Source organism: Eoetvoesiella caeni (genome assembly GCF_003315175.1).
GTDB classification, from domain to species: Bacteria; Pseudomonadota; Gammaproteobacteria; order Burkholderiales; family Burkholderiaceae_B; genus Eoetvoesia; species Eoetvoesia caeni.
Genome location: NZ_QNRQ01000001.1, coordinates 113,802 through 341,341, shown reverse-complemented (window position 1 = coordinate 341,341; position 227,540 = coordinate 113,802). Strand labels below are relative to the sequence as shown.

General features: G+C 59.4%; 205 protein-coding genes and 3 tRNA genes (2 of these 208 cut by a window edge). 126 read left to right on the top strand and 82 right to left on the bottom strand.

Features of this window, described 5'->3' with window-relative positions; translation table 11 throughout:
- A protein-coding gene (locus tag DFR37_RS01560; protein WP_113931487.1) for a YhdP family protein crosses the window boundary here: on the top strand, positions 1-3,531 show its 3' portion. Its footprint begins 264 nt before the window's first position; the window shows 3,531 of its 3,795 coding nt (coding positions 265-3,795); its start codon lies off the left edge, out of view; its stop codon occupies positions 3,529-3,531.
- 16 nt (positions 3,532-3,547) lie between these two features.
- Here DFR37_RS01560 and gdhA read toward each other — a convergent pair whose 3' ends face one another.
- The 3 genes from gdhA to trxA (DFR37_RS01545) form a co-directional block, all read right to left on the bottom strand.
- A complete protein-coding gene (gene gdhA, locus DFR37_RS01555; protein WP_113931486.1) occupies positions 3,548-4,888 on the bottom strand; it encodes an NADP-specific glutamate dehydrogenase in 1,341 nt (446 codons plus the stop codon).
- A 168-nt stretch (positions 4,889-5,056) separates the two neighbouring features.
- On the bottom strand, positions 5,057-6,313 hold the full coding sequence (rho, locus tag DFR37_RS01550; RefSeq protein ID WP_113931485.1) for a transcription termination factor Rho: 1,257 nt from the start codon (positions 6,311-6,313) through the stop codon (positions 5,057-5,059).
- 70 nt (positions 6,314-6,383) lie between these two features.
- Positions 6,384-6,710, bottom strand: coding sequence for a thioredoxin TrxA (trxA, locus tag DFR37_RS01545; protein ID WP_113931484.1), 327 nt, complete (start codon positions 6,708-6,710; stop codon positions 6,384-6,386).
- Positions 6,711-6,950: 240 nt separating this feature from the next.
- Here trxA (DFR37_RS01545) and DFR37_RS01540 point away from each other — a divergent pair, with 240 nt between their 5' ends.
- The 6 genes from DFR37_RS01540 to DFR37_RS01515 all read left to right on the top strand — a co-directional run bounded on the left by DFR37_RS01540 (position 6,951) and on the right by DFR37_RS01515 (position 16,247).
- A complete protein-coding gene (locus DFR37_RS01540) occupies positions 6,951-8,912 on the top strand; it encodes a DNA topoisomerase IV subunit B (RefSeq protein WP_113931483.1) in 1,962 nt (653 codons plus the stop codon).
- Between the two features lie 3 nt (positions 8,913-8,915).
- Positions 8,916-11,225, top strand: a complete 2,310-nt coding sequence (gene parC / locus DFR37_RS01535; protein WP_113931482.1) for a DNA topoisomerase IV subunit A — start codon at positions 8,916-8,918, stop codon at positions 11,223-11,225.
- A 53-nt stretch (positions 11,226-11,278) separates the two neighbouring features.
- Positions 11,279-12,316 (top strand): CDP-6-deoxy-delta-3,4-glucoseen reductase, encoded by a 1,038-nt coding sequence (locus DFR37_RS01530; RefSeq protein ID WP_113931481.1) that lies wholly within the window; start codon positions 11,279-11,281, stop codon positions 12,314-12,316.
- Positions 12,317-12,382: 66 nt separating this feature from the next.
- A complete protein-coding gene (locus DFR37_RS01525) occupies positions 12,383-13,636 on the top strand; it encodes a D-amino acid dehydrogenase (RefSeq protein WP_113931480.1) in 1,254 nt (417 codons plus the stop codon).
- A 9-nt stretch (positions 13,637-13,645) separates the two neighbouring features.
- The gene (locus DFR37_RS01520; RefSeq protein WP_113931479.1) at positions 13,646-14,986 is read left to right on the top strand and encodes an extracellular solute-binding protein; all 1,341 of its coding nucleotides are present in this window, start codon (positions 13,646-13,648) and stop codon (positions 14,984-14,986) included.
- Between the two features lie 277 nt (positions 14,987-15,263).
- Positions 15,264-16,247: a diaminopimelate dehydrogenase gene (locus DFR37_RS01515; protein WP_113931478.1), complete on the top strand. Its 984-nt coding sequence runs from the start codon at positions 15,264-15,266 to the stop codon at positions 16,245-16,247.
- A gap of 70 nt (positions 16,248-16,317) precedes the next feature.
- Here the strand turns inward: DFR37_RS01515 and pobA are convergent, their stop codons facing one another.
- Positions 16,318-17,499 (bottom strand): 4-hydroxybenzoate 3-monooxygenase, encoded by a 1,182-nt coding sequence (gene pobA / locus DFR37_RS01510; protein WP_113931477.1) that lies wholly within the window; start codon positions 17,497-17,499, stop codon positions 16,318-16,320.
- A 229-nt stretch (positions 17,500-17,728) separates the two neighbouring features.
- Here pobA and DFR37_RS01505 point away from each other — a divergent pair, with 229 nt between their 5' ends.
- On the top strand, positions 17,729-18,613 hold the full coding sequence (locus DFR37_RS01505) for a helix-turn-helix domain-containing protein (protein ID WP_170139800.1): 885 nt from the start codon (positions 17,729-17,731) through the stop codon (positions 18,611-18,613).
- An 84-nt stretch (positions 18,614-18,697) separates the two neighbouring features.
- Here DFR37_RS01505 and DFR37_RS01500 read toward each other — a convergent pair whose 3' ends face one another.
- The 4 genes from DFR37_RS01500 to DFR37_RS01485 form a co-directional block, all read right to left on the bottom strand.
- A complete protein-coding gene (locus DFR37_RS01500) occupies positions 18,698-19,654 on the bottom strand; it encodes a VOC family protein (RefSeq protein ID WP_113931475.1) in 957 nt (318 codons plus the stop codon).
- Between the two features lie 82 nt (positions 19,655-19,736).
- Positions 19,737-20,576: a fumarylacetoacetate hydrolase family protein gene (locus DFR37_RS01495; protein WP_113931474.1), complete on the bottom strand. Its 840-nt coding sequence runs from the start codon at positions 20,574-20,576 to the stop codon at positions 19,737-19,739.
- A 105-nt stretch (positions 20,577-20,681) separates the two neighbouring features.
- Positions 20,682-21,851 carry an ABC transporter substrate-binding protein gene (locus DFR37_RS01490; protein WP_113931473.1) on the bottom strand — a complete coding sequence of 390 codons (1,170 nt, stop codon included), beginning with the start codon at positions 21,849-21,851 and terminating at the stop codon, positions 20,682-20,684.
- A gap of 113 nt (positions 21,852-21,964) precedes the next feature.
- Complete coding sequence (locus tag DFR37_RS01485; RefSeq protein ID WP_113931472.1) at positions 21,965-23,611, bottom strand: FAD-dependent monooxygenase; 1,647 nt, start codon at positions 23,609-23,611, stop codon at positions 21,965-21,967.
- Between the two features lie 115 nt (positions 23,612-23,726).
- On the opposite strand from DFR37_RS01485, the gene DFR37_RS01480 reads away from it, so the two are divergent.
- Complete coding sequence (locus tag DFR37_RS01480) at positions 23,727-24,638, top strand: LysR family transcriptional regulator (RefSeq protein ID WP_113931853.1); 912 nt, start codon at positions 23,727-23,729, stop codon at positions 24,636-24,638.
- Positions 24,639-24,640: 2 nt separating this feature from the next.
- Here DFR37_RS01480 and DFR37_RS01475 read toward each other — a convergent pair whose 3' ends face one another.
- On the bottom strand, positions 24,641-25,306 hold the full coding sequence (locus tag DFR37_RS01475; RefSeq protein ID WP_113931471.1) for a 3-oxoacid CoA-transferase subunit B: 666 nt from the start codon (positions 25,304-25,306) through the stop codon (positions 24,641-24,643).
- Between the two features lie 11 nt (positions 25,307-25,317).
- Positions 25,318-26,016 (bottom strand): 3-oxoacid CoA-transferase subunit A, encoded by a 699-nt coding sequence (locus tag DFR37_RS01470; RefSeq protein ID WP_113931470.1) that lies wholly within the window; start codon positions 26,014-26,016, stop codon positions 25,318-25,320.
- A gap of 283 nt (positions 26,017-26,299) precedes the next feature.
- On the opposite strand from DFR37_RS01470, the gene DFR37_RS01465 reads away from it, so the two are divergent.
- Positions 26,300-27,145 (top strand): IclR family transcriptional regulator domain-containing protein, encoded by an 846-nt coding sequence (locus tag DFR37_RS01465; RefSeq protein ID WP_113931469.1) that lies wholly within the window; start codon positions 26,300-26,302, stop codon positions 27,143-27,145.
- Between the two features lie 208 nt (positions 27,146-27,353).
- Here DFR37_RS01465 and pcaG read toward each other — a convergent pair whose 3' ends face one another.
- Together pcaG and pcaH are read right to left on the bottom strand one after the other, a co-directional pair.
- A complete protein-coding gene (gene pcaG, locus DFR37_RS01460) occupies positions 27,354-27,989 on the bottom strand; it encodes a protocatechuate 3,4-dioxygenase subunit alpha (protein WP_113931468.1) in 636 nt (211 codons plus the stop codon).
- Positions 27,989-28,732 carry a protocatechuate 3,4-dioxygenase subunit beta gene (gene pcaH, locus DFR37_RS01455; protein ID WP_113931467.1) on the bottom strand — a complete coding sequence of 248 codons (744 nt, stop codon included), beginning with the start codon at positions 28,730-28,732 and terminating at the stop codon, positions 27,989-27,991. The genes pcaG and pcaH overlap by 1 nt, the downstream gene beginning before the upstream one ends.
- Positions 28,733-28,930: 198 nt before the next feature.
- On the opposite strand from pcaH, the gene DFR37_RS01450 reads away from it, so the two are divergent.
- A complete protein-coding gene (locus DFR37_RS01450; protein ID WP_113931466.1) occupies positions 28,931-29,890 on the top strand; it encodes a LysR substrate-binding domain-containing protein in 960 nt (319 codons plus the stop codon).
- A gap of 328 nt (positions 29,891-30,218) precedes the next feature.
- A complete protein-coding gene (locus DFR37_RS01445) occupies positions 30,219-31,388 on the top strand; it encodes an ABC transporter substrate-binding protein (protein ID WP_113931465.1) in 1,170 nt (389 codons plus the stop codon).
- A gap of 172 nt (positions 31,389-31,560) precedes the next feature.
- Here the strand turns inward: DFR37_RS01445 and pcaCD are convergent, their stop codons facing one another.
- The 3 genes from pcaCD to DFR37_RS01430 all read right to left on the bottom strand — a co-directional run bounded on the left by pcaCD (position 31,561) and on the right by DFR37_RS01430 (position 36,116).
- Positions 31,561-32,829 carry a bifunctional 4-carboxymuconolactone decarboxylase/3-oxoadipate enol-lactonase PcaCD gene (pcaCD, locus tag DFR37_RS01440; RefSeq protein WP_113931464.1) on the bottom strand — a complete coding sequence of 423 codons (1,269 nt, stop codon included), beginning with the start codon at positions 32,827-32,829 and terminating at the stop codon, positions 31,561-31,563.
- A gap of 104 nt (positions 32,830-32,933) precedes the next feature.
- Positions 32,934-34,298 (bottom strand): 3-carboxy-cis,cis-muconate cycloisomerase, encoded by a 1,365-nt coding sequence (gene pcaB, locus DFR37_RS01435; protein WP_113931463.1) that lies wholly within the window; start codon positions 34,296-34,298, stop codon positions 32,934-32,936.
- 102 nt (positions 34,299-34,400) lie between these two features.
- Positions 34,401-36,116: a methyl-accepting chemotaxis protein gene (locus DFR37_RS01430; protein ID WP_113931462.1), complete on the bottom strand. Its 1,716-nt coding sequence runs from the start codon at positions 36,114-36,116 to the stop codon at positions 34,401-34,403.
- Between the two features lie 260 nt (positions 36,117-36,376).
- On the opposite strand from DFR37_RS01430, the gene DFR37_RS01425 reads away from it, so the two are divergent.
- Positions 36,377-36,453 (top strand) — tRNA-Met (locus tag DFR37_RS01425).
- Positions 36,454-36,505: 52 nt separating this feature from the next.
- On the opposite strand, the gene DFR37_RS01420 is transcribed toward DFR37_RS01425, so the two are convergent.
- Both DFR37_RS01420 and DFR37_RS01415 read right to left on the bottom strand, forming a co-directional pair.
- The gene (locus DFR37_RS01420; RefSeq protein ID WP_147251577.1) at positions 36,506-36,904 is read right to left on the bottom strand and encodes an SRPBCC family protein; all 399 of its coding nucleotides are present in this window, start codon (positions 36,902-36,904) and stop codon (positions 36,506-36,508) included.
- A 499-nt stretch (positions 36,905-37,403) separates the two neighbouring features.
- The gene (locus DFR37_RS01415; protein WP_113931460.1) at positions 37,404-39,125 is read right to left on the bottom strand and encodes an FMN-binding glutamate synthase family protein; all 1,722 of its coding nucleotides are present in this window, start codon (positions 39,123-39,125) and stop codon (positions 37,404-37,406) included.
- 167 nt (positions 39,126-39,292) lie between these two features.
- Here DFR37_RS01415 and DFR37_RS01410 point away from each other — a divergent pair, with 167 nt between their 5' ends.
- Positions 39,293-39,718 (top strand): GNAT family N-acetyltransferase, encoded by a 426-nt coding sequence (locus DFR37_RS01410; protein ID WP_113931459.1) that lies wholly within the window; start codon positions 39,293-39,295, stop codon positions 39,716-39,718.
- Between the two features lie 87 nt (positions 39,719-39,805).
- Here the strand turns inward: DFR37_RS01410 and DFR37_RS01405 are convergent.
- A tRNA-Leu gene (locus DFR37_RS01405) sits at positions 39,806-39,890 on the bottom strand.
- 279 nt (positions 39,891-40,169) lie between these two features.
- Between DFR37_RS01405 and rnr the strand changes: the two genes are divergently transcribed.
- The 6 genes from rnr (at position 40,170) to DFR37_RS01375 (ending at position 46,369) form a co-directional block, all read left to right on the top strand.
- Positions 40,170-42,572, top strand: a complete 2,403-nt coding sequence (rnr, locus tag DFR37_RS01400) for a ribonuclease R (RefSeq protein WP_379881323.1) — start codon at positions 40,170-40,172, stop codon at positions 42,570-42,572.
- A 173-nt stretch (positions 42,573-42,745) separates the two neighbouring features.
- Positions 42,746-43,495 (top strand): 23S rRNA (guanosine(2251)-2'-O)-methyltransferase RlmB, encoded by a 750-nt coding sequence (rlmB, locus tag DFR37_RS01395; protein ID WP_113931457.1) that lies wholly within the window; start codon positions 42,746-42,748, stop codon positions 43,493-43,495.
- Positions 43,496-43,606: 111 nt separating this feature from the next.
- Positions 43,607-44,854, top strand: a complete 1,248-nt coding sequence (locus DFR37_RS01390; protein WP_113931456.1) for a cystathionine gamma-synthase family protein — start codon at positions 43,607-43,609, stop codon at positions 44,852-44,854.
- A 6-nt stretch (positions 44,855-44,860) separates the two neighbouring features.
- Positions 44,861-45,541 carry a Fe2+-dependent dioxygenase gene (locus DFR37_RS01385; RefSeq protein WP_113931455.1) on the top strand — a complete coding sequence of 227 codons (681 nt, stop codon included), beginning with the start codon at positions 44,861-44,863 and terminating at the stop codon, positions 45,539-45,541.
- A gap of 286 nt (positions 45,542-45,827) precedes the next feature.
- Positions 45,828-46,100: an HU family DNA-binding protein gene (locus DFR37_RS01380; RefSeq protein ID WP_113931454.1), complete on the top strand. Its 273-nt coding sequence runs from the start codon at positions 45,828-45,830 to the stop codon at positions 46,098-46,100.
- A gap of 193 nt (positions 46,101-46,293) precedes the next feature.
- A tRNA-Val gene (locus DFR37_RS01375) sits at positions 46,294-46,369 on the top strand.
- A gap of 114 nt (positions 46,370-46,483) precedes the next feature.
- On the opposite strand, the gene DFR37_RS01370 is transcribed toward DFR37_RS01375, so the two are convergent.
- Both DFR37_RS01370 and DFR37_RS01365 read right to left on the bottom strand, forming a co-directional pair.
- Positions 46,484-47,623, bottom strand: coding sequence for an ABC transporter substrate-binding protein (locus DFR37_RS01370; protein WP_113931453.1), 1,140 nt, complete (start codon positions 47,621-47,623; stop codon positions 46,484-46,486).
- A gap of 106 nt (positions 47,624-47,729) precedes the next feature.
- On the bottom strand, positions 47,730-49,580 hold the full coding sequence (locus DFR37_RS01365; RefSeq protein ID WP_113931452.1) for a feruloyl-CoA synthase: 1,851 nt from the start codon (positions 49,578-49,580) through the stop codon (positions 47,730-47,732).
- Positions 49,581-49,821: 241 nt separating this feature from the next.
- Between DFR37_RS01365 and DFR37_RS01360 the strand changes: the two genes are divergently transcribed.
- A complete protein-coding gene (locus DFR37_RS01360) occupies positions 49,822-50,253 on the top strand; it encodes a MarR family winged helix-turn-helix transcriptional regulator (protein WP_242341679.1) in 432 nt (143 codons plus the stop codon).
- A gap of 5 nt (positions 50,254-50,258) precedes the next feature.
- On the opposite strand, the gene DFR37_RS01355 is transcribed toward DFR37_RS01360, so the two are convergent.
- On the bottom strand, positions 50,259-50,987 hold the full coding sequence (locus tag DFR37_RS01355; protein WP_113931451.1) for a tetratricopeptide repeat protein: 729 nt from the start codon (positions 50,985-50,987) through the stop codon (positions 50,259-50,261).
- Between the two features lie 109 nt (positions 50,988-51,096).
- Positions 51,097-53,289, bottom strand: coding sequence for a TonB-dependent receptor (locus DFR37_RS01350; protein WP_113931450.1), 2,193 nt, complete (start codon positions 53,287-53,289; stop codon positions 51,097-51,099).
- Between the two features lie 421 nt (positions 53,290-53,710).
- Between DFR37_RS01350 and DFR37_RS01345 the strand changes: the two genes are divergently transcribed.
- The 7 genes from DFR37_RS01345 to DFR37_RS01315 all read left to right on the top strand — a co-directional run bounded on the left by DFR37_RS01345 (position 53,711) and on the right by DFR37_RS01315 (position 60,850).
- A complete protein-coding gene (locus DFR37_RS01345; RefSeq protein ID WP_113931851.1) occupies positions 53,711-54,511 on the top strand; it encodes an energy transducer TonB in 801 nt (266 codons plus the stop codon).
- A gap of 8 nt (positions 54,512-54,519) precedes the next feature.
- Entirely contained in the window at positions 54,520-55,341 is an 822-nt protein-coding gene (locus tag DFR37_RS01340; protein WP_113931449.1) for a MotA/TolQ/ExbB proton channel family protein, read from the top strand.
- Positions 55,342-55,343: 2 nt separating this feature from the next.
- The gene (locus tag DFR37_RS01335) at positions 55,344-55,784 is read left to right on the top strand and encodes an ExbD/TolR family protein (protein ID WP_113931448.1); all 441 of its coding nucleotides are present in this window, start codon (positions 55,344-55,346) and stop codon (positions 55,782-55,784) included.
- Positions 55,785-55,963: 179 nt separating this feature from the next.
- Positions 55,964-56,638, top strand: a complete 675-nt coding sequence (locus tag DFR37_RS01330) for a response regulator transcription factor (RefSeq protein ID WP_113931447.1) — start codon at positions 55,964-55,966, stop codon at positions 56,636-56,638.
- A 105-nt stretch (positions 56,639-56,743) separates the two neighbouring features.
- Positions 56,744-57,823 (top strand): sensor histidine kinase, encoded by a 1,080-nt coding sequence (locus tag DFR37_RS01325; RefSeq protein ID WP_113931850.1) that lies wholly within the window; start codon positions 56,744-56,746, stop codon positions 57,821-57,823.
- Positions 57,824-57,833: 10 nt separating this feature from the next.
- Positions 57,834-59,726 carry a potassium transporter Kup gene (locus DFR37_RS01320; protein WP_113931446.1) on the top strand — a complete coding sequence of 631 codons (1,893 nt, stop codon included), beginning with the start codon at positions 57,834-57,836 and terminating at the stop codon, positions 59,724-59,726.
- Between the two features lie 29 nt (positions 59,727-59,755).
- Entirely contained in the window at positions 59,756-60,850 is a 1,095-nt protein-coding gene (locus tag DFR37_RS01315; protein ID WP_113931445.1) for a porin, read from the top strand.
- A gap of 69 nt (positions 60,851-60,919) precedes the next feature.
- On the opposite strand, the gene DFR37_RS01310 is transcribed toward DFR37_RS01315, so the two are convergent.
- The 13 genes from DFR37_RS01310 to DFR37_RS01250 form a co-directional block, all read right to left on the bottom strand.
- Entirely contained in the window at positions 60,920-61,432 is a 513-nt protein-coding gene (locus DFR37_RS01310) for a hypothetical protein (protein WP_113931444.1), read from the bottom strand.
- A 140-nt stretch (positions 61,433-61,572) separates the two neighbouring features.
- Positions 61,573-61,896, bottom strand: a complete 324-nt coding sequence (mnhG, locus tag DFR37_RS01305) for a monovalent cation/H(+) antiporter subunit G (protein WP_113931443.1) — start codon at positions 61,894-61,896, stop codon at positions 61,573-61,575.
- The gene (locus tag DFR37_RS01300) at positions 61,893-62,174 is read right to left on the bottom strand and encodes a K+/H+ antiporter subunit F (protein WP_113931442.1); all 282 of its coding nucleotides are present in this window, start codon (positions 62,172-62,174) and stop codon (positions 61,893-61,895) included. Before DFR37_RS01300 ends, mnhG begins: the two co-directional genes overlap by 4 nt.
- Positions 62,171-62,656 (bottom strand): Na+/H+ antiporter subunit E, encoded by a 486-nt coding sequence (locus DFR37_RS01295; RefSeq protein ID WP_113931441.1) that lies wholly within the window; start codon positions 62,654-62,656, stop codon positions 62,171-62,173. Before DFR37_RS01295 ends, DFR37_RS01300 begins: the two co-directional genes overlap by 4 nt.
- Positions 62,653-64,287 carry a monovalent cation/H+ antiporter subunit D gene (locus tag DFR37_RS01290; protein WP_113931440.1) on the bottom strand — a complete coding sequence of 545 codons (1,635 nt, stop codon included), beginning with the start codon at positions 64,285-64,287 and terminating at the stop codon, positions 62,653-62,655. The genes DFR37_RS01295 and DFR37_RS01290 overlap by 4 nt, the downstream gene beginning before the upstream one ends.
- Entirely contained in the window at positions 64,284-64,628 is a 345-nt protein-coding gene (locus tag DFR37_RS01285) for a Na+/H+ antiporter subunit C (RefSeq protein ID WP_113931439.1), read from the bottom strand. Before DFR37_RS01285 ends, DFR37_RS01290 begins: the two co-directional genes overlap by 4 nt.
- Positions 64,628-67,558, bottom strand: a complete 2,931-nt coding sequence (locus DFR37_RS01280) for a monovalent cation/H+ antiporter subunit A (protein WP_113931438.1) — start codon at positions 67,556-67,558, stop codon at positions 64,628-64,630. The genes DFR37_RS01285 and DFR37_RS01280 overlap by 1 nt, the downstream gene beginning before the upstream one ends.
- A 136-nt stretch (positions 67,559-67,694) precedes the next feature.
- Positions 67,695-68,078, bottom strand: a complete 384-nt coding sequence (locus DFR37_RS01275; protein ID WP_113931437.1) for a YbaN family protein — start codon at positions 68,076-68,078, stop codon at positions 67,695-67,697.
- A 29-nt stretch (positions 68,079-68,107) separates the two neighbouring features.
- On the bottom strand, positions 68,108-69,043 hold the full coding sequence (locus DFR37_RS01270) for a CysB family HTH-type transcriptional regulator (RefSeq protein WP_113931436.1): 936 nt from the start codon (positions 69,041-69,043) through the stop codon (positions 68,108-68,110).
- Positions 69,044-69,049: 6 nt separating this feature from the next.
- Complete coding sequence (locus DFR37_RS01265; protein ID WP_113931435.1) at positions 69,050-70,117, bottom strand: sulfate/molybdate ABC transporter ATP-binding protein; 1,068 nt, start codon at positions 70,115-70,117, stop codon at positions 69,050-69,052.
- Complete coding sequence (gene cysW / locus DFR37_RS01260; RefSeq protein WP_113931434.1) at positions 70,114-71,022, bottom strand: sulfate ABC transporter permease subunit CysW; 909 nt, start codon at positions 71,020-71,022, stop codon at positions 70,114-70,116. Before cysW ends, DFR37_RS01265 begins: the two co-directional genes overlap by 4 nt.
- 1 nt (position 71,023) lies before the next feature.
- Positions 71,024-71,887: a sulfate ABC transporter permease subunit CysT gene (gene cysT, locus DFR37_RS01255; protein ID WP_113931433.1), complete on the bottom strand. Its 864-nt coding sequence runs from the start codon at positions 71,885-71,887 to the stop codon at positions 71,024-71,026.
- Positions 71,888-72,154: 267 nt separating this feature from the next.
- The gene (locus DFR37_RS01250; protein WP_113931432.1) at positions 72,155-73,165 is read right to left on the bottom strand and encodes a sulfate ABC transporter substrate-binding protein; all 1,011 of its coding nucleotides are present in this window, start codon (positions 73,163-73,165) and stop codon (positions 72,155-72,157) included.
- Positions 73,166-73,358: 193 nt separating this feature from the next.
- Here DFR37_RS01250 and DFR37_RS01245 point away from each other — a divergent pair, with 193 nt between their 5' ends.
- The 5 genes from DFR37_RS01245 to DFR37_RS01225 all read left to right on the top strand — a co-directional run bounded on the left by DFR37_RS01245 (position 73,359) and on the right by DFR37_RS01225 (position 77,698).
- Positions 73,359-73,733 (top strand): DUF4870 family protein, encoded by a 375-nt coding sequence (locus tag DFR37_RS01245; RefSeq protein WP_113931431.1) that lies wholly within the window; start codon positions 73,359-73,361, stop codon positions 73,731-73,733.
- Positions 73,734-73,870: 137 nt separating this feature from the next.
- Positions 73,871-74,815, top strand: coding sequence for a sulfurtransferase (locus DFR37_RS01240; protein WP_113931430.1), 945 nt, complete (start codon positions 73,871-73,873; stop codon positions 74,813-74,815).
- Between the two features lie 13 nt (positions 74,816-74,828).
- Positions 74,829-75,917, top strand: a complete 1,089-nt coding sequence (locus DFR37_RS01235; RefSeq protein WP_113931429.1) for a YeeE/YedE thiosulfate transporter family protein — start codon at positions 74,829-74,831, stop codon at positions 75,915-75,917.
- A 359-nt stretch (positions 75,918-76,276) separates the two neighbouring features.
- Positions 76,277-77,347 carry a TackOD1 domain-containing metal-binding protein gene (locus tag DFR37_RS01230; RefSeq protein WP_170139799.1) on the top strand — a complete coding sequence of 357 codons (1,071 nt, stop codon included), beginning with the start codon at positions 76,277-76,279 and terminating at the stop codon, positions 77,345-77,347.
- Positions 77,348-77,359: 12 nt separating this feature from the next.
- The gene (locus DFR37_RS01225) at positions 77,360-77,698 is read left to right on the top strand and encodes a YnfA family protein (protein ID WP_113931427.1); all 339 of its coding nucleotides are present in this window, start codon (positions 77,360-77,362) and stop codon (positions 77,696-77,698) included.
- Here the strand turns inward: DFR37_RS01225 and DFR37_RS01220 are convergent, their stop codons facing one another.
- The 3 genes from DFR37_RS01220 to DFR37_RS01210 form a co-directional block, all read right to left on the bottom strand.
- The gene (locus DFR37_RS01220) at positions 77,699-79,351 is read right to left on the bottom strand and encodes a Na/Pi cotransporter family protein (protein WP_113931426.1); all 1,653 of its coding nucleotides are present in this window, start codon (positions 79,349-79,351) and stop codon (positions 77,699-77,701) included.
- Complete coding sequence (locus DFR37_RS01215) at positions 79,351-80,004, bottom strand: thiopurine S-methyltransferase (RefSeq protein ID WP_113931425.1); 654 nt, start codon at positions 80,002-80,004, stop codon at positions 79,351-79,353. The genes DFR37_RS01220 and DFR37_RS01215 overlap by 1 nt, the downstream gene beginning before the upstream one ends.
- Positions 80,005-80,205: 201 nt before the next feature.
- Positions 80,206-80,643 carry an RcnB family protein gene (locus DFR37_RS01210; RefSeq protein ID WP_113931424.1) on the bottom strand — a complete coding sequence of 146 codons (438 nt, stop codon included), beginning with the start codon at positions 80,641-80,643 and terminating at the stop codon, positions 80,206-80,208.
- A 289-nt stretch (positions 80,644-80,932) separates the two neighbouring features.
- Between DFR37_RS01210 and DFR37_RS01205 the strand changes: the two genes are divergently transcribed.
- A complete protein-coding gene (locus DFR37_RS01205; protein WP_113931423.1) occupies positions 80,933-81,136 on the top strand; it encodes a hypothetical protein in 204 nt (67 codons plus the stop codon).
- A 28-nt stretch (positions 81,137-81,164) separates the two neighbouring features.
- Here DFR37_RS01205 and DFR37_RS01200 read toward each other — a convergent pair whose 3' ends face one another.
- Entirely contained in the window at positions 81,165-82,457 is a 1,293-nt protein-coding gene (locus DFR37_RS01200; RefSeq protein ID WP_113931422.1) for an MFS transporter, read from the bottom strand.
- Positions 82,458-82,637: 180 nt separating this feature from the next.
- Here DFR37_RS01200 and DFR37_RS01195 point away from each other — a divergent pair, with 180 nt between their 5' ends.
- The 3 genes from DFR37_RS01195 to DFR37_RS01185 all read left to right on the top strand — a co-directional run bounded on the left by DFR37_RS01195 (position 82,638) and on the right by DFR37_RS01185 (position 84,347).
- Positions 82,638-83,021, top strand: a complete 384-nt coding sequence (locus DFR37_RS01195; protein WP_113931421.1) for a CidA/LrgA family protein — start codon at positions 82,638-82,640, stop codon at positions 83,019-83,021.
- Positions 83,018-83,752, top strand: coding sequence for an LrgB family protein (locus DFR37_RS01190; RefSeq protein ID WP_242341681.1), 735 nt, complete (start codon positions 83,018-83,020; stop codon positions 83,750-83,752). Before DFR37_RS01195 ends, DFR37_RS01190 begins: the two co-directional genes overlap by 4 nt.
- 112 nt (positions 83,753-83,864) lie before the next feature.
- Positions 83,865-84,347, top strand: coding sequence for a YajQ family cyclic di-GMP-binding protein (locus tag DFR37_RS01185; protein WP_113931419.1), 483 nt, complete (start codon positions 83,865-83,867; stop codon positions 84,345-84,347).
- A 4-nt stretch (positions 84,348-84,351) separates the two neighbouring features.
- Here the strand turns inward: DFR37_RS01185 and fusA are convergent, their stop codons facing one another.
- The 3 genes from fusA to DFR37_RS01170 all read right to left on the bottom strand — a co-directional run bounded on the left by fusA (position 84,352) and on the right by DFR37_RS01170 (position 88,227).
- A complete protein-coding gene (gene fusA, locus DFR37_RS01180) occupies positions 84,352-86,478 on the bottom strand; it encodes an elongation factor G (RefSeq protein ID WP_113931418.1) in 2,127 nt (708 codons plus the stop codon).
- 64 nt (positions 86,479-86,542) lie between these two features.
- On the bottom strand, positions 86,543-87,304 hold the full coding sequence (locus tag DFR37_RS01175) for an ABC transporter permease (RefSeq protein WP_113931417.1): 762 nt from the start codon (positions 87,302-87,304) through the stop codon (positions 86,543-86,545).
- Positions 87,301-88,227 carry an ABC transporter ATP-binding protein gene (locus DFR37_RS01170; RefSeq protein ID WP_113931416.1) on the bottom strand — a complete coding sequence of 309 codons (927 nt, stop codon included), beginning with the start codon at positions 88,225-88,227 and terminating at the stop codon, positions 87,301-87,303. Before DFR37_RS01170 ends, DFR37_RS01175 begins: the two co-directional genes overlap by 4 nt.
- An 84-nt stretch (positions 88,228-88,311) precedes the next feature.
- Here DFR37_RS01170 and DFR37_RS01165 point away from each other — a divergent pair, with 84 nt between their 5' ends.
- Positions 88,312-89,787: an NAD(P)H-hydrate dehydratase gene (locus DFR37_RS01165; RefSeq protein WP_113931415.1), complete on the top strand. Its 1,476-nt coding sequence runs from the start codon at positions 88,312-88,314 to the stop codon at positions 89,785-89,787.
- 93 nt (positions 89,788-89,880) lie between these two features.
- Here DFR37_RS01165 and DFR37_RS01160 read toward each other — a convergent pair whose 3' ends face one another.
- Complete coding sequence (locus tag DFR37_RS01160) at positions 89,881-90,717, bottom strand: universal stress protein (protein ID WP_113931414.1); 837 nt, start codon at positions 90,715-90,717, stop codon at positions 89,881-89,883.
- Between the two features lie 230 nt (positions 90,718-90,947).
- Here DFR37_RS01160 and DFR37_RS01155 point away from each other — a divergent pair, with 230 nt between their 5' ends.
- Positions 90,948-91,796 (top strand): HAD family hydrolase, encoded by an 849-nt coding sequence (locus DFR37_RS01155; protein ID WP_113931413.1) that lies wholly within the window; start codon positions 90,948-90,950, stop codon positions 91,794-91,796.
- Between the two features lie 103 nt (positions 91,797-91,899).
- Positions 91,900-92,373, top strand: coding sequence for a tRNA adenosine(34) deaminase TadA (tadA, locus tag DFR37_RS01150; RefSeq protein WP_113931849.1), 474 nt, complete (start codon positions 91,900-91,902; stop codon positions 92,371-92,373).
- Here tadA and DFR37_RS01145 read toward each other — a convergent pair.
- Entirely contained in the window at positions 92,327-93,622 is a 1,296-nt protein-coding gene (locus DFR37_RS01145) for an MFS transporter (protein WP_113931412.1), read from the bottom strand. The genes tadA and DFR37_RS01145 overlap by 47 nt on opposite strands.
- Positions 93,623-93,801: 179 nt before the next feature.
- Here DFR37_RS01145 and DFR37_RS01140 point away from each other — a divergent pair, with 179 nt between their 5' ends.
- The 3 genes from DFR37_RS01140 (at position 93,802) to DFR37_RS01130 (ending at position 97,166) form a co-directional block, all read left to right on the top strand.
- Positions 93,802-94,749, top strand: a complete 948-nt coding sequence (locus tag DFR37_RS01140; RefSeq protein ID WP_113931411.1) for an LD-carboxypeptidase — start codon at positions 93,802-93,804, stop codon at positions 94,747-94,749.
- 150 nt (positions 94,750-94,899) lie between these two features.
- A complete protein-coding gene (locus DFR37_RS01135) occupies positions 94,900-96,501 on the top strand; it encodes an ABC-F family ATPase (RefSeq protein ID WP_113931410.1) in 1,602 nt (533 codons plus the stop codon).
- 59 nt (positions 96,502-96,560) lie between these two features.
- On the top strand, positions 96,561-97,166 hold the full coding sequence (locus tag DFR37_RS01130; protein WP_113931409.1) for an IMPACT family protein: 606 nt from the start codon (positions 96,561-96,563) through the stop codon (positions 97,164-97,166).
- A gap of 79 nt (positions 97,167-97,245) precedes the next feature.
- Here the strand turns inward: DFR37_RS01130 and trxA (DFR37_RS01125) are convergent, their stop codons facing one another.
- Positions 97,246-97,629, bottom strand: coding sequence for a thioredoxin (gene trxA / locus DFR37_RS01125; protein WP_113931408.1), 384 nt, complete (start codon positions 97,627-97,629; stop codon positions 97,246-97,248).
- A gap of 193 nt (positions 97,630-97,822) precedes the next feature.
- Complete coding sequence (locus tag DFR37_RS01120) at positions 97,823-99,121, bottom strand: NCS2 family permease (protein ID WP_113931407.1); 1,299 nt, start codon at positions 99,119-99,121, stop codon at positions 97,823-97,825.
- 95 nt (positions 99,122-99,216) lie between these two features.
- On the opposite strand from DFR37_RS01120, the gene tsaD reads away from it, so the two are divergent.
- Positions 99,217-100,254, top strand: coding sequence for a tRNA (adenosine(37)-N6)-threonylcarbamoyltransferase complex transferase subunit TsaD (gene tsaD / locus DFR37_RS01115; protein WP_113931406.1), 1,038 nt, complete (start codon positions 99,217-99,219; stop codon positions 100,252-100,254).
- A gap of 103 nt (positions 100,255-100,357) precedes the next feature.
- On the opposite strand, the gene plsY is transcribed toward tsaD, so the two are convergent.
- A complete protein-coding gene (gene plsY / locus DFR37_RS01110; protein ID WP_113931405.1) occupies positions 100,358-101,011 on the bottom strand; it encodes a glycerol-3-phosphate 1-O-acyltransferase PlsY in 654 nt (217 codons plus the stop codon).
- A 108-nt stretch (positions 101,012-101,119) separates the two neighbouring features.
- On the opposite strand from plsY, the gene surE reads away from it, so the two are divergent.
- The 6 genes from surE to rlmD all read left to right on the top strand — a co-directional run bounded on the left by surE (position 101,120) and on the right by rlmD (position 106,636).
- Positions 101,120-101,863, top strand: a complete 744-nt coding sequence (gene surE, locus DFR37_RS01105; protein ID WP_113931404.1) for a 5'/3'-nucleotidase SurE — start codon at positions 101,120-101,122, stop codon at positions 101,861-101,863.
- Complete coding sequence (locus DFR37_RS01100) at positions 101,860-102,678, top strand: protein-L-isoaspartate(D-aspartate) O-methyltransferase (protein WP_113931403.1); 819 nt, start codon at positions 101,860-101,862, stop codon at positions 102,676-102,678. The genes surE and DFR37_RS01100 overlap by 4 nt, the downstream gene beginning before the upstream one ends.
- A 13-nt stretch (positions 102,679-102,691) precedes the next feature.
- The gene (locus DFR37_RS01095; protein ID WP_113931402.1) at positions 102,692-103,495 is read left to right on the top strand and encodes a peptidoglycan DD-metalloendopeptidase family protein; all 804 of its coding nucleotides are present in this window, start codon (positions 102,692-102,694) and stop codon (positions 103,493-103,495) included.
- Positions 103,492-104,271 (top strand): 3'-5' exonuclease, encoded by a 780-nt coding sequence (locus DFR37_RS01090; protein WP_113931401.1) that lies wholly within the window; start codon positions 103,492-103,494, stop codon positions 104,269-104,271. Before DFR37_RS01095 ends, DFR37_RS01090 begins: the two co-directional genes overlap by 4 nt.
- Before the next feature lie 115 nt (positions 104,272-104,386).
- Positions 104,387-105,043 (top strand): hypothetical protein, encoded by a 657-nt coding sequence (locus DFR37_RS01085; protein WP_113931400.1) that lies wholly within the window; start codon positions 104,387-104,389, stop codon positions 105,041-105,043.
- A 285-nt stretch (positions 105,044-105,328) separates the two neighbouring features.
- A complete protein-coding gene (rlmD, locus tag DFR37_RS01080) occupies positions 105,329-106,636 on the top strand; it encodes a 23S rRNA (uracil(1939)-C(5))-methyltransferase RlmD (RefSeq protein ID WP_113931848.1) in 1,308 nt (435 codons plus the stop codon).
- A 122-nt stretch (positions 106,637-106,758) separates the two neighbouring features.
- On the opposite strand, the gene DFR37_RS01075 is transcribed toward rlmD, so the two are convergent.
- The 5 genes from DFR37_RS01075 to DFR37_RS01055 all read right to left on the bottom strand — a co-directional run bounded on the left by DFR37_RS01075 (position 106,759) and on the right by DFR37_RS01055 (position 112,405).
- A complete protein-coding gene (locus DFR37_RS01075; RefSeq protein ID WP_113931399.1) occupies positions 106,759-107,919 on the bottom strand; it encodes an ABC transporter substrate-binding protein in 1,161 nt (386 codons plus the stop codon).
- Positions 107,920-107,957: 38 nt separating this feature from the next.
- Complete coding sequence (locus DFR37_RS01070) at positions 107,958-108,803, bottom strand: fumarylacetoacetate hydrolase family protein (protein WP_113931398.1); 846 nt, start codon at positions 108,801-108,803, stop codon at positions 107,958-107,960.
- A gap of 107 nt (positions 108,804-108,910) precedes the next feature.
- The gene (gene mhpA / locus DFR37_RS01065; RefSeq protein ID WP_113931397.1) at positions 108,911-110,434 is read right to left on the bottom strand and encodes a bifunctional 3-(3-hydroxy-phenyl)propionate/3-hydroxycinnamic acid hydroxylase MhpA; all 1,524 of its coding nucleotides are present in this window, start codon (positions 110,432-110,434) and stop codon (positions 108,911-108,913) included.
- Between the two features lie 113 nt (positions 110,435-110,547).
- Positions 110,548-111,852 (bottom strand): TRAP transporter large permease, encoded by a 1,305-nt coding sequence (locus DFR37_RS01060; RefSeq protein WP_113931396.1) that lies wholly within the window; start codon positions 111,850-111,852, stop codon positions 110,548-110,550.
- 67 nt (positions 111,853-111,919) lie between these two features.
- Complete coding sequence (locus DFR37_RS01055; RefSeq protein ID WP_170139798.1) at positions 111,920-112,405, bottom strand: TRAP transporter small permease; 486 nt, start codon at positions 112,403-112,405, stop codon at positions 111,920-111,922.
- 266 nt (positions 112,406-112,671) lie between these two features.
- Between DFR37_RS01055 and DFR37_RS01050 the strand changes: the two genes are divergently transcribed.
- Together DFR37_RS01050 and DFR37_RS01045 are read left to right on the top strand one after the other, a co-directional pair.
- Positions 112,672-113,574, top strand: coding sequence for a phytanoyl-CoA dioxygenase family protein (locus tag DFR37_RS01050; protein WP_113931394.1), 903 nt, complete (start codon positions 112,672-112,674; stop codon positions 113,572-113,574).
- Positions 113,575-113,679: 105 nt separating this feature from the next.
- Positions 113,680-114,729 carry a TRAP transporter substrate-binding protein gene (locus DFR37_RS01045; RefSeq protein WP_113931393.1) on the top strand — a complete coding sequence of 350 codons (1,050 nt, stop codon included), beginning with the start codon at positions 113,680-113,682 and terminating at the stop codon, positions 114,727-114,729.
- Positions 114,730-114,792: 63 nt separating this feature from the next.
- Here the strand turns inward: DFR37_RS01045 and argH are convergent, their stop codons facing one another.
- On the bottom strand, positions 114,793-116,211 hold the full coding sequence (gene argH, locus DFR37_RS01040) for an argininosuccinate lyase (RefSeq protein ID WP_113931392.1): 1,419 nt from the start codon (positions 116,209-116,211) through the stop codon (positions 114,793-114,795).
- A gap of 215 nt (positions 116,212-116,426) precedes the next feature.
- Here argH and DFR37_RS01035 point away from each other — a divergent pair, with 215 nt between their 5' ends.
- The 5 genes from DFR37_RS01035 (at position 116,427) to DFR37_RS01015 (ending at position 121,106) form a co-directional block, all read left to right on the top strand.
- Positions 116,427-117,704, top strand: a complete 1,278-nt coding sequence (locus tag DFR37_RS01035; RefSeq protein ID WP_379881309.1) for a mechanosensitive ion channel family protein — start codon at positions 116,427-116,429, stop codon at positions 117,702-117,704.
- Positions 117,705-117,742: 38 nt separating this feature from the next.
- On the top strand, positions 117,743-119,365 hold the full coding sequence (locus DFR37_RS01030; RefSeq protein ID WP_113931391.1) for an NAD+ synthase: 1,623 nt from the start codon (positions 117,743-117,745) through the stop codon (positions 119,363-119,365).
- A gap of 37 nt (positions 119,366-119,402) precedes the next feature.
- Complete coding sequence (locus DFR37_RS01025) at positions 119,403-119,741, top strand: P-II family nitrogen regulator (protein ID WP_113931390.1); 339 nt, start codon at positions 119,403-119,405, stop codon at positions 119,739-119,741.
- A 9-nt stretch (positions 119,742-119,750) separates the two neighbouring features.
- Positions 119,751-120,287 (top strand): YaeQ family protein, encoded by a 537-nt coding sequence (locus DFR37_RS01020; protein ID WP_113931389.1) that lies wholly within the window; start codon positions 119,751-119,753, stop codon positions 120,285-120,287.
- Positions 120,288-120,371: 84 nt separating this feature from the next.
- Positions 120,372-121,106, top strand: coding sequence for a pseudouridine synthase (locus DFR37_RS01015; RefSeq protein ID WP_113931388.1), 735 nt, complete (start codon positions 120,372-120,374; stop codon positions 121,104-121,106).
- 50 nt (positions 121,107-121,156) lie between these two features.
- Here DFR37_RS01015 and DFR37_RS01010 read toward each other — a convergent pair whose 3' ends face one another.
- A complete protein-coding gene (locus tag DFR37_RS01010) occupies positions 121,157-122,092 on the bottom strand; it encodes a 23S rRNA (adenine(2030)-N(6))-methyltransferase RlmJ (protein ID WP_113931387.1) in 936 nt (311 codons plus the stop codon).
- Positions 122,093-122,116: 24 nt separating this feature from the next.
- Positions 122,117-122,869 (bottom strand): glycerophosphodiester phosphodiesterase, encoded by a 753-nt coding sequence (gene ugpQ, locus DFR37_RS01005; protein WP_113931386.1) that lies wholly within the window; start codon positions 122,867-122,869, stop codon positions 122,117-122,119.
- Between the two features lie 144 nt (positions 122,870-123,013).
- Between ugpQ and DFR37_RS01000 the strand changes: the two genes are divergently transcribed.
- Complete coding sequence (locus DFR37_RS01000; protein ID WP_113931385.1) at positions 123,014-124,981, top strand: SurA N-terminal domain-containing protein; 1,968 nt, start codon at positions 123,014-123,016, stop codon at positions 124,979-124,981.
- An 88-nt stretch (positions 124,982-125,069) separates the two neighbouring features.
- Here the strand turns inward: DFR37_RS01000 and DFR37_RS00995 are convergent, their stop codons facing one another.
- Positions 125,070-125,723, bottom strand: coding sequence for an arylesterase (locus DFR37_RS00995; RefSeq protein ID WP_113931384.1), 654 nt, complete (start codon positions 125,721-125,723; stop codon positions 125,070-125,072).
- A 50-nt stretch (positions 125,724-125,773) separates the two neighbouring features.
- On the opposite strand from DFR37_RS00995, the gene DFR37_RS00990 reads away from it, so the two are divergent.
- Genes DFR37_RS00990 through DFR37_RS22935 form a run of 3 tightly spaced genes read left to right on the top strand, consistent with a single transcriptional unit; the run spans position 125,774 to position 128,208 of the window.
- Positions 125,774-126,460, top strand: coding sequence for an ABC transporter ATP-binding protein (locus DFR37_RS00990; protein WP_113931383.1), 687 nt, complete (start codon positions 125,774-125,776; stop codon positions 126,458-126,460).
- Positions 126,457-127,347: a DMT family transporter gene (locus tag DFR37_RS22940; protein ID WP_242341682.1), complete on the top strand. Its 891-nt coding sequence runs from the start codon at positions 126,457-126,459 to the stop codon at positions 127,345-127,347. The genes DFR37_RS00990 and DFR37_RS22940 overlap by 4 nt, the downstream gene beginning before the upstream one ends.
- Before the next feature lie 9 nt (positions 127,348-127,356).
- Positions 127,357-128,208, top strand: a complete 852-nt coding sequence (locus tag DFR37_RS22935; protein WP_170139797.1) for a peptidoglycan DD-metalloendopeptidase family protein — start codon at positions 127,357-127,359, stop codon at positions 128,206-128,208.
- 307 nt (positions 128,209-128,515) lie between these two features.
- Here DFR37_RS22935 and DFR37_RS00980 read toward each other — a convergent pair whose 3' ends face one another.
- The 6 genes from DFR37_RS00980 to DFR37_RS00955 form a co-directional block, all read right to left on the bottom strand.
- Entirely contained in the window at positions 128,516-130,786 is a 2,271-nt protein-coding gene (locus DFR37_RS00980; protein ID WP_113931382.1) for a RelA/SpoT family protein, read from the bottom strand.
- A gap of 15 nt (positions 130,787-130,801) precedes the next feature.
- Positions 130,802-131,005 carry a DNA-directed RNA polymerase subunit omega gene (gene rpoZ / locus DFR37_RS00975; protein ID WP_113931381.1) on the bottom strand — a complete coding sequence of 68 codons (204 nt, stop codon included), beginning with the start codon at positions 131,003-131,005 and terminating at the stop codon, positions 130,802-130,804.
- A gap of 35 nt (positions 131,006-131,040) precedes the next feature.
- Positions 131,041-131,649: a guanylate kinase gene (gene gmk, locus DFR37_RS00970; protein ID WP_211317193.1), complete on the bottom strand. Its 609-nt coding sequence runs from the start codon at positions 131,647-131,649 to the stop codon at positions 131,041-131,043.
- A 201-nt stretch (positions 131,650-131,850) separates the two neighbouring features.
- Positions 131,851-132,156 carry a hypothetical protein gene (locus tag DFR37_RS00965; protein ID WP_113931379.1) on the bottom strand — a complete coding sequence of 102 codons (306 nt, stop codon included), beginning with the start codon at positions 132,154-132,156 and terminating at the stop codon, positions 131,851-131,853.
- Positions 132,153-132,749: a class I SAM-dependent methyltransferase gene (locus DFR37_RS00960; RefSeq protein ID WP_113931378.1), complete on the bottom strand. Its 597-nt coding sequence runs from the start codon at positions 132,747-132,749 to the stop codon at positions 132,153-132,155. The genes DFR37_RS00965 and DFR37_RS00960 overlap by 4 nt, the downstream gene beginning before the upstream one ends.
- A gap of 229 nt (positions 132,750-132,978) precedes the next feature.
- Entirely contained in the window at positions 132,979-133,518 is a 540-nt protein-coding gene (locus DFR37_RS00955) for a flavin reductase family protein (RefSeq protein ID WP_113931377.1), read from the bottom strand.
- Between the two features lie 200 nt (positions 133,519-133,718).
- Between DFR37_RS00955 and xth the strand changes: the two genes are divergently transcribed.
- The 10 genes from xth (at position 133,719) to DFR37_RS00905 (ending at position 145,806) form a co-directional block, all read left to right on the top strand.
- On the top strand, positions 133,719-134,507 hold the full coding sequence (xth, locus tag DFR37_RS00950; protein ID WP_113931846.1) for an exodeoxyribonuclease III: 789 nt from the start codon (positions 133,719-133,721) through the stop codon (positions 134,505-134,507).
- Positions 134,504-135,268: a class I SAM-dependent methyltransferase gene (locus tag DFR37_RS00945; RefSeq protein WP_113931376.1), complete on the top strand. Its 765-nt coding sequence runs from the start codon at positions 134,504-134,506 to the stop codon at positions 135,266-135,268. Before xth ends, DFR37_RS00945 begins: the two co-directional genes overlap by 4 nt.
- Positions 135,269-135,342: 74 nt before the next feature.
- Complete coding sequence (locus DFR37_RS00940; protein ID WP_113931845.1) at positions 135,343-136,281, top strand: ABC transporter substrate-binding protein; 939 nt, start codon at positions 135,343-135,345, stop codon at positions 136,279-136,281.
- Positions 136,282-136,351: 70 nt separating this feature from the next.
- The gene (locus tag DFR37_RS00935) at positions 136,352-137,245 is read left to right on the top strand and encodes an ABC transporter permease (RefSeq protein ID WP_113931375.1); all 894 of its coding nucleotides are present in this window, start codon (positions 136,352-136,354) and stop codon (positions 137,243-137,245) included.
- Positions 137,245-138,039 carry an ABC transporter ATP-binding protein gene (locus tag DFR37_RS00930; protein WP_113931374.1) on the top strand — a complete coding sequence of 265 codons (795 nt, stop codon included), beginning with the start codon at positions 137,245-137,247 and terminating at the stop codon, positions 138,037-138,039. The genes DFR37_RS00935 and DFR37_RS00930 overlap by 1 nt, the downstream gene beginning before the upstream one ends.
- Before the next feature lie 248 nt (positions 138,040-138,287).
- On the top strand, positions 138,288-139,574 hold the full coding sequence (locus tag DFR37_RS00925) for an efflux RND transporter periplasmic adaptor subunit (RefSeq protein ID WP_113931373.1): 1,287 nt from the start codon (positions 138,288-138,290) through the stop codon (positions 139,572-139,574).
- 66 nt (positions 139,575-139,640) lie between these two features.
- Positions 139,641-142,853, top strand: a complete 3,213-nt coding sequence (locus tag DFR37_RS00920) for an efflux RND transporter permease subunit (RefSeq protein ID WP_113931372.1) — start codon at positions 139,641-139,643, stop codon at positions 142,851-142,853.
- A complete protein-coding gene (locus DFR37_RS00915) occupies positions 142,850-144,322 on the top strand; it encodes an efflux transporter outer membrane subunit (RefSeq protein WP_113931371.1) in 1,473 nt (490 codons plus the stop codon). Before DFR37_RS00920 ends, DFR37_RS00915 begins: the two co-directional genes overlap by 4 nt.
- 94 nt (positions 144,323-144,416) lie before the next feature.
- The gene (gene pdxJ, locus DFR37_RS00910) at positions 144,417-145,151 is read left to right on the top strand and encodes a pyridoxine 5'-phosphate synthase (protein WP_113931370.1); all 735 of its coding nucleotides are present in this window, start codon (positions 144,417-144,419) and stop codon (positions 145,149-145,151) included.
- A gap of 64 nt (positions 145,152-145,215) precedes the next feature.
- The gene (locus tag DFR37_RS00905; protein ID WP_113931369.1) at positions 145,216-145,806 is read left to right on the top strand and encodes a nitroreductase family protein; all 591 of its coding nucleotides are present in this window, start codon (positions 145,216-145,218) and stop codon (positions 145,804-145,806) included.
- Here DFR37_RS00905 and DFR37_RS00900 read toward each other — a convergent pair.
- From DFR37_RS00900 to DFR37_RS00880, 5 genes are read right to left on the bottom strand one after another with little or no spacing between them, the layout of a single operon-like run.
- On the bottom strand, positions 145,798-146,430 hold the full coding sequence (locus DFR37_RS00900; protein ID WP_113931368.1) for an SCO family protein: 633 nt from the start codon (positions 146,428-146,430) through the stop codon (positions 145,798-145,800). The two genes, DFR37_RS00905 and DFR37_RS00900, sit on opposite strands and share 9 nt — an antisense overlap.
- A gap of 11 nt (positions 146,431-146,441) precedes the next feature.
- The gene (locus DFR37_RS00895; RefSeq protein WP_113931367.1) at positions 146,442-148,520 is read right to left on the bottom strand and encodes a M3 family metallopeptidase; all 2,079 of its coding nucleotides are present in this window, start codon (positions 148,518-148,520) and stop codon (positions 146,442-146,444) included.
- A gap of 34 nt (positions 148,521-148,554) precedes the next feature.
- Positions 148,555-149,415 (bottom strand): bifunctional methylenetetrahydrofolate dehydrogenase/methenyltetrahydrofolate cyclohydrolase FolD, encoded by an 861-nt coding sequence (gene folD, locus DFR37_RS00890; protein ID WP_113931366.1) that lies wholly within the window; start codon positions 149,413-149,415, stop codon positions 148,555-148,557.
- Positions 149,412-150,038, bottom strand: a complete 627-nt coding sequence (locus DFR37_RS00885) for a response regulator transcription factor (protein WP_113931365.1) — start codon at positions 150,036-150,038, stop codon at positions 149,412-149,414. The genes folD and DFR37_RS00885 overlap by 4 nt, the downstream gene beginning before the upstream one ends.
- Positions 150,035-151,792: a PAS domain-containing sensor histidine kinase gene (locus tag DFR37_RS00880; RefSeq protein WP_113931364.1), complete on the bottom strand. Its 1,758-nt coding sequence runs from the start codon at positions 151,790-151,792 to the stop codon at positions 150,035-150,037. Before DFR37_RS00880 ends, DFR37_RS00885 begins: the two co-directional genes overlap by 4 nt.
- Positions 151,793-152,038: 246 nt before the next feature.
- On the opposite strand from DFR37_RS00880, the gene aceE reads away from it, so the two are divergent.
- The 15 genes from aceE to DFR37_RS00805 all read left to right on the top strand — a co-directional run bounded on the left by aceE (position 152,039) and on the right by DFR37_RS00805 (position 174,744).
- On the top strand, positions 152,039-154,759 hold the full coding sequence (aceE, locus tag DFR37_RS00875; protein ID WP_113931363.1) for a pyruvate dehydrogenase (acetyl-transferring), homodimeric type: 2,721 nt from the start codon (positions 152,039-152,041) through the stop codon (positions 154,757-154,759).
- Between the two features lie 15 nt (positions 154,760-154,774).
- Positions 154,775-156,490: a dihydrolipoyllysine-residue acetyltransferase gene (aceF, locus tag DFR37_RS00870; RefSeq protein ID WP_113931362.1), complete on the top strand. Its 1,716-nt coding sequence runs from the start codon at positions 154,775-154,777 to the stop codon at positions 156,488-156,490.
- Between the two features lie 9 nt (positions 156,491-156,499).
- The gene (lpdA, locus tag DFR37_RS00865; protein ID WP_113931361.1) at positions 156,500-158,287 is read left to right on the top strand and encodes a dihydrolipoyl dehydrogenase; all 1,788 of its coding nucleotides are present in this window, start codon (positions 156,500-156,502) and stop codon (positions 158,285-158,287) included.
- Between the two features lie 247 nt (positions 158,288-158,534).
- Positions 158,535-159,896 (top strand): bifunctional tetrahydrofolate synthase/dihydrofolate synthase, encoded by a 1,362-nt coding sequence (gene folC / locus DFR37_RS00860; protein ID WP_113931844.1) that lies wholly within the window; start codon positions 158,535-158,537, stop codon positions 159,894-159,896.
- Positions 159,897-159,949: 53 nt separating this feature from the next.
- On the top strand, positions 159,950-160,768 hold the full coding sequence (locus DFR37_RS00855) for an SPOR domain-containing protein (protein WP_113931360.1): 819 nt from the start codon (positions 159,950-159,952) through the stop codon (positions 160,766-160,768).
- Positions 160,765-161,253, top strand: a complete 489-nt coding sequence (locus DFR37_RS00850; protein WP_113931359.1) for a CvpA family protein — start codon at positions 160,765-160,767, stop codon at positions 161,251-161,253. The genes DFR37_RS00855 and DFR37_RS00850 overlap by 4 nt, the downstream gene beginning before the upstream one ends.
- A 21-nt stretch (positions 161,254-161,274) precedes the next feature.
- Positions 161,275-162,762 carry an amidophosphoribosyltransferase gene (purF, locus tag DFR37_RS00845; protein ID WP_113931358.1) on the top strand — a complete coding sequence of 496 codons (1,488 nt, stop codon included), beginning with the start codon at positions 161,275-161,277 and terminating at the stop codon, positions 162,760-162,762.
- A 455-nt stretch (positions 162,763-163,217) separates the two neighbouring features.
- Positions 163,218-164,348 carry an FAD-dependent monooxygenase gene (locus DFR37_RS00840; protein WP_113931357.1) on the top strand — a complete coding sequence of 377 codons (1,131 nt, stop codon included), beginning with the start codon at positions 163,218-163,220 and terminating at the stop codon, positions 164,346-164,348.
- 53 nt (positions 164,349-164,401) lie between these two features.
- On the top strand, positions 164,402-165,193 hold the full coding sequence (locus tag DFR37_RS00835; RefSeq protein WP_113931356.1) for an IclR family transcriptional regulator: 792 nt from the start codon (positions 164,402-164,404) through the stop codon (positions 165,191-165,193).
- Positions 165,194-165,438: 245 nt separating this feature from the next.
- A complete protein-coding gene (locus DFR37_RS00830; protein WP_113931355.1) occupies positions 165,439-167,277 on the top strand; it encodes a glycoside hydrolase family 15 protein in 1,839 nt (612 codons plus the stop codon).
- 13 nt (positions 167,278-167,290) lie between these two features.
- On the top strand, positions 167,291-169,087 hold the full coding sequence (locus DFR37_RS00825) for a thiamine pyrophosphate-requiring protein (protein ID WP_113931354.1): 1,797 nt from the start codon (positions 167,291-167,293) through the stop codon (positions 169,085-169,087).
- Between the two features lies 1 nt (position 169,088).
- On the top strand, positions 169,089-170,225 hold the full coding sequence (locus tag DFR37_RS00820; protein ID WP_113931353.1) for an enolase C-terminal domain-like protein: 1,137 nt from the start codon (positions 169,089-169,091) through the stop codon (positions 170,223-170,225).
- 15 nt (positions 170,226-170,240) lie between these two features.
- Positions 170,241-173,186 (top strand): FAD-binding and (Fe-S)-binding domain-containing protein, encoded by a 2,946-nt coding sequence (locus tag DFR37_RS00815; RefSeq protein WP_113931352.1) that lies wholly within the window; start codon positions 170,241-170,243, stop codon positions 173,184-173,186.
- Positions 173,187-173,201: 15 nt separating this feature from the next.
- Positions 173,202-174,305 carry an SDR family oxidoreductase gene (locus tag DFR37_RS00810; protein WP_346724791.1) on the top strand — a complete coding sequence of 368 codons (1,104 nt, stop codon included), beginning with the start codon at positions 173,202-173,204 and terminating at the stop codon, positions 174,303-174,305.
- Between the two features lie 64 nt (positions 174,306-174,369).
- Positions 174,370-174,744 carry a sensory rhodopsin transducer gene (locus DFR37_RS00805; RefSeq protein WP_211317192.1) on the top strand — a complete coding sequence of 125 codons (375 nt, stop codon included), beginning with the start codon at positions 174,370-174,372 and terminating at the stop codon, positions 174,742-174,744.
- Positions 174,745-174,788: 44 nt separating this feature from the next.
- Here DFR37_RS00805 and DFR37_RS00800 read toward each other — a convergent pair whose 3' ends face one another.
- From DFR37_RS00800 to DFR37_RS00790, 3 genes are all read right to left on the bottom strand, one after another.
- On the bottom strand, positions 174,789-175,586 hold the full coding sequence (locus DFR37_RS00800) for an IclR family transcriptional regulator (protein WP_113931350.1): 798 nt from the start codon (positions 175,584-175,586) through the stop codon (positions 174,789-174,791).
- A 230-nt stretch (positions 175,587-175,816) separates the two neighbouring features.
- Complete coding sequence (locus DFR37_RS00795; RefSeq protein WP_113931349.1) at positions 175,817-176,830, bottom strand: aromatic ring-hydroxylating oxygenase subunit alpha; 1,014 nt, start codon at positions 176,828-176,830, stop codon at positions 175,817-175,819.
- A gap of 21 nt (positions 176,831-176,851) precedes the next feature.
- On the bottom strand, positions 176,852-177,076 hold the full coding sequence (locus DFR37_RS00790) for a recombinase-like helix-turn-helix domain-containing protein (protein ID WP_113931348.1): 225 nt from the start codon (positions 177,074-177,076) through the stop codon (positions 176,852-176,854).
- A gap of 434 nt (positions 177,077-177,510) precedes the next feature.
- Here DFR37_RS00790 and DFR37_RS00785 point away from each other — a divergent pair, with 434 nt between their 5' ends.
- The 14 genes from DFR37_RS00785 to DFR37_RS00720 all read left to right on the top strand — a co-directional run bounded on the left by DFR37_RS00785 (position 177,511) and on the right by DFR37_RS00720 (position 189,861).
- Positions 177,511-178,299, top strand: coding sequence for an ABC transporter ATP-binding protein (locus tag DFR37_RS00785; protein WP_113931347.1), 789 nt, complete (start codon positions 177,511-177,513; stop codon positions 178,297-178,299).
- Positions 178,300-178,375: 76 nt separating this feature from the next.
- Positions 178,376-179,365, top strand: a complete 990-nt coding sequence (locus DFR37_RS00780) for an ABC transporter substrate-binding protein (RefSeq protein WP_113931346.1) — start codon at positions 178,376-178,378, stop codon at positions 179,363-179,365.
- Entirely contained in the window at positions 179,362-180,231 is an 870-nt protein-coding gene (locus DFR37_RS00775; RefSeq protein WP_113931345.1) for an ABC transporter permease, read from the top strand. Before DFR37_RS00780 ends, DFR37_RS00775 begins: the two co-directional genes overlap by 4 nt.
- Positions 180,232-180,248: 17 nt before the next feature.
- On the top strand, positions 180,249-181,028 hold the full coding sequence (locus tag DFR37_RS00770) for an SDR family oxidoreductase (RefSeq protein ID WP_113931344.1): 780 nt from the start codon (positions 180,249-180,251) through the stop codon (positions 181,026-181,028).
- An 18-nt stretch (positions 181,029-181,046) separates the two neighbouring features.
- Complete coding sequence (locus DFR37_RS00765; RefSeq protein ID WP_113931343.1) at positions 181,047-181,586, top strand: cupin domain-containing protein; 540 nt, start codon at positions 181,047-181,049, stop codon at positions 181,584-181,586.
- Positions 181,583-182,458, top strand: coding sequence for an alpha/beta fold hydrolase (locus DFR37_RS00760; protein ID WP_113931342.1), 876 nt, complete (start codon positions 181,583-181,585; stop codon positions 182,456-182,458). The genes DFR37_RS00765 and DFR37_RS00760 overlap by 4 nt, the downstream gene beginning before the upstream one ends.
- Before the next feature lie 4 nt (positions 182,459-182,462).
- Entirely contained in the window at positions 182,463-183,299 is an 837-nt protein-coding gene (locus DFR37_RS00755; RefSeq protein ID WP_113931341.1) for an IclR family transcriptional regulator, read from the top strand.
- On the top strand, positions 183,299-184,090 hold the full coding sequence (locus tag DFR37_RS00750) for an SDR family oxidoreductase (RefSeq protein ID WP_113931340.1): 792 nt from the start codon (positions 183,299-183,301) through the stop codon (positions 184,088-184,090). The genes DFR37_RS00755 and DFR37_RS00750 overlap by 1 nt, the downstream gene beginning before the upstream one ends.
- A complete protein-coding gene (locus DFR37_RS00745) occupies positions 184,083-185,768 on the top strand; it encodes a thiamine pyrophosphate-binding protein (RefSeq protein WP_113931339.1) in 1,686 nt (561 codons plus the stop codon). The genes DFR37_RS00750 and DFR37_RS00745 overlap by 8 nt, the downstream gene beginning before the upstream one ends.
- A gap of 10 nt (positions 185,769-185,778) precedes the next feature.
- Entirely contained in the window at positions 185,779-186,597 is an 819-nt protein-coding gene (locus DFR37_RS00740) for an aspartate dehydrogenase (RefSeq protein WP_113931338.1), read from the top strand.
- Positions 186,598-186,617: 20 nt separating this feature from the next.
- Positions 186,618-188,093, top strand: a complete 1,476-nt coding sequence (locus DFR37_RS00735; protein WP_113931337.1) for an aldehyde dehydrogenase — start codon at positions 186,618-186,620, stop codon at positions 188,091-188,093.
- Positions 188,094-188,103: 10 nt separating this feature from the next.
- On the top strand, positions 188,104-189,063 hold the full coding sequence (locus DFR37_RS00730; protein ID WP_113931336.1) for a VOC family protein: 960 nt from the start codon (positions 188,104-188,106) through the stop codon (positions 189,061-189,063).
- A gap of 208 nt (positions 189,064-189,271) precedes the next feature.
- Complete coding sequence (locus tag DFR37_RS00725) at positions 189,272-189,556, top strand: type II toxin -antitoxin system TacA 1-like antitoxin (RefSeq protein ID WP_113931335.1); 285 nt, start codon at positions 189,272-189,274, stop codon at positions 189,554-189,556.
- 2 nt (positions 189,557-189,558) lie between these two features.
- Positions 189,559-189,861, top strand: a complete 303-nt coding sequence (locus tag DFR37_RS00720; protein WP_113931334.1) for a type II toxin-antitoxin system RelE/ParE family toxin — start codon at positions 189,559-189,561, stop codon at positions 189,859-189,861.
- Between the two features lie 184 nt (positions 189,862-190,045).
- On the opposite strand, the gene DFR37_RS00715 is transcribed toward DFR37_RS00720, so the two are convergent.
- The 4 genes from DFR37_RS00715 to map all read right to left on the bottom strand — a co-directional run bounded on the left by DFR37_RS00715 (position 190,046) and on the right by map (position 195,805).
- On the bottom strand, positions 190,046-191,269 hold the full coding sequence (locus tag DFR37_RS00715; protein ID WP_113931333.1) for a porin: 1,224 nt from the start codon (positions 191,267-191,269) through the stop codon (positions 190,046-190,048).
- A gap of 572 nt (positions 191,270-191,841) precedes the next feature.
- Entirely contained in the window at positions 191,842-192,321 is a 480-nt protein-coding gene (locus DFR37_RS00710) for a disulfide bond formation protein B (protein WP_113931332.1), read from the bottom strand.
- 74 nt (positions 192,322-192,395) lie between these two features.
- A complete protein-coding gene (locus DFR37_RS00705) occupies positions 192,396-194,963 on the bottom strand; it encodes a [protein-PII] uridylyltransferase (protein ID WP_379881321.1) in 2,568 nt (855 codons plus the stop codon).
- A gap of 35 nt (positions 194,964-194,998) precedes the next feature.
- Positions 194,999-195,805, bottom strand: coding sequence for a type I methionyl aminopeptidase (gene map, locus DFR37_RS00700; RefSeq protein ID WP_113931330.1), 807 nt, complete (start codon positions 195,803-195,805; stop codon positions 194,999-195,001).
- 261 nt (positions 195,806-196,066) lie between these two features.
- Here map and rpsB point away from each other — a divergent pair, with 261 nt between their 5' ends.
- The 16 genes from rpsB to DFR37_RS00620 all read left to right on the top strand — a co-directional run bounded on the left by rpsB (position 196,067) and on the right by DFR37_RS00620 (position 211,639).
- Positions 196,067-196,819 (top strand): 30S ribosomal protein S2, encoded by a 753-nt coding sequence (rpsB, locus tag DFR37_RS00695; protein ID WP_113931329.1) that lies wholly within the window; start codon positions 196,067-196,069, stop codon positions 196,817-196,819.
- A 124-nt stretch (positions 196,820-196,943) separates the two neighbouring features.
- The gene (gene tsf, locus DFR37_RS00690; protein WP_113931328.1) at positions 196,944-197,822 is read left to right on the top strand and encodes a translation elongation factor Ts; all 879 of its coding nucleotides are present in this window, start codon (positions 196,944-196,946) and stop codon (positions 197,820-197,822) included.
- A 99-nt stretch (positions 197,823-197,921) separates the two neighbouring features.
- Positions 197,922-198,638, top strand: a complete 717-nt coding sequence (gene pyrH, locus DFR37_RS00685) for a UMP kinase (RefSeq protein WP_113931327.1) — start codon at positions 197,922-197,924, stop codon at positions 198,636-198,638.
- 13 nt (positions 198,639-198,651) lie between these two features.
- Positions 198,652-199,212, top strand: a complete 561-nt coding sequence (gene frr, locus DFR37_RS00680; RefSeq protein ID WP_113931326.1) for a ribosome recycling factor — start codon at positions 198,652-198,654, stop codon at positions 199,210-199,212.
- 33 nt (positions 199,213-199,245) lie between these two features.
- A complete protein-coding gene (uppS, locus tag DFR37_RS00675; RefSeq protein ID WP_180148025.1) occupies positions 199,246-200,004 on the top strand; it encodes a polyprenyl diphosphate synthase in 759 nt (252 codons plus the stop codon).
- A gap of 22 nt (positions 200,005-200,026) precedes the next feature.
- Positions 200,027-200,890 carry a phosphatidate cytidylyltransferase gene (locus tag DFR37_RS00670; RefSeq protein WP_113931324.1) on the top strand — a complete coding sequence of 288 codons (864 nt, stop codon included), beginning with the start codon at positions 200,027-200,029 and terminating at the stop codon, positions 200,888-200,890.
- On the top strand, positions 200,887-202,089 hold the full coding sequence (gene dxr / locus DFR37_RS00665; RefSeq protein ID WP_113931323.1) for a 1-deoxy-D-xylulose-5-phosphate reductoisomerase: 1,203 nt from the start codon (positions 200,887-200,889) through the stop codon (positions 202,087-202,089). The genes DFR37_RS00670 and dxr overlap by 4 nt, the downstream gene beginning before the upstream one ends.
- A 149-nt stretch (positions 202,090-202,238) precedes the next feature.
- Complete coding sequence (gene rseP / locus DFR37_RS00660; protein WP_113931322.1) at positions 202,239-203,570, top strand: RIP metalloprotease RseP; 1,332 nt, start codon at positions 202,239-202,241, stop codon at positions 203,568-203,570.
- A 54-nt stretch (positions 203,571-203,624) separates the two neighbouring features.
- Positions 203,625-205,958, top strand: a complete 2,334-nt coding sequence (gene bamA / locus DFR37_RS00655; RefSeq protein ID WP_113931321.1) for an outer membrane protein assembly factor BamA — start codon at positions 203,625-203,627, stop codon at positions 205,956-205,958.
- A gap of 63 nt (positions 205,959-206,021) precedes the next feature.
- Positions 206,022-206,579, top strand: coding sequence for an OmpH/Skp family outer membrane protein (locus DFR37_RS00650; protein WP_113931320.1), 558 nt, complete (start codon positions 206,022-206,024; stop codon positions 206,577-206,579).
- A 6-nt stretch (positions 206,580-206,585) separates the two neighbouring features.
- The gene (gene lpxD, locus DFR37_RS00645) at positions 206,586-207,761 is read left to right on the top strand and encodes a UDP-3-O-(3-hydroxymyristoyl)glucosamine N-acyltransferase (RefSeq protein ID WP_113931319.1); all 1,176 of its coding nucleotides are present in this window, start codon (positions 206,586-206,588) and stop codon (positions 207,759-207,761) included.
- Positions 207,762-207,803: 42 nt separating this feature from the next.
- A complete protein-coding gene (gene fabZ / locus DFR37_RS00640; protein ID WP_113931318.1) occupies positions 207,804-208,256 on the top strand; it encodes a 3-hydroxyacyl-ACP dehydratase FabZ in 453 nt (150 codons plus the stop codon).
- Complete coding sequence (lpxA, locus tag DFR37_RS00635) at positions 208,256-209,050, top strand: acyl-ACP--UDP-N-acetylglucosamine O-acyltransferase (RefSeq protein ID WP_113931317.1); 795 nt, start codon at positions 208,256-208,258, stop codon at positions 209,048-209,050. Before fabZ ends, lpxA begins: the two co-directional genes overlap by 1 nt.
- On the top strand, positions 209,047-210,231 hold the full coding sequence (lpxB, locus tag DFR37_RS00630; RefSeq protein ID WP_113931316.1) for a lipid-A-disaccharide synthase: 1,185 nt from the start codon (positions 209,047-209,049) through the stop codon (positions 210,229-210,231). Before lpxA ends, lpxB begins: the two co-directional genes overlap by 4 nt.
- Entirely contained in the window at positions 210,228-210,857 is a 630-nt protein-coding gene (gene rnhB / locus DFR37_RS00625) for a ribonuclease HII (RefSeq protein ID WP_113931315.1), read from the top strand. Before lpxB ends, rnhB begins: the two co-directional genes overlap by 4 nt.
- Before the next feature lie 14 nt (positions 210,858-210,871).
- Positions 210,872-211,639, top strand: coding sequence for a TrmH family RNA methyltransferase (locus DFR37_RS00620; RefSeq protein ID WP_113931314.1), 768 nt, complete (start codon positions 210,872-210,874; stop codon positions 211,637-211,639).
- On the opposite strand, the gene ppsR is transcribed toward DFR37_RS00620, so the two are convergent.
- Positions 211,636-212,469, bottom strand: a complete 834-nt coding sequence (ppsR, locus tag DFR37_RS00615; protein ID WP_113931313.1) for a posphoenolpyruvate synthetase regulatory kinase/phosphorylase PpsR — start codon at positions 212,467-212,469, stop codon at positions 211,636-211,638. The two genes, DFR37_RS00620 and ppsR, sit on opposite strands and share 4 nt — an antisense overlap.
- Before the next feature lie 225 nt (positions 212,470-212,694).
- Here ppsR and ppsA point away from each other — a divergent pair, with 225 nt between their 5' ends.
- From ppsA to DFR37_RS23205, 3 genes are all read left to right on the top strand, one after another.
- A complete protein-coding gene (gene ppsA, locus DFR37_RS00610) occupies positions 212,695-215,064 on the top strand; it encodes a phosphoenolpyruvate synthase (RefSeq protein ID WP_113931312.1) in 2,370 nt (789 codons plus the stop codon).
- A gap of 323 nt (positions 215,065-215,387) precedes the next feature.
- Complete coding sequence (locus tag DFR37_RS00605; protein ID WP_113931311.1) at positions 215,388-216,692, top strand: NAD(P)/FAD-dependent oxidoreductase; 1,305 nt, start codon at positions 215,388-215,390, stop codon at positions 216,690-216,692.
- Positions 216,693-216,716: 24 nt separating this feature from the next.
- On the top strand, positions 216,717-217,475 hold the full coding sequence (locus tag DFR37_RS23205; RefSeq protein ID WP_242341683.1) for a methylated-DNA--[protein]-cysteine S-methyltransferase: 759 nt from the start codon (positions 216,717-216,719) through the stop codon (positions 217,473-217,475).
- A 93-nt stretch (positions 217,476-217,568) separates the two neighbouring features.
- On the opposite strand, the gene smpB is transcribed toward DFR37_RS23205, so the two are convergent.
- Positions 217,569-218,030, bottom strand: a complete 462-nt coding sequence (gene smpB, locus DFR37_RS00595) for an SsrA-binding protein SmpB (protein ID WP_113931310.1) — start codon at positions 218,028-218,030, stop codon at positions 217,569-217,571.
- A gap of 57 nt (positions 218,031-218,087) precedes the next feature.
- Here smpB and DFR37_RS00590 point away from each other — a divergent pair, with 57 nt between their 5' ends.
- From DFR37_RS00590 to DFR37_RS00580, 3 genes are all read left to right on the top strand, one after another.
- Positions 218,088-218,522, top strand: coding sequence for a type II toxin-antitoxin system RatA family toxin (locus tag DFR37_RS00590; RefSeq protein ID WP_113931309.1), 435 nt, complete (start codon positions 218,088-218,090; stop codon positions 218,520-218,522).
- Positions 218,512-218,913, top strand: a complete 402-nt coding sequence (locus DFR37_RS00585; protein WP_113931308.1) for an RnfH family protein — start codon at positions 218,512-218,514, stop codon at positions 218,911-218,913. The genes DFR37_RS00590 and DFR37_RS00585 overlap by 11 nt, the downstream gene beginning before the upstream one ends.
- Before the next feature lie 97 nt (positions 218,914-219,010).
- A complete protein-coding gene (locus DFR37_RS00580; RefSeq protein ID WP_113931307.1) occupies positions 219,011-220,168 on the top strand; it encodes an enoyl-CoA hydratase/isomerase family protein in 1,158 nt (385 codons plus the stop codon).
- Between the two features lie 84 nt (positions 220,169-220,252).
- On the opposite strand, the gene ygfZ is transcribed toward DFR37_RS00580, so the two are convergent.
- Positions 220,253-221,206 (bottom strand): CAF17-like 4Fe-4S cluster assembly/insertion protein YgfZ, encoded by a 954-nt coding sequence (ygfZ, locus tag DFR37_RS00575; RefSeq protein WP_113931306.1) that lies wholly within the window; start codon positions 221,204-221,206, stop codon positions 220,253-220,255.
- Between the two features lie 132 nt (positions 221,207-221,338).
- Between ygfZ and mltG the strand changes: the two genes are divergently transcribed.
- Positions 221,339-222,349: an endolytic transglycosylase MltG gene (mltG, locus tag DFR37_RS00570; RefSeq protein WP_113931305.1), complete on the top strand. Its 1,011-nt coding sequence runs from the start codon at positions 221,339-221,341 to the stop codon at positions 222,347-222,349.
- Positions 222,349-222,999, top strand: a complete 651-nt coding sequence (tmk, locus tag DFR37_RS00565) for a dTMP kinase (protein WP_113931304.1) — start codon at positions 222,349-222,351, stop codon at positions 222,997-222,999. Before mltG ends, tmk begins: the two co-directional genes overlap by 1 nt.
- A gap of 109 nt (positions 223,000-223,108) precedes the next feature.
- Here tmk and DFR37_RS22745 read toward each other — a convergent pair whose 3' ends face one another.
- From DFR37_RS22745 to DFR37_RS00545, 4 genes are all read right to left on the bottom strand, one after another.
- A complete protein-coding gene (locus DFR37_RS22745; protein ID WP_147251575.1) occupies positions 223,109-223,489 on the bottom strand; it encodes a hypothetical protein in 381 nt (126 codons plus the stop codon).
- Between the two features lie 83 nt (positions 223,490-223,572).
- A complete protein-coding gene (locus tag DFR37_RS00555) occupies positions 223,573-224,559 on the bottom strand; it encodes an SDR family oxidoreductase (RefSeq protein WP_113931302.1) in 987 nt (328 codons plus the stop codon).
- A gap of 19 nt (positions 224,560-224,578) precedes the next feature.
- A complete protein-coding gene (locus DFR37_RS00550; RefSeq protein ID WP_113931301.1) occupies positions 224,579-225,625 on the bottom strand; it encodes a DNA topoisomerase IB in 1,047 nt (348 codons plus the stop codon).
- Positions 225,622-225,822, bottom strand: coding sequence for a hypothetical protein (locus DFR37_RS00545; protein ID WP_113931300.1), 201 nt, complete (start codon positions 225,820-225,822; stop codon positions 225,622-225,624). Before DFR37_RS00545 ends, DFR37_RS00550 begins: the two co-directional genes overlap by 4 nt.
- 276 nt (positions 225,823-226,098) lie before the next feature.
- Between DFR37_RS00545 and DFR37_RS00540 the strand changes: the two genes are divergently transcribed.
- Positions 226,099-226,503 (top strand): PRC-barrel domain-containing protein, encoded by a 405-nt coding sequence (locus tag DFR37_RS00540; protein ID WP_113931299.1) that lies wholly within the window; start codon positions 226,099-226,101, stop codon positions 226,501-226,503.
- 36 nt (positions 226,504-226,539) lie between these two features.
- On the opposite strand, the gene DFR37_RS00535 is transcribed toward DFR37_RS00540, so the two are convergent.
- Positions 226,540-226,740, bottom strand: coding sequence for a heavy-metal-associated domain-containing protein (locus DFR37_RS00535; RefSeq protein WP_113931298.1), 201 nt, complete (start codon positions 226,738-226,740; stop codon positions 226,540-226,542).
- 132 nt (positions 226,741-226,872) lie between these two features.
- On the opposite strand from DFR37_RS00535, the gene DFR37_RS00530 reads away from it, so the two are divergent.
- A protein-coding gene (locus DFR37_RS00530; RefSeq protein WP_113931297.1) for a glycosyltransferase family 9 protein crosses the window boundary here: on the top strand, positions 226,873-227,540 show its 5' portion. 487 nt of this gene lie beyond the right edge of the window; only the first 668 of its 1,155 coding nucleotides appear in the window; it begins with the start codon at positions 226,873-226,875; its stop codon lies off the right edge, out of view.

The following is a 227,540-nucleotide window of genomic DNA, read 5'->3' as shown; positions in this document are numbered from 1 at the left end:
CACTTGCCGCAATTGAAGGCGGTTTTAAGCTGGCGCAGTATTTTTTCAAGGTCGGCCCAGTTCGCCAGCCTGGAAGCTCATGGGCTAAGCCTGAAAATTCGGCGCGACAACGAGCATAAGCTATGGGTAATGGGCCAGCCCTTCCAGTTGCAAGAGCTGTTGGGCGGCAATGATACAGGGCATGACGATGCGCTGTTGCGGTGGGCACTGAACCAGCGCCATGTTGCACTGACCGGCGCATCCGTCCAGTGGCTGGACGAGACGCGTGCCGCAGCGCCGCTGATTCTGAGCGATGTGGACTTTGTCTTCCAGGGGGCAACGAGCAGCCCTCGCGTCTTTTTGCGCGCCGTGCCGCCGCAGGGTTTGGGAACAGCCTTCGAATTGCGCGGGCAGCTTGACTTGGCGGACAGCGGCGCCCAGGTCCCTGTACTGGACGACTTGCGCGGCCGGCTTTACGTACATGTCGACGATATGGTCGCCAAGAGCTGGAGTCCCTGGGTGGATATTTCGCCGGGACTGAACTCCGGCAAGGTGTCGCTGCAGGGCTGGCTGGCATTCGAACAGGGACGGGCCGGGCGGGTGGTCGGCCAAGCCAGCGTGCGCGACGCGCATTGGGCCGTCGATGCAAATACTGTTGTTCAGGCCCGTGCGGCAAAGATATATGTAGCCGGCAAGGCGTCCGATTATGCCGGACTTTATGCGGCCGCGCGCGCTCAAGACGCGAATTCGCCTCCGGCTTCCGGGTCCTCGGCGCCGCCGCAAAATCCCGGGGCCGCAGCCGCTTCGGAGACTTCAGCATCGTCAGGCCCTTCACATTCCCGCAAAACGGATGCAGCTTCGGATATCGATGTGTCGGTGCAGGCGGAGGGGCTTGAAATACATGCCCGCGAACTGATTGCCTTGCCCGTCAAGTTCGATGGGATAGCGCTGCGGGCGGGTGTGGGCCTGCAGGAAGGTGGCGAAGCGCTGCGCGCGTCGATCAAGCAGGCGCATCTTGTCAGCCGCGATATGGATCTGCAACTGCAAGGCAGCTGGAGCCAGGGCGGATCGGGCGCGGCCGGATTGGCCGACATAAACGGTATGTTCAAACGGGCATCGCTTTCCGAGATCGACGAGCATCTGCCGAATACCGTCAATCTGGACGCACGCGAATGGCTGGCCAAGGGCCTGCTGGCCGGGCAGCTAGAAAATGCAACTGTAAAGATCAAAGGCGATCTCGAGGATTTCCCGTGGGGAGACGATACGTCCAAGGGCGACTTCCTGATCGCGGGCGATTATGTCGGCGGCATTATCGACTACTTGCCTGCCGAACACGGGAAGCAGGGCTGGCCCCGCTTGACCGACATGAACGGCAAAGTATCGCTGCATCGCGTCGATTTGCGAATTATGGCCGACCAGGCAAAGATGTGGCCGACGGACAGTGCGCCCATTTTGCTGCGCAATGTGGTCGCCAGGATACCGAATATTGAAGATGGGTCGGTGCTTGGCATCCAGGGTGAAACCCAGGCCGCGGCGCAAACGTACCTGGCCCTGGCCGAGCATTCGCCCTTGGGCGGATTGCTTGACGGCCAGTTGGCCGAAGCCAGTGCCCAGGGCAACTGGGAGGTTCCGCTGCAGTTGCGCATTCCTTTGCTCAATAGCGACGATACGACAGTCTCGGGCACGATCCGGTTCGACGGAAACTCCTTCCGGCTTATGCCGGAAATGCCGGCCTGGGAGAAAGTAAAAGGCGAGCTGCATTTTTCCGACACGGGCGTGAATGCCGAAAATTTGAACGCTGAACTCCTGGGCGGGGCCGTGGCCTTCAGCGGCGGTGTGGGCGGCGCGCGCAAGGGGCTGCAAATGCGCGGGCAGATTACCGCGCAGGCGCTTGCCGATTATGTGGGCCTTGCAGGAATGAAGCGCCTGAAAGGCCAGTTTCCCTATCAAATGCTGTGGCAACGCGCCAAATCCGGCGGATCGGTGTTTACGGTGGACAGTTCACTGAAAGGGTTGAACCTGGATTTGCCCCAGCCCTGGGGCAAAGCGGCAGACGAGGCTTTGCCTTTGCATGCGCGCTGGGCCAGAGCCGGTAAAAGCCGGGATATGGCGCTGGACATTGCTTTGGGGACCAAGGTCAAAGCTTCGATGCTGCATCGGGAAGGAAGCGCGAAAGGCTCGTATTTTTATGCCGGCAACCTGGCTGTAGGCCAGGAGACAAGCTTGCCGCCGGCGGGCATGACCGTCGACGTGCGCTTTCCCTTTACTGACCTGGACGCATGGGAAAGCCTGAGCGGCGAGTTTTCGCAGCCTTTGCCGGATTCCAGCGGCGCGCGCCGGCGCCCCTTGTTGCCTGATTTGCAGCAGTTGCGCGTGCAGTCCCGGCAATTGCATGTCAAGGGCTTGTCGTTGGACGAGGCAGTGCTTACTGTTACCCGGCCCCAGCCGGAACGCTGGCGCATGGACGTTGTGTCGGCGCAGACCAGCGGGACCGTGGCCTGGAACGAAGCCGTAGGTAAAAAACCGGGCACCGTGGAGGCCCATTTCGAACGCCTGGCGCTGGGTTCGGCCGACAAGGCGGTGGTCAATCCCGATGATAAGCCTCAGGCCGACCTGTCCGAAAACGCGCTGGACGACATACCGTCGGTGCAGTTGCAGGTCGACAAGCTGATTTTGTATGGCCATATGGCGGGCAGCCTTTCGGCGACGGGCGTCAATCAGGAAAGAGGCAAACTATGGCGGCTGGACAAATTCAGCCTGACGAGTCCGTCCGCCCAGCTCAGCGGGACCGGGCAGTGGCGTCTAAGCGGCGAGAACCGCGGGCTGACCCTGAAGGCCGATGCGAAGATAAGCAGCCTTGGACAGTATATGGACCAACTGGGCTTCAGCAATATAGTCCAGCAAGGCAAAGGCACGCTCAACGGAGAGTTCTTCTGGCGTCATATGCCCTGGAGATTCGATGTTGCCGACCTGAGCGGCAAAGTGGATGTCAAGATGGAGGCCGGGCGCTTCAAGTCCGTCAGTTCGCGCTCGGCGCGACTGCTTGAACTGCTGTCGCTGCAATCCATACAGCGGCTGGCCACGTTAAACATCAGTCCCGCCAGCCTGTTCAGAGAAGGCTTTCCGTTCGATCGCCTGTATGGCACTTTGCATATCGACCAAGGCATCATGGACTTCAACAATTACCATGTCGAAGGCCCGGCCGGAAATATCAGCATCGGCGGCGATGTGAACCTGGCCACTGAAAAATTGAATCTGCAGGCCATGGTGGTGCCGAACCTGGACATGAGCGGAGCGACGATTGCCGCCGGCATAGCGCTCAACCCGATTATCGGGGTTGGGGCGTTCTTGACCCAATGGCTGTTGCGCAATCCCTTGGCCCGGGCCATGTCGGTGCACTACCATGTGTCGGGCGACTGGGACGATCCCAAGCTGGATGAAGTGCCCGCGCCGAGCGGTGCACAGTCCGGGTCTTCAGGGCCAAAGAAAAAGGCCGGGCCCGATATGGCCCAGCCTTCATCCAAAGCGCCCGAAGTCCTGGCGGCGCCCTGAGTCGGGGGTCGTAGGTTTAATACACGCCCTGGGCCAGCATTGCGTCGGCCACTTTGACGAATCCGGCAATATTGGCGCCGTTCAAGTAATTGACTTCGTTGCCATGGGCGCCGTAGCGTACACAGTTTTCGTGGATGTCGCGCATGATGGCGTGCAAACGCGCATCGACTTCTTCGCGCGGCCAATTCAGGCGCAAGGCGTTCTGGCTCATTTCAAGGCCCGACACGGCAACGCCGCCCGCATTGCTGGCCTTGCCCGGCGCATACAGAACCTTGGCGCCGATGAAGGCGTCGACGGCGTCCAGGCTGGTGGGCATATTGGCGCCTTCGGCGACGCAGCGTACACCATTCTTGATAAGCATTTTTGCATCGTCCAGCTCCAGCTCGTTCTGGGTGGCGCAAGGCAGGGCGACGTCAACCGGCACATGCCATGGGCGCTTGCCGATCTCGTATGTCAGGTTGTGTTCTTTGGCGTAGGTTTCGATGCGGTCGCGGCGGTTGTTCTTGAGGTCGATAAGCGCTTCGAGCTTGGCGGGTGTAAAGCCGGCCATATCGACGACACAGCCGTGAGAGTCGGAGACCGTGACGACTTTGGCGCCCATCTGCATGCACTTTTCAATGGCGTATTGCGCGACGTTGCCCGAACCTGAAACCGAAACAGTCAGGCCGTCGAGAGACTGCTTGGCGTGCTGGAGCATTTCTTCGGCGAAGTAAACCGTGCCGTAGCCCGTGGCCTCGGGACGGATCAGGCTGCCGCCGAAAGTGATGCCTTTGCCGGTGAAGACGCTGGAGGCCGAGTTGGACAGTTTTTTCATCATGCCGGCCATGAAGCCGACTTCACGCGCGCCTACGCCGATATCGCCCGCCGGGACATCGGTGTCGGGGCCCAGGTGGCGGTACAGCTCGATCATGAGCGCCTGGCAGAAACGCATGACCTCGGCGTCAGACTTGCCCTTGGGATCGAAGTCCGAGCCGCCCTTGCCGCCGCCCATGGGCAGGGTGGTCAGTGCGTTCTTGAAGGTCTGTTCGAAGGCCAGGAACTTCAGGATGGACAGGTTGACCGAAGGGTGGAAACGCATGCCGCCCTTGAAGGGGCCGATGGCCGAATTATGCTGGATGCGGAACGCACGGTTGGTTTGCACCCGGCCGTTGTCGTCAACCCAAGAAACGCGGAACTGAATGGCGCGCTCGGGTTCGACCAGGCGGGACAGCAAGCCGTATTCGGCATAACGCGGGTTGTTTTCGATGAACGGCCACAAACAAGCCATTACTTCTTTGACTGCCTGCATGAATTCGGGTTGATTCGGATCGCGTGCGTGGACTTGGTCTAGAAATTGGTCGAGTGTGGGTAGTTTCATCAAAGGTACTCTGTAAGTGCTTGCCTGGATTAAGCCGTGTTGAACTTGGGCAGGCGAAATTAAAAGAATTGTTTACCGTATCAGGTTGTCCGGTGGGGGCTTATTTGAAATAGTAGGGCCATTGACAATTAAGCCTCTCGGGTGAGAGGCTTTAGTGCCATTGCTTGGCTATTTTTTCATCATATCGAAGAATTCGGCATTGGTCTTGGTTGCGCGAATCTTGTCGAGGATGAACTCCATCGCGGCAACGTCATCCATTTCGTGGATGAACTTGCGCAATACCCAGATCTTTTGCAGCAGTTCCGGCTTGATCAGGAGTTCTTCGCGGCGGGTGCCGGATTTATTCAGGTTGATGGACGGATAGACGCGTTTTTCGGCCAGGCGGCGTTCGAGGTGAACCTCGGAGTTGCCGGTGCCTTTGAACTCTTCGTAAATCACTTCGTCCATGCGGCTGCCGGTCTCGATCAGCGCTGTGCCGATTATGGTCAGCGAACCGCCTTCCTCGAGGTTGCGTGCGGCGCCGAAAAAGCGCTTGGGCCGCTGCAGGGCATTGGCGTCCACGCCGCCGGTAAGCACCTTGCCCGAGGCGGGCACTACGGTGTTGTAGGCGCGGGCCAGGCGGGTGATGGAGTCCAGCAGGATGACGACGTCTTTTTTAAGCTCGACCAGGCGCTTGGCCTTTTCGATGACCATTTCCGCAACCTGCACGTGGCGGGTGGCGGGCTCGTCGAACGTAGAGGCAACGACTTCGCCGCGCACCGTGCGCTGCATTTCGGTGACTTCTTCCGGGCGTTCGTCGACCAGCAGCACGATCATCGTGGCGTCAGGGTAGTTTGTGGTGATGGCATGGGCAATGTGCTGCATCATGACGGTTTTGCCCGACTTGGGGCTGGCCACGATAAGAGCGCGCTGGCCTTTGCCTATGGGCGCAAAGATATCCAGAATGCGTCCGGTGATGTTTTCTTCGCTTTTGATGTCGCGCTCAAGCGTCATGACCTCGTTGGGGTGCAATGGCGTCAGGTTCTCGAACATGATGCGATGCTTGATGGCCTCGGGCTGCATGCCGTTGACCTTGTCGACCTTGACCAGGGCGAAATAGCGCTCGCCGTCTTTGGGAACGCGTACTTCGCCTTCGATGGAGTCGCCCGTGTGCAGATTGAATCGGCGGATTTGCGAAGGCGATATATAGATATCGTCGGTGCTGGCCAGATACGAGGTATCGGGCGAGCGCAAGAAACCGAAGCCGTCAGGCAGGACCTCGAGTACGCCGTCGCCGAAAATCTGTTCGCCTTGCTTTGCACGGCGCTTCATGATGGCGAACATGATTTCCTGCTTGCGCAGACGACTGGCGTTGTCGATTTCCAGGCTGGTGGCCATTTCGAGCAACTGCGAAACGTGCAGCGCTTTTAGTTCGGTGAGATGCATGTGAGGAGAGAAGGGGGTATTTGCAAAAATGATGGCGGGCCCAAGACAGGCCCGCGCGCAAGGAATCGTTTTAGACGGATTCGTCGAGGAAGCTGGTGAGCTGGGATTTGGACAGGGCGCCTACTTTCGTGGCAGCGGCTTTGCCGTCTTTGAACAGCATTAGCGTTGGGATTCCGCGTACGCCGAACTTGGCGGCGGTGTCGGGATTTTCGTCGACGTTAAGCTTGGCTATGGTAACACGGCCCTGGTATTGCTTGGCGGCTTCGTCGAGCAGCGGCGCAATCATCTTGCAGGGACCGCACCAGGCCGCCCAGTAGTCCACCAGAACCGGACCGTCGGCTTGAAGCACGTCGGCTTCGAAAGAGGCGTCGCTCACGTTTTGGATTAATTCGCTCATGATTTGAATAATGTAGGTAGATAAATGCGTACAGGTTGACTATACGAAACGACGGTGCCGCAACACAATGTATTCTAGTAATTGGCGGCGTCGTTTTTGCCGATTTCCGATAAGCATACCATTGTCGGGGGCGTGTGTGCATTACCTGTTAATTCAGACCAACATTTTAGCCCATTCGGCACGCCGCCGCGCGACATCCGTAAAATAGAGTTTTCGATCCACGGAATTTTTGGGGTTAACTTGGCTACACCACGCTACGACGAAGCTTCAATCCGGGTGCTGAAAGGGCTGGAGCCCGTGCGCCAGCGGCCCGGCATGTATACCCGCACGGATAATCCTTTGCATATCATGCAAGAGGTCATCGACAATGCCGCCGACGAGGCCCTGGCGGGCTATGGGTCGCAGATCAGCGTCACCCTGCATGCAGACGGCAGCCTGTCGGTCGAGGACGATGGGCGGGGCATTCCGGTCGGGATGCATCCCGAAGAGAAGGCGCCGGTGGTCGAAATCGTTTATACCCGGCTGCATGCAGGCGGCAAGTTCGACAAGAAGGCCGGCGGGGCTTATGCGTTTTCCGGCGGCCTGCACGGGGTGGGCGTGTCGGTGACCAATGCCTTGTCCACGCGGCTGGAAGTTACAGTGTGGCGCGACGCCCAAGAGCATCAACTGGCGTTTGCCAATGGCGAAGTGCTTGAGCCCTTGCGCCAGACGGGTACGGCCGCGCGCAAGAAAACCGGCACCCGTGTGCGTGTCTGGCCCGACCCCAAGTATTTCGACAGCGCTGTGGTTCCGGTGGCCGACCTGGTGCATTCCTTGCGCAGCAAAGCTGTGCTTCTTAGCGGCATCAAGGTGTCGCTGACCGTCGAGAAAACCGGCGAAGTCCGCCAGTGGCAATACGCCGACGGCTTGCGCGGCTATCTTGACGAAGCATTGGGCGATGCGGAAAAAATCGTGCCGATGTTCGAAGGCAGGCAGTATGCCGGCGCCGACGACGAGTCGTTTTCCGAAGGCGAAGGAGCGCAGTGGGCCGTGGCCTGGACTGTGGACGGCAGCGTTGTGCGGGAATCCTATGTCAACCTTATTTCCACCACGGCCGGCGGCACGCACGAAGCGGGGCTGCGCGAAGGGCTGTTCAGCGCGGTCAAGTCGTTCGCCGAATTGCACGGCTTGATTCCCAAAGGCGTCAAACTGCTGCCCGACGATGTATTCGCCCGGGCCAGCTTTGTACTGTCGGCCAAAGTGCTCGATCCTCAATTTCAAGGCCAGATCAAAGAGCGTTTGAATAGCCGCGACGCGGTGCGCCTGGTCAGTGGCTACGTCAAGAATGCCTTGGACCTGACCTTGCATGCCAACGTCGACGCCGCTAAAAAGCTGGCCGAAAGCGCAATACGGCAAGCCCAGGCGCGGGCGCGATCGGCGCAGAAGGTCGAAAAGCGCAAGAGTTCCGGCGTGGCGGTGCTGCCCGGCAAGCTGACCGATTGCGAGTCCAGCGATGCAACGCGTACCGAGGTATTCCTGGTGGAGGGCGATTCGGCCGGAGGCTCGGCCAAGATGGGGCGCGACAAAGAGTTCCAGGCCGTCCTGCCGCTGCGCGGCAAAGTGCTCAACTCCTGGGAGGTCGAACGCGACCGCCTGTTCGCCAATAACGAGATCCACGATATTTCGGTTGCCATCGGCGTAGACCCGCACGAAAGCAATAGCGCGGTGGACTTGTCGGGATTGCGTTATAACCGCATCTGCATTCTGTCCGACGCCGATGTGGACGGATCGCACATTCAGGTGCTGCTGCTGACTTTGTTCTTCAAGCATTTCCCCAAGCTGATAGAAACCGGCCATGTTTATGTGGCGCGGCCGCCCTTGTTCCGGGTAGACGTGCCGGCGCTGGGCAAGCGGCCCGCGCGCAAAGTGTATTGCCTTGACCAGGGCGAACTGAATGCGGTGCAGGACAAGCTGCGCGCCGAAGGTGTGCGTGAAAGCTCATGGAGCATCAGCCGGTTCAAAGGCCTGGGGGAAATGAGCGCCGAGCAGCTATGGGACACCACCATGAACCCGGACACCCGCCGCTTGATGCCCGTGAGCTGCGGCGAGGCTGGGGTGGAAGCCACGGTGCGCATGTTCGATATGTTGATGGGCAAGGGCGAGTCGAGCCAGCGGCGTAGCTGGCTGGAAGAAAAAGGCAATCTGGCCGAAGTGGATATTTAAGGTATGGACACGACACAAGCAGGTTTATTCGACGGACCCGCCGACGACGAGGGCGATAGCCTGACGCTGGCCAATTACGCCGAGCAGGCGTACCTGGATTACGCGGTTTCGGTGGTGCGCGGGCGAGCCTTGCCCGACTTGGCGGACGGGCAAAAGCCGGTTCAGCGCCGCATTCTTTATGCCATGGACGCCATGGGGCTGGGGGCCAATGCCAAGCCGGTGAAGTCGGCGCGCGTGGTGGGCGATGTGCTGGGCAAGTACCACCCGCACGGCGACCAGGCCACTTATGGCGCCATGGTGCGCATGGCGCAGGACTTTTCATTGCGTTATCCCCTAGTCGACGGCCAGGGCAATTTCGGTTCGCGCGACGGCGACAACGCCGCGGCCATGCGTTACACCGAAGCGCGCCTGACTCCGTTTTCACGCGTTTTGCTGGACGAACTGGACGAAGGCACGGTCGACTTCATTCCCAATTACGACGGCAGCCAGAAAGAGCCCCAGTTGCTGCCGGCGCGCTTGCCGGTCATGCTGCTGAATGGCGCTTCCGGCATCGCCGTGGGGATGGCGACCGAAATTCCTTCGCACAATTTGCGTGAGATCGCCGCCGCTTGTGTGGCCTTGCTCAAGAATCCCAAGCTGGCTGATGAAGATCTGTTGGCCCTGGTGCCGGGGCCGGACTTTGCCGGAGGCGGACAGATCATCTCGTCATCGTCGGATATAGCCCATATCTACAATACCGGACGGGGCTCGATCAAGGCGCGGGCGCGCTGGCAATTCGAGGAAATGGCGCGTGGCCAATGGCAGTTGGTTGTGACCGAGCTGCCGCCAGGGGCGTCTTCCCAGACCATCCTGGAAGAAATCGAAGACCGCACCAACCCCAAGGTCAAGGCCGGAAAGAAAAGCCTCACCAACGAGCAGCAGCAAACCAAGGCCTTGATGCTGGGCTTGCTGGATGCGGTGCGCGACGAGTCGGGCAAGCAGGCTTCAGTGCGCCTGGTGTTCGAACCCAAGACCAGCCGCATCGACCGCGACGAGTTCGTCAATACATTGCTGGCCCAAACCAGCCTGGAAGGCGGCGTATCGGTCAACCTGGTGTGCATCGGCACGGACGGGCGGCCGGGGCAGCGTGCCTTGCGCCAAGTGCTGGTCGACTGGCTGGGCTACCGCACAATTACAGTTACCCGGCGTACCCAGTATCGCCTGGACAAGGTTACCGACCGCATCCATGTGCTCGAAGGGCGCATGGTGGTGTACCTGAATGTGGACGAGGTCATCCATACCATCCGCGAATCCGACGAGCCGCGTGCGGCCCTTATGCTGCGTTTCCAGCTGTCGGAGCGGCAGGCCGAGGACATTCTTGAAATGCGCTTGCGCCAGTTGGCGCGCCTGGAAGGCTTCAAGATCGAAAAGGAACTGAACGAGCAAAAGGACGAACAGGGCAAGCTGACAGAGCTGCTGGCCAATCCGTCGTCGCTTAAGCGCCTGATCATCAAAGAGATCGAGGCCGACGCCAAGCAGTATGGCGACGACAGGCGTACCCTGATCGAAACCGCGGAGCGTGCGGTGCTGGAAACACGGGTAGTGGACGAACCTGTAACCGTATTGGTTTCGCAGAAGGGCTGGCTGCGTTCACGCCAGGGGCATGGGCATGACGCAAGCCAGTTCGGCTTCAAGACCGGCGACGCTCTGTATGCCGCCATTGAATGCCGCAGCATCGACAACCTGGTGGCCTTGTCCAGTACCGGCCGGGTCTATACCGTGGCGGTATCCAGCCTGCCGTCCTCGCGCGGCGACGGCCAGCCCATTACGTCCATGGTCGACGTCGAACATGGCGCCCGTATTGTGCACATGATGGCCGGGGCGGAGTCGCAGCGCTATGTGCTGGGCACGCAGTCAGGTTATGGTTTCATGACCAGCCTCAAAGACCTGACGACGCGTCAACGGGCGGGCAAACAGTTCGTTACGCTGGAACCAGGCGATGTGTTGCTTCGGCCGCTGGCTTTGCATCCCGGACACACCTCTTTGGCGATGCTCAGCAAAAAGAACCGTTTCCTGGTGGTGGGCTTGACCGAGCTCAAGGCCTTGTCGGGCGGCGGGCGCGGAACCATACTTATGAAACTGGATGCTCCGGACGTGATCGCGCAGTGGGCCGCCTTCGGCCCGGAAGGCTTGACGGCCGTTGGCGTTTACCGCAACAAAGAAACCGAAATGCTCTTGAGCCCTACCGAGCTGGAGCCATACGCGGGCAAACGGGCAAGCAAAGGCAAGGTGCTTGCAATCAAGATAAAACAGCCTGTATTCAAGAGCACGTAATCAGCATGCAAGTTGCCGTGTCCGTTCATAAATCATTCAGACGAAATTAAGCCATGAGTTTCAAGATTACCGTTCAGTCCAGCCACCACGAGTTCACCGCCGCGCCCGGAGCGTCGGTGCTGGACGTCGCCATGGACGCGGGCATAGTACTGCCGTACAGTTGCCGCAACGGGGCATGTTCCACCTGCAAGGGCAAGGTCGTTTTGGGCAGCTACGAGGCCGGCCCCAATCCGGCGCAGATACTTTCGCCTGAAGAGCTGGCCGAGGGCTACACCCTGTTTTGCCAAGCCAAGCCCACTTCCGATCTGGTCATTGAGGCGCGCGAGGTGCGCATGGCCAGCGACATCCAGATACGCAAGATGCCGGCCCGGGTCATGGGTCTGGAAAAGCTGACCGACGATGTGACGGTCATTCGCTTGCAGATGCCGCCCGCCGAGCCATTTCGCTATTATGCCGGCCAGTATATCGAGTTCATCCTGAAGGACGGACGGCGCCGCAGCTACTCCATGGCCAATCCGCCGTCCGACAACAATCTGGTCGAGCTGCATGTACGGCATATGCCTGGCGGCGTCTTTACTGATCATGTCTTTGGCGCGGGTCCAACCCAGATGAAGTTGCGCGAAATCGTCCGTGTCGAAGGGCCGCTGGGGTCTTTTTTCCTGCGCGACGATAGCGACAAGCCGGTGGTTTTTCTGGCCAGCGGCACGGGATTCGCGCCCCTAAAGGCCATTATCGAGCGCATGATGGAACAGGGCGTTGCGCGCAAGGCGGTGTTGTATTGGGGCGGGCGTCGCCCCCGCGACCTGTACATGGACGAGACAGTAAAGGAATGGACCGCGCGCTGGCCCGCACTGTCGTATGTGCCGGTGGTTTCGGACGCCACGCCGCAAGACGGCTGGACGGGACGCACGGGGTTTGTGCATGCGGCCGTGCTGGAGGACTTCGCCGATCTTTCAGGACACCAGGTGTATGCTTGCGGCGCGCCCATCGTGGTGGAGAGCGCGCGCAAGGACTTCGTGCACCTGCGCGGGCTGCCCGAGGAAGAGTTTTTTGCCGACGCCTTTACCTCGGAAGCGGATGTGCAGCGGTAGGGGCCCGGGTAGCGGCTTCGATGCTCCGGCCCAGGCCGGAGTTGTTCACGTTTAAAGGTTGGAGTCATGAAAGTAGCGGTATTGGGTAGCGGTATTATCGGAACAGCCACCGCCTGGTGGCTTAGCCAGGCGGGACATGAGGTTGTGGTGATAGACCGGGAACCCGGGCCGGGGCAGGAAACCAGCCGCGCCAACGGCTGCCAGATATCGGTTTCCTACGCCGAGCCCTGGGCCAATCCGCAGGCTCCCTTGCGGCTGCTCAGGTGGTTGACGCAGAAGAACGCGCCGCTGTCCTTCAAGCCGCAGTTCGACTTGCGCCAGTGGGCCTGGGGCCTGGCATTTTTGCGCGAATGCCTGCCCGGCAGGCTGGCGCCCAATATCCGGGCCATGGTCGCCATGGCCGAATACAGTCTGGGTACCCTGAAATCCATGCGGGCCGAGTTGGGCATTGAATACAACCATCTCGAGCGCGGCATCCTGAACTTCTACCGCGACAATGAAGAGTTCGATGCTTCGCAGAAAGCAGCGGACGTCATGCGCGATTTCGGCGTCGACCGCCGTATTGTCGGACCCGACGAGATCGTGCAGATCGAGCCGGCGCTGGAACCTGTACGCGGCAGCATCGTGGGCGGCGACTATACCGCCGAGGACGAAAGCGGCGACATCTATCTATTTACTGTTGCCCTGGCCGAACGCGCGCGGCAGGCTGGCGTGCAGTTTCGCTATTCCACCCAGGTAAATCGCCTGGTCGCGGCAGGCGGACAGGTCCAAGAGGCGGAGGTAATCAATCCTGACGGTTTGTTCGATAGCGTTACCGCGGACGCTTACGTTGCGGCTTTGGGTTGCTGGACTCCGAATCTGGTGTCGCCCCTGGGCGTGCCGTGCCGCGTTTATCCGGCCAAGGGGTATTCCGCCACCTTCGACATCATCGACGAATCCAGCGCGCCGATGGTCAGCCTGACCGACAGTGCGCATAAAGTCGTTTACAGCCGCCTGGGGAACCAGTTGCGCATGGCCGGGGTGGCTGAATTGGGAGGGTATTCGCGTGCCTTGAATACAATACGTTGCGAAAATATGTCAGGTTTGGCGCGCGACTTGTTCCCAACAGCGCTTGATTTTGATAATGTTCAATATTGGTCGGGTTTGCGTCCGTCTACCCCGTCCAATGTGCCGTTGATCGGCCGTACTCGCGTCTCCAACCTTTATCTGAACACCGGCCATGGCACGTTGGGCTGGACTATGGGTGTAGGTTCCGGACGAGCACTGGCCGATATTATTTCGGGCAAAACGCCCGAGCCTGTTTTTCCTTTTCTAGGTTGACACCATCTTATGAAGATACATCGGCTTTTTAGCGCGCCCCAGACCTTGCGCGCGCTATCCTTGGCCAGCGCCGTCGCGTTCATGGGCTTTTCCAACGCCCAGGCGGCAACCGACATTCAGGTTTGGCATTCGCTTAACGACCACAATGCCGCCGTTTTCGAAAAACTGGTCAAGCAGTTCAATCGCGACCAGAAAGATGTAAGCGTATCGCTCAAGTCTTTCCAAAGCAACGATGCCATCGAACCGGCCCTGGCTGAAAGCGCAAAAAGCAAAAAAGCGCCCAATCTGGTTCAGCTCGACGACAACCGCAACCCGGACGCCATTGCAAAACGCAGTTATATTTTGCCGATGTACAGCCTGCTGGCAAAACATCCCATCAAGGACGCCAAATGGTTCGTGGCCGCCGACGCGGGGTTCATGCGCGACGCCAAAGGACGCTTGCTGGCGCTGCCCTACATGGTCAATGTGCCGGTCATGTTCTACAACATCAGTGCCTTCCAGAAGGCCGGTATCGTTCCCGCCGAACCGCAGCGTTCCTGGCCCGGCCTGCAAGACCAGTTGGTCAACCTGGCCAACAAGGCCACGCGCTATTGCCCCTTGGTTACCGACCAGCCGGTTTCCGTCAACCTGGAGAACCTTGCCGCCGTCAACAACCAGTTCTACGCCACCAACGAAAACGGTCGCAAAGTCCCCAAAGGCAAGGCAGCGGCCCAGCCGGCTTTCGATTTCGACGTCATGTATGTAAGGCATTTGTCCTTGATGATCAGTTGGGTGCGCACCGAGCTTATGCTCAAGCCCGACCAGGAAGACAAGGCGGTCAAGCGTTTTACCAATAACGAATGTTCGGTGCTGTTGTCCTCGTCCAGTAACTTGGGCGCTTTCCGCGACAAGAACACCCTGAAATTCGGCATTGCCGGGCTGCCGTACTACCCCGCCGTAACTTCCAAGCCGGGCAATCCCTTTGTGGACGGCTCGGGCTTGTGGGCGACGTCGGGCCATTCGGCCGAGCAGGACAAAGCTACGGCGCAGTTCCTGGCCTGGCTGGCGCAACCCAAGAATGCCGCTGCCTGGTATCAGGACACCGGCTACCTGCCCTTGACCGAGCAGGCGTTCGCCATGACCGACGCCAGCTATTACAAGAACCTGGGCGATTGGCGCAACTTGGTGGCCGTCTACGCCAAAGAACCGATCCTGACCGCGCGCGGCTTCAAGATAGAAAACTATCCCAAGATCCGCGCCATGTTCCGTCAAACGCTGAATAAAGCGCTTAACGGCCAGGAACCCGCTGCGCCCGCGCTCAGTACCGCTTCGGCCCAGGCAACGCGCATGATGCGCGAAGGATCCCGTTAAGCTGCTGCGATATCGCCTCAAACAGCTATGCCGGCCTCGAGCCGGCATTTTTTTGGCCGCGCGCCCGGAGTGGACGCTCCAGTCCGCCGCGGCGCGCTGGACTGCCGGCAAAAGCCGTATCAGTCGGGTATTGGGGGTTCGGGTATTGCGGTTTCGCGGCGTAGAATCCTGCGCAGGTTGATAATCCCGTAGCCTGGCTTGCTGCGGACAGTGCGGTTGGCGGTTTTCGCCTAAAATCGGCGTCTTGAAAATATAGTCTTGAGTAAGGGTTTGAAGCATGAGTGCAAAGATACGTATTGGCATTGTCGGTTACGGAAACCTGGGGCGGGGCGTCGAGGCGGCCATTGCCCAGAATCCGGATATGGACCTGGCGGCGGTATTTACGCGGCGCGGACCCGGGGCTTTGAAGCTGCAGAGCGCGGCGCCGGTTCACCATATTGACGATGTCGCCGGCTTCAAGGGCCGTATCGACGTCATGATTCTATGCGGTGGCTCGAAAAACGATTTACCCGAGCAGGGGCCGGCATTGGCGGCCTTGTTCAATACGGTCGACAGCTTCGACACCCATGCCAGGATTCCGGCTTATTTCGAAGCCGTGAACCAGTCCGCCGAGCCGGGCGGCAATACGGCGCTTATCTCCGTGGGCTGGGATCCGGGCCTGTTTTCACTGAACCGCCTGTTTGGCGAGGTCGTGCTGCCGCAGGGGGCTACTTATACCTTCTGGGGCAAGGGACTTAGCCAAGGGCATTCCGACGCGGTACGCCGGGTTCCCGGCGTGAAGGGCGCAGTACAGTACACCCTGCCGGTTCAGGCTGCGGTCGAGCGCGTGCGCAGCGGGTCGCTGCCGCAGTTGTCCACTCGCGAAAAGCACACACGCGACTGCTATGTGGTACTGGAGCAAGGTGCCGATGCGGCCCAGGTCGAACACGCCATCGTCACCATGCCGGACTATTTTGCCGACTACGATACGACGGTCAATTTCATAACCGAAGAAGAACTGGCGCGCGAGCACGCGGCCATGCCGCACGGCGGATTTGTCATCCGCAGCGGCACTACCGGCGGCGGCAATGATCAGGTCGTGGAGTACTCGCTTAAATTGGGCAGCAATCCCGAATTCACTTCCAGCGTGCTGGTGGCCTACGCCCGCGCGGCTTACCGTTTGAACCAGCTGGGGCAAACAGGCGCCAAGACAGTGTTCGACGTCCCCCCCGGCATGCTGTCGCCGAAGACCCCCGCGGCCCTGCGTAAAGAATTGCTGTAAGCAAAAAAAAACCTGGCTGCTCGGTGCGGCCAGGTTTTCATCATAGGCCGCGCTTGGCGGGCTAAGGTATTTACTCTATAGGCTCGTAGGGCAGTCCTACGTAGTTTTCGGCGATGTTGGTCAGGCCTGCTTCCGAATTTGTGTAGTAGTCAAGCTCGGCTAGCTGAATGCGCTGGCCGAAACCGTCGTCGGAGAACTTGTGCAGCATGGAAGTCATCCACCACGAGAAGCGCTCGGCTTTCCAAATGCGGCGCAGTGCGATTTCGGAATATTTATCCAGCAGGTCGGTGCGCTGTTCCTTGTATACCTTGATCAGGATGCGGGACAGGTAGTGCACGTCGCTGGCGGCCAGATTCAGGCCCTTGGCGCCGGTGGGCGGCACAATGTGCGCCGCATCGCCGACCAGGAACAGGTTGCCGTACTTCATGGGTTCGGTGACGAAGCTGCGCAGCGGCGCAATGCTTTTTTCGATGGAGGGGCCGGTAACCAGGCGTTCAGCCACATGTTCTGGCAAACGGGTTTTCAGTTCGTTCCAGAAGCGGTCGTCGGACCAGTCGTCCACTTTTTCGTCCAGGCCGACTTGCACGTAATAGCGGCTGAGCGTCAATGAACGCTGGCTGCACAGGGCGAAGCCGCGCTCGTGGTTGGTGTAGATCAGTTCATGGTCTACCGGAGGAGTGTGCGACAGGATGCCCAGCCACCCGAAGGGATATACGCGTTCGAAAGTCTTGATCTTGTCCTTGGGCGCGGACTGGCGCGAGACGCCGTGAAAGCCGTCGCAGCCGGCAATGTAGTCGCATTCGAGCTCAACGGTCTTGCCGTCTTTGACAAAGGTAACGCGCGGCTTGTCGGTGTAGAGGTCGTGCAATTGCACATCTTCGGCCTCGTAGATGCTGACTCCGCCTTCTTTGGTGCGTGCTTTCATCAGGTCTTCGGTAACTTCGGTCTGGCCGTACACCATGACGGTTTTGCCTTTGGCGTATTTTTTGAAGTCGATGCGCTTTTGTTGGCCATTGAAGGCGAACGAGACGCCTTCGTGCACGTGGCCTTCGCGATCCATGCGCTCGTTGGCCTTGGCTTCGCGCAGCAGGTCGACCATGCCTTGTTCAAGCACGCCTGCCCGGATGCGGGTCAAAACGTATTCAGGCGACTTGCGTTCTAGAATGACGGTGTCGATGCCCTGGTGATGTAAAAGCTGCCCCAGCAGCAGACCGGACGGGCCGGCACCGATAATGGCTACTTGTGTTTTCATTGAAAGCCTCCTGATATGACGTGTCTGTTGCCGTCGCGGGCAAATTGGTCTCGCATCCAGCATAATCGCGGTCAGCGTGAATAAGCATGACCTGCTTACCTCGATATAGTGCGTCTTATGGCGGGCTTTTGGAATGGACTAATAAGTATAATAATTGTACTTTTCGAATATATTGCGAAATCTTGCCGCCCTAGGCCGCCGAGACTTGCAACCAGGGGTAGGGATGGCCATGGCGACCAACGTTCCTGTTTATAAATTATATGGCGAGCACAAAGAGTGGCTGACGCCCGATATGGTGCATTGTGAGTCCATTGCAGACCGCAGCAAATTGCACGATTGGCAAATCAAGTTGCACCAGCACCACGGTTTGATCCAGCTTTTGTATTTGCGCGGCGGCAGTGCGCGGGTGGGCCTGGACGGCCAGTATTTCGACATGCTGCCGGGCCGGATCGTGGTTGTGCCGCAGATGTGCGTGCATGGTTTCAAGTTCGACCCGGATGCGGTCGGCCATGTGGTGACCCTGGCGCATCCATTGGTGAACAAGCTTACCCAGGATATCGGCGATACGCGCGTCGTTCCCAGCGTGGCGCGCATCTATGAAGTGGGCGAGGGCGACGATGGGGCGCGAATGACCATGGCATTTGCCTCGCTGGACGCCGAGTACCGCGGCGGCGGCATGCATCGCAACTCATTGATGGAAGCCATGCTGATTGCCATTTTCGTCTGGCTGAGCCGCCACGAACCCTATGCAAGCGGCGACGCCGCCATCGAGCAGGACAGGGGACGGCAGTACTTTCAGCATTTTTGCCAGCTGATCGAAGAAGATTACGCCCGGCAATATCCGGTCGAGCATTACGCACGCCGCGTGGGCATCACGCCGGCTTACCTTAACGTGCTGTGCCGCCAATATGTCGACCAATCGGCGCTGGAGCTTATTCACCAGCGCGTTGTGCTGGCCGCCAAACGTAACCTCGTCTATACGTCGATGACCATCAGTGTGGTGTCGTATACGCTGGGCTTTTCGGACCCCGCGTACTTTACGCGCTTTTTCAAGCGCGAAGTAGGGCTTTCGCCCAAGGAATTTCGCAGGCAGGCCGCAACCTTGCTGGAGTAGGGCGGTGGCCGTTCGCAATGGCGGCGAGAAACGGCCGCACAGCAATCGTGGCGGCCGGGTCCGCTGTTCCGGCGTTGGCGGCTTCTATTTGGCGGTTTCGAAGTTGGTAATGAAGTCTTCGGGCATGGTCGGACCCCATACGTAAAGCGAGTCCTCGGGGGGGTAGTTGTCTGAAGGCCAGTCCAGCGTGGGCGGGATGAAGTCGATGTCGAATGAATATTCGGCATAGCTGCCCCAGGGGTCGCGTATGTAGCGAAAGTAGTTCGATCCCAATACATGGCGCCCCAGCCCCCAGCCCTTGTCGTAGCCCGCCTGGCTCATCTGTTGCGAGCCCAGCCCCACGGCGTCGATCGACTCGACATCCCAACTGCTGTGATGCAGGCCGTAGCCGTCGGATTTGGCCAGCGCGATCAGGTGATGGTCGCTGCCGTGCGGCGTATGAATGAAGGAGATGATGTCTTCCGAGCGGTCGGACATCCGCAGGCCCAGGGCCTCGGTGTAGAACTTCTGGCCGGCCGGGACATCGGGTGAAAACAACAAGATATGCGATAAGTGGCGCGGCCGCACCTGGCGGATGTGGTTGCGCTGAGGCGCCCGCCCGTGGTCGCTGTCTTCAATGGGAAAGACCCTGCTGGACTTGGCGCTGGGCGAGCTTTTTTCGGCCACCACCAGTTGTTGCGGCAGGCCGTCCGGCCCCAGAAACCACACGCCGTTTTCGCCTTGAGCGTGTTCGGGCGGCGCGCAGGAAGGCACGCCCAACTTGGTGAAGTGTTCTTTGAAGGCCTGCAAGTCCTTGGCGTCGATGCCCCAGGATATCCACAGTACCCGCTTGCGCTCGCCGCTTTGCACGATGCGGCCCCAGCGGTGGGGATTGCCGTCGGTGTACAAGGCCAGCGCGGGGCCTTCGCGACGTACGTCCAGGCCGAAATTGCTGTAAAAATGCTCGGCTTCGTCCAGGCGCGGAACGCTGAAAACGAATTCATGCACGGAGTGAACCGCCAGTACGCCTTCGCGGCGTGCCAAACTAGGGTCGGTAAGCATGTTGTCTCTCCACAGTCTTGTATATCCATGCGGACGCGGTCCGGCCCCTTACTGTTGATTGCAAGGGGCCGGTCTGCGCCTGTTAGACGACTTTTTGGGTTTGGGTGCCGAGCTGGTCGATGCGCAAAGTGACGACATCGCCTTTCTTGAGGAACTGCTGGGGCTTCATTCCCAGGCCCACCCCCGCTGGGGTGCCGGTGATGACGACATCGCCCGGCAATAGCGTCATGAACTGGCTAAGGTAGGAAACAATAGTGGCTACCGGGAAGATCATGTCGGCGGTGTTGCTGTGCTGGCGCACTTCGCCGTTGACCTTGAGCTCCATTTCGAGCTTTTGCGGGTCGGTCAATTCGTCGGTGGTGACAAGCCAGGGGCCGATGGGGCCGAAGGTGTCGAAGCTTTTACCCTTGCTCCATTGGCCGTTGCGCTTGATCTGCCAGTCGCGCTCGGAGACATCGTTGGCCAGGCAATAGCCGGCGATATATTTTAGTGCGTCTTTTTCGCTGACCTTTTGCGCCTTGGTGCCAATGACGAAGCCAAGTTCGATTTCCCAGTCGGTGGCGGTCGAGTCGTCGGGCAGCAGGATGTCGTCGTTAGGGCCGCTAAGCGAAGTAAGGGCCTTGGAGAAAATGACCGGTTCTTTGGGAATGTCCAGGCCCGATTCGGCGGCGTGGGCGCGATAGTTCAGGCCGATAGCCATGAACTGGCGCGTGCCGGCCACGGGCACGCCCAGGCGCACGTTTTTGTCGACCAGCGGCAGCTTTTCCAGGTTGATGGCGGTCAGGGCCTGCAAGCGCTCGGGCGAGAGCCAGTCGGGGGTAAGGTCGCCAGGAATCAGAAGGGACAGGTCCCGGATATTGCCCTGCGCGTCAAGCGCGCCGACTTTTTCCGCGCCAGCGGCGCCGTAACGAAGTAATTTCACAATAGCTCCAGTTTGAGGGGTGACTAAAATATATATTATTAATGCAGATATATTATGCACGAAGCGAGGCCAAAATGGCCACGCAATATGATTCTTCCTCCAACTTTACTCTTTGATCGGGTTTTTGTAGTCTTTCAGCGAATCGTCGAACTCCACGTTTTGCAGCTTGCCGGCCACGCGCTCCACTTTGCGTATGTATATCGTCTGGTTGATGTCGCGGGTCTCGGGGTCTATTGTTATGGGGCCGCGCGCGCTGACGAATGACATGCCACGCACTGCGGACATGAATTTGGCGGCCGAGGCGTCGCCTTTGGTTTTTTCAAGCGCTGCGTTGATAAGATGCATGCCGTCGTAGCCCGCCACCGCCATGAAATTAGGGCGCTGATTGGGGTAGGCCTTGTAATAGGCCTGTGTAAAGGCCTTGTTCTCCGGGGAGTCGTGCGCTTCCGAGTACTGGTGGGCGGTGACGACGCCCAGCACGTGGTCGCCCATGGCGTCGATGCTGTCTTCGGCGGTCAAGTCGCCAGTGGCTATGACTTTGATCCCCGCCTTGCCCAGGTCGCGTTCATTGAAGCCCTTGAAAAAGGCAACCGGCTGCTCGCCCGTAGGCAAGAACAGGAATAGCGCATCGGGCTTGGCGTCTTTAATGCGTTGCAGGAAAGGGCCGAAGTCGGGGTTTTTCAGCGGAACGCGGACCGCGCCGGCAATCTGCCCGCCTGCCTCGGTAAAGCTTTGAGTGAAGTAACGTTCGGCATCGTGGCCGGGGCCGAAGTCGGCCACGACGGTGAAGACTTTTTTCAAGCCGTTTTTCACCGCCCATGGGCCCAGGGGCACGGTATATTGCGGCACCGCGGCCGAAGTGCGCACAATATACGGCGATTTACCGGGCAGGCTGGATGTACCCGCATTCATGACGATCATGGGTACCTTGCCTTCGGTCGCGACCGGAGCCACGGCCAGCGCGCCCGGAGTCATGGCAAAGCCTGCCAAAATATCCACTTTGTCACGCACGATCAATTCCTGGGCGGCGCGCCGGCTGACTTCCGGCGCGGCGCCGGTATCGTCCTTCAGGATGACTTGTACCTTGCGGCCGGCAAATGTGTCGCCGTGTTCTTGCAAATAAAGCTTTACGCCGTTTTCGATGTTTTGCCCGTAAGATGAAAATGGGCCCGACATGGGAAGCACGAGGCCGATGCGCAGCGGTTCGGCGGCCTGCGAGATCGAGGCGGCGGCCAGCCCCAGGCTTAATGCGGCAAGTGTGCGGGTTATATTCATAGTTGTCTCCTTCGTGGTGTATTGGTCGATACTTGAAAGGCCTGGCGGCTTGACAAGCCCGCCAAACAAGGTTGCCCGAGTCCCAGGGGGCTTCGGGCTGTTAAGTTGGGTCGTCAGGGCTGCGTGTGGCCCAGAGATTTCTTCAAGGCGTGCCCCAGTTCTTCGCCCAGCACGTTTCCGCGCCAGGCGATGTGTTGGTCTGGGCGTACGAGTACATAGTCCGCGGCGTAAAGATCCCGCGCCTCGTCCGATTCGACGGCGCGATCCACCAGATGGCCGTGGGCCTGCAAGCCGGCCAGTTCATGCGCGGGCCTTCGGGCGCCGGCGCCCAGGCGCAACAGGGTAAAGCCCTGGCCGAAGTGGTCGTAAAGAGAAGACCCGTCGTCCAGCCATACGTGCGGCGCCCGGTGGCCCGGTCGTCCAGAGGGCAAGTACAGGTTGGCGGTGTCGGGCGGCGGCGAACCCGCTTCGGTGCTGACCAGCGGTGAATCTTCGTAGCGCGTGCCCAACTGAACGCCCGGGATGACAAATTCTTTATGCGCATGGAAGTTTAAATGCGCGCCGACGGCTTGCCGCGCGGCCCGGCCCGCCGCGTCGTCGTTTTCCAGCGCGCCGGGCAGGCGCACATAGCCGATGCTGTCCGCAAATTGCCGCGCAAATTCCGTATTGCGCCCGGCCACCGGCTTGCGCTCGGCTTCATAGCTGTTTGCCAGTTCGCTATGCCCGTGGCCTTTGACCAGCGCCTCCAGTTTCCATGCCAGGTTGGCGGCGTCTTCAATGCCGGTGTTGTAGCCCATGCCGCCGGTGGGCGTGAATAGATGTGCGGAGTCGCCCGCAAGAAATACCCGGCCTTGCCGCATTTTTTCGGCGACCAGGGCAAAGCCCGCCGTCCAGCTTGTGTTGCTGATAAGGTCGAACGGTACGCTGACGCCGATGGCGTTGGCCAGATGGCGTTCGACGTCGTCGCTGCTGGGCTGTGCGCCTTCCCGCAACTGGATGTTGATGGTGTAGCGGCTGCGGCCGTCGACGGCAATAATGAGCGAGCGCTGCTGGTGATTCAGAGTCCAGTATTGCCAGGCGCGCTTGTCTTTCAGGATGGAATGCAGTTCGGGAGAGTCGAAGTACGCGGCCGCCATCCGTCCGCCCATGAACTCGCGTTTTTCGCCGGCCGTACCGGTATAGTGCAGGCCGAGCAGTCCGCGTACGGTGCTGCGTGGACCGTCGCAGCCTATCAAGTATTTGGCGCGGCACGAGCTTATGCGGCCATCTGCGTGCGCAATGGCGGCCGTGACCGATTCTTTGTCCTGTTCAAGCCCTTGTACGGCGGCGTTGTAGTGGACCTGGGCTGCGGGGTTGCGCTTGGCGGCCTTCAGCAATGCGGGTTCGATATAAAGCTGGGAGCAGCGGTGCGGCAGTTCGGGGGTGGGCCATAGAAATTCCATGTCCCTGACTTTGGCAGGGGCGTCGGCAGAACCCGGCTGGTGCAGGCGGGCCAACTCGTGCTGCGACAAGCGGGTGAAATAAGCGACATCGGTCGGATGGTCGCCCGGCAGTCCCAGGCTGCGGACTTCGGCGGAAATTCCCAAGCGCCGATAGTGCTCCATGGTGCGCGCGCTATTGGCGTTGGCGGCCGGGTGGCTGCTGGTGCCGGACTTATCGTCGAACAGCTGTACCGACAAACCGCGCATACCCAGTTCGGCGGCCAGAAACAGGCCTACCGGGCCGGCGCCGGCGATCAGAACATCGCAGTCGTATTGCATGCAGTCTCTCCTCAATTTGGTACTAGTGTGAGTGCGCGGACTGTATGTGTCTATATAATGGGCCTTATTGGAAATATTAATTCAATTCATAGTAACGGTTTTTATTTTTCATGCCATGGACTCGCACGATCTCAATTTCTTGTATTTGGTAGATGCGCTGTACCGCGAACGCAGTGTGTCGCGCGCGGCGGAAAGGCTTGATTTGACGCAGCCGGCGGTCAGTCACGGGTTGAACCGCCTGCGCACCAAGTTCGGGGATAGCTTGTTTGTCAGAACCGCGGCAGGCATGTCGCCCACGCCGCTGGGCGAGCGTATAGCCCTGGGCGCGCGCCGCGCGCTGGAACTGATCCAGACCGAGATTCTGGACGAGCCTCAGTTCGACCCCTTCCGGGCCAAACATACTTTTGTGGTGGGCATGACGGACATGGGCGGCACGGTCATCCTGCCGCGCGTCATACAGGCGCTTAGCGTGCAGGCCCCGCAGATGCGCATCGTGCCGGTTGCTTTGCGTCCGCACGAAGTGAACGAGACTATGCAAAACGGATCGGTGGACATGGCCTGGGGATTTTTCGGCCACCTTAGCGCGGCTTTGTACCAGCAGACCCTGTTTCGCCGGCCGCTGATCGGGATACGCCGCAAAGGCAGGAGCGGAGCCCGGCAGACACCCATGGACTTCGAGGCTTTTGTAAATACGCCCCACGTTTTTGCCACCGCTACGGCGGTAACCAACGAATTATTGATGCAGGAAGTGAAAAAGCGCGGCGCCGCCTTGCAGGTGGCCCTGGAATGCCCTTATATCCTGGCGGTGCCCGCCATTATTGCCAGTTCGGATTATCTGGCTACGGTGCCCGACCAATTGGCAAGCCTGTTCTTGCGCCTGGCCGATATCGAGACTTTCAGTTTGCCGCTGGTCATTCCCGATGTAATCGTCAAGCAGCATTGGCATGCCCGCAACAACGACGACGTGGCGCATCGCTGGATGCGTTCTTTCGTGGCCGACTGCTTTGTTGCGGGCGCGCCTTCCTAGGCTTAAGCGCGCGCGTCGATCAGTTCAACGGGGGTAAGCTTTTGCAGTTCGGCGAAGCTCAGGCCGTCGACCAGGTCGATGACTTTGGCGCCTTGCGGGGTAAGGTCTATGACGGCAACATCCGTATACAGGCGGCTGACGCAATTGATGCCGGTGATGGGGTAGGTGCAGGCCTGAACCAGTTTGGATTCGCCGGTTTTGGTCAGCAAGTCCATCATGACGTAGGTCTTCTTGGCGCCAAGCGCCAAGTCCATTGCGCCGCCCACGGCCGGGATGGCGTCGGGCGCGCCCGTGCTCCAGTTGGCCAGGTCGCCGGTTGCCGAAACCTGGAAGGCGCCCAGCACGCAGACGTCCAGATGTCCGCCGCGCATCATGGCGAAGCTGTCGGCGTGATGAAAAAAGCAGCCGCCCGGCAATAAAGTAACGGGTTGCTTGCCGGCATTGATGAGGTCGTAGTCTTCTTCGCCCTTGGCCGGAGCGGGGCCCATGCCGACGACGCCGTTTTCGCTGTGCAGGATGACTTCGCGGTCGCTGGGCAAATGGTTGGCTACCTTTGTGGGCAGGCCGATTCCCAGGTTCACGACGGCGCCGTCAGGGATGTCCTGGGCGACACGCGCGGCGATCTGGTCGCGCGTCCAGGCGGGGGTGGAGGTAATAGTTTCGCTCATTTGTGTCTTCCTTAGGCCGCTTTGAAGCCGGCGGGGCCGGTGGCCGTACGAGGTACTTGTACGATGTGCTTGACGAAAAGGCCGGGGGTCACGACGGTTTCAGGGTCGATGCTGCCCAGTTCGGCAATGGTGTGCACCGAGGCAATCGTGGCCTTGGCCGCCGTGGCCATGATGGGACCGAAGTTGCGGGCCGTCTTGCGGTAGGTAAGGTTGCCCCAGCGGTCGCCGACTTCGGCCTTGATCAAGGCGACGTCCGCAAAAATGGGATGCTCGAGCACGTACTGGCGGCCATTGATTTCACGCGTTTCTTTGCCCTTGGCCAGCTCGGTGCCGTAGCCCGTGGGCGTAAAGAATGCGCCGATGCCTGCCCCTGCCGCGCGGATGCGCTCGGCCAGGTTGCCTTGCGGCACCAGTTCAAGCTCGATCTTGCCTGCATGGTACAGCTCGTCGAAGACGTAAGAGTCCGCCTGGCGCGGGAACGAGCAGATGATCTTGCGCACGCGCCCGGTTTTCAGCAAGGCGGCCAGACCGATTTCGGCGTTGCCGGCATTGTTATTGACGATGACCAGGTCTTTGGCGCCTTGGGCGATAAGGCCGTCGATAAGCTCGGCCGGCTGGCCCGCGCCGCCGAAGCCGCCGATCATGACGGTGGAGCCATCGCGGATATCGGCCAGGGCCTGCTCGATAGAAGGAGAGATTTTGTTGATCATGTTTTCCGTACGAACAATTTATTGAAAATTCATCATTAAGTTCTTATAATGAATAACTATTCGCATATAGAACTTGTTCTGTCAAGCATAATGAACCGGGCCAGGATTGTCAATGCTTGGACCGGCCGTTGTGCGGGCAGGGCTGCCGGCTTAGGGGCGCTTCGACCGTTGTCGGCTGTTGTATTTAAATGCGACCGGCAGGGCGCCATGGCCGGCCATTCGAGGCATCGCTTCAGTATCTTCACAGCAAGGCCCATGCCGTCTCTTCACTGAAAATATAACTATGAAACGCACTCCTACATTAGCACAGGATGAACCGCCCGAGGCGGCCGAAATCATCGTTGCGGATTCTTCCGAATTCCCCAAACCAGGCGACAGCTTTGTGCGCTCGTTTGCGCGCGGCCTGGCCGTTTTGCGCAGCTTCGGTGCCGATGCCCAGGCGCAAACCTTGTCGGAAGTGGCCGAGCGGGCCGGATTGACCCGGGCCGGCGCGCGCCGCATTTTGCTGACCTTGTTGAGCCTGGGCTATGTGGTGGCGGAAGGGCGCTTGTTTCGCCTGACGCCCAAGGTCTTGGAACTGGGCTTTGCCTACTTGACTTCGCAGCCGGTCTGGACGCAAGCCCAGCCGGTCATGGAAACACTGGTCGAAGAACTGCGCCAGTCCAGCTCGGCCGCGGTGCTGGACGGCAATGAAATCGTCTACGTGCTGCGTATTCCGGCACACAAGATCATGTCGATCAATCTTGGGGTTGGCAGCAGGCTGCCGGCCGACAGCACTTCGATGGGGCGCGTGCTATTGGCCGGCCTGGCGCCGGAGCAGTTGCGCGAACGCATTGGCGGCATGAAGCTTGTAGCGCATACGCCCAATACCATCGTCGATCCCGAACAGTTGCTGGCCGCCATCGAGCAGGTGCGGATTCAGGGCTGGAGCCTGGTTCAAGAAGAGCTTGAGCCGGGCCTGGTTTCCATGGCGGCGCCGATATACGATCATGCGGGCCGGGTGGTGGCCGCCATCAATATCAGCGGCCATGTTAGAACCAGCAGCCCGGCGCACTTATTGCAGGTGTGCCTGCCCAAGCTGCTGGCCGCGGCGGCCAAGATAAACATGCTGATGGGCGCGCGCAAATAAGCAGATGCAGGCGAAGACGCGCAAGCAAGTGTTTTCAAAAAAAAGGCTTTCAAGCAGGCGCTTTTACGCTGATACTTTCGAACGGACGCCATCACGCAGATCCTTCCAAACGCTTGCCAATAAAAAGGCGGACTGGCTTATATAAAGAGCCAGTCCGCCTTTGCGTATCATGACGCGCCGGCCCGCGAGCCGGCACCAGTCTTGCAACTTAAACGTCGAAGAACACAGTTTCTTTGTCGCCTTGAAGATAGATGTCGAACGTGTAGACGACTTGACCGTCTTTTTCGCTGCGCTGGGCTACCAGCGTTTTACGGCGCTCGACCCATTCGATGCTGCTCATGTCGGGATCTTCGGCATTGGCTTTTTCCTCGTCGGAAAAATAAATGCGGGTGCTCAGGCCGATATTGATGCCGCGGGCCACAACCCAGACATTAATATGGGGCGCCATGGCCTTGCCGTTGCGGCCTGTCACCGAACCGGGCTTGATGGTTTCGAACGAGTACACGCCGCTGTCGAAGTCGGTGCAGGCCCGGCCCCAGCCGCGAAAGCTCTTGTCCAGGGGTTTGTCTTCTTGCTTGTCGGCAGGGTGGTTGTAGCGGCCGGCCGCGTTGGCCTGCCAGATTTCCAGCAGGACGTCCTTGATGATCGCGCCGCTGCCGTCGAACACACGGCCTTCAATGCGGATGCGCTCGCCCTTGGTTTCGGGGCTGGTCAGCACGTTGCCGAAGTTGTTCTCGAAAATATCGAAGCCCGCCTGCTTGGGAGCCAGGCCGATGTGGACGTATGGGCCTGCTGTTTGAGAAGCCGTTTCTTTCAGGTAAACCGGGGTACTGACGGGATTCATTATTTGGCTCCTTGAACATAGTTCTCAAACAAGGTTGCGCGGCTGCCGCGCACCACGATGTCGAAACGATAGGCCATGCTGTCCATCGCGGCAAAAGCATTGCGGTCCAACTGGGCGATGAGGCCGCGCACGGACTCTTCGTTGTTGATGGAACGGACAATGGGGCAGCCGGGGATGAGGGGGTCGCCCTCGAAGTACATTTGGGTGATCAGGCGCTGTGCGAAACCGGACGCCTGGATCGAGTAATGAATGTGCGCGGGGCGCCAGTCGTTGATATTGTTGCGCCAGGGGTAGGGGCCGGGCTTGACCGTGCGATAGAAGTAATAGCCGTTCTTGTCGGTCAGGACGCGTCCACAGCCGCCGAAGTTGGGGTCGATGGGCGCAACCATGTAGCGGTCGTTCTTGTGGCGATAGCGGCCGGCCGCGTTGGCTTGCCAGACTTCGACCAGAGCATTGGGCACCGGCTTGCCGTTTTCGTCCAGCACATAACCGTGCACCAGAATGCGCTCGCCTACTGGCATGCCTTCATGGGCGTAATTCAAAATAAGGTCATTATCCAGTGCGCCCAGCTCATCGGCGCTGAACTGAGGGCCGGTGATGTCGGACAAGCTGTTCGGCAGCGAGATCAGCGCCTTCTGGTGCGAACGCAGAACGCTGGTTTTATAACCTGGGGTGTAGGCCGCCGGATGAATGGTCCGGTCGCGCTGATAGAACTCGCCGAATTGTTCGGTGGGTGTAGTCATGGAATTCTCCTATGGATTCTGCCTGCGTCGTCCTGCGACTCAGTGCATGCATAGTAGAACCAAAGAATATTCATGTAAATTGAATTAATGATGGTTATTTGATAACCTGAGGTTATTCAATATAGACTTCTGCCGCCGGAATCCGTACGCTTTTTTCTCATTGCGCGGCGGCACCAGCCTGGCAGGCCATGGGAATTCATGCAAATAGACAACTTTGCCCATCGTATCCGCTTGCGGCATATCCAGTGTTTCGTGGCCGTGGCGCAAGAGCGTCACTTGGGCAAGGCGGCCGACAAGCTATTGCTGAGCCAGCCCGCGGTGTCCAAGACTTTGCTCGAGCTTGAGGAATTGGTGGGGGTGCGCCTGGTCGAGCGTGGCCGCTTTGGCGCGCGCCTGACTCGCGACGGCCATGCCTTTCTTACCCACGCGGTGTCGGTGCTGGATGCCCTGGAGGGCGCCAAGCGTTCAGTCGGCGTGGACAACACAGCACAGCACGAAGCCGTGCACGTGGGCGCCTTGCCCACGGTGGCGCCGGATTTATTGCCGCCCGCCCTGGCAAAGTTTCGATCCTTTAGTCCCGATGCCAAAGTGGATATCCAAGTGGCCGCCAACGCTCCGCTTCTGGACAAGCTGCAGGCGGGCGAAGTGGACTTTGCGCTGGGGCGGATGGCGGATCCGCAAATGATGGTGGGCGTTTCGTTCGAACTGCTTTATGTCGAGCCGCTGGTCGTCGCCGCGCGTTCGGGCCATCCGCTGTCGGCGCGCAACGGTGTTTCGTTGAATGAGCTTATCCAGTACCCCCTGATCGTTTCGACCCGGGGAACGGTTCCGCGCCACAACACCGAAAGCTATCTGCAATCGCGCGGCCTGAAGCTGCCGGCCAATTGCATTGAAACCCTGTCGGTGTCGATCGCCAGGCTGATCGCCATTCAGTCGGATGCCGTCTGGTTTACGCCGATGGGAGCGGTGCGGGAGGATCTGGATATGCAGTTGCTGCAGTTGTTGTCCGTACCGCTTGAGGGTACGGAAGAGCCGGTCGGGCTTTTGCATCGCGGCGATGCCAACCTGGGCCCCTCGGCCAGAAACCTGATGGACCTCCTGAGAGAAGCGGCGGCGCTGCGGCGTGCATCCGCCCAATCGTGGACATTGGCCAAGTAGTTGGCGGCACGGCTGCGGCATTGTCAGCCAGTTTTTGGGCGGCAGCCCAGCCTACGGGGAAATTCCCCATTGCCTGATATGGCGCATTGACAAACACTGACTCCCAACCTAAGCTTTATATTAAGTTCTTTACACGAATAAATGTTTTGTGTAAGAACATTTGGCTGTTAAGATGGCAAGAGCTGCAATAGAATATTTTAAGAGTTGTTTCTTCATTTTCCACAGTGCGCCCAAACTGGCGCACTGCCGGGAATCGTTTCATTAATGGGCGGGTAAGCCTGATAGCCCGGTTGTGGGCACAACCAGAAAGTACCAAGGAGAGATATTAATGCGTATCAATAAAACCCTGACGGCCGTCGCTTTGGCGTTGGGCGCAAGCACTTCCGCCTATGCGGCCGACGCTCTCAAAATCGGGATGGTGCTGCCTATGTCGGGTCCCTTCGCCGCTTACGGCGAGCAGATCCTCAACGGGGCCCGCCTGTACATTGCCGAACACGGCGACACCGTCGACGGCCGCAAAGTCGAACTCATCGTCAAGGACGATACCGGCGTCGCCCCTGAAGTCAGCAAGCGCGTGGCGCAAGAGCTTGTTGTCAAGGACAAGGTCAATATTCTGGCCGGCTTCGGCTTGACGCCGTCGGCGTTTGCGGTAGCGCCTTTGGCGACGCAGGCCAAGGTGCCCATGGTGGTCATGAACGCTGCAACCTCGTCGGTTACTGAAAAGTCGCCTTATATCGTGCGCACCTCCATGGCTCTGCCGCAGATCACCGCGCCAGTGGCCACCTGGGCACTTAAAAACGGCATCAAGAATGTATATACCGTGGTGGCCGACTACGGTCCGGGCCATGACGCCGAGAAGCAATTCGTCAAAACCTTCACCGAAGGCGGCGGGAAAATCGTGGGTGAAGTCCGCACCCCTGTAAAGAGCCCCGATTTTGCCCCGTTCCTGCAAAAAGTCAAAGATACCAAGCCTGACGCCGTTTTCCTGTTCGTGCCGGCTGGCGAGCAAGGCGTTGCCTTCCTGAAGGGCTATAAAGAGCGCGGCCTGGACAAGGACGGCATCAAGCTGATTTCCACGGGCGACCTTACCGATGAAGACGTGCTTGACGCCATGGGCGATGCCGCGCTCGGCGTGGTGACCTCGTTCCATTATTCCGAAAACCACAAGTCGGCGGTGAACAAGGCTTATACCGATGCCTATTACAAAGCCTATCCCAACAAGCGCCCCAATTTCATGTCGGTGGCGGGCTACGACGGCATGCATCTTATTTATGACGTCGTCAAGAAAAACGGCGGCGATTCGTCGGGCGAGAAATTCATTGCCACCGCCAAGGGCATGAGCTGGGAAAGCCCGCGCGGCCCCATCACTATCGACCCGCAAACCCGCGACATCAATCAAAACATCTACATTCGTAAAGTAGAGAAAGTCGGCGACAAGAACCAGAACGTAGAGTTCGATCACATTGCCGATTTCAAGGATCCCGGCAAACAGAAGTAATCGTGGCCGATTCCGATTTTTCAGCCTGGGCTCATGGCATTTGCCCGGCTGAAATTTTGGAAAGATCCATGTCCGGTCCATGTCCCGGCATCATCGGGCATGGCCCGATCCAAAATTAAAAAGCGCCGCCGTTCATGATTGAACGGCGGCGCTTTTTTTGCCGAAGGCTGTTTTACGCTTTCAGCGTATCCAGGAAATCCAGCACTGCATGCGCGAATGCTTTGGGCTGCTCGGCCACGGCAAGGTGCGACGCATCGTCCAGTACGACCAGCTGCGCACCCGGGATGTTTTCAACCATGGTTTGCGACATGGAGACGGGGGCGCCCTGGTCCAGCGCTCCGGCAATCACCAGCGTGGGCGTGGCGATCTTGGGCAGGCGCGCGGTGGTGTCGACTGTGCCGACGGCATTGCAGCAGCCGATGTAGCCTTCCTGGTCGGTCGAGGTCAGGCGGCGCCGGAATGCCGCGACGACGCCGGCCTTTTCGCTGCGGAACTGATCATGAAAATAGCGTTCCATGACCGCGTCGGCAATGACTTCGATGCCATTGGCGCGTACATTGCTTATGCGCTGCTGCCAGACTTCGCGCACGTTCTCGGGGTAGGCAGATGTGGAGTTGGCGATGATCAGGGCTTGAACCAGTTCAGGATTGCGAATGGCCAATTCCTGGCCGACCATTCCGCCCATCGACAAGCCCACCCACACCACAGGGCCGCAGTTCAGTTCGCGCACCAGCCTTGCTGCATCTTCAGCCAGCTCTTGCATGGTGTACAGCGTTGCCGGGGCGTCCGAGCTGCCATGGCCGCGATGATCGTAGCTGACTACGTCGCAGTCTTCGGCCAGCACATTGGCCAGCCAGTCCCACATGGTCAGGTCGCAGCCCAGCGCATGGCTGAGCACAACGGTTTTACGTGCGGCGCCGTTGCGGGCCCTGCGCAGGCTGTAGTGCAGGGCGGGCTTGCTGGTTGTGACCATGTCTTTGCCCAGGCCGCTATGGAAGGCGTCCAGGGGCGACATGGGCTCTAGGGTATAGCCGATTTGCGGACCAATTTCGCGCAGGATTTCCTGGGCATGGGTGAAGCCGGTATTGGCGGCGGGTACGCCGGCGTAGATGGCGGTCTGCATTAGGATTTCTTTCAGTTCGTCGGGCGTCAGGCGCGTCTCGGGGTCGCTGCCTATCAGCGCTGCGCGCACGTGCAGCTCGAACTCTTCCCAGCGGCCCAGCGCCATGGTGATGGCCAGCACCATGGCGCGGCGGGTTTTCTTGTCCAGGCCGGGCCGGCCCCAGATCTCGTTCCAGGCGAAACGCGTGATCATGTGCTGGAACTCGGCGTTGAAGTTGGTGGCGCGCGAGAGCGAGCGGTCCACCCAGGCATCGCCGAGAATTTCCCGGCGGTTCTTGAAACCGCGCTCAAGATCAAGGTCAGATGTATCGTAGCTCATGGTTGTCCTAGTCGAATGAAGGTAAAGAAGGCGTCGGCATGCGGCCTTGCGTGTTATATGCGGTACGCCCGGTGCCGTCTTGCCCGGATTCCGGGCGGTTTGGATTAAGCCAGGCTTGCCTGCAGGCTGGATAATTGGGCACCAGCCAAGTTGGCGGCGCACGCCGTGGCCACCACGGGATCGAACAGCGCTTCCAGCGTGGGCAGGTCGATTTTGCCCGACAAGCGGGCGTCGGTCTTGACGGCCGCCACGACAACGGCGCTTAGCTGCTGGCGGCTGGAAACGGCCTGGCTGGTCAGCTCTTCCATCAGGCGGTGCGCCTCGGGCCGGCCAATCACGCCAGCCAGATGAATGGAGGCCGCTTCGGCGAACACCAGCCCTTGCAGGGCTTCGATATTGACCAGCATGCGGGCGCTGTCGATTTGCAGTCCGTCCATCGCTTCGCGCAGTGCATGAAGCGCCCCATAGGCGCTTATAAAGAGCCCCGGCCATTCGGCCAGCTCGGCTTGCCAATTGCCCAAGCCGCGTTCATGTTCTTGCGGCATATTGGCCAGCAAAGCGGCCGCGCGCTGCGGCGTACGGCCGGCGGCGGCCAGCGCGATCATGCAGGAGACCGGATTGCGCTTGTGCGGCATGGCCGACGAGCCGCCGCGTCCTTGCCCGGAAGGCTCGGCCAGTTCGGCGATTTCGCCTTGGGCCATCAGGCTAAGGTCTTTGGCAATCTTGCCCAGGCTGCCGGCCAGAACGGCAACTTCAAGTCCAAGGCGCACCCACTCGTCGCGTTGCGTATGCCAGTTGGACTGGGGTTCGGCCAAGCCGAGTTCTGCGGCAACGCGCTTGACTACGGCGGGCCCTTTGTTGCCCATTACGGCCAGCGTGCCTACGGCGCCGCCCAGTTGCAGTTGCAACGCCCGGTGCGCCACGGTGCGCAACTGCGTGCGTGCACGGACGAGGGGCGCGGCCCAGCCGGTGAACTTGAAGCCCAGGCTGGTGACTTGCGCCGGCTGCATCAGTGTGCGGGCCAGTACCGGGGTATTCAGGTGTTGTCCGGCCAGATCCAGCAGGCGCCGGATGAGTCCGAGCAAAGTCGAATCGATCAGCTCCAATGCGCGGCGCGTCAGCAGCACGGCGGCGGTGTCGATGACATCCTGGCTGGTGCTGCCCCAATGCACGTGCGTGGCGGCGTCTTTGTCGGCCTGCGCGACGGCCTTGGTAAGTTCCTTGACCAAAGGAATGGCCATGCTGCCGGCGCGGCGGCTGGCCACTACGATGGCGGCAATGTCGTAGTTGCGCACATTGCAATGCGCGGAAATTTGGTCGGCGGCGGCCTGCGGAATAATGCCTTCGGCAGCCTGAGCCTGGGCCAGCGCTTGTTCGAACTGCAGCATCGCTTCGATGACCGCAGCATCGTCAAAGACGTCGATGATTTCCGTGGTGGTAAGAAAGCTGTCGAAAATTAAAACGCTCACTGATGCTCCGTATTGCTAGAACATGGCCGCATCGGCGGCCGACCCCGCATTGTAGCGGTTGCGCGTAATGGGCGCGAGGCCGGCGGCAGCAGTGGAAGGTCTCTAAGCCGACGCCAGGGCGGGTTTTGGAGAGGCCGGGCGTAGCGCGGGCGCGGCGGTTGAGGGCGCTGCTTGTTTGTTGGCGCCTGTGCTGCCAGCCCGCGACTGGGCGTGCAAAGAAGCGGGGCGGCCTTCTTTGCGCAGGCCGGTGTTCAGCACGCCGATGGCCTCGCCCAGGTCTTCGGCCTCGGCCGACAAGGTCCGCACGGTTTGGCCCAGCTCGTGCACCAGGTTGGAGTTTTGCTGCGTAACGCCGTCCATGTGGCCGATGGCCTGGTTGATCTGCAGCAAGCCGCTGGACTGTTCGGCCGAGGCCGTGGAAATTTCGGCCATGATGTCGGTGACTCTTTGCACCGAATCGACGATCTCTTGCATGGTTTGGCCGGCGCGCGAGGCCTGTTCCGAGCCGGTGGAAATCCGCGAGGTGGAGTCGTCGATCAGGGCCTTGACCTCTTTGGCGGCTTGCGAGCTTTTAAGCGCCAGGTTACGCACTTCGCTTGCCACCACGGCAAAGCTCTTGCCGGCTTCGCCGGCCCGGGCCGATTCCACCGCGGCGTTCAAGGCCAGGATATTGGTCTGGAAGGCGATGCCCTCGATCAAGGTGACGATGTCCGAAATTTTGCGCGAGCTGTTGCGTATGCCTTCCATGGTGGTAACGACTTCAGACACTACTTGGCCGCCGCGCTGCGCTATCTGCATGCTTTCGTCGGCCAGGCGGGCGGCGCTGTTGGCGTTGTCCGAGTTTTGCCTGACGGTGACGGTAATTTCTTCCATGGCGGCGGCTGTTTGCTGCAGCGAGGCGGCCTGGCTTTCGGTGCGGGCCGAAAGGTGGGTGTTGTTGGAATAAAGAACCTGGGCCGTATGGCCCGTGGCCGTGACGCCGGTCTGTACATCATTGCCGATGCTGATCAGGCTTTTACGCATGATATCGAGGTAGAAGTTCAGGTTGTTGACCTCGGCGCTTTTGCCTTCGGGGGGCTCTGCCGTGAGGTTGCCGGCGGCAATCTGGCGGGCCGTGCGCGCTGCTCCTTCCAGAGAATTGCTGATGCGCTCGGAGATGGCCCAGCCATAGCCCATGAATCCGGCGGTCAGCAAGCCCAACGCCGGCCATGCGGCCCACTTCCATTGGTCGGGCACGCCTCCGGCCGCGGCAAAATAGCCGGCGCCCGCAATCGCGGCGAGAGCCAGTGCCGCCATGCGAAACATGCTGGAGCGCAAGCTGTTTTGCAAGGGCAGGGCAACCAGGCCCGGCAGGCGGCGCCAGCCGCGCGGCACGCGCTGGCCGCCTTTGACGGTGTGGCCGCGATCCCGGCCTTCGTTCAAGTCGGCGTAAAACGCCTCGGCCGCCCGGATCTGTTCGTCGCTGGCCTGCACCCGCACGGACGCATAGCATGTGACTTCACCGTTTTCCCATACGGGGTAGGCGTTGGCCAATACCCAGTAGAACCCGCCATCCTTGCGCCGGTTCTTTACCACGCCAAGCCACGGTTTGTTGGCCTTCAGACATTCCCACAGATCGGCAAAGGCCGCCGGTGGCATGTCGGGGTGGCGGATGACGTTATGCGCTTTACCGATAAGTTCGTCGCGATGAAAGCCGCTGACCTCGATGAAGGCCGGGTTGGCATAAATAAGCCTACCTTTCATATCGGTTTTGGAGATCAGGTACTGGTCGCTGCGTACTTTGGTTTCGACGTTGGTGATAGGAAGGTTCTTGCGCATAAAAAGGTTTTCGGTCCTGTGAAGTGTCTCGGTAATCCCCGCCCAACAATCCGAAGGGCTAGCGGCGGTGGAGCAGCTTATTTTTCTGTGGCGATTCTAGGTGGTGTAGCTGCCACGCTGTTTGATTAAGATCATCCATGATCGCTTTACGGCTGCCGGCGGTGAATCTTTACCAATGGCGCGGCTTTATGTGCGGCGGCAACAAGTCATGCGTGGCACGTTGCAATAGCCAAAAAATTTATGTTATAGTTTCGTGCTTTGGCGCATTAGCTCAGCCGGTTAGAGCGACGGAATCATAATCCGCAGGTCCCCTGTTCGAATCAGGGATGCGCCACCAAGAATATCAAGGCCCTCAAGCGATTGAGGGCCTTTTTGTTGGTTCTTTGCCTTCACGGACGGTGCTTTGGAGCGCCTGCGCGCTGTTCACTGCTAGCCAGATTGAGTCCTATAACGTAAGGCTGCCTTGAGACATCATGGCAATTCAGTGCGCCGCTCAGGTTGGCGATGATGGTGTTCCAGGTCAAGGTTTTCAAGAACGGATGCCACTCGGTCGGGGCCATGAAGCGAAGCTTGTTGCCGACTCTCCAAACCGCTGCCGCCGGGGCGTCCAGGCCGGCTTTGAGCGCGGCTTTCTGTATGTTTGCCAGGGCCTCGCAACGCTGTGAAAGCGGCCTGTCTTCGAAGCTGCAATCAAGGGGTATGACTATGATTTGACGATCTCGTTGCTGGAAGATCGCTATTCTGGTTTTGTACATACAGCCTCCTTCGCCCAACAGCTTGAGCAGCATAGTTGAACCTGCCATTGCGCCTTTTCGCGCCCGACCATCTATTGAACCTGAGTTATGTGTCGTATATAGCGTTACACAGCCTTCTTGCGGAGTGAACTCCGTTTTTTTGGAGTGCCGTATATCGAGCGCCGTGAGCATTAATCGTGCCCGCTATTGCGCTGAAAGCCGTGCGGGGGAGCGTAACGAGATGAGCAACGCCGAAACCGCCGGGCCGTGCCGCTGCTGCGAACCCAACGGATGCCGTGGATTGTGTTTGGTCTTGGTGTGGTTTGCTGCGCTATTGATGTCGGGCAGGCGGGTGCCGGGGGTGCAGAAACGTGAAGGCCCCACCTTTTGGCGGGGCCTTACTGCCTGATGGCAGCGGACACCTACGATGACGTGGTGTGCGAGGACTGCCTCGAGGGCAGTCAGACTGCCGTGTGGCAGTGACTTAACGATAGATCGAACTACCGGATTTCGCAACCTGGGGTTACTACTAGTTTTTCGCCCCTTCCGGGCGCTATGGGTTTCCAGCAGCTGGCGCGTCCGCCTCGGCGAAGGCCTGGGTGGCGCCGCCTTGATTGTTGCCGTCGGGTACGGGCATGTGGCCATGGCCCGAGATGGCGGCGCTTAGGCTGTAAAGCGGGTCGAACGACTCTGCCTGGGCCATGGGCCAGCTGACCCTGAATATCGTCTGCCGGAAATTCCCTTCCAGCAGTTCGCCTTTTTTCATGTCGGGGAAGAGGGCGGAAAGAACGCGCACCTCGCTGCCTGAAATGCGGCGCGCGATATGGTGCGGGCGCAGGTCGCTGGGGTGTTTCAGGCCGGCCGCGGCCAGCAATTCGGCCAGCGCCTGCAGGGTGTTGTTATGAAAATTTTTCACCCGCACCGATTTGTCGCTTACGACCAGGGCGGCCTGGCGTTTAGGGTCCTGGGTGGTGACCCCGGTTGGGCACATGCCGGTATGGCAAACCTGCGCTTGTATGCAGCCCACCGCAAACATGAAGCCGCGTGCGGAGTTGCACCAGTCCGCGCCCAAAGCCATGATGCGCGCCATATCGAAGGCGCTGATTATCTTTCCCGATGCGCCCAGCTTGATCTGTTCGCGCAGGCCGATGCCGACCAGGGTGTTGTGTACCAGGCGCAAGCCTTCGCGCAAAGGCGTGCCCACGTGGTCGACGAACTCGATGGGGGCGGCGCCCGTCCCGCCTTCGGCGCCATCCACGACGATGAAGTCGGGCGTGATGCCTGTTTTCAGCATGGCTTTGGCGATTGCCATCCACTCCCAGGGGTGGCCGACGCACAGCTTGAAGCCGGTGGGTTTTCCGCCCGAAAGTTCGCGCAGGCGCGCAACGAACTGCATCAGCTCTATAGGCGTGCTGAACGCGCTGTGCGTAGAGGGGGAATCGCACTCCTGCCAGGCAGTAACGTCGCGGGCCAGAGCGATTTCGGGCGTTACCTTGGCGGCGGGAAGAATACCGCCGTGGCCCGGCTTTGCACCCTGCGACAGCTTGATTTCTATCATCTTGACGCTGTCGTGCCGGGCCCGACGCGCAAACACTTCGTCCGAGAAATTGCCGTCTTTATCGCGGCAGCCGAAGTAGCCTGAACCGATGTTCCAGATCAGGTCGCCCCCATGTTCCAGATGGTAGACGCTGATGCCGCCTTCGCCGGTGTCATGGGCGAATCCGCCCATGGCGGCGCCTTTGTTCAGTGCAAGCACGGCATTGGCGGAGAGGGCGCCGAAGCTCATGGCTGAAATATTGAGGGCTGAAAGCGAATAGGGCTGTGTACAGTCCGGTCCGCCCACGACGATGCGAAAGTCGCTGTTCTCCGGACGGGTGGGGTTCATGGAATGGTTGATCCATTCGTAGTCGTTGCCGTAGACGTCGCCCTGGGTGCCGAACGGACGTTTGTCGATGACGTGCTTGGCGCGTTGGTACACCAAAGAGCGGTTGACCCGGGAAAACGGCAGTTGCTGTGTATCGTCTTCAAAAAAATACTGACGGATCTCTGGGCGGATGAACTCGAAAAAATAGCGCAGATTGCCGATCACCGGATAGTTGCGCCGGATGGAATGCCGGGTCTGGCGCAGGTCGATGCAGCCCAGTATTGTCAGGCTTGCGCACAACAGCGCAAGAGGCAGCCACCATGCGCTGATGGCCGCCGCAAGGCCAAGAAAAAGTATTGTCCCGGCGATGACGGTATAGAAGGCGGTGTGGCGTGTAAGTATGCTGCTCATGGCGTTCCTTGTAGTGCTGATCTGTTGCTATATTAGTATTGGTTCTTGTTTTTAGCGTCATAGGCCGGTACTTCGGGCCAAGCGGGCCGTTATCGGCCTTTGCTGCATAGGCGGCCAGCAACGAAGCCCAGGCGCCCTTGTATGTCGATAGGCCAGAGTATAGGTATATGAAAAATTTTTCAGTGCGGTTGGGCGGTTGGGGTGATGTCGGCGTGCAGGCAGGCGCAATTCGTCTTGAAGTATTTGTGCGCGAGCAGAAGGTGCCGGTCCAGGAAGAGCTGGACGAGGAGGACGCGCATTCGGTACATGCCCTGGCTTGCGATGCGCGCGGAAATGCCATTGCCACCGGGCGTTTGCTGCGCGACGGGCATATTGGCCGCATGGCGGTGCTTGAGTCCTGGAGAGGGCGCGGCGTGGGCTCGGCCGTGCTGCTGGCATTGGTCAATGAGGCGCGCCGGCGCGGTCACGCCCAGGTCGAGCTGTCGGCGCAGTGCCACGCCTGCGATTTTTATGCCGCCCATGGGTTTGTTGCCGAAGGCGGCGTTTATCTGGACGCGGGAATAGAGCACCGCACAATGAAGCGGCCGCTGTAATGAAGGGAAGGGCGAAAAAAAACCCGCATTCGCGGGCCTTTTTGCTGGCTTAGAGACTGTATATGGTAGAAGTCTCTAAAAAATAAGTGGTGCCCAGAAGAGGACTCGAACCTCCACACCTTGCGGCACATGGACCTGAACCATGCGCGTCTACCAATTCCGCCATCTGGGCACGTACAAGTATGCTAACGTACTGAACGTCGCAACTGGTTAAAAACCTTTTTGAAGTGTTAAAGCTTTTTAATAATTAAGCTTTAAAATTCAGTTAAAGCACTTAGCCACCTGCGCTTTCAAGCACTGTTTTAAATATTAGCGTAATCTTGAAAGAAAAGAATTATACACTGTTTTTTTTACAAGGGAAGTATTCTTGATCAAAAGATCTAAAAACAACAACAACGAAGCCTCTGATAAGGGCTCTAAAGATAAAGGCTCCAAAGGTTCGTCGGCGGGGCTGCAAGCTAGCGCGCCGGCGCTGCCTCCGGATTTCGATCCGGCGGTACCCAGCCGCGAAGACATACTCGGGAAGCTGCGGTCTTCCGAAAAGCCCCTCAGCCCCGAGGCACTGGCCGAAGCATTGGGCGCGCAGCTACCGCTTTCAGTCGGCTTCGAACGGCGCATCGGCGCGATGGAGCGCGATGGGCAGGTAAGCCGCAACCCTCAAGGCCAGTTGGCTATCGTCAAAACCGACTTCATTGCCGGCCGCGTGCTTGGGCATCGCGACGGTTTCGGATTTTTATTGCGCGATGACGGCGGCCCCGACTTATTCTTGTCGCCGCGCGAGATGCTCAAGGTGCTGCATGGCGATCGGGTGCTGGTACGGCCCGACGGCGAATACCGCGGCAAGCCCGAAGCCACCATCGTCGAGGTGGTGGAGCGGCGCACCAATAAACTGGTCGGCCGTTTCTTGCGCGAGCATGGCGCCTTCATGGTGGCGCCCGAAGACCAGCGCATCAAGCACGACATCCTGATCCCGGCCAGCGACACGGGCGGGGCCGAACACGGCCAAGTCGTCTCCGTGGAAATCGTGCAGCAGCCGACACGGCATACACAGCCATTGGGCCGGGTTGTCGAAGTGCTGGGCGAAATCGACGACCCTGGCATGGAAATCGAAATCGCGGTACGCAAGTTCGATGTACCGCTGGATTTCTCTGATGCGGCATTGAAGCAGGCGGCGCAGATTCCGGCCACGGTCAAAGACGCCGAAATCAAAGGACGCATCGATTTGCGTGATCTGCCTTTTATCACCATCGACGGCGAAGACGCGCGCGACTTCGATGACGCGGTATTTTGCATGCCGGTCGAACTGGGTACGGAAAAGCGCAAGCGTTCGGGCTGGAGGCTTCTGGTTGCCATTGCCGATGTCAGCCATTATGTGCGGCCCGGCCAGGCGCTGGACGACGATGCGCTGGAACGCGGTACCAGCGTGTACTTTCCGCGCCGCGTGATCCCGATGCTGCCAGAGGCCTTGTCCAACGGCATTTGCTCGCTCAACCCCGACGTAGACCGGCTGGTGCTGGTATGCGATATGGTCATTCCCGATAGCGGCGCCAAAGCCGGTACGATAACCGCCTATCAATTCTACGAGGCAGTCATCCACTCGCAGGCGCGCACCACCTATACCGATGTATGGGCCGCGCTGCAGCAGCCCACGGGACCGGCTGCGAACGCCATGCAGCATGTATATCCTTATGTGCGCGACTTGTACGAACTGTTCCAATTATTGTCAGGCTCGCGCGTGAAGCGTGGGGCTATCGACTTCGATACGGTCGAGACCAAGATCATATGCAACCCCCTGGGGCGTATCGAAAAAATCATTCCCTACGAACGCAACGACGCCCACCGCCTGATCGAAGAATGCATGCTGGCCGCCAACACCTGCGCAGCCGATTACATGAAGCGCAACAAGCGCATTGGCTTGTATCGTATTCACGAAGGGCCCACTCCTGAAAAACTGAAGGCTTTGCGCGACTATCTGCGCAACCTCGGCTTGACCCTGGAAGGGGGCGACGAGCCAACCACGCTCGATTACGCGCGCCTGATCCAGGCATCCCGTTCGCGGCCCGACCACGAGGTATTGCAGACCATGTGCCTGCGGTCGATGCAGCAGGCCATGTACAGTCCGGAAGAATCCGGGCATTTCGGATTGGCCTACGAGCATTACGCCCACTTCACATCGCCTATCCGGCGCTATCCGGACTTGCTGACGCACCGGGTAATCAAGTCCATTATCAATGGCGAACGCTATGTGCCCGCCCTGGACGATGCCGCGGCCATGGCTGCCTTGCCGCGCGGCGAGCGCGAGCATGCCATCTGGGAGAAGCTCGGCTTGCTGCTGTCGGCTCGCGAGCGTCGCGCCGATGATGCATCGCGCGACGTCGAGGCCTGGCTTAAATGCTGGTTCGTAAAAGAACATGTGGGCGAAGTGTTCAGCGGACGGGTGACCGGGGTTGCCACCTTCGGCATATTCATTACGCTGGACACCTTGTTTGTGGAGGGCATGGTGCATGTCTCCGAGCTGGGTTCCGATTATTTCCAGTACAACGAGGCCATGCACGAATTGCGCGGGGAACGAACGGGCATCCGCTATCGCTTGACCGACGCGGTGCAGGTTCAGGTGGCCCGTGTCGATCTCGAGGCGCGGCGCATCGAGTTTCGCCTGGTCAAGGGAACAACGTTCAAGGAATTGAACAAGGCCTCCAAAGAGCCGTCTGCAGCTCCCAAGCGGATCAAGCGCGCCGCTTCGGCCAAGCCCGAGGCCCTTAAAGGCACGACCTCGCGCGAGCGCCGTGCCGCCGCCAAACGCAGCACCAGGCAGCCGCCGGCGGGCAAGCGCTCGACCCGCACGCGGCATTGAACCGCACGCAAGGCGGCGGGAGAAAGGCGCCAAAGCCCCCCGCCATCCGCCCGTTGGGCGGTTGAGGCGCCCCGGCTTTTGAGCGGTGTCTCGACGGAATGTCGAGCGCCGCCGGCGCGATCTGTGCGAAAATTGTTCCGGCGGCCACTTTCGGGCCGTTATTTAGGAAAAATATGTCGTCCCATCAGGTTTTGGCCGGTTTTCATGCCGTGACTGCGCGCTTGCGCCATGCGCCATCGTCGATCAAAGAGCTCTATGTCGAGGCGTCCCGCCGCGACAAACGCATGCAGTCGTTCATCGAGCAGGCGCAGGCCGCCAATATACGGATCCATCCTGTCGGCATCGAGAGGCTCGACGGCCTGTCGCGCGGCGTCAAGCATCAAGGCGTAGTGGCGCTGGCTGAAGAAAACAAATTGGCCATCGATGTCGACGAAGTGCTGGATTTGCTTGAGGACAGGGGACAAGCTCCTTTGCTGCTTATTCTGGACGGGGTTACCGATCCGCATAATCTTGGCGCTTGCCTGCGCACGGCAGACGCGGCCGGCGTGCATGCGGTCATCGCCCCGCGGGACCGGGCCGTGGGCTTGAACAGCACAGTGCAACGGGTTGCATGCGGCGCCGCCGAAACCGTCCCTTATATTATGGTCACCAATCTGGCACGCACCATGCGTCAACTGAAGGATCGCGATGTCTGGCTGGTGGGCACCGACGACCAGGCGCAGGGCACGATGTATTCGGTCGACGCCCGCCGTCCCATGGCATGGGTCATGGGCGCCGAAGGCGAGGGCATGCGGCGCCTTACCCGCGAAACCTGCGACGAGCTCGTCACAATACCGATGGCCGGCTCGGTCGAAAGCCTGAACGTCAGCGTGGCAAGCGCAGTTTGCCTCTACGAGTCGGTGCGCCAGCGCTCCAGCGGCTAAGCTTCCCGCATTGGCGCCGGCTGCTTGCGGCGAGGCCGCGTGCGAGCAGGTAGGCTGCGTGGCCCTGCCATACAGGCAGGCATTGTTTTATATCGTCTTCACTTCACTATCATGGCTAATAAAGATAATAGCGGTAATGGTTTTACGACCACCATTCTTCATTCCGACCGGCGCTCCAGTGTCGAGCACGGCGCCATCCACAAGCCCTTGCATCCCTCATCCGAATATGCGTTTTCCGATGCGCGCGAACTGGCGGCGGTGTTCCAGGGCAAGAAAGGATTTACGTATGCGCGCCAGGGTACGCCCACTACCGCAGCGCTGGAAGACAAGATCACGAAGATGGAGGGCGGAGCCGGCACGGTGACTTTCGCGACCGGCATGGCCGCCCTGACCGCTGTCTTTTTCACTTTGTTGCGCAAAGGCGACCACCTGATCACCAGCCAGTTTATTTTCGGCAATACCAATAGCCTGCTGACTACGCTGGCGGGGCTTGGCGTCGAAGTCACCTTGGTCGACGCCACCGATGGCGAAAACGTGAAGGCGGCATGGCGCCCCGAAACACGCATGGTGTTTGTCGAGACCATCGCCAATCCGGGTACGCAAATCGCCGACCTGCGGGCCATCGGCCAGTGGTGCAAGGAAAAGAATCTGGTCTACGTCGTGGACGGTACCTTGTCCACACCCTGGCTGTGCCGCGGCATTGACGTGCATGCCAGCCTGGTGGTGAACTCCCTGTCCAAGCACCTGGGCGGCCATGGGCATGCGCTGGGCGGCGCGGTCACCAGCACGGGCCTGTATGACTGGACCGGCTATGAGGCCATTGCCGAGCCTTATCGCAAGGGCTCGCCCTATGATTGGGGCCTGACCCACATCAAGAAAAAAGGCCTGCGCGATATGGGCGGGACGCTGTCGGCCGACTCGGCGCACCGTATTGCGGTCGGCTCCGAAACGCTGGCTTTGCGCCTGGCAAAAGAGTGTTCCAATGCCATGCGCCTGGCCCAGTACCTCGACGCCCACCCCAAAGTCGCCAAAGTGCATTATCCCGGCCTTGCCGGCCACCCCCAGCACAAGCTGGCCGACGAACTATTCCAGCATCGCTTTGGTGCGTTGCTTGGCGTCGAACTGGTCGATAACATCGATGTCTTCGAATTTTTGAATCGCTTGCGCGTGCTGATCCTGGCTACCCATCTTGGCGATACACGTACGCTGGTGCTGCCTGTCGCACACACGATCTATTACGAAATGGGTCCTGAACGCCGCGCGGTCATGGGCATTGCCGACAGCTTGCTGCGCGTATCCGTCGGTATAGAAGATATCGAAGACCTTATCGAGGATTTCCGGCAAGCCCTGGAAGGATAAAACAACATGCTGATCGAGATTCCGGAATTGTTTTCCACGGCTGAGGCTTCGGTCATACGAAAACAACTTGAGCAGGCCGACTGGATCGACGGCAAGGCAACCGCCGGTTATCAGTCGGGCAAAGTCAAAAGCAACCGGCAGCTGCCCGAAGACCATCCGCTGGGCCGCGAGCTGGGCCAGCGCATTATCGAACGCTTGACCACCAATAATGTGTTCATGTCGGCGGCGCTGCCGCAAAAAATATTCCCGCCGCTATTCAATTTGTATGCGGGCGGCGAATCTTTCGGCTATCACATCGATAATGCCATCCGTCCGGTAAAAGGTACGCAGGAAAGAGTGCGTACCGATCTGTCGATGACGGTGTTCTTTTCCGAGCCGGACTCCTACGAAGGCGGGGAACTGGTCATCGAAGATACGTTCGGCACCCGGGAAATCAAACTGGCGGCCGGCAGCGCGGTTCTTTATCCCGGCATCAGCCTGCACAAGGTCAACCCAGTTACCCAGGGTGCACGCATCAGTTCCTTCTTCTGGATCCAAAGCCTGGTGCGCGAGGACAGCGAGCGCGCTCTGCTGTTGCAACTGGATGTAGCCATACAGCGCCTCATGCATGACACGCCTGGCCATGCGGCCCTGGAAGAGCTCACGGGCATTTACCATAATCTGCTGCGTAAATGGGCTGATGTTTAGCCTGGGCATGGGCTGTGGCGTACCGTATTGGGCGCACAGAGTCCACAATGTTAAAAAAAGTCAGCAACCGTGCGGGTTTTGAGCGATATTTGCTTGACACGTGCGCGTTTCAAAGGCTTAATACGCGTTAGCTGGTTTGTTGCGCAAACTGTTGTCTGGCTTGCCTTCAACCCGTATTTGCTGCATCGATTTCGGGTAGTGAAAACAGCACATCTTGTGCTGAATTTTTTTGATTGGTCGTCGGGCAAAATTGCCCGGCCATAATAATTTTTAGGGGTAATCCTTAATGAACAAAACAGAGCTCATCGAACACATCTCCACTAAAGCCGACTTATCCAAGGCCGACGCCGGCCGCGCCCTCGAGGCCTTCATTGGTGCCGTCAAAACGACACTCAAGAAAAAGGGTTCGGTCACCCTGGTTGGATTCGGAACGTTCGCGGTTTCCGAACGCGCTGCCCGTACCGGCCGCAATCCCCGCACTGGCGAAGCCATCAAAATCAAGAAAGCCAAGGTGCCTAAGTTCCGTCCAGGCAAAGCACTGAAAGACGCTGTCAACTAATTGGCGCGTTCTGGTTTGCGCGGGCAATAATAGTCAGCTATAATTTGCCCCGTTTTGCAAGAAGTTAAGTGGCCCCGCAGTTCTAATGGAAGTTAAGGTAGTAGCAGTTAACGGCATGTGTCTGCTAGTAGTGCAACGGCAATACTAGAGTACCAGCAGGTTAACGGCAGCAGCTTGATTTGCGATGCACAAGGGGTGCTTAGCTCAGTTGGTAGAGCGGCGCCCTTACAAGGCGTAGGTCACAGGTTCGACCCCTGTAGCACCCACCAAAACTTCATGCACAAGTAAGAAGCACTTAGAGAGCAATCCCTAAGTGCTTTTTTGTTGCCTGAAGGTTGATGCCTGAAGGCGGTGCATCTGGTGATGCGCCGCCTTCAGTGCGCTTAGTCGGCGGCCGCGAAGGCGCCGTCCTTGATGGTAAGCATCATTTGGGCTTGCTTGTCGAAGCCGAAGTGGTCGTCCTTGGTGTAGGTGATGACGCCTTGGGTGATGGGAATGCTGCCGTGGGTTTCCAGCGCGTTTTTCAGAGCGGTGCGGAACTCTTGCGTGCCCGGCTTGCCGCTCTTGAGCGCTACGGGAACCACCTGGCTCAGGATCAGGTAGGCATCGTAGGCGTGTGCGGCGAACTGGTTGCGTGTGCCCGCGCCGTATTTTTTCTCGTAGGCGTTGACGAAATCGGTGGCAATCTTCTTGGAGGGATGGCTTGCCGGCAAACCTTCGGGCAGCACGGCCAGGCCCGAGACGACGAACGAGCCTTCGACGGCTTTGCCGCCCAGGCGGATCAAGTCGCGCGATGCAGCGCTGTGCGTCTGGTAGATCTTGCCCTTGAAGCCGCGTTCGACCACAGTGGTGTGGGGCATGGCGGAGCCGCTGCCCGACGCGACGATCAGGATGGCATCGGGTTTGCTGGCAATGGCTTTGAGGGCCTGCGCGGTGACGCTGGTGTCGGCGCGGGCGTAGCGTTCGACGTCGGTAATCTTGATGCCTTCCTTGTCGGCCAGCTTGGTCAGCTCTTTCAGCCAGCTCTCGCCGTAGGCGTCGCCGTAGCCGATGAAGGCGAAGGACTTCACCCCAATTTTTTTCATGTGGTCGATGACGCCGCCTGCCATGACGGCGGTCGATTGCGGCAGGCGGAATGTCCAGGTGCCTTTGCCTTCAGGGAACTCCGCAGGCGCGGCGGCCAGTTGCACGGTCTTGCCTTCGGCAGCGACTTCGCCCATGGCGATGGCCGGCGTGGTGGTGCTGGAACCAATGATGACGTCGACCTTGTCTTCGCTGATAAGGCGCTGTGCATTCTTCTGGGCCTTGGCCGGATCGCTGCCGTCGTCAAGCGTGATGAACTTGACCTTTTCGCCGGCGATATTATCGGGCCACAAGGCGAAGCCGCTGTTTACGGGGATGCCCAGTCCCGATGCTGGGCCGGTCAGCGAAAGGTCGACGCCGATGGTGATTTCGGCATTGGCCTGCGTAACGGCAAAGCCCAGTGCGGCGGCCAGCAGGCTGGCGTGGAATACTTTTTTCATTCTGAATCTCCTTTGTTGTGAACTACCTTGATGTGCTGCTTTTATACGGGTTAAGAGCCGGGTAAGCGGCTGGGTGCGGCGGGTCTGTGCCCGCTCGTTGAAGTGTTTACTTGGCGGTTGGCCGTATGATTGCTGCGTCGGTGCCGGTATACAGGGTTTCAACCATTGCACTGCGGTGCGTCAGTACGGCGCGCTGGTTTATGGAGCCTTTGTCGGTGATCTCGCCAAGGTCCAGCGACGGCGCTTTCGTCAGAATCATTGCGCGTGCAATGCGGGTTGCGCTGCCGGTGCCTTGGGCATAGAGCCGGTCGCTCATGGCCTGGAAAAATGCAACGACGGCCGGGGATGACAGAACCTCCCCGTCGGGGGCTGATGCGTCCAGCCCCGACAATCGGCGGCATAGAGCCACGTTGGGCACTATCAGCATGCCGACTTCGCGCCGGTTGTGGCCGGTAATGACTGCGTCCTGAAGGTAGGGCGCGCCTTCGCGCGCCGCGACGGCGCGCAGCGGCCCCACGCTGACCCAGGTCCCGGTGTCCAGCTTGAAATCCTCGGCCACGCGTCCGTCGAAGACAAATCCTTGATTGGGATCGTCGGAGTCCAGCCACTTGACGGCATCGCCCGAACTGAAGAAGCCTTCTTCATCGAAGGCCTGGGCGGTTTGCTCGGGAGCGCGCCAGTAGCCCGGCGTGACGTTGGGGCCACGATAGCGGATCTCGGTTTTGTCGCCGTTGGGTATGAGCTTCATTTCCATGCCGGGCAAGGGCACGCCGATCTGCCCAGCTTGCGCGCTTTCTTTCAGGACGAACATGGCGGAAGGGGAGGTTTCCGTCATGCCCAGGCCAGTCGTCATGACGATGCGCTCGCCGCAGGCTTTCTCGGCCGTGGCATGCAGCTTGTCCCAGACGGGCTGGGCAAGTGCGGCTCCGGAGTAGAACTGGATTTTAAGATTGCGATAGAAGCTGGCTAGCAGCGTGTCGTCGGTTTCGAGCGCATTGGCGATTTTTTCCCAGCCGATGGGGACATTGAAGTAAAGGGTAGGGGAGATCTCGCGCAGATTGCGCAAGGTCTCGGCAATGCCCTGGTCTGTCGGCTTGCCGTCGTCGATATAAATGGTGCCGCCATTGTTCAGTACGATGCCCAGGTTATGGTTGCCGCCGAAGGTGTGGTTCCAGGGCAGCCAGTCGACCAATATGGGGGGCTCTGTTTCAAGAAAAGGCCAGGCGTGGCCGATCATTTTGAGATTGCTGCACATCATGCGCTGCGTGTTGACGACGGCCTTGGGCAGCGAGGTCGAGCCCGACGTAAACAGGAACTTGACGATGGTATCCGGGCCGGTGGCCTGGTAGGCGGCATCGACGGCATCGGTAATGGGTGTGGCCAGCAGCGATTCGAATGTGGTGCAAGGGCGGCTGGCAGCCGCGCCATGGGTGCACAGGTACTCGACATCGTCCGGCACAGTGCTGGAAACGGCGGCTTCGTATTTGCCGGCGTCGGAAACGAACACCAGCCCTGGCGTCAAGACCTTAAGTACATGGCGCAGTTTGTCGTAGTCTTTGGACACCAGAGAATAAGCCGGCGAGATCGGCGCGTAGGGAATGCCGGCATACTGGCAGCCGAGCGACAGCAGGGCGTGTTCGATATCGTTTTCAGACAGTATAAGAACAGGGCGTTCGGCGGACAGGCCGCGGTTGATCAGGCCCTGACCGATATGGCGCGCGGCCTGCAGTGCCTGCGCGTAACTGATGCGGCGCCATTGACCGGACGCGTCGCGCTTGGCGATATAGCAGCGCTCGGGCGTGGTCTGTGCCCAGTGCGTCAGGCGGTCGGTCAGGCGGCGCGGATAATCGCCCAGCGGCATCGAGGTCTTTACGTAAACCACGCCATCGGCGCCAGGGTGGGTTTCTACCGGCAAGCTGCCTAATGCCACATGGCGGTAACGGTGATGTGAAGCCATTTTGTCTCTCTGTTTCTTGCCCGCAGGGGCGGTTGCAGCAGTTATTGTTTTTATTATGAATAGCGCGATGAAAGATTTTGCTTGCGCTGGCGCTGCCGTATTTTCGTTGCGGCGCCACGTAATTATTTTTTCATCGCAGAGTATCAGACTACCTGATATTGGGCTTATACTACACGCAGAAAAACAGACTTGCAAGAAGAATTCAAAACGCAGTAGTCACACATGGCTAAAGGAGCTACCAGTGGACAAACCTAGCGGCATTGCCTATTTGATCGGGCGGCTCGACCATATGCTTAATCGAAGAATCCGCGACAGCATTGCCCCCATGGGTATCACCGCAGCCCAGTACACGGCGCTGTCGGTCTTCCGCAAGCATGGGCAGTTGTCCAATGCGCAGTTGGCCGAACGCTCGATGGTGTCGCCGCAGTCGGCAAACGAGATGGTCAAAACCATGGAGCAGCGCGGCTGGATAGCGCGCCAGTCGCCGTCTACTCACGGCCGCATTATTCAAATTGGACTGACCGAGCAAGGCTTGGACTTGCTGAAGAAATGCGATGCGGCGGTGATAGAAGTCGAAGCGGCCATGCTGGCCGAAATCGACGAAGACCTGCAGGCGCCGTTGTATGCGCAGCTAAAAACGATGGTGCGCGGCTTGAGCGTGCTGACGCTATAGCGGCCCTAAGGCTTGTGGGCAAGCTCGCGCAGTCTGGCGTGAGGGGCGTTGGCCAGGAAATCCCGCAACTTCAACATGAACGCTGGGGTGGCAGTTTGGGGCACAAGCTTGAACCAGCCAATGGCCTCATCCAGATGGCCCCGCGCCGCCAATAGCCGGCCGTAATTGAACTGCCCGCGAAAATCCCCGCCTTCGGCGGCCAGGCGATAATAGTCAAATGCGGTTTGTTCGTTGGCTTCGGCCTCCCAGCCATCCTCATAAAAGCCACCCAGGATGTTCATGGACTTGGCGTGACCCTTTGCTGCGGCATTCTTGAACCATATGAATGCTTCCACGCGGTTGGCTTTCGTGCCGCGCCCCAAGGTCAGCGAGGTGCCATAGTTGTACATGCCCCATACCGAGCCGTTGGCCGCTGCGCGCCTGAACCAATATGTGGCGATGGTTGTGTCGGGTTCTACGCCCCAGCCGTTTTCATGACAGCGCCCGACCATATTCATGGCCATGGCATCAAGCTGGTCCGCGGCCTTCTTGAACCAGTCCAGGGCCGCGCCGGGATCGCGTTCGATTCCCCGGCCTTCAAGCAGCATATGGCCATAACGCAGTTGCGCATCGGCGATGCCGTGTTCGGCTGCCGTTGCCAGCCAACAGGCGGCGATTTCAGGAGGACCGCTGATAATGGCGGCAAATTCTTCCGGAGTCGCCGCGTTGAATTGTTCGACGCTTATTTTGTTCATAAAAAAACCAACGCTAAAGAAGCGGGCCGGCCGCCCTGGTGGACGACCGGCCCAATGTCTTTACAGGATTATGTCGGCGACTGTTTGATTTGTGCGGACATTTACTGTTTTAGTAAGACATATTGAGATTGAGAATGGCCGCGCGCCCCGGAGCAATGTTGGCATAGTGGCTTCCGTAGGCTTTGTCGTAATAGGTCTTGTTGAAGACATTCAGTACGTTAAGCTGTACGTTTAGGTTTTTGTTGAACTGATAGCCAGCCATGGCATCGAAGCGCCAGTACGATGGAATTTCCAGTTTGTTGGCGGGATCGCCGAACTGTTTGTCCACATAATAGGCACCGGCGCCAACGGTGAATTGCGGCAGGACTTTGTAGCTGGTCCATAGGCTGAAACTGTTTCTTGGCGTATTTGGGAACTGGTTGCCGTTGTTGGCATCGCCAGGGCCATTATCTTTAAGCTTGGCATTCAGGAAGGTATAGCCGCCGAAGATCTGCCATTTTGGCGTGATGGCGCCAGAGAAGCCCAACTCAAGGCCATCCACTTGCTTTTTGCCGGCCAGAGCGTAATCGCCGTTGGCCTGGATAATGCGGGCATTGGTCGTTTCCGTACGGAATACGGCGGCGGTAAGGCTCAAGCTCTTGTTAAGCACATCCCACTTCGTGCCGATTTCATAAGTGCGGTTTTTTTCGGGAGCTAATTGGTCCGCATTTCCGCCTCGGCCGCGCGAAGGGAGGGAACCGTCGCTGCCTTCGCCCGCTGACGCATTGAACGGCGTCGAGGAGGTGGCATAGGAAATATAGAAACTGCCATTGTCGGCGGGCTTATAGACCAGCCCCAACTGATAGTTGAACAGCGTATCGTCGCGGCTGAGATTGGTTGTACTGGACTTGGTCGAAGTAGAGTAGTTGTCTACGCGAACGCCCAAGCCGGCCTGCCATTGCTTGCTGAATTCGATGGTATCGAAGGCATAAACGGACTTGGTGGTGACTTTGCTGTCGGTGGGATTGCCTGCGCGGCCGCCGCTAAGCGTGTTGACCCACGGGTCATTGGGATTGGGGCTGTACAGGCTGGTGCACTGATAAGCGCTGGCCGCGCCTGTACCGGTGGGGCATTTCGTGTAGGGGCTGACAGCATTCGTGCGGTCGACCAGCAGTGAGTCTTTCGTGCCTTTCTCTTGCGAAAGCTCGATACCGACATTGAAACTGTGCTTGAGACTGCCGGTCGTAGTCTTGCCGACCAACTCCGTCTGGTTGGCCAGGCTGTTCACGTCGCTGATACGGGTATTTGCCCTGCGCCAGACCATGCCTTTCAGAACGTTGCCCTGGCTGTCGTCAGGCTGGGTCCAAACATATTTTTGGTCTGAATAGGTATAGCGCGTAGTGTTGCGCAAGGTCAGGTTATCGTTGAAATCGTGCTCGATCCCGACGGTAGCCATGTCGCTGGTGGTCTTGCGGTAGTCGCTGGACAGGCCGTAGAAGTTATTGCGGTCGACATCGGCCGGTCCGACAATGCCGGTACGCAAGTTGGTGGCGTAGGGAATCCCGCTATCGGGCAGGTCGTCCGTCTGCAAGTGGTAATAGCTTAAGGTAACGCGGGTGGGTGTGCCCAGGCCGAACGTGATGGTCGGCGCGACGCCCCAGCGCTTGTTGTTGACCATGTCCCGTCCGGCGACATCGGCGTCGTGGTACATGGCGTTAAGGCGGAATGCCGTGTTGTCGTTCAGTTTCCAGTTGCTGTCGATGGTGCCGCGGTAGTAGCTGTCGGTACCCAGGCCCAGGCTGGCATTGGTGAAGTCATAGGCTTTGGCGGTTTTGCTGATCAGGTTGATGCTGCCGCCTGCGCCGCCGCGCCCGCCGTAGGCGCCGTCGGAACCCTTGATGACTTCCACCTGTTCCAGGTTGAAGACTTCACGCGACGTGGCGCCGATATCGCGCATGCCGTCCACGTAGGTGCTGCTTTGGGCATCGTAGCCGCGGATGAAAGGGCGGTCGCCCAATGGGTTTCCGCCTTCGCCCGCGCCAAAAGTAATCCCCGGCGAGTTGCGCAGTACGTCGGTCAGGCTGGAGGCCGCCTGGTTTTGAATAATCTCTTGCGGAATGACTTGTACGGACTTGGCTGTGTCGAGCAGCGGCGCGGTGAATTTTTCCGAGGCGGACTGCTTGACGTCGTAGCTGTTCGGTGCCTGGCCTTGAACTTGCACGGGCGCCAGTTCAGAAACATTACCGGCGTTTTGCGCGGTGGCGGCGAATGGCGCCATGAATAATGCCGGAGTAGCAATGGCGCAAGCCAGGCTGCCGGCCATATTGCCGCGCAAGAATGACGTAGGCGAATTAGTAGGTACAGACACCGTTTTATACTCCCTTTTGTATTGCGAATCATTATCGTTTGAGATCGCTATTCTATTCTCATCATTTTTTTATGCAAATAGTTATTGCGCTGGATTACCAAAAAACAACATGGTCCTGGGCGTGGAAGAGAGCTTGCTGCGCTTTCCACATCCCTGCAGCCGCGCGGTTTGGCACAGCACACAGACGGTTCCGGTCCAACTCAAGATTATTGTATTGCGAATGGTTCGCATTTCTGATATTGTGCTTGTCTGTTGTCGTTTTTCCAGGCTTTCAAAGACTGTTTTGAGTGGTGCGCGGGTGGTATTCAGATGCGCCATCGTCCTTGGCTCAATGTTTTTGTTCAAGCTTTGTCACGGTTTTTTTGTCGTTGGATGCATGACGCGTTTTCTTTTTTCTCCTTCAAACCGCTCTACACAGATCAAGCTGGCTGCCGTGCTTTGTGTTGCCGGATTGCACGTGGCGGTCATTGCGGCAATTCTCGCCGCGCCGGTCAAACCGAATATTTCAATGCCCGAGTCGGTGGAAATTCAATTCGTGGAGATCGGTCCAGAGCTCGTCGATGCCGCGGTCAATCCAGAGCCAGCCCCGCAAGAGGCGCCTCCGGAACCCGAACCGGAACCGGAGCCGCCCAAGCCCGAGCCAATTATTGAGCCCGAGCCGGTGGTTCAGCCGCCTCCCGAACCTGAACCCGAACCGGTAGTAGAAAAGCCCGAACCCGACGCGATCACCCCAGAGCCGCCCAAGCCGAAACCCAAGCCTAAGCCGAAGCCCAAGCCCAAGCCTGTGGTCAAGGCGGCGCCCAAGCCGCCGCCCGAAACACCGGTCGCCGCACCCAGCGGGGCGGCCGCTGTGCAGGCCGCGCCCCAGGCTCCTGCCGCGCCGCGCGACCCTAATAAGCCGCGCTTGATCGGCCGTGTGGACTACCTGGGCCAACGTCCCATGCCGGAGTACCCGCGGGCGTCGCAACGCCGCGGCGAAACCGGCCGGGTCATGGTTCGCGTGCTGATTTCCCCGCAGGGGGCGGTCGCCAATGCCAGCGTGCGCTCTTCTTCAGGCTATGCCCGGCTGGACGAGTCGGCGCTTGCGGCGGCGCGTTCGGCAAGATTCAAGCCCTATACCGAAAACGGCATTGCTTATCCCGCATTGGCCGATATTCCATTTGATTTTGTTTTATAGGAACCAGCATGTTCGATTTCGTAAATAATCTGCTGCAAGTCGTGGCGCAAGTAGGGCAGGCGGCTTCCGAGGCCGCAGCGCCCGTGGCCATGACGCCGGACAGCGGCATGTTGCACTTCGTCGCGCAAAGCGACGTGGTCGGCAAGAGCCTGTTCGGCATCTTGATATTCATGTCGCTGATCACCTGGTATTTGATCTTTGTGAAGTCCTTCACCAATATGCGCACTCATCGGCATTCGCGCCGGTTTCTGCATGAGTTCTGGGCCGCCAGTTCGCTGGAGCAGGTCGAAAACGAAATCGCCACTCACGGCGCGACAGAACCCTTCGCCCACGTTACCAGCCATGCCATCCACGCCCGTAATCATCACGCGAAATACGGGGCGCTCAAGCTGGAAGAAAAAGGTTCGACCAGCGCCTTCGTTACACGCATGATCCGCAAAGTCATCGACGAGGAAACGGCCAAGCTGGAAAACGGCCTGACCGTACTGGCTTCCATCGGCTCGACAGCGCCGTTCATTGGGCTGTTCGGCACGGTGTGGGGGGTTTATCACGCTTTGGTCGGCATAGGCCTGTCGGACGGCGTGAACATCAATCGCATTGCCGGCCCTGTGGGCGAAGCGCTGATCATGACGGGACTTGGGCTGGCGGTTGCCATTCCCGCGGTGCTGGCCTATAACGCCTTTGTACGCGCCAACCGGGTCTATCTTGCCCAACTGGACGCCTTTGCCCACGATTTGTTTACGTTCTTGTCCACGGGCCAGCAGGTCATCGAGTCCCGAACCGGCGGCAATGTGCGCAACATGGCTGTCGCTGCATCTAAAAAGGACTGATCATGGCATTCGGAAGCTTCGACAGCAAGGTCGGAAACCACACCATGTCCGAGATCAACATGGTGCCCTTGATCGACGTCATGCTGGTGCTGTTGGTCATTTTCATTATTACCGCGCCTTTGCTCAGCCATTCCATCAAGATCAATGTGCCGCAGGCAAGTGCCGAGCCGGTCGAAACCAAGCCCCAGGTCATCGACTTGGCGGTCAATGACGCAGGGCAACTGTTCTGGAACGAGCAACCGGTGCTTATCGAGGACTTGAAGCCTCGCTTTGCGGCCGAAGCAGGCCTGGATCCGCAACCCGAATTGCGCATTCGCGCCGATCTTGGCACGCGCTATGAAATATTGGCGCAAGTCATGAGCAGCGCCAAGGCCGCGGGCATGAAGCGCTTGGGATTCATCACCCGTCCTGGCGAGCCCGGAGCGGAGCCGGCGGTCAAGTAGGCGTGTCGGTCGATGCGCGTCGGTGTGTGCAAGCTTTTGCGCAGTGCAGGCGGCTGGCTTGGCCACCAATGGTGGAATCAACGCCGTATTTTCTCAGCCCCTTGTCAGGTTTGTAACCGGGGCAGGTTTATATGGCGTTTTCGCATTGAAAAGCTGTCGCTTCGAGATAGAATCACGGCATGCGACTACTAGTTATAGAAGACGATGCTACTTTAGGCCATGCCCTCCAGGAATTTCTGGTCGGCCAGGGCTACGCCGTCGATTGGCTGCTGGACGGCGAACCCGTGCTTGGCGCCGTTACCGGGCAGGTCTACGATTTATTGCTGCTAGACCTTAATCTGCCGGGCATGAGCGGGCTTGACGTCTTGCGCCAATTGCGCGCTCAAGGCCAGCAAGTCCCCGTATTGATACTGACAGCGCGCGATGGCGTCGAGGACCGCGTGGCGGGCCTGGATGCGGGCGCCGACGACTACGTCACGAAACCGTTCGAACTGGCCGAGCTTGCCGCCCGAGTACGGGCGTTCGCGCGCCGCCGCGTCGGTCAGGTTCAGCCTCTGCTCGAGCTTGGGCCGCTGGTGTTCGACAGCGTAAGCCGCGAGGTCCGGGTCGGCGGCCAGCGTCTGGCGTTGTCCGTGCGCGAGCTGTCGGTGCTGGAAATGCTCATGAGCCGTGCCGGCCGGGTTGTTACCAAGCGCCAGATCGTCAATTCGCTTTCCGCCTGGGATGCCGATTTCAGCGAGAATGCCGTCGAGGTGTATGTCTATCGTTTGCGCAAACGCCTTGAAGGCACAGGCGCCGGTATCCAGACGGTGCGCGGTTTCGGATATCTGCTCGATGTCGACAGTGCCGCGTAGCGCTTCGGACGTTTGTCAGGGCTGTTGCGGCGTCCTCAGCCACTTCATCCACGGCTCATGATTCGCGATTCGGTGCCTGACGAGCGCGCCACGCTATCGCCGCACATGCGTCTGGCCGCCTTGCTGCAGCCGGGTTCGCTGGCCCGCCATCTTATTTTTCGCCTGTTGCCGCCGGTTCTCGTCCTCGTCGTCCTGGACTTGGCCGTGACCTGGATTGTCACCAGCCGCATCAATCTCTCGGTCTGGCTGCTGCGCGATATCTTCTGGGTGCTATTGCTGAGCCAGGTTTTCCTGGTCTTGCTGATTGCCGGCGTGCTGATCGCCGGGGTGCGCTCGGGGCTGAAGTCCATCAATAAACTATCGGATGAAATCAATCAGCGCTCCATCGACGACTTGCAGCCACTTGATGTTTCGGGGCTGACGACCGAGATCGCCCCGGTCGTGAACCGCATCAACGACCTGCTGCTGAGGCTGGATGATTCCATGCAGGCGCAAAAACGTTTCATCGGGCACGCGGCCCACCAGATCAGGACGCCATTGAGCGGGCTCAAGCTGGAGTCTGAGCTCATGCTGGCGGGCGACTTGCCCGACGATGTGCGCGAACGGGCCCAGCGCATCAAGTTCGTGACCGACCGCATGATACGCCTGGGCCAGCAGTTGCTGGTCCTGGCGCGGGCCGATTCGTCCATCCGGCCCCAGGACAGTTTCCAACGGCTGGATTTGGCGGAGTGGGCGCGCTTGAGCGCCTCGGAATGGATCCGGGCAACACGGGCCCAGGGGATAGATTTGCAGTTGTCGGCGCCCGAGGACCCTATCTGGGTGGACGCCGATCCGTTGCTGCTTGAAGAGATGCTGAGCAATCTTATCGATAATGCTTTACGTTATGGGGCGGGGGCACGCTACATTCTTATCCAGGTGGGCGCGACACCGCCCTCGCTGGCCGTGGAGGATGACGGAGTGGGCATCGATGCCGAGGACCGCGAAAGGGTATTCGAAGCCTTTTACCGCTCGCCTAGAGCCAGCGCCGGCGGATCGGGGCTGGGCCTGGCCATTGTCCGCGAGATTGCCAGGGCACATGGAGGATGGTGGAGCCTGGCCAGCCGCCCCGAGTTTCCGGGCACCCGTATCAGCATCGTTTTTCCCGGGCCGCGCAAGGGAACCAATTTGACGCGACATGAAGGATAGAGTCAGTACTATGAGCACAGAGCTAGAACACGCAAAATCCCGGGCGTCGCCGGGCGCGGCGATGCTTATCGGTGCATTGGGAGTCGTATACGGGGACATCGGCACCAGTCCTTTGTATACCCTGCGCGCGTCGCTCAGCGGCTTTGCAACATTGGGCGAACAGCACGTCATGGGCGTGTTGTCGCTGCTTTTCTGGATGTTGATGCTGGTCGTTTCATTGAAATATGTCACGCTGATCCTGCGCGCCGACAACCGCGGCGAAGGTGGGACCCTGGCTTTGATGGAATTGGCTGTACGCGGCATCCAGGGGCGCCGCCGCTGGTTTCTGGTGGTGCTGGGCCTTATCGGCGCAAGCCTGTTTTACGGCGACAGCATGATTACCCCTGCCATCTCGGTGCTGTCTGCCATTGAAGGCATAGGCATTGTGTCGCATACGCTGGACCCCTGGGTGGTGCCCGCGGCGCTGGCCATCATTGTTGGCCTGTTTGCCGTGCAGTCGCATGGCACGGGTGCCATGGGCAAGTTGTTCGGGCCCATCATGCTTGCGTGGTTTATTGTGATTGGAGTCTTGGGTGCTTGGCGCATTGTCCAGACACCGCAAATCCTTCGGGCGGTCAATCCAATGTGGGCGGTCGACTTTGTGGCACAAGGGCCCTGGACGGCTTTTTTGCTGCTTGGCGCGGTCGTGCTGGCGCTGACCGGCGCCGAAACGCTGTATGCGGACATGGGCCACTATGGCCGGCCCGCCATACGGCGAGCCTGGTACGGTTTGGTGCTGCCTGGCCTGGTGCTTTGCTACTTCGGACAAGGGGCCTTGCTGTTGGCCGACCCATCGGCAATTCGCAATCCCTTTTTCCTGCTCGCGCCGGAATGGATGCTGATACCCCTGGTCGGCCTGGCAACGATAGCCACCATCATTGCTTCGCAGGCGGTCATCTCGGGCGCCTTTTCGGTAACGCGCCAGGCGGTGCAATTGGGCCTATGGCCACGCATGGATATCACGCACACTTCGGCGCGTGAAGAGGGGCAAATCTATTTGCCGCGAGTCAATCAGTTGCTGTGCATAGCCGTACTTGTATTGGTGCTGGGATTCCAGTCTTCTGAAAACCTGGCGCACGCCTACGGCTTTGCCGTTACGGGCACCATGTTGATGACTTCCCTGTTGGCGTTTTCGGTTTTGCCGCGTCATTCCTCCGGCCTGCGCAAGATATTGTGGCTGGTTCTTATTAGTTTCTTTTTGGTTGTGGACGTGTTGCTTTTCTCGTCCAACACCTTGAAGATCATCGATGGTGGCTGGCTGCCTTTGGTGGTGGGGGCAAGCATCTTTACCTTGATGCTTACCTGGAAACAGGGCCGCGATAAAATGCACCAGACGTTGGCGGGCGACCACCAGCCCTTGAAGGATTTTATCGAGGCCATCGAGCAGTATCCGCCGGTTCGCGTGCCCGGCACGGCGGTGTTCATGAGCATGATTGTTGACACGGTGCCGCCGGCGTTGCTGCACAACCTCAAGCATAATAAAGTCCTGCACGAGCAGGTGCTGTTTCTTAACGTGCAAAGCGCCGACGTGCCTTATGTGGCGTTTCACGAACGCTACGAACTTGAACGAATGGGCCGCAGCGGCTGGCAAATCGTTGCCAAATGGGGGTTCAAGCAAGAACCCAATGTGCCCGACTTGCTCGAGCAATTGGCGCAGGACCATCCGGAGATCAATCTGGAGCCCATGCAGACATCGTATTTTTTGTCCAGACAAACGATTATTGTCGTGCGCAAACTATCGTTTCGCATGCGCTGGCGCCGCAGCCTTTTTGCGTTCATGGCGCGCAACGCCAGCCGCAGTACGCGTTTTTATAAGATACCGCCCAATCGAGTGGTTGAAATGGGCATGCAACTGGAACTTTAGTCCTCTGGTTTTTTTGCCGCGAGTCATTTATGAAGTGGTTGCCAGCGTTGATATTGGGTCTGTGTTTCTGCGGAGCACTTCGGGCGCAGGAAAACAGCCTTGTTTTGTATGGGACCGTTGATTCGGGCATTGCTTCGACCCGCTCATCGGAGCCAGGCGATGGCTCGCGCTCGAACGCTCAAATGCTGTCGGGCGGGCTTACCGATTCCCTGTTTGGCATTCGCGGCCAAGAGGCGCTGGGCGGCGGTTGGTCGGCATCATTCGAACTCGAATCTCAGTTCGGCAGCAATACAGGCATGCTTGAAGTTGGCTCCTCGTTATTCGACAGCTCGGCTTGGCTTGGCCTTGGCGGCAGCGATTTCGGCGAGCTCAGGCTGGGCCGCCAGCATACGGTAGCGCAACAGTTTGGCAGCCAGCTTCAAGTCGCTTCCTGGAAGGACATGGACATGGGCGCCATGTTCAAGGCATCCACCAATTACCAGGTGAATCAGGCGGTCAATTATTTGTCGCCGTCGTGGGCGGGTTTCAAGCTGGGCGCCGGTTATAGCTTCGATGTGCAAGGTTCAGGCGCGCGGCTGGACAAATCGCCCGCGCTAAGCCTGGCCCTGCAGTATCAGCAGGGTCCGTGGTTGGCGGTGGCAACCTGGGATAAAACCTATTTGAAGCAGTCGGTGTTGCCCGATACAGTGCACCCGGAGGCTTGGCAGCTGGGGTTAAGGTACGATGCCGGTTTTGCGGCGGTGTCCGTGGCATGGAGCCGCCAGCGCAATGGGTATGTAAGCCTGGAAGGTATAGACCCCGATGCGCCGAACCTGGGTTTGGGACTAGCCGGATTTCTTACGGGCGGGCATGTAGGCACCTATCTGCTGGGCCTTGCCGTGCCGGTAGGCCATGGAGAGCTGCAGTTGCAATGGTCCTTGGCCCAGCCTTCGTGGTCTTGGGAAAATGGCGAAAAAGCCCATTCGGCGCAATTGGCGACGCTGGGCTATGTGTATAACTTGTCGCCGCGCACGCGTCTTTATCCGATGGCAGGCGTAGCTGCGCGGTATTCCCTGGAGAGCTCGTTTGTCCAGGGCCAGGGTACGACCACAAGGTACATGGCCGGCGTCGCGCATAGCTTTTGACAGCCAAACGGGGGCGGTGCGTTGGCATGAACGCCGTATGCACCGCCGCTTGGCAAGCCGTATGGCTGTTTACTTCATGCTGCCGTTGGACATGGAACCATTCGGCATGGAGCTGTTCGGCATGGCGCCGGGAGCGGCCGGAGGCATAGACCCCGACATCGTGGCGTCGCCGGGAACTGTAATGGTGGTTTCACGCAAGACGCCGCCACCGCCGACACTGCCTTGCACTCGAGCATTTTGCGGATTGTTCATCAATGTCATGCAGTCCTGGCGCTGGCCCTCTGGCAGGCTCATGCAGCGACTGGTGGCGTCTTGCTTGTATCCGCTGGAGCTTTCAGCCGTAAGCTGGCCTCGTTCGGCGGCTTGAAGCGCTGCGCCGGCCTCGCGTTCGCAGGTGGCCCGGCTTTCGGTCGTGCTTTGGCCGGACTTGCACAAGGCCATGTCTTGTTGATATTGGGCGCGTGCACTGCTGTTGGCTTGGGCCGACCCGCCGGCGGCAAGTGCGGACGCGGAGGCCAGCCCCAGACATAGGGCGAATAGAACGGAAGTGGGGCGGGACAAAACCGATAATTGGCGATTCATGGTCGTCTCCTTAAAAGCGTGACAGTCAGGGACTGAGGGGAAAATCTGCTTTTAAGTATAAAAGAATCCGCCGACTGTCCGGTAACGAAATGTTGGCTACGGAACAACAGCCGGTCCGCGCCAGCGGACCCGGCTGTTGTTCAGTCGTCCCGGACCGGACGCCTGGCGTCCCGGCGCAGTCCTGCCTGCATCAGCAAGATAGCCGTCACCGGCGATACCAGCACCAGCAAAAAGGTGATCAGCAGTTGGTGGATGACCAGGCGGCCTTCAGTGGCCGATGAAACCAGGACCGAGGCCAGCAGCACAAAGGCCACGCCCAGGGTGTTGCCCAGCGTAGGGGCATGCATGCGCGGGTAGAAGCGCTTGAAGCGCAGCAGCCCGGCCGAGCCGAACAAGGTCAGCACGCCGCTAAGCACCAGCAGAATGGCTGCCGGGACGGACGCCCAAAGAGGAAGTTCTGTCATGGTTCGATGACCTCGCCTTTAAGCAGGAACTTGGCCATGGCGGCCGAGCTGACAAAGCCGAACAGGGCGATAAGCAGGGCAATGTCAAAATAAATATCGCTTTTGAATTGAATGCCCAGCCCCAGCAAGATGAGCAGACCGTTGATATACATGGTGTCCAGCGCCAGGACGCGGTCTTGGGGAGTGGGGCCAAGCAGCAGGCGCAGCGTGGCGCAGCCCAGCGCCAAGGCAAAGCAGCAAAGTGCGAACATGCCAGCCCAATACAGTATTGCCGTCATTCGAAAATCTCCTTTAAAGGCTGTTCGTAGCGTTGCTTGATCAGCGTGATCCAGTAGTTTTCGTCTTTAAGATCGAGTACATGCAACGTAAGGACGCTGCTGTTTTCGGAAAAGCCGGCCCAGACCGTGCCGGGCGTATAGGTAATGATGCAGGCCAGCGCCGCCAGGCCATGCGGATCGCTCATTTCTATGGGAATGCGGATGAATCCGGGTGTGTGCGACAAGGGTCCCAGCCAGATAAGGCGGGCGACCGCAACGTTTGACTTGGTGATGTCGACGGCGACATGAGTCAGCAGCCGGATCAGCGTCAAGCCGCGCTTGGGCGTCGAACGCAGCGGACGCAAGGCCATGGCGGCCCATGCCAGCAGCAGCGCCAGCACACTGCCCAGGATAATGTCGCCCACGGCCAGTGTTTCGTTGAGCAGCAGCCAGATTGCCAGCAGCAAAGCCGGCATCAGCAGCCAGTACAAAATGCGTTTCATGGCGCGCCTCCCGGCGCCAGCAGCCTTGCCGGCTGGGCGTGCAATACGGCGTCGATATAAGAGCGGGGATTGTCCAGCGCCAACGCCGTGTCGTTAAGGTAGGCCAGCACAGGGCCAGCCCATATGGCCAGGCCGACGCAGCACAGCACCAGGAATGCGACAGGCGCCGCTTCGACCACGCGCAGGCGCGGCGTGATGGAATCTTCCGCGCTCCAGAACAGGCGGATGCCCGCCCGGGACAGGGCTATCAGGCTGCCCAGGCTGGAGATCAGGACAGCGGCAACCAAAAGCCAGGCACCCACTGTAGGCCCATCGGTGGAAGCCTGCAAAGACGCCGACAAGAGCGAGAACTTGGCCACGAAACCGGACAAAGGCGGAAGCCCCGAAACCAGCAAGGCACAGGCAATGAAAGCCATACCCAGGAAAACCATGGCCGCGGGCAGGGCAACGCCGACGACGTCGTCGGAGCGGTCCGGGGATTCCGGGTCGTCCAGATCGAAGGCTTCCAGGCTGACGGCCAGCACATCGGCGCCGAAACTGCGCGTTCGTTCAACCATCTCGACCAGCAAGTAAAAGGCGCCCAGGGCCAAGACAGAGTTGATCAGGTAAAACAGCGCCGGCCCTGTAAGCGTTACGCCGGGCATGCCCAGCGCGGTAAGCAGTGTGCCCGACGAAGAAATGACGCAATAGCCGATCATGCGTTCGGTCTGCTGCGAGGCAAGCATGCCGATAGTGCCGAAAGCCAAAGTGGCCAGGCCTACCGGAAACATCCACTCGCCGCCGAATGCGGCGGGGGCGCCGGTGGGAAGCAGCAATGACCCCAGCCGCAGCAGCGCGTAGATGCCGACTTTGGTCATGATGGCGAAGATGGCGGCTACGGGAGCGCATGCGCTGCCATAGGCATTCGGCAGCCAGAAATTCAGCGGCCATGCGGCGGCCTTGATAAGAAAGGCGATGCCTAAGATGGCCGCGGCAGTTTCGAACAGCAGGCGGTCGGGCCCGGCCAGCTTGCCGGCCTGGACGGCAAGGTCTGCCATATTGAGTGTGCCCGTAACGCCGTAGATCAACGCCATAGCAATAAGCAGCAGGAACGAGGCAAACAGGTTGGTCGCAATATAGTGCAACCCGGCGGTGACCCGCGACTCGCCCGAGCCATGCAGCATCAAGCCATACGATGCGGCAAGCAGCACCTCGAAAAAGACGAACAGATTGAACAGATCGCCGGTAAGAAAGGCGCCGTTCAGCCCCATCAGCAAGAACTGGAACAGGGGGTGGAAATGTACGCCGGCCCGGTCCCACCGCGCCGTCGCATAGGTAAGCGTAGCCAGGCCCAGTATGGCATTCAGCGTCAGCATGATGGCGGAGAGCCTGTCCACCACCAATACGATACCGAAGGGAGCGGGCCAGTCGCCCAGCAGATAGACGGCGATATGGTTGATCCAGGACGAGGGCTGAAACCCCGACGCCATAAGCAGCAGCTCGATGGCTATGGCCAATTGCGCCAGCACCGAGACAAACGAGACAGCCAGGCGCGTGTAGCGGTAAGAGTCTTTCAGCAGCAACAGGCAGGCGCCTGTCAGCAGCGGCACCGCTATGGGCAGAACAGGCAAATGGGCCGGCCAATCGATCACAGGTCGGCCTCTCTTCCGTCGACATGGTCATTGCCGGCCAAGCCCCGGGAGGCAAGCAGTACCACCAGGAATAAAGCGGTAGTGGCAAAGCCGATGACGATGGCGGTCAGCACCAGAGCCTGGGGTACGGGGTCGGCGTACTGGCTCGGGTCGGTGCCCTTGAGTGTGCTGATAATGGGCGCGGCGCCCACGGTAAGGCGGCCCATGCCGAATATGAAAAGATTGACGGCGTAGGACAGCAGCGACAAGCCCATGATGACCTGGAAGGTTCGTGGGCGCAGGATAAGCCAGATGCCTGATCCGGCCAGTACGCCGATTGCGGTGGCCAGTATGATTTCCATTAGTTCACTCCTTCATGGACGGACATTCGCCCGTCGGGTGCGTGCGGCACGGCAATCTTGCGATGGAAGCGGCGGGACTGGTGCGCCAGCGCCACCAGCATCAGCACCGTTGCTCCGACCACCAGCATATAGACGCCGATATCGAACAGCAGCACGCTGGAAAGATGGATGTGCCCGACCACCGGCAAGGCTATGTCCAGCGCCTGTGCCGTAAGCAGGGGGCGCAAGCCCCACCAGGATGACACGGCGGCGCCGCCGGCAGCCAGCAGGCCCAGAGCTATCCAGTATTGCGGCCGCAGGGCTTGGCGGGATTCTACCCAGGTCACGCCGCCCACCATGTATTGCAGAATAATGGATGTGGCCATAATCAGGCCGCCGACAAAGCCGCCGCCCGGAGAGTTGTGCCCGCGCAATAGGAAGTACAGGGAGATGAGCGCGGCGATCGGCAAAAGAAGGCGTGCAAGCACAGCCGGTATCTTCATGTCGCCGCGCGGCACCAGGGCGTCGGGGTCGGCCTCGGGTATTGCGGTTGCGCTGGAGTTGGCCGCGCCTTGCTGCTGGCGCAAGGGGCCGTCGGTAATGGTTTCGGGAGGCGGACGAAAGCGTCGCAACAGGGCGTAAACCGTAAGCGCCACGATGCCCAGAACCGTGATTTCGCCCAGGGTGTCGAAGCCCCGGAAGTCGACCAGGATGACGTTGACGATATTGGTGCCGCCGCCTTCGGACAGGGCTTTGTCGACGAAGAACGCGGAAACGCCTTCGCGGGCCGGACGCGTCAGGACGGCATAAGCCAGCGCAGCCAGGCCGGCGCCGCCGGCTATGGCGACCACCAGGTCGCGTGTGCGCCGCGCCAGCCTTGAAGAACTCATGCCGCCATCGTCGCCTTCGATGCGCGGCGGCAGCCAGCGCAGGCCAAGTAAAATAAGAACGACGGTGACAACTTCGACGGTCAATTGGGTAAGGGCCAGGTCGGGCGCCGAAAACCAGGCAAACGTGATGGCGGTTGCCAGGCCCGCGCCGCCGGCCATGGCCAGCGAAGCGGGACGATGGTATTTGGCCTGGCTGGCCGCGCCAATCGCGCAGGCCCCGCCAGCCACCCACAGAATAAAGAAGAACAGATTGAATGGGGTGCCAAGGGTGGGTTTTATCCAGTTGCCGCCCAGCAAGGGCAGCGTTGCGACCGCCAGCGTGGCCAGCACCCCCAATAGCAGTTGGCGCTGCAGGCGCGCCGAATATGTTTTGTCCAGCAACCAGGCGGTCGTGGCATCGATATTTTCGAGCAAAGCCTCGAAGCTGCGGCGACCATCGAAGCGATACAACAGCGGCGTTCGGTCGGGATGGGCCCGGCGCCGCCAGAGCAGCAGGCTGTAGATGGCAACGCCGCCGAGCAGGGCGGCAAAGCTCATGAGCAGCGGCTTGTTGATGCCATGCCAGATGGCCAGGTCGTACTGCGGCATGTCGGCGCCGAGGATCGACAGCGTTGCGGCATGCAGAAAGGGGCCTAGAGTGTATTTTGGGAAGATGCCGACCAACAGACAGGTGAGCACCAGCAAGCCGCTTGGAACCAGCATCCAGAACGGAGGTTCATGCGGTGCACGCGGCAAATCGGACGGAGGCGGCCCGAAAAATACCTGGGATACGAAGCGCAGGGAATAGGCGACACTGAAGGCGCTGGCAATGACGGCCGCCAGCGGCAGGAAAACTTCCGTCAGGGTACTGCCGTTCAGGAATACAGTTTCGGCAAAGAACATTTCCTTGGACAGGAAGCCATTCAGCAGCGGGACGCCCGCCATCGAGGCCGCTGCCACCACCGCCAGCGTGCAGGTAATGGGCATGACCTTTGAAAGGCCCGACAAGCGTTGCATGTCGCGCGTGCCCGTCTCGTGGTCGACGATGCCCGCGGCCATGAATAGTGAAGCCTTGAACGTGGCATGGTTCATCATGTGGAAGACCGCGGCCACCAGCCCGAGAGTGCTGTTCAGGCCCAAGAGCAGGGCGATGAGGCCGAGATGGCTGATGGTGGAATAGGCCAGGACGCCTTTCATGTCGCGCTGGAAAATCGCCGCATAGGCGCCCAGCACCAATGAGCAAAGCCCGGCTCCGCCTATCATCCAGAACCATTGGTCGGTGCCCGCCAATACGGGCCAGAAGCGGGCTAGCAAAAATACACCGGCCTTGACCATCGTGGCCGAATGCAGGTAGGCGGATACCGGCGTAGGAGCTGCCATGGCATTGGGCAGCCAGAACTGGAATGGAAATTGCGCGCTTTTGCTTAATGCGCCTATAGCGATAAGGACGAGTACAGTTGTGTACCAAGGATGACTGCGCACCAGGTCGCCGGATGCCAGCACGGTATCGAGGTCGTAGCTGCCGACGATATGCCCCAGCATCAGCACGCCGGCCAGCAAGCAAAGCCCGCCGGCGCCGGTGACTGTAAACGCCATGCGGGCCCCGCGTCGTGCATCAAGGCGGTGGTACCAATAGGCGATCAGCATAAACGAAGACAAGCTGGTCAATTCCCAGAACACCACCAGTTGCAGCAAGTCGCCCGACAGCACGACGCCCAGCATCGCGCCCATGAACAGCAGGAAAAACGAAAAGAAGCGGCGCACCGGATCTTGCGGCGACAAATAATAGTGGGCGTACAGCACGACCAGCGCGCCCATAAGCGTTATAAGCAGGGTAAACAGCCAGGCATATCCGTCCAGACGCAGTACGAAGTTGATATCGAGGGCGGCCGGTATCCAGGACGCAACGACTTTAACGGTGCCGCCGTCGGCGACGGCCGGGTACTGGGCCATGGCGAGCAGCGCGGTAGCCAGTGCCACGCCGCCTGCCAGCCACGCCTGGACGTTGCGTTTGTTGGCGGGTATCAGCGCAGTGATCAGGCTGCCCGCGAAGGGCAAGGCGAGGATAAGGACAAGCGGCATCTAGACCTTGCTGGTGTATGGGATTCTGCTTGTAATGATACGATATTTTATTGGCGATTCTTGGGCCTGTTTGCAAAATAAGTGCTAGTTAGCAGGCGCTATCGGCATTTTGCGTTGCGATGCATGGGCGTTGCCATCATCTGTGCGGCAGTCGCTTGCTTGTTTTCAAGGTCTTGATGCGAAACAGGATATAGGCGCTTACGCCCAGTCCTGTCAGGGCCAGCAGGACCTTGACGGCAAGAACGGGGACGATATAAATGGAATACGACATCGAGGCCCATAGCAGGACCAGCGCAATCGCTTTGGTCGAGGGCGGGATGCCGGAGCGGTCTTCCATGGCCTTGATGTAGGGGCCGAGCAGGCGGTTATGGCTTAGCCAGCGATGCATGCGTTGCGACCCGCGCAGATAGCAGGCCGAGGCCAGCAACAAGAACGGGGTTGTCGGCAGCAGCGGCAGGAATATGCCGGCAATTGCCAATACCAGGGCGACGGTGCCCACGATATTGAAGAGTACTTTCATGGTGGGCGCAGGTAAGGCGGGTGCTCCAGTCAGCTTTTGCCCACATTATCGCTTAACGCCAGCCTGATGTCATCGCGCGACAGTTGCGGCGTCAATTGCTGGATGAAGTCGTACATATAAGACCGAAGATAAGCACCGCGGCGCACCGCAACGCGGGCTATGTTGGGCCTGAACAAGTGGGTGGCCGGGATAGCGTGCAGGCGATGGACATTGTTGTGCTCTATTGCCATGGACGCGATCAGCCCCACCCCCATGCCAAGCGAGACATATTGCTGGATAACGTCCGAGTCCATGGCGGTCAGCACGATGTCGGTGGCGACCCCCGCTTGCTGGAAGGCTTCGTCGATATGGCTGCGTCCGGTGAATCCAATGTCATACGTAATGATGGGATAGGCGGCAATATCGGCCAGGGCGACCGTGTCGCGCGCAAGCAAGGGATGCCCCTGCGGTACGACGACTACGTGGCTCCATTCATAGCTGCGCAAGGACACGAGCTCATTGAACTCGCTCAGGCCCTCTGTTGCTATGCCGATATCGGCCTTGCCGGAAATGACCCAATTTGCAATGTGTTCGGGCGAACTTTGCTGCAAGGCTATGCGTACATCGGGAAAGTTTTTTCGAAATGCCTGTACGGCGGCGGGCAGCGCGTATCGGGCCTGCGTGTGCGTGGTCGCTATCGCCAGCGTGCCCTGGGTCTCGCGGGCATAATCCCGTCCTGCCTGCTTCAGGTTTTCGGCCTCGAGCAGTATCCGTTCTATGATCGGAAGAATCTCCGTGCCCGGCTTGGTCAGGCCGGTCAGGCGCTTGCCGTTGCGCTCGAAGATGTCCACTTCAAGTTCCTCTTCCAGTTCGCGGATCTGCCGGCTGACCCCCGGCTGGGATGTGAACAGGGTGTTGGCTACTTCCGTAAGGTTGTAGCCGCGCCGGGCTGTTTCGCGTATTGATCGAAGCTGTTGAAAGTTCATGTGCCCTTAACCGACCTGTTCTACAAAAACATCCAGGCGCTTGGGGCTGACCAGCAGCCTGTCGCCTTCTGTGTAGGACTGTTGCGCGAACTGATCGCGGGAAATAACGGCTTCGATGAGTTCTTGATTGTCTTCGCGTACAAGTTCAAGCTGCGCCAGCGGGCCTATTGCGTGGGCGTGGCGCAGTTGCACTGCAATGCCTTCTGCGCCCGGCGCATAGCGTTGCACGTCCAGGTCGTGCGGACGCACATAGCCTACGCCCGCGGCGTCCTGAACCTTTGCGTGATCGGGTACGCGGAATGTGGCGGAACCCGCCTCCATGACGCCCTCGTGTATACGTCCGCGAAACAGATTGACGTTACCCAGAAAGCCGTACACGAATGGAGACGCAGGGCGATTGTAGACATCGGCCGGTGCGCCGATTTGTTCGACATTGCCTTTGTTCATGACGACGACCTGATCGGCCACCTCAAGCGCTTCTTCCTGGTCGTGGGTGACGAAAATGCTGGTGACGCTCAGTTCGTCATGCAGCCGCCGCAGCCAGCGGCGCAGTTCTTTGCGAACTTTTGCATCCAGGGCGCCGAACGGTTCATCCAGCAGCAGCACGCGCGGTTCGACCGCCAAGGCCCGGGCCAGCGCGATGCGTTGGCGCTGTCCGCCCGAGAGCGTGGAAGGGTATTGGTCTGCCAGCCAATCCAGCTGGACCAGGTTGAGCAGCTTGGTGACCTGTTCGCGAATGGCCTGCTCGGTAGGGCGGATATTGCGCGGCTTGACGCGCAAACCGAACGCAATGTTTTCGAACACAGTCATGTGCTTGAACAATACATAATGCTGGAACACGAATCCCACCTGGCGTTCTCGCACATGGCGTGCCGAAGCATCTTCGCCGTCAAGCAGCACCTGGCCGCTGCCGGCTTGTTCAAGGCCCGCGATAATGCGGAGCAAAGTGGTCTTGCCGCAGCCTGACGGGCCCAGCAGTGCTGTTAGCTCGCCATCTGGAAATTTCAGCGATATATTGTTAAGCGCGACGTAATCGCCGAAGCGCTTGTTGATGTTGCGGACTTCAATGCTCACGAAAGTGCTCCTGCGGAAATCGCGATGGCGTCTTTGCGGTGCAGACGCCATTCAATAAAGGACTTGATGGCCAGCGTGACAAGGGCCAGCAGGGCCAGCAGCGATGCGACAGCGAAGGCTGCGGAAAAGTTGTATTCGTTGTACAGAATCTCGACATGCAGCGGCATGGTATTGGTTTCGCCGCGGATATGTCCTGATACGACCGATACGGCGCCAAATTCGCCCATGGCGCGCGCATTGCAAAGAATGACCCCGTACAGCAGGCCCCACTTGATATTGGGCAGCGTGACCTTCCAGAAAGCCTGCCAGCCCGTGGCGCCAAGAACCAGCGCGGCTTCTTCCTCTTCGTTGCCCTGCGTTTGCATCAGCGGGATAAGTTCGCGGGCCACGAAGGGAAAAGTGACGAAGATGGTGGCAAGCACAATGCCCGGCACGGCGAACAGAATCTGGATGTCGTGATCCATGAGCCACTGGCCTATCCAGCCCTGGGCGCCGAAAATCAATACATAGATCAGGCCGGAAATAATGGGCGAGACGGAGAACGGCAGATCGATGAGGGTCAGCAAGATATTCTTGCCGCGAAACTCGAACTTGGCGATAGCCCACGCCGCAGCCACGCCAAAAACCAGATTGAGCGGCACGGCAATTCCGGCGGCAATCAACGTCAGCCTGATTGCCGACAAGGCATCGGGTTCGACGATTGCCGCAATGTAGGCATCCCATCCTTTGCGCAGTGCTTCCGTAAAGACGGCGACCAGCGGCATGAACAGAAACAGCGCCAGGAATGCGAACGCAGCGACGATCAGCAGCGTGCGCACCCATGAAGGTTCGGTGGTGGCCGATGGCGCCTGGGTTTGGGCGGCAAGCGGCAAAGGGATGGAGAGAGTGGCGGTGGCGCTTTGCATGTCAGGTCCGAAGCGGCTGGCCGCGGCGACGCGCCCAGGCCTGAAGTAAATTGATGGCAAGCAGAAGAATGAACGAGACTATCAGCATGACCATGGCGATGGCTGTCGCGCCGGCGTAGTCGTATTGTTCCAGCTTGGTGACGATGATCAGCGGCGTGATCTCCGAAACCATGGGCATATTGCCGGCAATGAAGATGACTGAACCGTATTCGCCGGCGGCGCGCGCAAAAGCCAGGGCGAATCCCGTAAGCAGGGCCGGCACCATTGTTGGAAAGATCACGCGGACAAAAGTCTGCAGACGTGTGGCGCCCAGGCTGGCCGAAGCTTCTTCGAATTCGCGTTCATAGTCTTCCAGCACGGGCTGCAGCGTGCGCACGACAAAAGGCAGGCCAATGAAGATCAAGGCGATGATTACTCCCAAGGGGGTGAAAGCCGCCTTGATCCCGACTTTCGCAAGAATGCTTCCGATCCAGCCGTTTGGCGCATACAGCGCCGTCAAGGCAATACCGGCCACGGCCGTGGGCAACGCGAAAGGCAGGTCGACAAGCGCATCTATCAGTTTTCTGCCTGGAAATTTATATCGCACCAGCACCCAGGCGACAATGCCGCCAAAGACTGTATTGATGGCGGCGGCAAGCAGCGAGCCGCCAAAGGTCAGGCGGTACGACGCCATGACGCGATCGGAGGTGACCGCGCTGATGAATTCGTCCCAGGTAAGCGTGAAGGTTTTCAAAAAGACGGCCGATAGCGGTATCAGCACGATCAGGCTCAGGTAAAGAATGGTGAAACCCAGGGTCAGGTTGAAACCCGGCATGACTCTGAACGGCTTGTTCCTGCCATCCAGCGGTAGTGCTGCAGCGTTCATATGCGGTCGGAGGTCAGAAGTTTATTTTCGACTAAGAGAGTAAGAATGGTTGCACTTCGCTGTTATAAATAGAACGATTTTTTTTGTATTTTCTTAGATGCATTAAGCATAATGCTGCGGGGCGCCATTGCCATGTGAACCCTCGTCATCAAGCTTCGGAGCGTTCTGCGACACGATGGTATTTCGGCCTTGCTGCCAGCCGGCAGCAAGCCGCCAAGCGGCCGCCCAAGAGAGCGAGGCCCTCATGGGCAGATCGATTGAAATAAGCTACTTCTTGCCCGGCTGATAGATCTGGTCGAAAATTCCGCCGTCGCCAAAGTGTTCTTTTTGCACTGTGCTCCAGCTGCCCGCCACATCTTCGATAGTGAACAACTTGATCTTCGGATATTGCGCAGCGTATTTTTGCGCCACTGTTTCCGAGCTTGGCCGGTAGTAGTGCTTCGCGGCAATCTCCTGGCCGACATCGCTGTACAAGTATTCCAGGTAGGCGGTAGCTACTTTGCGCGTACCGCGCTTGTCGACATTCTTGTCAACGACAGCAACGGGCGGTTCGGCCAGGATGCTTACTGACGGAGCGACGATCTCGACTTTATCGGGACCCAGTTCCTTGATGGCCAGCAGCGCTTCGTTTTCCCAGGCCAGCAGCACATCGCCGATGCCGCGCTCAACGAACGTCGTCGTCGATCCGCGGGCTCCGGAATCCAGAACGGGCACCTGCTTGAAGAGCTTGCCGACGAACTCCTTGGCCGTATCGACGTTGCCGCCGGGCTTTTTCAAGGCATAGCCCCAGGCGGCCAGATAGTTCCAGCGCGCACCGCCTGAAGTCTTGGGATTCGGGGTAATCACCTGGATGCCGGGCTTGATCAGGTCGTCCCAGTCCTTGATGCCTTTGGGGTTGCCTTTACGAACCAGGAAAACGATGGTCGATGTATAGGGCGAGCTGTTCAGCTTCAGCCGCTTCTGCCAGTCCTTGTCGATCAGCCCGCGACTGGCGATGGCGTCAATGTCGGAGGCAAGCGCCAGAGTCACGACATCCGCCGAAATTCCGTCAATGACAGTACGGGCTTGTTTGCCCGAGCCGCCATGCGATTGCTTGATAGTGACATCGTCACCGGTTTTGGCCTTCCATTCTTTGGCGAAGGCGTGGTTGAACTCCTGATAAAGTTCACGGGTCGGGTCGTATGAGACATTCAGAAGCGAAACCTCAGCCGCCTGCGCCAGCGGTGCGACGGCAACAGCCAGGACAAGGGCGGATCGTACGAGTTTTTTCAACAGCATCGTTATTACCTTTGGGACAGTTTCGAAGAATGTATTTCGGAGTTGACAGGTTATCGATTGCGAGATTGAAATAAAACGAATGATTTCGCGATTGCTTAGTTGGTCCGCGCATAAGCGCGGATATGCCGGATGCTTGTTGCTTGTCACGAAAACACGGCATAATTGCGCACATTTGCCATAACCAGGAGCACTGATGAACGACGAAATTATTACCACGGCGAGCCAGCCGGGTTCGAACCCTGACAACGAAAAGCTGAAATCGGCCAAGACAATCACCACCGTGGTCTATGCGCTTCAGGCCGTGGCTTTTTTGGTGGGGATTACAGCCCTGGTTGCCATCATCATCAATTACGTGAAGCGCGGCGACGTCCAGGGAACCTGGCTTGCTTCGCATTTCAAATGGCAGATCCGTACCTTCTGGTACAGCATGCTATGGGCGGTTATCGGCTTTGTGCTGTTGTTCGTGTTTATCGGCTACCTGGTCCTTATGGCCAATGTCGTTTGGGTTATCTACCGCATCGTCAAAGGCTGGCTGCGCTTGGTGGACAACAAACCTATGTACGTCTAAGTTCCGCTCTACAATAAAAATACCGGCCGCTAAGCCGGTATTTTTATATAAATAAATAATTAAGATGTATATCTATATGCCTTTGAAGTATGGGAAAATAAGCTCTTCATTGCGCTAATTTATTCAGGCCGTTCAAAATGAAATTCTTCGCCACCTTGGCCGCAACGGCGGCTATTGCCTTCAGCGCCGCGGCTGCAGCGGCCCCATTGCTTACGCCTGCCCAGCTCGATGCGCTTAAATCCGACTCCGCAGTACGGGTCGTCGACATTCGTCCTGTCGCCGAATACAGCGCCGGCCATATTGCCGGAGCCGTGTCCGCACCTTACGGGCAGTGGCGCGGGCCGGCCGACAATGCCGGCAAGGTTCCCGCGCTTGACAAGCTGACAGCCCTGGTACGCAGCTTGGGCCTGAATGAAGCCACGCACGCGGTGGTGGTTTCCTCGGGTGCCGATTCAACCGATTTTGGCGCGTCGGCGCGCGTTTACTGGACCCTCAAGTATCTGGGCTTGAACAATCTGTCGATACTCAATGGCGGCCTCAAGGCATGGACCGACGCCGGCCTGCCTCAAGACCAGGCGGCCACTCAAGTCGCGGCCAGCCAGTACACGCCGGTCTTGAACACGGCCATCATGGCCGACCAGGACCAGGTTCTGGCTCAGGTGGGCAATCCAAAGACTCAGCTCATCGATGCGCGTCCCGCTGCCTTTTTCAAGGGACAAACCAAGGTGCCAGCCGCCAAGACCGCCGGGACTATTCAAGGTGCCGTCAACCTGGAAAACAGCAAGTGGTTCAAGCCCGGCACCTCCATTTTCGTGTCGACCGACGAGGCACGTAAAATCGCCGCCAGCTCATTGCCCGAGACAGCCGATGAAACCATTTCATTCTGCAATACCGGGCACTGGGCGGCCACCGATTGGTTCGCGCTGTCCGAAGTCCTGGGTCAAAAGAACGTGAAGCTTTATCCCGCTTCAATCGTAGAATGGACGCAGTCGGCCAAAGCGCTTCCCATGGACAATGTTCCCGGGCGTGGCACGCAAATTCTGAACGACCTTAAAAACTTGGTCGGCAAGGTTACTTCCTGACTATTTCATAACTATGACTCGAATTCCTTTCGCGGCCGTAATGGCCGCCTTTTTTATAGGGCTGGCCTGGTTCGTTTCCACGCGCCAGGCTGTCTTGTTTTTGGTTGGCATCGGCATGGGCGGCGTGCTGGCCGGCGCCCGTTTCGGTTTCACCACGGGATGGCGGCGTTTGATCGAACAGCGCGATCCGCGCGGCGTGATGGCGCAGTTACTGTTGCTGGGTATCGCGGCGGCTGTATCCATGCCGTTGCTGGCCGCATTTCCCGGCGACCTCGGCGCGGCGCTGGGCCCTCCCAGCTTCAGCCTTCTGATAGGGGCTTTTGTTTTCGGTGCGGCCATGCAAATAGCCGACGGCTGCGGCTCCGGTACGCTCTATAAGGCAGGGCTGGGCATTCCGCTCAACATGGCGATATTGCCCATGTTCGCGCTGGGCAGCTTTATGGGCTCGGCACAGCTTGAGCAATGGCTAAGCCTGGGCGCCCTGAAGCCCGTGGGGCTGGTGACTCAATTTGGTCCCTGGGAAGCCTTGGGCCTGACATTGCTGGGCCTTGCCGCGTTAGGCTGGGCCGCTTTGCGCTGGTCGGGGAAATCGGCGCCCTGGTTCGACCGGCGCTTGTTCATCGGCGCTGTATTGCTTGCAGTCCTGGCGGTGCTCAATTTGCTTATTGCGGGCCAGCCGTGGGGTGTGGTGTATGGCTTTGGCTTATGGTTCGCCAAAATCGCAACAGCAACCGGCGTGTTCGACCCCGCGGCTAATCCCTTCTGGAGCCAGCCCGTCAATTTAACGACGCTGTCGCAGTCGGTTTTCATGGACGTGACCTCCATCACCAATATCGGCATTCTTGCGGGTGCGCTGTGGATTGCGGCCGGCAAGCGCACCGCGTCGGCGGTGCCCGCCTCATTGACGGCAAAGCAGTGGGCGGTGGGCATTGCCGCCGGATTTTTATTGGGCTATAGCTCGCGCCTGGCTTTCGGCTGCAATATCGGCGCCATGGTCAGCGGCATTTCTACCGGCAGCATACACGGCTGGATCTGGGTGCCCTTGGCATTTTGCGGCTCGCTGATAGGCGTGCGAGTACGCCGCCATTTCGGTTTCCACTAAAAGGCGCACGATGAAAAAATCATTCTTCATGCTGGTCTTTTGGGCGGCCCTGATTGCGTTCTTTGCATGGGATTGGGCGGCGTCCGCGCCTGTCAATCATAGACTGGAGCCGCCGCTGATCGCGGCCGGGTCGGGCCAGGCGCCCTCCGGGGGACATTGTGCTTCCACCTTCTGAGGCGGGGCGCAAGTAATTTGTTACGCCTGATACGCCTTGTTTCGTAATGGGGGTATACTTTTCCCCATGTTATGAAATTAAAGGTGTGCGTATCTGTGCTCCTCGTGTCGCAGTTATAGAGTTCGGTCCGCAATCTGCCTCGGATAAGTCAAGCGCCGACTCTTACGATTCGGTCGACGGCTTATTGGCGGCATCCGCGGTCTATGACGCTCTTGTTCTCGATCTGCCCGCCAGTCAGGCCGGGCAATCATTGCGTTTGCTGCGCGCCCATCCCGCCTATCGCTACACCTATATTTACTGTGCTCGGGATCAAGACGGCTGGTGCGATGCCTTGGGCGATGGCGCGCCGCCCAAGGACAGCCAGGCGCTGGCGTGTGCGGTGCAGGGATGGAAGGACCGTTACGCCACCTTAAGTCCCGAGAGCCTGGAAAACAGTTACGAAACACGTGTGCTGGCTTGGCTGTGGCTGGGCGGCGCGCGGCGGATACTCGCCCTGCAGGATGCCAGCAAGGCCGATTTCTACGCTTATCCTTTGCTTGATACGCTGGCCGAGGGCAAGACTTTCGACGCTCTTTCGACCCTGCAATTGTTGGGTCAGGGAGGCTGGCTTGGCCGCGCCGCTTTGGTGGACAGGGTGCGGTTTTGCGCGCGTTGCGGATCGCGGCGTCTTAGCCAAGTGCGCTGTCTTCAGTGCGATAGCAGGCACGAGCAGAACGAGTTGCGAGTGCAGGAAATCTACAGTTACCAATTGACGGAGGCTGGATATATGCGTTGTAGCCAAGGTTTGCATATGGAGCTTGCGTTCAGCGCGAATTTCGATGTTCAGGGGCTGATAGGCGAAGAAGCATTTCGCTATTCCCTGGATTGGCTGCTGGATATGCATCGGCGTTATGGGGAGCCCGTCTTTTCGCTAGTGGGCTTGCGGTTCGTCAATTTACAGCAGGTATTGGAGGCTTCGGGCGAGCAGCAGGGCCGTGTGCTCGTCGACTCCCTGATCGAGCGCCTGGTCGATATTATCCGCGAACCGGATCGATGCGCGCGCAGCGGCGAAGATATGTTGTGGCTATTGCTGCCCAACACCAACAAGCAAGGGCTGGCAAAAGTGGTCCAGCGTCTGGCAGGCTTGATGGATCCGTTCAAGGAATCCATGCCCGGGCTTGAGATGCGCCTGAAGGGCATAGCCGCTCCATTGGATTTGCGCATCGATGAAGACGCGGGCTTATTGATGACCCGTGTGGGCTCGGGGCTGCGATAATCGCATCCTATGATGCTTGTTTTTTTAAAGATCGCGGGTTTATTCGCTGCGACGGCGGTGGCCGAAATCGCCGGTTGTTATTTGCCGTGGCTGGTTCTTAAGCAGGGCAAGCCGGCGTGGCTGCTTATTCCCGCGGCCATATCGCTGGCTTTGTTTGCCTGGCTGTTGACCTTGCACCCCAATGCCGCGGGGCGCACCTACGCGGCTTACGGCGGCATGTATATCGCGGTAGCGCTGGTCTGGCTGCATTTTGTCGATGGGGTCCAGTTGACCCGCTGGGATGTGGCAGGCGCCTTTGTCGCCCTGCTTGGGATGGCAATCATTGCGCTGCAGCCCGCGTCCATGAGTTAATCAGTCTTGTTCGGGCTCGTCCGGCAAGTCGAAACCGCCATCCGCCTCTTTGTTGTTCAGCCGTTCGGACCATGCGCGTCCGGCCTTGAGGTAATGGCAGATGCGCGACACATGGCGGGCTGCCCTGTCCATCCAACGGAAGGCGTCCAGAATATGCAAGGCCTGGGAGGTATTGCCATCGGTGCCGGCATGCTTGAGGATTTCGCGGCGCACCTGGTGCGCCAGCTCGGTCAGCGCCTTGGCTTCTTGTTTGACCAGCTCCAGGCTTTTCGTACCGGGCAGGGCGGGGGGGCCGGCCGCGCCGCCCTCGGCCGCCACCAGCATGCTACGGCTGTGTTCAACGGCTTCGCGGTAGCGCGCATTTGCGAACTCGATAGGCGCATGCCTGAGCTCTCGCAGGCGGGCTGTCATGCGCAGCAGATGGTCGATGGCATGCAGCAAGGCGATTCTTTGTCCCGACAGAGGTTTGTCGTCGCTGGCTACTTGCGTACGCGTGACAAAATCGAAAGTCTGCTGCAAGGCCTCGTGCAGTTGCGGCAGTTCGTCTGGCTGAATCGGCATCGAAGGGCTGTCCAGAATACGGCTGTAGAGACTGAATAGCCGTAGCGCCATGTGTTCGAGTGCGCGTTGGGCAGCCTCGAGCGCGATGGCCGGAACCGAGAGCAGGCTATTGTCCAGGTGCCGGACCAGATTGTCGCTGCGTTCGGGCAAAAGACGCTCGACGACCTGGGCAAAGCGCGAAGTCTGGGGAAGAAAGACGGCTACGCCGAGCAAAATGAACAAAGTATGGAACGTCGTCAGGCTTAGCGGGCCGGCTGTTGTATTGAAGTAGCGGTCCAGAAACTCGATAACTGCCAGCAAGGCGGGCAGCAGCGCAATGGCGATCAGGCCGGCGACCAGGTTGAACAGAATATGGGCAAGCGCCGTGCGCTTGGCGGAGACGTTTGCTCCGATGGCGACGATGGCGCTGGTCAAGGTGGTACCGATGGCTGCGCCGACGACTACCGCGGCGGCCTGGTCGAAATTGATGGTGCCGGTATGAAGGGCGGTCAGCGTTGTGGCGATCGCCGCCGCCGACGATTGAAGCAGGGCCGTCATTGCCAGTCCTATCAGCATCACCGCAATATGCGCCCAGAAGCCGCCAACGGGCAATCGCGCCAGGTTGAACACGCCGGCCAGTCCGCGCATGCCGTCCTGAAGCATGTCCAGGCCCAAGAACAAAAGCCCGAAGCCGGCCAGCGCCAGACCGATTCCGGCCCAACGTCCGTGTGCCAATAGCTTGATCAAGGCGCCCAGTCCAATCAGCGGCAGGGTATAAAAGCCCAGCTTCACCTGCAAGCCCAGCCCCGCCACCAACCAGCCCGTTGCGGTACTGCCCAGGCTGGCGCCGATGACGACGCCAATAGCCTGCGAAAAAGTTATCAGGCCCGCACTGACGAAACCGATTAGCGTGACCGTAGTAGCGGTGGACGATTGCACCAGCGCGGTAATCAGCGCGCCGGAGGAGAACGCTTTGAATGGCGTGCCGGTAAAGCGGATCAGGCCTCGGCGCAGCGCGCCGCCGGCAAACGCCACCAGGCCGTCGGACAACAGCATCATGCCGACCAGAAACAGGCCTACGCCTCCCACAAACGGGAAGATGGTATCGAGCATCAGTTACCCAGGCTATATACCAACGTGTCCAGGCGGTCCAGGCCGCGTTGCTTGAAGTGCGGCTCCTTGCTTAGCGTTTCGATCCGGTCCAGCAGATGGGCCTTGGGCTGTCCCGAAAAGAGAGTTTGAACCTCGTCCGCGCCGACCGAGAACGGCGGTCCTTCCATTTGGTCTTGCGGATAGTCCAGGGTTATCAAAAGGCCGCGGCAAGGCGGCGGCAGGCGGGCGTAGACGTGCTCGACATACGCTGGGCGCATGGGTCGCGGCAGGGCAATCAGCGCGGCCCGGTCGTACACCCCGGCGCATTGCGCCATCGTTGCTTGGTCCAGTGCGAATATGTCGCCGCAGATTATTTCGATGTCGCCGGCGACATAATGTTCGCCCAATGCGGAAGCGTGCACTTTGGGTTGCAGGTGGTTCTCGGAAAAGAATTGCCGCACCGCCAGCGGCGAGAGCTCGACGCCAAGGACGCGATGGCCTTGGCCGGCAAGCCAAAGCATGTCCTTGGATTTGCCGCAAAGCGGCACCAGAACGAGATCGCCCGGCGCGACGGAAAGGCTGGGCCAATACCTGGGCAACAGGGGCGTCACCGAGTCTTGGTGAAACCCCGTGCGCCCTTCGCGCCAGCGCTCAAGCCAAAAATTGGCATCCATTGATCTATCCTCGAATACGTTGTCATTGACCGCGGGTCCAGGCGCAAGCCTGTCCTGCCTTGAGTTCCAGCGGGGATGCTTTTTCTGCAACTGAAGAGCCCCGGCCGCAAGGCACGGAGCTCTTCAGTATTGTAGGCATTTTCAAGAATGAGTTGCTACCGGGATGGCGCTTGCGCCGCCTTGAGTGCCGGGTGTAGCTGCTTATTGGCCGAGGATGATTTGGGCGATGATGCCGGTGGCAATTGCGGCCAATACGAAATCGCTGCCGGTCTGGACCCAGTAATAGCCTCTAGGCGGGGGGCTTAGACGGTGTCCACGCCAGTCCTGCACAATATAAGGCCCTGTGCGGTAGCGCGCCGGCAACCTGCCGCCTCGATAAAAATTACGCGCCGGCCCGGCTCCGTATCGCCGATAGTCGCCGGGATGGGCTCGATGCGACTGATTGCCGCGATTGCTATACGTCCGATAGCCGTGGTTGTCCTTGCGGCCGTTGTGAACGGACCGATCGCTGCGATCGACGTGCGATCTGTGCTGGCCGCGGCTGTTGTCGCGACCGTCGTGGCCTTTGGCCAAGGCTGCGCCGCTTGCGATTGTCAGGCAGATCGCCAACACGGCGGATCCGATCAGTTTCTTGTTCATGTATAAGCTCCTGCAAATGTCGCCGGCCTATAGTGGACTACTACGGCTTGGCCGGCTCATGGCGGTTCTTGAAACGCCATGGGTTGCCACGGACTTATTGAAGCATCGGAAATGCTTCAATCCGGTTGCAGTTTCGGTGCTTGGCGTTACAAGAGGTGTCGCGGCGGCATCTTGCGGGCGAACTTGGGCGCCCGGCAAGGGCGGATGGACCCACAATCTGGCTCGGACGGCATTTTTTGGCGGATAATGTCGTTTTTTCAATAATCATTTCGCGGATGGAGCGCCTATCATGGCAAAAAAGAAAAAGTCCGAGGTGGATCCAGACGAAGCGGCGCTTATCGAATGGTGCGTTGCCGTTGAAGAGCTCCTGGTGCAGGCGGGCGCCAGCCGGGACGAAGCGCAAGAGCATATCGAAGAGCAGGCCGAATGGTTTACCGATCTGTTCTATGAAGGCTTGACGCCGGAAGAGGCTGCCAAGGCCGCGCTTAACTAAGCGGCCGTGGCGGCCGCTTAATGCGGCATTATCTGTTTTTTTGCGGGTCGATGCGCGGCAGCCACTGCCAGAACACGGCCGCCGCCGCAAAGCCCATGCCGCCTATGACAGCCACGCCGGCGCCAAGCGTGGCAACGGCGGCCACCCCCGAAAGCAGCAGCGGTCCGCCGCAGGATCCCAGGTCGGCAATAAAGCGCCAGACCCCAAGGAATTGCGTTCTGCCCGCCGAAGGCGAGGCGTCGGCGCCGATGGTCATGATAAGGCCGGATCCTATACCGTTGCCCAGGCCAAGCAGCATGGTTACGGCAACGAACCAGCCCAGGCTGGAGGTCAGGGGCATAAGCACCAGCGACAAGCCCATGAGCAGCATGGACGGCACGGCGACCCAAAGCCGGCCATGCCGGTCCATGACATGGCCCGCGGGATAAAACAGCAGCATGTCGATGGCGCCCATGCAACCATAGACGATGGCGGTGGTGGCCGCATCCAGCCCGATCTGGCTGGCCCACAGCGGAATGACGATTTGCCGGCAGGCTCGCAACGCCGAAACCAGAAGACAGCCCGTCCCCAATGTAAGCAGGGGTGTGGAGTAAGTGCGGATGATATCGCCGATTTTGGGCGCGGCGGGACGGCCGTCGGTGCCGGCCGCCGATCTTGACCCGGCCTTTTGCGCAGTGGCGGCGACCGTATGGGCCGCGGGCTGCGTCGTGCTGCCCATGCCCTTGGCGTTTGCGCCGAAGGGTGCGCGGTGTTCCAGGTCGGGCAGGGCGCTGGAAAGCGCGCCGGCGGCGGCAATGGCAATAATGGCTGTCCAATAGGCGCCCGGCATACCCATGAACTGCATCAGGGCCGCCGCAATGAATGGGCCGATGAACAGGCCGATGCGCATGACGCCGCCCAGCGTAGAAAGCGCCCGGGCCCGCATCGCAATGGGCACGGCCTCGGTCAGATAGGTTTGCCGGGCCAGCATGAACACGGATTGCGACATGCCTATCATGAATACACCGGTGGCCAGCATCCAGATAGAGTGGGCATAGACGCACAGCAGCAGCGCAACGACGCTGAAGAGGGCTGCGCCTATCATCGAGCGGCGTTCGCCGTAGCGCGCGGTGATTATGGATGCCGGAATATTGCTGAGCAGGGAGCCGACGCCGATAAGCGCCAGGATGAGTCCCGACAGCGCAATGGACGCGCCAAGCCCTATGGCGCTAAGAGCAATGACAGGGAAAATGGCGCCTTCGCCGGCGCCGAACAGCAAGGACGGGCCAAACGCGGCCAGCGCGATTTTTTTGAGGCTGAACTCGGTATTGCTTGACGGCACGTCTTGCGATTCCAGGCGAAGGAAGAGGAAAGGGGCTTTGGACCGATAGGCGCCAGGCGCGGCAGTTCGATGCCTGGGGTTGAATGCAGTACGTATTTTGACATCTGCTCCGGTGCTTGTCGATTGCTCCGCTCAAGGCCGCGTGATAGTGTAATCGCTTCGAAGCATTTTATCGCTCCCATGCCAGTTCTTTTTGCCGTTACGACGTTGTTGTTCATGCAGTTTTTAGGCGAGGCCTTCGTGCGGCTTACCGGCCTGCCCGTGCCCGGAGCGCTGGTGGGCTTGCTGTTGCTGTTTGCGGTGCTTTGCCTGAACCGCGGGGCGCCCAAAAGCCTGCGCGACACCACCAGCCATATTCTTCAGCACCTTATGCTGCTGTTCATTCCCGTGGTGGCCGGCATCATGCTTCATTTCGAGCGCATTGCAAACGAATGGGTGCCGTTTCTGGCTGCCAGCCTTGGCGGCACGGTAATTACCATCCTGGTCACGGCCATTACGTTCCGATGGATGCTGCAGCGGGCCGAAGCCAGCAAGCCGCCCGAAGCCAAACGGAGCGCATCTTGATTCCCCGCTTGCTGGCCACTTGGGACGCGTTGTCGGCAACGCCCGTGCTGTGGCTGACCTTTACGCTGATGGCCTATATTGCTGCGTTGTGGCTGTATCGGCGCTGCGATAGCAATCCTTTGCTGCTGCCGGTACTGACTGCGGTCATCGTTGTGGTCGGCGCTTTGTTGTTGACCGGCACGCCTTATCCCGTCTACGAGCAAGGCACCGAACTGCTCATCTTTTTTATTGGGCCGGCCACGGTAGCATTGGCGGTTCCGCTATATGGCCAGTTGCCGCAGCTCAAGCGCATGTGGAAGCCTGTTTGCGTCGCGCTTTTGGCGGGCTCCGTGACGGCTATTGTTTCGTCGGTGGGAATAGCCTGGGTCCTGGGCGCAAGCCTGGAAACGATGCTGTCCCTGGCGCCCAAGTCGGCCACGACGCCCATAGCCATGGAAGTGACGCGCGTTGTCGGGGGCTTGCCCTCGTTTGCAACGGTGGCGGTCGCCATTACGGGGATATCGGGCGCCATCATGACGAGCTGGCTGCTTGCGCTGGTAGGCATCAAAGACCCGGTGGTCAAGGGATTTACCTTGGGGCTGACGGCGCATGCCATCGGCACAGCCAGGGCCTTTCAGTTCGGCGAGCGCGCCGGCGCATCGTCGGCCCTGGCCATGAGCCTGAACGGCATCCTCACGGCCATTCTGGTGCCGATTCTGCTGGCCATGGCCGGGCTTTTTCATTTTGGATGAAGGCCTGGCTTTTTTGCCTGCAAGGCGCCTGTCCGCGCGCTGATCGGTTCGGTGATTGGTTGTACACTCGGTGCTTTGCAGGTTTTGTCAGTGTGTTAATAAGGATGCAGCCATGCCGTCGTTTGATGTGGTTTCCGAAGTCGATAAACACGAGTTGACCAATGCGGTCGATCAGGCCAATCGCGAATTGGTCACGCGCTTCGATTTCAAAGGCTCGAATGCGAAGTTCGAGCTCGAGGGTTTTGTGGTCACACAAGTGGCCACGAGCGCTTTTCAGTTAAAGCAGATGCTGGATATTCTGCGTGGCCGCTTGTCGGCGCGCGGCATCGACGTGCGCTGCCTGGACGTGGCCGAGCCCAACGAAAACCTGGGCGGTGCGCGCCAGAAGATAACCATCAAGCAAGGCATTGAACAGGCGGTCTCCAAGAAGCTCATTGCCGCCTTGAAAGAAGCCAAGCTCAAGGTCGAATCGCAGATTACGGGCGAAAAACTGCGCGTCAGCGGCAAGAAACGCGACGATTTGCAGGCCGCCATGGCGCTTTTGCGCAAGACCGAAGTCGAATTGCCCCTGCAGTTCAACAATTTTCGCGATTAAGCCTTCAGCTTGAAGAGCCCCGGCCTGTCGGGTTATGCGCTTGCACGACGGCCCGGGTGACGGTTTCCGAGGCCTGGGCGTATTGCTTGAACTCCATTGTGTAGGTGGCGCGGCCCTGCGTCAGCGAGCGCAAGGTCGTAGAGTAGCCGAACATTTCAACCAGCGGGACTTCCGCGCGCAGGGCTTTTCCTATGCCGCCCGGCAGGTCTTCCATGCCCTGGATGGCGCCGCGCCGCGCCGACAGGTCGCCCAGCACGTCGCCCATTTTTTCTTCAGGGGTTTCCACTTCGACCGCCATGATGGGTTCGAGCAAGACAGGCGCGGCCAGCCGGCAGCCGTCTTTGAACGCGATGGCCGCAGCCATCCGGTATGCGTGTTCGCTGGAGTCGACATCGTGCGACGAACCGAAGATCAGGGTGACCTTGACATCGATGATGGGATAACCGGCCAGCACGCCGCTGTTCAGGCTTTCTATAACGCCCTTTTCCACAGCGGGAATGAACTCTCGCGGGATGACCCCGCCCTTTATTGCGTCGACAAACTCGAAGCCCTTGCCGGCGGGCTGCGGCTCTATTTTTAGAACGACGTGGCCATATTGGCCGTGCCCGCCGGTTTGCTTGATGAATTTGCCTTCGGACGATTCGCAGACCTTGCGCAGTGTTTCGCGAAAAGCCACCTGGGGCTTGCCGACGGAGGCGTCGACGCCGAACTCGCGCCGCATGCGTTCGACCAGAACCTCCAGGTGCAATTCGCCCATGCCGGAAATAATGGTCTGGCCGGAGTCGGGATCGCTGTTGACGCGGAATGAAGGGTCCTCCTGGGCCAGCCGTTGCAGCGCCACGCCCATCTTTTCCTGGTCCGCCTTGGTTTTGGGTTCGACCGCCTGCGAGATGACAGGCTCGGGAAACACCATGCGTTCCAGGGTAATTGGATGGTCGATATCGGACAGGGTGTCGCCCGTTGTGACTTCTTTCAGGCCGACCGCCGACGCAATGTCGCCGGCATGCACTTCGTCGAGCTCGAGGCGGTGGTTGGCATGCATTTGCAACAGCCGGCCGATGCGCTCTTTTTTGCCTTTGGTGGAGTTAAACACCGTATGTCCCGACGTCATGATGCCGGAGTACACCCGGAAGAAGGTCAGATGGCCGACAAAAGGGTCGGTCATGATTTTGAACGCCAGCGCGCTGAAATGCTCGTCGTCGGCGGCGCGCCGGCTTGCAGGCTGTTCGCGCCCGTCGACGCCGGTAACGGGCGGGATATCGGCCGGGGACGGCAAGTAGTCGATGACGGCATCAAGCAGCGCCTGTACGCCACGATTCTTGAAAGCGCTGCCGCACAGCGCCGGAACGATTTCGCCTTTGATGGTGCGTTCGCGCAAACCGGCCTTGACCTGGTTCTCGTCCAGCTGGCCGCCCTCTAGATACACTGCAAGCAGTTCGTCGTTGGCCTGGGCGGCCTCTTCAAGCATGCGGGCGCGCCAGGACTGTGCGTCTTGCAGCAGGGCGGGCGGGATGTCGATGTATTCGAAATGCACGCCCTGGCTGGCGTCGTCCCACATGATGGCCTTCATTTTTACCAGGTCGATGACGCCGTGGAAGGTGTCTTCGGTGCCGACGGGCAGTTGCACCGGCACGGGGACGCCTTTGAGGCGCTCACGTATTTGCTGGACGACGCGCAGGAAGTCGGCACCCACGCGATCCATTTTATTGACGAAGGCCAGGCGTGGAACCCCGTATTTATTGGCCTGGCGCCATACGGTTTCGGATTGCGGCTGAACACCGCCCACCGAGTCGTACACCATGCAGGCGCCGTCGAGCACGCGCATGGAGCGTTCGACCTCGATGGTGAAGTCGACGTGGCCCGGAGTGTCGATGATATTGATGCGGTGTTCGGGATAATTGCCGGCCATGCCTTTCCAGAAGCACGTAGTGGCGGCCGAGGTAATCGTGATGCCGCGCTCTTGCTCCTGGTCCATCCAGTCCATCGTGGCCATGCCTTCGTGGACTTCGCCCAGCTTGTGGTTGACGCCCGAATAGAAAAGAATGCGTTCGGTGGTGGTGGTTTTGCCAGCGTCGATATGGGCGCTGATGCCGATATTTCGATAGCGTTCGATGGGTGTTTTGCGCGCCACGGTCGATTCTCCGCAACATGAGGGTTGTCAGGCCCCCAGTCTACACCCGCAGCGGCGCAAGCGATTACGGCTTTAGGCGGTAGCCGGTTCTGAACATCCACAAGACGATGATCAGACATGCCACTAGAAAGGCCAGCGTCATGACCAGGCTGACGACAACGCTGACGTCGGCAATGCTGTAGAAACTCCAGCGAAAGCCGCTGATCAGGTAAACAACCGGGTTCAGCAACGTGACCTTTTGCCAGAATGCGGGCAGCATGTCTATGGAATAGAAGCTGCCGCCCAGGAAGGTAAGCGGCGTGACGATAAGCAAAGGCACCAATTGCAGCTTTTCGAAGCCATCGGCCCAGATGCCGATAATGAAACCGAACAAGCTGAACGTGACGCAGGTCAGTACCAGGAACAGCAGCATCCACAATGGATGGTCGATGCGCAGCGGCACAAAGAACGTGGCTGTGGCCATGATGATTACGCCAAGGATCAGCGACTTGGTGGCAGCGGCGCCGACATAGCTGACGAGGATTTCAAGATGCGAGACCGGCGCGGAGAGTACTTCGTAGATGGTTCCGGAAAAGCGCGGAAAATAAATGCCGAACGAAGCATTGGAGATGCTGTGGGTCAGCAGCGAAAGCATGACCAGGCCGGGCACGATGAAGGCGCCGTAGCTGATGCCGCCGACCTCGTTGATGCGATGGCCGATGGCCGCACCGAAAACTACAAAATACAAGGAAGTGGAAATGACCGGGGCTATCAGGCTTTGCGCTATGGTGCGCCAGGCCCGCGCCATTTCGAACAGATAGATGGCCCGTATGGCGTGCAGATTCATCGTGTCTCCCGGACCAGGGTTACGAAAATATCTTCCAGCGAGCTTTGCCTGGTCCGCAGGTCGCGAAAGCGGATACCGGCATTGTGCAGATCGGCAAGCATGGCGGTGATGTCGGTTTGGTTGTGCTGGGTGTCGTAGGTGTAGGTAAGCTCTTTGGCATCGTCCGACAGCATCAAGCCGTAGCCGTTCAGTTGCGCCGGGACGTCCCGCAAGGGTTGGTGCAATTGCAATATGAGCTGCTTTTTTCCGAGCTTGCGCATGAGCTCTTTTTTTTCTTCGACTAGAATAATGCGGCCCTGGCTGATGACGCCGATGCGATCGGCCATTTCTTCGGCTTCTTCGATGTAGTGCGTGGTAAGAATTACCGTAACGCCGTTGGCGCGCAAAGAGCGCACCAGTTCCCACATGTCTTTGCGCAGCTCCACGTCTACACCGGCGGTAGGTTCATCGAGGAACAGGATTTGCGGTTCGTGCGACAGGGCTTTGGCGATGAGGACGCGGCGCTTCATGCCGCCCGACAGAGTTATCAGCTTGTTGTCTTTTTTGCTCCAGAGCGACAGAGCCTTGAGCGTTTTTTCGATATAGGCCGGGTCGGCACGTTTGCCGAACAGGCCGCGGCTGAAGCTGACCGTATCCCAGACGGTTTCGAAGGCGTCGGTGGTAAGCTCTTGCGGCACCAGCCCAATGCGGGCGCGAGCCTGGCGGTATTGGGTGACGATGTTGTATCCGTCGGCAACAATGGTGCCGCCGGATGCATTGACCAGGCCGCAGATTATGCTTATGAGAGTGGTCTTGCCCGCGCCGTTGGGGCCTAGAAGGGCAAAGATCTCGCCGCGCCGGATGTCCAGGCTGACGTCTTTGAGCGCCTCGAAGCCCGAGGCATAAATCTTGGATAGGTTTGATACGGATATTACAGATTGCATGAAAAGCGCTCTTTAATCATAAGTCTGATTCCAAGTGTGCGGCTATGATCGAATATACGCAGTTTACTAAATGGCAAGGCATGTATGGCAATAGACGAGTATGCGCTGCTGACTCCCGCTGAAATGGCGCAGGCCGATAGCGCGGCCGTTGCCCATGGCGTCGAGGGCTTGGCGCTGATGGAAGCGGCGGGCCTGGCGGTAGCGCGGGCGGTGCAGGAACGCTGGTCGCCGCGCCCCCTTACCGTGCTGTGCGGGCCGGGCAATAACGGCGGCGACGGTTTCGTCGCCGCCCGTCACTTGGCTTCCTGGGGCTGGCCGGTCACGCTGGGCTTATTGGGCACCAAAGAATCGCTGTCGGGCGACGCAGCCCATCATGCCTCCTTATGGACGGGCGCTATCCACCCCATGTCCACAGGCTTGCTCGACGGCGCGCAGCTGGTCGTCGACGCGCTTTTCGGCGCGGGGTTGTCCCGCGCGCTAAGAGGGGCGGCCAGGGACGTCGTGCAGGCGTTGTCCCGTGCGCAAATACCAGTATGCGCCGTTGACGTGCCCAGCGGCATGGACGGCGCCACCGGACAAGTCCTGGGTGTGGCCGCGCAAGCGGCATTGACAGTCACTTTTTTTCGTCGCAAGCCGGGGCATGTTTTGCTGCCGGGCCGCTGCTTGTGCGGCGACGTAGTGGTGGCCGATATCGGTATTCCCGACACCGTGCTGACGCAGGTTGCGTCAACGACATACGCCAACTCGCCTGGCTTGTGGCTGGCCGATTATCCCTGGCCGCGCCAGGACGGGCATAAATACAATCGCGGGCATGTGCTGGTGGTGGGCGGTGAAATCCTGACCGGTGCCGCACGCCTGTCGGCTCTGTCGGCCGCCCGCGTTGGAGCGGGTCTGGTAACAGTGGCCGCACCCGAACCGGCCTGGGCGGTATACGCAAGTGCGCTGACCAGCGTCATGGTGCAGCCGCTGGACGATGCCGGCGGCTTGCCCTATTTGTTGGCTGATGAGCGGCGCAACGTGATTGTCGTCGGGCCGGGTGCGGGCGTGTCCGAAGCTACCCGCCAGCACGTGTTGGCGGGGTTGAAAACCGGACGCGGCGTGGTGTTGGACGCCGACGCCATCACCTCTTTCCATTCGGCCCCGCAACAGCTGTTCAACGCCATCGCAGGTCCCTGCGTACTGACGCCGCATGAAGGCGAATTTACGCGCATCTTCGATTTTTCGGGCAGCAAGCTGGAGCGAGCCCGCGCCGCCGCCGCGCAAAGCGGTGCAGTCGTAGTCTTGAAAGGCGCGGATACCGTTGTGGCATCCCCCGACGGTTGTGCCGTCGTGAATGAGAATGCACCGCCCGACCTGGCAACGGGCGGCACAGGCGATGTGCTGACCGGCTTGATTGCGGGCTTGATGGCCCAAGGCCTGGATCCATTCCAGGCCGCCGCCGCCGGAGTCTGGCTGCAAGGCCAGGCCGCACAGTGCTTCGGGCCGGGGTTGATTGCCGAGGATCTGCCTAACATCCTGCCCGAGGTATTGCGGCAGTTGAAGCAATGGCCCATGCGCTGAGTCCATAGCACTGGCCTGCTGCCGTGTCCGGACTGTGATGGAATTTCTCAATCGGCCTGCCGTACCAAGGTGGCAGGCCGATGCAGCCCGTGCCTAGTGGGAAAAGAGAATAGGCACGGTCATGGATTGCAGCAAGGTTTTGGACGTGCCGCCCAATATCCATTCGCGCACCCGGCTGCGGTTGTAGGCGCCCATGACTATCATGTCGCAGCCATGATCGGTGGCCGAATTGAGTATGGTGTTGCCGATACCATGGCTCAGACTTTCTTTTTTCACGACCTGGGGTGTCGGGTAACCTTTGGCGGCGCAGTAGGCATCCAGATCTTTGGGTGTGATGTCCTGGGCGTTCAGTTGGTCGAGGTTCTCATCGACTTTCAAAACAGTAAGATGACTGGCTTTTTGCAGTATTGGGGCCGCATCGGCCAATGCGCGCGCAGCGCGTCGGCCATTATCCCAACAAAACAGAACACGGCGGCCGATTGGGTTGAGGTGGCCGATATAGGGAATCATAAGCACGGGGCGGCCTGCCGAAATAATGACCGATTCGGCCAAGGTGGGGCGGACGCCGGGCGAAGGGTTGGCGCTGTCGGCTTGGCTCATGACGAGAATATCGCAATAGCGGGCATGGAGTGCCAGCACTTCTTCGGTGGGGCCTTGAGGCGCGCGATAGCTGGCCTTGACGCCGGCATTGGCTGCCGTCTTGAGGAAGTTGTCGCGGATCTCAGTCATTTCGTTACTTACGTAGCTGCGCATAAGGTCGGCTACTTGAGTGGGTACTACCGTTTCGTCGCGCAGATACTGGCTAGGCACGGGGGAGGAATAAATGCCTACAAGCTCCGCCTGGTGTTCTGCGGCAAGCTGGACGGTAAGATCCAGGCGCAGTTGGTGGGAGCGGTCTTTCGTTAGATCGAGTGCTATGCGGCCAAACATGTATTCCTCCTGTGAGGGTATGGGGTGTACGGCTTCGTGTCTATAGCGGTAATTCGCTACTTTGATTCTATGAGTGGGTTGGGCCCGCGCAGTTGATTTAACGCAAACTTGTATGAATGAGCGGACCCGGTCCGCGTGGCTTGCAGTTGGGATCGTGCTGCAGCAGGCGTTACACTCGAGGCTTGTTTGACGCCCAGGCCGCGGCGCTGCGGCTTTATTCCAGGAAGAACATGTCCGACGTCATTGCCCTGATTTTCGATTTCGACGATACGCTGGCCCCCGACAGTACTAGCGGGTTTTTGTCCGATATAGGCGTCGATGCCGGGCATTTCTGGTCGCAAGAGGTAGGGCCTTTGCTGTCCCACGAAGACTGGGATCCCGTGCCGGCATACCTGTATCAAATGATAGAGCTTTCGCGTTCGGGCCAGAATGGCCTCATCACGCAAGAGCGGCTGGCCGATTGGGGCCGGCGCCTGCCGCTGCATGACGGCGTGCGGACTTTATTCAGCCGGCTGCGGGCTCAGGTCAAGGCGCAACACCCCCAGGTGCAGATCGAGTTCTATCTTATTTCCAGCGGTATAGGCGATGTCGTGCGCAATACCCCCATTGCACACGAATTTACCGATATCTGGGCATCCGAGTTCATATACGGCAGTGACGGCGGTATCCATTTCCCGCGCCGCATCGTCAGCTTTACCGACAAAACCCGTTATCTATTCCATATCCAGAAGGGCATAGTGGGGCAGGCCTCGCGCAACAAGCCATTCGAGGTCAATAAGAAAGTCGACCAGGACAAGCTGCGGGTTCCATTCCAGCAAATGATTTTTGTCGGCGACGGCTATACCGATATTCCGTGCTTCTCATTAATACGCAAGTCGGGGGGCGTGGCGTTCGGGGTATGGGATCCTCGCCATAAAGACAAGCGCAGCCGCGCCTGGGGATTCATTCAGGAAGGAAGGGTCTCCAATCTGAACCAGGCCCGTTACGACGAGAATGCCGAACTATATCAGTGGCTGGAAGAAGCAGTCGAAAGCCTGGCGGGCCGCATTTCGCTCAATGCGCGCATATACGGGGGCTGATATGGCGGCGGGAATGCCAGAGGATATGCCCGCGGACCCAAACGCTTCCGGCTGCCTGGGTCCAGGTGCCGGCGGGGCGTTCAATGATGCCGATATCGCCGCCATGCGCCTGGCTCTAGCGCTTGCCGGCAAAGCTCAGGCCGCGGGCGAGGTTCCTGTGGGCGCAGTCTTGCTCGATGAAAGCGGGCAGGTCATAGGCGAAGGTTTCAATTGCACCATCGGCAGCCACGATCCCACGGCCCATGCCGAAATCGTAGCTTTGCGCGAGGCCGCCGAAGCGGCGCGCAATTACCGCCTGCCGGGCGCCAGCCTGTATGTGACGCTGGAGCCTTGCGCCATGTGCATGGGGGCGATGATGCACGCGCGCCTGAAACGGGTGGTGTATGGCGCGCACGACCCCAAGACGGGCGCCTGCGGCAGTGTGCTCAGCCTGCACGCCAGCAAGCTGAATCACCAGACGGATGTGGCAGGCGGACTGCTGCAGGAAGAATGCGGCGAGCATTTGCGCGCTTTTTTTCGCGCCCGCAGGCTCAGCGCGAAGCGCGCGAAGGCGCAACCCGGCGAACCGTCAGAATGATCAGTGCTGCAGCCAGGCACGCGGCTCCTGCGGCGTATAGCGCCGGAGTATAGGTAAGCAGCATGGTTCGGGTCAGTCCGGCGCCATAGGCGGCCGTGGCGGCGCCCAGTTGATGCGCCGCGAATATCCAGCCGAACAGCATGCCCACTTGCTCTTTGCCGAAGGCTGCGGTTGCCAGCTTGACGGTAGGCGGTACGGTGGCAATCCAGTCCAGCCCATAGAACATGGCGAAGAACGTAAGCCCGTAAAAGGTGAATTCGGAGTGGGGCAGCCAGAACAAGGACAAGCCGCGCAATCCGTAATACCAGAACAACAGCTTGCGATTGTCGTAGCGGTCCGAGAGCCAGCCCGACAAAATGGTACCGAAAAAATCGAAGGCGCCCATCATGGCCAGAACCGAGGCGGCCGGCACGGCCGACATGCCGAAGTCGCCGCACAAAGAAATGAAGTGCGTCTGGATAAGCCCGTTGGTGCTCAAGCCGCAAATAAAGAACGTGCCGGCCAAAACCCAGAATGTACGGTTGCCGCGCACGGCCAACAGCGCTTTGAAGGGATCGGCCAGCGAAAGATGGACGGCCTTGGGCGGAGCGGCCGGGGCGCGGCCGCTTGCGGCTGGCGCGGCGCCATAGGGCGCCTGGCCGATGTCTTCGGGATAATTGCGGATGAAGCAGAAGGCCAGCACCGCGACTAAAAGCGTCAAGGCGAAAATGGGCAGGATAGAAGAGCGCCAGCCGTGGTTTTCGACCAGCCATGCCGCAAACGGCAGGAAGGCCAATTGGCCGGTGGCGATGCTGGCGGTAAGCGCGCCGATGACGACGCCCCGGTGGGCTTCGAACCAGCGGTTGGTGATAATGGTGCCCAGCACCAGGGCCGTCATGCCGCTGGCAAAGCCAAGAACTATGCCCCATAGCGCCACCAAGTGCCAGAACTGCGTCATCTCTACGGCCAGGATCAGGCCGATGGCCAGCAAGGTCAGGGCGGTGCTCATTACGGCGCGCAAGCCGTAGCGGCTGATGAAGACGGCGGCAAAAGGCCCCAGCAGGCCGTAAAGGATGAAACGCAGCGCAAGGGCCGACGATATCTGCTCGGTGCTCCAGCCGTATTCGGCGCTTAGCGGGGTAAGCAATACCCCCGGCAGGCCCAGTGCGGCCGACGATGTCAGCATGGTCAGGAAAGTAATGGCCGCGACTACCCAGGCAAAGTGGATATTGCGCCGGGCGAGCCAGGTGGAAAGAGCTTGGGCAAACATAAGCTTTTATGAAGAGGAGGCGGCGTCAACTATACTTATGCCTGCCTGAAAGAGCCAGTTTTTTCGCTGTTCGATATGCATTGCCGTTACTTGCGGCTTAAAAGAGACGTATTCGTTCCGTTACGCTGAGCTCTGGCCGGTTTGTTTTCCTCAGGCACTTCCTTTTATACAGGCGCACCATGACGCATGCGAAAGAACATCAAGATCACGACCACTCCCATCATTCCCGCCAGCCGGCTCCCAAAGGCATTTACCTGATTTCGCCGTCGGGTGCTGTGGCGGAACCCGCCCGGGTCGAACTGGCGTGCAAGCGACTGGGCGAACTGGGCTTCAAGACCGCGGTCGACCGCGCAGCCCTGGCGGTGCATGAACGCTTTGCCGGTACGGACAAGCAGCGTTTGGCCGGCATTGCGCGAGCGCTCAAGCAAAAACACCCTATTGTGATGGCAACGCGCGGCGGCTACGGCTTGAGCCGATTGCTGCCTTTTATCGACTGGCAGGCCGTGGCCGACAGCGGCAAGATCTTTATCGGCCAAAGCGACTTCACGGTATTCAATCTGGCGCTTTTGGCGAAAACCGGTGCTTCCAGCTACGCGGGACCCACGGCTGTCTTCGACTTCGGCGCCAAGAAAATGGATGATCTGACAGCTGCGCTGTTCACCGAAAGCATGCGCGGCGAACTGGAAATCCTCAGTTTCGAGTCGCCCGATTCCGACCCGGTGGATGCGCGCGGGGTCTTGTGGGGCGGCAACTTGGCCATGGTGGCCTCTTTGGTAGGTACGCCTTATTTGCCCAAGATCAAGGGCGGCATACTGTTCCTGGAAGACATCAGCGAACATCCGTTCCGGATCGAGCGCATGTTGACGCAGCTATGGCATGCCGGCGTGCTGGCTCGCCAAAAAGCCATTGTCCTGGGCCGTTTTACGGATTACCGCTTGGCCGCGCACGACAACGGCTTCGATATGCCGTCGGTGCTGCGATGGCTGCGCGAAACCGTGAAAGTGCCGGTAGTCACCGGCCTGCCTTACGGCCATGTAAAGATCAAGGCAACGTTGCCGATAGGCAAAAAGGTTGGTGTGGCCACGGAAGACGGTATGGCGCATTTGGTGCTTGAAGAGCACTTTTAAGCGCCGTGGGCACTTCATCGTCTTGCGGTTCGCGGCCATTCGGGGGCGGCGAACCGCATTTTGCATGCCCGCAACCGAAAGGCTTCTTAAGTCAAAACTTGTTAAACTAGCAGGTTGTCCAGACCATTTTTTTGAATCGATAGAATTTAAGTGATATCCACAGCAAACCTCACCATCCAGTTCGGCCCCAAGCCTTTATTTGAGAACGTCAGCGTCAAGTTCGGCGGGGGCAATCGTTACGGGCTTATCGGCGCCAACGGTTCCGGTAAATCCACTTTCATGAAGATTATCGGGGGCGACCTGGAGTCTTCGGGTGGCAATGTGTCGCTGGACCCAGGCGTGCGCCTGGGAAAGCTGCGCCAGGATCAGTTTGCCTACGAAGATCTCCGTGTGCTGGACGTTGTGTTGATGGGCCACGAGGAAATGTGGCAGGTCGTCTCCGAGCGGGACGCCATTTATGCCAATCCGGATGCAACTGAAGAAGATTATATGCATGCGGCCAACCTCGAGGCCAAGTACGCCGAGTACGACGGCTATACGGCCGAATCGCGGGCGGGCGAACTCTTGCTTGGCCTGGAGATTCCCGTCGAGCAGCATAATCTGCCCATGCGCGAAATCGCGCCGGGCTGGAAGCTGCGCGTGTTGCTGGCGCAGGCTTTGTTCTCCAACCCCGACGTGCTGTTGCTCGACGAGCCGACCAATAACCTGGACATCAACACCATACGCTGGCTGGAAGATGTGCTGAACAGCTACCAGAGCACCATGGTTATCATCAGCCACGACCGGCACTTCCTGAACCAGGTATGCACTCACATGGCCGACCTGGATTATCGCGAGTTGCGTGTCTATCCGGGCAACTACGATGACTACATGATGGCGTCGACCCAGGCCCGCGAACGGGTTTCGGCGGTCAATGCCAAGGCTAAGGAACGTGTTGCCGAGCTGCAGGATTTCGTACGCCGCTTCGCTGCGAATAAGTCCAAGTCGCGCCAGGCTACATCGCGCCTGAAGCAAATCGACCGCATTAAATCCGAAACCGTCGAGGTCAAGCCTTCGTCGCGCCAGAATCCTTATATCCGCTTCGAGCAGAACAAGGTCATGCACCGCCTGGCCGTCACTGTCGAGTCCCTGACCAAGGCTTTCGACCACCCCGTCATCGGGCGCTTTTCGGCCATGGTCGAAGCGGGTGAAAAAATCGCCATCATCGGCGCCAACGGGGTGGGTAAAACCACCTTGCTACGCCTTTTGGCGGGCGACCTGGCACCGGATTCGGGCAGCGTCAAGTGGTCTGAAAACGCCGATATCGGCTATATGGCCCAGGACGTTTCCGAGCAGTTCCAATCCGACGATAACCTGTTCGACTGGCTTAGCCGCTACCGCCAGCCCGGCGACGATGACCAGACCATGCGTTCCGTCATGGGCCGCCTGCTGTTCTCGGCCGACGATATCGTCAAGGCGGTCAAGGTGCTTTCCGGGGGCGAAAAAAACCGCATGAGTTTCGGCCGGCTGATGCTGGGCCGCCATAACGTCATGCTGCTGGACGAGCCGACCAACCACCTGGACATGGAATCGATCGAGTCCCTGCAGTACGCTTTGGAAAAATACGAAGGCACGCTGGTCTTCGTGTCGCACGACCGTGAATTCGTTTCGGGGCTGGCCACGCGCGTAATCGAGATCCTGCCTAGCGGCGAGCTGATCGATTACAGGGGCGGCTACGACGACTACCTGGCCTCGCGCGGCATCGAGGCTTAATTCCGGCCGGCTTTGGGGATACGGCGGGGGTTGCGAAGAGTATTCAATGGAGTTGGCCTGTGGCCCAATATACGCTGACGGAATTGGCTACCTACCAGGAAGATGTCCGTAAAAGCCGGTTTGCGGCGCTGGCATCAAAAGCGGACAATCCCGACGAAGCCCTGCGGTTTTTTGCCGAACACAGCGTGCCGACGGCCACGCATAATTGCTGGGCCTACCGCATCGGCAACGAATATCGTTTCAATGACGATGGCGAGCCTGGCGGCACCGCGGGCCGGCCTATCCTGCAAGCAATCGAAGGCCAGCAATGCGACCGCGTAGCGGTATTGGTAGGGCGCTGGTTCGGTGGAATCAAACTGGGTCCCGGCGGACTGATACGCGCGTATGGCGGCGTTGCGGCGCAATGCCTGCGGCTGGGCAGCCGCATCGAGTTGGTCGATGAAGAGCAGCTCTTGCTGCAGTGCACTTTTGCCGATATGGCGCTGGTGCAATCCAGGCTGGGAACTTTTGGGGCGCGTATCCAGGCCGAAGAATTCGATGCCGCTGGTGTTCGCTGGCAAGTCGGTGTGCCGCGACAATTGGCCGACGCGCTTGTCGCGGCATTTACCGATCTAACCAGGGGTCAAGGCCGATATCGGCGCGAAGCCGATGAGCAGGGACACTAGCGGCATGGCCCTGCCCCATTCGCAAGGGCCGGCGATCGACATCGCACCGCATTTACCAAGGTAAGGCCTGCTGCGACTGTTATTGCGGCTTGTCGCCGGCTTTGGCCTGTTCTTCGGCGATTTCGGCGTGCACTTGCGCCATGTCTATGTCCTTGACTTGGGTGATCAGTTCGCCCAATTGGGGGGCCGACAAGGCGCCTGCCTGGTTGAACAGCAAAACTTGTTCGCGAAACACCATCAAGGTAGGGATCGAACGGATGCCCAGGCCGCCGGCCAGCTCTTCCTCTTCTTCGGTGTTGACCTTGCCGAAGACGATGTCGGAATTTTGCTTGGCAGCCGCCTCGAACACCGGGGCAAAGTTGCGGCAAGGACCACACCAAGGAGCCCAGAAGTCCACGATCAGGGTCTTGCCCTCTTTGATGGCTTCCTGGAAGGTGTCTTTGTTCAGGTCTATTGTGGTCATAAAATCATCCAGAAAAAAGCGGCCTGCAAGAGCCGCTTTGGGTAAGCTGCTATGCGCAGCTTCTAGTTTACAGTTTTCCTTACCGCTGTTTTGATTCTACTTGTATGTAAAGTGTGCGCTTTGCCGGCTTTGCGTGGCTTACCCAAGTAATGCCACGCTTTGCCCTGGCGTTGAAGCCTTAGCAGCAGGCGGATCAGTCGGGAAAGAAACCGTACTTGATGACGAACAGTATGGCGACGATCAGCGTAGCGGGGTGGATGTCGCGGAATTTGCCCGTGGCAGCCTTGAGGATGACGTAGCTGATGAAGCCGAAAGCCAGGCCATTGGCGATCGAATAGGTGAATGGCATGATCATGGCGGCCAGGGCGGCGGGCGCGGCTTCGGTTACGTCGCTCCAGTCGATTTCGGTGATCTCGCGCAGCATCAGGCCGGCTACATACAGCAGGGCGGGAGCGGTGGCGTAGCCCGGAACGGTTTTAGCCAAAGGCGAGAAGAACAAGGCCAGCAGGAACAGAATGGCGATGACCAGCGCGGTCAGGCCCGTGCGTCCGCCCGCTTGCACTCCCGAGGCGCTTTCGATATAGGCGGTAGTGCTGCTGGTGCCCAGGAACGAACCGGCCACGATGGCGGTGCTGTCGGAAAACAGGGCGCGGCCCAGACGGTTCGGCTTGCCTTCAGGGATAAGGCCGGCCCGCTTGGCAACCCCGATCATGGTGCCGGTGGCGTCGAAAACCTCGACCAGCACGAGCACCAGAATGACGTGGATGAAGCCGGTGTGCAGCGCACCCATGATGTCAAGCTGGAAGAAGGTGGGTGCCAGGCTTGGCGGAGCGGAAAATACACCCTGGAATTCATTGTGCCCAGTGACCATCGACAGGGCAGTAATAATGATGATGCCCAGCAGGATGGCGCCGCGCACTTTCATGGCGTCCAGCGCCGCAATGATGAAGAAACCCAGGATGGCGAACAGCGTTGGTGTGGAGCTTAGGTCGCCCAGGCCCACGATGGTGGCTTTATTGGGGACCACGATGCCGGCGCCGTTGGGCCCCAGGGCAATAATGGCCAGGAACAGGCCGATACCGGCCGCAATGGCCGAGCGCAGCGATTTAGGGATGCCGTCGATCAGCCATGAGCGGATGCCCGTGACTGTAAGAATGACGAACACGACGCCGGAGATGAAGACCGCGCCCAAAGCTTGCTGCCATGAATAGCCCATGGCACCCACGACGGTAAAGGCGAAGAAGGCGTTAAGGCCCATGCCGGGCGCCATGCCGATCGGCCAGTTGGCCACGAAAGCCATGATGAGCGTGCCGAGCGCCGCGGCCAGGCAGGTTGCCACGAACACTGCGTTATGATCCATGCCGGTCGTCGATAAAATGGCCGGGTTGACGAAGATGATATACGCCATGGTCAGGAACGTTGTGATCCCCGCCAGTATTTCCGTTCTGGCTGTGGTGCCATGCTCGCGCAGCTTGAAAAGTTTCTCCAGCATCTAGTGCCTCCAAGATTAATTTAGTTATTTCAATCTATTGTTTAACCGAGTGCCATTCTAAGACGGTTTTGTGTCCAGTTGTACACTTATGCATCATGATTATTATCGGTTTTGAAAGTTCTTGCGACGAAACAGGGGTCGCCGTGGCCTGTACCGAGCGGGGGCTGCTTGCCCACGCCTTGCACAGCCAGATCGCAATGCACCGCGAGTACGGCGGCGTCGTGCCGGAGCTGGCTTCGCGCGACCATATTCAGCGCATTCTTCCGCTAACCGCAGAAGTCCTGCAAAAAGCGGGCTTGGCCATGGGCGATATTGACGCCGTGGCATATACCGCCGGTCCTGGCTTGGCGGGGGCCTTGCTTGTAGGGGCCAGCGTCGCGCAGTCCTTTGCCTGGGCGCGCGGCCTACCCGCCATACCCATCCATCACCTGGAGGGGCATTTGCTTTCGCCCCTATTGGCGCAGCCGCGTCCCGAGTTTCCTTTCGTGGCCTTGCTGGTATCGGGCGGGCATACCCAATTGATGCGGGTCGACGGCGTAGGGCACTACGAACTGCTGGGTGAAACCCTGGACGACGCGGCCGGCGAGGCGTTCGATAAAACGGCCAAGCTGATGGGGTTGGGCTATCCGGGCGGCCCTGCTTTGTCGTTGCTGGCGGAAAAGGGCGATGCCGCGCGCTACGATTTGCCGCGTCCGCTGTTGCACAGCCGCGATCTGGACTTCAGCTTCAGCGGCCTTAAGACCGCGGTGCTGACGCGCTTGAAAAGCATTGAAAAAGAAAGTGGACCGCTGGATTCCACACAGCAAGCCGATCTGGCCGCCTCGACCGAAGCCGCCATTGTCGATGTGCTGGCGGCCAAGGCGATCAAGGCGATGAAGCAAACCGGCCTGAAGAGCCTGGTCGTAGCCGGCGGAGTCGGCGCGAATCGCCATTTGCGCGCGAAGTTGCAGGCGGCAATGAAAGGGTTGGGCGGTGAAGCTTTTTTTCCGCCGCTGGAATTTTGTACCGACAATGGCGCCATGATTGCTTTTGCGGCAGCCGAGCGCGTAAAGGCGGGACTGGCGGACTTGTCCGGCGACAGCCATGCTTTTACGGTGCATCCACGCTGGGATTTGCAGGACGTGTGCGTCTAGCGGCGCACGCCCCAGCCAGGCGGGGCAAGGTTGCCGCGCTTGAAAAACCTTGGCATTCGGGGCCGCGGCCAAAAAGGCAGTGCCCGGCGCGGCCCGAGCGGCATTAGTGGGCGTTGCGGTGGGGGCCTGCGGCTTTTTTCCCGCCGATGCGGCTTTCTTTGCCTACCAGAAGCCGCGCGATATTGGCTTTGTGGCGAAAACACACAATAACGCAGATCACCACGATCGCGGCGCAGATCAGCGGGCTGAACGGCCAGGCGACGTTGCCGCCGAACAAATAATAAAGCGGAGTAAAGATGGCTGCGGCTATCGCGGCCAGCGACGAATAGCGGCTGGCGTAAGCTACTATCAGCCAGGTGGCGACGGTGGCAAGGGCCAGCCAGGGCTGCAGCGCCAGCAGGACGCCCAGCGCGGTGGCAACGCCTTTGCCGCCTTTGAATCCGAGGAATACCGGGTACAGGTGGCCCAGAAATACGGCAATGGCGCACAGGGCCACGATAAAATCGGGCAAACCTACGCTTTCGGCCAGCCACACGGCAAACCATCCTTTGGCCGCGTCGCCGCACAAGGTCAGGATGGCGGCCGATTTGTTGCCGCTGCGCAGCACATTGGTGGCGCCCGGGTTTTTCGAGCCGAATGTCCGGGGGTCCTGCAAGCCCATGCCGCGGCTGACCAGCACGGCAAACGGAATGGATCCGATCAAATAGGCGCATAAAATGGCGACTATTCCAGATAAGGACAGGGCTATCGATGACATGTAAGCGAACTCCGCAATAATTCAGTGTGATTCTACCGTGAGCGGCGGCCAAATCGCTAAAACGAGCAGGTACAATTGGCTACGTTCAGTTGAAATTATGGAAGGGCAATGCGCATACTGGTGGCCAACGACGATGGTTATAACGCTTCGGGCATCGAGGCGCTGGTCGGAGCATTGAAAGGCCTGGGCGAACTGACCATAGTCGCACCCGAAACCAATTGCAGCGGCGCCTCCAATTCGCTGACCCTCAATCGCCCGCTGTCCGTCAGGCAGGCGCCCAACGGCTATTATTTCGTCAATGGCACGCCGTCCGACTGCGTGCACATTGCCTTGACCGGCCTGCTGGACTTCCGCCCGGACCTGGTGGTTTCCGGCATCAACAACGGCGCCAACATGGGCGACGATACCTTGTATTCCGGCACGGTCGCCGCGGCCACCGAAGGCTTTCTGTTCGGTATTCCTTCTATCGCGTTTTCGTTGGTAAAAAAGGGCTGGGAACACCTGGATGCGGCAGCGCGCATCGCGCGCCAGATCGTCGAGCGCCAACTGGAACAGCCGCTGCAGTCGGTTCTGCTCAATGTCAATATTCCGGCCGTGCCCTTCGAAGCAATGCAAGGCATGGCCGTTACCCGGCTGGGCAAGCGCCATCCTTCCGAACCGGTGGTCAAAAGCAGTACACCGTATGGCGATCCAGTGTATTGGATAGGCCCGGTCGGCATGGTGTCCGATTCGGCGGCCGATACCGATTTTGGCGCGATCGCGCAAAATCTTGTGTCGGTGACGCCGCTGCGGCTCGATCTCACTCACTACGAACAGCTTCAAAATGTAAAAGTCTGGATGGGTTCGCTATGAGCAAACCTGTCAATCGCTACCCATTTTCTTCGGGCACGCCCAACCGTTTCGGACGCTCGGGCGTAGGCCAGGGGTTTTCCGCGGCCAACAGCAATACCCGCATCAGTCTGGGCGGCCTGGCCAGGCCGGCCCCCGTGCCGACCGCTTCGACCCCCGCAAACTCAAGCAATCTGGGCCTGAACTCCGATCGCTTGCGGGCTCAAATGATTCAACGCTTGCGCGCCCAGGGCATTCAGGACGAACGCGTGCTGGCCGCCATGATGTCGGTGCCGCGCCATTTGTTCGTGGACGAAGGCCTGGCAAGCCGTGCCTACGAAGACGCCGCGTTGCCCATAGGCCATGGCCAGACGATTTCCCAACCATGGGTAGTTGCACGTATGATTTCAGCGGTGTGCGAAAATCGCGTACCTGTTAAAGTTTTGGAGGTCGGGGCCGGCTGCGGCTATCAAGCCGCCGTACTGGCCCAGTTTGTCAAAGAGGTGCATGCCATTGAACGCATACGCGGTCTCTACGAGCTGGCTCGCAACCATTTGCGAGCCTTGAAGCTGGTTAGCCGCGTTCGCATCTCGTTTGGCGATGGAATGTTGGGTTTGCCGGGCGTCGCGCCTTTCGATGCGATAGTCGTGGCGGCGGCAGGCATTAAAATTCCCCAGACGCTGCTGGAGCAGCTTGCGGTTGGGGGTCGGTTAATTGCGCCGGAAGGGGGCGCAGCGCAACGTCTGATTCTTATCGAGCGGACGGGGCCTGCAGCATGGCATCGCGAAGAGCTTGAATCCGTTCGCTTCGTCCCTTTACGAGCCGGTACACAGCTATAGTTAGGAGAATCATATGCAGGTAGGGACGTTCCGGTCCAGCGTTACACAAGCGGCTTATCGCCCCGGGCTTAAGTCGGCAAGGCGGGTAGGGTTCGCGGTTTCCGCCGTTGCGCTGGCCGTGCTGGCCGGTTGCGCTTCGCGCCAGACCCAGGCGCCGGTTACCGATATGTCGGGCGGCGGTGCAACCAGCAGCGTACCTGCGACAGGCACTTATATCGTCAAGCCGGGCGATACGCTGTACAAGATAGCCCAGGCCCACAATATCGAGGTCGGAACCCTGGTTCGCCTCAATAATATTACCGATCCGGGACAATTGCGCGTGGGCCAGTCGCTGCGCCTGTCGGGTGCGGCAGGGCCGGTAAGCGCACCGGTAACCACGGCGCCGGTTGCGCCGGTGCCGGCTACAGAACCTGCGGCCGAGCCCACCACGGCTGCGCGCGCCAAAGATGCCAGCATCATTTCCTGGGGCTGGCCGGCCACGGGCAAGATAATCCAAAGCTTCAATGCCAATACCAAGGGCATAGACATTGCCGGTTCGGTCGGCGATCCGGTCGTGGCCGCCGCCTCGGGCAAGGTCATGTATGCGGGCAATGGGGTGCGGGGTCTGGGCAATCTTATTTTGCTTGGCCACGACAGCGGTTTTATTACCGCGTATGCGCATAACCAGAAACTGCTGGTCAAGACGGGGCAATCGGTGCAAAAAGGCGCCAAGATTGCCGCCATAGGGCAAACGGACACCACCTCGCCGCGCTTGCACTTCGAGATCCGGCGCAGCGGTACTCCGGTCAATCCCCTGTCGTATTTGCCGGCACGATGATTCCCACGCTGGTCTTCGACCTTGAAACCATTCCCGATGCCGCGGGCTTGCGCCGATTGGGAGACTACGACCCGGGCATGAGCGATGTCCAGGTCATCGAGGCGGCGCTGGAAGCGCGACGCGAGTCGCATGGTTCCGATTTCCTGCCTTTGCATCTGCATAAAATCGCCGTCGTCGGCTGCGTGTTTCGCGACGACAGCGGCTTCAGGGTCAAGACCCTGGGCCAGGCCGAAGATCCCGAGGCCAGCCTCATTGCGGGGTTTTTCAAGACTATCGAACGCTATACCCCCCGGCTGGTCAGCTGGAACGGTTCAGGCTTCGATTTGCCGGTTTTGCACTACCGCAGCCTTATCCACGGCGTTCAGGCGCCGCGTTATTGGGATACGGGCGAGGATGATCGCGACTTCAAGTACAACAATTACATCAGCCGCTACCACAACCGCCATATTGACCTTATGGATCTACTGGCCAAGTACAACGGCCGGGCCAATGCGCCGCTTGACGATCTGGCCAAGCTTTGCGGTTTCCCGGGCAAACTGGGCATGGATGGCGGCCAGGTCTGGAAGGCCTGGTCCGAAGGCAAGGCCGACGAAGTGCGCGCGTATTGCGAAACCGACGTCGTCAACACCTGGCTGGTCTATTGCCGTTTCCGTTTGCTAAAGGGCGAACTGGACCAGGCCGGCTACGACGCCGAGGTACAACTGGTGCGGGATACGCTGCAGGCCAGCGACGCGACCCACTGGAAGGAATACATGGCTGCCTGGGACGCAACGTAGCGTTTTTATCCCGTTGGCAGCTCTGTAATCGACTGAAAACAAATTACCATGGCTGAAACAGATCCGAAACCACTAGAGGACGACAATGAGTTTCCTCTTTTTAAAGGACTGAATCATGACCAATACCGCAAAATCCCCATTGCTGCTTAAAGTTGCCGCTCTAGCCGCGGCGTTTTCGCTGCAAGGCGCAGCCATGGCTGCGGCAGTCAACGAACCCAGCCCCTTGCTGATCGCGGCGGCCGAGCAGACTGCAACGACGCAGTCTTCGGATCAGGCCGCGGCTCCTCGCGCCGACAAGTCCATGCGCGGCCATCATCGCCATCAACATCAGAAGGCTGCCATGATGATACCGGGCTACGGGGGCTTGAGCGAGGCGGCTGTACAGACGCTGGGTCTCAACGACGCTCAATCCAAGCTATTGGCCGACGCCCAGTCCGCACAGAAAGAAGCGCGCAAAAGCCGTTACGAGTCCATGAAGGCCGAACACCAGGCCCGGGCCGAGCAACTGAAGGCGGGCAAGATCGATCCGCATGCGGCCGTGAAGCAAGCCGATGAAGCCCGTGGCAAAGCGCTTGAGGCCCGCAACCAGATTGCCGCCAAATGGTTTGCGGTATGGGATTCGCTGGATACCGCCCAGCAGCAGAAGGTCGCCACCTTGCTTGGCGAACGCGCAGCGCAGCGCGGCGAACGCATGAAAGAAATGAAGCGCATGCACAAAGGTTCTCATCACTCCGAGCAAACCCAGTCCGATAACAAGACATCGGCTTCCTGATTATTGGCCGACGGCTAGGCCTCGCTCTTCGGCGCGAGGTCTAGTTAGCAACGTCTCGGCATCCCGGTGCCTGGGCCAGCCGTTTCATTTAACGCCCCGCTGTATGAAGCGCACCCCATGAAGTTGGACACCCATCCAACCTTTTGGGGGCAGTTCAGTAGCGGGGCGTTTGTTTTGGCCCTTGGGGGCACCAAGCCGCGCAGTGGTATTTCCCCTTCAAAATACTCGACTTGCGCCATTAGCATAAAATTCGTGCCTGATCTGTTTTTGAAAGCATGGATTTTTATGTCGGAAGTATTCAATATCGAGTCCCTCGACCTGGAAGCGCGCGGCGTGGCGCACAGAGACGGGAAAGTCGTATTCATCGAAGGCGCTTTGCCGGGCGAGCAAGTGTTGGCCAACGTCGTACGCCGCAAGTCTTCGTATGATACGGCCAGGACCGAAAAAATCCTTTCCGCGTCGTCGCAGCGCGTCAATCCGCCTTGTCCTAATTTCGGGGTGTGCGGTGGCTGCGCCATGCAGCACCTGGATTCCGCCGCCCAAGTGGCCATCAAGCAGCGTGTGCTGGAAGATGCCCTGGGGCATGTCGGCAAAGTGCAGCCAGCACGTATTTTGCCGCCTTTGCATGGGCCGGCGTGGGGCTATCGCCATCGCGCCCGCCTGTCGGTGCGCTTTGTCAATAAAAAGGGCGGGGCGCTGGTGGGCTTTCGCGAGAAACGCGGCAGCTATGTGGCCGACATGACCGAATGCCTGGTCCTGCCTGCGCATGTTTCGGCCATGCTCGTGCCCTTGCGCAAGCTGGTGGACGGCCTGGCCAAGCCGCACAGCATTCCCCAGATAGAGGTCGCGGTGGGCGACGCGACGACGGCCTTGCTGCTGCGCCACCTCGATCCTTTGGCGACGACCGACATTGAAGCTTTGCGCGCCTTCGGCCAATTGCACAATGTGTCGTGGTGGCTGCAGTCCAAGGGTCCCGACACCGTGCACCCGCTGGACGCAGGCGATGCTGAAAAGCTGGCTTATCTTCTACCTGAATACGGCTTGCGCATGCCTTATCGGCCTACCGACTTTACGCAGGTGAACCAGGACATCAACCGCACACTTATTTCAAGGGCCCTATCTTTGCTGGAGGCCGAGCCCGAAGACCGTGTTGCCGATCTGTTTTGCGGCCTGGGCAACTTTACGCTGCCCCTGGCCACGCGTGCCCGCGCTGTGGTCGGCATTGAAGGCAGCAAGGCGCTGGTCGACCGTGCTTATGAGGCAGCCACCCAGAACGGCCTGGGCGAGCGCACCAGTTTCGCGGTGCTGAACCTGTTTGAAGTCGACGTTCAATGGCTGCGCGACCTGGGACGGTTCGAACGAGTTCTTATCGATCCTCCGCGCGAAGGGGCGGAAGCCGTGGCGCGCGCTTTGGCGGCCCTGGCTGTGGACGAACGGCCCAAACGCATTGTGTATGTTTCCTGCAGCCCCGCCACGCTGGCGCGCGATGCGGGCATCCTGGTGCACGAAGGCGGCTACCGCATGATGTCGGCCGGCGTCATCAATATGTTCCCGCATACCGGCCACGTGGAGTCGATAGCAGTATTCGAATAGGCTTTCGAAGCCGGTTCTCATTGATGTGCATCATGGCCGGCCCGGACGTGCCGGGTCGGTCAGATGCTGTTGGCGCGCCGTAGTGTTGCGCCGGTAAAGCCGGTGCTGCGGAGGTGTCCGGATTATGGTTTGACCAGCATCCAACGGCCTTCCCGGAATTGTCCCAGCATCAGCGCATTGGTATCGAGCCCAGCATGATCCGTCGTGGTCATGTTGTACCGGCCCCGTGCGCCGTCCAGATTGTGGGTGTTTTCGATGGCGTCGCGTAGCGCAGCCCTGAATTCGGGCGTGCCGGGCTTGGCCTTTTTTAGTGCGACGGGAGCGGCGGCTTCGATCAACTTGGTCGCGTCCCAGCCTCCTGCGGCAAAAATATTGGACGCGCCCTTGCCGTATTTCGCGTCATACATCGAGACGAATTGTTCTGCGCTTTTCTTGGCTTCGTACGAGTCGGGAATTTGATCTACGCCCATTACTGCCGCGAACGGTGCATAAATGCCTTCAGCTGCAGAGCCCGAAAGTTTGAGGAATTCGCCGAATGTGGCGCCCAGGGTCACGTAAATATCCTTTGTGTAGCCGCGTTTGCGCAATTCCAGAAGCGGCGTCGACGCGCCGGCGCCCGATCCGGCGATCAGAATTGCATCGGGATTCTTCGACAGCATTTTTATGACCTGGGCGGTCACTGAGGTGTCTTGCCGGGCGTAGCGCTCTTTGGCGACGACATTTATGGCGGGAGCTCCGTCCTGGGCCGGCGTATAACGCTGAACCAGCTTGTCCCATTGATCGCCATAGCCGTCGGAGAATCCAATGTAGGCCAGGTTCTGGATACCCTTTTTGCGCATGTCCTTGAACAGGGGTGCTGCTTCGTGCTCGTCGTTGGTCGTGGTCTTAAATACCCATCGGCGTTGGGCATCCATAGGCTGAACTAGCGAATTGGTTGGACCCTGGCTGATATTCGGCGTGCTTCCTTCGGCGACGACCGGGATGATTGCTATCGCGGCCGGGGTAATGGTTGGACCGATAATAACGTCGACCTTGTCCTCGGACATCAGCTTTCTGACACTCTTCACGGCGACGGTGGCGTCCGATGTATCGTCCAGAAAAATATAATTTACCTTTTGTCCGGCGATGGTTTTTGCGCCCAACTGAACGCCGTTCCTTTCGTATATGCCCAGCGATGTGGCGGGTCCGGTAGTGGACAGTACAACCCCCACATTAATGTCCGCATGGGCTGATGCCGCACCCAAAAGCAGTGCGAGGACGGCTGCATACTTTAGCTTGATCATTGTTGTGTCTCCTTTGTTTTAAGAATTGCTTTGTAAGATTATTCTGCCCGGATCGGATTTTTCAGTATCCCGACTTTGCTGACTTCGATCTCGACGATGTCGCCGTCTTTCATGAAGACGGGCGGCTGGCGCTTGACCCCTACACCGCCTGGTGTGCCGGTGACGATAACATCGCCGGGCAGCAGCGTAATGAAAGTGGATACATAGCTGACCAACTCGGGAATCGAGAAAATAAGCAGGTCGGTAGTCGTGTGCTGCATGACTTGGCCATTCAGGCGCGTTTCAAGCGTAAGGACTTCGTTTTCGCCGATTTCATCGGTCGTGACCAGGCTGGGCCCGAACCCGCCTGTGCCTTCAAAATTCTTGCCCGGCGTCCATTGCGATGTATGCATTTGCCAGTCGCGGATGCTGCCGTCGTTGTAGCAGGAGAAGCCCGCAATATGGCTGAAGGCTTTGTTCTCCGAAATACGCCGGCCTTCTTTCCCGATAACGACGGCAATCTCGCCTTCGTAGTCGAACTTATCGGATTCAGGCGGCAGAATCATGGGTTGCATGTGGCCTACCTGGGCGCTGGCAAAGCGCGTGAACATGGTGGGCTGCTTGGTGCGTTCTTTGTTGGTTTCTTTGACGTGAGCATCGTAGTTCAGGCCCGCGCAGAAAATCTTGTCCGGGTCGGCCACGACAGGGCGGTAGCTGCTGATGTCTTCAATGGAAAAGTCGGCCGAATTTTTGTCCGCTTCGTTTTTGAGTTTATCCAATCTGTGCCGGCGTAGGGCCCGACCAAGGTCGGCGATGCCCAGCCGTCCGCCCAGGTCGATGACTTGGCCGTCGCGCAGGGCGCCGAAACTATGGGCGGCGCCTTTGGTAAAACTGATGAATTTCATTGTGACTCCGTTGTTGTTTGCCGCCATTTGGCGGCGCGTTGGTGTTCAGGAATGACTCGGCAATGAAGGCGGCACAAGTGTGCGCAAGCATTGTTGGCCGCTTGAGGTCAGGCATGCGAGGCCGCGGCGTGCCCGGCTTGTTCTGTGCGTCTGGACTGCAAGGCTTGCAATTTATGCAGCACGCTTTCAAGCTCAAGCAGATCGTTGGCCAGCCCCAGCAGATAACGGTCCGGCCGGATTACCGCGGCTTGGGTGCCGATGCTTTCAAGCCAGGCCCGCGCTTGCGGGGTATTGGCCTGAAGCGCGACTACCGGAACGGGTGCCGCATTGCATAGGGCTTGGATGTCGGCTGGAGCAAAGGCGCCCGGCAAACTGAGAATCGCAAAATCGAGCCCGGCAATATCGTCCATCAGGCGATCCGCATCCAGCTTGGGCTGGTGCGAGAGGGTGCCGGCGTAGTTCTTGGCGTCGTTCAAAGCGCTGCGTCCCAGGACAGGGCTAAGGTTCTTCATGTGGCGTGGCCGTTCCGACAGTTGCCGATCGCGTTCGGCCACGGCCTCTGCGTCCCTGGCCTGGATGAGATTGCCCATTTGGACTGCTTGCTTGATGTATTCGGCCACATGAGGGTGACGCTCTTCCTGGTATGTGTCCAATATCGTGTCATTGAGCTGGCCGCGCACCACAGCATGCAGTTTCCAGGCCAGATTGGCCGCGTCGCGTATGCCGGCGCACAGGCCTTGCCCAAGAAACGGCGGCGTTTGATGCGCCGAGTCGCCCGCCAGCAGCAGGCGTCCTTTACGCCATTGCTTGGCCAGGACCGAATGAAAGGTATAAACGACGCCGCGCTCCAGATCGGCATCTCGCGGTGTAATCCATTTTTCAAGCAGCGACCAGATTTTATCGGGATGTACGATTTCGGCGGCGTTGTCTTCGGGCAGAAGCATGATTTCCCAGCGGCGCCGATTGCCCACGCCGCGCACGTAAGTGGCTGGACGGGAAGGATCGCAAAATTGCACGGTGTAGTCGCCCAGCACCGACCAGGGCTTCTTCAACAGAACGTCGAAAACCAGCCAGCGTTCATGCAGGCCCAGGTCCTGCATTTCGGAGCCGATGAAGCGGCGCACGATGGAGCGTGCGCCGTCGCAGCCAACCACGTATTTGGCGCCAAGCGTGTTCAACTTGCCGTTGCTTAAGTCTTCGTAGCGGACGGTGACGCCATCCTGGGCCTCGTCAAGAGCGAAGACATCGCAACGATAATGGCGCTGGATATTGGGCCAGCGGGGCAATGCCTGAGCCAGGGTCTTTTCCAGGTCGGGCTGATGGAAGCGATAGCTGGAATGCCAGTTTTGCGAGCCGACTTCGGCGGGACGCGGCCAGTCGACCAGCAGTTGTCCCTGCGCGTTCACGTATTTCATGCCGGGGGTCAGAATGCTTAGCGCCGTCATTTCTTGCGCAATGTCGATGGCCTGGAATACCCGCATGGATTCGCCGTCGTAGTGAACGGCGCGGGGCAGGGCGTAGTAAGAGGCCTCGCGTTCGAATACGGCCACCGACAGGCCAAGCTTGCCCAGCAGGCTTGCCAGTATTCCTCCAACCGGGCCCAGACCGATGATGGCCACATCTACCTGCATGATAGTTTCCTTTTTTGATATTTTGAATATATCACATTATGATAAAAACCATTGATAAATTATTTAATTTGATTTAATTGTTTAGTAAATATCTTAAATTGATTTTTATTTCTTTATTTAAGCGCGGCTGGCAGCCATAGCGAAATAATGGGAAAAGCCATGAGAATGGCCAGGCGGATGCCGTTGGCCAACAGATAGGGCGTGACGCCGCGATAAATGGCCGATAGAGGAATGCTCTTGGCCACGCCATGCACGACGAATACATTCATGCCCAACGGGGGGCACAACATGCCGATTTCGATAATGACGACGTTGACCACACCCCACCAGACCGGATCGAATCCCCAGCTCATGACTAGCGGCAAGACGAATGGCAAGGTAACCACCATGGCGGCCATTTCATCGAAGAAGGCCCCCGCAATGATGAACAGTACGACAATGATGCACAGGGCCAGCCAGACCGGGGCACCTGAAGCCTGAACGGCTTCAATCAGTGCCTGGGGCGCTTGGGTTACCGCTGCGAAATAACCGAACAGCGATGCGCCTATGATCAAGACGTAGATCATGGCAGAGGTCGATGCCGTGCTTGTCATCACTTGGCGCAGGCCCGCCATGCTGAGTTTGCGGCGAAAGTAGGCAAACAGGAAGGCCAGGGCGGCGCCTACCGCGGCGGCCTCGGTCGCGGTAAATACGCCGAAGGCCATGCCGCCCACCACGGCGCAGGCCAGGAGAATGACTTGCCAGCCTTGCCCCGCAGCCCGCCACCGTTCGGCCGCAGTGGCCTTAGTGCCTATTGGGGCATGCAGCGGGCGCCAATGCGTATAAAAATAGATGGCGGTAAAGTAAAGCACTATGGCGATCAACGCGGGCAATAGCGCCGCCACATACATAGTGACGATAAGTTCCTGAGCCAGGACGGCGTAGATCACCATGACCGACGAGGGCGGAATCAATATGCCCAGGGTTCCGCCCGAGGCAACGGTTCCGGCGGCGAAACCCGGATCGTAGCCGCGCGAAAGCATGGACGGCAGCGAGGCTTTGCCGAAGGTGGCGGCCGTCGCCACGGAGCTGCCGCATACGGCGCCAAAGCCCGCGCAGCCTCCGACCGTTGCCATGGCCAAGCCGCCGCGTTTATGTCCGATCAGGGCGTATGCCAATCGATAAAGGTCTTCCGAAAGGCCCGCCACGTTGGCAAAAGCTCCCATCAGGACAAAAAATGGGATAGTCAGAAGGTCTAACGAGGAAAAGGTGCTTGCGGCTTCGGAGGCCATCATGGCCAGGGCGGGAGACCATCCGGCGATCAGGGCGAACCCGCCAACGCCGGCAATACCCATGGCAACGCCGATCGGAACGTGCAGCAAGACCAGCACGAAGGTCAGGACGAGCCCCAACACTGTCAGCATGGCGGGATCGTTCATGCTTGACCTCCTGCGACGGGGCGTGAGGGACCGGCGCTATATCGCAACTTGACTGAGCGGTGCGCGTTCATGTGGGCTCACCTTGGTCGGTCAGCGTGGCAAATGCAATAAGCGTTGTCAGGGCAATAAAGCCTGCTACCACCGTCCACCATGGCCAGACCGGCCAGCGCAGTATGGCCATGACTTCACCGTTGGCTTTCATGTCCAGCGCAAACCGCGCACATTGCCACGCCATGGCGGCAAAAAACAGGCCTGTTATCGTGGCCCCCAATAGATTCAGGCCACGGTGCGCCTGTCGACCCAGCAATCGTCCCAGGAAGTCGATCATGATATTGCCGCGGCTGGCAACTACATAAGGCATGCATGCCGCAAGGAGGACGGCTGCGGCCAGCGCCGTGACGTCGGCCAGGCCGTGTATGGGGCTGGCGAACAGATAGCGCAGCAGGATATCCAGCGTGGTTACCATGGCCAGGAGCAACAGCCCCGCTATGGCGCAGCCGGCAAGCAGCTCGGAGAATGTGAAAGCGTGCCGATGTAACGTCGATAAGCTCATTATTGTCCCTGGATGTTTTGGTTTGTTGTGCATCGCTGCCGTCGCTTCCGACAGTCCACGCCAGTCAGCAAATTTTTTATAAATTATCACACCTTGAGATTACTTTGTGGATATAAGATGCGCAAACCCGGCACTGCCAGACTGGCTTATGTAGATGCATATCCGAGTTGACTAAGGATTTGACGGGTTTTCCCTAGGTTGACGCAAATATTAAAGAAAATTAATCTGAATTATCGCTATTTGATATTAATGAAAATGGAGACGAGATGCAGGACACCACCGCACCGAACCGCATATCCACAACGCGGCATCTACACCCAGCCAACTCGATCACGCAGCAGGATATTGACGATTTTCAGCGCGACGGGGTGATCTGCTTGCGCGGCATGTTCAAGCCTGAATGGTGCGATATGCTGCGCGAAGCATCCCTCGAAGCCATGGAAAACGGGGCGGGCAGAGTCCGGGAACCCAAGCTCGAACCCGGCAAGGGCCGTTTCTATTCGAACGTTTATTTGTCCGACAGCGACGAGCGTTTCCGCTTGCTGCGCGATGCCTCGCCCGCGCCCGAGATTGCCGCCAAGCTCATGGGCTGCGACGAGGTCAGGTTTTATTACGATCAATTGTTCATCAAAACACCCGGTACGGCGGCACCGACGCCCTGGCACAACGACTTGCCTTTCTGGCCGTTTGCAGGCAATGACCTGATCTCCATATGGATAGCTTTGACGCCGGTGTCCGCTGAAACCAGCGGTGTGCAGTACGTGGCCGGTTCGCATCGCTGGAACAAGATGTTCCGTGCCGTCACTCCAGACTACGATCCGCGTTTTCTTGATCCGGCCCTGGAAGAATGCCCCGATTACGGCTCGCCGGAAACTCCGTCGGCTGGCAAGGTGTTGTCCTGGGATATGCAGCCCGGCGATGTTTTATGCCATCACCCCTTGACTGTGCATGGTGCGGCGGGAAACGCCTCGACAACGCAGACTCGCGTCGGCCTGTCCATCCGTTATCTAGGCCGCGACGTGCAATGGGATCCTCGTCCCCATACCATGACTTTGCGCCGCCCGCCCGAAGTCGAAGCGGGCGAATATCCGGCTGACGATATTGCCTTCCCGCGAATATGGGATAGCCAGCATGGTCATTTGCAGTTCGATGGGCCGGCAAAGCTTTGAGCCTTGCTCCGGTTTGTCCTGGATGCAGAGACTTGCAAACCAGCCTCCCGAGTTATTGAATCTTTGTGAACCCTTGCGGGTTTTCGCATTTAACAGGCGGTGTCCATGAATTCAATCCGAATCACACGTCGTAAAGTGCTGAGCGCGTTCGCTGCGGCGGCCCTGGCCTGTACTGCAAGCATGGCGTCGGCCGAGCCGGTCAAGCTGAAGCTGTCCAGTTTCGAATCTCCCTTGGGCAATATCACTGCAAATGTCTTGACTCCCTTCGCCCGCGATGCAAGCGCCGCTTCGCAGGGAACCCTGCAAATCGACGTTTTTGCCGGCGGGACGCTAGGGCGCAGCCCGGCCCAGCAGCTCAAGCTGGTAACTGACGGCATCGCTGATTTTGCCTGGGTTGTATTGCCTTATACGCCGGGGCGTTTCGACGATGCCGAAGTCGTCGGCCAGCCATTCTTGATTACCAGCTCGACCGAAGCAAGCATCACGCTGCAGCGTATGTACGACAAGGGCCAGCTTGCCGGCTTTGATGGGCTCAAGATGCTGGTTTTGGGCGCTACACCGCCGGTGACGATACATTCCACGAAACCGGTGCATGTTCCGTCCGACCTGAAGGGCAAGCGGGTGCGTATTTCGGGTAGCTTGCCGACCAAGCTGGTCGAGTCGCTGGGTGGCGCGCCCGTTCAGGTGGGCGGCGGCCAGATCGGGGACGCGCTTTCGCGCGGGGTGGTGGACATGACCTTCAATAATTGGGGATTTGTCAGCGACTTCAAGATCGACGAGGTTACTTCGCAGCATGTCGACATTCCTTTGGGGGCGGTCGCCGTGGGCATCGTCATGCGCCAGGACCGCTACGACTCCTTGCCTGAGCAGGCACGGGCTGCACTGGATAAGGTCAGCGGCGAGAAGTTGGCGTACAAGCTGGGCCAGGCTTTCGATACCCAGGACGAGGATGTGCGCAAACGCATAGCCAAGTCTAAACGCAATACTATTATCAATCCGAGTGCACAGGAAATCGCCTTATGGCATCAAGCGGTTGAGCCCGTCAATGCAGCCTGGCGCGTGGCCATACCCCGGAACGAACAAATCAACAAAGAGTTTTCGGTAGCGCTTGAACAAGTGCGTAAAGATTTGCAAGACAAGAAAGTCGCGCAGTAGCGGGCGCAGGATTGAAAAAACCGGCCTTTGGGCCGGTTTTTTTGCCAAGCTAGTGCCTCAGCGTTAGCCGGCGGTCTGATCCAGCACGCGTTGGGCTTCCAGCTTGACGCGCTCGGGCGCGGTGCCGCCTATGTGCTTGCGCGCGGCGACCGAGCCTTCCAGGGTAAGCACGGCGAAGATGTCCTGCCCGATGGATGGATGGAAGGCTTGCAGTTCGGCCAGGCTAAGGTCGGCCAGGTCGCAGCCCTTTTCTTCGCAATGGCGCACCGCGTGGGCCACGGTTTCATGCGCGTCGCGAAAGGGCACGCCTTTTTTGACCAGATAGTCGGCCAGGTCGGTGGCCGTGGCAAAGCCTTGCAAGGCGGCCGCGCGCATGGCGTCGGCCTTGACCTTGATGCCCGAGATCATGTCGACGAAAATTGTCAGGGTGTCGCGTATTGTGTCGGCCGAGTCGAACAAGCCCTCTTTATCTTCCTGGTTGTCTTTGTTGTAGGCCAGGGGCTGGCCTTTCATCAAGGTAAGCAGGGCAATGAGGTGGCCGTTGACACGGCCGGTCTTGCCGCGTGCAAGTTCGGGAACGTCGGGGTTTTTCTTTTGCGGCATGATCGAGCTGCCGGTGCAGAAGCGGTCTGCCAGGTCGATGAAACCGACGCGCGGGCTCATCCATAGCACCAGCTCTTCGGAAAGGCGCGAGATGTGAGTCATTATGAGCGCTGCAGCGGCGCAGAACTCGATGGCGAAGTCGCGGTCCGAGACCGCGTCGAGCGAGTTGCGGCAGACTTCATCGAAGCCCAGCGTTTTGGCCACGCGTTCGCGGTCGATAGGGTATGACGTGCCCGCCAAGGCTGCCGCGCCCAGGGGCAGGCGATTCACACGCTTGCGGCAGTCGGCCAGGCGCTCGGCGTCGCGGCCGAACATTTCGGCGTAGGCCAGAAGATGGTGGCCGAAAGTCACGGGCTGGGCCACCTGCAAGTGTGTGAAGCCCGGTAGTATGGTGGCGTTGTGCTGCAGTGCCAGCTTGGCCAGTTCGCGGCGCAATTGGCGCAGCAGGTCGGTGGCGATGTCTATTTCGTTGCGCAGCCACAAGCGGATATCGGTGGCAACCTGGTCGTTGCGCGAGCGGCCCGTATGCAAGCGTTTACCGGCGTCGCCAACCAGTTCTACAAGCCGTTTTTCGATATTCAGGTGCACGTCTTCCAGGTCGAGCAGCCAGGTAAATTGCCCGCTGGCGATTTCTTCGAGGATTTGCGCCATGCCGTGCTCGATGGCTGCCTTGTCGTCGCTGCTGATGATGCCGATGGAGGCCAGCATGTCGGCGTGGGCCAGCGAACCCTGGATGTCGAAATTGGCCATGCGCTGGTCGAAGCCGACCGATGCCGTATAGCGTTTGACGAGGTCCGAGACGGGTTCGGAGAAGCGTGCCGACCATGCCTGGGCCTTGTTGGCGAACTGGTCTTGCTGGGATGAGGTGTTTTTTGACATAGTGGCGCAATTATAAAGGACGCTGTCCGGATCGCGGCAACAAGGCCAAGGCAGGCTTTTCGGCTTTGCGCGCAGGCGTCCGGCGGCTTAATGCGCTAAGGTTACGCTTGGCGAGTAAAACGGCATCGGCTGCGCGGAGTAAGCGTGACAACGAGGCTTTGTATTGCCGGGCGGCCGCAACTGCGCCATGGTTGAATGAAGGCAAGGATGACTGGATGGAAGGTTCGAATTTATTGATGGATTGGCTGGAGCATAGCTGGCTTGGCCAGAACGTGCCCGACGCTCTGTGGGCGCAGATTCTGCTTGGCCTGGTGGTCCTGGCCTTGCTGGTGCTGGTCAGCGGCTGGCTGGTTAGCCGCGTATTTGTCACTGTCGCCCGGCGCACCATGACAGCCACCGGCCATGGCGACTGGGCCCAGGCACTGACGCAATACCGGGTGTTTCGCCATATCAGCTATGTAGCGCCGCTGCTGGTCATCATCGCCAATATCGGCTTGTTGCCCATCGCCGAAAAATACATCGATGTCTTGCTGCGGCTGCTGATTTCGATTTCCCTGGTACTGGCATTCGCCGGGCTGACCGGTGTGCTCAAGGCTTGGCAAAGGGTTTATTCTTCCACGGCCCGGGGCCGGGTCCGCTCCATCAAGGGTTATCTGGAGCTGGCCAAGATCGTGCTGTGGGGCGTATGCGCCGTCCTGGTTTTTTCCACGCTGATCGATCGTTCCCCGATCTTGATGCTTTCCGGGTTGGGTGCCTTGTCGGCAGTGTTGCTGCTGGTATTCAAGGACACTTTGCTGTCGATGGTGGCCAGCACGCAGATGTCATCCAACGACATGCTGCGTATCGGCGACTGGATCGAAATGCCCCAGGCCAATGCCGACGGCTTTGTCATCGACATGGCGCTGCACACAGTCAAGGTCCAGAACTGGGACAAAACAGTTACCACCATCCCCACTTACAAGCTGTTCTCGGAAAGCTACCGGAACTGGCGGCATATGTTCGAGTTCGGTGGGCGGCGGATCAAGCGCACCCTGCGCATCGATGCTTCATCGGTGCGATTTCTGAATGAAGACGAAGTACGGGATTTGTCCAGGTTCAGCCTGTTGCGCGACTACCTGGCAGGCAAGGAAAACGAACTGCAGGAAAGCAACAAGGCGTTGGGCGAGGCGGCCAGCGTGGCGGCGAATCGGCGCCGCTTGACCAATATTGGAACATTTCGGGCTTACGCCACCGCTTATGTGAAGCAGAATCGCGAAATCCGCCAGGACCAGCTTTTGCTGGTGCGCATGCTCGAGCCGGACTCGCAAGGCGTGCCTATCGAACTGTATTGTTTCTCGGCCAATACAGCCTGGGTCGAGTACGAGCGCATCCAGGGGGATATTTTCGATCATTTGCTGGCCATTTTGCCCGAACTGTCGCTGCGGCTATATCAAGCGCCGGCCGGGGCCGACTTTACAAAGGCCTGGGGCGATTTTCCGGCTGCCGTGCGATAATTTTGCACTTGATTATTTATAAATAAAGGCCTTGTTAAATGACAGCGGTCAAGGTTGGGCTTGCACAGATCAATATGACGGTGGGCGATTTGCGCGCAAACGCCGCCAAAGTTGCGGAGACGGCGCGCTGGGCCGAGAACAATCACGTAGACATTCTGCTGACCCCAGAGCTGACGCTTACGGGCTATCCGGCCGAAGACCTATTGCTGCGTCCCGAGTTCATTAGCCGGCAGCTGCAGGTGCTGGAGCAGCTTTGCCGCGATTTGGCGCGCCATCGCGGCCTGCATGTCGTGGTGGGCTACGTGCACGAGCAGGACGGCGCGCTGTACAACGCGGCGGCGGTGCTGTCGGGCGGGCGCGTTATTGCGCGATACCTCAAACACGAACTGCCCGACTATGGCGTCTTCGACGAAAAACGCTATTTCGCGGCTGGCGGCGAACCGGTCGTGTTTGCCGTCAATGGAGTTAAATTCGGCCTGAACATCTGCGAAGACGCATGGTTCGCCGCCAGCCCGGCGCTGGCCGCCGAAAACGGCGCGCAAGTGCTGCTCGTGCTGAATGCATCGCCGTACTCGGTGGCCAAGCAGGCCGAGCGCCTGGGACAGGTGGGGCGCAACGTGCATGGCTTGCCGACGGTGTATCTGAACAAAGTGGGTGGCCAGGACGAATTGGTATTCGACGGCGCCTCGTTTGTGCTGGATGCCCAGGGTGTGGTGGTGCAGCGCTTGCCCGTGTTTGAAGAAGCACTGGGCATTGTCGGATTCGATGACCAGGGGCGGCCAGAGCCTTTGTATCCCGTGAATTCACCGGCCTGGCCCGACATGCACGCCCAGGTTTATCAGGCGCTGACCCTGGCGCTGCGCGACTATCTGGGCAAATCAGGTTTTTCCAGCGTCGTTCTGGGGCTTTCGGGGGGCATAGATTCGGCGCTGGTGCTGGCGGTGGCGGTGGACGCCATCGGCGCGCAGAACGTGCGTTGCGTCATGATGCCTTCGCGCTATACCGCCGACATTTCCCAGATCGATGCGCGCCGCATGGCCGATGGCCTGAACGTGCGTTACGACGAGATTGGCATTGCAGGCTTGGCGAGCGCTTTCGAGCTGGCCTTGTCCCATCAGTTCGCGGGCCTTGAACCGGACACTACCGAAGAAAATATCCAGGCCAGGGTGCGGGGCACTTTGCTGATGGCCTTGTCCAACAAGTTTGGGTCGCTGGTGATAAGCACCGGCAACAAGTCCGAGCTGGCCACGGGCTACTGCACGCTGTATGGCGACATGGTGGGCGGTTTTGCGCTGCTCAAGGATGTTCCCAAAACCCTGGTCTACGAATTGTCGCGCTGGCGCAACCGGCAATCGCCCGTCATTCCCGAACGCATTATCGAGCGTCCTCCTTCGGCCGAGCTGCGTCCCGACCAGACCGACCAGGACAGCCTGCCTCCTTACGATGTGCTGGACGCCATTATCGAGCTATACGTCGAAAAAAACGCCTCCATCAAAGCTATCGAGGCCGCCGGCTTCGAACGCGACGTGGTAGCCCAGGTGGTGCGCCTGATCCGCATCAACGAGTACAAGCGCCGCCAGGGCGCCATTGGCCCCAAGATTACCGCGCGTGCGTTTGGGCGCGACTGGCGCTATCCCATTACCAACGGTTTTCGCGAGTAGGCGCGGCGCCATTATTGAATCGACAAGAGAACACATCATGAAACTTATTGCGGCAATCATTAAACCGTTCAAGCTTGACGAAGTCCGCGAGGCCTTGGCCGAGATCGGCGTCAGCGGCCTGACGGTCACCGAGGTCAAGGGATTCGGCCGCCAGAAGGGACACACCGAACTGTATCGCGGCGCCGAGTATGTCGTGGACTTCCTGCCTAAAATCCGCGTCGAGGTCGTCGTGCCTGCCGAGATGGTCGAAGGCGCCATCGACGCCATCGTCAAGGCCGCGCATACCGGCAAGATCGGCGACGGCAAGATCTTTGTCACCGCGGTCGAGCAAGCTATCCGCATTCGCACCGGCGAAAGCGGCGCCGACGCGCTATAAGCACTTTCCATGGCATTGCGAGCAACAATATTCAAGCTGGAACTGCACATTGCGGATATGGTGCGGGCTTATTACGATAGCCACACGCTGACCTTGGCGCGCCACCCGTCCGAGACCGATGAACGCATGATGATGCGTGTCCTGGCATTCAGCCTATTGGCGGACGAACATATGGTGTTCACCCGTGGGCTAAGCACTACCGAAGAGCCTGCGTTGTGGCGCAAAGACCTGACGGGGTCGATTCTTACCTGGGTGGAGCTGGGCCATCCCGACGAAAGGCGCATACTTCAGGCCAGCGGCAAGTCGCAAGAAGTTGTTGTGTTTTGCTATGGCGGGCCGGCCAGCCAAGTGTGGTGGCAAGGCGTAAGCAAGGGCCTGGAGCGCGTACGCAACCTGAAGGTCTATGCGGTGCAGCCGGCCGCTGCGCGCGAACTGGCCGGGCTGGCTCAAAGAAACATGGCCTTGCATGCCAGCATCGAAGAAGGGATGGCCATGCTGTCGTCCGATACAGGCAGCGCAGTCGTCGAGATCGAAGCCTGGCGCTAGGCGCGGGCCGGTCTATCCACCGGACGCACGCCGGCCAATCGGCCGCGCCGGAGTCTTATCGCTCATTTGCATACAATACGGTTTATGGAAAAAATACGAATCTCAAAATTGATGGCCGAACAGGGGCTGTGTTCACGGCGCGAGGCCGACGGCTATATCGAGCGCGGTTGGGTTCGTGTGGATGGCGTGGTGGTATCGGAACTGGGCAGCAAAGCCTACCCCAACCAGAAAATCACGCTGGACAAAATGGCCCAGCGGCGCCAGACGTCGCGCGTCACCATACTGCTTAACAAGCCGGTGGGGTATGTGTCGGGGCAGGCCGAACAGGGCTACCGTCCCGCCGCGTCATTGATCAGTGCACGCACCCAGTACCATGCCGACCGCGCGACCGTGCGGTTCGACCCGGCGCATTTGCGCGGCCTGGCGCCGGCAGGGCGGCTGGACATCGACTCGCAAGGCTTGCTGGTGTTGACGCAAGACGGGCGTATTGCGCGCCAGCTTATCAATGACGATTCCGAACTCGAAAAAGAATACCTGGTGCGCGTTGAAGGCAAGATATCGGGCAATGGCCTCAAGCTGCTGAACCATGGCCTGAGCCTGGACGGCAAAGTGCTGCGGCCCGCGCACGTTACTTGGCAAAACGACGACCAGCTGCGTTTTATTCTGCAGGAAGGAAAAAAGCGCCAGATTCGCCGCATGTGCGAGCAGGTCGGCTTGAAAGTAGTGGGTTTGAAGCGCGTGCGCATGGGGCGCGTCGTGCTGGGCGACTTGCCTCCCGGGCAGTGGCGCTATCTGCGCGAGGGCGAACGCTTTATCTAGTTTTTCGCCGGGCCTGGGCCGGAGCCCAGGGCGCGCCGGCCCCAGACACTTTAATCGCGTTTGGCGGCCGGCTTGCCCACGCGTTTGATGTGCCTGTCTTTTTTCACGCGCTTGGCTACCGCGGGGGCGTCGGCCGAAGCCGATTGCGTCAGCGTGAACCCGCCGCGATCATCCTGGGCTAGTTTCTTGGCCAGCCACGGCATGGCGGTTTCCAGTGCCTTGTGCAAAGTCCAGGGCGGATTGATGATGAACATGCCGCTGCCGTGCAGCCCGAACCCGTCTTCGACCGGCTTGCGCACGGTAATCGACGCATTCACCCACTTCACGTCCATGTTTTCCAGTGAACGCACCATTTCGTGCGCTTCGCGCCGCTGCACCAGCGGGTACCAGACGATATAGCAGCCGGTCGAGAAGCGCGTCATGGCGTCTTTGACGGTTTGCAGCGTTGCGCGGTAGTCGGTCTTGTCTTCGTAAGAAGGATCGATGATGACTATGCCGCGGCGGGGCAGGGGCGGCAGCAAGCCCTTCAGCCCGGCGAATCCGTCGGTGTCGTGAATAGTGGTTTGATCGAGCGCGCTACGTCCTTGCGAGGCCAGGTTGTCGCGCAGCACGCCGACTTCCGAGGGATGCATTTCGAACAGGTGCAGGCGGTCGCTGTCGCGCAGGGCACGCAAGGCCAGCCAGGGCGAGCCGGGATAGAAATTGGCCACGCCGTCAGGATTGAAATGCTGGACCTCTTCGAGGTAGCGCTCGATCATGGGCGGCATGTTTTCGGCGCCAAGCAGGCGGTCCAGACCGTCGATGAATTCGCCGTTCTTGGTGGCCCAGTCGCTGGTCAAATCGTAGATGCCGGCACCCGCGTGCGTATCGATGACCCAGTAAGGGGTCTCTTTGCGGTTGAAGTAATCCAGGATATGCACGAAAGCGGCGTGCTTGAGCACGTCGGCATGGTTGCCGGCATGGAAGGCGTGGCGGTAGCTGAACAAATCGGGGCCTTTATGGGCAGATGATTAAAAGTCGGGCGTAATGAGCGTGATGGCGTCGGTAAAAATGGCGTCGCAGCCCCAGTCGAGCAGCTCGCGTGCGCGCACCGGCTCGTTTACAGTCCATGCCGCTATTCTATAGCCTTTGGCATGCGCTTCGCGGATGAGCCCGGGTGTAGCATAGGCATGGTCGATATTGAGCGCGATGCATTGATGCCGTTGCATGCGCGCTTCCCAGTCCTGCGGAATCCTGCCATCCAGAAGCAGGGCGCGCGGCAGATAGGGCGCGGCTTGCATGGCGGCCTGCAATGCTGTTTCCGAAAACGACGACAGCAGCGGCGGCGCCGCGGGGTTGCCCCACAATTGCGCGGCGAACAAGGCTATTTGCATGCCGGTCTGGGATTCGGCCCCCGGGCTGGGCTTGATTTCGATATTGCTGAAAATGCGGTTGGCCTGGGTAAATGCCGCAACGGAATACAGCGTGGCCATGGGCTCGCCGGCGTAATCGGGCGAATACCAGCGGCCGAAATCCAGTCTTGCCAGCTCGTGCCATGCCAGTTCGCAGGCCTTGCCGTGTCCGTTGGAGGTGCGTTCGACGGTATCGTCGTGCAACAGGATAGGGACGCCGTCATGGCTGAGCTTTACGTCGAATTCGACCATGCCGAATCCATGCCGGGCCCCGGTCCGCATTGCGGCCAAGGTATTCTCGGGGGCGGCTGCGCCGCCCCCGCGGTGGGCGATGATCCTGGGGTAGGGCCAGGGGTGTTGCATGGCTGTCATGGCATGGGCCTGGGAGGTGGTAAACTCACGGCATATTTTAAGCGTTACCCAGTAACTGCGGTGCCCGGCGAATCAGTTCGCTTTTTTTTGGCACGTGTTGCGGGGTGCGTTTCGAGCACCTTCGCGAATCAGAGAGTCCAATCAATGTTCGATTTTATCCGCCAGCATCAGCGCCTGATGCAGCTGGTTTTGCTGGTACTTATTTTGCCGTCCTTCGCCCTTATCGGTGTCAGTGGCTATAGTAATTACGTGTCCGGCGATCATGAATTGGTCAAGGTCGGCGATTCGGCCGTTACCTCGCAAGAGTTCGACCAGGCCAGGCGCAACCAATTGCAGCAGTTGCAGAACCGCGTCGGCGCTTCATTCGATCCCGCCATGCTGGACAATGTTCCCGCCCGCAAAGCGCTGCTTGACTCGCTGGTCGACCGGCGTGTGGTGGTGGCCACGGCCATGAAAGAGCATTTCAGTGTATCCGACGCCGTCCTGCGCCAAACCATCGCGTCCATACCCGAGCTCCAGGTCGATGGCCGGTTTTCGCCCGAGCGCTATAGCCAGGTGCTGGCTTCCATGGGCGTCTCCAGCCACGATTTTGAACAGGGTCAGCGTTCCGATCTGGCATTGCAACGGGTGCTGGGTCCGGTCTCCATGACCGCCAGCGTGCCCGCTCCGGTCGTCCAATCGCTCGAGCAGGCCCTGACGGCCCAGCGCACAGTGCGCTTGCGCGTCTTCGCTGCCGACGATTTCAAGAAAGGCATACAAGTCAGCGACGCCGACATCAAGGCCTGGTACGAGAAAAACCCGCAGCGGTTCGAGGTTCCCGAATATGTCGAGGCCGATTACCTGTTGCTGGACGAGGCCGCCGCCATGCGTGGCGTACCCGAAGTCAGTTCGGAAGACATGCACAAGTATTACGAGCAGAACAAAAGCCGCTACGTAACTCCGGGCCGCGTTCAGCTTAGCCACATCCAGGTCAGCCTGGCGCCCGACGCCAGCGCCGAGCAGCGCGACAAGGCCCAGGCGCGCGCCGAAGAAATCGCCAAGAAAGTGGCCGCCGACAAATCCAAGTTCGCTGAAATTGCAAGTGCCGAGTCCGACGACGCGGGCACGGCGAAAGACGGCGGCAAGCTAGGCTGGATCTCCAAAGGCGTCTGGCCGGCCGATCTTGAAAATGCTGTTTTCGCTTTGAAAAAAGGCGATGTCAGCGGCGTGCTCGAAGGCCCCGGAGGCTTGCATATTTTCATGGCTGACGACGTTCAGCCCGAACAGGGTGAAACCTTCGAACAGGCCAAGTCGAAAGTCCAGAGCGAGATCCGGCGCCAGCTCGGTGCCGACCGGTTTGCCGACATGGCCTCCAAGTTGACCAGCCTGGTTTACGACAATGCTGGCAGCCTCAAGCCGGCCGCCGATGCGCTGGGCCTGGCTGTCAAGCAAGCCAATGGCATAGCCCACGACCGCCTTCTGCCGGCTGCCGAAGTCGATGGCGGGACCGCTGCCTCGGCCAGTCCCGACGCCACGGTGCTGGAAGACATGCGCGTGCGCCGGGCTCTGTTTTCACCACAGGTGTTTACCGACAAGAACAATTCCGGCGTGATCGAGATCTCGCCCTCGACCATGGTCGTCGTGCGGGTTGCAAAGGTTACGCCCAAGCATGTGCAGCCGCTGGACAAGGCCAGCGCTTCGATCCGCGAACAACTGGTCAACGAGCGCGCGGCCTCGGCCGCCGAGAAGGCAGGCGAAGCCTTGCTGGCTTCGCTCAATAGCGGCGCCAGTGCATCGCTTGACGGCTTCGGTTCGGCATTGACGGTCAGCCGCGTCAACGCGCAGGGACTGAACAAAGAGGTGCTGGATACTGCGTTCGGCGTGCAAACCGCCAAGCTGCCCGCCTATGCCGGCCTGAAAGGACCTGGCGGCTATGTCGTCGTGCAAGTCGAACACGCCGCGGCGGGCAAGCCCGATGCATCCATGAAGGCATCGTTGTCGACGCAGCTGGCCCAGGCCTGGGGACAGGCTGAAGAACAAGCCGTACTCAAGGCCATGAAAGCGGCAATCGGCGTGAAAATGCTGCCGGAGGCCGAAAAGGCCCTGGCGGGCGAAAACAAGGAGCAAGGCTGATTTTCAGTGTTTCGCGGCATGGGCGCGGCGGTATTCAGCTACCACCAAGCCCGGCTGCGGTACAACGCCCAAGCGTGCAAAAAAGCCCTTAACGGGCTTTTTTTGCGGCGGGGTCCAGCAGCGTCTTTAGTTGCACCCAGACATTCCGGGCCAGTATGGGCTGAGCGTCTTCGTTGGGATGTATGCCGTCGGCCTGGAACAGCTCTCGTTTGTCGGCCATTCCTTCAAGTAGAAAGGGTACGAGAGCCGTATTGCGCTGGGCGGCTACATCGATGAACAGCTGGCGGAATTTTTCGGTGTAGTTTCGGCCGTAGTTGGGCGGAATCTGCATGCCCACCAGCAATACTTTTGCGCCTGCCTTCTGGGCCAGAGAGATCATGGTTGAAAGATTGTCCTGGGTCATTTGCAAAGATAGCCCGCGAAGGGCGTCGTTGCTGCCAAGTTCAATAATCACGATGCCGGGCTGATGACGGGACAGGGCCGCAGGAAAACGGCTCAGGCCGCCGCTGGTCGTGTCGCCGCTGATGCTGGCGTTGGCTGTGCCGACGCCGTATTTTTCTGTTTTCAATTTGTCGGCAATAATAGACACCCAGCCCGACCCGCGTCTCAAGCCGTATTCGGCCGACAGGCTGTCGCCGACAACCAGTATATTTCGGTTTGCCTGCGCCGCTTCCTGTGCGTAGGATGCAGGCAGGCCGCACAAGACGGCTGCACCAATAAGAAAACGCCGACGATCAGTCATGAGTCATATCCACCTAGTAAAAAAGCCCTAACGTAAAGAAGCCCCAACGCATGAGCCCAGTTTATTCTATCGAAGTAAAGAACCTTTGCCGGCAAGTCGCCGATTCGTCCGGTGTGCTGGATATTCTGGATGATGTCAGCTTTTCGGTGTCCAGCGGCGAGGCCGTGGCCATCACGGGCAGTTCGGGGTCGGGCAAATCGACGCTTCTTGGGCTGATGGCGGGCCTGGATCTTCCGACGTCGGGCGACGTTGTCCTGTTGGGGCAGGACATGTTCGCACTGGACGAAGAGGCCAGGGCCGCTTTCCGTGCCAAGCATGTCGGTTTTGTGTTCCAGTCCTTCCAGTTGCTGCCCAATTTGACGGCTCTGGAAAACGTCATGCTGCCCCTGGAATTGGCGGGCAAGCCGGCGGCGCAGGCTGCCCGCGCGGCTTTAAACCGCGTAGGCTTGCAAGAGCGTCTGCATCATTATCCCAAGACTTTGTCGGGCGGCGAGCAGCAGCGTGTGTCGCTGGCCCGCGCGTTCGTGGTGCAGCCGCGCCTGCTGTTCGTGGACGAACCCACGGGCAGCCTGGACGCGCATAATGGCGCCCTGGTCATCGACCTTATGTTTTCTTTGCTGCTCGAAAAACAAACCACCCTCATCATGGTGACGCACGACCAGGCGCTGGCTGACCGGTGCCAGCGCCAGTTGCAGCTTCAGGGCGGACGCCTGTTGGCGCCGGGGCAAACAGCATGATGGTGTTGGTGCTGTCAGGCCTGTTCGTATTTACCTGGTCCAGCGGCTTTATAGTAGGCAAGGCCATCGTGCCCTACGCCGATCCAACCCTGTTTTTGTTCGTGCGCGTTTGCATTTCGGCCGTTATCTTCGGCTTGGTGGCATGGCATGCCAAGGTAAAGTGGCCGGCCTGGAGCGAAGTGCCCAAGCATGTGCTGGCCGGCATCCTGCTGCAAGGCATCTATTTGTCCGCCACGTACTGGGCCATCGCCGACGGTCTCCCGCCCGCCGTCATGGCGTTGATGGGTTCTTTGCAGCCCATATTGACTGCCGTGTTGGCCATACCCATACTGAAGGAAATTCCCACTGGGCGAATATGGTTCGGGCTGGTCATGGGGCTGGTCGGCGTCTTTTTTGTCATCCAGCCTGCAATGGACGCCAGCAGCGGCATTACCTACACCACGACAGCCTTGCTTACGGGCCTGCTGGCGGTATTGTCGATCACGTTCGGCACTTTGCTGCAAAAGACGTCGATTGCGGCGGCGGACATTCGCGCCTCGGCCGTGCTGCAGAATATCGGCACCATGCTTTTTACCGGGCTGTTCGTGTGGATACGCGGCGAAGACCGCTGGATCTGGTCGCCCGAGCTTTGGGCTTCGTTGTTGTGGGCGGCGATTGTCCTGACCTGCATAGGCACTTTGCTGCTGGTGTGGATTATCCGCCGGGGACAGGCCGCGACAGCATCGTCGCTGATATTCCTGGCGCCGCCGCTGGCTGCCATTGAGGCTTATTTCATGTTTGGCGACCGTCTGGACGCGGTACAACTGGCCGGATTTGTGCTGGCGCTTGTGGGCGTCGCCGCCTGCAATATGCGCTGGCCCTTGCTGCGGCGCCCAGGTCGATTATAAGGAGCTCTTATGTCCCGTATGTTTTGCGTGCTGTTTGCTGTTGTGGGGGCCATGCTGGTGGCTGCCGGCGCACATGCTGAAGGTTATGTCAGCCGGGTGCTGAATTATCCGGTGCCTGGCGGCGTTGCCGTCGTTGCGCTGGGGCAGGACGGCCAGGCTCCGCAGGTAAGCTACAACAAACATCCGGTGCTGGTTATGCGCGACAGCGACCAGCAATGGATAGCGGTGGTCGGCATAGGCCTGAAGGCCTTGCCGGGTTCGCAAACGCTAAAAGTATCAACAGAGCGGGGCAGCCGCAATCTGGCATTCACGGTGGGTACGAAGAAATACCGCGAGCAGCGCATTACCCTGAAAAACAAAAGCCAGGTCAATCCGGATCCCGAGCAGCTTAAGCGCTACGAGCGCGAGTTCGCTGCTCAGACCAAGGCCTATGCGCAGTTTCGTGATGTCTTGCCCAGCAATGTCGTGCTTGACCGGCCTGTTGAAGGCGGGCGGCTTTCCAGCCCTTTCGGCTTGCGGCGATTCTTCAACGGCGAAGAGCGCAACCCTCATTCAGGCCTGGATTTTGCCGTGCCCGCAGGTACCCGTGTCAAGGCGCCCGCCGACGGCGTGGTCACGATCGTGGACGACTATTTTTTCAACGGCAAGACGATTTTCATCGACCACGGCAACGGCCTGGTCACCATGTACTGCCATCTTTCGGCGTTCGACGTGGTGGTGGGGCAAAGTGTGAAGCGCGGCCAGCTTATCGGCCGCGTGGGCTCGACCGGCCGGGCGACAGGTCCGCATCTGCACTGGAATGTCAGCCTGAACAACGAAAGAGTGGACCCCGCCATTTTCATCGGCGCATTCCAGCCGTAATGGCTGGCGGTTAAGCCGGGGCAGCGAACCGCGTAGCGGTGAAGCGTGGGGGTATTTTTTGCCGCCGGGCCGCCCCAAGGCAAAAAGCGCCCCCTCGGGGGGCAGCGAGCCGCGTAAGTGGTGAAGCGTGGGGGTATTTTTTTGCCGCCGGGCCGCCCCAAGGCAAAAAGCGCCCCCTCGGGGGGCAGCGAGCCGCGTAAGCGGTGAAGCGTGGGGGTATTTTTTGCCGCCGGGCCGCCCCAAGGCAAAAAGCGCCCCCTTGGGGGGCAGCGAGCCGCGTAGCGGTGAAGCGTGGGGGTACTTACTCTTACCCTTTCAAGCGGACGATTTTTTGTACCTGCGGTACGTGCCGTATTGCGCGAATGACTTGTGCCAGGTGTTTGCGGCTGTCTACCTGGACGGTCAGGTGCAGCACGCCGGTGGCGGTGGCGTCGTCCTGCATGGTCAGGTGAATGATGTTGGAGTCGGCGTCGGTGATTTCGGCCGCTATCCGGCCCAGGACGCCGCGTTCGTTCAAGACCGTGACGTCCAGGCGCGTGGACAGGTGGCGGGCCGTGTTGGTGTCCCAGGCGACAGGAATCCAGCGTTCGGGTTCGCGCGCACGCTGGCGCTGCGCTACCGCGCACTCTTCCATGTGGACGACCAGTCCGTGGCCCAGGCGGATACCGCCAATGATGGCGTCGCCGGGCAGAGGACCGCAGCATGGCGCCAGTTGCACGGCTTGCCCTTCGTTGCCGTGAATCAAAATTGCCGTATTCGCGGTGGAGGTGATTTCGTCCACGGCTGCGGCGGTCGTGGCCAGCATGGCGTTTTCAGGGGCGAAGCGCCGCGCAACCACCTCGGCCAGGCGCTTGCCCAGCCCGATGTCGGCCAGGATTTCTTCGCGTGAACTGGCGCCCGAACCTTTGGCCAGCTTTTCCCACTCAGGATCGTCATCGACCGGATGGGGCAGCTTGAGCTTGTCGAAAGCCTGGTTCAGCAGCCGCTGCCCGAAGGCCACGGATTCTTCGTACTTGACGGTGCGCAGATAGTGGCGGATTTCCGAGCGTGCGCGGCCGGTGCGCACATAATTGAGCCACTGCGCGCTGGGGCGCGATGCGGGCGAAGTAATGATTTCGACAGCATCGCCGCTGCGCAGCTCTGTGCGCAAAGGCGAGAATTCGCCGTTGATCTTCGAGGCGATGGCCTGGTTGCCGATGTCGGTGTGTATGGTGTAGGCAAAGTCGACCGGCGTAGCGCCGCGCGGCAGCGAGATGATTTTTCCTTGCGGGGTAAAAACATAGACGGCGTCGGGAAAGAGGTCGACCTTGACGTGCTCGAGGAATTCGCCCGAGTCGCCGGTCTGGCTTTGTATGTCGAGCAAGGACTGCAGCCACTGGTGCGTGCGCTTTTGCAAGTTATTGAGGGTGACGTCTTCTTCTTTGTAGAGCCAGTGCGAGGCCACGCCTTCTTCGGCGACATGATCCATTTCGCGCGTGCGGAACTGGAATTCGACCGGCGTGCCATACGGCCCCACCAAGGTAGTGTGCAAAGACTGGTAGCCGTTCAGTTTCGGGATGGCGATATAGTCTTTGAACTTGCCCGGAACGGGGCGGTATAGCTGGTGCATGGTGCCCAGGGCCAGATAGCATTCGGGCAAGGTATGGACGATGATCCGAAAGCCGTAGATGTCCAGTACATCGGAAAACGACTTTTTCTGCTCGGTCATCTTCGTATAAATGCTGTACAAAGATTTTTCGCGGCCGCTTACTTCGGCTTCGATGCCCGCGGCCGGCAGGGCGGCCTTGGCCGCTTCGGTGATCTTGCTGAGAACCTCGCGCCGGTTGCCGCGCGCCGCCATCACGGCTTTATGCAGCACGCGATAGCGGTTGGGGTAGGTGGCCTTGAAACACAGGTCCTGCAGTTCGCGAAACAGCGCATTAAGCCCAAGGCGGTGGGCAATGGGCGAGTAGATGTCGAGGGTTTCGCGGGCGATGCGGCGGCGCTTTTCCGGATTGACGGCGTCCAGCGTGCGCATATTGTGCAAGCGGTCGGCCAGCTTGATCAGTATGACGCGTACATCGCGGGCCATGGCCAGCAGCATTTTGCGAAAACTTTCGGCTTGCTGTTCGGCCTTGGTGGCGAATTCAAGCCGGTCCAGCTTTGACAGGCCGTCGACGATTTCCGCTACATCGGCGCCGAATTTTTCCGCCAGGTCTTGCTTTGGGATACTCTGGTCTTCCATGACGTCGTGCAATAGCGCGGCCATGAGCGAGTCGGCGTCGAGTTTCCAGCCGGCACACACTTCGGTGACGGCAATGGGGTGTGAAATATAGGGTTCGCCGCTGGCCCGGAACTGCCCAAGGTGGGCCTGGTCGGCGAACCGGTAGGCTTCTTTGACACGCTCGACGTCTTTGGGGTCGAGGTACTGGCTGATGATTTTGGTCAGCGGGGCCAGTGACGCAATGGTGTTCGGTACGTTTTCAGCGGCAGGCTTGGATACCGCGCTTGCGCCTGCCTGGCGCCGGCGCAAGCGCGGTCTTTTCTTGAGTGCGGCTAGTAGCCCTGACGAAGCCCCGCGAAGACTGGAAAACGCCATGAGCTTGCCTGCGGGTTAAGTTGGTACTTTGCGCAGCATTTCCAGGCCGGTAACGCCTTCTGCGATTTCGCGCAGGGCGGTGACTGTGGGTTTGTCATCGCTTTCGATGCGCGCTTCGTGGCCTTGGGCCAGTTCGCGGGCGCGATAGGTGGCTGCCAAAGTTAGGTTGAAACGATTCGGGATTTTTTCGAGGCAGTCTTCAACGGTGATGCGGGCCATACGGATGTATCCTGTTTGCAAAGAGTAACGGTGTGTCAGGCAACGGTTTTGCTGATGCCCAGACTTGAAAAAAGATCGGCATTGCGTGCTGCCTGCGTGGCGTAGCGCAGTCGCGTGGCGCCAACGATTTGCGCAAGCTGCGCTAAAGCAAGGCTAAATTCTTGATTAATAATAACATATTGGCACTCGGAAGCATGCGACATTTCGCCCCCCGCCGCCAATAAACGCTTGGAGATGACCTGGGGCGCGTCTTGTCCGCGGTTTTTAAGCCGCGCTTCCAGCGCTTCGATGGACGGTGGCAATATAAATATGCCCACCGCTTCGGGGAAGTGGTGCTTGATCTGGCGCGCGCCCTGCCAGTCGATTTCCAGCAAGACATCCTGGCCGTTCAGGATGGATTCTTCAATGCGGTCGCGCGGCGTGCCGTAATAATGTCCGTGCACTTCGGCCCATTCGAGCAGGGCGTTGCCGTCGCGCATGGCGGTGAACTCGTCCTTGCTGATGAAACGGTAGTGCTTGGCTTCGACTTCGCCGGGCCGCGGCTGGCGCGTCGTACAGGAGATGGACAGCAGAACATCGGGATCTTGTTCGAGCAGCGCGTTGACAAGGCTGGACTTGCCCGCCCCGCTTGGGGCAACCACCATAAATATATTGCCGGAATCCGCCATGGTCATTCAGTAGTAACAATCAAGGTGAAAGAATAGCAAATCCTGGCGGGTTTGTTTGCGCAAGCGCCGATTTTTTTCCGCCGGGCCGGGCCGCCCCAAGGCAAAAAGCGCCCCCTTGGGGGGCAGCGAGCCGCGTAAGCGGCGAAGCGTGGGGGCATTTTTAATGTTGCGGGCCGATTAGGCGGCGGCCAGGGCCTCCAGGGCGGCTTCGTAGGCCGCCTGATCAGCGCATAAAAAGACCGCGGCATCGCCTTGATTCATGTTGAAGGCCAGGTCTTCGATCTGGCTGTGCGCTTCGGAACTATCGGCGACGGCCGTGACGTGCAAGTCGCCGTCGGCATCGAATTGTTCGCGCGGCACGAAGTCGGCAACCAGGTTGATGTCCGGCTCGCTGACCACGACATAGGCTTTAAAACGGAGTTCTTCGATAACGACATCAACGACGACGCCAATGGGATGCAGGGCAAGCGAGTGGGAAATCATGGCAAGGCGATGTCGGGCGTGGGCTCGTTGAATGAAAAGATATTGATATTGGCCGGCGGCAGATTGGCCCAGACGATTTTAGAGCGTTCGTGCCGAGCAGCCAGGTATTCGCGCCACTTGGGCAGGCGCAAATGATACGTGAATTGCACGGCCAGGCCATTGGGTTGCAGCAAGGCTTGCCACTGCTGCAAGATGGCTTGCGTGACGGTGGGGGGCAAAGAGCACAAGGGCAGGCTTGAAACGATGGCCTTGATCTTGCGTCCCGGAGGTACTAATTGGCACAAGTCGGCCGCATTGCCATGCACGATATTCAAATCGGGAAAGCGCTGGCGCAAGCGCTGCACAAATACGGCCGAGAACTCGACGATCAGCAGATCGGCCGGTTGAACGCCGTGCTTCAACAGCGCTTGCGTGATGACGCCGGTGCCTGCGCCCAGTTCGATGACCAGGCCGTCGCCTTCTAAAGGCACTTGCCGCGCCATGTCGGATGCGAGAAAGCGCGAACTAGGACAGATGGCCCCGACGGCCCCCGGCCGATTAAGGAGTTCTTGGAGAAAAATACCCGGGGCGATGTTGCGAAAATACTCTTTCATACGCCGCGCACGCTCGAACCGAAGAACTCGATGCATCTATCCACCCTATGTTGTTCCGGGATAAGTCTTTAGCCTCGCAATGTACATCAAATACGGGGTGTACTGCAGGCCGCAATGTGAAGGAGTGTTCCCGGATTGGCGAACATTACCAGTTGGCGAGCCGGCATGCCATGAAGAATTGTAACTATCTGGACAGGAGGGTTACAGCGGCGCTGTTTGCATGGGCGCTTCACCAGCCGTCCGCGTAGTTCCAGAGCTCCGGGTTGTGCGTGTGAATTCGTTTATAAGCGCCGCTATAGAAGATCAGCGGCTTGGCTTCGATGCCGCGGCGCAAGTGTTCGACCTGGGCAATGTACAGGACATGGTCGCCGGCCGGATGGATGTCGACCACGCGGGCTATGAGATGCGCCAGGCAACCTTCCAGCAGAGGGGCTGGCAGCGCCTCGTTGAAAGGAACCTGCAGGCCCGCGATGCTGCGGCCGCCAAAGTGCGAACTGAGGTCTTGCTGATGTTCGGTGAGGAAGTTCACGCCGTAATAGCCGCCCAGCGCCATATGCTTGATGAACTGCGAACTTTGCCGCACTGAAACAAGCACCAGGGGCGGGTCCATGGACACCGACAGAAACGCATTGGCGGTGATGCCTGTTGGAGTATCGCCGCGCCGGTAGCTGATGACGGTTACGCCGGTGGCAAAACGGCCCATGATCGAACGAAATACGGATGGCTCGACGGTAGGGCGGGGTGACTTCGCGCTGTGGGGTTCAGCCATGGTTTTAGCTTCTTTGGTAGCAAATTGAAATGCCCCGGCTTGAATGCTATATTCGCCGCGGGTTAGACTCTATGCGCACTATCCCGGCATTTGATTGCCGATACCCCGTTATTGTTGCCGTTCGCGCCGGCGATGGCAATATTTCCGCCCGCTCTCGCGATTGCGCTATTTTTCAGAACTAAAAAACATTGTCCACTACCTTGAAACTCGCCACCTGGAACGTCAATTCTCTTAAAGTCCGCCTGCCCCAGGTTCTGGATTGGCTGGCGGCCAATCCAGTCGGGGCCTTGTGCTTGCAAGAGCTCAAGCTGGACCACGATAAATTTCCTCTCGAAGCCTTCGCCGAGCTGGGGTATCAGGCTTGCTGGGCGGGGCAGAAGACCTATAACGGCGTGGCGGTAATCTCCAAAGGCGAAGGCTTGCACGTGCAGCGCAATCTGCCCGAATTCGACGACCACCAGCAGCGCATCGTTGCCGCCACCTTGTCCAGTCCAATCGGCGACATACGCGTAATCAGCGCCTACTGTCCCAACGGGCAAGCCGTGGGCAGCGACAAATACGAGTACAAGCTCAGGTGGTTTGCGGCGTTGCGCGAATGGCTGGCCGGCGAACTCAAGCAGTATCCGCGCCTGGCGATTCTTGGCGACTACAACGTGGCGCCGCGCGACGAGGACGTGCACGATCCGGCCAAATGGAAAGGCGGCGTGCTGGTGTCGGCGCCAGAGCGCGAAGCCTTCGGCGCTTTGCTCGACTTGGGATTGACCGATGCCTTCCTGATGTTCGATCAGCCCGAGAAGTCGTTCAGTTGGTGGGACTATCGCCAAATGGCATTCCGGCGCAATGCCGGACTGCGTATCGACCACGTGCTGGTGTCAGACGCCTTGAAGCCGTTTTGCACGGCATGCATTATTGACAAAGAGCCGCGCCGCAACGAACAGCCGTCGGACCACACCCCCGTAGTGGCAACCCTTGAGTTCGGTTCGGCATGAGCGCGCAGCAGCCTTCTGAAGACGACATTCCAACCATGTCTGAGCTGGCCGGCGTGCGCTATTTGCATCTGGGCACCGAGTGGGTGCAGGGTGCCATGCGGGTGCGCCGCCCCGACCAATTGGTCCTGGCCTATGCGCAGCAAATGATGGCCTGGCTGCTGTTCCTCGAGCCTGAAAAAGACAGCCATGTGGGCATACTGGGCCTGGGTGCGGGTTCTTTGTTGCGGTATACGCTGGCCCACACGCCGGCGCAGGTCGACACGGCCGAATGGAATCCCGGGGTTACGGCCATATGCCGGGCGTATTTCCGTTTGCCCGAAAGCCCGCGCTCGCACATCGAACACATCGATGCGCAGTTATGGATAGAGCAGCCTGGCAATATCGGGCGCTATATGGCCTTGATGGTCGACTTGTACGACGCGTCGGCCCAAGGGCCGGTGCGCGAATCGCTTGAGTTTTATACAGGGTGTTATCAGTCCTTGGGCGATGCCGGCGTCATGACCGTCAATTTATTCGGCGACCATGCGAGCTTTCCGCGCAATATGGCCAATATTCGCGCGGCGTTTGGCGGGCGCGTGCTCGAACTGCCCGAAGTCGATGCGGGCAACCGTGTGGTGCTGGCTTTCAAGGGGCCGGTGCTGCAGGTGTCCACGGCAGTGTTTCTCGAGCGTGCCGCCCATGTAGAATCGTGCTACAAGCTGCCGGCCCGGCGCTGGGCGCGGCATTTGCTTTCCTTGCGCCCCGAGGGGTTAAGTATTTAAAGATGTCTGGAAACGCAGCGACAAAAGGAGCTTCAATGAAAGCGATCACTTTGGGCTTTGCGGCCCGCGCGGCGATGGCCGCGGCTTTGTATGCAGGGGCGGCGCTGGCAAGTCCGGCGTCGGCGCAGTCCGTCGCTGTGACTTCCATCGTCGAGCATCCCGCGCTGGACGCCATCAAGGACGGTGTCAAAGAGGCCCTTGCCAAGGCCGGCTATACAGAAGCCAATGGCTTGAAATGGCAATTTCAAAGCGCGCAGGGCAACACCGCCATTGCGGGCCAGATCGCGCGCAAGTTTGTGGGCGACCGCCCCGACGTGATCGTGGCCATTGCCACGCCGTCCGCTCAGGCGGTGGTGGCCGCCACCAAAGACATCCCGGTCGTGTACGCGGCCGTAACGGATCCGGTGGCGGCGCAATTGGTGCCCTCGATGCAGGCATCGGGCACCAATGTGACCGGCGTTTCCGACGGTTTGTCCCTGGAAAAGCAGGTCGACCTTATCCAGCAGGCTTTGCCCCAGGTCAAACGGGTGGGCATGGTGTACAACCCGGGCGAGGCCAACTCGGTGGTGGTGGTCAAGCGTTTGCACGAATTGTTGCCGCAGCGGGGGATGTCGCTGGTCGAGGCCAGCGCGCCGCGTTCAGTTGACGTGGGGGCCGCGGCCCGCAGCCTGGTCGGCAAAGTGGATGTCATCTATACCAACACCGACAACAACGTTGTGTCTGCCTACGAGGCGCTGGTCAAGGTCGGCAATGATGCCAAGATCCCGCTTATTGCCTCGGACACAGACAGCGTCAAGCGCGGCGCCATTGCCGCGCTGGGCATTAATTACCACGACCTTGGATTGCAGACGGGCGCCATGGCGATCCGCATACTCAAGGGGGCCAAGCCCGGCGAAATGCCTTCCGAGACCAGCGACAAGCTAGAGTTGTTCGTCAACCCCGGCGCCGCGAAAAAGCAGGGGGTCAAATTGTCCGACGCGTTTGTGGCGTCGGCTACCCGGGTTATAGAATAAACGCATCTGTGGCCAAAAACAGGCAGGTTGTGTTGCGCAGCCTGCCTGTTTTATTTTCCGGTGAAAATCCATGTCTATGTATTCGTTGTGGGGCGCGCTTGAAATCGGCTTGATATTCGGGCTGGTGGCGTTGGGTGTGCTTATTTCGTTTCGCATCCTGCGCTTTCCCGACCTGACGGTCGACGGCAGTTTTCCGCTGGGGGCCGCCGTGGCGGCAACTTTGATCAGCGCGGGTTTCGATCCCTTTGCGGCCACACTGGCCGCGACGCTGGCGGGCGCTCTTGCCGGGGCCATCACCGGCTGGTTGAATGTGCGGCTGAAAATCATGGACTTGCTTGCCAGCATACTGATGATGATTGCGCTGTATTCGATCAACTTGCGGATCATGGGCCGGCCCAACGTACCCTTGATTACCGAGCCTACCGTGTTTACATTGTTGCAGCCCGAAGCGGTCAGCGACTACATCATGCGGCCCCTGACGCTTTTGGTCGCGGTTGTCGCCATCAAGTTTTTGCTGGATTGGTTTTTGGGCACGCAAATCGGCCTGGCCATCCGGTCTACCGGCTCCAATCCCAGGATGGCGCGCTCGCAGGGTATCGCCACCGGGTCCATGGTGCTGGTGGGCCTGGCCATCTCCAACGCTCTGTGCGCCCTGGCCGGCGCCTTGTTCGCCCAATCACAGGGCGGCGCCGATATTTCGATGGGCATTGGCACGATAGTCATAGGTTTGGCCGCGGTCATTGTGGGCGAAAGCATTTTCCCCTCGCGCAGATTGCTGGTGATGACCCTGGCCGCGCTGGTGGGAGCCGTGGTGTACCGTTTTTTTATTGCGCTGGCCCTGAACGCCGACTTTATAGGACTGCATGCGCAAGACCTCAATCTGGTCACCGCTGTGCTGGTTACCGTTGCACTGGTCATTCCCTTGCTTAAACAAAAGCTGCGCATCAAGAAGGGGGTACGCTGATGCTGAAGGTCTCCAATCTTCACTTGACGTTCAATCCTGGCACGCCCATTGAAAACCATGCGCTGAGAGGCCTGTCGCTGGACATCCCATCCGGGCAGTTCGTGACGGTCATCGGGTCCAACGGCGCCGGCAAGTCGACGCTGCTCAACGCAGTTTCAGGCGACCAAGCGGTTGACTCCGGTTCTATCCTGCTGGACAACACCGAGGTTTGCCGCTGGCCCGTCTGGAAGCGTGCAGGGTTGGTCGCGCGCGTATTTCAGGACCCGATGGCAGGAACCTGCGAAGACCTGACCATCGAAGAAAACCTTTCGCTGGCATACTGCCGCGGCGGTCGGCGCGGTTTGTCCAAGGCCGTCAGGCACAGTATGCGCGACGAGTTTGCCGCAAAGCTTGCCGTACTGGAGCTGGGCCTGGAAAACCGGCTCACCGACCGCATCGGGCTTCTTTCAGGCGGCCAGCGCCAGGCGGTAAGCCTGCTGATGGCAACTTTGCAGCCTTCGCGTATTCTATTGCTGGACGAACATACTGCTGCCCTGGACCCCCGTACCGCCGCATTCGTGCTGAAACTGACGCGCCGTATCGTGCACGAAAAAAAGCTGACGACGCTGATGGTGACTCACAGTATGCGCCAGGCTTTGGACGTTGGCGATCGCACTGTCATGTTGCATCAGGGCAACGTAGTGCTGGATGTGTCGGGTCAAGAGCGCAAGGGCATGGAGGTGGCCGACCTGCTTGCCATGTTCGAGCGGGTGCGCGGCGAGGCGATTTCAGACGATGCCTTGTTGCTTGGGTAACCGGGCAGCACTGCGAAAACAGGACAAAGGCGCGATGCCGTACTGGTTTGCCTTAACGGCTTTGTACACAAAAAACATATTTCAGCCAGCAAAAGCATTGACACATTTTGAAATTTTTATTTGATGCGATGGCGTGAGTTATTTGCCTAGGCAGGTTGTTTTCGTTTTATACTCTTCGTTTACTAAAAACCACAGACGTCACAATGGCGCCCCAATGCGGGGCGTTTCTGTGTTGAGGGGTAATAAAAATGCATAGTTTTGGTTTGTCTGCACGGCGTCAGGCTTTGATGGTGGCAGTTGTCTGCACGGCAATGCTCGCGGCATGCGGCAAGAAGCCGCAGCAGAATATGGGCGATATGAAAGTGCCCGTCAGCGTAATTACCGTCCAGCCCATGCGCACCGACGTGTATGCGCAGTTGCCAGGTCGGGTCGAGGCTATCAAAGACGCCCAGATACGGGCTCGCGTCAGCGGCATTGTCACCGATATCAACTTCAAGCAGGGCAGCGAGGTCAAGGACGGCCAGTTGCTGTTTACCATCGATCCCGCTCCTTATCGCGCCGTGCGCGACCAGGCAGCCGCACAGCTCAAGCGTGCCCAGGCAGACGCGCAAAGTGCTCGTCTGCTCGCACAGCGCTATGCCAAGCTGATCGATGCCCGGGCTGTCAGCCGCCAAGATTACGATAACGCCATGTCGGCCTCGGCCCAGGCGCAAGCCGCCGTCGCGGCAGCCAAGGCAACTTTGCAGTCGGCCGAGATCGATCTTGGCTATACCAAGGTGGTCTCACCCATTTCAGGCCGTATCGGCAAATCCCTGGTTACCGAAGGTGCGCTGGTCAGCGCCACTTCGGCGACGCAACTGGCCACAGTTCAACAGATCGACCGCGTCTATGTCGACCTTACCCGTTCCACGACCGAACTGGCCCAGTTGCGCAAGGCCCTGGCCAGCGGCGTGCTCGAGCAGACGCCCGGCGGTGCTGCCAAAGTACATGTATTGCTGGAAGACGGCTCGCGGTATTCGGAAGAAGGGCAATTGCTGTTTTCTGGCATTACCGTCGACCCCACCACAGGGCAAGTAAACTTGCGTGCCGAATTTGCCAATAAGAACGAAATCCTGCTGCCTGGCATGTACGTGCGCGTACAACTGCAGCAAGGCATCGATGAAAAAGCCTTGCTGGTACCCCAGCAGGCTGTCCAGCGCACCGCCGACGGACGCAGCAGCCTCATGCTGGTCAAAGATGGCAAGGCTACTCCCTCGCCCGTTACTGTAGGCGCTGAAATCGACGGCAAATACATTATTACCAGCGGGCTTGCTGCCGGCGATGTTGTCGTGGTCGAAGGCTTCCAGAAAATCCGTCCGGGTGCGGCGGTGCAAGGCATGCCCTGGAAAGAACCCGGGCAGCCGGGCGCTGGCGCGCCGGCCGGCGGCGGACAGCCAGCATCCGCCCAGCCTGGGGCGGCCAAGCCGGACGCAGCCAAGCCCGAAGCGGCAAAGCCGGCTGCCGGCGACGGCGCCAACAGCGCAGCCAAGCCCTGAGCCGGGGTTGAATGACGGTCGAGCGGGTCGTGATCTGCCCGCTGCAACACATTAAAGTGAGTGCGTATGTCACAGTTTTTTATTGAGCGGCCTATTTTTGCCTGGGTTGTCGCGTTGGCGATACTGCTGGCAGGTTTGCTGGCGATCCCCAATATGCCGGTATCCCAGTATCCCGAAGTGGCGCCGCCCGCCATCAATATCCAAGCTACGTATCCGGGGGCATCGGCCAAAGACGTCTCCGAGTCGGTTTCCAGCATTATCGAAAACGAGTTGAACGGGGCCAAGGGCCTGCTGTACTACGAGTCGGTCAGCGATTCGTACGGCATGTCGCAAATCACCGCAACCTTCAAACCAGGCACCGATCCCGACCTTGCCCAGGTCGACGTACAGAATCGTATTTCCAACGTTACCTCCAAACTGCCGGGTGCCGTAACCCAGCAGGGCCTGAAGGTCAGCCAAAGCAATGCCAACTTCCTGCTGGTCGTCACCATGTCGTCGGCGGACGGTTCCATGGACCAGACGGCGCTGGCCGATTACATCACACGCAATGTACAGAACTCGGTTTCCCGCGTACCGGGTGTAGGCAAGTTCCAGCTGTTCGCATCGCCGCGCGCCATGCGCATCTGGGTCGACCCCAACAAGCTCATGGGCTACAAGCTGAGCATGGCCGAGGTCAATGCCGCGGTTGCCAAGCAAAACACGCTGATTTCAGCAGGCATTATCGGCTCGCCTCCAAATCCTGATGAACAGCGCGTCACAGCGCCCATTGTGGTCAATGGCGAATTGTCGACCGTGAAAGAATTTGAAGACATCGTGCTGCGCTCGAATGTCGACGGTTCCAGCGTGCGGGTGCGCGATGTGGCGCGCGTTGAGATCGGCTCCGATAATTATCAGTTCGGTGCGCGCCTGAACGGCAAGCCGACCGCGGCTTTCGCTATTTCGCTGACCGCCAATGCCAATGCCCTTTCCACGGCAGAGGGCGTCAAGGCCAAGATGGAAGAGTTGTCGGCGTTTTTCCCGCCCGGCGTCTCGTACTCGATTCCTTACGATACGACGCCTTATGTGCAGATCTCCATCGAGCAGGTGGTCCACACTCTGCTTGAAGCCATGGTGCTGGTCTTCCTTGTGATGTTCCTGTTCCTGCAAAATGTACGCTACACGCTGATCCCCGCCCTGGTCGTGCCTATTGCCATCCTCGGCGCGTTTGCCGTGATGCTGCTTTTGGGCTTCTCCATCAATGTGCTGACCATGTTCGCCATGGTGCTGGCCATCGGGATTCTGGTCGACGATGCCATTGTGGTGGTCGAGAACGTCGAACGCATCATGTCCGAAGAGGGGCTGTCGCCCAAAGAGGCAACCAAGAAAGCCATGCCGCAGATCGGCGGCGCGGTTGTCGGGATGACGCTGGTGCTGGCCACCGTGTTTTTACCGCTGGCCTTCATGAGCGGATCAGTGGGTGTTATTTATCGCCAGTTTTCCATGGCCATGGCTGTGTCCATCCTGTTTTCAGGTTTCCTGGCCCTGACCTTCACCCCGGCTTTGTGCGTGACGCTCTTGAAGCCCGTGGCCAAAGGCCATCACGAAAGCAAGAAGGGCTTTTTCGGCTGGTTCAACCGCAAGTTCGACGGCCTTACCAGCCACTATGAAGGATGGGTAGGGCGCAGCCTGAAGCGTGGTTCGCGCATGATGCTGGTTTATCTTGTGCTGGTTATCGGCTTGGGCCTGATGTACTTCCGCCTGCCTACGTCCTTCCTGCCTGAAGAAGACCAAGGCTATATCATTGCCAATATCGAACTGCCCGCGGGCGCCACGGCAAACCGCACCATCGAAACCATCGAAAAGGTCGAGCAGTTCTTCGCCAAGCAGCCGCAGGTTCAGGACATTATTACCGTGCAAGGCTTTAGCTTCAACGGCAACGGTTTGAACGCCGCCATTGCATTCGTGCCCCTGAAGGATTTTTCGGAACGCAAAGGCGAAGCCAATTCGGCGCAGGCACTGGCGGCCAAGGCCAACCAGAACCTGCTGTTCGGCTTGCCCGATTCCATGGTGTTCGGTGTGGTGCCGCCCGCGATCTCCTCGCTGGGCAATGCCTCGGGCTTCGATATGCGCCTGGAAGACCGTGGCGGTGTGGGTCACGATGCCTTGATGGCGGCCACTCAGCAGTTGCTGGGCATGGCCATGCAAAGTCCTGTTCTGGCCAATACCCGCATTACCGGCCTGGGTGCCGGGCCGCAGCTGCGCCTGGATATCGACCGGCAAAAAGCCGCAGCGCTGGGCGTGGATTTCAACGAAGTCGCGACGCTGATTTCCACGGCTTTGGGTTCGTCCTACGTGGCCAAGTTTCCCAATATGGGCTGGATCCAGAATGTGTGGGTTCAGGCGGACGCCTCGCATCGCATGAACGTCGATGACATCATGAAGCTTAACGCGCGCAATGGCGCCGGCGAGATGGTGCCCTTGTCATCGTTCCTGAAAGCTGAATGGGAACAAGGCCCGGTGCAGGTCGTGCGCTACAACAGCTACGAATCCATTCGGATAGGCGGCTCGGCCGCCCCAGGCTACTCGACAGGCGATGCCATGATCGAGATGGAGAACCTCGTGGCCAAGCTGCCCGGCGGCTTCGGCTACGAATGGACCGGCCTGTCGTATCAGGAAAAGCAGGCCGGCAGCCAGACCATAGTTCTTATGGGTTTAGCCATGCTGGTCGTCTTCCTGCTGCTGGCCGCGCTGTACGAAAGCTGGGCTATTCCTTTGTCCGTCATGTTGATGGTTCCCTTGGGTATGCTGGGCGCGGTGGGGCTGGTCTCGGCCCTGGGCATGGCCAACGACGTCTATTTCACGGTGGGCATGATTACAGTCATAGGCCTGGCCGCGAAAAACGCCATTTTGATTGTCGAGTTCGCCAAGGATACCTACGCCCAAGGAGGCAACATCATCGATGCGACCATCGAGGCGGCGCGCTTGCGTTTCCGTCCGATCCTCATGACCTCGTTCGCGTTCATCCTGGGCGTGCTGCCTTTGGCGATTGCGACCGGCGCAAGCCACGCCAGCCAAAACGCGGTCGGCCTGGGCGTGATGGGCGGCATGATAGCGGCTACGCCGCTGGCCCTGCTGTTCGTGCCGACATTCTTCGTTGTCGTTTTGACCTTGTTCAAGACCAAGCCCAAGCTGTTTGGCGCACATGCCCACATGGCACCGCTGACACAGGTCCATCACACGCATACGGAAACCACCAACCAACCGGAGCCCCGTTCGCCCAATGACGGGGGGCAAGCATGAGTCAACGATATTTCCAACTCACGGCGCTTTCCGTCCTGACAACGCTGGCCCTGGCAGGCTGCTCGCTCGCTCCCAATTACGAGCGTCCGGCGGCACCGGTCCCGGCTTTGTATCCCGACGCGCCGCCGGCCGGAACGGCCACTCAAAGCGCGTCCGCCGCGGCCGACCTGGGCTGGCGCGAATTCTTCCGCGATCCGCGTTTGCTGGCATTGATTGAAATCGCCTTGCAGAATAATCGCGATATGCGTATTGCGGTCGAACGCGTGCAAGAAGCCCGCGCCCAGTTCGGCATTCAGCAAAGCGAACGCCTGCCCACCATAGGCTTGGGCGGCAACGCGCAGATACAGCGCAATCCCGAGAACCTGCGCGTGGGCGCGGATGCGCCCAGCGTTTCGCGCTATTACCAGGCCGGCATTGGCAATACCGCATTCGAACTGGACTTTTTCGGCCGCGTAAAGAACCTCAGCGAAGCCGCGTATCAGCAATACCTGGCCACCGATCAAGCCCAGCGCACGGTGCATATAAGTCTGGTTGCGCAAGTGGCCGAAGCCTACTTTGCATTGCGCACCGCAGAGCTGCAGCAGGATCTGGTTCAAAAAACATTGCAGTCGCGCCAGAATACCTACGACCTTGTCAAGACGCGCTACGACATAGGCGTTGCAGGTGCCCTGGACCTCAACCAGGCCAAGGGGCAGGTCGAATCGGCCCGGGCCGATCTGCAAAATATCAAGCGGGTGCAGTCGCGCGCCCTGAATACCTTGCAATTGCTGGCGGGACAGCCCTTGCCGGCCGACCTGCCTGCGCCTTCCGTATTCGGCAAGGATCAACTGTTGGCAGCCGTTCCGGTAGGCTTGCCTTCTGATTTACTGGTGCGGCGCCCTGACATCATCGGCGCGGAACATGCGCTGATGGGCGCGAATGCCAATGTCGGCGCCGCCCGCGCCGCCTTCTTCCCGAATATTTCCATTACCGGCCTGCTTGGTTTTGCCAGTCCGGCGTTGGGCGGGCTGTTCAGCTCCAGCCAGCGTTTCTGGTCGTTTGCGCCCCAACTGACCATGCCGATTTTCTCGGGAGGGGTCAGCGGCAACCTGGACTTGGCCAAGGCGCGCAAGAACATTGCAGTGGCGCAGTACGAAAAGACCATCCAGACGGCGTTCAAGGAAGTTGCCGACGCCTTGGCGGGCGAAGCGACCTATGCGGGCCAGCTCGACGCGCTCAGGTCGCTGGAGGACTCGGCGCTTCAAACCCTGAAGCTCGCCCAACTGCGCTATGACAGCGGCATCGACAGTTTCCTGCAGGTGCAAAGCGCGGAAATCACGCTGTACACCGCGCAGCAACAGTTCTTGCAGACCGGCCTGGATTCGCTCATGAACCGGGTAGAGCTGTATAAGGCCTTGGGCGGCGGCTGGACCGAAACCACTTCGGCCGCGGGTGCAAATCCCGCGCCAGCGGGTGCTTCGGCAGGTTAGCCTGTGTCCGGGCGCGGGACAGGCGCCGTGCAAACCGTCATAATAATGGGATCAAGGACTTGTGTCCTTGCCTGTTGAAGAGGGTTTGCTCAGAATGATTGAACTTGGTGTAAATATTGACCACGTGGCAACGCTGCGCCAGCAGCGTTTCACGACGTATCCCGATCCGGTCGAAGCTGCGGTGCGTGCCGAAGAGGCCGGCGCGGATGCCATTACATTGCATCTGCGTGAAGACCGCCGGCATATCCAGGACGCCGACGTAACTGCCATACGCTCCAAATTGCGCACGCGCATGAACCTTGAATGCGCCATTACAGCGGAAATGCTGGCGATTGCCTGCCATATCAAGCCGCAGGACGTATGCCTGGTTCCTGAAAAGCGCAGCGAATTGACCACTGAAGGCGGCCTGGATGTCGCGGGGCAATTCGACGTGGTCAAGGCCGCTGTGGGGCAATTGCACGACGCGGGCATACGCGTCTCGTTGTTCATCGACCCCGAGGCTGCGCAGATCGATGCGGCTGTCCGCACCGGCGCCACAGTCATTGAGTTGCACACGGGGGCCTTTGCCGATGCCGACGGCGATGCTGCGACCGCACTGCGCGAACTCGAGCGCATACGCAAGGGTGTCGTCTACGGCATAACGCAAGGCTTGCGCGTCAATGCGGGCCACGGTCTGCATTATGGCAACGTCCACGAAATTGCCGCCATCCCCGGTGTGTCTGAATTGAATATCGGCCATGCCATCGTGGCGCGCGCGGTATTCGACGGCTGGGAAAAGGCCGTACGCGATATGAAGGCGTTGTTGGTGCTTGCCTGCCGCGCCGCGTAAGCCGCGGCGGCTTCGAATTTGTCCAAGCGCTTTTGCGCTTTACTTTTTTTTGTAGGGGTAGTGCATGTCCGTCACGCCAATCGAATATCTTCTTTCACGCCGCTCCGTCAAGTTTGTGCAAGCGCCCGCGCCCACTGAAACAGAGCTTTCGCAAATTCTGCAGGCGGCGATGTCGGCGCCCGATCACGGCAAGCTGCAGCCTTGGCGGTTTGCCTTGATACGCGGCGACGCGGTGGCGCGCCTGGCGGATCTGGCCATGGAAGCAACCAAGCGGGCGGGGCGGCCTTTGACCGCCGAGAAAGAGGCCTCGACCCGCGCCTGGCTGGCCAAGGTGCCTTTGCTGATAGCCCTGGCTTGCCGTATCGACCATAGCAATACCAAAGTGCCGGAACATGAGCGTTTGCTGGCGGTAGGCGCGGCCGTGACCAATATGCTGAACGCCGCGCATATGCTGGGTTACGGCGCCTACTGGAGCACCGGGCTTGGAACTTACGTTGACGAGGTCAACGAGGCTCTGGGCTTTGACGGCCTGGACTACCGCTTTCTTGGATATCTGGCCGTAGGTACGCCCATACAGCCGCCCGCCGCCGTCGAACGGCCCGACTACCGCAAGTTCGTGTCGGAATGGACTGGCGCTGCCACGCAGCTATCGTAGCAGCGACCTGACGCCCGCGGTTATGGCTTCGGTCGAGTTCGAATCAGAGGCCAGCAGGCGGGCGCGTCCGGCCGTATCGAAGATATATACGCCGCGGCCGTGGGCCACTTCGTAGTTTTCAGTGTCGCCGGCTTTGGGCTTTTCGATTTGATAGGCTACCCGGTAGCGCCGGGCCACATCGGCGATCTGGCGTTCGCTGCCGGTCAGCCCAATCGCGTTCTTGCCGAAGACGTCGACGTAGGCCTGCAGTTTGTCGGGCGTATCGCGGTGCGGGTCGACGCTGATGAATAAAATGCGCACCTTGGCCGCGTCATCCCCAAGTTCGTGCATGACCTGTGCCAGTTGGGCCATGGTAGTGGGGCAGATGTCCGGGCAACTGGCATAGCCGAAGAACAGCATGACTGCCTTGCCCTTGAAGTCGTCCTGGGTCACGGTTGTGTTGCCGGCGCCGCGCAGGGTAAAGCGCAAGTCGGGCAGGAATCCCCGTACCTTGTGCACGGCGGTTGTACTGGCCGGCGCGGAATCTTGCGCGTTTGCCGTTGGCGGCAGGGCAACACTGACGGCTTGCGCGGCGGCGCATGTGGCGGCCAGCGCCGTGGTCGCCAGCAAGTGGGCTAGTCGCATGGCGTTGATCCTTAGTTAACGGAGGTGGTGTCGGCCATGCCGCTGTGGCGCAGCAAGGCCTGCATCGAAGCATCGCGTCCGCGAAATGCACGGAACGAATCGGCGGCGGGGCGGGCTCCCCCAACGGCCAGTATCTCGTTGCGGAAACGCATGCCGGTCTGTACGTCCAAGGTGTCGCGCGTGCCGTCGCCGCTTTGCGCGGCAGCCTCTTCAAAGGCGCTGTAGGCGTCGGCGGAAAGCACTTCGGCCCATTTGTAGCTGTAGTAGCCGGCGCCGTAGCCGCCTGCGAACAAATGCGAAAAATTATGCGGAAAGCGATGCCATTCAGGCGGAAACAGAACGGCGACTTCCTTGCGCGTTTCATTCAGGACATCCATGACCTTGGCGATAGGCAGGCCATTGGCCTGGTGATGGATGGTCATGTCGAACAAGGAAAATTCGATCTGCCGCACGGTCTGCATGCCGCTTTGGAAGTTCTTGGCCGCCAGCAGCTTGTCGTACAGGGCGCGCGGCAAAGGCTGGCCGGTATCGACGTGGGCCGACATGGCCTGCACGACAGACCATTCCCAGCAAAAGTTTTCCATGAATTGCGACGGCAGTTCAATAGCGTCCCATTCGACGCTGGCGAAGGCCGACGCGCCCGGGTCGTCGACTTGCGAGAGCAAGGCGTGCAGGGCATGGCCGCTTTCATGGAATAGCGTGATGACATCGTCGTGCGTAAGCAGCGCCGGCTTGCCCGCCTGCGGAGGAGAAAAATTGCAGGTCAGGTAGACCACCGGCGTCTGTATGCCGCCTGCGTTCTTGCGGCGGTTGCGCTCGCTGTCGACCCAGGCGCCGCTTTGCTTGCCGTTGCGGGCGTACAGGTCGATGAATAAATGGCCAAGCAGTTCGCCATCGGGCGTTTCGATTTGGAGGGCTTTGGCATCGCTATGCCAGGTCTGGGCTTGCGCCGTGCGCAGGCGTACGCCGAACAGTTTCTCTACGACGTGGAACAGCCCTTTCAGTACCTGCGGTTCGGTGAAATACTGCTTGACCTCTTCTTCGGAGTAGGCGTAGCGCGCTTCGCGCAGGCGCTCGGAAATAAACGGGATATCCCAGGGCTCGAGCGTTTCAAGCTGATGTTCGTCGCGCGCATAACGGCGCAGCTCGGCCAGGTCGCGCTGCGCGTGCGGCTTGGCTTTTTGGGCCAGCTCGCGCAGGAAATCCAGGACTTCGTCGGCATTGCCGGCCATGCGGGTTTGCAGCCGCAGCTCGGCGAAATCGGCGTAGCCGAGCAGGGCGGCTTCTTGCGCGCGCAGATCGAGCAATTGTTCGATCAGGGCGGAGTTGTCCAGTGCCGGGTCGCCTTGTTCGGATGCAATCGTGCCGTAGGCGCGATAAAGCTCTTCGCGCAGGCTGCGATCGAGCGCGTGCTGCATGACGGGCAGATAGCATGGCATCTTGAGCGTCAGCAGCCAGCCTTGCTTGTCGGCGGCCTGCGCGGCGGCATGCGCCGCATGGACGGCGTCGGCCGGTACGCCGGCCAGCCGGGCCTGGTCAGTAACTAGCAAGGACCAGCGATCGATGGAGTCCAGTACGTTCTCAGAGAACTTCTGCGAGACTTGCGCTTCCTTGTCGGAAATCTCCGCATAGCGGATGCGATGGTCGCCTTGCAGTTCGACACCGCTTAGCCGGAAGTCGCGCAAGGCAAGGTCTATTATGCGCTGGCGTACCGCGGGAAGGGCGCCGAAGCCCGCACTGGCCTTTATGCGGCGATACTGTTCATACAGGCCGGTGTGCAGGCCGACCCAGGTGGAAAATTCGGTGACCAGGGGCAGGCATTGGTTGTAGGCTTCGCGCAGCTCGGGCGTATTGACCACGGCGTTAAGGTGGCCGGCGACCGACCAGGCTCGCCAAAGCCTTTCGCTGGCATTTTCCAGGGGCTCGACTATTGTTTCCCAGCTTGCTTGCAACGCAGGGTCGGCGGCTTGTTCGACAGCCGCGCGAGATTCCGCCAGAAGGCTGGATATTGCGGGTTCGATATGGGCCGGCTGGATGGCGGCATAGTCGATCAACGCTTCGATCGGAACAAGCAAGGGGTTTTGATTCATGTGGGGGCCTGCAAAAAACTAAAGAAGGTACGGATTAGACAGCCAGCTCAGCGCAACGTTCCGCGGCTTCCAGGGTGTTGACCAGCAGCATGGCAATGGTCATGGGCCCCACGCCGCCGGGTACGGGCGTGATGGCGCCCGCCACCTGGCTGGCGGATTCGAACTGCACGTCGCCGGTAAGCTTGCCGTCGGCCTTGCGGTTGATGCCGACGTCGATGACGATGGCGCCCGGCTTGATCATTTCGCCGGTAATCATCTCGGGTTTGCCGGTGGCAACGACCAGTACATCGGCTCGGCGAGTTTGAGCGCCCAGGTCGCGGGTCTTGGAGTTGCACAGCGTGACAGTGGCGCCGGCGGCCAGCAGCAGCATGGCCATGGGCTTGCCGACAATATTGCTGGCGCCCACCACAACGGCCTCGGCGCCGCGCAATACCGCGTTTTCCGATTCCAGCATCTTCATGATGCCATATGGCGTGCATGGGCGGAACAAAGGCTGGCCGGTCATGAGCAGGCCGGCATTGCTGATATGGAAGCCGTCGACGTCTTTTTCGGCTGCAATGGTTTCAATGACGCGCGCCGCATTCATGTGGGAAGGCAGCGGCAGCTGGACCAATATGCCGTGTATGGTGCTGTCGGCGTTCAGTTCGCGAACAGTATTCAGCAATTGCTCTTCGGGCACGTCGGCGGCCAGGCGGACGACGCGTGAATACAGGCCGGCCTTCTCGCATGCGGCAGCCTTGTTGCGCACGTAAACATGCGATGCCGGATCTTCGCCGACCAGGACTACGGCCAGGCCCGGCGTAATGCCTTGTTTTTTCAGTTGCACGACCCGCTGGGCGACATCGGCCTTGATGGCGGCGGACAGCGCCTTGCCATCGATGATGCGTGCCGTCATGCTGTGCCCTCGGCCTTGGTCAGCGCTATTTTCATGAGATCGGCAACCGTCGTGACTTCCAGCTTTTCCATGATGTTGGCGCGGTGGGCCTCGACGGTCTTGATGCTGATATTCAGGTCGCCGGCAATTTGCTTGTTCAGACGCCCCGCGACGATGCGTTCAAGCACCTGCTGTTCGCGCGAGGTCAGGCGGCTTAGGACGGCCTGGTGGTTTTTTTGCGCCAGGAACTGGGACGCACGTTCTGTAGCCTGCTCGAGCATGCGGGCGACGATGGTGCGCAGATCGGTTTCGTTGAAGGGCTTTTCAAGAAAGTCGACAGCGCCTTTCTTGATGGTGGAAACCGCCATGGGAACGTCGCCGTGGCCGGTGATGAACACGATGGGCAAGGGCGCCTGGCGCGCGATAAGCTCTTCCTGAAGCTCAAGGCCGCTCATGCCGGGCATGCGCACGTCGACGATGAGCACGCCTATCTGTTCGGGTTCGTAGGCGCTCAGGAAGTCCTCGGCGCCGGCGTAGCTTTTGACCCGGTAGCCGTTGGCTTCAAGCAGCCAGCGTAACGAGTCGCGCACGGCTTCGTCGTCATCGACAATGAAAACGGTATTGGAAACTGGGGGTGTACTCATGCATGCAACTCCTGAGAATTCTTAGATTGCCCAGACGCCAAAGGCGCCGCGCAAGGTAGAGTAAAGCGAAAGATCGTGCCCCCTTCGGGATTGGCGGATGCCCATAAACGTCCGTGGTGGGATTCGATAATGGTGCGGCAAATATTAAGCCCCATGCCCAGGCCTTCGGACTTGGTGCTGTAAAAAGGTTCAAACAGCCGCTCGGGGTCGCGCAGTCCGTAGCCTCGGTCAATGACAGCGATTTCTATCAGTGGCGCTTGATCCGTGACGACGACGTGCAGGGTGTGGTATTCACTTTTTTCCATGGCTTCGATGCCGTTTTTTAACAGATTTAGCAACACTTGCTCAATCAGTATCGGATCGGCCATGACTTCAGGCAGGGTTTCGGGCAGGCTTTTTTCGATTTCGATCTGGTATTTGCGTGCGTCGATATCGGCAAAGGCAATGGCGTTGTCCAGGATGCGGGTAACCGGTACGCGCTGGCGGCGCGGTTCGCTGCGTTTGACGAATTCGCGGATCCGGCTGATTATTTTGCCGGCGCGCTCGGCCTGGGCGGCAGCTTTTTCCAGGGCCTCGAGCAAGGTCTCCGTCTTGGCATTGCCCGATTTGATCATGGCCACGGCGCCCATGCTGTAGTTGCTGATGGCGGTCAGGGGCTGGTTCAGTTCGTGCGCCAGCGACGAAGCCATCTCGCCCATGGTGGTGAGCCGGCTGGTGATCTGTATTTTTTCTTGCTGCACGCGCGACGCTTCTTCGTGCTGGCGGCGTTCGGTGATATCGCGGGCCACTTGCAGGCGTACGCGCCGGCCATCGGTCCAGGCCAGCATGCGGTGGTGCACCTCGAACCAGCGCTGGGCCGATTTTGAAAAAACATCCACGGTTTCGTCGGTAAAGCGTCCCAGGCGTCCGCCAAGAAGTTCGCCGTGGCCGCTGGATTGCGCACCGAAGAAGCGCCGGTACGTGCGGTTGGCAAACAGCAGTTCCAGTCCTTCCGGCGTGTCGGCCACGACCGAGATCGCGTCGTCCAGTCCTTCAAGCACGGTCATGAAGCGTTCGTGGGCGGCGGTCAGGGCTTCACGGATGCGCTTGGGCTCGGTGATATCCGTCATCGAGGTCATCCAGCCGATCTGTTCGCCGTTCGGGTCGCGCAGCGGCGACACATACATGCGCGCGGTAAAGCGCGAGCCATCGCGCCGTTGCGCTTCGACTTCCAGTCCGCTGCTGGGCGTGCGCCCCGAAAGCAGGAGGTCCAGCGTTTCCTGGTGGTAAGCATGCCGTCCCGGCAGCCAATACGGAAAAGGGGTGGTGCGGCCGATGAGGTCGGCTTCGTTCCAGCCTATCATCCGGCAGAACGCGGGGTTGACATAGGCAATGCGGCCCTGCATGTCGAAGACGCGCATGCCGGTGGACATGGAGTTTTCCATGGCGCGCCGAAAGCCGGTTTCGGCGATCAGGGCGGCTTCGGCGCGCGTGCGAAAACGCGTATAGCGCCACAGTGCAAGCAGGCTCAGGATAATGACGCAGGAAAGCGCCACCACGACCATCATCAGCCGCTGCTGGCGGGCTTCCTGGTCGATGGTCACGAACATGACGCTGTCGTTGTGCAACTGCTGCAGCCAGATGAACGCACCCATGACGCACAGATACAACACCAGCACAACGACGGGCGTCAGCCAATAGACGCCGCGCCGGCTGCGCCGGGCCTGATCGTAGAACGTCGTTGGAATAAGAGACTTCTTTGCTGGACTTGCCATAATTCCGAAATAGAGTGGTTGAGCTATTTTAGTCTGTATGGCCGAGAAGGGTTTTCCGCATTATGAAAACTTATGTCATAAAGTGGAATTTCGCTTGCCCTAAGGGTTGCTCTTTCCTAGAATGGATACATCCCCTGGGCGGCTGAGTCATTTTCCGCGATTCGCCGTTGTGCAGGGCTATTACGTGATACAACACTTTTGAAGTGATGGTGTCGGTTCGAAATACCTAAAAACAGGAGACTTTCAATGTCCTCTCTTGGTCAAGTACCGGTTAGTGCAATGGCAAACGCAAGCGACGAAGACGCGTTTGAAACTCAAGAGTGGCTCGAGGCGCTTGCAGCCGTTTTGGACCGCGAAGGTCCGGAACGCGCTCATTTTTTGCTTGAGCGCCTTATCGATCTGGCGCGCCGCTCCGGCGCCCACATTCCGTTCTCTCCCAATACCGCGTACGTGAACACGATACCGCCTGTGCTCGAGCCCGCGCACCCCGGCAATCTGGTGCTTGAAGAACGCATCCGCTCGTATGTCCGCTGGAACGCCATGGCCATGGTGGTCAAGGCCAATAGCCACCACCCGGCCGACGGCGGCGACCTGGGCGGGCATATTGCCTCGTTCGCGTCCCTGGCCACCATGATAGGTTGCGGCCAGAACCATTTCTGGCATGGCGAAACCGCCGAACACGGCGGCGACCTCGTTTATTTCCAGGGGCATACTTCGCCCGGCATGTACGGACGCGCCTATCTTGAAGGGCGGCTTACCGAAGAACAGCTCGACCATTTCCGCCAGGAAGTGGGCGGCAAGGGCCTTTCGTCGTATCCGCACCCCAAGCTGATGCCCGAGTTCTGGCAGTTTCCCACGGTGTCCATGGGGCTGGGCCCCATCATGGCCATCTACCAGGCGCGCTTTCTCAAGTACTTGCATGCCCGCGGCATTGCCGACACCAGCAATCGCAAGGTCTGGGTGTTTTGCGGCGACGGCGAAATGGACGAACCCGAATCGCTGGGCGCCATCAGCCTTGCCTCGCGCGAAAAGCTCGACAACCTTATCTTTGTCATCAACTGCAATCTGCAGCGTCTTGACGGCCCGGTTCGCGGCAACGGCAAAATCATCCAGGAACTCGAAGGCGACTTCCGCGGCAGCGGCTGGAATGTCATCAAGCTTATCTGGGGCGGCTACTGGGATCCGCTATTGGCGCACGACAAAGAAGGCATTTTGCGCCGTATCATGGAAGAGTCGGTCGACGGTGAATACCAGGCCTACAAGGCGCATGACGGCGCGTATGTGCGCGAACATTTCTTTGGCAAGCATCCCAAACTGCTCGAAATGGTCAGCCGCATGAGCGACGAAGCCATCTGGCGCCTGAATCGCGGCGGCCACGATCCGCACAAGGTGTATGCGGCATTCGACGCCGCCAACAAGCACACCGGCCAGCCCACGGTCATCCTGGCCAAGACCATCAAGGGCTACGGCATGGGTCATGTGGGACAGGCCAAGAACCCTACCCACCAACAGAAAAAGCTGGACATGGACTCGGTGCGCGAATTCCGCGATCGCTTCAATATTCCCGTGCCCGACGACAAGATCGACGAGTTGCCGTACTTCAAGCCGGCCGACGATTCGCCTGAAATGAAGTATCTGCACGAGCGCCGTGCGGCGTTGGGCGGATACCTGCCCAAGCGCCGCACCAAGGCCGACGAACACTTCAAGGCGCCTGCTCTTGAAGTCTTCAAGGCAGTGCTTGAGCCCACCGCGGAAGGGCGTGAAATTTCCACGACCCAGGCATTTGTGCGCATCCTGAACCAGGTTCTTCGCGACAAAGAGCTTAGCCCGCGCGTGGTTCCCATCCTGGCCGACGAGTCGCGCACTTTCGGCATGGAAGGCCTGTTCCGCCAGATCGGCATCTATGCGCCCGAGGGGCAAAAGTATGTGCCGGTCGACAAAGACCAGGTCATGTATTACCGCGAAGCCACCGACGGCCAGCTATTGCAGGAAGGCATCAACGAGGCGGGTGCGTTCAGTTCGTGGATAGCCGCTTCGACGTCCTATTCCACCAACAACCGCATCATGATTCCGTTCTACATCTATTACTCGATGTTCGGATTCCAGCGTATCGGCGACCTGGCCTGGGCCGCCGGCGACATGCAGGCGCGCGGTTTCCTGCTGGGCGGTACGGCGGGGCGCACCACCCTGAACGGCGAAGGCTTGCAGCACGAAGATGGCCATAGCCACATCATGTCGGCCCTCATTCCCAATTGCGTGTCGTACGATCCGACCTTTGCGCACGAGCTGGCGGTCATCATCCAGGACGGCCTCAAGCGCATGATCGAGAATCAGGAAAATGTTTTCTACTACATCACCGTGATGAACGAAAACTATCCCCAGCCGGGCCTGACCGCGGGCGACGAAGAAGGCATCATCCGCGGCATGTACAAGCTCAAGTCGGCGGGCAAGCCCAAAGACAAGCTACGCGTGCAGCTTATGGGGTCAGGCACTATTTTGCGCGAAGTGCTGGCCGCCCAGGAACTGCTCGAATCCGATTGGGGCGTGGCTTCGGACCTCTGGAGCGTAACCAGCTTTACCGAGCTGCGCCGCGACGGCCTGGACTGCGAACGTCATCGCATGCTCAATCCGGAAGACACCAAAGCGCCGCTGCCGTACGTAACGCAAAAGCTGGGCGAAACCACAGGGCCTATCGTGGTCTCGACGGACTATGTCAAGCTGCTGGGCGACCAGATCCGGCCATTCATCCCCAAGGGCCGTACGCTTTCCGTGCTGGGTACCGACGGCTTCGGCCGATCCGACTTCCGCTACAAGCTGCGCGAGCACTTCGAGGTCAACCGCCACTTTGTGGTACTGGCCGCCTTGCGCGCGCTGGCCGACGAAGGCTCGGTACCGGCGTCCAAAGTGACCGAGGCCATCAAAAAATACGATATTGATATTAATAAAGCGAATCCGCATCACGCCTGATCGGGGGGAGACACTATGAGCAATGCTGTCGAAGTTAAAGTTCCTGATATTGGCGACTTTAGCGAAGTTGAAGTCATCGAAGTCCTTGTGGCGCCGGGCGATACGGTCAAGGCCGAACAAAGCCTCATTACCGTCGAGTCCGACAAGGCCTCGATGGAAATCCCGTCGCCGGGTGCGGGCGTCGTCAAGTCCGTGAAGGTCAAGGTCGGCGACAAGATCAAGGAAGGATCCATCATTCTTGAGCTGGAATCGGCTGAAGCCGCTCAGCCGGCCAAGGCCGCCACGCCTGCTGCGCCGCAAGCGTCCGCCCAGCCCGCGGCGGCACCGGCAGCCGCAGCACCGGCTGCCGCGGCAAATACGCCTGAAGCCGCGCCTCCGGCTGCGCCCGCGGCGGCCCAAGCCGGCGGCTCAGTCAAGGTCGAAGTTCCTGACATCGGCGACTTCAACGAAGTCGAAGTCATCGAGGTCCTGGTCGCGGTGGGCGATACGGTCAAGGCTGAACAAAGCCTTATCACCGTCGAGTCCGACAAGGCCTCGATGGAAATCCCATCGCCCCAGGCGGGGGTGGTCAAGGCCGTCCATGTAAAGGTCGGCGACAAGATCAACCAGGGTTCGTTCATCCTGGAACTGGAAGCCTCCGGCGGGCAGGCCGCGGCTCCGGCGGCAAGCCCGGCTCCGTCTGCAGCTCCGGCACAGGCTCCGGCAGCGGCTTCGGCGGGTTCTGCGGCGCCGGCCGCCGACCAGAACGGGGCCCTCGCATCGGAACCCGTGGTGCATCCTTCGCCAACCGCCGAATTCGATGCGGCGCCCAAGCGCAATCTGCCGCATGCTTCGCCTTCAGTGCGAAAATTCGCACGCGAACTGGGTGTCGACCTGACCCGTGTCGTAGGCAGCGGCAGAAACGGCCGCATCGTTGCCGACGATGTGCGCGGCTACGTCAAGCAGGCAGTGGCGGGTGGTGTGTCCGGCGGCGGATCCACGGCTGCGGCGGGCGGCGGCCTGTCGGTGCTGGATTGGCCCAAGGTCGATTTCGCCAAGTTCGGCCCGATCGAAGCCAAGCCCCTGTCGCGCATCAAGAAAATATCCGGCGCCAATTTGCATCGCAACTGGGTGATGATTCCGCACGTCACCAACAACGACTTGGCCGACATTACTGATCTTGAAGCCTTCCGGGTCGAGCTGAACCAGGAAAACCAGAAGTCCGGCACCAAGGTCACGATGCTGGCCTTTATCATCAAGGCGGTGGTTGCCGCGCTTAAAAAATTCCCCGACTTCAATGCTTCGCTCGACGGCGACAACCTTGTCCTGAAGCAGTATTTCAACGTTGGGTTCGCGGCCGATACACCCAACGGCCTGGTTGTGCCGGTCATACGCGATGCCGATAAAAAAGGCATATTTGAATTGGCCAGCGAAACCTCCGAGCTGGCCAGGCAGGCGCGCGACGGCAAGTTGTCGCCGGCCCAGATGCAAGGCGGCTGCTTCTCTATTTCGTCCTTGGGCGGCATAGGCGGCACCTCGTTCACGCCTATCATCAATGCGCCCGAGGTTGCCATTTTGGGCGTGTCGCGCTCGGCTCACCAACCGGTCTGGGACGGCAAGGCATTCCAGCCGCGCCTTATGCTGCCGTTGTCGCTGTCTTATGACCATCGGGTTATCGACGGGGCGTCGGCGGCCCGGTTCAACGCCTATCTGTCGGCGCTGCTGGCCGACTTCCGCCGCATTGCGCTATAAGGAGCCACTATGAGCACGGTTGACTTGCAAGTGCCCGATATTGGCGATTTTGCCGAAGTCGAAGTTATTGAAATCCTGGTTGCGCCAGGCGACACCATCAAGGCCGAGCAAAGCCTCATTACCGTCGAGTCCGACAAAGCCTCCATGGAAATTCCCGCGCAGCAGGGCGGGGTGGTCAAGGCCGTGCTGGTCAAGGTCGGCGACAAAGTCGCCCAGGGCAAGGTCATTGTGCAGCTGGACGCGGCGGCCGATTCACCCGCACAGGCGCCGGCCAAGCCCGCGCCGGCTGCAAGCGCCGCCGCTCCCGCTGCCTCAAACGCTCCGGCCTCCGCTGTTGCGCCGGCGGCTGCGGCGCCCCAGCCGGCCCAGTTCTCCGGCCAGGCAGACGCCCAATACGATGTCCTGGTACTGGGCGCCGGGCCGGGCGGCTATTCCGCCGCGTTCCGCGCGGCCGACCTGGGCCTCAATGTGGTGCTGGTCGAGCGTTACGCGACTCTGGGCGGCGTATGCCTGAATGTGGGCTGCATTCCCTCCAAAGCCCTGCTGCATACGATGGCCGTGGCCGAAGAGGCCCAGTCCCTGGCGGCTCACGGTATTTCGTTCGGTGCGCCAAGCATCAATCTGGACGCCTTGCGCGGCTATAAAGACAGCGTGGTCGGAAAGCTCACCGGCGGGCTGGCGGGCATGGCCAAGGCGCGCAAGGTTACCGTGGTGACGGGGGTCGGGCAGTTTGCCGGCCCTAATCATTTGTCGGTGCAGATGGAGGGCGGCAAAACCCAGACCATCCAGTTCAAATCGGCCATTATCGCGGCAGGCAGCCAGTCGGTGAAATTGCCGTTCCTGCCTGACGATCCACGCATCGTCGACTCTACCGGCGCCTTGCAACTGGCCTCTATTCCGCAAAAAATGCTGCTGGTGGGCGGCGGCATTATCGGTCTGGAAATGGGTACGGTTTATTCCGCTTTGGGCGCCAGGCTCGATGTCGTTGAAATGCTGGGCGGCCTGATGCAGGGCGCCGACCGCGACCTGGTCAAGGTCTGGCAAAAAATGAACGAACGCCGGTTCGACCGTATCATGCTCGATACCAAGACCGTCGGCGCCGAGGCCCGGGACGATGGCATTTGGGTGAGCTTTGAAGGCAAGAACGCGCCCAAAGAAGCGCAGCGCTACGACCTGGTCTTGCAGGCCGTAGGCCGCAGCCCCAACGGCAACAAGCTGGCTGCCGAAAAGGCGGGCGTTGCGGTAACTGAACGCGGCTTCATAAATGTGGACAATCAAATGCGCACCAATGTGCCGCATATCTTCGCCATCGGCGATATTGTCGGGCAGCCCATGCTGGCCCACAAGGCAGTGCACGAGGCGCATGTTGCCGCTGAAGTCATTGCGGGGCAGAAAAGTTATTTCGATGCGCGCGTGATTCCTTCCGTTGCCTACACCGACCCCGAAGTAGCATGGGTGGGTCTTACCGAAGAAGAGGCCAAGAAAGAGGGCATTGCCATTGAAAAGGGATTGTTCCCCTGGGCGGCTTCGGGACGCGCCATTGCCAACGGCCGCGACGAAGGCTTCACCAAGCTTTTGTTCGATGCGCAAACCCACCGTATTGTGGGCGGCGGCATCGTCGGCACGCATGCGGGCGATCTGATCAGCGAAGTGGCCTTGGCCATAGAAATGGGCGCCGACGCGGTGGATATCGGGAAGACCATACATCCGCATCCGACCTTGGGCGAGTCCATCGGCATGGCGGCCGAAGTGGCAGAAGGCAGTTGCACCGACCTGCCTCCGGCAAGGCGTAAATAGTTCTGCCGGGACTGGCATGGGTATACGCCGCGCAGCGTGCGCCCTTGCTCTTTCGGCTCTTGCCGCCATTCCGGGCAAGGCCGTCCAATAGGGTTTAAAATAGCGCCTGGAAGCCGATGCCTGAATGGGCATCGGCTATTTATCTGGGCGGCGCGCTCACGCGGCATGCCGCCTGTCCGGCCGTTGCGCCAGCCAGGTTCGCTCGTTGATCCATAGGCTCGCGCAGCCGGCCTGTTTGCAAGTCATTATGTCTCTTCCAAAACCCAACCAGTTGTCCAGCCTTGCCCAATGGCTGGGCTATCTTGAAACCCTGCATCCCAAGGCCATCGACCTTGGGCTGGACCGAGTAAGGGCCGTTGCGCGAACCTTAGGCCTTACTCATCCGTTCGTCGCCATTACCGTAGGCGGCACCAACGGCAAGGGCTCCACTTGCGCCATGCTCGAGGCGGTGCTGCTGGCGGCGGGATATCGCACAGGCATGTATACCTCGCCGCATCTTATTGACTACAACGAACGCATCCGCGTCAATGGCGAAATCGCCACTGACGCGCAGATCGTTGAACAGTTCCACAGTATCGAGCAAGCGCGCGGCGATATTTCGCTGACTTATTTTGAGTTCTCGACCTTGGCCGCCCTGCGCCTGTTCGAGCAGCAGGGACTGGAAGTTGCCGTTCTGGAAGTGGGCATGGGAGGTCGGCTGGACGCCGTCAATATCGTCGACGCCGATTGTTCCATCGTGACCAGCATCGACATCGACCACGCAGAATGGCTGGGCGATACGCGCGAAAAAATCGCATTCGAAAAAGCCCATATTTTCCGCCCGGGGCGTCCGGCCATTTGCGCCGATCCAATGCCGCCTGACACCTTGCTGGCCTATGCGCGCGAGATCGGCGTCGACTTATGGCTGTTCGGCAAAGACTTCAATTATTCGGGCGACCGACAGCAATGGGCATATGGCGGGCGTTCGCGGCGCCGCGCGGGCCTGGCCTATCCGGCTCTGCGGGGCGCCAATCAACTGCTTAATGCAAGCGCCGCACTGGCGGCCCTGGAAGCCCTGGAAGACCGCATCGCCATCCCCCAGCAGGCAGTCCGGCTGGGTTTGTCCCAGGTCTCCTTGCCCGGACGGCTGCAGATCCTGCCGGGCAACCCGCTGGTAGTGCTGGACGTCGCGCATAATCCGCACGCCACCGCCGCATTGGCGCAAAACCTGGACGGCATGGGGTTTTACCCATACACCCACGCGGTTGTGGGTATGCTGGGCGATAAAGACGTTGCCAGCACGGTCGGCAAGCTTCTTACGCGGGTAGATCATTGGTATTGCGCCGGTACGGCCGGGCCACGCGGTTTAAGCGGCAGCGAACTTGCAGCAAAGGTAAGCGCCATGGTGCATCAAGCGTCCCCAAGCGCAAAGGCGCCAGGCGTGCGCCCGGTCATCGCCGGCCAGCCGCCGTCCCACAACACGGACTCCATAACTGTTGCAAGTTTTGATAATCCGGTTCAAGCCTTTACCGAGGCGCGAAAACAGGCGTCCGACAATGATAGAATTCTTGTGTTTGGCTCGTTTTCTACGGTTGGTCCTGTACTTGAAGAGCTACGACGTAAAGATTAACGAATGTCTGTCGAGGCGGCGCAAGCCGGCCCACAGCCAACAAGGGTTGCCGCATGGGATTGTTTTCTCGTAAAGAGTCCGCGACGGGTGCTGATCAGCAGCGTTCGCGGGCGCGTTCATCCATGTCCAGCGAGGCGCAGGCCGACGAAATGCGCAGCCGCGCCCGCAGACGCCTTATCGGCGCGCTGGCGCTGGTCATCGCGGCAGTCATTGTAGTGCCCATGCTGATCAATACCTCGCCGCCCGAAGAACAGTCCACACCGCTTGTGGTGCCGGCAATTCCTCCGCTGCCCGCGCCTGGTGTCGCAGCGGTAGCGCCTGAAGGCGCGGCAACCGGACCGGTTACAGAAGATACCTTGCCGGTTCCCGATTCCGAACCCGCCCAGCCGGCGCCCGAGCCGCAAGTTGCCGAACCAGTCAAACTGACGCCCGAGGCCGAGAGCAAAGCTGCGGCAGAAGCCAAGGCCGCGGCCGAAACCCGAGCCGCCCACGATGCCGCCAAAGCCAAGGCGGCTGAGAAGCCGGCGCACAAAGAGCCGCCCAAAACCACAGAGCGCACGGACGACGGTTCGGTAGCCATTGCCTTGCTCGAAGGGCGCAAGCCCGCCAAAAAGGCCGAGCCAGCGGCCACAGCCAAGGGTAATTTCGTTTTGCAGATTGCTGCTTATACCGTTGAAAAAGACGCACAGGCCCGGCGTGAAAAATTGGCCGCCGCGGGCGTCAGCAATGCCTACGTCGAGACATCCACATCCGGCGGAAAATCGACTTATCGCTTGCGTGTCGGTCCTTTCCCTACGCGCGATGCCGCCCAGGCGGCTCAAACACGCTTGCGAGCGTTGGGCTACGAGAACGGCTTCATCTCCAGCAAGTGACCAGCTTCGACTACATCGTTCTGGCCATCCTGTGCGTGTCGGCCTTTCTGGGCCTGCTGCGCGGCCTGGTCAAGGAATTGCTGTCGTTGGTTGCGTATTTGGTGGCGTTTACCGCGGCCATCTGGTGGGGGCCCAGAACCTCCACCTGGCTGTCAGCCTACATAGAAAACGACTTGCTCCGTACCGCCGCCGCTTATGCGGCGGTATTTATTGCAGTGCTTTTGCTGGTGGGACTGGTTAATATTACTTTGGCTACCCTGATCCAGAGAACCGGCCTGACGCCGGCCGATCATGGCCTTGGAGCGTTGTTCGGATTATTGCGGGGACTGCTTATCGTCCTGGTTCTGGTAGCGCTGGCCGGCTATACCGAACTTCCTAAAGAACCCTGGTGGAGCGAAGCGCGCTTGTCGCCCGCCGCCGTAAAAGGGGTGCAGCAGATAAAGCAACTGCTGCCTCCGTCTCTGGCATCTTGGTTGCCGTACTGATTGCTTTAACAGGAAAAAACAATGTGTGGAATTGTAGGGGTCGCGGCACGCAGCCCCGCTAATCAGGCTATTTACGATAGCCTATTGTTGTTGCAGCATCGCGGGCAGGATGCGGCGGGCATAGCCACTTCGCATGACCAGTTTTTCAATATGTACAAGGCACATGGCCTGGTGCGCGATGTATTCCGCACGCGCAACATGCGCGCCTTGCCCGGCACCAGTGGCCTGGGGCAGGTACGCTATCCCACGGCGGGTTCCAGCGACAGCGTTGACGAGGCCCAGCCGTTTTACGTCAATGCGCCGTTCGGCATCACTTTTGTGCATAACGGCAACCTGACGAACTGGCGCGAGCTGCGCGAAGAACTGTTCCGTATCGACCGGCGCCACATCAATACCAACTCCGATTCGGAAGTCTTGTTGAACGTTTTTGCGCACGAACTGCAATTGGCCTCCAGCGGTGTTTCGCTCGACGAAAATGCTGTGTTTAACGCGGTCTCGGCAGTGCACCGGCGCACCAAGGGCGCTTATGCGGTAATTGCCCAGATTGCCAGTTTCGGCATGGTTGCATTTCGCGACCCCTATGGCATCCGGCCTTTGTGCCTGGGGTCCCTGGCCACCGACAATGGGGTTGAGTGGATGGTGGCTTCAGAGTCTGTGGCTTTGACGGGTTGCGGCTATACCTTCGTGCGCGACATTGCGCCCGGCGAGGCGTTGCTTATCGACCTGGACGGCAATGTGTCCAGCCGCCAGTGCGCCGAGAACCCCATTTTTACGCCCTGTGTGTTCGAGTACGTTTATTTTGCGCGGCCCGACTCCTTGATGGACGGCGTTTCCATATACGATGCGCGCCTGAATATGGGCGAATATCTGGCCGACAAGGTGGCGAAGAACTTGCGCCTGGGCGAGATCGACGTGGTCATGCCGATTCCCGATTCGTCACGGCCTTCGGCGATGCAGCTGGCTTCGCGCCTGGGCTTGAATTACCGGGAAGGTTTCATCAAAAACCGGTATGTTGGTCGCACTTTCATTATGCCGGGGCAGGCGGTGCGCAAGAAGTCGGTGCGCCAGAAGCTCAGCGCCATCGATATGGAATTCCGCGGCAAGAATGTCTTGTTGGTGGACGATTCTATTGTGCGCGGCACGACCAGCCAGCAGATTGTCGAGATGGCGATAAGCGCGGGCGCAAACAAGGTGTTTTTTGCTTCGGCGGCGCCTCCTGTGCGTTTTCCGAATGTGTACGGTATTGATATGCCGACGCAGGCGGAGCTGATCGCGACTGGGCGCGATACGAATGAGGTGGCGCGGGCGATCGGCGCTGCCGGCCTGGTGTATCAGGACCTCGAGGACCTTGAAAGTTCGATCCGCGATCTTAATCCGGGTATTACTCAGTTCGAGTCGTCCTGCTTCAATGGGCGGTATGTGACCGGGGATATTGATGCGGCGTATCTTGAACGCCTGGGTAGCACGCGGGGCAACCAGGCGGCTTCGATATCCGACGATGATGCGTAACTTGCCATCAGCTGAATAGGGCCGCTTTCTAGAGAAATGGGCAACTGTTAGAGCCCGCTTCATTGCCGGGCTGTGGCGTTCACTTCATCGCCAGGCTGTTTTAGCTTCAGTAATTTTGCGAAGTTGGAGCAAGCCGCGCCAGCCGCCGTTTTCGGGATGCAAGCGAGCGCGTGTTCGAGCGCGGCGTTTATGGGCAGCCAGTGGCTGCCCATTCGCGTGAGTTCGCGAGCGCCCGAAAACGGCGGCTGGCGCGGGTAGCCTCGGCGCAGCCGAGGCCGCAGCGACCTGAGCAAAATTACTGGAGCTAAAACAGCCGCTTAGGATCTCAGAATTCAGAATCCCACAACGCCCAAAACGAAAAACCCACTTGACGCGGTCCACTTGTGTACGTTAAATTATTAACAGTAAGTTCAAAAATGAACGTATCAACAGCTTAAACCGCCTTCGGAGGCAGTATGAAAGAGAAAGTCATTGGGATATCGGGTGCCGGGATAGGCGGGCTGGCGGCGGCTATTGCCTTGCGCAAGCTGGGCAAGCAAGTGTTGGTGTTTGAGCAGGCCAAGCAGTTTGCGCGGGTAGGGGCGGATATCAATTTGACGCCTAATGCCGTACGGGCGCTGGATGGCTTGGGCGTGGGCGAGGCTTTGCGCGAGACCGCGGCTCGGCCGGGATATCGGATCAGCCGGGACGGCTTTACGGGCGAGGAAACTTCGCGCCTGGAGATGGCGGAGGCCGCCCAGCAAAAGTACGGGGCGCCGCAATTGACGATGCATCGGGCCGATTTGATGACGGCACTGGAAGGCGCCGTGCCGGCCGAGTGCATCCGTTTGGGCAAGCGAACGACAGGCGTTCAGGATTTGGGCGACAAGGTGGTGGTCGAGTTCGACGATGGTACGCAGGAAACGGTGGATGCGCTGATCGGTGCCGATGGCATTCATTCTATGGTGCGCAATGCTTTGCTGGGGCAGGAAAAGCCGCAATTTACGGGTGTGGTGGCTTATCGGGCGGTAGTGCCTATTGAAAAGCTGGGCAATCTGCCGAATTTGGACAGCTTCACCAAGTGGTGGGGCGCGGTACCAGAGGTGCAGATTGTCAGCTTTCCATTGAATCGCGGCAAAGATCTTTTCATTTTCGCCACCACGCCGCAAGAGGGTTGGGAGCTGGAGTCCTGGACGGCTCCCGGCGAGGTCGGCGAGCTGCGCGAAATTTACAAAGATTTCCATCCTGAAGCGCGTGCTTTGCTGGATGCTTGCGACTCGGTGTTGAAGTCGGCATTGTACGTGCGCGATCCTTTGCCTACTTGGCACAAGGGGCGCATGGCGCTGTTGGGCGACGCCTGTCATCCGATGATGCCGTTCATGGCACAAGGGGCGGGGCAGGCTATTGAAGACGCGGTGGTTCTGGCGCGTTGCCTGGCCGATAGCCGTTACGCCGATGTGCCTTCCGCGTTTACGGCATACCAGAGCGTGCGCCATGAGCGCGCCAGCCGCATTCAGATTGCCTCGCGCGGCAATGCCTGGCTTAAAGAAGGCGGCAATGGCGACTGGGTTTACGAGTATGATGCCTGGGCGGTGCCTTTGGCCTAAGGCGACGTGGCGGCTTGTGCTGTGCTTCCCTATCGACTGGAATCTAGACTGCTATGACCGAATCCGTTTCCGACAACTCATCGCAGCTCGTTTCGCCCGTAATCCGGGGGTTGCGGCTTTTGCGTTATATCGCACAGGGCGGCAATACCGGAAACTTGTCTGAAGTGGGCCGGCTCATCGATGTCAATCGTGTAACGGTAATGCGCTTGCTGGCGACGCTCGAGCACGAGCGCATGATAGAGCGCTTGCCGCAAGGCGGCCATCGGATAGGCCTCAGCTTCCTGACCATGGCGGCTGCGGGACTGGGCGCTTGCGACTTGGTGGAAACGGGGCGGCGCTTTCTGTTGCGCCTGTGCGAAGGCCTTGGCCTTTCGGCTTATCTGGTCATCATGGACGGCAACGATGTCGTGTATGTCGCGCGCGAAATGCCCGAATCGGGCCTTATCAGCCATATCCGGGTGGGCAGCCGCGTTGCGGCGCATCTGACCGCTCCTGGCAGAAGCATGCTGGCGTCGTTGGCACCGGGCGATCTGGAGCAACGGTTTGCCAAGTCCATGCCGGCGCCCATACGCGATAAAGGCCCAGCCGACTTTACTCAGTTGAAGGCCCTGCTTGAAGAGGACCGCACACGTGGTTGCGCCTGGAGCTTCTCCGGCTACGAAACGGGCATCAATGCTTGCGCGGCGGCGGTGCGCGGTGCGTCGGGCGAGGCCGTTGCGGCGCTTAGCGTAGTAGGACCCGAACATCTGTTCACCCGCGACGAGGCATTTGCAACGAACGTCGAAGCGGCAGTCAGGCAGGCTGCGGGCGAATTGTCGCTTATTGCTGCGGGCGGACTTCTTTGATCGGCGCTGGCGCATGCAAACCAGCCGTTTGCCGGCAGTAAGGACTACGGTAACCGGGCCGTGTGACCGGGGCCGGCTTTCAGCCGTGAGCCGCCTGAAAGCAAGCGTTCATAAGTATAAAGAGGACTTGAACAAAAGCGGCGGATTGTCCAGCGGTACAGCGCTTGCTGACGAAATGCCAGCGCGGGCCTGGCGGAGTTTGTCGTCTCTTTAGATCTGAGCAGGCTGCGACTGGAGCCTTGCCGATGCCGATTCCGATTGAAGACTACGCACTCATTGGCGATGCGCATAGCGCAGCGCTTGTGGGGCGCAATGGCTCGATCGATTGGCTTTGCTTTCCCCGCTTCGATTCGCCGGCCTGCTTTGCCGCATTGCTTGGGGGCGCCGAGTACGGGCGCTGGCTGATAGCGCCGCAGGCAAAAAATTGCAGCGTCCGGCGCAAGTATCGCGACGGCACCCTGATATTGGAAACGGAGTTTTCCAGCGATGAAGGGACCGTGCGTATCCTGGACTTCATGCCGCTTTCAGATATCCGTCAGGATGTCGTGCGGCTGGTCCAGGGCTTGAGCGGGCAAGTGGCCATGCGGATGGAGCTGGCCATCCGCTTCGACTACGGCGCCACGATGCCATGGGTGCGGCGCTCGGAGGACAGCTTGCTGGCGGGCACCGGCCCGTACATGCTTGAGCTGCGCAGTTCAGTGCCAGTGCGTGGGCAGCACATGCGGACCGTGGCTCAATTCAAAATATGCCAGAACGAGCAAGTCGCCTTTTCCTTGAACTGCCGACCTTCCTATGAGGCCGCGCCGCCGGCGCTGGACCAGGAGCAGGCGCTGGCAGCAACGGAAGAGGGCTGGCGTCAATGGTCCGGGCAGTGTTCTTATCGGGGCCGCTGGCGCAATGAGGTCATACGCTCGCTGATTACACTCAAGGCGCTAATCTATAAGCCGACCGGCGGCATCATTGCTGCGCCGACGACCTCATTGCCGGAACGCATGGACGGAGCGCGCAACTGGGATTACCGATACTGCTGGCTGCGTGATGCCACGTTTACATTGAATGCCATGTTGGTCGCGGGTTACCGGGACGAAGCCATTGCCTGGCGCGAGTGGTTGCAACGCGCTGTCGGCGGCCCGCAGGATGCCCAGGTGCTTTACAGCGTGACGGGTGAACGCAAGCTTGACGAGCGGGTTCTGGAATGGCTGCCCGGCTACGCGGGAGCCGGCCCTGTGCGCATAGGCAACGCTGCCTCCAGGCAATTGCAGCTGGACGTCTATGGCGAAATCATGGATACCCTGCATTTGGCGCGGGCCGTCGGCCTGGAGCCCGACGCGCAAGCCTGGCAGATACAAAACACCCTGCTGCGGTTTCTGGAGTCGAACTGGTCGCAACCGGACGAAGGTATCTGGGAAGTGCGCGGGCCGCGCCGCCATTTCACGCATTCCAAGATGATGGCCTGGGTGGCATTCGATCGCGCGGTCAAGGATGTTGAGCTGTTTGGGCTGAAGGGTCCCGTCGAGCACTGGCGCCACGTACGCGACGCCATACACGCACAGGTCTGCGCCAGGGGCTTCGACGCTCGGCGCAACGCATTTGTACAGTCCTACGATTCGGATCATCTTGATGCCAGCCTGCTGTTGATGCCGCAGGTGGGGTTCTTGCCGCCCAGCGATCCGCGGGTGCGGGGCACTATCGAGGCGATTGAGCGAGACCTTGTCGTGGATGGGCTGGTCTTGCGGTATTCGACTGCTGCTCATGTGGACGCCTTGCCGCCGGGAGAAAGTACATTCCTGCCGTGTTCATTCTGGCTTGCCGACAGCCTTGTCGCGCTTGGGCGCCGGGAAGAGGGTGAAGCGTTGTTCGAGCGGTTGCTTGCCTTGCGTAATGATGTTGGCCTGCTGTCTGAAGAGTATGACCCTCAGGCCCGGCATATGCTGGGAAATTTTCCTCAGGCATTGACGCACATGGCGCTGATCAATACGGCGTGTCTGCTTTCCATTTCGGCTGCCCGAGCCGAACAGGCCTACCAGCGCGGCGAACGCCCAGCGGCGGCGAGCCAAATACCTGAACTGCACAAACGTTACTGACGAGGTGAACGCAATGGCCGACAAGGTAAGCGACTTTATACTGCAAAGATTGGGCGACTGGGGCGTCAAACGGATATACGGTTATCCGGGCGACGGCATCAACGGCATCATGGGCGCGATGGATCGCGCGGACGGCCGTTTTGAACTCGTGCGGGCACGGCATGAAGAGATGTTGGCATTCATGGCTTGCGCGCATGCAAAATTTACAGGACAGGTAGGCGTATGCCTGGCCACATCGGGTCCGGGCGCCATCCATCTGCTGAATGGCCTGTACGACGCCAAGCTCGACCACCAGCCCGTGCTGGCCATAGTGGGCCAGCAGGCACGTACGGCGTTGGGCGGGCAGTACCAGCAAGAGGTCGACCTTGTCTCTCTGTTCAAGGACGTTGCCAGCGACTATGCGCAGATGATCACCGTGCCGGCGCAGGCCCGCCACATTGTTGATCGCGCATTGCGTATTGCTATCTCCGGACGCACTGTCACCTGCATTATTGTCCCCACCGATGTGCAGGAACTGGATGCGGCGCCGGTGCCGCCGCGAGCGCACGGCACCGTTCATTCGGGCATCGGCTACAGCGCGCCGCGCGTGGTTCCGACTGACACCGATCTGAAAAGGGCCGCCCAAGTGCTGAACGAGGGACGCAAGGTGGCCATCCTGGCAGGCGCCGGCGCATTGGCCGCAACGGACGAGGTAATGGAGGTGGCGGAACTGCTTGGCGCCGGCGTGGCCAAGGCGCTGCTGGGCAAGGCCGCGCTGCCCGACGACCTGCCTTATGTTACCGGCTCGATCGGCCTGCTTGGTACCAAGCCAAGCTGGAACATGATGTCCGATTGCGACACCTTGCTGGTGATTGGTTCGCGATTTCCCTATTCCGAATTCTTGCCCAAAGAAGGGCAGGCCCGTGCGGTACAGATCGACCTGGACCCGAAGATGCTCTCGATCCGATACCCCATGGAGGTGAATCTGGTGGGGGACAGCGCAACCACGTTGCGCGCGCTGATGCCGTTGTTGCAACGCAAATCCGGCCGCGCCTGGCGCAGGACGATAGAACAGGATGTCAAGGCATGGTGGAAACTGCTGGACGAGCGGGCGATGGCGGATGCCGTTCCTATCAATCCGCAGCGCATGTTTACCGAGCTGTCGCCGCGTTTGCCGGACCGCTGCATCATTGCGGCCGATTCGGGCTCCGCCGCCGACTGGTATGCTCGCGACATCAAGATACGCCGGGGCATGATGGCTTCGCTGTCTGGCGGCCTGGCCAGCATGGGGCCGGGCGTTCCCTATGCGATTGCCGCCAAGTTCGCTTTTCCCGACCGCGTTGCAATCGCGCTGGTCGGCGACGGCGCCATGCAAATGAATGGCAACGCCGAATTGATCACCATTGCTGCGTATTGGAAGCAGTGGTCCGACCCTCGGCTTATCGTGATGGTGCTGAACAATCGCGACCTCAATCAAGTGACGTGGGAGCAGCGTATTCTGGGAGATCCAAAGTACAACGCCGCCCAGCATGTTTCGGATTTTTCCTATGCGGAGTATGCAAAGCTGCAAGGCCTGAAAGGCATCTTCGTGAATTCGCCGGACCAGATCGGCCCGGCATGGGATGCAGCCTTGGCCGCCGACCGGCCATGCGTCATCGAGGCGATCACCGACCCGGACGTGCCGCCGCTGCCGCCTCATATCAGTCTTAGCCAGGCGGCGGCATTCATGTCTTCGATGCTCAAGGGCGACAGCGATACTGCCGGCATCATCGCCAACTCTGCCAAGCAAGTCTTTGCTTCCATCGTGCCGCACGGCAAGAAAGGCGAGTAAGATGGCGCGCACCGAAGTTGTCCCGGCGGCCGAAGCCGGTCCGTCGAGTGACGCAGTCCGGATCGAGCGAGTTGAAGTGGACGCGTACACCGTGCCGACGGACTTGCCTGAATCGGACGGCACATTGCAGTGGAGCGCCACGACGATGGTGCTGGTCCGCATCTTTGCAGGCGGCAAATGCGGCCTGGGTTTCAGTTATGCGGATAGATCGTGTGCAATCCTGGCGCACGATCTGCTGGCGCCCTTGATAACCGGCGGCGATGCCTGGGCCATTGCCAGCCTATGGCAGGAAATGCTGCGGGCCATCCGCAATCTGGGCCGTTCGGGCATCGCTTCCATGGCCATTGCCGCCATCGACAACGCCTTGTGGGATTTGAAAGCCAGGTTATTGGACTTGCCGCTGGCCGTTTTGCTGGGCGCGGCGCGCGAGCGCGTTCCCGTGTATGGCAGCGGCGGGTTCACCTCATACTCGGACGCACAACTGAGCGAACAACTGGGCTGCTGGGCCGGCGCAGGTATTGGCCGGGTCAAGATGAAGGTGGGACGCGAACCCGCGCGCGACGTAGTGCGCGTCAAAGCCGCGCGCGATGCCATCGGCCCCAATGTCGAGTTGTTCGTGGATGCCAATGGCGCTTACGGCCGCAAGCAGGCGCTGGCGCTGGCCGATTCGTTCGGGCGCCTGGGCGTGGCCTGGTATGAAGAACCGGTATCTTCCGACGACCTGGAGGGCTTGCGGCTCATTCGCGACCACGCTCCGCCGGGCATGGAAATCGCAGCTGGCGAATACGGCTACGACCAGGCTTACTTTCGCCGCATGCTGGCGGCAGGCGCCGTGGACGTATTGCAAGCGGATGCGACGCGCTGCGCCGGCATCAGCGGTTTTATGCGCGCCGCGGCCCTGTGCGAGGCTTTCGGGCTGCCTCTGTCATCGCATTGCGCTCCGTCGATGCATCTGCACGCCGCTTTGGCTGTGCCATGCCTGCGGCATATGGAGTACTTCCATGATCATGTGCGTATTGAGCACCTGCTGTTCGATGGCGTGGCCACGCCCAGGCACGGCCTGCTGCAAGCAGATTTGTCCCGGTCCGGCATGGGGCTGGAGTTCAAGTGCGCCGATGCACGGCGCTACCAGGTTTAAGGGTGGAGCGTTGATATGGCCGTCGACCCATCCGCGCGAAAAGCCTGGCCGCCGCCGCCATATGCACGCGACCTGGCCGGCGAGCTGAGCGCCGCAATCGCGGGCGAAGTGCGCTTCGATGCGGCCAGCCGCGCTTTGTATGCGACCGACGGATCGAATTACCGCCAGGTTCCAATAGGCGTTGTCCTGCCCAGGAGCGTCGACGACGTAATCAAGGTGGTTGCGGCATGCCGCCGCCATGGCGCCCCGATACTGTCGCGCGGCGGTGGCACGAGCCTGGCGGGCCAGTGCTGCAACGTGGCCGTCGTGATGGATTTTTCCAAGTACCTGTATCGCATCGTAGAGCTGGACCCGTCGCGCAAGCTTGCGCGGGTGGAACCCGGTTGTGTGCTGGACCGCCTGCGCAACGCGGCCGAAGAGCACGACCTGACCTTTGCGCCCGACCCTTCCACCCATACCCACAATACCCTGGGTGGAATGATAGGCAATAACTCTTGCGGCGTGCATTCGGTGATGGGCGGCAAGACCAGCGATAATATTCACGAACTTGATATCCTGACCTATGATGGCTTGCGCATGCGCGTCGGACCGACCTCCGAGCAAGAGCTTGCCGCCATTATCCAGCAGGGCGGGCGCCGGGGCGAAATTTATGATGCGCTGAAAAATTTGCGCGACAAGTACGCCGATCAGATCCGCGCGCGTTATCCGAAGATTCCGCGCCGGGTGTCGGGCTATAACCTGGATGAGTTGCTTCCCGAGAACGGCTTTAACGTCGCGCGTGCGCTGGTGGGCTCCGAGGGTACTTGCGTAACAATACTGGAAGCCAGCGTGCGGCTGGTGTACAGCCCTCCAGTGCGTTCCTTGTTGGTGCTTGGCTACAAAGACGTATTCAGCGCGGCCGACCATGTTACGCAAGTGCTCGAGTTCGGGCCTATCGGCCTTGAAGGCATCGACGACAGGCTCGTGCAAGACATGAAAGCCATCGGCCTGCATCCCGAGGACATTGCTTTGTTGCCGCCTGGAGGGGGCTGGCTGCTGGTCGAGTTCGGCGGCGCAACCAAGGAGGAAGCCGACGCCAAGGCCAAGAAGCTCGCGCATGCGCTACAACAAAAAGGCGATGCGCCCAGCATCAAGCTGTTTGTCGACAAGGCGGAAGAAGATCTCATCTGGAAAGTGCGGGAATCCGGTCTGGGGGCTACCGCGCATGTTCCCAATAAGCGCATTACCTGGGAAGGGTGGGAAGACGCGGCTGTGCCGCCCGAGAGGCTGGGCGGCTATCTGCACGATTTTCGCAAATTGCTGGAGAAGTATTCGTATCAAGGCGACCTCTACGGCCATTTTGGCCAGGGCTGTGTGCATACACGCATCGATTTCGACCTGGAGACGCGGGAAGGCATCGATGTTTTCCATCGCTTCCTGAACGATGCGGCGGACCTTGTCGTCCGCTATGGCGGCTCTTTGTCGGGCGAACATGGCGACGGCCAGTCCAAGGCTCAATTCCTGTCCAGGATGTTCGGCCCCGAACTGGTACATGCCTTCGGCCAGTTCAAGGCGATCTGGGATCCGCAGGGAAAGATGAACCCGGGCAAAGTGGTCGATCCTTTTCTGCCCACCGAGAATCTGCGCATCGGCGTTGATTACAATCCGGTCCAGCCTGTCACGCAGTTTCAGTATCCCAAAGACAGCCATAACTTTGGCCGGACGGTATTGCGCTGCGTCGGCATAGGCAACTGCCGGCGCGAAAGCGGCGGCACTATGTGCCCCAGCTATCGGGTTACGCGCGAAGAAAAGCATTCCACGCGGGGGCGGGCACGGATGCTGTTCGAGATGCTGCGCGGCGAAGTCATTACTTCCGGCTGGCGCAGCCCCGAAGTCAAGGACGCCCTGGATCTTTGCCTGTCCTGCAAGGGCTGCAAAGGCGAATGCCCGGTCAACGTGGACATGGCCACCTACAAGGCGGAGTTCATGTCCCAGTATTATCGGGGACGCCTGCGTCCGCGCACTGCTTACGCAATGGGATTGATCCACACCTGGGCGCGAGTTGCCGCGCATATGCCTCGGGTTGTGAATTTCCTGTCTCATTCGCCGCTGTGCGCGCCCGCCTTTAAAGCACTGGGCGGAATAGCGCCGCAGCGGGAAATTCCCGTCTTTGCCAGTGAGACATTTGTTGCCTGGTTCCGCAAACGGCGGGCCGCCGAGCCGTCCCGCCCCGGCGTCATTCTATGGCCGGATACTTTCACCAATCATTTTCTTCCCGATACCGCCAAGGCAGCGGTCGAAGTGCTGGAAGACGCGGGCTATCGTGTCACGCTGCCGCGGCGCCCGCTATGCTGCGGCAGAGCTCTTTATGACTGGGGCATGCTGGACCTTGCCAAGCATCATTGGCACCAGACCCTTGATGCCCTGGCGTCCGACATCCGCCAGGGTACGCCGGTGGTGGGGCTGGAGCCGGCCTGCGTGGCGGCATTTCGCGATGAACTGGGCAACCTGTTTCCCGCCAACGAAAATGCCAAGCGCCTGGCCATGCAGACTTATATGCTTGGCGAATTCCTGGAGAAAGTCGACTACCAGCCGCCGCCATTGCATTGCAAGGCCGTTGTGCACGCGCATTGCCACCAGACGGCCATCATCGGCATGGCGGCCGAGAAGTCCCTGCTCGACAAATTGGGGTTGGATTACACCTTGCTTGACTCGGGCTGTTGCGGCATGGCGGGGGCTTTCGGTTTCGACAAAAACAAGTACGAGACCTCGCTTGCGATCGGCGAACACGCCTTGCTGCCTGCCGTGCGCGGAATGGGAGCCGACGTCTTGCTGATCGCCAATGGCTTTAGCTGTCGCGAGCAAATTCGCCAGCTCGCGGCAAGGCGCGCCTTGCACTTGGCAGAAGTGCTGCAAATGGCGCTGCGCCAGCGCGACGAATCCATGGCTAACGCACCCGTACGTAGCTATATGCGTACATAAACCGGAGACCTGAACATGAACACGAGCACTGACATGAACAAGGACATAAACGCAAACACCGGCACGAACACCGACACGGCCGAGAACGTGGGCATGAACAGGAGCGATTCAAAACGGCTTCGGGCCGCGAAGCGGCCGGTGGTCGTCATTACCGGCGCCTCGGCCGGCGTCGGCCGCGCGACCGCACAGCTGTTTGCCCGGCGCGGCGCACATATCGGCTTGCTGGCAAGAGGCCAGGAGGCGCTGGATGCAACGGCGCGCGAAGTCGAACTTGCCGGCGGCAAGGCGCTGGCCATATCGGTGGACATGGCGGACGCCCAGGCGGTAGATCGTGCCGCCGACACTATCGAAGCAACGCTGGGTCCGATCGACATCTGGATCAACAATGCCATGGTCACGATATTTTCCCCGTTCAAGCAAATCGAGGCCGCCGAATTTCGCCGCGTCACTGAAGTGACTTATCTAGGCAACGTACACGGCACCATGGCCGCGCTCAAGCGCATGCTGCCGCGCGATCGAGGCGTCATTGTCCAGGTGGGTTCCGCGCTGGCCTACCGAAGCATTCCCTTGCAATCGGCCTATTGCGGCGCCAAGCATGCAATAGCCGGTTTCACCGACTCCGTGCGCAGCGAACTGGAGCACGACAAAAGCCGGGTGCGCATCACATCCGTGCAACTGCCGGCCATCAATACTCCGCAATTCAACTGGGCGCGTAATCGAATGCCCAACCGGCCTGCGCCCGTGCCTCCCGTCTTCGAGCCCGAAGTGGCTGCGCGCGCCATAGCCTGGGCCGCCGAACATGAGCGGCGCCAAGTTGCTGTCGGTTTTCCAACGTTATTGGCCAAATGGGCGCAAAAACTGGTTCCGGGTCTGGCCGACCGCTACCTGGCGGCAACAGGCTATAAAAGCCAGCAGATGCGCGGAGAACCGGAGCTTGGCGACCGGCCCGACAACTTATTTCAACCCATCTCCGGCGACGCAGGCATGCGCGGCCGTTTTGGCGACCGCGCATACAGCCGCAGTCCCGAGCTTTGGGCTACCGAACATCGTGGCTGGTTGATGCTGGGTGCCGGCGTTGCGGCCGGCGCGTTGTTGCTGGCGGCAAGCCGCAGGCGCTAAGGGCCCGCAGCAGCGGGCTTATCCTGCATCCAATCGGGATAGTCCAATGCGCAAGGAGAATGACATGGCGATTGGGAAAACACTGTGGGCCATTCCGGAAGGCTATATCCCGGCGCAAAGCACCAACGGCGAAGACAGCCGCTTCGTAAGCCACGAGGCGGCCTGCCTGCTCAATGCAAACGACGGCGATGCCCATATTACGATTACCATTTACTTTGCGGACCGCGAGCCGGCGGGGCCTTATCGAGTTACCGTCCCCGCGCGCCGCACGCTGCACCTGCGTTTCAACGATATGTCCGAGCCCGAGACCATCCCGCGAGACACACCTTATTCCAGCGTGATCGAGTCCTCGTTGCCGATTGTGGTGCAGCATACGCGCCTTGACTCGCGCCAAGCCGCGCTGGCACTGCTAAGCACCATGGCCTACGCAGCCGGTTAAGCGGCCTGGATATGCCCTGTGCCTGAGCCGGGCTGGGCGTGCAGTCAGGTGGCTACGGCTTCTATATTGTGGTTCAGGCAGGATGACAATTCCCGCGCGGCAAAGCGCACCTTGTTGATCAAGTGGTCTTTGTCCGCGGGCGGGATGTGCATTTGCGGTATGGTCAGCCCAAGAGCGGCGGCGACATTGCCTTCTTCGTTGAAGACCGGCGCGGCGATCGTCGAAATATTGCTTTCGAAAAAGCCTTCTTCCAGCACATAGCCATGGGCTTTGTCGGTAAGCAGCAGCTGATACAGGTCTTTGACCGTGGGCGGCGTGTGTGGGCCGTAGGGCTGAAGGCGTTCTTCGGGGTAAAGGTCTTGCAACTCGTGAAAACTGTGATTGCAAAGCAGAACTCTTCCCAGCACCGTGGCATGCGCCGGCAGGCGCGTACCGATATGCACCGAGCTGGTAAATAAAGAGCTGGAAGCGACTTTCTGTATGTAGACGATATCGCGCCCGTCGCGAATGACCAGGTTGGCCGAAAAGCCCAGTTCGTCGCGCAGGCGTTCGAGTATGGGGCGGCTTAGCTCGGTAAGGCTTAACGAGGCCAGGTATTCGAACCCCAGTTTCAAGACGGCCGTGCCCAGCTGAAAATCGCGCCCGTTCTTGGCGCGTTCGACAAAGCCGAGGTTTTCCAGGGTTATCAGCAGCCGGAATACCGTGGTGCGCGGGACATCCAGGCGCTTGGCCAGTTCGGGTGCCGTAAGCGTGGGCGTATGGCGGGAAAACTCGGAAAGTATCCGCAAACCGCGCTCCAGCCCTGGTACGGAGTACTTTTCGGTATCCCTGGTGCTGCTCATTTTTGTCCCTTTGTTTTATTTGTTCCGGCCGCCACTCATATTTCACCGCTGCGCGGTTCGCTGCCCCCGAAGGGGCGCTTTTTTCTTGGGACGGTCCGGCGATAAAGAAAGCGGCAGTGTCGATGCCAACAATACCGCTGCCATTGTAGTGGTTCGCGCCGTTATCGTCCTTCAGCGGCTAACTGGAAGACGGGCCGTATTGCGATTGGCCGCGGCAACGCGGCCGAGCCTTATTTACCGGCAAGCTGGTCGATCGCCAGTTTGCGCATCTGGCGCCGTACACGCATTACGCCAACGTCATGCTGATACAAATGTTCGCGTTTGTTGGCATCGGGCTCCATGACTTCAAGCACGGCGCGATCTTGTTCCAGCACGGCCCAATGGCGAGCTTCGAGGCGGTTCTTGTACAAAAAGCGCCAGACGTCGCGTTCCCATCCCGAGACTTTGCGGGTGCGCCAGAAAAACACGGCCGCCGAGTTGGGGACGATGGGGGTGGAACTGCCTGAAATACCAAAGCTGCCGCCAGGGCCGCCGCTTTTCGGATAGGGGATATCAAGGCGCTGCCACTGGTAGTTGGTGTCGGCAAACTCGCTCCAGTCGAAGTTGACGTCGCGCTGGCCGGCCTTGGCGAACATGAAGCCGTGCTCGGTGTCTTCCAGCTTGAATTCCGCCGCGCGTTCGCCCGCTGCCATGGAGTGCGATTGCTTATGCAAGAATGTACCGTGCATGGGGTCCATGACGTTGTCGATGACGTAGCGGTAGTCGGCGCCCCATTCGACATAGCACAGGAAGCTTTCGTACTCGTCGGAGACGAGCTGCTCGGGCAGGACTAGGGGAGGAGGTTCGTCGATATTGACTTGCGACTTGTACATGAAGATGGCGCCACGCGTTTCTTTCAGATGAAAGGCCAGCGTGGGGCGGGAACCTTCAAGCTTGCAACCGGGGCTGCCCGGGACCGCAAGCACCGTGCCGTCGCAGCGGATCTGCACGCCGTGATAGCCACAGGCAATCTTGTTGCCCAAGGGGATGCCCACCGACAGGGGGGCGCCGCGGTGCGGGCAATGGTCTTCCAGTGCATAGGGCGTGCCGTCGGCATCGCGCCACAAAGCCAGTTTGAAGCCCAGACGCCGCAATGAAATAGGCTTGTCTTTAAGAAAGTGCGAAGGGCAGATGGCGTACCAGCGATTGTTCAGGCCATTGACCAGAACGTCTTCGATTTCTGCTTCGGTGGGATTGGTGCTCATGGGAAATTCCTCTGTGATCCGTTAATCGTTGCCCAAACGCTTGAGTTCCGCGGCAAGCGATTCCGTCGTCCAGCTTAAATTTTTGTCTTGCGGCTGAGGGCCGTGGTCGTTCAGGTATTCGACGAGGCCTTCAAGCGTCACGACGTCCGAACTGAAGGCGCGCTCGATAGTGTCGCCAAGCAGATTCTCGTAAACAGTAGGCTCGGCTTTGCGGGCCTGATGGGGTTGCAGGTAAAGGTCGGGCATTTAATGGCCTCCGGATTTGACGCGTTGCGCGATGCTTGCGCGTACAGAGATGAAATCGTGAATAGGGAAGTTCGGTCGGCCAGCGTTGGGCTGTCTGGCGTACGATTGTTCCATATATTAAACGACGTTTTATTTTTTGAAAGTTTAGGCGTCTAATTCTGGATGTTCTATCCGTAAAAACCCGTAATTTTCCCTGTTGGGCTAATTTATCTTATATATATCCACACCTTGCGTGGGGATTCATTGGCTGTAGGGCGGTATAAAAGGCCGTAAAACACGAAAATAAGTGTGAAAGGAAGGGATTTCCCTAATTCTCAACTCGCTAGTGTGGATTTAAAGTTTGTTTAATTTGCAAAACACCAGTTCATATATAAAACGTTTTGGCCTGTGTTTTGTGCGGTATCAATGCAATAGTCTCAAGGAGCCAGGCCATTATGGTTGAGATTGAATTCAGGGATGTAGGTAAGTCTTTTGTCGACAAGCAAACGGGTGAACTGCGCCCCGCCGTATCCAATATATCCCTGTCCATCGCAAAAGGCGAGGTCGTGTCATTGATCGGTCCGTCCGGCTGCGGCAAAAGCACATTGCTCAATATGGGATCGGGCATTTACGCGCCCACCTCCGGCCAGGTCTTCATTGCCGGCCAACAGGTAACCAAGCCCGTGCGCGAAGTGGCTTTCATGCTGCAGAAAGACTTGCTCATGCAATGGCGCACTATCGAAGACAACGTAGCCCTGGGCTTGGAGATTGCCGGCGTCGACAAAGCGGAACGCCTGCGCATTGCCAACGAATTACTGGTCAAGTGCCATTTGCGCGGCTTCGAAAAGCACTACCCATATCAATTGTCGGGCGGCATGCGCCAGCGCGCGGCGCTGGCCCGTACCTTGGCGGTCGATCCCCAGGTCATGCTGCTGGACGAGCCGTTCTCGGCGCTTGACGCCCAGACCAAGATGATTCTGCAGCAAGACCTTGCCAAGATGCTGTACGAAAAAAAGAGAACAGCGCTTTTCATCACCCACGATCTGGTGGAAGGCATTGCGTTGTCCGATCGTCTGCTTGTCATGAGCGAGCGGCCCGGCACCATTATTGAAGAGATCATCATCGACCTGCCGCTGCGCGACAACCCGCTCGAGCGCCGCAAGCTGCCGGAAATCGGCCCCTTGCAAGGCCGTTTGATGGATCTATTGAAGATCGGCAAAGAAGAGGACGCAGTACTGCATTAACAAGAAACACCATCGCAGTAAGAATTCGCTGCAGTTTTATTATTGATTTGCGAGTCTCATAACCTAGGAGAACACAATGAAAAAAATTATTTCGGCTCTTGTGCTTGGCGCCTGCGTAACACTGGGGTCGGCATCGGCCCTGGCTGCCGACGCCAAACTGGAACCTATTACGTATTTGTTGCCGGCACCTAAAACCTTGCCTGCGTTTGCCCCTTGGCTGATCGCCCAGCAAGAAGGCTATTTCAAGGCTGAAGGCCTGGATGTCAATTTCGTCACGGGCAAGGGCGGCGTCGACGTTGCCAAGCAGGTCGGTGCGGGCAACGCCCCGATCGGCGGCGCCATCGGCGATACGCCCATCATCGTTCGCGCCAATGGCGTGCCGGTCAAGGCCGTAGCCGTCTTGGGCGCAGGTTCGCTCACGCTGGTCGCCTCGCACGAGAAAGCGCCCATCGACAACCCGGCTCAGCTCAAGGGCAAAACCATTACGGTAATTTCCTATAGCGACACGACGTATTACTCGTTGCTGGGCACCATGAAAAAGGCCGGCCTGTCGCGTAACGATGCCGAGATCCAGGCCGCGGGCCCCGCGGGCGTGTGGCAGCTGTTTGCGGCCGACAAGTCCGACGCCATGGCTGCCGTGCCCGATTGGGTTGTCAGCGTGCGCGAGACCGGCAAGAAAGTACACCTGATGGATCCGGCGCAGGGCTTCAACAGCATGGCGCAGGCCATCCTGGCGTCCGACGAACTGATCAAGTCCAACCCCGCGCTGATCCAGAAGATCGTCCGCGCAACGCTCAAGGGCATGGAACTGATCATGAAGGACACCGACGCTGCCGTCGCTTCGTATATCAAGGCCGTACCCCAGCACAAAGGCAAAGAAGCCGAAATCAAGCAAGTATTCGACCTGTACAACAAATACGTCTACGCCGACCAGAAGGTGCTGGGCCAGATGAATCGCGATCGCCTTGGCAAGGTCCAGGACTTCTACGTTTCAGAAGGCATTGTCAGCAAAGCCGCGCCGCTTGACGAGTTGTACACGAACCAGTTTGTCGAGGCTGCAAAATGAGTTCGGTTTCGTCCACTGCCGGACTGAGCTCCCCCGCTGGGGGAGCGCAGCCCAAGCCGAGCCCGATTAAAGCAGGAGAGCCCAAGGTGTCTAAACGTCAAGTAGTTACAGTAAGCAGCAGCGTGGCCGTGTTGGTCGTGTTCCTGGCAGCCTGGCAGTGGTTGCCGGGCTGGTTCGGCATGCCCGAATTCGTATTGCCCAAGTTCACGACTGTGGTGCAAGAAGCCATGCATATGTGGACCAACGGCGGCTTTATGGAGCACTTCTGGATTACCGCGCTTGAAGTGGTCGTCGGCTTTGCGCTGGGCGCGCTTCTGGGCTTGGGCGTCGGCGTGGTTCTGGGCTTGTCGCCCATGGCCGAATCCGTGCTTTCCCCGTATATTCTTGCGCTGCAAATAGCGCCCAAGGTGGCGTTCGCTCCCTTGTTCGTGATGTGGCTGGGCTATACGGTTTATCCCAAGATTCTGGTTGCAATCCTGATCGTTTTCTTCCCCATCATGATCAACGTTCTGTCGGCCATCCGCACGGTGGACCCTGACATGGTCAATCTGGTACGCACGCTCAATGCAAGCCGCTGGCAGATCTTCAGGCTGGTCGAATTCCCATCGTCGCTGCCATCGCTGTTTTCGGGCTTGCGCATCGGCGCGACCCTGGCTGTCGTGGGTGTGACCGTCGGTGAGTTGGTCGGCGGCAACATGGGCCTGGGCTTCTTGCTGGTCGATGCCGAAGGGCAGGGCAACACGGCAGGCGTATTCGTCGCGATCATCGGTCTGACCATTATCGGTATTGCCGCCTATGCCGCGGTCGTCTGGGCCGAGCGCCGCTATTTGCACTACATCCCCCGCGCCACCACCACAACCATCTGATACGGAAAAGAGCGTTCATGAACTCCACGACTTCCTTATCGTCAGCCGGCATTCTGCAAGGCCGCAGGGTTCTGGTCACCGGCGCATCGCGCGGGCTGGGCTTTGAATTTGCCAACCGCATAGTGCAGGCTGGCGGTTCCGTCGTGCTGGCCGACATCCTCGAAGCCGAAGTCCGGCAGGCCGCGGCGCGCTTGAACGAACAAGGCTTTGCCGCTCATGCGCTGGTCTTCGACCAGGGCGACCCCGAGTCCGTGACGCGCTGCGCCGAGCAGGCCGCCGCTTTATTGGGCGGGCTGGACGGCCTGGTCAACAATGCGGCCATGACGCACTCCGGCGGCAAGACGCTCGAACAGCTTGAAATCGATGTCTGGGATCAAGTCATGCGCATCAACGTGCGCGGCAATTGGCTCATGAGCCGCGCTTGCCTTGGCGCTTTGCGCGCATCGGGCAACGGCAGCATAGTCAATCTGGCTTCGGACACTCCAATGTGGGGCGCGCCCAATTTGCTGGCTTATGTGGCCAGCAAGGGCGCCATCATGTCCATGACGCGATCCATGGCGCGCGAGCTGGGCGGCGACAACATTACCGTCAATGCCGTGGCGCCGGGGCTTACGCTGGTCGAAGCCACCGAATATGTGCCGCAAGAACGGCACGACCTCTACGAAAACCAGCGTGCCATCAAACGCGCCCAGCATCCCGACGATGTCAGCGGCGCCGTCACGTTTTTATTATCGGGCCTTTCACGCTTTGTGACAGGCCAAGTGTTGGCCGTCAATGGCGGCTTTGTCATGCATTAATTTTTATAGGTGATTCTAATGAGCGAGCAAGCAGTTAGCGAAAAACCTTCCTGGGTACAACCCGAAGGCGCCAGTTTCAAAGAATGGATGGAACAGCGCGTCGCACGATACTCCACGCGCAAGTACGATTGGGATGCCCTTAAGTTCCAGGCCGACTACGATCCCAAATACCGCCGCGCGCAAATGCGCTATGTCGGTACTGGCGCAACCGGAGTGTCCAGCGACATGAACACGGTCCCGGCCGAGCACTTCACATTCTCGACCATGGTCATCCCCGCCGGCGGCGTTGGCCCTTCGCATATTCACTACGATGTCGAAGAGGTATTCTTCGTCATTCGCGGCAAGGTCAAGCTGGTTCTTGAAAAAGACGGCGAACGCTACGAAACCATGCTTTCCGATCGCGATCTGGTCTCGGTTCCCCCCGGCGTGTACCGTGAGGAAATCAACGTCGGCGAAGAAGAAGCCCTTATGTGCGTATTGCTGGGTGCCAAGAAGCCTCAGATCCCCAGCTATCCGCCCGATTCCCCCTTGTCCAAGATCAAGCGCGACCTGAAATGAAACATGTCGCCGATGCTGCGTCCGTAAAGGCCGACCAGGACGAACTGGAACTTGCGTTTCCAGAGCGTCAGGTCAGCCTGGGTACGGACAACATCAGTTTCCGCGAATGTGGGCAAGGCCCGCAGACGGTGCTGTTGTTGCACGGAATCAGTTCCGGTGCGGCGTCCTGGGCGCAGTGCGCCCGAATCCTCGGCGAGCATGCCCGGGTAATTGCATGGAACGCCCCGGGTTATGGGGCTTCTTCGCCCCTGCCCATGGCCGTGCCATCGGCGCGCGACTACGCGCGCCGGCTTGACGCCATGCTTGCCGAATTGAATATCGATCGCTGCTTGCTGGTGGGCCATTCGCTGGGCGCCTTGATGGCTGCGGCGTATGGTGGCTTGCCAGGGCAGCGCGCATGGCATCGGGTCTTGATCAGCCCCGCGCTGGGCTACCAGTCCGATGCAAAAAAACACTTGGCGGCGCAGATCCGGGCCAAGCGCTTCGAGGCGCTGGAGCGCGACGGCCTGGAACTTATCGCGCAAAAACTGCCGGACAGGCTGCTGACGGCCGCCGCAACGCAGCGGCAACGGCAGATCGTTACCGAAAACGCCTTGCGCCTTGATATCGCGGGATACAAGCAGGCCGTCGAGATGCTATGCGGCGAGAACATTGAACAGTATGACTTCGATCCGGCTGCATGCGATGTATTTTGCGGGCAAGACGATGTGGTGACTACGGCCGAGCAGACGCGGGATTTTGCCCGGCGCGCCGGCCTGCCGTTTGCCCTTATCGAAGACGCGGGCCACGCCTGCTATGTCGAGCAGCCTGCGCGGGTTGCCCAGGTGCTGAGCAAACTGGTGCGAAACCAGGACGATCGGGTTGCCGGATAGCGTTATGGATAACGTTCTTAAAATCGAAACGCCGGACAAATATACTGTGCCGGGCCTGGACCGCGGTTTGCGCATATTGCGCGAGTTCACGCGCCACGAGCAGGTATTGTCGGCCCCCGAGCTGGCACGCCGGCTGGGCATTCCGCGTTCGACGGTGTTTCGGCTGCTTGCCACGCTTGAAGGCCTTGGCTTTATCGAGCGCGATGCGGGAGGGCGCGACTATTGCCTCGGTTTGGGCGTATTGCGCCTGGGCTTTGAGTGCCTGGCGTCCAAAGAACTCACCGAGCTGGGCAAGCCCATACTGGAAAAGCTGCGCGACCAGGTCAACTACACCTGCAACCTGGTTGTGCGCGACGGACGCTCGGTGGTGTATGTGGTGCGGTCGGTCGCTTCTTCGCCATATTCCAATACCGTGCAACTGGGTACGCGCTTGCCTGCGCACGCGACGTTGCTGGGCCGGGTGTTGCTTAGCGAGTTGTCGTATACCCAATTGCAAGAGCTTTATCCCGAAGAGCGCTTACAGGCCGTCACCGATAAAACCCCGGATACGGTCGCCGAACTATATCGGCGCATACAGGCCGACAAAAACTCCCAGTGCGTATTCGAGCCCGCTTACTTCGAGCCCAGCATCGCAACCTTGGCCGTGCCGGTGCGCGGCGAGCGTGGCGCGGTAGTCAGCGCATTAGGGGTCACCCTGCCCAGTTCCCATGCCGACGACGCCGCGATAGTGGCCAGGCTTACGCGAGCCGCATGCGCCGCCGCCGGCGAGTTGTCACAGTTGCTGGACCACATTGTGGCCATGCCCAATTCAGAAATTTCACGATTGCACGAGAGGAAGTAATGATAGACCTTAAAGGAAAGGTGGCCGTGGTCACAGGAGGCTCCTCCGGTATAGGCCTGGCAACGGTAAGGCTGTTGCTGCAGCAGGGCGCCGCCGTTGCTTTTTGCGGGCGCAACACCGAAAGGCTGCAGGCCGTGCGCACGCAGTTGCAAGAAGAATTTCCCAAGGCCAGTATGTTCGCCCAGGCCTGCGATGTGCTGCAGGCTGAAGACATGCAGCGTTTCGCCCAGGCGGTGCGTCAAGAGCTGGGTTCGGTCTCCATGCTTATCAACAATGCCGGCCAGGGCCGCGTCTCCACCTTTGCAGACACCAACGACGCCGAATGGGAAACCGAGCTCAAGCTCAAGTTTTTTTCGGTCATCAATCCGACTCGCGCCTTTATGCCCGATCTCGAGCAAAGTCCCGAGGCGGCGATTGTCTGCGTCAATTCTTTACTGGCGGCCCAGCCCGAGCCGCATATGGTGGCAACATCGGCTGCGCGCGCCGGTGTAATGAACCTGGTGCGTTCAATGGCAACCGAGTTCAGCGCCAAAGGCGTGCGGGTCAACGGTATTTTGCTGGGCCTGGTCGACTCGGGCCAGTGGCGGCGGCGCTACGAGGCTCGCGAAGAGCGCAATCAAAGCTGGGAAGAATGGTCGCGCAACCTGGCGCAGCGCAAACAGATTCAGTTGGGCCGGCTGGGCCGCCCCGAAGAGGCCGCATCGGCCATCGTATTTTTAGCTTCCCCGTTGTCGTCGTACACAACGGGCTCCCATATTGATGTTTCCGGAGGAGTATCCCGCCATGCATAAAACGAATGTAGAAGTGACAGTAGGCTCGGTGATCGCGGCCTTTCTAGAGAACTGCGGTGTACGCACGGCGTTCGGCGTGATTTCCATCCATAACATGCCCATCCTGGACGCCTTTGGCGAGCGCGGCGTAGTGCGTTTCGTACCGGCTCGCGGCGAAGCGGGCGGCACCAACATGGCCGATTCGTATGCGCGCAGTACAGGCAAGCTGGGCGTTTGCCTGACCAGCACCGGCACTGCGGCCGGCAATGCCGCCGGCGCCATGGTCGAAGCACTGACGGCCGGCACGCCCATGCTGCACATTACGGGCCAGATCGAAAGCCAATATCTCGACCAAGGCCTGTCGTATATTCACGAAGCGCCCGATCAACTGACTATGCTGCATGCTGTGTCCAAGGCGGCTTTCCGCGTGCGCAGCGCTGAAACCGCCATCAGCACCATCAAGCACGCCGTGCAGGTGGCGCTGACCGCGCCCACGGGCCCCGTCAGCGTTGAAATCCCCATCGACATCCAGGCTGCGCTGATCATCGCCCCCGAAGACCTCACGCCTTTGGAAGTGCCGGTGTATCAGCCGTCGTCCGACGCGCTGGACCGCCTGGCTGAAAAACTGGTCCGCGCGCACCGTCCCATGCTGTGGTTGGGCGGCGGCGCCCGCCATGCCGGCGACGCGGTGCGCCGCTTGATGAAGCTGGGCTTCGGCATTGTGTCCAGCACCCAAGGACGCGGTATCGTGTCTGAAACCGATCCGCAAACCCTGGGCTCGTTCAATTTGCACAAGCCCGTCGAAAACTTCTATCAAACCTGCGACGCCATGCTGGTTGTCGGGTCGCGCCTGCGCGGCAACGAAACGCTGAAGTATCAACTCAAGCTGCCGCGGCCGCTGTATCGCGTCGACGTCGACCCCGCCAACGAAGGCCGTTGCTACGAAACGCAAAGCTTTGTGCAGGGCGATGCGCGCCTGGTGCTTGAAGGCCTGGCCGACCGCCTGGAAGGCAAAATGTCGGTCGATCCCAAGTTCCTGGGCGACTTGCAGGCCGCCAGGAAAGCCGCGGTCGCCAGCCTGGTCGATGGCCTGGGCCCATATTCGGCGCTTGTCAGCGCATTGCAGGACGCGGTGGGCGACAACTTCAACTGGGTGCGCGACGTTACTGTCTCGAACAGCACCTGGGGCAACCGCTATTTGTATTTGTCCAGCCCCCTGGCCGGCGTTCACGCCCTGGGCGGCGGCATCGGCCAAGGCCTGGCCATGGGCATTGGCGCCGCGGTTGGCGCGGCCCAGAATGCTCCCGGCAAGAAAACATTCTGCCTTGCAGGCGATGGCGGTTTCATCCTGAACCTGGGCGAAATGGCAACAGCGGTTCAAGAAGAAGCCGATATGGTCATCGTGCTGATGAACGACAAAGGCTACGGCGTGATCAAGAACATCCAGGATGCGCAGTACGGCGGCCGGCGCCACTATGTCGAGCTGCATACGCCCGACTACGCTCAACTATGTCAATCGCTGGGCATGCGGCATACACGGGTATCCGACCTTGGTCAGATCAAGGATGCGCTCAAGCAGGCTACCAGCCAGAAAGGTCCTTTCATGCTGGAAGTCGACATGCTGTCCATCGGCACGTTCAAGACAGCGTTCGCAGGCCCTCCGGTCAACCAGCCCGAGCCGGCAACGCTCCAATCTTAAGAGGCCGCGCATGTTGCAACAACGTATAGCCCTGGTGGGTTTCGGCGCCATTGGCCGTGCCGTATTCGATATTCTCAAGAACGAGCCCAGGCTGCAGATCGCGCAGATCATCGTGTCCGAGGCGCGCCGCGAGGCCGTTCAGGCCGAATTGGGGGAGCTTGCCGCGGGCATGGCGGTGCAGGCGCTGACTGACGTTCCGGTTGGCGACGACCGGCCCGATCTGGTGGTGGAGTGCGCCGGCCACAGCGCCATTCAAGCCCATGTGCTGCCGGCCTTGGCGGCGGGAATTCCCTGCATGGTGGTGTCCATCGGCGCTTTGTCGGCGCCGGGCCTGGCCGAACAGCTTGAAGCAGCAGCCGACAAAGGGCGCACGCAAGTGCACCTGCTGTCAGGCGCCGTCGGTGGCATAGACGCTTTGGCGGCCGCCAAAGTGGCCGGGCTGGATTCGGTCGTGTATACCGGACGCAAGCCGCCTTTGGGCTGGCTGGGCACGCCGGCCGAAGACACCCTGGACCTCAGGAACCTGACAGAAAGCACATTGTTCTTTTCCGGCTCGGCGCGCGATGCGGCACGTTTATTTCCCAAGAATGCCAATGTGGCGGCCACTTTGTCGCTGGCGGGCATCGGCCTGGACAACACCCGGGTCGAACTGTACGCCGATCCCACGGTCAAAGAAAATATCCACTATTACGAAGCTCAGGGCGCGTTCGGCTTCATGGCCGTAACCCTGAAGGGCAAGCCGCTGGCCAGCAATCCGAAAACCTCGGCGTTGACCGTGTACAGCGTCGTGCGCGCGCTGCATAACCGTGTGTTGCCCGTTGCCATTTAGCACGGGCCCAAAGGACAGAAATGAACACTATCAAACATTGGCCTCTTTACATTGCCGGCGCCTGGCGCGATGGCGGCGGAGCAAAGTACAACACCTGCTATCCAGCAACCGGCGAGGTCGTTGGCACGCTGAATGCGGCCGATGCCGGCGACGTTGAAGCGGCCATCCAGGGCGCCCATGAAGCTTACCTGCAAGGTCATTGGTCGCAACGCAAGCCGCACGAACGGGCTGCCGTCCTATACCGCATCGCCCACCTCATTCGCGAGCAGGCCGAAGATCTGGCCCAGTTGCAGCGCCGCGACAACGGCAAGCCCATCAATGAAACGCGCGCTCTGGTGGCCAGCGCGGCCGGCACTTTCCAGTTCTTTGCGTCGGCTTGCGAAACACTGGAAGAAACAATCACACCGCCGCGCGGCGACTATATGTCGATGAGCGTTTACGAAGCGATGGGCGTTGTAGCTGCCATCACGCCGTGGAATTCGCCGATTGCCAGCGAGGCGCAAAAAATCGCGCCGGCTTTGGCGGGCGGCAACTCGGTGGTGGTGAAACCCGCCGAGATCACGCCCTTGCTTGCGCTGGAACTGGCGCGTATTTGCGAAGAGGCCGGATTACCCAAAGGCGTCCTGAGCGTGCTGCCCGGCAAGGGGTCCGTCATTGGCGACCTGATAACCCGCCATCCGCTGGTGCGCCGCGTTTCGTTCACGGGCGGTACCTCGGTGGGCAAGCATATTGCCCAGATCGCGGCCGAAAAACTCATGCCGGTTTCGCTTGAGCTGGGCGGCAAGTCGCCCACCATCGTGCTTGAAGACGCCGACCTGGACCACGCCGTTGCCGGCGTGTTGTACGGTATTTTCAGTTCGTCCGGCGAATCCTGCATTGCCGGTTCGCGCCTGTTCGTGGCGCGGCCCATATACAAAGAGTTCATGGACCGTCTGGCGAAGGGCGCTGAGAAACTGCGCGTCGGCGATCCTTCCGATACCGGCACGCAAATGGGCCCGCTTATAAGCGAAAGCCATCGCGCCTCGGTCGAGCGCTATGTGAAAATAGGCCTGGACGAAGGCGGCGTGCTGCGCGTGGGCGGCGAGCGTCCGAAGGGCGAACTCTACGACAAGGGCAGCTACTTTTTGCCTACAATTATCGAAGGGCTCAAGAATACCGACACCATCTGCCAGGAAGAGATCTTCGGCCCGGTGCTGGTGGCCATGGCTTTCGACGATATGGACGATCTTGTCGCACAAGCCAACGACAGCGTGTATGCGCTGGCCGCCGGCATCTGGACGCGCGACTACAAAAAAGCCTGGCATTTGGCCAGGGTGCTTAAAGCCGGCAACGTCTGGATCAATACGTATAAACAGTTCTCCATCGCCACGCCCTTCGGCGGCTGGCGCGACAGCGGCCTGGGCCGCGAAAAAGGCCGGCTGGGCATTTTGCAATACATGGAGCAAAAGGCCGTGTACTGGGGGATGAACGAACAACCCTTGCCCTGGGCAAATTAAGGAGTCAGCTATGGACATAATGGGTATCGACGAAATCACCTACGGTGCGGACGATTTCGAACAGTGCAAGAAATTCTTCCTCGATTGGGGCCTGGAGCTCGTTTCCGAGACTTCGGCCAAGCTGGGTTTTTCCACGCTCAACGGCTGCCTGGTCAATGTGGTCAAGACCGACGCGCCGAATCTGCCGCCTCCCATCGAAAAAGGACCGACCCTGCGCGAAGTAGTGTGGGGCGTATCCAGCCAGCAAGTGCTTGATCGCCTGGCGCAAAGCTCGAAAAAGCTGCCGGGATACAACTACGCCGACGGCAGCCTTTCCTGCGTGGATCCCATCGGGCTATCCGTGCGCTTCCAGGTAACGCGCAAGCGCGAACTGGACCTGGAGTGCGGCCAGATGAATACCTGGGCCGACAAGCCGCGCCGCAATGCGCGCAGCCCCATTTACGAACGTGCGCGCCCGATCGAAGTCGGCCACGTGGTGTTTTTCGTAAAGAGCGTAGAGCAGACCGAAAAATTCTATGTCGACAATTTCGGCTTCGTGCCTTCCGACCGCTATCCCGGCCGAGGCGTATTCCTGCGCTGCGATGCCGATGGCGGCCATCACGACCTGTTCCTGCTGCAAACGCCGGACGCCAAGGTGGGTTTGAACCACGTGGCTTTTGCCGTACGCGACATACACGAAGTATTCGGCGGCGGATTGCAGATCGACCGCTGCGGCTGGAAAACCCAGCTCGGCCCCGGTCGTCATCCCATTTCCTCGGCTTATTTCTGGTATTTTCAGAACCCGGCCGGGGGCCTGATCGAATACTACGCCGACGAAGACCAGCTCGACAAAGACTGGGTCGCGCGCGAGTTCGAGCCCGCGCCTACGCGCTTTGCCGAATGGGCGGTCGACGGCGGGCTGGACGGCAACACTCGCCGCCAGAAGGACATAGCCGCGCCCGAGGGCAAGTTCCTGACCGACAAGAAGTAAAGCCATCCGGCAGCAAAGCGCTTCGGCGCTATGTTCCAGTGGGGGGTAGCCGCGCTATAAAAGTGCGTGCTTTCCCCCATTGTCGTTTGTATTCGCTGGATCTTTCCGATGTGTGGTTCGCCACTTATAGTGGGTATCTCTTGGTCTGAGGAATCAGTAGCACTTATGTGCTACATTAGGTATATGTTTTAGCGTTGGAGATGAGATTATGGCTACGACAACTATACGTTTGTCCGAAGAGCTGAAAGCTCGCGTTGTCGTGGCGGCGGAACGTTCAGGCACCACAGCCCATGGCTTTATCATCGAGGCCATTGTGGAGAAAGCCGAACATGACGAGGCGCAATCTCGGTTCGATACAGTTGCCGAGGAGCGCTACGCTCGTATTGTTGCTTCAGGAAAGAGTATTCCCTGGGAGGAAATGCGTGGCTACTTGCAAGATCGTCTTGCTGGCAAGAAGGTGAAGCGTCCAGTTGCTCGCAAGCTGGCACGCTGAAAATGTCGCGTATTGAGCTGGCTGATGAAGTGGGCGACGATTTTGACCGCATACTTGAACACCTGGCTCAGTATCAAGTCGAAAATTCGATGCACCGCATTCAAGAAATCATTGAAGCGCTTAATGTGCTCGAGCATAATCCTTTGATCGGCCGCCCAGTAAATAATGATAAGCGAGAGCTGGTAATAGGGCGTGGATCACATGGTTATATGGCGTTGTATCGCTATATAGCCGAAATCGATACTATTTTCGTTCTGGCTGTCCGTAGCCAACGAGAAGCTGGCTATACGATTCCAGCTTCCTGAGCTTGTGTCGTCTTTTGTTTTCGACAACCGAAAATAAAAAAATCGGGTTAAGCGCAAAGGCCAACCCGATAAACTCAAATCTACGGAAAAGAACGAATACTACGGTGTTACCTGCTTTTACCCGAAACGGGAGCCATGTTTATGGCATGAGTCCCGCTTCGGTTTACAGCATTACTAACTTAGCTTAGAAGCTGTGACGCAGGCCAGCCATGACAGCGGTTTGGCCTTTGCCGGGTTCTACACCAAAGCCACGGCCAGCGGTACCACCAGCTGCGGAGATGGCGCTGTCACCCTTGTTCTTGATGTAAGCGGCCGAAGCGTACACCGAAGTGCGCTTGGACAGCGAGTACTTGGCGCGAGCAACGTAGTACCAGGCGCTGGAGGTGTTGACTGCATTGTTGAACTTGATGTAGTTCACGCTACCGTCCAGAGTCACAGCCGGTGTAACGTTGTAAGCGGCGTTGATCGACCAGAGGTCGCTACGATCACCGAGCGAGCCGGAACCCGTGTTGGTGCCTTGGTTGGAGCCGCTGATGATGCCTTGTTGTGCATCGGTTTTGCGGTTCAAATAGATCACGCTGAATTTCAGGTCAGGAGTGACTTTGAAGTAACCGTTAGCCATGATGCGGCGGTCTTTTTGGCCGTCAGCCAAGTCGTAGTAATTACCGACTGGTAGAGTGCCTACGCGGTTGCCAGTACCGGTGATGACGTCATATGCCGCTGCTACGCCCCAGTTGGAGCTATCGTAGCCGAGCATGGCGGAATATGCGCTACAACCGGTTTGGTTTGTGTAATCGACACCGCAATTAGTGGAAGCTGGAGTCTGAGGGACGGTATTAACAGTGTCACGGCCACGAGAATAAGCCAGACCAAGCTTTATGCCCGAGAAATTGCCCATGTACGTAATGGAATTATCCATACGGGTGTTGGGGATATAGCTGTCAAGAGTACTCAGGCCGTAGGCGTTGGGGCCAAGGAAGTCGGCGGCCAGCGAAGCGCGCATCAGCATGTTGTACTGACGGCCGAAAGCCACTTGGCCCCAGTCGCCGGTCAGGCCGACATAGGATTGACGACCGAACAGGCGGTCGCCTTGCAGCGAAGTGCCGGTACCGGGGTTGAAGCCCGATTCCAGGGTGAAGACGGCGCTGAGGTTGTCGCTGATTTTTTCAGTGCCGCGCAGACCCCAGTACGAAGTCCAGTAGGAGGTCAGGTTAGTGAAGTGCGTGGAGCTATGTTTGACATAGGAGCCTGGCGCTGCGCCTGGGCTACGATCTGGCGAGGCAACACCGCTGACATATTCAATGGCTGTATCGATAACGCCGTACAGGGTAACGCTGGTGTCGCTTTGGGCGGAGGCCAGCAGGGGGAAGGACAGGGCCAACCCGATGGTTAGTGCTTTTAACTTCATTGGTTTCTTCTCCAACGTTGATGAAAATAAATCTGTTTTATATTGGTTTTGCTAGATGGCAGCACTTGAGTGCAAGCGCTGCCATTATTACAAAAGTCTTACCAAATGTATACAGATGCTTCAATTTACAACAATGCCCAACTGCTAAAGTGAAAATGACAGCAAAACAGTGTTGATTTGTCCCCGATCAGTTACTGGTGGCTACTAAGTATTCTTCGTGTAACTGCCTGATCTTTGTTAGAAATGATTTTATATATGGCAGTTATAGGGCACGATAAGGGTTATCCCGTTTTGGCAGCTAATGCGGCATAAAAACAACACAACATGCGTATAAAAACAACATGAATGGCCTTGTCGTTACAGATACAGGGCATTAATTGGTGTTTAACAGGCCGTTTTAGCAGGGTTTAATAATTTCTTAATAAAACGGAAACATTCGGCGGTGCAGAAAGCTCGCCCATGCGCAAGCTTTGCCATGCCAGGCAAAACGCAGAAGAAAATTATTGTTTGAAGCAGGCTGCTCTATAGGAGAGGCCGTGAAGCCCTCGGGCATTGTCAGGCAGCCCCGGCCTTTATGCCCGCCGCAGAAGCGCAGCCAGACCTAACAGCGCCAGCAGTCCGAACAGCGCGAGGCTCCAGATGGCGTATTCCACGCCCAGCAGGTTTACCCTGGCATCCATGCAACTGGCGAAAATGCCGAATAGCCATGGCACATGTGCATCCAGCCCCGATTTGACGATAAAGCGGTCGGCAAAGGTCAAGTCGCAGGAAAACAACTTGGCTGCCACTGTGTACTGGTACCAGGCAGCGATAAACCCGCTTACGCTCAGGCAGGTGGCTACCAAGGCGGCCAGGCGGCGTATGCCGGGCAATCTGGCCAGCAGCACGCCAAGCCAGCTAACAACGGCAATAGTCAGGTAAATAAGGCGTTGCAGCACACACCAGGCGCAGGGTCGCAGGTCGAACACATGCTGGGATATCAGTGCAACCGCCACAGCGGCGACGCACAGCAGGGCAATCAGGTTCAGAATGCGGGTGGCGGTAAGAGTCATGATGTCTTTCAAAGAAAGTTTCTAAAAAGCGTTTGGATGCCGCAGGTTAAAGGTCGCGCATCGATACTCGGCGGCTAAATACCGGTCTCATCCAGCTTGGCCAGTACGGCGCGCTCGAATTGCAATTGAGTGCGCGGGTTTTCGAGCGCGGCGCCTTCGACGATGAAAACGTCTTCGACTCGATCGCCCAGGGTCATGATCTTGGCCATCTTGAGGCTGACCGCATGCGCCTCGAATACCTGCGCCAAACTATACAGCAGGCCGGGCCGGTCTGAAGCGGCGACGGCCAGGCGCCATGAGCGACCGCTTTCGTCGGGCTGCAGCAGAACATTGGGAACGATCGGAAAAACCCTTGAGCGGCGCGACGAGGAGCGGCGGGAGATGGTGTAGGGCGATATCGGGGCTTGCGCCTGTGTGGTGCTTGCCAGCCGCTCGTATAGTTCATGTTCGACCAGAGAGGCTTGCGAGCGGTAGTCTTTGTCGTGGGCAGGCAAAAGCACAATAAAGCTGTCCAGCGCCCAGCCGTGCCGGGTGGTATGGATGCGTGCGTCCTGGACCCCCAGCGCACGCTGGCCGAAATACCGGCACAAGGTCACGAAGAGGTCGTCGCGATCCGGGGTGTACACCATGATTTGCAAACCTTCGTTTTGGCCGATGACCCGTGCCTTGACGACCGGGTCGGGCGAGTTCACCCGGTAATACAAATGGCGTGTATGCCAGGCGATTTCAGAAGCCTCGTGGCGCAGGAAGTAAGCCACGTCCAGTTCCGACCAGAACTCGTCGCGGCTGTCGTCGCGCAGGCCCAGCAAGCGTATTTCGGCGGCCGCGGCTTCTTTGCGCTGGGCCAGCACGGTGCCGGTATCCGGCTGCTCTCCGCCCAGTGCGCCCAGTGTCAACCGGTACAGGTCTTCAAGGAGCTTGCCCTTCCAGGAGTTCCAGACCTTGGGGCTGGTGCCGCGTATGTCCGCCACGGTCAGCAAATACAGCGCCGCCAGGCGCCGCTTGGTCTGGACGATGCGGGCGAATTCGTGAATGACGGCGGGGTCGCTGAGGTCGCGCTTTTGGGCGTACTGGGACAGGGTCAGGTGCTGGCGCACCAGAAACTCGGCCAGCTCGGTGTCGGCGTCGTCGATATTATGGTTTTTGCAAAAGCGGCGCACGTCGCGCGCGCCCAGTTCGGAATGATTGCCGCCGCGGCCTTTGGCTATGTCGTGATACAGGGCCGCCACATAAAGAATCCAGTGCCTGTCCATGTCGGCGATAAGCTGGCTTGCCAGGGGAAATTCCTGCGCATGCTCGGGCATGGTGAAGCGGCGCAAATTGCGGATGACGCGCAGTATGTGCTGGTCCACGGTGTAGGCATGGAACAGGTCATGCTGCATTTGTCCCACGATCTTGCGAAATTCGGGCAGGTAGCGCGGCAGGATATTCAGCATGGTCATGCGCCGGAGGGCATGGACTATGCCTTGCGGCTGCTGCAGGATCTGCATGAATAAATAGCGATTGACGGGATTGCGGCGAAACTGCGGGTCGATAAGCCTGCGTGCGTGCCACATGGCGCGCATGACGCGGGCTGACATGCCGGTGAGTGCCGGCCTTTCCTGCATGACAAGAAATGCGCGGAACAGCAGGGTAGGCTTGCGTTCGAAGGCGTCGTCGCGGGTAATGTCCAGGCGGCCATGCACGATGCGAAAGTCGTCGTCTATGGCTTCGATCTCGTCTTCAGGGCGAGGGAACAGTTTTTCCTCGACGGCTTGCATCAGGATGGTGGTAAGTTGGCTTACCACCCGCGCGGCCCAGTAATAGCGCTGCATCAGCAATTCGCTGGGGCGGCGCGTTTTGGCCGCTTCAAAGCCGTAGATGGCGGCCAGCGCGGGCTGCAGGTCGAACAGCAGGCGGTCTTCGCGCCGCCCGCTAAGCAGGTGCAGTTCGATACGCAGGCGCTTGAAGGCCAGCTCGGCGCGCCTCAGGGCGCGATATTCCGTGGCGGTCAGCAATTGGGTCTGGCCGACCTCGCCCCAGTTCTGGCCTATGCCCGCCGCCTGGCAGACCCATAACAGAACCATCAGGTCGCGCAGGCCGCCCGGCGATTCCTTGCAGTTCGGTTCCAACGCATACGGCGTATCGCCCATGCGTGCGTGGCGCTGCTGCATTTCGGCGCGCTTGGCCTGGAAAAACGTTTGTGCGTCTTGCTGCTCGTGCATCGTGCGCACCAGCGTTTCCAGCAGGGGTTTATTGCCCGCCAGCCAACGGGCCTCCATCAGCGCGGTTTCCACCGTTATGTCGCTGGCCGCCTCGTGCCGGCAATCGGCTATTGTGCGTACGCTGTGTCCCAGGTCCAGGCCCAGGTCCCATAACGCCGCAACCAGTGCCTCCAGCTTTTCGGTGTCGGCCGCAGAGGGCGGCTGTTGCAGCAGGATAAGGACGTCGATGTCCGAGTAGGGATACAGCTCGCCGCGTCCGTAGCCGCCCACGGCCGCCATAGCGGCGCCCTGCGGCAAGGGGGTGTGCTGAATGATTTCGCGCAGGGTCTGGTCGGTAACGCGGCGCAGGGCCGCCAGCAGCGCCTCCGGGCGCGGCTGCTTGCGATAATTTTCGATAGCCTCTTGGCGGCGCAGATTGAGCCGGTCTTTGGCCGTCATGGCGGTAACCGGGGAATTCATGGCCAAATAAAGCCTTAGGCGGCTTTGGCGAAAGCCGGAGGGGCCGGCATGCGGGGCGATACCGTCAGCACCTCGTAGCCGGTGTCGGTAACCAATATGCTGTGTTCCCACTGCGCCGACAGGCTGTGGTCGCGCGTTACGACGGTCCATCCGTCGGCCAGTTGGCGAATTTCCTTGCGTCCGGCGTTGAGCATGGGTTCGATGGTGAAGATCATGCCAGGCTGCAGTTTGACGCCGGTGCCCGGCTTGCCGTAATGCAAGACCTGCGGATCTTGGTGGAATTGCCTTCCTACGCCATGGCCGCAGTATTCGCGCACCACCGAGAACCCCTGGCTTTCGGCGTGTTTTTGTATGACATGGCCGATATCGCCCAGCGTGGCGCCGGGGCGCACCTGCTCGATGCCCATCCACATGCAATCGTAGGTAGTTTCGGTAAGGCGCTTGGCCAGGATCGAGGGTTCGCCTATGTAGTACATGCGGCTGGTATCGCCGAACCAGCCGTCCTTGATGACGGTGACATCGATATTCATGATGTCGCCGTTCTTGAGGACTTTGTCGCCTGGTATGCCATGGCAGATTACATGGTTCACCGAGGTGCAGATCGAGCCTGGGAAGGGGGGGTAGCCAGGTGGCGCATAGCCTACGGTGGCCGACTTGACCTTGAGTTCGTTGGTGATGAAATCCATGCAAAGCCGGTCGAGTTCGCCGGTGCTGATGCCTGCCTTGACGTGCGGTTCGAGGAAGTCCAGCGTTTGCGCCGCAGCCTGGCAGGCTGCGCGCATTTTATCCAGATCGGTGGGGTCGGTAACGAGGTTGCTCATGTCAACTTGAATAGTATGGTGTAAAGATAGTAGAATTATAGGCTTTCCCAAATTTCCTACTTTTGAATAAAGGCAGGGTAATTTGGGGGAAGCCAGTTCTAAATTATTAGTTTTAGATCGTCATTAGTTTTAAATCGCGTGCCAGCCACCAATAGGGTGTCCGGATCCGCAAGCGGCGTTTGGTCTTCATTGTAAGCCTTACTGCGTGCCTTGCGTTTTTGGGTACAGGCCTGGTACAAGAACCAACCCTTGGAGAATAGTATGTCTTTAATGCGTGAAATGCTGGAAGCCGGTGTGCACTTTGGCCACCAAACCCGTTACTGGAACCCCAAGATGTCCCAGTACATCTTCGGCCAGCGTAACAAGATTCACATCGTCAACCTGGAACAGACTGTCGTCAAATACCAGGAAGCGGCCAAGTTCGTGCGCCAGATTGCAGCTCGCGGCGGCAACATTCTGTTCGTGGGCACCAAGCGTGCAGCGCGCGAACTGGTGGCACAAGAAGCCGCCCGTTGCGGCATGCCTTATGTCGACAGCCGTTGGCTGGGCGGCATGATGACCAACTTCAAGACGGTCAAGAGCTCGGTCAAGCGCCTGAAAGAAATGGAAGCCCAGCAAGCCGAAGGCGCGACCGAATCCATGAGCAAGAAAGAAGGTCTCATGTTCGAACGCGAACTGGCCAAGCTGAACAAATCCATCGGCGGCATCAAGGACATGAACACCTTGCCCGACGCCTTGTTCATCATCGACGTCGGCTACCACAAGATTGCCGTTGCCGAAGCGAACACCCTGGGTATCCCAATTGTGGCCGTGGTCGATACCAACCACTCGCCCGACGGTATTGACTACGTCATTCCCGGCAACGACGACTCGGCCAAGGCCATTGCGTTGTATGCACGCGGCATGGCCGACGCGGTGCTGGAAGGCCGTGAGCAGAACCTGAACGGTCTGGTCGAAGAAATCGCCGAAGGCGGCGAAGAATTCGTCGAGGTCGACGAAGAGCGCGGCGAGTAAGCGTATTGCGCCAAGCCATCAAGGCTTGGCCGCAGGCTGCCCCGGCTTTCAAGCGGGGCTTGCCGCTATTTGTCTGCCCCTGCCCCGGTCCTCCCGGGGCGTGTTTTAGATATTGGAGAATACTGTGGCTCAAATTACCGCATCGATGGTCAAGGAATTGCGCGAAAAAACCGACGCGCCCATGATGGAATGCAAAAAAGCGCTTACTGAAGCCGACGGCGACCTGGTTCGCGCCGAAGAGCTGTTGCGCGTCAAGCTGGGCAACAAGGCCAGCAAGGCAGCCAGCCGCGTCACGGCCGAAGGCCTGGTGGGCCTGTACATTGCCCCGGATGCCAAGCAGGGCACGGTCATTGAAGTCAACTGCGAAACCGACTTCGTCGCCAAGAATGACGATTTCATTTCGTTCATCGACCAATTGGCCAAGCTGGTTACCGAAAAGAATCCCGCCGACGTCGCGGCCCTGGGCGAGTTGGCCTTCGGCGAAGGCACCGTCGAAACCACCCGCTCGGCCCTGATCGGAAAAATCGGCGAAAACATCTCCGTGCGCCGTTTCCACCGCATTGAAACCGCCAATCAACTGGCTTCGTACGTGCACGGCGGCAAGATCGGCGTGCTGGTCGAATTCAGCGGTCCCGAAGAAACCGGCAAGGACCTGGCCATGCACATTGCGGCCACCAAGCCGCGCGCCATCGACGCCAGCGGTGTCGATGCCGCCCTGATCGCGGCGGAACGCTCGGTCGCCGAGCAAAAGGCCGCCGAATCAGGCAAGCCGGCTGAAATCGTCGCCAAAATGGTTGAAGGTTCGGTACAGAAGTTCCTTAAAGAGGTAACTTTGCTGTCCCAGCCTTTCGTCAAGAACGACAAGCAAAGCGTCGAGCAGATGCTGAAAGAAAAAGGCGCTGCCATTCAGTCGTTTGCCCTGTACGTCGTAGGCGAAGGCATCGAGAAAAAGTCGGAAGACTTTGCCGCTGAAGTGGCCGCCGCAGCTGCCGGCAACGCCTAAGCCGTTTGCTTTAGCAACCCAAGGCCGGGAAGGGACTGTACGCCCAACCCGGCCTTGGCTTAAACTTTCGTTGGTTTATTTACTCGGGATGCAATTTTTATGACCACCAGATCCTACAAGCGCGTTCTTCTCAAGCTTTCCGGCGAAGCGCTTATGGGCGAAGACGCTTTTGGGATCAACCGCAGCACGATTTTGCGCATGACCGAAGAAATTGCCGAAGTCGCGGCGCAAGGGGTCGAGCTGGCCATTGTGATCGGCGGCGGCAATATTTTCAGGGGCGTGGCTCCCGGCGCCCAGGGCATGGACCGGGCAACAGCCGACTATATGGGCATGATGGCTACCGTCATGAACGCCCTGGCCTTGCAAGATGCTTTGAAGCATCGCGGCATCGATACCCGGGTTCAATCCGCCTTGAATATCGATCAGGTCGTCGAACCGTATATCCGTCCCAAGGCGCTGCGCTACCTCGAAGAAGGCAAGGTCGTGGTGTTTGCAGCTGGTACCGGCAACCCGTTTTTTACTACCGACACGGCCGCCGCCTTGCGCGGCGCCGAAATCGGCGCTGAAATAGTACTCAAGGCAACCAAGGTCGACGGCATCTACAGCGCCGACCCCAATAAAGATCCATCCGCTACGCGCTACGCCCGCATCAGCTTCGACGAGGCCATAGTGCGCCGTCTTGAAGTCATGGACGCCACGGCATTTGCGTTGTGCCGCGATCAGAAATTGCCGATCAAGGTATTTTCCATCAATAAGCCTGGCGCCCTGAAGCGCATCGTAGCGGGCGAAGATGAAGGTACACTGGTTCACGTTTGAAAAAGGAATAGTAATGAGCCTTTCAGAGGTCAAAAAATCTGTCGAAGAACGCATGGAAAAAAGCCTGGAAGCGCTCAGGGCCAATCTGGCCAAGATCCGTACCGGCCGAGCCCACGCAGGCATTCTTGATCATGTTCAGGTTGAGTACTACGGTTCGCCCGTGCCCGTGGGGCAGGTGGCCAATGTCAACGTTGTCGACGCTCGTACGCTAAGTGTCCAGCCATACGAAAAGCCCATGGTTGGCGCTATCGAGCGTGCCATTCGCGACTCCGACCTTGGCTTGAACCCGGTGTCGATGGGCGACACGATCCGCGTACCTATGCCAGCTCTTACCGAAGAGCGCCGCCGCGACCTCACCAAGGTCGTGCGCAGCGAAGGCGAGGACAGCAAAGTGGCCGTTCGCAACTTGCGCCGCGAAGCCAATGAGTCACTTAAAAAGCTGGTCAAGGACAAAGAAATCTCCGAAGACGACGAGCGCCGTTCGCAAGACGACGTGCAAAAGCTTACCGATAGAAGCGTCGCTGAAATCGACAAGATGGTTGCGCAAAAAGAAGCCGAGATCATGACGGTCTAGCCGTCACGCCATCATCACAGCATTTCCATGTCTATCCCAGAAAGCTCGACTCTTGCCATTCCAGGGCGCAACGACACGCCCCGGCATCTTGCCGTCATCATGGACGGCAACGGGCGCTGGGCAACCAAGCGCTTTTTGCCGCGTGCCGCGGGCCATGCTCGCGGCGTCCAGGCAGTGCGCCGCGTCGTCGAAGCCTGCGGCAAGCGCGGAGTCGAATATCTGACTCTGTTTGCCTTCAGTTCGGAAAACTGGCGCCGCCCCGAAGACGAAGTGTCTTTGCTGATGCGCTTGTTCGTGCAAACCCTGGAAAAAGAAGTCGACAAGCTTAATGAGCAGGGCGTTCGCCTGCGCGTGGTCGGCGAGCTGTCAGCGTTCGAGCCCAGGCTGCAAGACCTGATTCGCGCAGCAGAACAGCGCACCGAAAAAAACAATGCACTAAACCTTACCATTGCAGCCAATTACGGCGGGCGCTGGGATATCCTGCAGGCTGTTCAGCGCCTGCTGCGCGAGCGCCCCGAACTGGCCGTGGCGCCGCACGAAGTCAACGAAGAGGCGCTAAGCGCTCATCTTTCCATGTCCTGGGCCCCCGAGCCCGACCTGTTCATCCGCACCGGCGGAGAGCAGCGCATTTCAAATTTCCTGGTCTGGCAGCTTGCTTACACCGAGCTGTATTTCACCGACCGCTACTGGCCCGATTTCGACGCCAAGGAAATCGATGCCGCGTTCGAGTGGTATCGTAGCCGGGAGCGCCGGTTCGGCCGGACCAGCGCCCAATTGGCCCAGTCCGAATAATCGCCTATTACGGAGTTCCCTTATGCTGGTTCAGCGCGTGATTACGGCAGTAGTCCTGCTTGCGGTGCTGGCGGGCGCCTTGCTGGCCGCTTCGCCCTGGCCGCTGGTAGTCTTGCTGGGTCTGGCAGCCGCATGCGCGCTATGGGAGTGGCTGCGCCTTACGTGGCCGAATAAACCATCCGCCGTCCCTGCTGCGCTCGGCTTGCTTTTTTTTGTGTTTGCCATGGCCTTGTCTTTTCAATGGCTGGGCGACGAGCCTTCGCTGCAAGTGCTGGCGTTGTCGGCGGCGCTGGGCGGCTGGCTGGTGCCCGCAGTGGGTATTGCGTGGGTGGTCGGTGCAACCGTTTTGGTCGTGCGCGGCAATGCGCAGGGCCGCGCCGGAAGTATTTGCCTGAGCCTGTTTGCCATAGCGGCAGTGGTCGCCGCATGGACCGCGCTGGTTCAGCTATACCTGGCCTTGGGCGCTTGGTTTCTGGTGTCGCTCATGGCGTTGATCTGGTGTGCCGACATTGCCGCCTATTTCTCCGGCAAAGCGTTCGGCAGGCATAAGCTTGCGCCGCGAGTCAGTCCGGGCAAGACCTGGGAAGGGGCCGTGGGCGGCATCGCCGCGGCTACCTTATGGGTATTCGTCAGCCGCTGGTGGCCGGGAAGTTTCGGCGATGTCCTGGCTGCGCGCTGGCCCTGGTGGGGCGTGGCGATCATTGCCGTGTTGCTGGCAGCGCTTTCAATCGTCGGCGACTTGTTCGAGTCGCTGCTCAAGCGGCGCGCCGGCGTCAAGGACTCCAGCCAGTTGCTGCCCGGGCACGGCGGCGTATTCGACCGCATCGACGCATTATTGCCGGTTGCGCCCATTGCCTTGCTGCTATCCGGAGTATCCATGTCATGAAACAGCAGCGTGTTTGCGTTCTAGGTTCCACCGGCTCCATCGGCGAGAACACGCTGGACGTCATTGCCCGCCATCCCGAGCGCATGTCGGTGTATGCACTAAGCGCCTACAGCCGCATAGAAAGGCTGGTCGCCCAGGCATGGGACACCCGTGCGCAAGTCGTTGTCGTGCCCGATGCGGCGGCGCGTAAACGCTTCGAGCAACTCTGGCCCGCGGGCCGCAAGCCGCCCGAAATCCGGGTGGGCGCGCAGGCACTGGAGCAAACCGCCGCCGATGACGGCGCAACCACCGTCATGGCGGCTATTGTGGGCGCGGCGGGATTGCCGGCGGCATTGGCCGCGGCGCGCGCTGGCAAGCGCATACTGCTGGCCAACAAAGAAGCCCTGGTGGCCGCGGGCGGGCTGTTCATGCAGACTGTGCGCGAACACGGTGCCGAATTGCTGCCCATAGACAGCGAACACAACGCTATTTTTCAATGCTTGCCTCAGTCCGGCCAGGCGGGGGCTCCTTCCGAGCCCGCCAAGGGCGTGCGCCGGCTGTTGCTGACAGCCTCCGGCGGCCCGTTTCGAACAATGGCGCTAGACCTATTGTCCCAGGTTACCCCCGATCAGGCATGCGCCCACCCCAATTGGCGCATGGGCCGCAAAATATCGGTTGATTCGGCCACCATGCTGAACAAAGGCCTGGAAGTTATCGAAGCCCACTGGCTGTTTGCCATGCCGGTGCAAAGAATACAGGTGGTCATACATCCCCAAAGCATGGTTCATTCCATGGTCGAATACGAAGACGGGTCCATCCTGGCGCAGCTGGGCCAGCCCGATATGCGTACGCCTATTGCGTACGGCCTGGGCTTTCCCGACCGCATCGACAGCGGCGTGGGGCTGCTGGGCCTTACAGCGCTGGGCCGGCTTGATTTCGAAGAGCCCGACTTGCAGCGGTTTCCCTGTTTGCGCCTTTCCTTCGAGGCGCTGGGAGCCGGTCAAGCGGCCTGCATTGCTCTGAATGCGGCCAATGAAATTGCTGTAGCCAGTTTTCTTGACAGCAAAATCCGCTTTACCCAAATAGCCGGCGTCATTGAAAGCAGCCTGGGCCGGATTACCGGTTGTGCGACCCCCAGCCTGGCCTCGCTGGAAGATGTATTGGCGCTGGATGCGCAAACGCGTCGGGTGGCTGCCGAGTTTTGTCTGGAAATGGCCTGAGGCCGGATGATATAGGGCTGGTCTTCTGCGCCGGACCAGCGGTGCTAGTACAATAATTTCTTTGCGCAGCGCTGGCTTTGGGCAGTGCGTGCGGCGACGTCTTGCAGCGCCTGTAACGGCTATGCACTGTTACAGTGATCGGGAGTTTCATGCTTTTCACTTTGCTAGCCTTCGCGGTGGCTCTCGGGCTGCTTATTACGTTTCATGAGTTGGGTCATTATTGGGCTGCGCGGCGTTGCGGCGTGACGGTTTTGCGTTTTTCCGTCGGCTTCGGCAAAGTGCTGTTCAAGCGTGTAGACCGGCAGGGGACCGAATGGGCCTTGTCCGCTATTCCCTTGGGCGGCTACGTGAAAATGCTCGACGACCCCGCGCCGGACGCTACCGTGCAAGAGGCCGCCAGGGCGTTCAACAGCCAGTCCGTGAGCAAGCGGTTTTTCATCGTGGCCGCGGGGCCCATTGCCAATTTTGTGCTGGCGGCTCTGTTATATGCCTTGATCAATATTGCCGGCACACAAGAGCCAGCGGCGATCATCGCGGCGCCTGCCGCCAATACCGCGGCGGCACAGGCCGGTTTCGAGCAGGGCGAACGCATCACGGCCATCGACGGAGCCGCCGTGCGCTCATGGAGCGAAGCGCGCTGGGGGCTGCTGGATGCACTGACCTCCGGCGGCACGGTGTCTGTTGCAACCGAAGGCCCGCACGGGGCAAGCCGCGAACATACGCTGGTTTTGCAAGCGGCAACACTAGAGCCCGAAGGAACCGACCCCATGGCGCGCGCCGGGCTGGCACTGGCCAAGCCCAGGCCGCAGGTTACCCAGGTTACGCCCGGAGGCGCAGGTGCCCAGGCCGGCCTGCAGGCGGAGGACATCATCATCGCGGCAGGCGGACAGAATAATCCGGATGCGGCGGCGCTGGTCAAGGAAATCCAGTCCCACGCCGGCCAAACCCTGGCTTTGACGGTGCTGCGCGGCGACACGCGCCTGACACTGAATGTAACGCCTACGCCGGAGAACTCGGCGGCGGGCCGGGTGGGGCGCATAGGCGTCATGCTGGGCGCCGACTTTCCGATGGTCGAGGTGCGCTACGGCCTGCTCCAGAGCCTGGGGCGCGGGGTGTCCCGCACGTTCGAGACGGCGTGGTTTTCCTTAAAAATGATGGGTCGCATGGTGACCGGGTCGGTTTCGGTGCGCAATATCAGCGGGCCGGTGACTATCGCCGACTACGCCGGGCAGACTGCACGCATAGGACTTGCGGCGTATATAGGCTTTTTGGCCCTGATCAGTGTTAGTATCGGAGTCTTGAATTTATTGCCGATTCCTATGCTCGACGGTGGCCATCTCATGTACTACATCCTGGAAATAGTGCGTGGCAAGCCTGTTCCAGAGCAATGGCTCGAAACAGGCCAACGAGTGGGCCTGGGTTTGCTGGCTGCGCTTATGGGGCTTGCGTTTTTCAATGATTTCACGCGCCTTTTCAGTTAGGGGCGTTCTGTCATACAATCCTTCACCAATTTGATCGACTAAGGATCCTCTAGGATGTCGTTGCGCCGGAAACTACCTTTTATCAAGCGTGCCATGCCCATAATTCTGGCTGCGCTGCTTGCACCTGGCATTGCCAGTGCATTTTCCCCTTTTGTAGTGCGCGATATCCGCGTCGACGGCATACAACGCGTGGACGCTGGCACGGTATTCAGTTACTTGCCGGTAAAAGTCGGCGAGAAATTCACTGACGCACAAGCAGCCGAAGCCATCCAGCGCCTGTACGCAACCGGGTTCTTTAGCGACGTCAAGATCGACACCACCAACGATGTGCTGGTCGTAACAGTCAAAGAGCGGCCTACCATCGCCTCGGTATCGTTCAACGGCATGCGCGAATTCGATGCAGCCGCACTCAACAAGTCGCTGAATACTGTCGGTTTCGGCCCCGGGCGGGTGTTCGACCAGGCCATGCTCGAGCAGGCGCAATTCGAGCTCAAGCAGCAGTACTTGTCCAAAGGTAAATACGGCGTCGAGATCAACCCCATTATCACGCCACTGCCGCGCAACCGCGTGGGCGTCAGCTTCGACATCTTCGAAGGCGACCGGGCCGAGATCAAGCAAATCAACTTTGTCGGCAACAAGGCTTTCTCGCAAAGCACGCTCGAAGACCAGCTTGAGTTGACGACATCAGGCATGATGACCTGGTATACCGGCACCGACAAGTATTCGCGTGAAAAGCTCGAGGGCGACCTCGAGCGCATCCGTTCGTTCTACCTGGACCGCGGCTACCTCGAGTTTTCGTCCGAGCCGCCACAGGTATCGATTTCGCCCGACCGCACCGGCATATTCCTTACCCTTACCTTGCACGAGGGCGAACCCTACAAGGTGCGCAGCGTCAAGCTGGCGGGCGACCTGCTTGGGCTGGACGACAAAATCCAGAAACTTATCGAGGTCAAAGAGGGCGAAACCTTCTCGGCGGCCAAAAGCAATGCCACGGTCAAGGCCATTACCGACTATCTGGGAAGCTTGGGCTACGCCTTTGCCAACGTCAATCCCAACCCTGTGCTCGACCGCGAACAGCACGAGGCCGACCTTACGTTTTACGTAGACCCGGGCCGCCGCGTTTATGTGCGCCGCATCCAGATCGGCGGCAATACACGCACGCGCGACGAAGTCGTGCGCCGCGAGATGCGCCAGAACGAATCTTCCTGGTATGACTCCACCAGCATCAAGACCTCGCGCGACCGCATCGACCGCCTGGGCTACTTCAACGAGGTCAACGTCACCACCGCGCCGGTACCCGGTTCGGCCGACCAGATTGACGTCAACGTCGACGTCAAAGAAAAGCCCACCGGCCTGATCAACCTGGGCGTCGGCTATGGTTCCACCGACAAGGTCATTTTGTCGGCCGGCATCAGCCAGGACAATATTTTCGGCAGCGGCAACAGCCTGTCCCTGCAGGTCAACACCAGTAAAACCAACCGGGCCGCGGTGCTGGCGCACACAGACCCATACTGGACCAAAGACGGCATCAGCAAGACCACTTCGCTGTACTACCGCCGCACCACGCCTTACCAGACCAGCAGCAGCGACCAGGGCGACTACCGTGTTACCGCGCTGGGCGGCGGCGTCAACTTCGGCGTGCCGATCTCCGAGTACGACCGCATCTTTACTGGCATCAGCTACGAACACAACACCATCGACCTGTACAACCCGCCGCAGGCATATCAGGACTTTGTCGACCAGTACGGACGTACGACCAATTCGGTCGTGTTCAACGTGGGCTGGTCCAAAGACACGCGCGACAGCGCCCTGGCGCCGACCAAAGGCAGCTACACCCGCGTTTCAGGCGATATCTCCACCATGGATCTGCGCTACTACAAGCTTAGCGCGCAGCAGCAGTACTTTCTGCCGCTGGGCCGCAGCTTCACCTTGGCGCTCAATGGCACGGTCGACTGGGCCCGTTCCTACGGCAGCAAGCCATACCCCATCATCAAGAACATGTATGCCGGCGGCATCGGTTCGGTTCGCGGCTACGAAGGTGCCTCGCTGGGTCCGCGCGATGACAGGACCGGCGACTACCTGGGCGGTGCACGCCGCATCGTGGGCAACGTACAGCTGTACCTGCCGTTCCCGGGCGCCACACGCGACCGCACCTTGCGCTGGTTTGTGTTTGCCGACGCCGGGCAGGTTGCGGCCGGCAATGGCCTGACTTGCATGAATTACAAAGGGGCAGTCACCGATCCTTGCGGCTGGCGCTACTCGGCTGGTATTGGCCTTTCCTGGCAGTCGCCCATGGGCCCTCTGGAACTTTCCTTCGGTCGTGCGCTCAATGCGAAAGAGGGCGACGACAAGCAAGCGTTCCAGTTCCAGATCGGGACCGGTTTTTGATGTTAAGCATTTAGTGGCACAATATCTTTTTTTATCTATGCATTTTCGCAAGGTAGATTTTTCATGAAGTCTCAATTCGCATTAAAACTTTCCAGCATACAAAGCAGTATCGCCAGGGGCAACCGCGCCTTGGTGCTTGCTGCTGCAGTGGGCGCGATGTCGGTGGTCGCCGCTCCGGCGGTTCAGGCGCAAGCCACCAAAATCGGCTTTGTCAGCACAGAGCGCATTTTGCGGGACTCCAAGCCGGCCAAGGCCGCCCAATCCAAGATTGAAGGCGAGTTCAAGCGCCGGGACGACGAGCTGCAAAGCCTGGCCAACACCTTGCGCAACCAGGCCCAGAAGTTCGACAAAGACGCTCCTGTGCTGTCCGAGTCCGAACGCGTGAAGCGCCAGCGCCAGTTGGCCGACCTTGACTCCGACCTGCAGCGCAAGCGCCGCGAATTCCAAGAGGACTTCAACCGCCGCCGCAACGAAGAATTTTCCAGCATCGTCGAGAAGGCGGACGCCGCCATCAAGAAGATCGCCGAGCAGCAAGGTTACGACCTGATCATTCAGGACGCGGTTACGGTAAGCCCCAAGGTCGATATCACCGACCAAGTGATGAAAGCTCTGGGTGGTTAAGTACTTATGCCGGTGTTGCTAGCGCCCGAGCAAGCGCCAACCTTGCATGAGTTGTTGCGGGATGCAAACACCGCGGGCCTGGACAGCCAGATCATCCAGGCGCCCAACATGCCCGAGCCCAGAATACGGGGCTTGGGCTCTTTGCTTTATGCCGGACCAAGCGAAATCAGCTTTCTGTCCAATCCAAAGCTAAGCGATCAACTGGCCGACTGCAAGGCGGCCGCGGTCATTCTTACTCCGCAGGCTTATCAGTCCCTGTTCGAAGAGGCCACGCCCCTGCGCAGGGATGCTGCCCCATCTACAGAGACTATCCAGCCCACGGCGGCCACCTCTACCGCGAAGGCTGCGCCCTTGTCCTTTCACGTGGTGTTGTGCAGCCGGCCTTACCTGATGTACGCCTTGTTGGCGCAGTGGTTCGATCGGCACAGGCTCGACAGCCTGGCAACAGGCATACATCACACGGCGGTGGTCGCAGACGATGCCGAGTTGGCCGAAGGGGTCAGTGTGGGCCCGCATTGTGTGATCGAGTCGGGCGCGCGTATCGGCGCGGGTTCGCGGCTGGGGCCGGCGTGCATAGTCGGCGCCGGTTCGGTGCTGGGGCGCGACTGCTTGTTGCATGCGCGTGTAACGCTGTATCACGGTGTCAAAGTGGGCGACCGTGCCATCTTGCACAGCGGCGTGGTGTTGGGCGCCGACGGTTTCGGGTTCGCGCCCGATCCCCGCCAAAGCACTGGGGCCTGGGCTAAAATTTCGCAATTGGGCGGCGTTGCAGTCGGCGACGACGTCGAAATCGGGGCCAATACCACAGTGGACCGCGGCGCGCTCGAAGACACGCTCGTCGGCAACGGCGTCAAGCTGGACAACCAGATTATGTTGGCACACAACGTCAAAATCGGCGACCACACCGCCATAGCTGCGTGCGTCGGCGTGGCGGGCTCGACTGTCATCGGCCAGCGCTGCACAATTGCCGGCGCCGCCATGATTTCAGGGCATCTGGTCCTTGGCGACGACGTGCACGTGTCGGGCGGAACGGCTATAACGTCCAATGTGGGCGCACCGGGCCGCTATACCGGGGTGTACCCTTATGCAGAACATACACAATGGCAGCGCAACGCGGCAGTCGTGTCGCAATTGTCCCAATTGCGCCGCCGGCTTCGCGCACTCGAGCGCTCTGAAGACTGACTTCACAATAATTGCACGCAAGGCGTGCCAGTAGGGTAAAAAATGGAACTCGATATTAAAGAAATAATGGCTCGGCTACCGCATCGCTATCCGATGCTGCTGATCGATCGAGTCCTTGAAATGGTGCCGGGCAAAAGCATAGTCGCCATCAAGAACGTGTCTATCAACGAACCGTTTTTCGAAGGCCATTTTCCGCATCATCCGGTCATGCCGGGCGTATTGATCATCGAGGCCATGGCCCAGGCGGCCGCTTTGTTTTCTTTTGAAGGCAACCCGGAAGTCAATCCGGCCGACAAGAAGATTGCGTATTATCTGGTGGGCGTCGATGACGCGAGGTTTAGGCGCCCCGTGGTGCCAGGCGACCAGTTGCGCCTGGAAGTCACCGCCGAACGTATCAGCCGCAGCATTTGCAAGTACAGCGGCTCGGCTTTGGTCGACGGCAAAGAGGTCGCACATGCCAAGCTTATGTGCGCGATTCGTACAATGGAAGAGTAATGTCCAGCTTGATTCACGCCACGGCCATTGTTGCGCCCGGAGCCAGGCTGGCTCCCGACGTGTCGGTCGGCCCCTACAGCATCATTGGCGAAAATGTGACGATAGACGAGGGCACGGTGGTCGGCCCGCACTGCGTTATCGACGGCCATACCAGCATTGGGCGCAAAAACACCTTTTACCGGTTTTGTTCGATTGGCGGCATGCCTCAGGACAAAAAATACGGTGGCGAACCCACGCGTCTTGAAATCGGCGACGGCAATATGGTGCGCGAATACGTCACCATCAATACCGGTACGGCGCAGGATGTCGGTGTTACCCGCATTCGCGACGACAACTGGATCATGGCTTATGTGCATATTGCCCACGACTGCCAGGTGGCCAGCCACACGGTGATCGCCAACAATGTGCAGCTGGCCGGCCACATTCACATCGACGACTATGCCATTATCGGCGGTTCTACCGCCGTGCATCAGTTTGTGCGCATAGGCGCCCACACCATGATCGGCGGTACCAGTTCTATCCGCCAGGATATACCCCCTTATGTCATTGGCGCCGGCGACCCTTTCCGGCCTGTCGGCATCAATTCCGAAGGCCTGAGCCGGCGCGGCTATGACGCCGACGTCATAGCCGCCGTCAAAGAGGCCTATAAACTTGTCTACAGGCGCAAGTTGACGGTCGAACAGGCATGCGAGCAGATGCTGCAGATGCAAGGCAGCAAGCCGGCGGCGCGCGACGCCTTGCAGGTGTTCATCGACTTTCTCTCGGCTTCGACCCGGGGCATTTCCCGGCCATGAGCCTGAATATCGGCATGGTGGCCGGCGAGCCTTCGGGCGATCTGCTGGCTGCGCGAGTCATGCGCGGCATTGCCGCCGGCGCCGAGCCGGGACGCTGCCAGGGAATAGGCGGGCCGGCCATGCTTGAGCAGGGCTTCGAGATGTGGCATCCCATGAGCGCCTTGAGCGTATTCGGCTATGTCGATGCGCTTAAAAGCTTGCCGCGCCTCATGCATACTTATCTGGATGTGAAACGGCGCTGGATGCGCCATGCGCCCGATGTTTTTGTCGGTGTGGACGCACCCGACTTCAACCTGCGGCTGGAATTGCAATTGCGCCAGGCAGGCGTGCCCACGGTGCATTTTGTGGGGCCGTCGATCTGGGCATGGCGCTATGAGCGCATACACAAGATACGCGCCGCGGTATCGCATATGCTGGTGTTGTTTCCGTTCGAGGTTGCCATCTACGAGAAAGAAGGCGTGCCGGTTACATATGTGGGCCATCCACTGGCCGAGATAATCCCCATGCAGCCTGATCGCGCCGGTGTGCGCGCCCGACTCGGGCTGGATCCCGGAGCCCGAATATTGGCGTTGATGCCTGGCAGCAGGGCCTCGGAAATCAAGCTGCTGGCGCCGCGTTTTTTACAGGCGGTTCAGCGTTTGCAGGTCCAGGATCCGGCGCTGCAAGTCTTGGTGCCCATGGTCAATGCGCAACGCCGTGATGAGTTCCAGGCCTGGGTGCGTCAGTATCCGGTGGCCAACCTGCGTATGCTGGAGCAGTCTTCGCTGGCGCACCGGCCGGCTTCCTGGGACGCGCTGGAAGCGGCCGATGCGGTCCTGGTAGCCAGCGGCACGGCCACGCTGGAAGCGGCACTGTTCAAGCGGCCCATGGTTATTTCGTATGTGCTGTCGCCAGCCATGCGCCGCCTGATGGCCTGGAAATCGGGACAGAAAGGCCCCTTGGTACCTTGGGTGGGGCTGCCCAATGTGCTGCTGAACGACTTTGCCGTACCCGAATTGCTGCAGGACGATGCGACACCCGAGAAACTGGCACAGGCCAGCTGGAAGGCCCTGACGGACGCCGAGCATACCGCCGGTATTACCAAGCGTTTTACGCAGCTTCACGAGACACTATGGCGCGATACGCCAGCCCTGGCCGCGCAAGTCATAATCAGCCAGGCCCGCCAAGGAGCGGCAAGATGAAACAAGCGGGCACGGCGCAAGCCGACTTGTTTGCGGTGCCGGCAGCCTGCGATGAAATGCTGGCGGGCATTGACGAAGCGGGCCGGGGCCCCTTGGCGGGGCCCGTGTTTGCCGCCGCGGTCATTCTTGACCCGGCGCGGCCTATCGACGGCCTGGCCGATTCCAAAGTTTTAAGCCCGCTGCGGCGCGAGCAACTTGCGGACGAAATTCGCGGACGCGCGCTGGCCTGGTGCATTGCCTACGCCAGCGTCGACGAAATCGACAGACTGAATATTTTGCAGGCGACCATGCTGGCCATGCGGCGAGCATGCGAAGGCCTTTCCATCGTGCCGGCAAGGGCGCAGATCGACGGCAATTGCATTCCCAAGGGGCTGGCCTGCGTCGCCGAGGCCGTCGTCAAGGGCGACTCCACGGTTCAGGCCATTTCCGCAGCCTCCATTTTGGCCAAGACGGCCCGTGATGCCGATTGCGTGGCCCTGCATGGCCAATATCCGGAATACGCGTTCGATCAGCACAAGGGCTATGGTACGGCCTTGCACTTGGCGCGTTTATTGCAGCATGGGCCATGCCCCGCGCACAGGCGCAGTTTCGCCCCGGTAAGGCGCTTGCTGATCGTGCAAGACTAAGACCAAGACCGGCCATGAAGCACATCAGTTCGCGCGACAATCCCTTTTATAAGCGCCTGCACCGCCTTATTGACGGCAAGCGCGCCGGCGAAGCCGTGCTCGAGGGCGTGCACCTGTGCCAGGAATGGCTGCGGCACAAGGGTTTGCCCCAAGCGGCGTTGTTCGATTCCAGCAAGCTGGCGTCGGGCGGCGAACTTGCCGAGTTGGCCCGGGCCTTGCCTGAATCGTCCTGCATTTCTTGCGAACCCGCTTTGGTGCGCGGGTTGTCCCAGGTAGGCCATGGGCAGGGCGTCTATTTTTTGGTTGGGGTGCCCGAGCTTTCGCCGCCGGCGCGAATTGCCGAAAATTGCCTGTGGCTGGATAGGGTCCAGGACCCAGGCAACTTGGGTACTTTGTTGCGCACCGCCGCAGCGGCCGGAATTGCGCACGCCTATCTCTCGACGGGCTGCGCTTCGGCCTGGGCGCCCAAGGTCTTGCGCAGCGCGCAGGGCGCGCATTTTGCCATGGCGGTATACGAGCACCTGGACTTGGCGCAGTTGCGCCAGCGCCTGGATGTTCCGCTGCTGGCTACCGCCTTGCAAGGCGGGGAGCCGCTATACGATGCCGTTTTGCCGCAACGCTGCGCCTGGCTGATCGGCAACGAGGGACAGGGCGTGGAACCTTCCCTGTTGGACTTGGCGGATATGCGTGTGTTCATTCCGCAAGAACAGGGGGTAGAGTCCTTGAACGCCGCCGTGGCCGCCGCAATTTGCCTGTTTGAACAGCGCCGCCGCTGCATCTAGTACGCCTGGCGGTTGAGTCCCACTTCTTCCAGCACTTTGGTGGAAATTTCTTCGATGGAGCGAGTGGTGGTCGAGAGGCACGGGATGTTTTCCATCCGCATCAGGCGTTCGGCTTCGGCCACTTCGTAGCGGCATTGTTTCAAGGAGGAGTACTCGCTGTTTGGACGGCGTTCATTGCGAACTTCCGACAGGCGCAGCGGTTGAATGGACAAGCCGAACAATTTACTGCGGTATGGGGTCAGGGTGGCAGGCAGGGTGCCGCGTTCGAAGTCTTCGGGTATCAACGGGAAGTTGGCGGCCTTGATGGCGTACTGCATTGCCAGGTACAGGCTGGTTGGAGTTTTTCCGCAGCGCGAGACCCCAACCAGAATGACGTCCGCCTGTTGCAGGCCGTGAATGAACTGGCCGTCGTCATGGGCCAGGCTGAAGTTGATGGCTTCGATCCGGTTGTTGTATTGCTTGCTGAGGCCGACCGAATGCGAGCGCCCGATGGAGTGGTTGGACTTCATGCCCAGCGCTTCTTCAATGGGTTGCAGGAAAGTGCCGAACAAGTCCAGGAAAGTGCAGTTGGCGTTGCGGATTCTGTGCGAGATCTCGGGATTGACCAAGGTGCTGAAAACCAGCGGCGCGTGCTTTTCTTCGAGGGCGCAGCGGGTGATGCGGGCGGCGACTTCGTCGGCTTTGGCGGCGCTGTCGATGTAGGGAATGCGTATGGGTTTGAACTTGGCTTTGTCGAACTGGGACAAGACAGAGTGGCTGAAGGTTTCGGCAGTGATGCCGGTGCTGTCTGAAACAATGAAAACGGTGCGTTCGATCAAGGGGGTTGTCATGGGCAGTATTCGCGCAGAAGGGACGGGAAACGGTACAATTGCAAATTCACCTTGGCCGTTAGCCGTTGAGGCTGGTTTGGTTAGTGCGTAGATTGTAGGGCAAATGCGGGTTGTTCGGCAGGCAGGCGGACACGCAAGCAGGCAGGCCAGCGGGCCTGTGCGGTACTTGCAAGTGGCTATGCGATAAGCAAACAAGCTTTCTTCTATAGTGTTAAAGGTGACTTTATGTCTTATGTTGTATCTTTCGAGCAGCTCCGCATGACGGACGTTGACTCGGTAGGAGGGAAAAATGCATCGCTCGGTGAGATGATCAGCCAACTGGCCGGAGCCGGAGTACGGGTTCCAGGCGGGTTTGCGACCACAGCCGATGCGTTTCGCAATTTTCTTGGGGCAACGGGGCTCGACCAGCGTATTGCCGAGCGCCTGACCAGACTCGACCCGGACGACGTGCGCGAGCTTGCCGTGGCCGGTGCCGAAATCCGCCAGTGGATAGTCGAAACGCCGTTTCCGGCCGAGCTTGACGCCGGCATCCGTTCGGCGTTTGCGCAGCTTGACGCCGACGGCAAGGGCTCGTTTGCCGTGCGCTCTTCGGCTACCGCCGAAGACCTGCCCGATGCTTCGTTTGCGGGCCAGCAGGAAACCTTCCTGAACGTCGTCGGCATCGACGATGTGCTGGATAAAGTGCGCCATGTTTTCGCCTCGTTGTACAACGACCGCGCCATCTCATATCGCGTGCACAAAGGCTATGCCCACGCCGATGTCGCGCTTTCGGCCGGCATCCAGCGCATGGTGCGTTCCGACAAGGGCAGCGCCGGCGTCATGTTCACTCTGGATACTGAATCGGGCTTCGACAACGTCGTGTTCATCACGTCTTCGTACGGACTGGGCGAAACCGTGGTGCAGGGCGCCGTCAACCCCGACGAGTTCTATGTATTCAAGCCCACGCTCGAATCGGGCCACTATCCGATTATCAGCCGCCGCATCGGCTCCAAGCTCCTTAAAATGGAATTCGATCCGGCCCGTACGGCTGGGGTAGCGGTGCGTACCGTGGATGTGCCGGTTTCCGAGCGCAACCGCTATTCGCTCAGCGACGAAGAGGTCATCGAGCTGGCGCGCTATGCCGTCATCATCGAAAAGCATTACAAGCGTCCCATGGATATCGAATGGGGCCGCGACGGTATCGACGGCAAAATCTATATTTTGCAGGCCCGCCCCGAAACGGTTAAGTCGCAAATCGCGCAAAGCGACGTGCAAGAGCGCTATCGTCTTAAAGCCACCGGCGAAGTCCTGGTTACGGGCCGCGCCATCGGGCAAAAAATCGGCTCCGGCAAAGTGCGTGTCGTGGCCGATATTTCCGAAATGGATCAAGTCAAGGCAGGCGACATTCTTGTAACCGACATGACCGACCCCAACTGGGAGCCGGTCATGAAATTAGCCTCGGCCATTGTCACCAACCGTGGCGGGCGTACTTGCCATGCGGCCATTATTGCGCGTGAACTGGGCATTCCGGCTGTGGTCGGTTGCGCCAATGCCACCGACGTGCTGGCGGCCGGGCGCGAAGTTACTGTTTCTTGCGCCGAAGGCGACGAAGGTCGCATTTACGACGGCCTCATCGAAACCGAGATCGAAGAAGTGCACTGGGGCGAAATGCCCGAGATCGGCTTGAAAATCATGATGAACGTCGGCAATCCGCAACTGGCTTTCGACTTTTCGCAGATTCCCAACGCCGGTGTCGGCTTGGCGCGCCTTGAGTTCATCATCAACAACAACATCAATGTGCACCCGAAAGCCGTGCTGGACTATCCCAACGTCGACAGCGAGCTTAAAAAGGCGGTCGAGTCGGCCGCGCGCGGCTATGCCAGCCCGCGTGCTTTCTTCGTCGAAAAACTGGCCGAAGGCGTGGCGACGATTGCCGCGGCTTTCTATCCCAAGCCCGTCATCGTTCGTATGTCCGACTTCAAATCGAACGAGTATCGCAAGCTGGTTGGCGGTTCCCGCTACGAACCCGAAGAAGAAAACCCCATGCTGGGCTTTCGCGGCGCGTCGCGCTATATTTCCAGCGAGTTCGAAGAGTGCTTCCGCATGGAATGCGAAGCCCTGAAGAAAGCGCGCGACGAAATGGGCCTGACCAACATCGAAATCATGATTCCGTTCGTGCGTACCTTGCCGCAAGCGGCCAAGGTGGTTGCGTTGTTGGCCAAGCACGGCCTGGCACGCGGCGAAAACGGCCTGCGCTTGATCATGATGTGCGAAGTGCCGTCCAATGCCATTTTGGCCGAGCAGTTCCTGCAGTATTTCGACGGCTTCTCGATCGGTTCGAACGATATGACCCAGCTTACTCTGGGCCTGGATCGCGACTCGGGCATGGAACTGCTGGCCGCCGATTTCGACGAACGCGACGACGCGGTCAAGTTCATGCTGAACCGCGCCATCAAGGCTTGCCTGGCGGCGGGCAAGTATGTCGGCATTTGCGGACAGGGCCCCAGTGACCACCCCGATCTGGCCGAATGGCTGCGTGACCAGGGTATTTTGTCCATGTCCTTGAACCCGGACACTGTGGTCGATACATGGCAGCGCCTGGCCAAGACCAGCTAAGCTGGGCAGGCAGTACGCAGTAAACGCGGCGCTTTCGGCTCTCGTCCGAAAGCGCCGTTTTCTTTGCGTAAGCGGTGAAGCGTGGGGGCACCCTTTTGCCGCCGGGCCGCCCCAAGGCAAAAAGCGCCCCCTCGGGGGGCAGCGAGACGCGTAGCGGTGAAGCGTGGGGGCACCCTTTTGCCGCCGGGCCGCCCCAAGGCAAAAAGCGCCCCCTCGGGGGGCAGCGAGACGCGCAGCGGCGAAGCGTGGGGGCACCTTTCATCGCCGGGCCGCCCAACGTTTATACTGTGTGCGACAGGTTTTTCGCAAAGGATGCCAATCCTATGACCCAAGAAGCGCATAAAGTCGTCATTGTCGGCGGTGGTGCCGGCGGCCTGGAGCTGGCCGCCAAGCTGGGCCGCAAATTCGGCCCCGGCAATATTTTTTTGGTGGATAAAGAGGGCTCGCATATCTGGAAGCCTTCATTGCACGAAGTCGCCGCCGGAACGCTGGATATTCATCGGGAAGGACTGTCGTACCCGATGCTGGCCAAGGACTGCGGCTTTACGTTTGTTCTGGGCGAGGTCCGCGCCGTGGACCGCGCAGCGCGCACCTTGCTGTTGGCCCCGGTGACCTTCGAAGGCTGCGAGATTTTCCCCGAGCGCAGTATTGGCTACGATACGCTGGTGCTGGCGCTGGGCAGCAAGTCCAACTTTTTCGACACGCCGGGCACGGCCGAGTATGCCGTTGCCCTGGACTCGACCGAACAGGCCGAACGCTTCCGCCAATTGTTGCTGCGGGCGCTGGTCATTGTCGACAGGGATCAACCTTTAGGGACGGCCAGGGTCCTGAATATCGCCATTGTCGGCGGTGGAGCGACCGGTGTGGAGCTGGCCGCGGAACTGGTCGAATCCTGCAAGAACGTGGCTTATTACGGCTTGACGCATCTGGATCCTGCCGCCGACGTCAAGATCACCTTGCTGGAGGGCGCTCCGCGCATTCTGGCAGCCCTGCCCGAAAAAGTGTCGGACGCCGCTCACGAGCTACTGTCACAGCGCGGCGTTACGGTAAACACTTCGGTCAAGGTGGCAGCAATACAGGCGGATGGCGTGGTCGATGTCCAAGGCCGGCACTATCCTTGCGACCTGTGCGTTTGGGCCGCCGGCATCAAGGCGCCGGCGCTGCTGAAAGAGACCGGCTTGCCGGTGAACCCCATCAACCAGATCATCGTCGATGCCGGCTTGCGTACCGAGGACCCGGCTGTGTTCGCCTTTGGCGATTGCGCCCAGGCCCCTTGGAACGGCACAAACAAATTCCTGCCGGCCCGTGCACAGGTCGCCCATCAGCAAGCGGACTTCCTGATCCCCGTCCTGAGCGCGCGCATTGCAGGCACCGAACCGCCATCCGCTCCGTTTCGCTTCAAGGACTATGGGTCGCTGGTTTCGCTGGGCCATAACCGCGGTGTCGGCAGCCTGATGGGCGTGCTCTCGGGTAAGAATATGTTCGTTCAAGGCATTGTGGCGCGCCTGATGTACATGAGCCTGCACTTGATGCATCACCGGGCTGTTCTGGGGCTGGTGCGCACCGCCAATATCGCCATCGGACGGCTGCTGCTGAAGCGCAGCGCGCCCCGGGTTAAACTGCATTGAATCAGTCATGCCAGGTTAGCGTTTATGGATTACTACGCCAGTATGCCCAGTCCCTTGGGGCTTTTGCTGATCAAGTCCGATGGCTTGGGCTTGTCCGGCCTGTACTTTGTTGGGCAAAAAGATTGTCCTGATGTCCAGGGTTTTGAACCAATGCGGCCGACGCGTTTCGATCCAAAGGCAGGCGAATACCAAGGCCAGCCTATACGCAAGTTCAAGGCGGTTCGGCCGGAAGAGCAAAGCGCAGACCTGTTCCCTTTTGAACATCCAGGGGCCGAGAGTGCCGTTCATGCCTCGCCCGTTTCTTCCAGGCAGACATCGGCAGCCCCGGAGTGGGATGCAGGGCAGATAGCCAAGCCGCTGGCAGGGCAGGCTGGTGAAGACGCCGCCAGTGCCTTGTTGACGCCCATGCAGGCGGATACGCCGGCCGCGGCCATGGTCCTGTTCGAGCAGACCCAGGCCGAAATGCGCGAGTATTTCGAGAGCAAGCGCCAGGTGTTCGATATTCCGCTGCGGCCGCAAGGAACAGCTTTTCAGCAAAAGGTCTGGCGCGCTCTGTTGCAGACACCTTACGGCAAACTTGTTTCCTATGGCGATATTGCTCGCGAAGCCGGGATGTCCGGTGGGCATGGCCGCGCGGTTGGAACGGCGGTAGGCCGTAATCCTTTGACCATCATCATTCCCTGCCACCGGGTGGTGTCGAGCAGCGGCACGCTTACGGGTTATAGCGGCGGGCTGGACCGAAAACTGGCTCTTTTGCAGCTCGAGGGCTTTGCCCTGGGCTAAGCTTTCGCCCCCGCGGCCGGCAGCATTTGTTACGCTTAATATCATTGGCGCAGCACTGCTGCGCTTGTCGCCGGTGTTCCGTTGCCGGGCGTGTCAGCCTTCTTTGCGGCGGGTGTCGTGCTTCATCAGGCGTTCTTTTTCGCGCGCCCAGTCTTGGTCGCGCGATGCATCGCGCTTGTCGTGCAGCTTCTTGCCGCGCCCCAGGCCGAAGTCCAACTTGATCCGTCCGTTCTTGTAGTGAAGGTTCAGCGGCACCATGGTGTAGCCGCGCTGTTCGACCTTGCCGATAAGCTTGCCGATTTCTTCGGCTTTCAGCAAGAGCTTGCGGGTACGCGTGTTATTAGGATGTATATGGGTCGACGCGGTGGGTAAAGGGCTGATATGCATGCCCACGATGAAAATTTCGCCGTCGCGCACGATCACATAGCTTTCCTTGATTTGCACATGGCCGGCGCGTATGGCTTTGACCTCCCACCCTTCCAGCACGAGGCCGGCTTCGTAGCGGTCTTCGATAAAGTAATCGTGGGTTGCCTTGCGGTTTTCGACAATGCTCATGAATCAATGTTGCTATAGTAGGTAAAATCAATACATTCTATCCATTAACGACATTCAATGCATACAGTCCAACGCTCCGTTCTGGTTCCTTATAGCTGCGCGCAAATGTTCGACCTCGTGGCCGATGTCGAAAAATACCCTGAATTCATGCCATGGTGCGGGGGAGCCAGTGTTCAATCCCAAGACGAACACGGCATGCAGGCGTCGATCACCATCAGCATTGCGGGCATCCGGCAAACCTTCACTACGCGCAACGAACATCAGTATCCAAGCCAGATTACCTTCCACCTGGTGGATGGGCCTTTTTCGGCACTGACCGGTAAGTGGCAATTCCAGGAACTGGCGGAAGATGCCTGCAAGGTGGTGTACACCATGGAATATGCGTTTTCCAGCCGTGCGCTTGAAATGGTGGTGGGGCCTGTATTCAATCGTATCGCCAGCAGTTTCATCGATTCTTTCACGCAGCGCGCGCAGGCTTGCTATGAAGACTAGCAGCGGTGCCAAGACCGAGGCGCCCTTGAGTATTCAGGTCGTATATGCGCAGGCCGACGAGGCCTGGCTGAAAACCTTGTCCGTGGCACCGGGGACGACTGTCGGCCAGGCATTGTCTGACAGCGGTTTTGCCCAGGAATTCCCGGCCTGCACGGCCGAAGCTTCGTTGGCTGTCGGCCTGTACGGTCAAGTCTGCTCCAGCGACCGGATATTGGCCGATGGCGACCGTATCGAAATTTACCGGCCCTTGGTGTTCGACCCGATGGAATCGCGCCGGCGGCGCGCCCAGCATCGCAAGGCGTTCATGATCAAGGCACGCAACCGGCCCAAGCGGCGCAAGGCAAAAATGGCCGCCGCTTTGGCAGCCGGCGCAAGCTCTGAAAATGGGTAATAGCGCCTGCTTGAAGAACTAACAAGGTAAAAAGGCCTGACGCGACCCTGGCTCAAGTAGCAGGGCATGGCAAAGAAAGGGGGGGGCACTGGACCAGATGAGTACTTCGGTTTTATTTGAAACATGGCCGACCGCGGGCCGGCAGAATATTGCCGTGGCCACGCTGAATCGGCCGGCCAGCCTGAACGGGCTGACGCTGGAGATGTGCCGGTCGCTAAGCCGTCAACTGGCACGGTGGGAGGCGGACAGCTCTATTGCGTTGATTGTCCTTCGGGGTTCGGGCGAAAAAGCATTTTGTGCCGGCGGCGATATTCGCGAGCTATACAGTTCTGTACTTGCCAATGTTGGCGGAAGGCCTTGGGACAATACGCTGGCGCGCCAGTTTTTCGAAACCGAATATCGCCTGGATTATGCCATTCATACCTGCGCCAAGCCGGTACTGTGCTGGGGTTCGGGCATTGTCTTTGGCGGCGGCGTGGGCCTGATGATGGGGGCCAGCCATCGGGTCGTCACCGAATCCACGCGTTTTGCGATGCCCGAAATCAGCATAGGCATTTTTCCCGATGTCGGAGGAACCTGGATGTTGGGCCGCCTTGCCGACGGCATCGGCATGTTCCTGGCCTTGACCGGCGCCCAATTAGGGGCCGGCGACTGCCGGTTTCTGGGTCTTGCCGATTACTCTATCGACTCTTCCAAATGGACGCAGTTGCGCCATATTCTTGACGAGCAGCCTTGGACCGACGCACGCCGCGAGAACGACATACGCCTGGATAGGGCGCTGCGTACATTCGAATCCGATCCGGACGGCGGTGTCTTGCCCGGTCCCTTGCAGAATCATTACACCCTGATCAAGGGTTTGTGCGCGGGGCCGGATTTTGACGCAATATGCGAAAACTTGTTGTCGCTGACGGAACATGAAGATGCCTGGCTACGGCGTGCGGCGATGACGTTCCGCGAAGGCTCGCCGGGCTCGGCGCGGCTTTCGTTCGAGCTGCTCAAGCGCGTGCGCCGAATGTCCCTGGCCGACGCTTTCCGGCAAGAGTACACGGCCGTGCTGCAATGCATGGCGATGGGCGACTTTCCAGAGGGCGTGCGGGCATTGCTGATAGACAAAGACAAGTCGCCGCGCTGGAATCCGCGTACGCTGGCAAGCGCCAGCAACGATTGGGCCGAGCTTTTTTTCACCCCCTCCTGGCCGCAAGGCGCGGGCCATCCCTTGGCCGACATGGAGCAACGAACGCATTTTGCAGGGTAGGCCACAGGGCCCAGGCCTTTGGCCAGCCTAGGGTAAAGACCAGTGTGCGTTCAAGGATGGCGCCGAAGCTGCGGTACCTGAGGTTCAGGCCGCTATTGCGTACGGCAGTGCCTGAATAGCGATTTTCGCGCCATCCGCCGTTGCCAACCGGAAGTCAGCCGCATCCAGGTCGGCCAGTTGAATTTCCAGAAGCAGATGAATGCTGCCGCCGGCCGCCGCGGCGTTGACGACGCGCCCGCATGGCGAGTCCGGCTTGGCGGCGTTGTAGATGTCGACGCCTGCAAGTTGGGCCGCAGGTTCGGCCGGGGCGGCCAGGCCATAGGCCATGCGGCGCTTGACTGTGCCCCGGTAGTGGCTGCGCGCTACGACTTCCTGCCCTGGGTAGCATCCTTTGGTGAAGCTTACGCCGTCAATGAGGTCGAGATTCAGGGTTTGAGGAATAAACGTGTCTTGGGTTGCGGCGACCACCCAGGGCAGGCCGGCGGCGATATCCGCGGCTTGCCAGAAAGAACCGTCCGCCTCGGCCGGAAGGGCTTGGGGGCTTTCCGATGTTTGAACCAGCCACCAGCGGCTGATTTGAGGATCGGCCGAAGGCGCGGCGATCCATGCGGCTGCGGACGAATGCAGCGTCGTGTAGGCGGGAGCCGTTGCGGGCAGGTCGGAAGGTGCCAAGCCGTCCAGGGCCGGAGCAGCCTGGCCCTGGGGCAGCGCAACGCCGTATACCGGCATATCGGTAAGAGAGAGCCTGACTTTGGCACGCAGGACAAACATGGAAAGGCGTTTGACCAGCGCCGGGGCGATGTCGGTTTTTGCCAGCGCATAAAGCGTGTCGGCTGCAACGCCCCGCCATACGACAAGGCTGCCCAAGAGCCGGCCCTTGGCCGTGCAATACCCGGCCAGCCGGGCAGACTCGGGTTTGAGTCCGGTTATATCGTGGGTAAGCTGGCCGTGCAGGAAACTGGCTGCATCGGCCCCTGTTATTTCAATGACGGATAGGTCATTCAGGCGGGTAATAAGGCTTTCAATAGAGTCGGTCATGGATATACGGCAAATTCAGGAGACACAAGTAAACGTAACGTTTATGATACGGTCTTTCCGGAAATAATTCCTGTTACGCTTTCGCGATGACGCCGGCGCGGGCGGCAGTTTGCCTCGGCTACACTTGCAACAATGAATAGAATCAAACGTTTTTTCCTGTGGCTGGTATTGCTTGCTTTCGTTGCGATGGCGGGGCTTTCTGCAGCTTTCTGGTATTGGTCGATCAAGCCGGTGCAGTTAAGCGCCGAGCGCATCGACTTCCAGGTCGAACTGGGTACCAGGCCGCGTACGGTTGCCGTGGCCATGCAAAAAGCCGGCATAGCCATGAACGCCGATGCTTTTGTCGCACTGGCGCGCCTGACGGGGCGCGACACGCTGATCAAGGCCGGAGCCTATGAAGCAGTGCGTGGCGACACGCCTGCCATGCTGCTGGAGCGCATGGCCAACGGGGACATGACCCAAACCAGCCAGATACTGGTGGAGGGCTGGACCTACCAGCGCATACGCCAGGTCTTGCGTGAAAATACCCATATCAAGCAGACTTTGGGCGATGTGTCCGATGCACAGCTGCTTGAACGCCTGGGCTCTTCCGAGACCAGTCCGGAAGGCCTGTTTTACCCGGATACCTATGTATTCGTTCCCGGCACCAGCGATTTCGACATATTGCGCCGCGCCTATCAGGCGCAGCAGAAGCTGCTGGCCTCCCTGTGGGAGCAGCGCGCGCCGGACCTGCCCATCGCCACGCCATACCAGGCCTTGATACTTGCTTCCATTATTGAAAAGGAAACAGGACATAATGCCGATCGTGAACGCGTTGCGGGTGTTTTTGTGAACCGGCTGCGGCTGGGCATGCCGCTGCAAACCGACCCTACCGTTATTTACGGCATGGGCGACGCGTATCAAGGGCGCATCCGTAAAAAAGACCTGACCACCGACACGCCATGGAATACTTATATGCGTGGTGGCCTTCCGCCCACGCCTATTGCGTCCAGCGGCAAGGCGGCCTTGTATGCGGCGCTGCATCCCGAGCAACATAAATTCCTGTATTTTGTATCCAGGGGCGACGGTACAAGCGAATTTTCCGAGAACCTGGGCTCGCATAACCGGGCAGTGTCGAAATATATTTTGGGGCAAGGTCGATAATGCAAAGTCAGCGTGGTTGTTTCATTACCCTTGAAGGGTTGGATGGCGCAGGCAAGAGCACGCATGTGCAGTGGCTGGTAGAGCACATCTCGGCCCAGGGCATTGCTGTGGTTTGTACGCGTGAGCCCGGCGGCACCGAACTGGGCGAACAACTGCGCCAGATGGTGCTTAGCCAGCCCATGCACCTGAAGACCGAAACCCTGCTGATGTTCGCCGCGCGCTGCGAGCACATTGCAACCGTGATCGAGCCGGCCTTGCAGGCCGGACATTGGGTGGTGTGCGACCGTTTCACCGATGCCAGCTATGCCTACCAGGGGGGCGGCCGCGAATTGGGCAGCGCCGCCATCGCCTCGCTGGAACAATGGGTGCACCCGGGTTTGCAGCCCGACCGCACCTGGCTGTTCGACGTCCCTTTAAGCGTCGCCCGCGAACGCTTGGCTCGCAGCCGGGATCTGGACCGGTTCGAAAAAGAAGGCGATGCGTTTTTCGAACGGACACGCAAGGCTTACCATGAACGCACAGCCCAGTGTCCGCAGCGCTTGCGCATCGTGGACTCGACCTTGCCGATAGAAAGCGTGCGCGCGACCATGCGCGAACAGGCGCAGCAGCTTATCGACGCATGGAAGAGCGCGGGGTCGGCGCAGCCTTAACCTTAATATTGCGCCTGGCCTCGGGCCAGTTAATCGGCGGCTTGACAGCCGCCGCAGTCCATGCGGGCGGCAGCCGCGCAATTGTTGCGATATCGCGGCTGTCATGCGGTCATTTGGACTTTGGCGTCGAAGGCGTGGTCGTGGTCGATTTGCCCGTTTTATTCGCCTTGCCCGCAGCCTGCTGCGCGGCGTCATCTTTACTATTGCCGCTGGCCGAGCGGTTGCTCGACGGGCTGACGGTGGGACTTGTGTCGGTGGAGGTACCAGGCTGCACCGGCATATTGCTGGAAGGGGTCCCGGGCTTTTTTGTTGGCGTCTCTTCGCGGCTTGCGCCCGAGTTGCCCGAAAGAGCATCCGGATGGGTCGATTCGGCCTGATGTTCCGCGCCCATCGAGCCCGACCCGCTGGGGCCGTTGACCCCCTGGGAGAATGCCGGCGGCAAGAACGCAAGCGGCATCAAGCATAGCGTAAGGGTAATGGATTTCTTCATGGCGTTTTCCTATCTTGAGTCGAATGGAATGAAAAGGGCGGCCAAGCCCGTGTTACCGTATGGCCGGCCCAGGCGCCTTGCGCCTAGCCGGGACTGCCCGTAACGGGAAGGACGATCCCGGTTATATAGCTGGAACATATGGGCGAAGCCAGGAATACATAGGCTGGCGAGAGCTCTTCGGGTTGGGCGGGGCGCCCCAGGGCAGTCTTGCCGCCGAATGATTTGATTTGCTCGGGCGACTGGTCTGCCGGGTTCAGCGGCGTCCAGACAGGCCCCGGCGCGACCGCATTGACGCGTATGCCCTGGCTTGCCAGGTTGGCAGCCAGCGACATGGTGAAGGCATGTATTGCGCCCTTGGTCGTGGAGTAGTCCAGCAGCTGCGGTTGACCCCTTAGGCCGGTTACCGAGCCGGTGTTGATGATGCTCGAGCCTTCTTTCAAATGAGGCAGTGCCGCGCGCGCCATATTGAAATATCCGTAAACATTGGTTCGCATGGTTTCGTCGAAACGTTCATCGGTAAGGTCCAGCAGGGATTCCGCATGTTCCTGGAATGCCGCGTTGTTGACCAGGATGTCCAGCTTTCCAAAAGCCTGCACCGCCTGTTCAACGGCTTTGCGGCAAAACTCCGGGTCCTTGACGTCGCCCGGAATCAGCTTGCATCGCCGTCCCTCGGCTTCGACATGGCGCTGCACCTCTTCGGCGTCTTCATGCGATTGCAGGTAGACGATAGCCACATCGGCTCCTTCGCGGGCGAAAAGCACCGCCGTGGCTCGGCCGATTCCCGAGTCGCCGCCCGTTATGATCGCCGAGAGGCCTTCCAGTTTTCCGCTGCCCTTGTATGCCGGCGCTTCGAATTGCGGCTTCAGTCCCATGTCCTTCTCTAGTCCGGGCTTTTCCATATGTTGGGAAGGCAAGGGCGGGGCGGCATGCTCGCGCGCGCCGGTCTGTGCCGCGGGCTTGCCTTGCCCTTGCTTGCCTTCGGGCTTGTTCCGGTCGCGCTGGTCCTGTTCGCTTTGAATCTTGCGCTGCTTGTCCGCCGTATGCGCGGCATCGTCGTCGTGTTTGGTCATGGGGTTCTCCTTCGGTCCGTCAATCCCTGACCGAGCAAATTTCGTGCCCCGCAGGCAGCCGCCGCAAAAACTCAAGCAGGCGTTTTTCATCGGCGCGTAGTTCGCGGGGGCCTGAAGGCTTTGCATGGCGGGCGGGCAAGCGGCCTTGAAGATAACAGTCCAGGATTGCCGGATGGACATAGCATTTCCGACAGATTGTCGGCGTGTTGGCCAAATGCCTTGAGACTTTCTTTATGACTTCGACCACCGTTCTGCGCGCGGCCGACTCACTGCTGCTGGGAGTACGTTGCAGTTCGGCCAAGGCCTGAACCGAACCGGCCCAGGTTCGATAGTCCTTCGCGGTGAAGTCCTGCTGGGCGGCTTCTTTCAAATAGGCGTTGACAGCATTCGAATCGATTGCATGCAGCGTTCCGTCACTGTCTTTATAGTGAAACAACTGGTGTCCAGGTATGTCCATGCATCGTTTGATAATTCTGGCCACCCGCGCGTCTGTCACCGTGACATCATGCTGGACGCCGCTTTTTCCTTTGAAGCGAAAACGGATCCGATCGGAGGTGATTGCGACATGCCTGCGTTTGAGCGTGGTCAAGCCATAGGATTTGTTGGCGTGCGCGTAGGCCTGCGATCCTATGCGGATAAGCGAAATATCAAGCAGCCTTACCACGCTGGCAATGATTTTTTCCTGGCATAGGGCGTGCTTTGAGAGATCTTTGGCGACCCGGCGCCTGATCCTGGGCAACGCCATGCCGAAGGCATAAAGCTGCTGATATTTATCGGCGTCCCGGATGCGTGCCCACTGATCATGGTAGCGATATTGCTTGCGCCCACGCGCATCGCGTCCCGTTGCCTGCAAGTGACCATTATCACTGGGGCATATCCAGACGTCCTCATAGGCCGGTGGAATAGCCAGGGCCTTGATGCGCGCAAGAGTGCTTTCGTCCGTAATGGTTTTGCCAGAGCTGTCCGTGTACCGGAAACCGTTTTTCAGCCGCTCGCGAACAATGCCCGGACCGTCGTCACTGACATAGACCAGGTCCGGATCGGAGTTTCCGGCGCCGTCTTTCATCGCCTTTTGTTGGTGGAGTCGCGCACGCCGACGCGGCTGCTTTGCTGGTCCTGGCCGGATCCTATTTGAGTCGTATGCCCATCCTTCTTGCCGCGGTTCTGCTCGGAACCGTGGCTTTTCTGTTGTTCGCGCGGCGTGTCGTCCTGGCTGGGATCGCCGCCGAGCCGTTTGTCGTGCTGTTTGTTTGCTGAAGTCATGATGAACCCATTGAAAAGTTGAAGGCTGCGCTTGCAGAACCTTGATGCGCACAGCCGGCCTTGGGGCGGTGGCGCGTCCGGCGGGACTTGCAACTTTCATACCTGATGCTTGCAGCTATCAGTCATATGGACTGGAGCGGCCATTTCCGGCATGCCGATTGCTGAGGCTGTTATGTGTTTCATGCCAGGGGCCACCGGTATTGCGGCTCGAAGCCGGCTTTCCGGTAGCGCACCGAAATGCATTCTCTCGATAACAGACCTACAGGAGCTGAAGAAATGAGCTATTTGAATCGCGACACCTACGGAATATACAAAAACAGTCCTTCCTCCGGCCCGGGCCCGGCCACGATGGGGGCGGACACCTTGATCGGCAACGATGTATACAACGCCGCCGATGAGAAGTTGGGCGACATCAAGGAAATCATGCTCGACATGAGTACGGGCAAGGTGAACTATGCCGTCCTTTCTTTTGGCGGCTTTCTGGGCATGGGAGAGAAGTTGTTCGCCGTCCCATGGGCGGCACTGAAGCTGGATCCCGTAAATGAACGCTTCATATTGAATGTGGACAAGGAAGAGCTCAAAAATGCTCCTGGCTTCGACAAGGACAACTGGCCGAACATGGCGGATGAGACATGGCGCCAAGGGATTCATGCGTACTACGGGACGGACTATCCCGCATAGCGCCCGGGACTTTTGGCCCGACGGCATGCGCACGCATCAGTGATGCGGCCCGGGCGTGTAGCCGACTTCGCGAATGACGCGCTCAATCTCGTCGACATCGGAAATGCCGTCCACCCGTACCACGTGGTTCTGCAGGTCTATTTGAATGGAGGCCGCGGGTACGGTTTCTTTAATGACGCGCGTAATGGTTTTTGCGCAATCCTCGCCAATCATGTCTTTTATTTTGAATTCGATCATGGCAGCCTCTCTCCAGAAAAAAAGTGGTGCAAGCCGCAAGCCACCTTTTGCTAGTCGCCTAGCAAGTGTTGTGCCGTTCACACCGCCCAATCGGTCTGTTCCCTACGGCCCAAAGCTTGCTGGGTGGCTGCTATGACTACGGTGCATACGTGGACCCAAGCCCGCAATGTCCTTTGTGTCAGGCTGGACAATATGGGCGATGTCCTGATGAGCACGCCGGCGATCCGGGCTTTGAAAACGTCGGTGCCCGGCCGCCGCATAACGCTGCTCGCGTCCGATTCGGGAGCGGCCTTGGCACCTTACCTGCCCGAAGTCGATGACACTCTGGTATACAACGCGGCTTGGGTCAAGAACGGCGGCGGCTATCCCGGAGACGGCCGTGCGATGGTTGCGGAGCTGCACGAGCGTGGCTTCGATGCGGCTGTAATATTTACCGTGTACAGCCAAAGCGCATTGCCCGCGGCGCTGATGTGCCATTTCGCCGGCATCCCGCTGGCGCTCGCACACTCGCGCGAAAACCCTTACCACCTTCTTAGCCATTGGGTCAAAGAGATAGAGCCCGCGCAACTGATAAGGCACGAAGTGCAGCGTCAACTGGACCTGGTCGCCACAGTCGGCGCCGCCTGTAGCGACGTCGGGCTTTCTTTGGCTACGCGGGGCAGCGACCGCCGTTCCCTGCAGGCGATTCTGCGCGATCTGCAGGTGGCGCCGGATGGTCAATGGATAGTGGTGCACTGTGGCGCCAGCGCGGCGTCCCGGTGCTATAGCCCCGAACGCTATGCCAGGGTCATTTCACAACT

What these genes read in the sequence shown, in the direction of transcription:
- gdhA (WP_113931486.1), bottom strand. Translation starts at nt 4,888, where the DNA reads ATGAAACTACCCACACTCGACCAATTTCTAGACCAAGTCCACGCACGC.
- rho (WP_113931485.1), bottom strand. Translation starts at nt 6,313, where the DNA reads ATGCATCTCACCGAACTAAAAGCGCTGCACGTTTCGCAGTTGCTCGAA.
- trxA (WP_113931484.1), bottom strand. Translation starts at nt 6,710, where the DNA reads ATGAGCGAATTAATCCAAAACGTGAGCGACGCCTCTTTCGAAGCCGAC.
- parC (WP_113931482.1), top strand. Translation starts at nt 8,916, where the DNA reads ATGGACACGACACAAGCAGGTTTATTCGACGGACCCGCCGACGACGAG.
- DFR37_RS01530 (WP_113931481.1), top strand. Translation starts at nt 11,279, where the DNA reads ATGAGTTTCAAGATTACCGTTCAGTCCAGCCACCACGAGTTCACCGCC.
- DFR37_RS01525 (WP_113931480.1), top strand. Translation starts at nt 12,383, where the DNA reads ATGAAAGTAGCGGTATTGGGTAGCGGTATTATCGGAACAGCCACCGCC.
- DFR37_RS01520 (WP_113931479.1), top strand. Translation starts at nt 13,646, where the DNA reads ATGAAGATACATCGGCTTTTTAGCGCGCCCCAGACCTTGCGCGCGCTA.
- DFR37_RS01515 (WP_113931478.1), top strand. Translation starts at nt 15,264, where the DNA reads ATGAGTGCAAAGATACGTATTGGCATTGTCGGTTACGGAAACCTGGGG.
- pobA (WP_113931477.1), bottom strand. Translation starts at nt 17,499, where the DNA reads ATGAAAACACAAGTAGCCATTATCGGTGCCGGCCCGTCCGGTCTGCTG.
- DFR37_RS01505 (WP_170139800.1), top strand. Translation starts at nt 17,729, where the DNA reads ATGGCGACCAACGTTCCTGTTTATAAATTATATGGCGAGCACAAAGAG.
- DFR37_RS01500 (WP_113931475.1), bottom strand. Translation starts at nt 19,654, where the DNA reads ATGCTTACCGACCCTAGTTTGGCACGCCGCGAAGGCGTACTGGCGGTT.
- DFR37_RS01490 (WP_113931473.1), bottom strand. Translation starts at nt 21,851, where the DNA reads ATGAATATAACCCGCACACTTGCCGCATTAAGCCTGGGGCTGGCCGCC.
- DFR37_RS01485 (WP_113931472.1), bottom strand. Translation starts at nt 23,611, where the DNA reads ATGCAATACGACTGCGATGTTCTGATCGCCGGCGCCGGCCCGGTAGGC.
- DFR37_RS01480 (WP_113931853.1), top strand. Translation starts at nt 23,727, where the DNA reads ATGGACTCGCACGATCTCAATTTCTTGTATTTGGTAGATGCGCTGTAC.
- DFR37_RS01475 (WP_113931471.1), bottom strand. Translation starts at nt 25,306, where the DNA reads ATGAGCGAAACTATTACCTCCACCCCCGCCTGGACGCGCGACCAGATC.
- DFR37_RS01470 (WP_113931470.1), bottom strand. Translation starts at nt 26,016, where the DNA reads ATGATCAACAAAATCTCTCCTTCTATCGAGCAGGCCCTGGCCGATATC.
- DFR37_RS01465 (WP_113931469.1), top strand. Translation starts at nt 26,300, where the DNA reads ATGAAACGCACTCCTACATTAGCACAGGATGAACCGCCCGAGGCGGCC.
- pcaG (WP_113931468.1), bottom strand. Translation starts at nt 27,989, where the DNA reads ATGAATCCCGTCAGTACCCCGGTTTACCTGAAAGAAACGGCTTCTCAA.
- pcaH (WP_113931467.1), bottom strand. Translation starts at nt 28,732, where the DNA reads ATGACTACACCCACCGAACAATTCGGCGAGTTCTATCAGCGCGACCGG.
- DFR37_RS01450 (WP_113931466.1), top strand. Translation starts at nt 28,931, where the DNA reads ATGCAAATAGACAACTTTGCCCATCGTATCCGCTTGCGGCATATCCAG.
- DFR37_RS01445 (WP_113931465.1), top strand. Translation starts at nt 30,219, where the DNA reads ATGCGTATCAATAAAACCCTGACGGCCGTCGCTTTGGCGTTGGGCGCA.
- pcaCD (WP_113931464.1), bottom strand. Translation starts at nt 32,829, where the DNA reads ATGAGCTACGATACATCTGACCTTGATCTTGAGCGCGGTTTCAAGAAC.
- DFR37_RS01430 (WP_113931462.1), bottom strand. Translation starts at nt 36,116, where the DNA reads ATGCGCAAGAACCTTCCTATCACCAACGTCGAAACCAAAGTACGCAGC.
- DFR37_RS01420 (WP_147251577.1), bottom strand. Translation starts at nt 36,904, where the DNA reads ATGCTGCTCAAGCTGTTGGGCGAAGGAGGCTGTATGTACAAAACCAGA.
- DFR37_RS01415 (WP_113931460.1), bottom strand. Translation starts at nt 39,125, where the DNA reads ATGAGCAGCATACTTACACGCCACACCGCCTTCTATACCGTCATCGCC.
- DFR37_RS01410 (WP_113931459.1), top strand. Translation starts at nt 39,293, where the DNA reads ATGAAAAATTTTTCAGTGCGGTTGGGCGGTTGGGGTGATGTCGGCGTG.
- rlmB (WP_113931457.1), top strand. Translation starts at nt 42,746, where the DNA reads ATGTCGTCCCATCAGGTTTTGGCCGGTTTTCATGCCGTGACTGCGCGC.
- DFR37_RS01390 (WP_113931456.1), top strand. Translation starts at nt 43,607, where the DNA reads ATGGCTAATAAAGATAATAGCGGTAATGGTTTTACGACCACCATTCTT.
- DFR37_RS01385 (WP_113931455.1), top strand. Translation starts at nt 44,861, where the DNA reads ATGCTGATCGAGATTCCGGAATTGTTTTCCACGGCTGAGGCTTCGGTC.
- DFR37_RS01380 (WP_113931454.1), top strand. Translation starts at nt 45,828, where the DNA reads ATGAACAAAACAGAGCTCATCGAACACATCTCCACTAAAGCCGACTTA.
- DFR37_RS01370 (WP_113931453.1), bottom strand. Translation starts at nt 47,623, where the DNA reads ATGAAAAAAGTATTCCACGCCAGCCTGCTGGCCGCCGCACTGGGCTTT.
- DFR37_RS01365 (WP_113931452.1), bottom strand. Translation starts at nt 49,580, where the DNA reads ATGGCTTCACATCACCGTTACCGCCATGTGGCATTAGGCAGCTTGCCG.
- DFR37_RS01355 (WP_113931451.1), bottom strand. Translation starts at nt 50,987, where the DNA reads ATGAACAAAATAAGCGTCGAACAATTCAACGCGGCGACTCCGGAAGAA.
- DFR37_RS01350 (WP_113931450.1), bottom strand. Translation starts at nt 53,289, where the DNA reads ATGGCCGGCAGCCTGGCTTGCGCCATTGCTACTCCGGCATTATTCATG.
- DFR37_RS01345 (WP_113931851.1), top strand. Translation starts at nt 53,711, where the DNA reads ATGACGCGTTTTCTTTTTTCTCCTTCAAACCGCTCTACACAGATCAAG.
- DFR37_RS01340 (WP_113931449.1), top strand. Translation starts at nt 54,520, where the DNA reads ATGTTCGATTTCGTAAATAATCTGCTGCAAGTCGTGGCGCAAGTAGGG.
- DFR37_RS01335 (WP_113931448.1), top strand. Translation starts at nt 55,344, where the DNA reads ATGGCATTCGGAAGCTTCGACAGCAAGGTCGGAAACCACACCATGTCC.
- DFR37_RS01330 (WP_113931447.1), top strand. Translation starts at nt 55,964, where the DNA reads ATGCGACTACTAGTTATAGAAGACGATGCTACTTTAGGCCATGCCCTC.
- DFR37_RS01325 (WP_113931850.1), top strand. Translation starts at nt 56,744, where the DNA reads ATGCGTCTGGCCGCCTTGCTGCAGCCGGGTTCGCTGGCCCGCCATCTT.
- DFR37_RS01320 (WP_113931446.1), top strand. Translation starts at nt 57,834, where the DNA reads ATGAGCACAGAGCTAGAACACGCAAAATCCCGGGCGTCGCCGGGCGCG.
- DFR37_RS01315 (WP_113931445.1), top strand. Translation starts at nt 59,756, where the DNA reads ATGAAGTGGTTGCCAGCGTTGATATTGGGTCTGTGTTTCTGCGGAGCA.
- DFR37_RS01310 (WP_113931444.1), bottom strand. Translation starts at nt 61,432, where the DNA reads ATGAATCGCCAATTATCGGTTTTGTCCCGCCCCACTTCCGTTCTATTC.
- mnhG (WP_113931443.1), bottom strand. Translation starts at nt 61,896, where the DNA reads ATGACAGAACTTCCTCTTTGGGCGTCCGTCCCGGCAGCCATTCTGCTG.
- DFR37_RS01300 (WP_113931442.1), bottom strand. Translation starts at nt 62,174, where the DNA reads ATGACGGCAATACTGTATTGGGCTGGCATGTTCGCACTTTGCTGCTTT.
- DFR37_RS01295 (WP_113931441.1), bottom strand. Translation starts at nt 62,656, where the DNA reads ATGAAACGCATTTTGTACTGGCTGCTGATGCCGGCTTTGCTGCTGGCA.
- DFR37_RS01285 (WP_113931439.1), bottom strand. Translation starts at nt 64,628, where the DNA reads ATGGAAATCATACTGGCCACCGCAATCGGCGTACTGGCCGGATCAGGC.
- DFR37_RS01280 (WP_113931438.1), bottom strand. Translation starts at nt 67,558, where the DNA reads ATGCCGCTTGTCCTTATCCTCGCCTTGCCCTTCGCGGGCAGCCTGATC.
- DFR37_RS01275 (WP_113931437.1), bottom strand. Translation starts at nt 68,078, where the DNA reads ATGAAAGTACTCTTCAATATCGTGGGCACCGTCGCCCTGGTATTGGCA.
- DFR37_RS01270 (WP_113931436.1), bottom strand. Translation starts at nt 69,043, where the DNA reads ATGAACTTTCAACAGCTTCGATCAATACGCGAAACAGCCCGGCGCGGC.
- cysW (WP_113931434.1), bottom strand. Translation starts at nt 71,022, where the DNA reads ATGCAAAGCGCCACCGCCACTCTCTCCATCCCTTTGCCGCTTGCCGCC.
- cysT (WP_113931433.1), bottom strand. Translation starts at nt 71,887, where the DNA reads ATGAACGCTGCAGCACTACCGCTGGATGGCAGGAACAAGCCGTTCAGA.
- DFR37_RS01250 (WP_113931432.1), bottom strand. Translation starts at nt 73,165, where the DNA reads ATGCTGTTGAAAAAACTCGTACGATCCGCCCTTGTCCTGGCTGTTGCC.
- DFR37_RS01245 (WP_113931431.1), top strand. Translation starts at nt 73,359, where the DNA reads ATGAACGACGAAATTATTACCACGGCGAGCCAGCCGGGTTCGAACCCT.
- DFR37_RS01240 (WP_113931430.1), top strand. Translation starts at nt 73,871, where the DNA reads ATGAAATTCTTCGCCACCTTGGCCGCAACGGCGGCTATTGCCTTCAGC.
- DFR37_RS01235 (WP_113931429.1), top strand. Translation starts at nt 74,829, where the DNA reads ATGACTCGAATTCCTTTCGCGGCCGTAATGGCCGCCTTTTTTATAGGG.
- DFR37_RS01225 (WP_113931427.1), top strand. Translation starts at nt 77,360, where the DNA reads ATGCTTGTTTTTTTAAAGATCGCGGGTTTATTCGCTGCGACGGCGGTG.
- DFR37_RS01220 (WP_113931426.1), bottom strand. Translation starts at nt 79,351, where the DNA reads ATGCTCGATACCATCTTCCCGTTTGTGGGAGGCGTAGGCCTGTTTCTG.
- DFR37_RS01215 (WP_113931425.1), bottom strand. Translation starts at nt 80,004, where the DNA reads ATGGATGCCAATTTTTGGCTTGAGCGCTGGCGCGAAGGGCGCACGGGG.
- DFR37_RS01210 (WP_113931424.1), bottom strand. Translation starts at nt 80,643, where the DNA reads ATGAACAAGAAACTGATCGGATCCGCCGTGTTGGCGATCTGCCTGACA.
- DFR37_RS01205 (WP_113931423.1), top strand. Translation starts at nt 80,933, where the DNA reads ATGGCAAAAAAGAAAAAGTCCGAGGTGGATCCAGACGAAGCGGCGCTT.
- DFR37_RS01195 (WP_113931421.1), top strand. Translation starts at nt 82,638, where the DNA reads ATGCCAGTTCTTTTTGCCGTTACGACGTTGTTGTTCATGCAGTTTTTA.
- DFR37_RS01185 (WP_113931419.1), top strand. Translation starts at nt 83,865, where the DNA reads ATGCCGTCGTTTGATGTGGTTTCCGAAGTCGATAAACACGAGTTGACC.
- DFR37_RS01175 (WP_113931417.1), bottom strand. Translation starts at nt 87,304, where the DNA reads ATGAATCTGCACGCCATACGGGCCATCTATCTGTTCGAAATGGCGCGG.
- DFR37_RS01170 (WP_113931416.1), bottom strand. Translation starts at nt 88,227, where the DNA reads ATGCAATCTGTAATATCCGTATCAAACCTATCCAAGATTTATGCCTCG.
- DFR37_RS01165 (WP_113931415.1), top strand. Translation starts at nt 88,312, where the DNA reads ATGGCAATAGACGAGTATGCGCTGCTGACTCCCGCTGAAATGGCGCAG.
- DFR37_RS01160 (WP_113931414.1), bottom strand. Translation starts at nt 90,717, where the DNA reads ATGTTTGGCCGCATAGCACTCGATCTAACGAAAGACCGCTCCCACCAA.
- DFR37_RS01155 (WP_113931413.1), top strand. Translation starts at nt 90,948, where the DNA reads ATGTCCGACGTCATTGCCCTGATTTTCGATTTCGACGATACGCTGGCC.
- tadA (WP_113931849.1), top strand. Translation starts at nt 91,900, where the DNA reads ATGCGCCTGGCTCTAGCGCTTGCCGGCAAAGCTCAGGCCGCGGGCGAG.
- DFR37_RS01145 (WP_113931412.1), bottom strand. Translation starts at nt 93,622, where the DNA reads ATGTTTGCCCAAGCTCTTTCCACCTGGCTCGCCCGGCGCAATATCCAC.
- DFR37_RS01140 (WP_113931411.1), top strand. Translation starts at nt 93,802, where the DNA reads ATGACGCATGCGAAAGAACATCAAGATCACGACCACTCCCATCATTCC.
- trxA (WP_113931408.1), bottom strand. Translation starts at nt 97,629, where the DNA reads ATGACCACAATAGACCTGAACAAAGACACCTTCCAGGAAGCCATCAAA.
- DFR37_RS01120 (WP_113931407.1), bottom strand. Translation starts at nt 99,121, where the DNA reads ATGCTGGAGAAACTTTTCAAGCTGCGCGAGCATGGCACCACAGCCAGA.
- tsaD (WP_113931406.1), top strand. Translation starts at nt 99,217, where the DNA reads ATGATTATTATCGGTTTTGAAAGTTCTTGCGACGAAACAGGGGTCGCC.
- plsY (WP_113931405.1), bottom strand. Translation starts at nt 101,011, where the DNA reads ATGTCATCGATAGCCCTGTCCTTATCTGGAATAGTCGCCATTTTATGC.
- surE (WP_113931404.1), top strand. Translation starts at nt 101,120, where the DNA reads ATGCGCATACTGGTGGCCAACGACGATGGTTATAACGCTTCGGGCATC.
- DFR37_RS01100 (WP_113931403.1), top strand. Translation starts at nt 101,860, where the DNA reads ATGAGCAAACCTGTCAATCGCTACCCATTTTCTTCGGGCACGCCCAAC.
- DFR37_RS01095 (WP_113931402.1), top strand. Translation starts at nt 102,692, where the DNA reads ATGCAGGTAGGGACGTTCCGGTCCAGCGTTACACAAGCGGCTTATCGC.
- DFR37_RS01090 (WP_113931401.1), top strand. Translation starts at nt 103,492, where the DNA reads ATGATTCCCACGCTGGTCTTCGACCTTGAAACCATTCCCGATGCCGCG.
- DFR37_RS01085 (WP_113931400.1), top strand. Translation starts at nt 104,387, where the DNA reads ATGACCAATACCGCAAAATCCCCATTGCTGCTTAAAGTTGCCGCTCTA.
- rlmD (WP_113931848.1), top strand. Translation starts at nt 105,329, where the DNA reads ATGTCGGAAGTATTCAATATCGAGTCCCTCGACCTGGAAGCGCGCGGC.
- DFR37_RS01075 (WP_113931399.1), bottom strand. Translation starts at nt 107,919, where the DNA reads ATGATCAAGCTAAAGTATGCAGCCGTCCTCGCACTGCTTTTGGGTGCG.
- DFR37_RS01070 (WP_113931398.1), bottom strand. Translation starts at nt 108,803, where the DNA reads ATGAAATTCATCAGTTTTACCAAAGGCGCCGCCCATAGTTTCGGCGCC.
- mhpA (WP_113931397.1), bottom strand. Translation starts at nt 110,434, where the DNA reads ATGCAGGTAGATGTGGCCATCATCGGTCTGGGCCCGGTTGGAGGAATA.
- DFR37_RS01060 (WP_113931396.1), bottom strand. Translation starts at nt 111,852, where the DNA reads ATGAACGATCCCGCCATGCTGACAGTGTTGGGGCTCGTCCTGACCTTC.
- DFR37_RS01055 (WP_170139798.1), bottom strand. Translation starts at nt 112,405, where the DNA reads ATGAGCTTATCGACGTTACATCGGCACGCTTTCACATTCTCCGAGCTG.
- DFR37_RS01050 (WP_113931394.1), top strand. Translation starts at nt 112,672, where the DNA reads ATGCAGGACACCACCGCACCGAACCGCATATCCACAACGCGGCATCTA.
- DFR37_RS01045 (WP_113931393.1), top strand. Translation starts at nt 113,680, where the DNA reads ATGAATTCAATCCGAATCACACGTCGTAAAGTGCTGAGCGCGTTCGCT.
- argH (WP_113931392.1), bottom strand. Translation starts at nt 116,211, where the DNA reads ATGTCAAAAAACACCTCATCCCAGCAAGACCAGTTCGCCAACAAGGCC.
- DFR37_RS01035 (WP_379881309.1), top strand. Translation starts at nt 116,427, where the DNA reads ATGGAAGGTTCGAATTTATTGATGGATTGGCTGGAGCATAGCTGGCTT.
- DFR37_RS01030 (WP_113931391.1), top strand. Translation starts at nt 117,743, where the DNA reads ATGACAGCGGTCAAGGTTGGGCTTGCACAGATCAATATGACGGTGGGC.
- DFR37_RS01025 (WP_113931390.1), top strand. Translation starts at nt 119,403, where the DNA reads ATGAAACTTATTGCGGCAATCATTAAACCGTTCAAGCTTGACGAAGTC.
- DFR37_RS01020 (WP_113931389.1), top strand. Translation starts at nt 119,751, where the DNA reads ATGGCATTGCGAGCAACAATATTCAAGCTGGAACTGCACATTGCGGAT.
- DFR37_RS01015 (WP_113931388.1), top strand. Translation starts at nt 120,372, where the DNA reads ATGGAAAAAATACGAATCTCAAAATTGATGGCCGAACAGGGGCTGTGT.
- ugpQ (WP_113931386.1), bottom strand. Translation starts at nt 122,869, where the DNA reads ATGACAGCCATGCAACACCCCTGGCCCTACCCCAGGATCATCGCCCAC.
- DFR37_RS01000 (WP_113931385.1), top strand. Translation starts at nt 123,014, where the DNA reads ATGTTCGATTTTATCCGCCAGCATCAGCGCCTGATGCAGCTGGTTTTG.
- DFR37_RS00995 (WP_113931384.1), bottom strand. Translation starts at nt 125,723, where the DNA reads ATGACTGATCGTCGGCGTTTTCTTATTGGTGCAGCCGTCTTGTGCGGC.
- DFR37_RS00990 (WP_113931383.1), top strand. Translation starts at nt 125,774, where the DNA reads ATGAGCCCAGTTTATTCTATCGAAGTAAAGAACCTTTGCCGGCAAGTC.
- DFR37_RS22940 (WP_242341682.1), top strand. Translation starts at nt 126,457, where the DNA reads ATGATGGTGTTGGTGCTGTCAGGCCTGTTCGTATTTACCTGGTCCAGC.
- DFR37_RS22935 (WP_170139797.1), top strand. Translation starts at nt 127,357, where the DNA reads ATGTCCCGTATGTTTTGCGTGCTGTTTGCTGTTGTGGGGGCCATGCTG.
- DFR37_RS00980 (WP_113931382.1), bottom strand. Translation starts at nt 130,786, where the DNA reads ATGGCGTTTTCCAGTCTTCGCGGGGCTTCGTCAGGGCTACTAGCCGCA.
- rpoZ (WP_113931381.1), bottom strand. Translation starts at nt 131,005, where the DNA reads ATGGCCCGCATCACCGTTGAAGACTGCCTCGAAAAAATCCCGAATCGT.
- gmk (WP_211317193.1), bottom strand. Translation starts at nt 131,649, where the DNA reads ATGGTGGTTGCCCCAAGCGGGGCGGGCAAGTCCAGCCTTGTCAACGCG.
- DFR37_RS00965 (WP_113931379.1), bottom strand. Translation starts at nt 132,156, where the DNA reads ATGATTTCCCACTCGCTTGCCCTGCATCCCATTGGCGTCGTCGTTGAT.
- DFR37_RS00960 (WP_113931378.1), bottom strand. Translation starts at nt 132,749, where the DNA reads ATGAAAGAGTATTTTCGCAACATCGCCCCGGGTATTTTTCTCCAAGAA.
- DFR37_RS00955 (WP_113931377.1), bottom strand. Translation starts at nt 133,518, where the DNA reads ATGGCTGAACCCCACAGCGCGAAGTCACCCCGCCCTACCGTCGAGCCA.
- DFR37_RS00945 (WP_113931376.1), top strand. Translation starts at nt 134,504, where the DNA reads ATGAGCGCGCAGCAGCCTTCTGAAGACGACATTCCAACCATGTCTGAG.
- DFR37_RS00940 (WP_113931845.1), top strand. Translation starts at nt 135,343, where the DNA reads ATGGCCGCGGCTTTGTATGCAGGGGCGGCGCTGGCAAGTCCGGCGTCG.
- DFR37_RS00935 (WP_113931375.1), top strand. Translation starts at nt 136,352, where the DNA reads ATGTCTATGTATTCGTTGTGGGGCGCGCTTGAAATCGGCTTGATATTC.
- DFR37_RS00930 (WP_113931374.1), top strand. Translation starts at nt 137,245, where the DNA reads ATGCTGAAGGTCTCCAATCTTCACTTGACGTTCAATCCTGGCACGCCC.
- DFR37_RS00925 (WP_113931373.1), top strand. Translation starts at nt 138,288, where the DNA reads ATGCATAGTTTTGGTTTGTCTGCACGGCGTCAGGCTTTGATGGTGGCA.
- DFR37_RS00920 (WP_113931372.1), top strand. Translation starts at nt 139,641, where the DNA reads ATGTCACAGTTTTTTATTGAGCGGCCTATTTTTGCCTGGGTTGTCGCG.
- DFR37_RS00915 (WP_113931371.1), top strand. Translation starts at nt 142,850, where the DNA reads ATGAGTCAACGATATTTCCAACTCACGGCGCTTTCCGTCCTGACAACG.
- pdxJ (WP_113931370.1), top strand. Translation starts at nt 144,417, where the DNA reads ATGATTGAACTTGGTGTAAATATTGACCACGTGGCAACGCTGCGCCAG.
- DFR37_RS00905 (WP_113931369.1), top strand. Translation starts at nt 145,216, where the DNA reads ATGTCCGTCACGCCAATCGAATATCTTCTTTCACGCCGCTCCGTCAAG.
- DFR37_RS00900 (WP_113931368.1), bottom strand. Translation starts at nt 146,430, where the DNA reads ATGCGACTAGCCCACTTGCTGGCGACCACGGCGCTGGCCGCCACATGC.
- DFR37_RS00895 (WP_113931367.1), bottom strand. Translation starts at nt 148,520, where the DNA reads ATGAATCAAAACCCCTTGCTTGTTCCGATCGAAGCGTTGATCGACTAT.
- folD (WP_113931366.1), bottom strand. Translation starts at nt 149,415, where the DNA reads ATGACGGCACGCATCATCGATGGCAAGGCGCTGTCCGCCGCCATCAAG.
- DFR37_RS00885 (WP_113931365.1), bottom strand. Translation starts at nt 150,038, where the DNA reads ATGAGTACACCCCCAGTTTCCAATACCGTTTTCATTGTCGATGACGAC.
- DFR37_RS00880 (WP_113931364.1), bottom strand. Translation starts at nt 151,792, where the DNA reads ATGGCAAGTCCAGCAAAGAAGTCTCTTATTCCAACGACGTTCTACGAT.
- aceE (WP_113931363.1), top strand. Translation starts at nt 152,039, where the DNA reads ATGTCCTCTCTTGGTCAAGTACCGGTTAGTGCAATGGCAAACGCAAGC.
- aceF (WP_113931362.1), top strand. Translation starts at nt 154,775, where the DNA reads ATGAGCAATGCTGTCGAAGTTAAAGTTCCTGATATTGGCGACTTTAGC.
- lpdA (WP_113931361.1), top strand. Translation starts at nt 156,500, where the DNA reads ATGAGCACGGTTGACTTGCAAGTGCCCGATATTGGCGATTTTGCCGAA.
- folC (WP_113931844.1), top strand. Translation starts at nt 158,535, where the DNA reads ATGTCTCTTCCAAAACCCAACCAGTTGTCCAGCCTTGCCCAATGGCTG.
- DFR37_RS00855 (WP_113931360.1), top strand. Translation starts at nt 159,950, where the DNA reads ATGGGATTGTTTTCTCGTAAAGAGTCCGCGACGGGTGCTGATCAGCAG.
- purF (WP_113931358.1), top strand. Translation starts at nt 161,275, where the DNA reads ATGTGTGGAATTGTAGGGGTCGCGGCACGCAGCCCCGCTAATCAGGCT.
- DFR37_RS00840 (WP_113931357.1), top strand. Translation starts at nt 163,218, where the DNA reads ATGAAAGAGAAAGTCATTGGGATATCGGGTGCCGGGATAGGCGGGCTG.
- DFR37_RS00835 (WP_113931356.1), top strand. Translation starts at nt 164,402, where the DNA reads ATGACCGAATCCGTTTCCGACAACTCATCGCAGCTCGTTTCGCCCGTA.
- DFR37_RS00830 (WP_113931355.1), top strand. Translation starts at nt 165,439, where the DNA reads ATGCCGATTCCGATTGAAGACTACGCACTCATTGGCGATGCGCATAGC.
- DFR37_RS00825 (WP_113931354.1), top strand. Translation starts at nt 167,291, where the DNA reads ATGGCCGACAAGGTAAGCGACTTTATACTGCAAAGATTGGGCGACTGG.
- DFR37_RS00820 (WP_113931353.1), top strand. Translation starts at nt 169,089, where the DNA reads ATGGCGCGCACCGAAGTTGTCCCGGCGGCCGAAGCCGGTCCGTCGAGT.
- DFR37_RS00815 (WP_113931352.1), top strand. Translation starts at nt 170,241, where the DNA reads ATGGCCGTCGACCCATCCGCGCGAAAAGCCTGGCCGCCGCCGCCATAT.
- DFR37_RS00810 (WP_346724791.1), top strand. Translation starts at nt 173,202, where the DNA reads ATGAACACGAGCACTGACATGAACAAGGACATAAACGCAAACACCGGC.
- DFR37_RS00805 (WP_211317192.1), top strand. Translation starts at nt 174,370, where the DNA reads ATGGCGATTGGGAAAACACTGTGGGCCATTCCGGAAGGCTATATCCCG.
- DFR37_RS00800 (WP_113931350.1), bottom strand. Translation starts at nt 175,586, where the DNA reads ATGAGCAGCACCAGGGATACCGAAAAGTACTCCGTACCAGGGCTGGAG.
- DFR37_RS00795 (WP_113931349.1), bottom strand. Translation starts at nt 176,830, where the DNA reads ATGAGCACCAATCCCACCGAAGCAGAAATCGAAGACGTTCTGGTCAAT.
- DFR37_RS00790 (WP_113931348.1), bottom strand. Translation starts at nt 177,076, where the DNA reads ATGCCCGACCTTTACCTGCAACCCCATCAGGCCCGCAAAGCCGAGCCT.
- DFR37_RS00785 (WP_113931347.1), top strand. Translation starts at nt 177,511, where the DNA reads ATGGTTGAGATTGAATTCAGGGATGTAGGTAAGTCTTTTGTCGACAAG.
- DFR37_RS00780 (WP_113931346.1), top strand. Translation starts at nt 178,376, where the DNA reads ATGAAAAAAATTATTTCGGCTCTTGTGCTTGGCGCCTGCGTAACACTG.
- DFR37_RS00775 (WP_113931345.1), top strand. Translation starts at nt 179,362, where the DNA reads ATGAGTTCGGTTTCGTCCACTGCCGGACTGAGCTCCCCCGCTGGGGGA.
- DFR37_RS00770 (WP_113931344.1), top strand. Translation starts at nt 180,249, where the DNA reads ATGAACTCCACGACTTCCTTATCGTCAGCCGGCATTCTGCAAGGCCGC.
- DFR37_RS00765 (WP_113931343.1), top strand. Translation starts at nt 181,047, where the DNA reads ATGAGCGAGCAAGCAGTTAGCGAAAAACCTTCCTGGGTACAACCCGAA.
- DFR37_RS00760 (WP_113931342.1), top strand. Translation starts at nt 181,583, where the DNA reads ATGAAACATGTCGCCGATGCTGCGTCCGTAAAGGCCGACCAGGACGAA.
- DFR37_RS00755 (WP_113931341.1), top strand. Translation starts at nt 182,463, where the DNA reads ATGGATAACGTTCTTAAAATCGAAACGCCGGACAAATATACTGTGCCG.
- DFR37_RS00750 (WP_113931340.1), top strand. Translation starts at nt 183,299, where the DNA reads ATGATAGACCTTAAAGGAAAGGTGGCCGTGGTCACAGGAGGCTCCTCC.
- DFR37_RS00745 (WP_113931339.1), top strand. Translation starts at nt 184,083, where the DNA reads ATGCATAAAACGAATGTAGAAGTGACAGTAGGCTCGGTGATCGCGGCC.
- DFR37_RS00740 (WP_113931338.1), top strand. Translation starts at nt 185,779, where the DNA reads ATGTTGCAACAACGTATAGCCCTGGTGGGTTTCGGCGCCATTGGCCGT.
- DFR37_RS00735 (WP_113931337.1), top strand. Translation starts at nt 186,618, where the DNA reads ATGAACACTATCAAACATTGGCCTCTTTACATTGCCGGCGCCTGGCGC.
- DFR37_RS00730 (WP_113931336.1), top strand. Translation starts at nt 188,104, where the DNA reads ATGGACATAATGGGTATCGACGAAATCACCTACGGTGCGGACGATTTC.
- DFR37_RS00725 (WP_113931335.1), top strand. Translation starts at nt 189,272, where the DNA reads ATGGCTACGACAACTATACGTTTGTCCGAAGAGCTGAAAGCTCGCGTT.
- DFR37_RS00720 (WP_113931334.1), top strand. Translation starts at nt 189,559, where the DNA reads ATGTCGCGTATTGAGCTGGCTGATGAAGTGGGCGACGATTTTGACCGC.
- DFR37_RS00715 (WP_113931333.1), bottom strand. Translation starts at nt 191,269, where the DNA reads ATGAAGTTAAAAGCACTAACCATCGGGTTGGCCCTGTCCTTCCCCCTG.
- DFR37_RS00710 (WP_113931332.1), bottom strand. Translation starts at nt 192,321, where the DNA reads ATGACTCTTACCGCCACCCGCATTCTGAACCTGATTGCCCTGCTGTGC.
- DFR37_RS00705 (WP_379881321.1), bottom strand. Translation starts at nt 194,963, where the DNA reads ATGACGGCCAAAGACCGGCTCAATCTGCGCCGCCAAGAGGCTATCGAA.
- map (WP_113931330.1), bottom strand. Translation starts at nt 195,805, where the DNA reads ATGAGCAACCTCGTTACCGACCCCACCGATCTGGATAAAATGCGCGCA.
- rpsB (WP_113931329.1), top strand. Translation starts at nt 196,067, where the DNA reads ATGTCTTTAATGCGTGAAATGCTGGAAGCCGGTGTGCACTTTGGCCAC.
- pyrH (WP_113931327.1), top strand. Translation starts at nt 197,922, where the DNA reads ATGACCACCAGATCCTACAAGCGCGTTCTTCTCAAGCTTTCCGGCGAA.
- frr (WP_113931326.1), top strand. Translation starts at nt 198,652, where the DNA reads ATGAGCCTTTCAGAGGTCAAAAAATCTGTCGAAGAACGCATGGAAAAA.
- DFR37_RS00670 (WP_113931324.1), top strand. Translation starts at nt 200,027, where the DNA reads ATGCTGGTTCAGCGCGTGATTACGGCAGTAGTCCTGCTTGCGGTGCTG.
- dxr (WP_113931323.1), top strand. Translation starts at nt 200,887, where the DNA reads ATGAAACAGCAGCGTGTTTGCGTTCTAGGTTCCACCGGCTCCATCGGC.
- rseP (WP_113931322.1), top strand. Translation starts at nt 202,239, where the DNA reads ATGCTTTTCACTTTGCTAGCCTTCGCGGTGGCTCTCGGGCTGCTTATT.
- bamA (WP_113931321.1), top strand. Translation starts at nt 203,625, where the DNA reads ATGTCGTTGCGCCGGAAACTACCTTTTATCAAGCGTGCCATGCCCATA.
- DFR37_RS00650 (WP_113931320.1), top strand. Translation starts at nt 206,022, where the DNA reads ATGAAGTCTCAATTCGCATTAAAACTTTCCAGCATACAAAGCAGTATC.
- lpxD (WP_113931319.1), top strand. Translation starts at nt 206,586, where the DNA reads ATGCCGGTGTTGCTAGCGCCCGAGCAAGCGCCAACCTTGCATGAGTTG.
- fabZ (WP_113931318.1), top strand. Translation starts at nt 207,804, where the DNA reads ATGGAACTCGATATTAAAGAAATAATGGCTCGGCTACCGCATCGCTAT.
- lpxA (WP_113931317.1), top strand. Translation starts at nt 208,256, where the DNA reads ATGTCCAGCTTGATTCACGCCACGGCCATTGTTGCGCCCGGAGCCAGG.
- lpxB (WP_113931316.1), top strand. Translation starts at nt 209,047, where the DNA reads ATGAGCCTGAATATCGGCATGGTGGCCGGCGAGCCTTCGGGCGATCTG.
- rnhB (WP_113931315.1), top strand. Translation starts at nt 210,228, where the DNA reads ATGAAACAAGCGGGCACGGCGCAAGCCGACTTGTTTGCGGTGCCGGCA.
- DFR37_RS00620 (WP_113931314.1), top strand. Translation starts at nt 210,872, where the DNA reads ATGAAGCACATCAGTTCGCGCGACAATCCCTTTTATAAGCGCCTGCAC.
- ppsR (WP_113931313.1), bottom strand. Translation starts at nt 212,469, where the DNA reads ATGACAACCCCCTTGATCGAACGCACCGTTTTCATTGTTTCAGACAGC.
- ppsA (WP_113931312.1), top strand. Translation starts at nt 212,695, where the DNA reads ATGTCTTATGTTGTATCTTTCGAGCAGCTCCGCATGACGGACGTTGAC.
- DFR37_RS00605 (WP_113931311.1), top strand. Translation starts at nt 215,388, where the DNA reads ATGACCCAAGAAGCGCATAAAGTCGTCATTGTCGGCGGTGGTGCCGGC.
- DFR37_RS23205 (WP_242341683.1), top strand. Translation starts at nt 216,717, where the DNA reads ATGGATTACTACGCCAGTATGCCCAGTCCCTTGGGGCTTTTGCTGATC.
- smpB (WP_113931310.1), bottom strand. Translation starts at nt 218,030, where the DNA reads ATGAGCATTGTCGAAAACCGCAAGGCAACCCACGATTACTTTATCGAA.
- DFR37_RS00590 (WP_113931309.1), top strand. Translation starts at nt 218,088, where the DNA reads ATGCATACAGTCCAACGCTCCGTTCTGGTTCCTTATAGCTGCGCGCAA.
- DFR37_RS00585 (WP_113931308.1), top strand. Translation starts at nt 218,512, where the DNA reads ATGAAGACTAGCAGCGGTGCCAAGACCGAGGCGCCCTTGAGTATTCAG.
- DFR37_RS00580 (WP_113931307.1), top strand. Translation starts at nt 219,011, where the DNA reads ATGAGTACTTCGGTTTTATTTGAAACATGGCCGACCGCGGGCCGGCAG.
- ygfZ (WP_113931306.1), bottom strand. Translation starts at nt 221,206, where the DNA reads ATGACCGACTCTATTGAAAGCCTTATTACCCGCCTGAATGACCTATCC.
- mltG (WP_113931305.1), top strand. Translation starts at nt 221,339, where the DNA reads ATGAATAGAATCAAACGTTTTTTCCTGTGGCTGGTATTGCTTGCTTTC.
- tmk (WP_113931304.1), top strand. Translation starts at nt 222,349, where the DNA reads ATGCAAAGTCAGCGTGGTTGTTTCATTACCCTTGAAGGGTTGGATGGC.
- DFR37_RS22745 (WP_147251575.1), bottom strand. Translation starts at nt 223,489, where the DNA reads ATGAAGAAATCCATTACCCTTACGCTATGCTTGATGCCGCTTGCGTTC.
- DFR37_RS00555 (WP_113931302.1), bottom strand. Translation starts at nt 224,559, where the DNA reads ATGACCAAACACGACGACGATGCCGCGCATACGGCGGACAAGCAGCGC.
- DFR37_RS00550 (WP_113931301.1), bottom strand. Translation starts at nt 225,625, where the DNA reads ATGAAAGACGGCGCCGGAAACTCCGATCCGGACCTGGTCTATGTCAGT.
- DFR37_RS00545 (WP_113931300.1), bottom strand. Translation starts at nt 225,822, where the DNA reads ATGACTTCAGCAAACAAACAGCACGACAAACGGCTCGGCGGCGATCCC.
- DFR37_RS00540 (WP_113931299.1), top strand. Translation starts at nt 226,099, where the DNA reads ATGAGCTATTTGAATCGCGACACCTACGGAATATACAAAAACAGTCCT.
- DFR37_RS00535 (WP_113931298.1), bottom strand. Translation starts at nt 226,740, where the DNA reads ATGATCGAATTCAAAATAAAAGACATGATTGGCGAGGATTGCGCAAAA.